The organism is Paraburkholderia solisilvae, from assembly GCF_902859875.1.
GTDB lineage: Bacteria > Pseudomonadota > Gammaproteobacteria > Burkholderiales > Burkholderiaceae > Paraburkholderia > Paraburkholderia solisilvae.
In genome coordinates this window covers 57,044-255,271 of the sequence record NZ_CADIKF010000003.1, presented here as the reverse complement: position 1 = coordinate 255,271, position 198,228 = coordinate 57,044, and the positions used below count along the sequence as shown (strand labels likewise).

The following is a 198,228-nucleotide window of genomic DNA, read 5'->3' as shown; positions in this document are numbered from 1 at the left end:
GCCGCGCCCGCTTGCACCGGTCCCGGACCGCGCGCGGCGACGAGGCGCACATTCGGCTGCGGGCCGCCCGCGTCACCGATCCGGCGCCCGCCGAAGTGCGCGGGCACGGACGTATGCACGACCGGATTGCCTGCACCCGGCACGCGCCCGCCGCCCTGCGCGAAGTGTTGCGCAAGCTGGTCGCGATACGCGGGCGGCACTTCCGGCCGGCGCGTCGCGACCACTGGACGCGCCGCCGCAGCCGCCGGCGGCCGGTAGGTGGCATTGCGCATGCCCGGCCGGAAGCTCTGCTGCACCGGCGCGATGCCCGGCGCGCCAGCATTGAAGCGCGCATTGCGCCACTGCCGCGGATCCACCTTCTGCGCAAAGCGGTTGACCGGCTGGCCGTGCACGAACGCGGTCGCCGGCACGGCGGTCACCGCATGCGGCGCACGATAGTTGATATACGTGTTGTGGATATTCGTGATGTGGTTGTGCACGTAGATCGGCCGGTTCACGCGATCGTAGTAGCGCGGACTCCAGCCGTGTCCCCAATGCGGATGCCACGGTTCGCCCGGGCCGAGCGCGAACCACGCGAGCCCGGCGGTCGCGACGCCGCCGATCGCCAGGCTCACGCCCCAGTCGACGCCACCGCCGCCGCCGTCGCCGACGAATGCGACGAGCGCAGGCGCATAGACCGGCGGCTCGCTGACGATCTCGCCCGGCACCCACGCCCACGCATTGCCGACATACGCCCAGCGGCCGTAGTGATACGGCGCAAAGCCCCACGGCGCGTCGTCGACCCAGGTCCAGCCCCACGGCGCCTGCCAGACCCAGTGGCCGTCCTGATAGGGCGCCCAGCCGGCGGGCGCCTGGTTCGGCGTCCATACCGCGCCGTATTGCGGGTCCTGACGCCACGTGCCGTTCGCATCGAGGTCCTGGTAGCCGGGCACGTCGCGCGACACGTAGCGCGCGGACACCGAGTTGTCTTCGGCGGCGTCGCGGCTCGCGGCCCACTGGTCGAGCGCATCGGGCGCGGGCGCGCCGCTCGCGGCGAGCTGCTGAAGGTTGGTGCCGCCGAAGCGGATCTGCTGACCCGCGGCAATCGGCAGCTGGCCGCCGTCGCCATAGACCGTCGCACTGCCGCTGCGCACGGTGACGGTCGTCTCGCTGCCGTCCGGCGCGACGTCGACGCGATAGTCGCCCGGGCCGCCGATGCCGAGCGCGACGTTCGGCGTGTCGATCTCATACGACGTGTTGGCCGGCAGCTCGCGCACATGCGTCGACAGCGTGCCTTGCGCGACTTTCAGCTGCGTGCTGTCGTCGTCGAGATTGAGGATGTCGACGTTGGTCGACTCGCCGATGCGCACCGCGGTCGAGTCGATATGCAGCTCCGAGCGCGCGCCTTTGTCGTTCCACAACTGGTCGCCGGTCGTGAGCGGCCGGTTGACCTGCGCATACGACCAGTCGGTCGCGCCGGCGGGCTCGGTCGTCACGGTGCCCGCCATATAGTTCAGGCGCGCGATGCGGCCCGGCGGATCGGCGTCCTGCGCGCTGGCGGGCTGCGCGTCAGGCGGGGCTGGCTCGGCCGCGCCCGGCGGCGGTGCGTCCTGCGCAAACGCGGAGGGCGAACCGGACGTCACGAAAAGCGCCGCGACGACGGCCGCGAGCACGGAAGCAACCGCGGGCGAAGCGGCGCGGCGGGGGCGCGGCGAACATGTGGCCGATGCAATCGTCGTCGTGGGCGCGCTGGCGGGAACGCCTGGGTGATCAGCGGCGGTATCCGCGGAGGCGTCCGCTGGCTTATCCGTTGGGATGCTCGAGGCTTTCACCTCGTTCTTGGGGCCGGATCTGACGACAACAGCGGCGGTACGGTACGGCGAGGAAGAATGGCGGGCAGTGTGCGTTTTCATTGGTGACTCCGTCGGGTGCCCGCGCGAGACGGCGGCACCGTGTGAAATCACTGTACCCGCGGCGCGTATTTCAAGACGCGCACATTTGTAAGCCATCTCGCCCGCGCTGTAACAAGACGTGACCCGCCACGCGTAGGAACTTCGCGGTCAGGCGGGAACTTCGTGATGGCGCGCAGATTTCGCGGTGAGGCGGCAACTTCACAGTGGGGCAGCAACGCCGCGGTGACGTTGGTGACTTCACAGTGGGGCAGCAACGCCGCGGCGACGTTGGCAACTTCACAGCGGGGCAGCAACGCCGCGTTGACGCCGGCGACTTCACAGCGGGCAGCAACTTCGCGATGACGCGGGCAACTTCGCAGCGGCGCCGCAACTTCGCGATGAGATCGGCAACTTCGCAGCGGGTCAGTAACGCCATGGCGCGGCAACTCCGCGACGCGGCAGCAACATCGCAGCGGGCAGCAAACATCGCGATGACGCGGTAACTTCACAGCGGGTCCGTCATGCCGCCATGGCGCGGTATTCGCGCGGCGACGCAGCAACTTCGCCATCACTCAGATGCTTCGCTACGCGGCCGCTTTGCAATGCGGCCGCGCGCCAAGGCCTCGCATTATGCGCCGCGCAAGAAGTCGTCGAAATGACGGTGGCCGGCGGGCGTCACGCGCAGCACCCGCGGCTTCTCGGTGCGTTCCACCCAGCCGTGCGACGACCACGCGTCCAGCAGCGCCGCGCCGAGCGCGCCGCCCAGGTGCGGACGACGCTCGCTCCAGTCCGGACAGGTGCACGCGAAGCGGCGCCGCACGGCACGCTGGCGCGCGACGTCGATGCCCCAGCCGGCCAGCTGCTCGGCGCCGGCCGGCGTTGCATCGAGCGTGTCGCCGTGCGGCGTGAGCAGCCCGTCGCCGACCATCCGTTCGTAGACACGCACCGCCAGCTCGCCGGCCATATGGTCGTAGCAGGTGCGCGCGTAGCGCATGTCGACCGGTACGGTGCGCGCCGGCCGCGGTGTGGGCCGTTGCGGCGCGGCGGCCTGTGCGACATTCGCGAGCGCTTCGATCGACGCCGCGATATCGGCCGACGCGATCCGGTAATAGCGATGCCGCCCGCGCACTTCGAGCGCAAGCAGACCGCCTTCGGTGAGCCGCGCGAGGTGGGCGCTCGCGGCCGACGGCGACAGGCCGGCAATCAGCGTCAGTTCGCCGGCGGGCCGCGCGCTGCCGTCCATCAGCGCCCACAGCATCGCGGCACGGCCGGGATCGGCGAGCAGCGCGCCGATCCGGCTCAAGCCGGGGAAATGGCCGGCGGCGTCGATCAGTGGGTTGGACATTGGAGCCTCCAGGGTTGTGCGGCAGTGGTGCGATCGGCACGCGCCCGTGCGCTCGTGCGTCGCGGTGGCGCCGCTGGCGCGTGCGCGCGGCGCGGGGATAGCGCTACTGTAGTCCCGCGCCGGATTCGACGTTTCAGGCTCGCGTGAAATATCGCGGCAATGCCGGCACGCGCACGGCTTCCTGCGTGGCGAAAGGCCGCCAGGCTAAAATTGGACACGGTTTCATCTGAGAAGCACAGTCCATGAAGGCCATTCTTGCCGCTTGTGCGGTTTTCGCCGTGCTGTCGTGCGCCGCTTGCGCGCAAGGCGGCGCGAGCACGCCCGCCGGGTCGTCCGGCAGTATCACGATGTACGGCACGCTCGACGAAGGCGTGACCGTGCGCAAGTAGGAGATCGTTTCCGCACCGCGGTTCGTGGCGTGGTGCGGGCCGGAGTTAGCGCGGTCATCACAGTCGTGATCAGGCACAGCGGCAGCCGCAATCGCAGTCGCAATTACAGCCGGCACAGCGGCAGTCGCAGCCGCAGTGGCGACCACAACGACAGCGACAACCACAACGACAGCGGCAACCGCTGCCTCCAAAGCCGCCGTCCCCACCGCGAAGCCACAACGCCAACGCCCCTTGCTGCCGTCCGTCGTCGCCACGGGGACGGGGTTCGTGAGAGCCCATATTCCGCAGCCCTCGTATAATCGGCTCCTTTCAATTTGCAGATTGACCGGAGCCACGATGAGCACCCCTTCCGCCACGCCGATGGAACGTTCGGAGACGACCTTCCGCTTCCTTGCCGAGCCCACCTCGGTCAACTTCGGCGGCAAGGTGCACGGCGGCGCGCTGATGAAGTGGATCGACGAAACGGCGTATGCGTGCGCCGCGGTCTGGTCGGGGCGTTACTGCGTAACGGTGAGCGTCGGCAATATCCGGTTCCGCCGGCCGATCCTGGTCGGCAATCTGGTCGAACTGCGCGCACGGGTGGTCGCGACCGGGCGCACCAGCATGCACATCCACGTCTCGGTGTTCGCCGGCGACCCGAAGGGCGGCGAACTGCTGCAGACCACCGATTGTCTGGTCGTGATGGTCGCCGTCAATGAGAACGGCAGCCCGGTGCCGGTGCCGGCGTTCCTGCCGATGACCGACGAGCAGCAACGCCTCGCGAAGTACGCAATGGACGTGAAGGCGGCGCTCGACGCGATCGTCGAACTGAAGCCCGAAGAAGTGGCTCAGGGGAAAGTTTGATGGATTTGCGCCGCGTGCCGCCGGTATGGCCGCGGCACGCGGCTGGTTGATCGCCAGCTGCCAGCCGAACCCGCGAACCGCGAACCGCGAACCGCGAACCGCAAACCGCAAACCGCAAACCGCAAACCGCAAACCGCAAACCGCAAACCGCAAACCGCCATTGCGACGGCCCGACTCAACGTTACTCAACGCGGCGCCGGCGCCTCGTGCCGCCTCCGGAGAACCGTCGCCCCGGCGCACACATGGCCGGCACCAGCTTCAGCGCCCGTCAGCCCTTCGCATGGCCGACCATCTCATGCGGCCGCACCCATTCGTCGAACTGCTGCGCGCTCAAATGCCCGAGCGCGAGCGCGGCGGCCTTCAGCGTCGTGCCTTCCTTGTGCGCCTTCTTCGCGATCTGCGCGGCCTTGTCGTAGCCGATGTGCGGATTGAGCGCGGTCACGAGCATCAGCGATTCGTTGAGCAGCGTGTCGATGCGCTCGCGATTCGGCTCGATGCCGACCGCGCAATTGTCGTTGAAGCTGTGCGCGCCGTCCGCGAGCAGGCGGATGGACTGCAGCACGTTGTGCGCGATCATCGGCCGGAACACGTTGAGCTCGAAGTTGCCGCTCGCGCCGCCGACATTCACCGCGACGTCGTTGCCGAACACCTGGCAGCACAGCATCGTCATCGCTTCGGACTGCGTCGGGTTGACCTTGCCCGGCATGATCGAGCTGCCCGGCTCGTTCTCCGGAATCGACAGTTCGCCGAGACCGCAGCGCGGGCCGCTCGCGAGCCAGCGAATATCGTTGGCGATCTTCATCAGGCTCGCCGCGACGGTTTTCAGCGCGCCGTGCGCAAACACCAGCGCGTCGGCCGCGGCCATCACTTCGAACTTGTTCGGCGCCGACACGAACGGCAGCCCGGTCAGCTTGCCGATTGCGGCCGCGACCTGATCGGCGAACTGCGGGTGCGCATTGAGGCCCGTGCCGACCGCGGTGCCGCCCTGCGCGAGCTGGTACAGATGCGGCAGCGTCGCTTCGAGATGACGCATGCCGTGATCGAGCTGCGCGACATAACCGGAGAACTCCTGGCCGAGCGTGAGCGGCGTCGCATCCTGCAGGTGCGTGCGGCCGATTTTCACGACGTCCGCGAACGCCTGCGCCTTGCTGTCGAGCGTGTCGCGCAGCGTCTTCAGCGCGGGCAGCAGATGCTTGACGATACCGAGCGCGGCGGCGATATGCATCGCGGTCGGAAACACGTCGTTGGACGACTGGCCGCGGTTCACATCGTCGTTCGGGTGCACGAGGCGCGCTTCGCCGCGCTCGCCGCCGAGCAGTTCGCTCGCGCGGTTCGCGATCACCTCGTTGAGGTTCATGTTGGTCTGCGTGCCCGAGCCGGTTTGCCACACCGCGAGCGGGAATTCGCCGGCATGCTTGCCTTCGATGATCTCGTCGGCCGCGTGAACGATCGCTTTCGCCTTGTTCGTGTCGAGCACGCCGAGACCGAGATTCACTTCAGCCGCCGCGCGCTTGATGACCGCGAGCGCGTGGATCAGTTCCGGCGACTGCTTCTCGCTCGAAATCCGGAAATTCTGCAGCGAGCGCTGCGTTTGCGCGCCCCATAGGCGCTCGTTCGGCACAGCGATTTCGCCGAACGTGTCGCGTTCCATCCGTACTGCGTCGGTCATGATTTCACTCCGCTTGACTGAATGACGACGGCGCGCGCTGCGCTCCGTCAAAGCTGGTCGTTGACTGGCAGAAGCAAGAATAACCCGGTCAGCACATTCCGGTAGAAACCGGCATTCGGATCCACGTTGTACGTGACGGTGCGGCCGTCTTCCTCGTCGGTCCACACGAGGTCCGAGTTGCTCGCCGGGCCGTGGAAAAAGAAGCGCGACGGCTCGTCGAGCATCACGTGATAGCTCGACTGAGGGCCGGTCACGCGGTCGTACAGGCCGGCAACCTGTTCGGCGAGCGGCGGGCTGTGGATCACGAGCCCGAGCTCGGTGTTCAGGTGCGCGGAGCGCGGATCGAGATTCATCGAGCCGATCACGAGTATCTTGCGATCGAATACCAGCGTCTTCGCGTGCAGGCTGGCGCGCGAGCGCGAACCGAACATGCCGGTGCGCGGCGCGCTTTCGTCTTGCACCGGCTTGAACTCATACAGCTCGACGCCGGCTCTGAGCAGTGCATCGCGGTACGGACTGTAGCCGGCCTGCACCGCGACCGCGTCGGTCGCCGCCAGCGAGTTCGTCAGCACCTTTACCTTGACGCCGCGCGCAGTGAGGCCCGCCAGCACCTGGATGCCCGCATCGTGCGGCACGAAGTACGGCGACGTGATCAGCACTTCCTGCTGCGCGCCGTTGACCAGCTGGACGATGCGTGCGATCACCGGGCTCTGGTAGTCGTCGGTCGGCAAGCGGATCTTCGCCGGCGAATCGGCGTTGAATTCCGCATGCGCCCAGGTGAGGCCGAGCTCGTCCTTCTGGATCTGCGAGGCGAGCGGTGTCGCGTTCAACGGCTTCGCGTCGTACGGGTCCGCGTTCTTGTGCCAATGCTCGCGCAATGCGTCGCGCGTCTGATCGAGCTGCTGCGGATCGAACTTCTGCTTGTTCAGCGCGCGCAGCGGGTACGCGTTGCTGTCGTTCCAGTATTCGTCGAAGCTCGCGGATACGTCCGCGGTGATCGGCCCCGCCGCGAGCACGTCGATGTCGCGAAACTGCAGCGTAGGGCTCGCGCTGAAATATTCGTCGCCGAGATTGCGGCCGCCGACGATCGCCAGCTTGTTATCGGCGATCATCGCCTTGTTGTGCATGCGGCGCGTGAAGCTGCCGATCTGCGTAAAGAAGTTCTCGGTGCGCTGATACAGGCTGCCTTGCGCGCTGCCGAACGGGTTGAACACGCGGATCTCGATGTTCGGATGCGAGTTCAGCGCGGCCATCACATCGTCGAGGTCCTTGAAGTTCAGATCGTCGACGAGCATCCGCACGCGCACGCCGTGGTCCGCCGCATAGAGCGCCGCGGCGAGCAGCAGTTTGCCGGTGGTGTCCTCGTTTGCGATGTAGTACTGCATGTCGAGGGTTTTGGTCGCCGCGCGCGCGAGCGCGATGCGCATCTGCAGCGCTTCGGTGCCGCTTGGCAGCACGCGGAAACCCGATTCGCCGGGGTGGGCCGCAACCGGCGCGGCCAACGCGGCGCCTAGCGGTGTGGCGGTGGTTTGCGGCAGTGCGTGCGAGACCGGCTGATCGAACGAGGCTGCGGGAGGACGGGTCGCGCAACCGCTTGCGACGGCCGCCGCCGCGACGATGAACGCGATGTGGGCGAGCCGGCCGGATGCGACCCGTGGGGCACGTGGCGCGCCCGCGTCGCGGCAGGCGAACAGCGCGCGGGTCATGAGAGTCAGCATAGCCAGTGCGGACTCCGCGCAAGGCGAAGCAACGCGATAGTGACGGTGGTACGACGGCACGCAGTTCCTCCCGATTGGTATCGCGCCAACACGCTGACGTCGAACGTGACCTCAGGTGTCGCGTTGGGCAAGCCATTCTAAGGGGAATCGGCGAAGCAGGCCGCGAACCGCGCAACGTTCATCGGCCGGTGAACATTCCTGCTTTTCGATGTGCGTGGAGGGTGGCTGGCGGTGCGCCGCAGGCCGGCGTCGGGGCCGTCTGGTCGCGACGATGACCCGCGGCCGTTGCCGGCCGCCCAGGCGGCGCGATCGCTATCCGCGCTTGCCGTCGACCGCCGTGTCGCGATTGCGCGGCGTCGTGGGTGCGGATTGCGCGCCACGGGCGGGCCGTCCCGCCCAGAAGCCGGCGAGCAGCGACCCCGACAGGTTGTGCCACACCGAAAAGAGCGCGCCGGGCAGCGCCGCGATCGGCGCGAAGTACAGCTTGCCGAGCGTCGCGGCGAGGCCGGAGTTCTGCATGCCGACTTCGATTGCGAGTGTGCGGCAGACCGTTTCGTCAAAGCCGAGCAGACGTCCGCCCCAGTAGCCGCCGAGCAGGCCCAGCCCGTTGTGCAGCACGACGCCGAGCGCGACCACGAGCCCGACCGATGCGATGCTCTGCTGCGTGCCGCCGACCACCGCCGCGATGATCAGCAGGATCGACACCATCGATACCAGCGGCAGTGCCGGCTCGATGCGTCGCACGGCCTTGCCGAACAGATGATGGATCGCGAGGCCGAGCGCGATCGGCAGCGCGACGATCTGCAGGATGCTGATCAGCATGCCGTGCACGTCGACGGCGATCGACGCGTCGACATAAAGACGCGTGAGCAGCGGTGTCGCGAACACGCCGACCAGCGTCGACAGCGCGCTGATCGTGACCGACAGCGCGACGTCGCCGCGGGCGAGATAGATCATCACGTTCGACGCGGTGCCGCTCGCGACGCTGCCGACCAGCACCATGCCGGCGGTCAGATCCGGCGGCATGCGCAACGCTTTCGCGATCGCCCACGCGGCAAGCGGCATCACCAGATAGTGCAGCACGATGCCGGCCGCCACCGGCGCGGGCCGCGTGAAGACGCGGCGAAAATCGGCGAGGGACAGCGTGACGCCCATCGACAGCATGATCAGCGTCAGCAGCGCGGTGACGTGCGGCGCGATGCCGGCCACCGAAGCGGGTGCGAAGTACGCAATGAGCGAAACCAGCACGGCCCACAGTGGAAAGAGACGGGTGACGCGGGCAAGCATGGAGGCGGTCCTGTTGTTGTCGGAGTGAGTACGGTGTCAATGCGTTAGCCGCAGGGCGGCGCGCGGCGTGATTTGAACGCATCGGCGCGTCGCGCGTGCCGATGCGCACGTGTGAGGCAAGCGCAGGCGGTGGGCGAACGCAAACGCACAGCAAGGGCAAACGCAGGCGATTTTAACCGCGGTGGCGCGCGGCGGCCGGCCGCCTGGTTGACGGTGCAACCAGGCGGCGCGAAGTGCTGTGGGACTCGCAGCGTTCAGGCCCGGCGCCGTGCCGGTGCCGATGTGCGCCGCCGATCGCTCGCGCGCTTTGCCACGCGCCCAGCCACGCGTTCAGCCGCGGGTTGGGTCGCGCGGTTGAACTGAATTCGCCGCAGCCGCCTGTGCGCCCACTTGAGCCTGGATTCGCCGCGCGCTCATCCAGTGAAAGCGCAGCGTCATGAGCAGTGCGACGCTTGCGAGTCCCGCGGCGAGGCCCCACCACAATCCGCGCGCGCCGAGACCGAAGTGAAACGCGAGCACGTAGCCGGTCGGAAAGCCGATTCCCCAATAACCGAAGGTCGCGGCAACCATCGGCACGCGCGTGTCCTTGAGCGCGCGCAGGCAGCCGGAGCCGACCGTCTGCATGCCGTCGACAATCTGGAAGATCGCCGCGACGCCGAGCAGCGAGCTCGCGAGCGCGACTGTACGCGCGTTGGCGGGATCGTCCAGACGCAGATAGAGCCCGACGATCCAGTGCGGCGCGACGATCATCACAAGCCCCGACAGCGACATGAAGGCGACACCCAGCGCGAGCGCGACGAAGCCCGCATGACGCGCGGCGAGCGGCATGCCCGCGCCGGACCAGAAACCGACCCGTACATTGGCCGCCTGGCCGATCGCGAGCGGCACCATGAACCACACCGATGCGACATTCAGCGCGATCTGATGCGCGGCGAGCTGCACTTCGCCGAACAGGCCGACCATCAGCCCGGTCGCGAGAAACAGCAGCGACTCGACGCCAAATGTGATCGCGACCGGCCAGCCGATGCCGAACAGCTCGCCCATCAGCGGCACGTTCGGACGCGCGACGGTCACGAAATGCCGGTAACGCGGCCGCAGATGCAGCAGCGCCATCAGCAGCAGCGCGGACAGCCAGACCGTGACCGTCGTCGCGATGGCCGAGCCGAGAAAGCCGAGGCGCGGCAGTCCGTACGCACCGTGAATCAGCCCGTAGTTCAACAACCCGTTGAACAGCACGCTGCCGATCGAGATCCACAGCAGGCGCTTTGCCGCGCCGATCGCCGGCAGGAACGAGCGCATCAGCCCGACGCCGATCAGGCTCGCGGGCGCGCCCCAGCGCAGCACCATGCAGTACTCGCCGATGTGCTGCGCGAGCAGCGCGGGTTCGCCGAACGTGGTGAGGATCGGCGTCGCGAACGACAGCAGCACGAAGGCCGGCACCGAGAGCAGCACGGAGAGCACGAAGCCGGTCCAGTAGATAGGCGGCACGCGATGGTCGGCCTGCGCGCCGCGTGCATGCGACACGCTGACGCTGACCGACGTCAGCACGCCCTGCAACAACGTGACGACGACGAAGAACAGGTTGGCGCCCAGGCCGCCTGCCGCGAGCGCATCGGGGCCGAGCGAGCCGAGCAGCACGGTGTCGGTCACGCTCATCGCCATCTGCGACAACTGGGCGATCGCGAGCGGCGCCGCAAGACGCGCGGTGTCGGCGGCGTGGCGCGACAACGAGGGCGGCCCGGCAAGCGGGCGGGAAAGACCGGATTGGGACATGACGGCAACGTGGGACGCGGCGCTGCGTGGCATTGCGCGCGCCGCATGGAATGGTTGGGTCGAAACGAAGAGCTTATTGCGTCGCGCGCCGGATGTCGACCCGCACATCCGTTTTGCGCAGGGATGCTGACTGAATGACATGGCCCGCGTACACGCAAATGAACGTAGCGCGAACGCGGATGGACGCGCTCGAAACCGCTTAAGAGCGCTTATGAACGGTTCACGAGGGCTTAACGGCCATGAGCGCGTTCGAGCGTACCGGTGCGCGACGGCGGCAGCGCTTGAACGCGTTTACGTGTCTTCGTGAACGGCGATGCGCGTATCGCCGACCAGCACCACTTGTCCCGCGCGAATCTTGCAGGTTTTGCGCAGCTCGACGCGTCCGTCGACCGTCACCGCGCCGGATGCAACCAGCATTTTCGCCGCCCCGCCGCTGTCCGCGAGCGCCGTCAGCTTCAGCAGGTTGTGCAGTTCGACATAGTCGCCGGTCAGCGTGAAATCGAGATTGGGCATGGCGGTTGCGAACGGAAAGGTCGTGGCACGGAAAGGGACTCGCATCATAAGCCAAAGCTTGGGGCAGGTTGCCCTGCTGCGAAAAAGGCGTGCGGCCTCGCTTCGATGTCAGGGCCGCCGGCGGCACGTTATTCAATTGTCAGAAAATGAAACGATGCGTAACAACCGCCGTTTACGACGAACTTCACTCGAAAAGACGCTGTCACTGGAATAGCCTCCTGCGTTTTGCGGGGGCTGAACTGAACAAAGGCCGGATGCCGTCGCGTCATGCCGGCTGACAACTATCAGGGAGGATCGCCATGACCCAGCTTCGTTCGTCGCTTGCGCTGCTGATAAGCAGCGCCGTTGCGGCGCTGGCTACGACAGCCGCCGTCGCGCAGACCGCCGCTCAGCCTGCCGCTGCGCAGGCTGGTCAGGTTGTGCCGCAAAGCGCACCCGCCAACGCGCCTGCCGCGCACGGCGTGCAAATGCCGGCGCCCGCGCCGCAGGCGCAGTCGCAGCAGACACTCACCGCGCCGACGTCGCCCGACCCGCTGGTGCAGAAGCGCAATGCGGATGCCCAGGCCAATGCGGAGTATCGGGACGCTAAAAAGGCGTCGAAGGCCCAGTACAAGGAGCAGGTGGATAACGCGAAGACCAACCGCAAGGCCGACCGGCAGGCCGCGGCGAATCAGTTGAAGACTGACGCGCAAGCGGGCTATGGCCCGCAGGTGCCCGATGACGAGACGAAACATTGAGCGGCGCATTGAAGCGTGGCCGGCGCGTGCGGAATCGGTGCACGTCCGCCGCGCGATCTTCGACCGACTGACACATTATTTTGACGCATGAAAAAGGAGAACCTGATGAGCCAATCGACGAACCGCTTGCTGGCCGGCTTGATCGCGGGCAGCGTGTCGACTTTCGCGTTCGCGCAGACGACGCACGATCCCGCCACCGAACCGACCACGCACGCCGACAGCAAGGCGGCCAAGGAGCAGGCGAAGGCCAACAAGAAGTCCGCGGTTGCGCAGGCGAAAGCGGACAAGGAGAAGGCCGACGCGCAATCGGATGCGGATAAGGCTGCGGCCGATGCACGTGTGAAGGACGCGAAGAAGCAGGAATGATTGGCGGGCGGCAGATGGCAAGCAGCAGGCGGCAAGCTGTCAGCGGCCGACCGGCGAGAGGCCAGCGGCCGGTTGGCGGCGAGCCGCTTCGTACTCAACGTCCGAAAAAAGGGCGCTTGTCGCCGCGCATTGTATGGATATACAGTATGCGTCGCCCTGACTCCGATGCCATTCGCCCGCCGTGCCTTCCGCCGCCGCCCCTCCGTCCAGCGCGTCATCCGCCTGCGCATCCGCGCCTGGTCCTGCGCATGCCGCTTCGTCGATCACGGACGCATGGCTGGATAAACTCAACGATGCGCAGCGTGAAGCAGTCGAATACGGCGCCGACGACGTCACACGCCCGCCCGGCGCATTGCTGGTCATCGCCGGCGCGGGCTCCGGCAAGACCAGTACGCTCGCGCATCGCGTCGCGAATCTCGTGATGAAGGGCGCGGACCCGCGCCGCCTGCTGCTGCTGACTTTCTCCCGCCGCGCGGCGCTCGAAATGACGCAGCGCGTGACGCGCATCGCCGGCGCCGCGCCCGGCGTGCGCGCGGCGCTCGCGCAAGGCCTCACGTGGTCGGGCACGTTCCACAGCGTGGGCGCGCGGCTGCTGCGCGAATACGCGGACCTGATCGGCCTCGCACCCACTTTCACGATCAACGATCGCGAAGACTCCGCCGACCTGATGAATCTCGTGCGCCACGAACTTGGCCTGTCGGCCAAAGAGCGGCGCTTTCCGTCGAAGTCGACGTGCTTTGCGATTTATTCGCGCGTCGTGAACACCGGCGCGTCGCTGGGCGATGTGCTGGCGAGCGCGTTTCCGTGGTGCCGCGAATGGGAAGCGGATCTGCGCAGGTTGTTCGCCGCGTATGTCGACGCGAAGCAGAAGCAAAGCGTGCTCGACTACGACGACTTGCTGCTGTACTGGGCCCATATGGCCGCCGAGCCGTCGATTGCCGCCGATCTTTCCGGCCGTTTCGACCACGTGCTCGTCGACGAATATCAGGACACCAACCGGCTGCAAGCGTCCATCCTGCTTGCGCTGAAACCGGACGGCCGCGGGCTCACGGTGGTCGGCGACGATGCGCAGTCTATCTACTCGTTTCGCGGCGCGACGGTGCGCAATATTCTCGACTTCCCCGCGCATTTCGATCCGCCCGCGAAGCGCGTGACGCTCGAGCGCAATTACCGGTCGACGCAGCCGATTCTGAGCGCGTCGAATGCGGTGATCGGGCTCGCGTCCGAGCGCTTCACGAAGAACCTGTGGACCGACAGGGCGTCCGCGCAGCGCCCGCGGCTCGTCACCGTCGCGGACGATGCCGCGCAGGCGCGCTATGTGGTCGAGCAGGTGCTCGCGGCGCGCGAAGCCGGGGTCAAGCTGAAGTCGCAGGCCGTGCTGTTTCGCGCCGCGCATCATAGCGCCGCGCTCGAGATCGAATTGACCCGGCGCAATATCCCGTTCGTGAAATTCGGCGGGCTCAAGTTTCTCGATTCGGTGCACGTGAAGGACGTGCTCGCGGTGCTGCGCTGGGCGGAAAACCCGCGCGACCGCGTCGCGGGTTTTCGTGTCGTGCAGTTGCTGCCGGGCGTCGGACCGGCCACGGCGGCGCGCGTGCTGGACGAGGCGAACAACGGCATAGGCGCGCACCCAGGTGTCTCGCCCGACATCAACGCAAGCACCGGCAGCACGGCCACCGCTGCGCCCACCGCGGGCTTGCGCAACACGCCCGCGGCCGGCGCCGCGGCGCAGGCGCTTGCCGCCTTCACGCCGCCGGCGCGCACGCTCGAAGACTGGCCGTCGTTCGTCGCGCTGATCGCGACGCTAGGCGAACGCAACTCGCCATGGCCGGCCGAATTCGAGCTGATCCGCCGCTGGTACGAACCGCATCTCGAGCGCAATCACGAAGACGCCGCGATGCGCCACGCCGATCTGCTGCAGATGGAGAGCATCGCCGGCACCTACGCGTCGCGCGAACGCTTCCTGACCGAGCTGACGCTCGATCCGCCGGATGCGACAAGCGGCGAGTCCGGCGTGCCGCTGCTCGATGAAGACTATCTGATCCTGTCGACCATCCACTCGGCGAAAGGGCAGGAATGGCGCAACGTATTCGTGCTGAACGGCGTCGACGGCTGCATTCCGTCGGATCTCGGCACCGGCAGCGACGAGGAAATCGACGAAGAGCGGCGTCTGCTGTATGTCGCGATGACGCGCGCAAAGGAAGACCTGCATCTTCTCGTGCCGCAGCGCTTCTATGTGCACAATCAGACGCATCTTGGCGACCGGCACGTGTGGGCGTCGCGCACACGCTTCATTCCGGCGGAGCTGCTGCCGCTCTTCGAGGTCGGCGCGTGGCCGCCGGTGCCGGCGCCTGCCGCGCCGACCGCGGCCGGACTCGCGGCCGCCGCGCAGGCGAAAGTCGAGATCGCGGCGAAGCTCAGGAAGATGTGGGAATGAGCGCGTCGCGTCGGTTCAAGCGAGGCGGCCGCGCGAATGTCGCCGCGCGAGGGGTGTCGTGCTCGCCGGCTGCGCGCATTGGCAGCCTGGCGTTCGCCGTCGTTATCGTTGCTGCTGCTGTTGCTGCGGCGATTGAGGACGCGGCGCGGGCATAAAGAAGTTGCGCAGCCACGCGGCGAGGCGCGTGAACACATCGTACGGTTCTTCGACGAAAATCTCCGGCTTCAGCAGGCGCAGGTATTCCATGATCTGCTGCGCTTCCTGCTTCTGGAACGAGCCGTGCGTAATGCCGAGCCGCAACAGGCCGCGCAATTCGCCGAGCTTTTCGCGCGCGGTGCTGCCGAAGCTCGTTTCGCACGCGACTTTCGCTTCATAGACACGCTGACGCAATGATTCCGCGAGTCGCCATGCGGGCGTCTGCATCGTTTCTTCGACCGCCTGGATATCCTGCGCGGCGGATTTGATCTGCGCGGACAGCGGATCGACCAGGCCCGGGTCGCACTGCGCCTCGTTGACGATGGCCGCCGCCCAGTCGCGGCATTGTTTCGCGAGTTCCTCGGGCGTCCATTCGGAGCGGGCCGCGAACGCAAAACCGAATTCCGACGCCTGTCGCATCAGGATCGCGACAACATCGGGAAACTCCTTGTCCAGCGTACGTTTGGCCCATGCGTACTGGCCGCCCTGCAGCATCCGCTGCACGGCGTGCTCGGTCAGCGGCACCATGCTGTCCAGCAGCTTGGCGCGCAGAAAATCCTCGAACGACGGTGTCGCGAACTGCGAGTCGAGCTTCAGCGAGACGCGCACGAACGCGTCGAAATCCTTGCGCAGCGAGGCGACCGTGTCGTCCTTCAGTGAGAGGGTGATTTGCCCCATGTCGTATCCCGTTTGGTCATCCGGCGCGGCATCGCGTACGCGTGAGCGGCTCTCTGCTCCGCGAGTAGGGCAATTGAACGATGTTCGGCACGGTCGAGGCAGCGCAGCCCGGCACACCGGGGAGTGTGTCAGGCTGAGGGGGCCTCGTCTGTTTATCGGCGGCGGAAATTGAAACTTGAGGAAATCGGCTTACCAGGATTTGAGCACGATGCCTTGCCAGACAAAAAACACCGCGAGGCCGACCGCGATGGTCAGCAGCGGGCGGCGCGTCAACGCGCTGACCGCGACCGCCGCGAGCGCGCCGACCAGCTGCGGATTGCGCCAGCTGAGTTCGGCGCCCGCGCCGTGCGGCGATACCGCCATCGGTACGATGATCGCGGTCAGCACGGTGACCGGTACGAAGCCAAGCGCGGTGCGCACGAGGGGCGCGAACACCAGCCGCTCGCCGAGCACGAACACGGTGGCACGAATCAGCCAGGTGATCAGCGCCATGCCGCCGATCAGCAACACGTAGTTCATCGCGATGCCTCCGCGGTGGTCTGGCGCCGCGCGCGCGGCCGCGACAGGATCACGCCGACCGCGACCCCGGCGAACACCGCGGCGAGCAGCCCGAGCTTGTACGGCCACGCCTGCCAGAAGAACGCGAGCGCGCCGGCGGTGACGGCCGCCGCGAGATAGCGCAGCGCGACGAGTTGCGGCACGACGATCGCGATAAAGGTCGCGACCATCGCGAAGTCGAGCCCGAGCGACTGCAGGCCCGGAAACGCGGCGCCGAACAGCAGCCCGGCGAGCGTCCACAGTTGCCAGTTCAGATACATCGACAGGCCGGAGCCGAGGAAGTAGTACGGGCCGACCGCGCCCGGCGGCTGCAGCCGGTAGTGCGCCCACGCGACCGCGAATACCTCGTCGGTCAGCAGGCCGCCGAGCGCCCAGCGCCAGCGCGCCGGCAGATGCGCGACATAGGGCGCAAGCGTCGCGCTGTACAGCACGTGGCGCAGATTGACGACGAAGGTCGTCGCCCAGATCACCGCATAGCTCGCGTGCCCGGCGATCAGGCCGAGCGCGATAAATTGCGCGGAGCCGGCGAAGACGATCAGCGACATCAGTTGGCCGTGCCACAGATGCAGCGGACCGGACGCGACGAGCGTGCCGAAGATGACGCCAAAGGGTGCGGCGCCGATCAGCATCGGGATCGTGTCGCGCGCGCCGGCGGTGAGCGCATGAAGACGGTTGGTTGGGGTCAAGCGAGGTTCCTCCGAACGGGGAGCTTAGTGCAGAGGGGGCGCGGGGCGCTTGTACGTTCTTGCGGTTTGGGGGGGAGCGTCTTGCGGTTGTGGTGTTGGTGTTGGTGTTGGTGTCGGCGGTTAGCGGTTTTCGCGCGTGCCGCTCGCACTGGATTTCAGCCTTGGCCTTGCGTCCGCTTCATGTCCACCTCATGCTGGCCCGCGCGCCTTGCCTCAACCTTGGCCGGCGCGTGTGCCTTCCTCCGTCCGGTCAGCAATGCGCAGTCAGTAGCCTGCGTTCGCGGTGCCGCATCACGTCGCGCCACGCACGCCGCGTCGTCCCGCAGTCTCAGTTTCCCTGCCAGCGCCCCGGCGGCACACCGAACATGCGCTTGAAATGCCGCGTGAAATGGCTCTGATCGGTGAAGCCGCTCGCGGCAGCGACGTCGGTGACCGGCACGCCCGCGCGCAATGGCGCGAGCGTGCGCTGCAGGCGAATCTGGTTGCGCCACGCGTGCGGCGCGAGGCCGGTCGTCCGGGTGAAGAGGCGCGCGGCGTGGAACGGCGAGAGCCCGACGGTGTCGGCCAGTTCCGCGAGCGTCAGCGGGGCCGCCAGCTCGTCGCTGAGCCGCGTCTTCATCGCGTTCACGCGTGGGTCGTCGGCGGCGTTTTGCAGCGCGTCGGGGCGCGTGCGGCCGTAACGAACCAGCAGCGTCGACAGCGCATCGAGCATCGCCGCATGCGCGGCGAGCGGATCGCCGTTCACCTCGAGCAATTGATGCGCGTGCGACAGACGCCGCGCGAGATCGTCGTCGCGAATCACGTCGGCATCGAACCACGGCAGCGGCGCTTCGGCGCCCGCGATGTCGTTTGCGAGTTGCTGCAGAAAGTCGACCGGCGCGTACAGCACACGATAGCGCCAGCCTTCGTCGATGGCCCGCGAACCGGTGTGCACCTCGCCCGGGTTGATGACGGGCACGCTGCCCGCTTCCGCGACATGGCGCGACCCGCGGTACTGATACGTTTCCGCGCCTGCTTCGATCACGGGAATCGTGTACGCGTCGTGCCAATGCGGCGTGAACGCGTGATCGTGGTACTCGGCCGTCAGCAGATCGGCGCCGGGCAGGAGCGGCGTGCGCCAATAGCGGGCGGAATCGCGGAAACGGGTGGAGGTCATCGTGCGGGTCCGGCTGGATTCGCCAGTTTATCGCGGCCTGTCACTTCACCGGAATCGTTGTGCCGGCCGGCATCGGCACTGCGCTCACGCTATTTTTCGCGCTGCCGGTCGCGACGCGATCGCTGTAGGTCAGGTAGACGAGCGTGTTGCGCTTCGCGTCGACGACGCGCACCACATGCAACGTCTTGAAGATCAGCGACATCCGTTCGGTGAATACGTCGGCCTGCTGCTTGAGCGGACCGCCCGCGAAGCGGATCGGCCCGACCTGGCGGCACGCGATCGACGCTTCGGTCGGATCTTCGGCAATGCCGAGCGTCCCCTTGATGCCGCCGGTCCGCGCGCGCGACACATAGCAGGTGACGCCCTCGACGGCCGGATCGTCGTATGCCTCGACGACGACCCGATCCGAACCGGTGATGTGAAAGTTCGTGTTGACGCTGGCGACTTCCTCGGCATGCGCGCCGTTCGGCGCGGCAAACGACGCGCCGAGCGCGGCGACCGTGGCCGCCAGGATCGCGAGCGGCGCGCGAAGCAGGGTAGGTTTCATCGGGAGACCGGAGAAAAAAGCCCCATCGTATACCAGCGTGACGGCACTTCGCGGCGAGGTGCGTGTGCGCGGCGCACGATAGCTGACGAACGGGTTATCTGGAACCGGTGGGTGGCGCGTGACGCGGTAAATCTATCGCATCGTGAAGCAGTCGAAGGACGTCGATTACGTGTTTGTTGCGATCGTCGATGCGAAACATGATGAAGTGCCGCCCGCGACGTTTTTTGCGGGCCACGTGGAGGGTGTACAGGCCGCGGGCGATATCGTCCCGCGCAACGACGCCACTGATTTCGGGGCCCGCCGTCAGATCCTGCAAGGTTTTCGACAGCGTTTCAGCGTAGACCCGCGCCTGGGCCTTGCCGAATTCTTCCGCGCTCCAACTGATGATCTCGCTGAAGTCCCGTTCCGCCGTGTGCGCCAGGCGGACTGTCCAGGTAGGTTTTGGGACACTCAACGGTCGTTCTTCGAGCCGGTAGTCGGCGCGAGCGTGCTTTCGGCGAGATTGGCGAGGTGGCGGCCCAGCGCCTGCGGCGTATCGAAGCTGCGAAGCCGCCCCGCTACGACGTCGGCCAGTCCGATGCGCGCAGCAGTGCGTAGCGCGGCGAGATGGGCCTTCGTTTCGATTTCCTCGCGCTCCACGAGGCGCAAGCCTTCGCGCAACACTTCGCTCGCGTTCTGGTATCGCCCGGATTTGACGAGGCGATCCAGCAGAGCCGTCTGGTGGTCGGTCAGCACTACATTGCGGGTCGGCATGGCGCAAGGCTCTTTTGAGGAACGGCGATTGGCATAGTATGCCATACCTGCATCCGTCCGCGTGCCCGCACAAGGAACCGAAAAAGCAGAAGGCCCGCACGAATGCGGGCCTTCTTGAAGTTTGGCTCCCCGACCTGGGCTCGAACCAGGGACCTACGGATTAACAGTCCGGCGCTCTACCGACTGAGCTATCGGGGAACAACAAACAGCAGAGAAGCGAAATTGTATGAGGTGCTATGGGGCCTGTCAATAGTTACGGCTTATCCCGATTTGGCTTTGATCAGGCCGCGCCGTGCTGCCGCAGGCTGTCGGCTGCTCCGTTGCGGTGCGCGGATGTCGTGCGCGGAGCCGGCCTGGCGGCGACGGTCCGGATGGGGAATCTGGCCAAGCAGCGGGCCAACCAGTGGACCAGGCAGCGGACGATCAAGCCGCGATCAACGCTCGAGCAGCGCGAGCTTTTCCTTCACATCCTTGAATTCGTCGGCTTCCGGCAGCGGCGCCTTCGTCTTCGTAATGCTCGGCCACGCCTTGGCCAGTTCCGCGTTCAGCGGCGTGAAGTGCTGCTGGTCGCCCGGCACGTCCTCTTCCGCGTAAATCGCGTTAACCGGGCACTCGGCGACGCATACGGCGCAGTCAATACATTCATCCGGGTCGATCGCGAGAAAGTTGGGACCTTCGCGAAAGCAGTCCACCGGACACACATCGACACAGTCGGTATAGCGGCACTTGATGCAGCTTTCGGTCACAACGTGAGTCATTCAGGCAACTCCTGAAGCGGGTAGCGGTATAGGGTAGTGGGGATGGCAAAACGCCAAGAGCGATATTGTAACGTAACGCCACCGGACGCATAGGCGGCAGTTCCGCCCCTCTTATATCGTTTCGTGATTAGTTTATGGCGGGCGCGAAGCGCGTCACGGCGCGCCGGACCGGCAGCCCGCACCGACCTCGCGCGTCCGGCCGGCTGCGGCGAGGCCGGCGGCGCGCCGCCCGCCGCCGGGTTCGCGCTCACGCGGCATTCGGGTAACATCCGCTTGCTCGCGCCGTGGGATGCGGGTTCACATTCGAATACACTGACTCTCGCCGTCGTCGTTTGTCCGCGGTCCTGCCTGGCACACCATGATCATCACTTCGCTGCTCGATACCGATCTGTACAAATTCACGATGATGCAGGTCGTGCTGCATCACTTTCCGGCGGCGAGCGTCGCGTACCGGTTCCGCTGCCGCACGCCGAACGTCGACCTCGTGCCGTATATCGACGAAATTCGCGACGAAGTGCGCAAGCTCTGCGAATTGCGCTTCACCGACGACGAACTCGACTACCTGCGCCGGATGCGCTTTATCAAGGGCGACTTCATCGACTTCCTCGCGCTCTTTCATCTGAACGAGAAATATATTTCGATCACGCCGTCGGCAAAGGGCAACGGCGAGATCGATATCGAGATCGACGGGCCCTGGCTGCATACGATTCTGTTCGAGGTGCCGGTACTCGCGATCGTCAATGAAGTCTATTTCCGCAACACGCAGCAGCAGCCGGACTACCTCGAAGGCCGCGAACGGCTCAAGGAGAAGATCGCGTTGCTTGGCGCGCGGCCCGCGTTCGCCGATTGCAAGATCGCCGACTACGGCACGCGCCGCCGCTTTTCGAAACAGTGGCACGAAGAGATTCTGCTGACGCTGAAAGACGGGCTGGGCGAGCAGTTCGCCGGCACCAGCAACGTGTGTTATGCGATGAAGCACGGCCTCACGCCGCTCGGCACGATGGCGCACGAATACCTGCAGGCGTGCCAGGCGCTCGGGCCGCGTCTGCGCGATTCGCAGATCTACGGCTTCGAGATGTGGGCGAAGGAGTATCGCGGCGACCTCGGCATCGCGCTCTCCGACGTGTACGGCATGCAGGCGTTCCTGCGCGACTTCGACATGTACTTCTGCAAGCTCTTCGACGGCGCGCGCCACGATTCCGGCGACCCGTTCGACTGGGGCGAGCGGCTCATCAGGCACTACGAGGCGAACCGCTGCGACCCGCGCACGAAGGTGCTGGTGTTCTCCGATGCGCTCGACATTCCGAAGGTGATGCAACTGTACGAGCGCTTTCGCGGGCGCTGCAGGCTCGCCTTCGGCGTCGGCACGAACCTGACCAACGATCTCGGCTACCAGCCGCTGCAAATCGTGATCAAGATGGTCAGCTGCAACGGCCAGCCGGTTGCGAAGGTATCCGATTCGCCGGGCAAGAACATGTGCGACGACAAGGCATACCTCGCGTACCTGCGCCAGGTGTTCGGCATCCCGCAACCAGCCGACGAAGAGGCCGGCAGCGGGAAGTGAGCGGGAAGTGAGCGGGCGGCAATGCGGCGCGCCGCAGGTGTTCGAGGCGCGCGCCGCTGTGCGCGACAGGCGCCGCGTGCATGATGTGCCCGACCCCGCGAGTTTGCTCGATGCGCTCGCGCAGTCACACCGCCCGATGAGCATACCCGGGCGGCCTGCGCGTGAACATTGGCCGAATGGCCGAATGTTTTGCGCCCGGGCCGGCCGGTATAATCCGCCAGATATCAGATGTCGCTTCATCGCATCAGCCACGATACGGGGACTTCGCTCATGGATACATCCACCGCCCGCCGCAATATCCTCGCGCGCATTCGCGCGGCGCAGGGTCGCGAGCCCGAACCGGCCGCCGGTGAGCGTGAGGCGGTGCAGGCCTATATGGCCAGTCATCCGCGCGGCCCGCGCCCGCCGCTGCCGGACGATCTGGTCGCGTGCTTTGTCGAGCGCGCGCAGGCCATGGCCAGCACCGTCGATACGGTCGACGCGCTGGCCGATGTTCCGGCCGCCGCGCATCGCTATCTGGCCGGGCAGAGCCTGCCCGTGCAGGCCATTGCATGGCAGACGCTGCAGGATCTGCCATGGGCCGATGCCGGTGTCGCGGTCGAATTCCGCAAGCCGCACGACACGGACAAGGTCGGCTTCACCGGCTGCTTCTGCGCGATTGCGGAGACCGGCACGCTGGTGCTGCTGTCGGGTCCGGAAACCTATTCGTCCGCGGGGCTGCTGCCCGAAACGCATATCGCGATCGTGCCGGCCTCGCGCATCGTCGGCTGCCAGGAAGACGCCTTCGATCTGATTCGCCGCGAACGCGGTGAACTGCCGCGCGCGGCGAACTTCGTGTCGGGGCCGTCGCGTACCGCCGATATCGAACAAACGCTGGTGCTCGGCGCGCATGGACCGTATCGCGTGCATGCGATCGTCGTGCGGGGCGCGTGAGCGGCGCGTCGCGGGTCGACCGCGTTTCGCGTCTTTTACCTGACTCGTACGCCACACACGCCGCGTCCGCTTCATCGGTTCCGCCCGATCCGCCGATCACATTCATTAAGCCCGTTCCGTAGTGCCTACCGCCTTGTCTGCTCCGTCGATGGCCTCTCCGTTCGCCACGCGCATTGCCGTAACGGCCGCGTTCTGCGTGCCTGCTGCGATGCTCTGCGCATGGCCGCAGCTCGCGTACGCGGCGAGCGTCGATGGCGCGGCGTTGTCCGCGTGGTGGGGGGTGCCGTTTGCGGGCATGCTGCTGTCGATCGCGATTTTCCCGCTGCTCGCACCGGCGCTCTGGCATCACCATCTGGGCAAGATCGCCGCGGGCTGGGCGCTCGCGCTGCTCGCGCCGTTTGCGGTGACGTTCGGTCCGGCGGCCGCGTTCGGCACGCTGACGCATGCGCTGCTGGAAGAGTATCTGCCGTTTATCGTGTTGATCACGACGCTCTATACGGTCGCGGGCGGCGTGTGCATCAATGGCAACCTGCGCGGTTCGCCGGGTCTGAATACCGCGCTGCTTGCGCTTGGCACGCTGCTCGCGAGCGTGATGGGCACGACCGGCGCCGCGATGCTGCTGATCCGCCCGTTGCTGCGCGCAAACGACAACCGCCAGCATGCCGCGCATGTGGTGGTGTTCTTTATCTTCCTGGTCGCGAATGCGGGCGGCGCGCTGACGCCGCTCGGCGACCCGCCGCTTTTCCTCGGCTTTCTGAACGGCGTGAGCTTTTTCTGGACCACCGTGCATCTCGCGCTGCCGATGCTCTTTGTCTGCGTCGTGCTGCTTGCGGTGTTCTATACGCTCGATACGTACTATTTCCGCCGCAGTGGCGAAGCGCGCGCGCCGTTTCTCGACCCGACGCCGGATTCTCGCTTATGCTTGATCGACGGCCGGATCAATTTCGTGCTGCTCGCCGGGGTGATCGCGCTGGTGCTGATGAGCGGCCTCTGGAAACCCGGTATCGCATGGAACCTGTCGGGTGCGCACATCGAACTGCAGAACGTGGCGCGCGACGCCGGGCTCGTGCTGCTTGCGCTTCTATCGCTCGCGCTCACACCGCGCTCGGCGCGCCGCGGCAATGCGTTCAACTGGGCGCCGATCGAAGAAGTCGCGAAGCTGTTCGCCGGCATCTTCGTGACGATCGCGCCGGTCATCATCATGCTGCGCGCGGGGCAAGCGGGCGCGTTCGCGGGCGTCGTGCATTGGGTCAACGACGCGTCCGGCCAGCCGCGCGATGCGATGTACTTCTGGGCGACCGGCCTGCTGTCGTCGTTTCTCGACAATGCGCCGACCTACCTCGTGTTTTTCAACCTGGCGGGCGGCGATGCGCAGCACCTGATGACCGCGGGCGCGTCGACGCTTGCGGCGATTTCGGCGGGCGCGGTATTCATGGGCGCGAACAGTTATATCGGCAATGCGCCGAATTTCATGGTGAAGATCATTGCCGAATCGCGCGGTGTGCGTATGCCCGGCTTCTTCGCGTATCTCGTGTGGTCCGGCGCGGTGCTGATGCCGGTGTTTATCGCGACGTCGTGGTTGTTTTTCTGAAGTGGTTTGCAGCGCCCGCCCGCTGACGGTGCGGCGCGTTCCCCGGAGAATGGCAATGCAAAAAATCCTGGTCGCACGTCCGATCTTTCCGGACGTGATCGAGCGGCTCAAGCAATACTTCGAAGTCGACTGGAACAACGGCGACGTGCTCGGCAACGACGAACTGCTCGCGCGTCTCGCGGACAAGGACGGCGCGCTGACGGCCGGCGAGCCGATCGGCGCCGCGACCTTCGCGGCCGCGCCGCGTCTGCGCGTCGTGGCGAATATGGCGGTCGGCTACAACAACTTCGACATGGCCGCGTTCAATGCGGCGTACGTGCTCGGCACCAACACGCCGGATGTGCTCAATGAATCCACCGCGGATTTCGGCTGGGCGCTGATGATGGCCACCGCGCGCCGCATCGCGGAGTCCGAGCACTGGCTGCGTGCCGGCCACTGGAAGAAGTGGAACTATGACAGCTTCCTCGGCGCCGACGTCTACGGCTCCACGCTCGGCGTGATCGGCATGGGCCGCATCGGCCAGGCGCTCGCGCGCCGCGCGCGCGGCTTCGACATGCGGGTGATTTACCACAACCGCTCGCGCGTCGCGCCGCAGATCGAGGCGGAATTGAATGCGCAGTACGTGTCGAAAGAAGACCTGCTCAAGCGTGCCGACCACGTCGTGCTGGTGCTGCCGTATAGCGCGGCGAGTCATCACACGATCGGCGCCGCCGAGCTCGCGCTGATGAAGCCGACCGCAACGCTGACCAATATCGCGCGCGGCGGGATCGTCGACGATGCGGCGCTCGCCGTCGCGCTGCGCGATGGGCGCATCGCGGCCGCGGGCCTCGATGTATATGAAGGCGAGCCGAGCGTGAATCCGGCGCTGCTCACGGTGCCCAATGTCGTGCTGACGCCGCATATCGCGAGCGCCACTGAAACGACGCGCCGCGCGATGGCCAATCTCGCCGCGGACAACCTGATCGCCGGGCTCGGCGAGGGCCCGCGCGCCGGGCGTCCGCCGAATCCGGTCAATCCGGACGTGCTCGGGAAGGCGCGTTCATGATCACCGCATTGCTGGCGGCGGTCGTCGTTCTGGCGGTGGCGCTCGTCATTGCGCTCGTCGTATTGCTGCGCGGCGGCGGGGCGCGCGGCGATGACCGTTTCGAAGAACTGGGCGCGCGCCTCGCGTCGAGCACGGATGCGCAGACGCGCGAGTTCGAGCGGCTCGAGCGTGAAGTGCGCAACGACATCACCGAAACCGCGCGGGTGTCGCGTACCGAGCTCGCGGGCGGCTTCTCGCAGTTTCAGCAGACACTCGCCGCGCAATTCACGAGCATGACGAGCGTGCAGGGCGGCAAGATCGACGGCTTTGCGCAGCAGCTCGTGAAGCTCACGGAGACCAACGCGCAGCAGCTCGACGCGGTGCGCCACAGCCTGCAATTGCAGGCGCAACAGGCGCGCGACGAGCAGGGCACGACGTTGAAGCGCTTCGGCGACACGCTCACGCAGCAGCTCGTGCAAATGACCGAGGCCAACGACCGGCGCTTCGCCGAAGTGCGTGCGACGATCGAGCAGCGTCTGAAAGATATCGAAGCGAACAACGCGACGAAGCTCGAAGAGATGCGCCGCACCGTCGACGAAAAACTGCATGCGACGCTCGAGCAGCGGTTGGGCGAATCGTTCAAGCTCGTGTCCGAGCGTCTCGAACAGGTGCATCGCGGCCTCGGCGAAATGCAGACGCTTGCGGCCGGCGTCGGCGACCTGAAGAAGGTGCTGACCAATGTGAAAACGCGCGGCACGTGGGGCGAAGTGCAACTCGAAGCGTTGCTCGAGCAGATGCTGACCGCCGATCAGTATGCAAAGAATGTCGCGACGAAGCCGGGCAGCGGCGAGCGCGTCGAGTTTGCGATCCGGCTGCCTGGCAAGCCGTCGGTCGACGGTCCCGCGGAACCGGTGTGGCTGCCGATCGACGCGAAATTCCCGCGCGAGGACTACGAGCGGTTGATCGAGGCGCAGGAGCGCGTGGACCCGGTGGCGGTCGAAGAAGCGTCGCGCGCGCTCGAAGCGCGCATTCGCGGCGAGGCGCGCACGATTGCGGAGAAGTACGTCGCGCCGCCGCACACGACCGATTTCGCGCTGCTGTTCCTGCCGACCGAAGGCCTTTACGCAGAGGTGCTGCGCCGGCCGGGTCTGACCGACCTGCTGCAGCGCGACTATCGCGTGACGATCGCTGGCCCGACGACGCTGACCGCATTGCTGAACAGCCTGCAGATGGGGTTCCGCACGCTGGCGATCGAAAAGCGTTCGAGCGAAGTGTGGCAGGTGCTCGGCGCGGTAAAGACCGAATTCGGCCAGTTCGGCGACGTGCTCGCGAGGACGAAGGCGCAACTGGAAACGGTCACGCGTTCTATCGAGAAAGCGGAGGTGCGCACGCGCGCGATGAACCGCAAGTTGCGCGACGTCGAGGCGTTGCCTGGCGAAGAAGCGCGCGAGCTGCTAGGCGATGGGTTGTCCGGGTCGGATGCGGACGAGCCTTGAGCTTTTGACTTTCTGGCTCCCCCGGCTTCCCCGGCTCATTGCGCCGGCTTCGAGCTTTCTTCGGGCCGGCGCTTTGCCGCGCGCGATCAACCTCTGCTGCCGCCGTGCACACTCGCATCGGCTGCCGGGCGCCGCGGTGACGCAGGCGCAGCGCAACGCGCTTATTTCGCGCTACTGCTTGCTATCGCCGTTGCCGTTGCCGCCGCTCACCGCGAGCCGCTCGAGCGCCGCGCCGGTGATGCGCACGATGCGCCAGTCCGGCAGCACGCTCGCGCCCATTTTTTCGTAGAAGTCGATCGCGGTCTGATTCCAGTCGAGCACCGACCATTCGAAGCGCCCGCATTGACGCTCGAGCGCGAGCGCCGCGAGCTGCCGCAGCATCGCCGAGCCGAGTCCGCTGCCGCGTTGCGACGGCTGCACGTACAGGTCTTCGAGATAGAGCCCGCGCCGGCCGAGGAAGGTCGAGTAATTGTGGAAGAAGAGCGCGTACCCGACGATGTGCCCATCCTTCTCCGCGACCAGCGCTTCCGCTGACGGCCGCGCGCCGAACAGCGCATCGCGCAGGTCTGCGTCCGTTGCGATGAACAGATGCGTGAGCTTTTCGTATTCGGCCAGCTCACGCATCAGCGCGATCAGCGCGCCGACGTCGGCAGGGGTGGCAGCACGGACGGCGGCACGGATGGTGGACGCCGTCACGCTTCCTCCGGCACGTCGCTCAACTGGATTTCGATGCCGCCGAAACGCGACGCGACCCAGTTGTACGCGTGACACGCGATCCACAGCAGGATGAAGCCGAGAATCGCGTTGAGCAGCAGCGCGCTGAACACCGTGCTGAGCTCGACCGAGCCGTAGCGGATAAAGGCGACCAGCACGCCGAGCAGCACGATCGGCACGCTGAAGGTCAGGTACACGAGGATCAGCGCTTTGGCGGTTTGTCCCGGTGCGATGGACGAGATCTGTTTTTTCATTGAGGTCGTACCCGTGAGTCGCGTAGTGAGCAATGTAGTGAGCCTTGTTATGCGCGCAATAGTTTCCGCCGGATTCTTACGCGAATCCGCGCGCGTCAGATTAAACCGTCGAACAGCATGATCTCGACAGTGTCGCCCGCGTCGACGTCCGGCTGGTCATGCGCCAGCACGATAAAGCAATTCGCTTCGCTCATCGAGCTGAGCACGCCCGAGCCTTGCGAGCCCGTGGGCGCGACCTGCCAGCGCCCGTCCGCATTGCGGCGCGCGGTGCCGCGCTGAAACTCGGTGCGGCCGGGGCGCTTGCGGATCGATACGGCCGAGCTCGCGTGCAGCACCGGCGCGGGCTGCAGTGTAGCGCCGGCCATGATCAGCAGCGCGTCGCGCACGATCTGATAGAACGTCACCATCACCGCAACCGGGTTGCCCGGCAAGCCGAAGAAGAGCGCCGGGTCGCCGGCGCCGGCGCGCCCGCCCGACCACACGCGGCCGAACGCCATCGGCCGGCCGGGGCGCATCGCGAGACTCCAGAACGCGACGTCGCCCAGCGCGCGCGACAGCTGTTTGGTCAGGTCCGCTTCGCCGACCGATACGCCGCCCGAAGTCAGGATCACGTCGGCGCTCGCGGCTGCGGCGAGCAGCGCTTTTTCCAGCGCGGCGGGTTCATCGCGCACCACGCCCAGATCGATCGCATCGACGTTCAGGCGGCGCAGCATCGCGAGCAGCGTATAGCGGTTGCTGTCGTACACGCAGCCCGGTTCGAGCGGCTGGCCGATCGAGCGCAACTCGTCGCCGGTCGAAAAGAACGCAACGCGCAGCCGCCGGCGCACCGCGACTTCACCGATGCCGAGCGAGGCAAGCAGACCGAGGTCGGACGCGCGCACGATGCGTCCCGCGCGCAGCGCCGGTGCGCCGCGCGCGAGGTCCTCGCCCGCGCGGCGCCGGTTCGCGCCGCTTTTCAGCGCGGCCGCGGCGAAGCGGACCGATTGACCGTCGCTTGCCGCTTCCACCTGCTCCTGCGGCACCACCGTGTCGCAGCCGGCGGGCATCAGCGCGCCGGTCATCACGCGCACGCATTGCGCCGCCGTGACGTGGTCCGCGAACGGATGGCCGGCCAGCGCCTTGCCGGCCACGGCGAGCGTGACCGAGCCGTCGTTTGCGGCGGCCAGCGCCGCACCGTCGAATGCATAGCCGTCCATCGCCGAGTTGTCGTAGGCCGGCACGTCGATCGGCGACACGATGTCCTCGGCCAGCACGCGGTCGAGCGCGTCCGCGAGCGACACTCGCTCGACGGTCGAAACCGGCGTCGCCCATTGACGCACGATGGCCTGGGCGGCCGTCACCGGCAAAGCTTGAGGGTCGAACTGCGCTACGCAGCGTGAAAGTTCGTTGGACGTGGTCATGAATGGGGAGACGTCGCGACCGGATGCCGGTTCGGCGGTCGCCGGACGAGCACGGCAAAGACAGCAGAAAGCGGGAGCACGCCGCCGTTACTTTCGTTCGAAGTCGGCCAGTTCCTGCAAAGAGTTGACATTGTAGAACGCGCGTTCATCGGCAAAAGTGACTTCGACTGTCGTGTGGCGCGCGTACCACGCGCGGACCTTGCGCTCGCCCGCGCCAAGAAAGGCGGCGAGGTCGTCGGCCAGCGACGTGCGCATCAGCGCGAAGACCGGGTGCATCGAGACCTCGTGCTGCGCGTTCACTGTGGCGACCGTCGCGATATCGGCGCGGGCCGCGTCGAGTGCGTCGGCAAGGCGTGCGGCAAGATCCTCGGGCAACCCGGGCGTATCGCACGGCGCGCTCAACACGAGGCCGGTGCGTGCGGCGCGCAGGCCGGCGAGCAGTCCCGCGAGCGGGCCCGGAAAGTCGGGCAGCGTATCGGCGATCACCTTCGCGTTGAAGGGCGCGCCGAGCGCCGCGTAGCGTTGCGCGTTGCGGTTCGCGCTGATCAGCAGCGCGCCGGTCTGCGGCGCGAGGCGCCTCAGTACATGCAGCGCGAGCGGTTCGCCGCGCAACGTCTGCAGCCCCTTGTCGACTCCGCCCATGCGCATGCCGCGGCCGCCGGCGAGCAGCAGGCCGGTAATCGAGTCGGTGGGGATCGGCATGGCGTGATGGGTGAGGTGGGAACAGGCGGGATAAACGCGTGGTGTGTTATAGCGGGGCCGGTCGGGGACGCGTCCCTCTAGCCGCCGATATACGACATTTCGACACGCCGCTCCGCCGCTTCCGCCTGCGTGCGCGCGCTGCCGCGCAGTTGCGAATAGCGATCCGCGCGTGCTTCCCAGATATGCGCGATCGCGGTGGCGATCTCATCGTCGCTCGAGCCGTTGCGCAACAGCGTGCGCAGGTCGTGGCCGTTCGACGCGAACAGGCAAAGATACACCTTGCCTTCGGTCGACAGCCGCGCGCGCGTGCAGGTGCCGCAAAACGCGCGCGTCACGCTCGAGATCACACCGAGCTCGCCGCTGCCGTCCGCGTAGCCCCAGCGTTGCGCGGTTTCGGCGGCGCTGTGCGGTTCGAGCGGCACGAGCGGGAACTGCGCGCCGATGCGCGCGACGACTTGGGCGGACGGCAGCACTTCGGCCATATTCCAGCCGTTCGATGTGCCGACGTCCATATATTCGATAAAGCGCAGCACCGCGCCGCTGCCTTTGAAATGCCGCGCCATCGGCAGAATCTCGCTGTCGTTCGTGCCGCGCTTGACGACCATATTGACCTTCACCGGCGCGAGGCCGATCGATTGTGCGACGTCGATGCCGTGGAGCACGTCGTCGACCGCGAAGTCCGCGTCGTTCATCGTGCGAAAGAGCGTGTCGTCGAGTGCGTCGAGACTCACCGTGACGCGCTTCAAGCCCGCGTCTTTCAGGCTTTGCGCCTTGCGCGCGAGCAGCGAGCCGTTGGTGGTCAACGTCAGGTCGAGCGGGCGGCCGTCCGGCGTGGTGAGGCTGGCGAGGCGCTCGATCAGGAACTCGATGTTCTTGCGCAGCAGCGGTTCGCCGCCGGTCAAGCGGATCTTTTCGACGCCTTGTGCGACGAACAGCCGCGCCACGCGTTCGATTTCCTCGAATGTCAGAAGCGCGCTGTGCGGCAGGAACGGATAGTCCTTGTCGAATACCGAACGCGGCATGCAGTAGACGCAGCGGAAATTGCAGCGGTCCGTGACCGAAATGCGCAGGTCGCGCAGCGGCCGCGACAGCGTGTCGCGCAGCTCGCCACGGGGCGCATGCGCGGGGCCGGAAAACACCGGCACCGCGCTGACGTCGGTCAAGGGAATGATGCGTCGGGACATGGTTCGAATATTGAGATCCAGAGCTTCATTCTAGCGGAATGCCTGATTCGGCTCGATCCGGGAAATGCCTGTCAGTTGTGAAAAAGCCCGCCTTGGGGGGGGCGGGCCTGCGGACGGCTTGTAACGGCTGGTGGTTCCGGCAACCCGAATTGGCGATGATTCGCTTGCGCGGCGGGGCTGCACGCCGCCGCTTTGTCTGCCGCGGACGGCGATATGCCGGCGCGGCAGGCCCCGAGTGAATGGGGCGCGAACAGATGCGCGGCGTGCTCAGGTCGGGACGCGGGCATAGACCGCACCCGGTTGGGCGGCAGGCATCGGCTGCGCCGGTCAGGCGGCGCGCTCGCTACCCCTGGCCGCGTCGCGCCGGCCGCGTATGCGGCCGGACGCGTTTCGCCGTTACTGCGAGTGCTTCACCGTCTCCACCTGCTGCATCGGCGTCGGGTCGACCGGCGGCAGCGACTTGCGCTCACGCGGTGTACGCGCCGGCGGCACGATTTGCGCGGCGGCATCCTGCGCGGCGCGCAGCTTGTCGGTGTCGGTATTGACCCAGACGAGGCCGGCGCTTTCGAGCATCGGTTGCAGCGCTTGTGGCGACAGCGGGGCTGCGCCCTGCGTGCCGTTCGTGCGGGCCGGCTGCGGCGCCGCGACGGACGGTTGCGCGAGCGGGGCCGGCGCTGCGGCAGGCGCGGCTACGGGCTCGGGTGCGGCTGCTGCGGCGGAGTAAGGCGTCGGCTCGGCCGGTTTTGCCGATTCGGCGGCTTCGGGGGCCGCTGTGCGCGGTGCTTCGACTTGCGGCGCAGGCTCGGCAGCCGGTGCGGCAGGCTCGGCGGCGGCCGGCGCTGCTGCGGCGGGTTGCCATGCGGGCTGTGAGCCGGATTGCGGAGCGGCTTGCCATGCGGGCTGCTCGGCTACACCCGACTGTTCGACCGCGGCCTGAACGGCCGGTACTGCCGCGTCGGCGCTTTGCGGCGCGGCCGCCGGCGTAGCGAATGCGTCCGCGTCAACGTTAGGCGTTTGCGCAGCGGGGGCCGCTGCAACAGGCGCCTCTTCGACGGACGGTTGCGAATACGCCTGCTCGACCGGCACCACCGCTTCAGTCGTCGCGGCCTTTTCGGCAGCGAGCGTCGGCGTTTCAGACGCCGCGTGCAGTTCCGTGACGACGTGCGACTCGGTCGCAACCGCTGCCACGACCACTTCGACCGGTGCAACCGACGCCTCGAAGGTCTGTTGCGCTTCGTGACGGCCGGCATGTTCCGGCGCACGCACCGGCGCTTCCGCCGGCACGCTCGCCACATCGCCTTCCGCTTCGGCGACATCAGCTGCCGTGTTCACGTTCACGCCTTCCTCTTCGCGCTCACGACGGCCACCGCGGCGGCCGCGGCGGCGCCGGCGGCGTTCCTCGCCGTCACGTGCCGCTTCCTGCTCGACCGGCGTGGCGCCGCCCGTCAGGTTCGCTTGTGCCTGTGCGGCGACGTCGGCGGCTTGCGCGTCGGTCACGTCCGCGTTTTCCTGCTGTTGACGGCGGCGTTCGCCGCGTTCGACGCGATCCGGGCGCTGTTCACGACGCTCCTGACGCTCGCCGCGCTCCGGCCGCTCGGCGCGTGCGCCGGCTTCCGCGCTATCGGCACGCTCCACCGCGCGGTCCTGACCGCGTTCCGCGCGCTCGATCCGGTTCTCGCGGCCATCGCGATTGTCACGGGTTTCACGGTTGTCGCGGCTTTCACGGCCGTCGCGATTCTCGCGCTCGCGGCCTTCGCGGGGCTCACGTCCCTCGCGACCTTCGCGATTGTCCCGATTGTCGCGGTTTTCCCGTCCTTCCCGGCTGCCACGTGCATCACGCGTATCACGGGTTTCGCGTCCTTCACGCTCTTCGCGTCGCGGCTGCTGCTGCCCCTGACGGCTGCCAGCTGCCGCGCCTTCGCCGCGCGAGACGGTGTCGCGTGCCGCGCCGCCACGGCGGTTGCGGTTGCGATCGTTGCCGCGCTCGCCGTTGCGTTCGCCACTGCGCTCAGCGCGCTCGCGCGTCGGGCGGGCGGGCTTTTCGACCGGTGCGGGCGCGGCGGCCGGCGCGGCCGGCTGCATGCCGAACAGACCTTTCAGCCAGCCGATAAAGCCGCCCGCAGCCGGCGTGACGGCGACCGGCGCGGGGGTGGCCGCGGCCGGACGGACCGGCGCGCTCGGCGCCGGCTTCTCGGGCGTGATGCCCTTGACCGCCGCTTCCTGCTTCGGCTTCACTTCTTCGGTGCGCTTGCTGTAGCCGGTTTCCGATTCCAGCTCGCGGGCCGCTTCCTCGGCCATCTTCCACGACGCGCGCGGCTCGTCGAGGCGCACATCGTCGTGACGCAGACGCTCGAGCTTGTAGTGCGGCGTATCGAGGTGCTTGTTCGGCACCAGCACGACGTTGACCTTGAAGCGCGACTCGATCTTGTTGATTTCCGAGCGCTTTTCGTTGAGCAGGAAGGCGGTGACTTCGACCGGCACCTGGCAGTGGATCGCCGCGGTGTTTTCCTTCATCGCTTCTTCCTGAATGATCCGCAGCACCTGCAGCGCGGACGATTCGGTATCGCGAATGTGACCCGTGCCGTTGCAGCGCGGGCAGGTTACGTGGCTGCCTTCGGAGAGCGCCGGGCGCAGCCGCTGGCGCGACAGTTCCATCAGGCCGAAGCGCGAGATCTTGCCCATCTGCACGCGCGCGCGGTCGTGTTTCAGCGCGTCTTTCAGGCGCTGCTCGACCTCGCGCTGGCTCTTGGCCGACTCCATGTCGATGAAGTCGATCACGATCAGGCCGCCGAGGTCGCGCAGACGCAACTGGCGCGCGACTTCGTCGGCGGCTTCGAGGTTCGTGCGCGCGGCGGTTTCCTCGATGTCGGCGCCCTTGGTGGCGCGCGCCGAGTTCACGTCGATCGCGACGAGCGCCTCGGTGTGGTCGATCACGATCGCGCCGCCCGACGGCAGCGGCACCGTGCGCGAGTACGCGGTTTCGATCTGATGCTCGATCTGGAAGCGCGAGAAGAGCGGCACGTCGTCGTGGTAACGCTTCACCTTGCTGACGTTGTCCGGCATCACGATATCCATGAAGGCGCGCGCCTGGTCATGGATTTCGGTCGTGTCGATCAGGATTTCGCCGATATCGGGCTGGAAGTAATCGCGGATCGCGCGGATCACGAGGCTCGATTCGAGATAGATCAGCATCGGCTGGCCGGACTGGCCGCTTTGCGACGCGGCCTCGATCGCGCGCCACAGCTGCATCAGGTAGTTCAGGTCCCACTGCAGTTCTTCGGCGCTGCGGCCGATGCCGGCCGTGCGCGCGATGATGCTCATGCCCTCGGGCAATTGCAGTTGCGCCATCGTTTCGCGCAGTTCCTGGCGGTCGTCGCCCTCGATGCGGCGCGACACACCGCCGCCGCGCGGGTTGTTCGGCATCAGCACGAGGTACCGGCCGGCGAGCGAGATGAAGGTGGTGAGCGCCGCGCCTTTGTTGCCGCGCTCTTCCTTTTCGACCTGGACGATCAGTTCCTGGCCTTCCTTCAGCGCGTCCTGGATGCGCGCGGAGCGCATGTCGACGCCGTCGCGGAAGTACTGGCGGGCGACTTCCTTGAACGGCAGGAAGCCGTGGCGGTCTTCGCCGTAGTTGACGAAACAGGCTTCGAGCGACGGCTCGATGCGTGTGACGATGCCCTTGTAGATATTGCCTTTGCGCTGTTCGCGGCCGGCGGTTTCGATATCGATATCGATGAGTTTTTGCCCATCGACGATGGCGACGCGCAGTTCTTCCTGCTGCGTCGCATTGAACAACATGCGTTTCATTGAACGGCTCCAGAGCGGCCATGCGTGGCCCGCGCCCGGCGAACGGCGAGGTGCAGCGGGTGCAACCTCAGCGCCGGACGGTGGGCGGCGGCATGCCGCGCCTTATTGTGTTTTCACAAGCACGCTGGAGCGGGAAAGCTGGCGGGAGAATTGCCTTAAGAGGGCGCCGTCCGCAAGAAAAGGACGACTGCCGCAGGGCACATGCGAACACGGCTTCAAATAAACGGCGCGACGTGTTACGAGGCCGCCCGACCGTCTGCTAAGCCTTCATCCATTCCCACCGGCGCGCCAACGGGGCGCGTGACCGGACGGGCGAAGGCTGCGGTCTGACGCAGCACGGGTTTCGCTGGCAACGCGATGTCCCGCTCGAAAACTCTGTCTCGCCTGATTTTTTGACGTCGCCAAGTCCCGCATTTCTTCGCAGGACCCATCGGCGCTCGCCGTAATTTTCGCTACCGGCGCGCTTCGCATCGAGCCGCTGTTGCGATCGGAACCGGGGCCAGAACCGCGGGTTCGAACCGGCGGTTCGAGCGGAGCGTTCAGGGCACAGATTACCGATCCAGTCAGCGACTGCCCGATGCCGGGGCGCGCCGGTCAAATTCTTTTTGACCAAAATTCCGTTACCGTCGGAGCCGCGCCGACCGAACGCGCCTCTGGGCGCTGTCCTTGCCGGATACGGCTTCCGTGCGTGCAACTTGTTGCATCTCATTTTCAGGGTGAGCAACCGGCCCCGGGCGCAAGTAAAATGTCGGTTTAGCACCTGCGCCTCTCGCAATCCATTCGCGGTTCGGCTCATACGCCGGGTTATCGCGCCGGCCGAAACCGCCGCCCGCCTCAGACTGCTGGGCAAATTATATTCAGAATGAAAGAGTTAGGCAAAATTTCGCAGAAACCGGTCGCAAGTGATCAGGTGTCGATGATCGAAATCGACGACAGCGCGGCGGGTCAGCGGATCGATAATTTTTTGTTGCGCGTCTGTAAAGGCGTGCCAAAAAGCCATATTTATCGAATTCTGCGCAGCGGCGAGGTGCGGGTGAACAAGGGTCGCGTCGATGCGCAGTACAGGCTTGCGCATGGCGACCTGGTTCGGGTGCCGCCCATTCGCATCGCGACCGGCGCCGCGTCCGGCACGCCGCCGCCGGTGCCGTCCGCCCATTTCACCATTCTCTACGAAGACGAGCATCTGCTCGTGATCGACAAGCCGGCGGGCGTCGCCGTGCATGGCGGCAGCGGCGTCGCGTTCGGCGTGATCGAGCAGATGCGCGCCGCGCGTCCGCACGCGAAATTCCTCGAACTGGTGCATCGGCTCGACCGCGAGACCTCCGGCGTGCTGATGCTCGCGAAAAAGCGTGCGGCGCTCGTCGATCTGCACGAGCAGATCCGCGAGAACCGCATCGACAAGCGTTACTACGCGTGCGCGCACGGCGAGTGGGCGAGCGACTGGGGCCGCCGCCGCGCCGTGAAGGAGCCGCTGCACAAATACCTGCTGCCGGACGGCGAGCGGCGCGTGCGGGTCCAGGCGGACGGCCTCGCGTCGCACACCATTTTCAATCTGGTGGACCGCTGGCCGGGCTATGCGCTCGTCGAGGCGGAACTGAAAACGGGTCGGACCCATCAGATACGGGTTCACCTCGCGCATCTCGGTTTGCCGATCGTCGGCGATGCGAAGTACGGCGACTTCGCGCTGAACAAGGCGCTGGCGCGCGCGAACGCGGTGCCGGGTTTAAAGCGTATGTTCCTGCATGCGTACCGGCTTAAACTCACGCACCCGGCGACCCGCGAGACGCTGCAGTTCGACGCGCCGCTGCCGGCGGAATGCCGGCGCTTCGTCGCGCAGCTGGCCGAGCTGAACGGGCAGACCGCCTCCCAGACTTCCTCCTATAACGACACGCAAACGCATGGCTCGACAGCAATTTGACCTGATCGTCTTCGACTGGGACGGCACGCTGATGGATTCGACCGCGCATATTGCGCGCAGCATTCAGGCGGCATGCCGCGATCTCGGGCTGCCGGTGCCGGCGACGGAGGCCGCCAGTTACGTGATCGGCCTCGGCCTGCGCGACGCGTTGCAGATCGCCGCGCCGGCGCTCGATCCGGCCGACTATCCGCGCCTCGCCGAGCGCTACCGCTTCCATTTCCTCGTGAAGGATCCGACCACCGAGCTGTTCGCGGGCGCCCGCGAGATGCTCGCCGAGCTGCGCGACACCGGTTATCTGCTTGGCATCGCGACCGGCAAGAGCCGCGTCGGCCTGAACCGCGCGCTCGACCAGGCGCACCTGACGAGCCTGTTCGACGGCACCCGCTGCGCGGACGAAACCTTTTCGAAGCCGCACCCGGCGATGCTGCACGAGCTCACGCGCGAACTCGGCCAGGATCCGGCGCGCACGGTGATGATCGGCGACACGACGCACGATTTGCAGATGGCGGCCAACGCGGGGGTCGCCAGCGTCGGCGTGGCTTACGGCGCGCATCCGGCCGGTTCGCTGACGGCTTTCGGGCCGAAATTCATCGCTGAAAGCGTCGGCTCGCTGTCCGACTGGTTGCGCGAGCACGCATGATGAGCGCGCGCGGCGGATCGGCCGAACCGGTGCGCGTCTGCGCGTCCGACGAACTCGTCGACGGCGGCGCCGGCGTGCGGCGCGACGCCACCGATGGCGGCGGTAACGTCGTTGTATTCTTCGTGCGCTACGATGGCACCGCATACGGTTACCTGAACCGCTGTGCACATGTGCCGATGGAGCTCGACTGGGCCGAAGGTCAGTTCTTCGAATCGTCAGGCTTATACTTGATGTGCGCGACGCACGGCGCGATTTACGCGCCGGACACGGGGAAATGCGTCGGCGGTCCTTGCCGCGGCGGCAGATTGCGTCCGGTGCGGGTCGAAGAGCGCGAAACGCCCGATGGGCGCGCGGTATTCTGGCTGCCGGATGACGAGCTTCGGCCGGTTCGCACCGAACCCGAAGTGCCTTGAACTTCCCGGAACACGCTCCGGAACAATCCAATCAATGCTGGCGGCAACGCATGTCTGACAATCTCACTCCCGATTCCAACGATGCAGCCGAACGCAACGCGCGCAAGCCCGCGCCCGGCCACGAGCCCGGCTGGGAACGCGCCGCGCTCGAGCGCATCGCGCTCGCCGCGATCGCGGAGCAGCGCACCGCGCGGCGCTGGCGCATCTTCTTTCGCTTCGTGTTTCTCGCGGTCCTCATTGGGATCGGCTGGGGCATCTTCGATCTGTCGGGTGACCATGTCGCGGCGACCGGCCGTCATACCGCGCTCGTCGCGCTCGATGGCGAGATTTCGTCGGACACCAACGCGAACGCGGAAGACATCGACACCGCGCTGAACGATGCGTTCGAGGACGCGGGCACCGCGGGCGTGGTCTTGCGTTGCAACAGCCCGGGCGGAAGCCCGGTGCAGGCGGGCATCATCTACAACGAGATTCGCCGGCTGCGCGGCAAGCACCCGTCCATTCCGCTTTATGTGGTGGTCGGCGACATGTGCGCGTCGGGCGGCTATTATGCGGCTGCGGCGGCGGACAAGATCTACGTCGACAAGGCGAGCATCGTCGGCTCGATCGGCGTGCTGATGGACGGCTTCGGGTTTACCGGCCTGATGGACAAACTCGGTGTGCAGCGGCGTCTGCATACGTCCGGCGAAAACAAGGGCTTCTTCGATCCGTTCTCGCCGGAGACGCCGAAGATGGACGCGCACGCGCAGCAGATGCTCGACGAGATTCACGCGCAGTTTATCGACGCGGTGCGGCGCGGCCGCGGCAAACGGCTGCATGAGACGCCGGACATCTTCTCGGGCCTGTTCTGGACCGGCGAGAAGAGCGTCGAACTGGGGCTCGCGGACGGCTTCGGCGATACCGACTATGTCGCGCGCGAAGTGATCAAGGCGCCGGATATCGTCGACTACACGGTGAAGGAAAGCATCACGGACCGCGTCGCGCGCAAGTTCGGCGCGGCGGTCGGCAGCGCGGCGATCCACGCGATGATTCTCGGCGGCAAGCTCAATTTGCGGTGATGCGCGGCGCGCAACGCGCCGCGTGCGGCGGTGGGCGCGCGGTGTGCGCCGCCGCCTGCCGCTAAACGCCGAGCAACAGAAAAATCGCCGGCCGCTTGTGCAAATCGGGCGCCGGCTTCTTCTTCCAGTCGCTGACCGCGCGGCTCACGATCGTTTCGCTGGCGAGCGTCAGATCGACGGCGACACACACGATCGTCGACGGCGCGCAGGACGCGAGCAGCGTGTCAAGCAGCGCGCGATTGCGATACGGCGTTTCGATAAATATCTGCGTCTGCTTTATCTTGCGCGACTGCTGCTCGAGTTCGCGCAAACGCTTCGCGCGCTCGCCGGCATCGACCGGCAAATAGCCGTGGAACGCAAAGCTCTGGCCGTTCAATCCCGATGCCATCAGCGCCAGCAGGATCGAGCTCGGACCGACGAACGGCACGACCTTGACGCCGCGTTCGTGTGCGCGGCGCACGAGCAGCGCGCCCGGATCGGCGACGGCCGGGCAGCCGGCTTCCGACACCAGCCCGGCATCGGTGCCGGCAAGAATCGGCGCAAGCAGCCGGTCGATTTCTCCGGCCGGCGTATTCACATTCAGTTCGCGCACGTCGATTTCCTGGATTGGCCGCTCGGTGCCGACTTTCTTCAGGAACGCACGTGTGGTTTTCGCGTTTTCGCCGATGTAGTAGCCGAGCGCGGCGGCGCGCGCACGCACCGGCGCGGGCAGCACCGCGGCGAGCGCGTCGGCGTCGCCTTCGCCGAGCGTGTTCGGGATCAGATACAGCACGCCGCTCATTGCGCCTCCCAAAGCGGGTAGCCGGCTGCGAGCAGCATGCCCGACAGCGCGATCAACGGCAGACCGATCAGTGCGCTCGGGTCGTCCGACTCGATCGCTTCGAGCAGCGTGATGCCGAGCCCTTCGGATTTCGCGCTGCCCGCGACGTCGTAGGGTGTTTCGGCACGCAGGTACGCGTCGAGCGCCGCATCGGGCAGATTCCGGAAGCGCACGCGGGTGATGACGTCGATGCAATTCGCATCGTTCGAGCGGCTGTCGAACAGACATAGCGCGCTGTGGAACAGCACTTCGCGGCCGCGCATCGCCTGCAACTGCGCAAGCGCTTTTTCGTGCGTGCCGGGCTTGCCGATCTGCAGGTTGTCGAATGTCGCGACCTGGTCGGAGCCGATCACGAGCGCCGTGTCGCGGGCGACGAGCCCGGCCGCGACCGCGCGCGCTTTCGCTTCCGAAAGGCGCAGCGCGGTGGCTTGCGGGCTTTCGCCGGCAAGCGGGGTTTCGTCGATGGCGGGCACCACGACGTCGAAGGGAATGCGCAGGCGTTCGAGCAGCGCGCGGCGGTAGCGCGAGCTCGACGCGAGAATCAGGCGGGGCGGGGGTTTGACGGGTTCGGGCATGCTGAAATCGGGTTCTGGAAACGGGTCCGTCGACGGCTTTGCCTGTGCGGACTTAAGTGTTTGACTCGAAAAGACAAAACGGATATAGTTTTGGGCTTTTCTAGCGGCTCCTCCTGCGGAAGCGGTGCGCGATTGGCGCGGTGGGTCAGCAGGAGTTGTTGTGCAGCGGTGTTGTGTAGCGGATTGTGCAGCGGGTTACTGTGCAGCGGCGGGTAGGCTAACCCAAGGCCGACGAAGCCGTGCGCAGGCCAGTGAAGCACGGAAAGCACGGGCGTTGCTGAATGGCTAACAGCGGACAAACGGCGAACAAACGGCAAACGAACGGTCGGCGCAAATAGCGCAAATAGCGCAAAGCGGCACGAGCAGCAGCACAAGCGGCGCAATCTGCACAACCGGCGATAACCGGTGGCAACCGGTGACAAATGCGCAAAGCAGCGCAAAGCAGGGGACGCACATGACGCATTCGACTCAGCATTCGGGCAAGTCCGCCGCCGTCGACCCGCGGCAACTCGATCTCTTCGAGTTTGCGCGCAGTGGACGGCAGGCTGCCGGCGTCGTGCGCGTGTCGCAACTGCCGCGCATGTTAAACGAAGTCCCGGCGGAAGCGCCAGCAGACGAACGCGATACTGCGTTCACCTGGCAAGCCGAAGGGTCGACGCAGCCGGAATTGCAGGACAACGGCACCGAGGGCCCGCAACCGTATCTGCGGCTCGCGGTCCACGGCGCCGCGTGGCTGGAGTGTCAGCGGTGCCTTGCGCCTTACGAGCAGGCATTCAACGTCGACGCGATTTACCGCGTCGTCGAGACTGAAGCGCAGGCTGATGAGTTTCCGCTTGAAGAAGACGAAGTCGAAGTGATCGTGGGCTCGCGCCAGTTCGATCTCATCGGACTCATCGAAGAAGAATTGCTGTTGTCGTTGCCGCTCGTGCCGAAGCACGACGTCTGCCCGCAAGTGCACGAGTCTCTGGTATCGGGTGCAAGCGGTTCGGAAGGGGCGGACGGCGGCGCGGAGCACGAAGAAGCGGATGAACAGGGCGGCGCCGCGTCTGAACGGCCGAATCCGTTCGCGGTGCTGCAAGGCCTGAAATCGGGCGGCGCCGATGACGAGTCGGGCGGTTCCGGCGGCAAGCATTGAACAGGTTGCAGGGGTAGCGCGAGGCAGGTCCCGAAGCAGGTCCAACAGCGGGCCAGCCGGTGGCAGTCGCGGCGTCGCGCTGTGTTAGAATTCGGAAAATTTTCAGGAGTTATCATGGCAGTTCAACAAAACAAGAAGTCGCCGTCGAAGCGTGGCATGCACCGTTCGCACGATTTCCTCACCACCGCACCGCTCGCAGTCGAGCCGAGCACGGGTGAAGTGCATCTGCGTCACCACATCAGCCCGAACGGTTACTACCGCGGCAAGAAAGTCGTCAAGACGAAAAACGACTAATCGCTTGAAGCGTGTTGCGCCCACTTACAGGCGTTGCGCGCGGCGATCGGTTCGTCGCTGTTGGTTCCCCGGCTGCCCCGGTTGTGTTGGCGGCCGCAGGTTCAGCGGTGGTGGGGCGGTTCAGCACCATCGGCTTGACAGACACACGCCTGGCATTTTCCCGGCACATCGAAAAGGCGGCATTCACTTGCCGCTTTTTTGTGCCTGAAATTCGTCGCATTCGATGACCGTAAAACTCACGATCGATTGCATGGGAGGCGACCACGGCCCGTCCGTGACCGTTCCCGCTGCCGTCAACTTCGTTCGCTCGCATCCCGACGCGCAGTTGCTGCTGGTCGGTATCGAGGGCGCGATTCGCGCGCAGTTGAAGAAGCTGAAGGCATTGAACGAGCCGGCGCTCATCGTGGTGCCGGCCACCGAGATCGTCGCCATGGACGATCCGGTCGAGGTCGCGCTGCGCAAGAAGAAAGATTCGTCGATGCGCGTCGCGCTCAATCGCGTCAAGGAAGACGACGCGCAGGCCTGCATTTCCGCCGGCAACACCGGCGCGCTGATGGCGGTGTCCCGCTACGTGCTGAAAACGCTGCCGGGCATCGAGCGCCCGGCAATCGCGTTCGCGCTGCCCAATCCGAACGGCTACACGATGATGCTGGACCTCGGCGCGAACGTCGACTGCGAGCCGCAGCATCTGCTGCAGTTCGCCGAAATGGGCCATGCGCTCGTGTCCGCGCTCGAGGGCAAGGAGCGTCCGACCATTGGCCTGTTGAACATCGGCGAAGAAGTCATCAAGGGCAACGAGACCATCAAGCGCGCGGGCGAACTGCTGCGCACGAGCACGCTGAATTTCCGCGGCAACGTCGAAGGCGACGATATCTATAAGGGAACGACCGACGTGATCGTCTGCGACGGTTTCGTCGGCAACGTCGCGTTGAAGACGTCGGAAGGCCTCGCGCAGATGCTGTCGGACATCATCAAGGAAGAGTTCGGCCGTTCGTGGCTCACGAAGGTGATGGCCGTGCTCGCACTGCCGGTGCTGCTGCGCTTCAAGAAGCGTGTCGATCACCGTGAATACAATGGCGCGGCGCTGCTCGGCTTGCGCAGTCTCGTGATCAAGAGCCACGGTTCGGCGGACGCCTACGCGTTTGAGTGGGCTATCAAACGCGGGTATGATGCCGTCAAAAATGGCGTGCTCGAACGTCTTGCGCGCGCGATGGAGGAGAACGCAGGCTCGCTCGAACCCGTGACGTCAGGCGCGCGCGACGCAGGCGGCGCCACGGCGGCGGCGGGCTCGGCCAACCCCGAACATGTGCCCGGCACGCCCCCCAACGCGACAGCGAATCCGGCCGCAAACGCGGCGGCGAATCCGGCTGCAAATGTGGCGGCGAGTCCGGCGACAAACGTGGCGGCAAACCCGACCCCGGCCGATCCTGCAGACCCCGCGAACCCTGCCGGTGCGGTCAGTTCCGGCGGTCCGGCGGGTCGCCTCCCAGGTCGTGCCGAGCCCTACGCCGCATCATCTTCGAAGGCATAATGGCGCAATCCACTCTCTACTCCCGCGTGCTCGGCACGGGCAGTTACCTGCCGCCGCAACGCGTCTCCAACCAGCAGCTGGCTGATCGTCTCGCGCAGCAGGGCATCGAGACGAGCGACGAATGGATCGTCGCCCGCACGGGCATTCACGCGCGCTATTTCGCCGAGCCCGACGTCCCGACCAGCGACCTCGCGCTGAGCGCGTCGCAACGCGCGATCGAAGCCGCCGATGTCGATCCGCAATCGATCGATCTGATCATCGTCGCGACGTCCACGCCGGATTTCGTGTTTCCGAGCACCGCGTGTCTGCTGCAGAACAAGCTCGGCATCAAGAATGGCGGCGCGGCATTCGACGTGCAGGCGGTGTGCTCCGGTTTCGCGTACGCGGTTGCGACGGCCGACAGCTTTATCCGCAGCGGCCAGCATCGCACCGCACTCGTGGTCGGCGCGGAGACGTTCTCGCGCATCCTCGATTTCAACGATCGCACGACCTGCGTGCTGTTCGGCGACGGCGCCGGCGCGGTCGTGCTGCAGGCATCCGATGAGCCGGGCGTGCTCGCGAGCGCGTTGCACGCGGACGGCAGCTACGCGAGCATTCTGTGCACGCCGGGCAACGTGAACCGCGGCGCGGTGGCGGGCAATGCGTTCCTGCATATGGACGGCCAGGCGGTGTTCAAGCTGGCGGTCGGCGTGCTCGAAAAGGTCGCGATCGAAGCGCTCGAAAAAGCCGGCCTGAAACCGGAACAGGTCGACTGGCTGATTCCGCATCAGGCCAATATCCGCATCATGCAAAGCACCTGCCGCAAGCTCGGCCTGCCGCAGGAGCGGATGATCGTCACCGTGCACGAACACGGCAATACGTCGGCCGCCTCCATTCCGCTCGCGCTCGACGTCGCGGTACGCGACGGCCGCATCAAGCGCGGCCACAACGTGCTGCTCGAAGGCGTCGGCGGCGGTTTTACGTGGGGCGCTTCGGTGATCCGTTTCTGACGGCTGCCGGCGCTGGCGGCGTCGCATCTGTCTGCATGCGTGGCGCGCGCCACGCATGCATCGTGAAGCGCGTGGGCGCACACATCTGAGTACATCGATTTGAGGGTGAAATGAAATTTGCGTTCGTTTTTCCGGGCCAGGGCTCGCAATCGGTCGGCATGCTGAATGCGTTTGGCGATCATGCTGTTGTGCGCGAGACGGTTCAGGAAGCGTCGGACGCACTTAATCAGGACATCGGCAAGCTGATTGCCGAAGGCCCGGCTGACGACCTGAACCTCACCACCAACACGCAGCCTGTGATGCTGACCGCGGCGTACGCGATTTACCGCGCGTGGCTCGCGGCGGGCGGCCCGGCGCCGGCGCTCGTCGCGGGCCATAGCCTCGGCGAGTATACGGCGCTCGTCGCCGCCGGCGCGCTGAAATTTCGCGACGCGGTGCCGCTCGTGCGTTTCCGCGCGCAGGCGATGCAGACGGCGGTGCCGGTCGGCGTGGGCGGCATGGCGGCGATTCTCGGTCTCGACGACGACACGGTGCGCGCGGTGTGCAACGAAGCGTCCGCGGCCGGCACGGTCGAAGCGGTGAACTTCAACGCGCCGGCCCAGGTCGTGATCGCGGGTCACAAGGCGGCGGTCGAAAAGGCGTGCGAAATCGCGAAGGCGAAGGGGGCGAAGCGCGCGCTGTCGCTGCCGGTATCGGCGCCGTTCCATTCGTCGCTGCTCAAGCCCGCTTCCGACCAGTTGCGCGCGTACCTCGCGAACGTCGACGTGAGCGTGCCGTCGATCCCGGTGATCAGCAACGTCGACGTGGCGACGGTCAACGAGCCGGCCGCGATCAAGGACGCGCTGGTGCGCCAGGCGGCCGGCGCGGTGCGCTGGGTCGAATGCGTGCAGGCGATGGCAAAGCAGGGTGCGACGAACGTGTTCGAATGCGGCCCGGGCAAGGTGCTTGCTGGCCTCACGAAGCGCATCGACGGCAGTCTCGTGGGCGCGGCGATCGTCGATCCGGCCTCGCTCGACGAAGCGCTCAAGCAGGTGAGCGCGCAATAAGCGATAGCGTAGCGACGGCAGCAAAGCGGCAGCAGATGGTCACGCATCCGGCAACCGGTTGTGCCCGTCAGCGGCCGCCAACGCAGGTGGATTAACCGCCCACAAACAGCGGGCACAGTGGAATTCAACGATGGAAAAATCTCTCGACAAGCAGGTCGCACTGGTTACCGGCGCATCGCGCGGCATTGGTCGCGCGATCGCGCTCGAACTTGCCCGTCAGGGTGCGACCGTGATCGGCACGGCGACCAGCGAGAGCGGCGCGCAGGCGATCACGCGGGCGCTCGACGAAGCGCAACTGAGCGGCCGCGGCGCGGTGCTCGACGTCAACGACGCGGCCGCGGTCGAAGCGCTGATCGACGGCACGGTGAAGGAATTCGGTTCGCTGAACGTACTGGTCAACAATGCGGGCATCACGCAGGATCAGCTGGCGATGCGAATGAAGGACGAGGACTGGGACGCGGTGCTCGACACGAACCTGAAGGCGGTGTTCCGTCTGTCGCGCGCGGTGCTGCGCCCGATGATGAAGGCCCGCGGCGGCCGCATCGTCAACGTCACGTCGGTGGTCGGCGCGGCGGGCAATCCGGGCCAGGTGAACTACGCAGCGGCGAAAGCGGGCGTGGCCGGTATGTCGCGCGCGCTCGCGCGCGAGATCGGCAGCCGCGGCATCACGGTGAACTGCGTTGCGCCGGGTTTCATCGATACCGACATGACGCGCGTGCTGCCCGAAGAGCAGCAGGCGGCGCTGAAGGCGCAGGTGCCGCTCGGCCGCCTCGGCGCGCCGGAAGAGATCGCGCACGCGGTCGCGTTTCTCGCATCGCCGCAAGCGGCGTACATCACCGGCGTCGAATTGCACGTGAACGGCGGCATGTATATGTCGTAACCAAATTCGGTTACTATCCGCGCCGCGATGCAGTTTCACGCGTGCGCGGACGGTGCCTTCGCAGCAACATGCGCGCGGTTTTCCCGCGGGGCAAACCTGATAAAATGCGCGCACCTGTATTTATGAACTTTTTTCCCTTGGAGGGGTAATGGACAACATCGAACAACGCGTTAAAAAGATCGTTGCGGAACAACTGGGCGTCGCGGAAGCGGAAATCAAGAACGAAGCCTCGTTCGTCAACGATCTGGGCGCTGATTCGCTCGACACCGTTGAGCTCGTGATGGCCCTCGAAGATGAATTCGGCATGGAAATTCCGGATGAAGAAGCCGAGAAGATCACCACGGTGCAGCAGGCAATCGACTACGCTCGCGCAAACGTCAAGGCCTAAGGTCCTCGCGCGCGTCGCCGCTGGATTTGCAGCCGCCCGGTTTGCAGATCGTGAGGCCGCAGCGATGCTGGCTGCCGGACCTGCTGCCGTCGTCGATGGCCGTGATGGTCATGCTCGTGCCGGCGTGTGTGCGCCGCCGTGTGCGTCACCATCCGGTCCGCATGGAAACGGCGGCCAGACCGCCGCTATCGGCATTCATGCCGGGCTCATAGCCACAGGGTACACAGGCTCGATTCCTGTTGCCGCTGTGGCTTTTGCTTTGGTCTGAACTGCGCTTTTGCTTTCGTCATTCTATGAAAAAGGGGTTACCGTGAGCCGCCGTCGTGTTGTTGTTACAGGCCTGGGGCTGATTTCGCCTGTTGGCAATAATGTTGCCGATGGATGGGCCAATCTGGTCGCCGGCAAATCAGGCATCGCCGACATCACGAAGTTCGACGCGTCGAACTTCTCCACTCGCTTCGCCGGCGAGGTCAAGGGCTTCAATGTCGAGGAATACATTCCCGGCAAGGAAGCGCGCCATATGGATACGTTCATCCATTACGGCATTGCGGCCGGCATGCAGGCAATCAGGGACAGCGGCCTCGAGATCGACGACGCGGTTGCCGAACGGGTCGGCGTCGTGGTGGGTTCGGGCATCGGCGGTCTGCCGATGATCGAAATCACGCAGACCGAACTGTTGAATCGCGGCCCGCGCCGTATTTCGCCGTTCTTCGTGCCCGCCTCGATCATCAACATGATCTCCGGCCACCTGTCGATCAAATTCGGCCTGAAGGGCCCGAATCTGTCGATGGTCACCGCCTGCACGACGGGCCTGCACTGCATCGGCGAAGCATCGCGGCTGATCGAATACGGCGACGCCGACGTGATGATCGCGGGCGGCGCGGAATCGACCGTATCGCCGCTCGGCATCGGCGGCTTCGCGGCTGCGCGCGCATTGTCGCAGCGCAATGACGATCCGGCGACGGCGAGCCGTCCGTGGGACAAGGAACGCGACGGTTTCGTGCTCGGCGAAGGCGCGGGCGTGATGGTGCTCGAAGAATATGAGCACGCGAAAGCGCGCGGCGCGAAGATCTACGCGGAAGTGGCCGGCTACGGGATGAGCGGCGACGCATACCACATGACCGCGCCGCTCGAAGATGGCGACGGCGCGCGCCGCTGCATGCTCGCCGCGCTGAAGAACGCGGGCGTCAATGCGGACGAAGTCGCCTATCTGAATGCGCACGGCACGTCGACGCAACTCGGCGACCTCGCGGAAACGATCGGCATCAAGCGCGCGTTCGGCGACCATGCGAGCAAGATCGTCGTGAACTCGACCAAGTCGATGACCGGGCACCTGCTCGGCGGCGCCGGCGGCCTCGAATCGGTGTTCACGGTGCTCGCCGTGCACCATCAGCTGTCGCCGCCGACGATCAACATCTTCAACCAGGATCCGGAATGCGATCTCGACTACTGCGCCAACACTGCGCGGGAGATGAAGATCGATGTCGCGCTGAAGAACTCGTTCGGGTTCGGCGGCACGAACGGCACGCTGGTGTTCAAACGCTCGTAAGCGGCGCTACCGTTTGACGCAGCCGTTTCAGTCGACCCGGTTACCGGCTGCGCCGCGCGATGCGGCGCAGCGGGCCGATCATATGCAAGTGGACGTACCGCAAGGCGGACCGTCGCGGCGCATCGTGCTGCGGCGGTCCGCCTTGTTGCATGGCGCGGTGGCAGGCTTCATCGCAATCTGCGTCGCCGCGGTCGGCACCACGCTCGCGGCGCGCGTCGGCCTGCCTCACGCGCTGCTTGCCGCGCTTGCGACTTGCGCCGCGCTGGGTCTCGCATGGCGGCGCGCGGCGCGCCGCCGGCCCGCGTCGCTCAAAATCGGGCCCGATGGTTTGACGGCCTGGAACCGCGCCGGCGAGCCGGTCGCGCAGGGCCGCCTCGCCGGCTGCGCGCAGTGGAGCGGTTGGCTGCTGGCCATCGCGCTTGTAGGCGACAATGGCCGTTCCCGCACGCTGCTCTTCACCGCCGACATGTTTTGCTCCGACCTTTTCCGTGAGCTGTCGGTACAGGCCCGGCGCGCCGCGCACGGGGCGTTGTAACGACTGTAACCGCCGTTACTGCTGTAACGTGACGGGATGAAGGGGACGCTACAATGGTGCCCCGCGGGCCCTAGCTAACGGATTTATCAGGTGAGCGAAAAAGAAATTGATCAGGTGCTGGTCGAACGCGTGCAGAACGGCGACAAGGCCGCGTTCGAGCTTCTGGTCACGAAGTACCATCGCAAGATCATCCGGCTGATCTCGCGCCTCGTGCGGGATCCCGCCGAGGTCGAGGACGTGGCCCAGGATGCGTTCATCAAGGCATACCGGGCGCTGCCCCAATTCCGCGGCGAATCGGCGTTCTATACGTGGTTGTACCGGATTGCCGTGAATACGGCGAAGAACTACCTTGCGACGCAGGGCCGGCGGGCGCCCACGTCGACCGAAGCGGATGCCGAAGAGGCTGAAACTTTCTCGGATGCCGACCAACTAAGGGATATCAACACGCCCGAGTCGATGTTGATGAGCAAACAGATCGCAGAGACGGTCAATGCTGCGATGGCGGTTTTACCGGAAGAACTGCGCACCGCCATTACTCTTCGTGAAATTGAGGGTTTGAGTTACGAGGAAATCGCCGACATGATGGGCTGCCCGATCGGCACCGTCAGATCGAGAATTTTCCGCGCTCGCGAAGCCATTGCGGCAAAATTGCGTCCGCTGCTGGACACCCCCGAGGGCAAACGCTGGTAAATCCGCTGGTAAATTGTGTGGTCGGCCATATGGGCCGGCGCATTCAGGCGGCTTTCCACGTCTCACGGGGCGGCGGTGCAATATCTGAGTCAGGTGGTGTCACTACGGGGTGTCTGTCAAGATGGGGAGCATCATGGGGTCGGTTTCGATGCGTTCGCAAGCCAGTCTGCAAACGAGCTCGCAAGGCGAGCGTCTATCCGCGCTGATCGACGGCGAATGGCACGGTGAGGGGCATGACGGGCCGGGCGCGTTCATTGCCGCGCTCGATCACCAGGATCGCGCGGCATGGTCGGACTATCATCTGATCGGCGACGCGCTGCGTTCCGACGATCTCGCATTGAATGCGGCTGCGAGCCGCACGTTCATGAGCGGCTTTGCGGCGCGCTTCGAGAGCGAAGCACATTTCGTTGCGCCGTCATCGGCTGCGCGCGGCCGGCTCGGCGCGCTGCGCAATCCGCTCGGCCGCCGTCTTGTGCCGGCCTTCGCGGTCGCAGCCGCCGCGGCCACGCTGACGTGGATCGTGGTGCCGCAACTGCAGGGCGCAAACACCGGCATGCAAAGCGCACAGGTCGCATCGGTATCGTCGGGCGACCCGCTGCGGCGTGTGGCGATGGCGTCGATGCCGATGGCCACCGCACAGCCGGCGGTGCAGGACGCGAACATCATCCGTGACGCCAGTCTCGATCAGTATCTGGAAGCCCATCAGCAGTTCGCGCAGCAGCCGGTGATGGCCGGTACGATGCCGCTGATCCGCGCGGCCGTCACCACGCAGGGCCAATAGCTCGATGCAGACTTTGCGGTTCAATAAAACGACAACCTGGGGACGGCTGCCGGCACTGCTCTTCTGTGCAGCCGCGTTGCTTTCAGCGTTATCCGCCGCGCCGCGCGCATTCGCGCAAGACGACTCGTCGGCCCGCCATACGGCGGCCGACCTGCTCAACCGGATCCATCAGGCCGCGCAACAGCAGAACTACGAAGGCGCATTCGTCTATCAGCGCGGCACGTTCGTGCAGACGTCGCGCATTTCGCACTATGCAACGCGCAACGACGGCGAATACGAGCAGCTCGAAAGCCTCGACGGCAAACCGCGCAAGATGCTGCGTCATAACGACGAGCTCTATACGTTCGTGCCGGAGCGGCACTTGTGCGTCGTCGAACAACGGCAGAACAAGGATTCGTTCCCCGCACTGCTGTCCGCGAGCAGCGACGACGTGCTGTCCGTGTACGAGCCGAAGATTCTCGGCCGCGACCGCGTTGCGGGCCTCGAAGCGGATGTGATCGAACTCGATCCGAAAGACGCGTACCGTTTCGCGTACAAGCTGTGGGCCGACACGAAAACCGGTCTGCTGCTGCGCGCGCAGACGCTCGACCCGAGCGGCGACGTGCTCGAACAACTGTCGTTCTCGCAGATCCGCATCGGCGTGCCGGTCGACAAGGCGCCGATCGCGGCAGGCATTCGCAATACCGCCGGCTGGACGGTTGTGCGTCCGCCGGTCGAGCCGGTCGATATGGAAACGCAGGGCTGGCAGATCACGCCGAATGTGCCGGGTTTCAGAAAAATCCGTGAACTGCGGCGCCCGATGGCCGCGCACGACCCCGGCAATCCGCCGATTCCGGTCGATCAGATGGTGTTTTCGGATGGCCTCGCGGCCATCTCGATCTTCGTCGAGCCCGTCGAAAAAAATACGCGCAAGGAAGGCGCGGGCAGCAGCGGGGCGACCCACGTGCTCGTCAAGCGTCGCGGCGACTTCTGGATAACCCTGCTCGGCGAAGTGCCCCAGGCCACGTTGCAGCAATTCGCGTCTGCCATAGAATACAAACCTCCCAAGTAATCCACCGGCTTACGACGACATGACGACTCTCTCGGTGCGCAAATTCCTCGCGGCCGCATGGCTAGTGGCTTGCCTGCCGTTTCTGCCGCACGCGGCAGTGGCAGCGCCCGCAGCCAGCCTCCCCGATTTCACCGACCTCGTCGACAAGGTCGGTCCCGCGGTCGTCAATATCCGCACCACCGCGCATGTGCCGACCAGCAATCGCGGCCTGCCGCCGGGGATGGACGACGGCGACATGTCCGAGTTTTTCCGCCGCTTCTTCGGCATTCCGATGCCGCAGTCGCCGCAATCGCCGCATGGCGGCGGCAACGACAGTCCGGGAGGCCAGGGCGGCAGCCAGGGCGGTCAGGGAGGCGACTCGCAGCAGGACAACAGCGACTCCGAAACGAACAGCGGCGTCGGCTCGGGCTTCATCCTGTCGTCCGACGGTTACGTGATGACCAATGCGCACGTGATCGACGATGCGGACACGATCTACGTGACGCTGACCGACAAGCGCGAATTCAAGGCGAAGCTGATCGGCGTCGACGACCGCACCGATGTCGCGGTCGTGAAGATCAACGCGACGAACCTGCCGACCGTGACGATCGGCGATTCGAACAAGGTGCGCGTCGGCGAATGGGTGGTCGCGATCGGCTCGCCGTTCGGCCTCGAGAATACGGTGACGGCGGGCATCGTCAGCGCGAAGGGCCGCGACACCGGCGACTATCTGCCGTTTATCCAGACCGACGTCGCAGTGAACCCGGGCAACTCGGGCGGCCCGCTCATCAATATGCAAGGCGAGGTGATCGGCATCAACTCGCAGATCTACAGCCGCACCGGCGGGTTTATGGGCATCTCGTTCGCGATTCCGATCGACGAGGCGATGCGCGTTGCCGATCAGCTGAAGACGTCGGGCAAAGTCGTGCGCGGGCGCATCGCGGTGGCGATCGGCGAGGTCACGAAGGATGTCGCCGATTCGCTCGGCCTGCCGAAGGCGCAGGGCGCGCTGGTGAGCAGCGTCGAGCCGGGCGGCCCGGCGGACAAGGCCGGTGTGCAGCCGGGCGACATCATCCTGAAGTTCAATGGCCATCCGGTCGATACCGCAACCGACTTGCCGCGCATGGTCGGCGATACGAAGCCCGGTACGAAGACGACGATCACCATCTGGCGCAAGGGCCAGACGCGCGATCTGTCGGTGACGGTCGCCGAGATGCAGCCGGACAAGGCCGCGCGCACCGACCAGCGCAAGCCGCCTGCGCCGAAGCAACCGCCGTCGAACGCACTGGGCATCGCGGTCAGCGACATCCCGTCGGACCAGATGAAGTCGCTGAAGCTGCGCAACGGCGTGCAGGTCGACGCGGTGGACGGGCCGGCGGCGCGGGTCGGACTGGAGAAGGGCGACATCATCTTGCGGGTCGGCGATACCGACGTGACGAGCGCAAAGCAGTTCGACGAACTCACCGCGCATCTGGATCCGCAGAAGATGGTCGCGCTGCTCGTGCGCCGGGGCGACAACACGCAGTTCGTGCCGATCCGGCCGCGCGCGTCGTCGCAGAAGTGACGCACGGCACGCCGACCTCGCAAGCAGCAACGTGCCCGGCGGTGCTCACGCTATACGGGCGCGCATGGTGTCATCTGTGTGACGACATGCGCGCGGCGCTTGAACCGCTGCTTGCCGAGTTCGGCGCGCGCGTGGACGTGATCGATATCGACGCCGACCCGGCGCTCGAAGCGCGCTACAACGAAGCGGTGCCGGTGCTGAGCTGCGACGGTGTCGAACTGTGCCGCTACCACTTCGATGAAGTGCGCGTGCGCGCGGTGCTGAGCGCGCGAAACAACGCACCGGCAAGTCCGGCACTCCCGTAAATCCGCCTGCCGGACCCCTTTTCGGCTAAAATAGACAAGTTTTTCAGTCAGTTTACGAGGCGTGCTTCGCGACCCACCGAGCGCGCCTTTTTTGCTTTGCTTCCCCGGCCTTGAATGGATCATATTCGTAACTTCTCGATCATCGCGCACATCGACCACGGCAAGTCGACGCTTGCCGATCGCATCATCCAGATTTGCGGCGGCCTGTCCGACCGCGAGATGGAATCGCAGGTGCTCGACTCGATGGATCTCGAGCGCGAACGGGGCATCACCATCAAGGCGCAGACCGCCGCGCTCAGCTACAAGGCGCGCGACGGCAAGCTCTACAACCTGAACATGATCGATACGCCGGGGCACGTCGACTTCTCGTACGAAGTCAGCCGCTCGCTGTCGGCGTGCGAGGGCGCGCTGCTCGTCGTCGATGCGAGCCAGGGCGTCGAGGCGCAGACGGTTGCCAACTGCTACACGGCGATCGAACTCGGCGTCGAAGTCGTGCCGGTGCTCAACAAGATCGACCTTCCGGCGGCAAACCCCGAAAACGCGATTGCCGAAATCGAAGACGTGATCGGTATCGATGCCACCGACGCGACGCATTGCAGCGCGAAGACCGGACAGGGCGTCGAAGACGTGCTCGAAGCGCTGATCGCGAAAGTGCCGGCGCCGAAGGGTAATGAGGACGAGCCGCTGCAGGCGCTCATCATCGACTCGTGGTTCGATAACTATGTGGGCGTCGTGATGCTGGTGCGCATCGTCAACGGCACGCTGCGCCCGAAGGACCGCATTCGCATGATGGCGACCGGCGCCGAGTATCCGGTCGAGCACGTCGGCGTGTTCACGCCGAAGTCGAAGAATCTCGAAGCGCTGTCCGCGGGGCAGGTCGGCTTCATCATCGCGGGTATCAAGGAACTGACGGCCGCGCGCGTCGGCGATACGGTCACCACGATCAAGCGTCCCGCACCCGAGCCGCTGCCCGGCTTCAAGGAAGTGAAGCCGCAGGTGTTTGCCGGCCTGTATCCGGTCGAAGCGAACCAGTACGACGCGCTGCGCGAATCGCTCGAAAAGCTGAAGCTGAACGACGCGTCGCTGCAGTACGAGCCGGAAGTGTCGCAAGCGCTCGGTTTCGGTTTCCGCTGCGGCTTCCTCGGTCTGCTGCATATGGAAATCGTGCAGGAGCGGCTCGAACGCGAGTTCGACATGGACCTGATCACCACCGCGCCGACGGTGGTCTACGAGGTGCTGCAACGCGACGGCACGCTCGTCACGGTCGAGAACCCCGCGAAGATGCCCGATCCGTCGCGGATGGAAGAAGTGCGCGAGCCGATCGTCACCGTGAACCTGTATATGCCGCAGGATTACGTCGGCTCGGTTATCACGCTATGCACGCAGAAGCGCGGTAACCAGATAAACATGCAGTACCACGGCCGCCAGGTGCAACTCACGTATGAAATGCCGATGGCCGAAATCGTGCTCGACTTCTTCGACCGGCTGAAGTCGGTGTCGCGCGGCTACGCGTCGATGGATTACGAGTTCAAGGAGTACCGCGCGTCGGACGTCGTCAAGGTCGACATGCTGATCAACGGCGACAAGGTCGATGCGCTGTCGGTCATCGTGCACCGCACGCAGAGCCAGTACCGCGGCCGCGAAGTGGCGGCGAAGATGCGCGAGATCATCCCGCGCCAGATGTACGACGTCGCGATCCAGGCGGCGATCGGCGCGCACATCATCGCGCGCGAGAACATCAAGGCGTTGCGCAAGAACGTGCTGGCGAAGTGCTACGGCGGCGACATCACACGCAAGAAAAAGCTGCTGGAAAAACAGAAAGAAGGCAAGAAACGGATGAAGCAGGTCGGCTCGGTCGAGATTCCGCAGGAGGCATTCCTCGCGATCCTGCGTGTCGAAGACAAATAAGACGAACAACGGAAAATCCCTCAATGAATTTTGCATTGATTCTTTTTGTGCTCGTCGTCTTGACGGGCATTGCGTGGGTTGCGGACAAGCTCTTTTTCGTGCCGCGTCGGCGGCTCGCGGCGGATGCGGCCGTCGCCGAGTTCGACCGCCAGCAGGAGCGCGTCGGCGAGCGCTTCGCCGATGAAAACCCGGCGCAGACGCGGGCGAAACTGCGCGACGAAAAGCTGCGCCAGCCGTGGTGGCTCGAATACACGGCGAGCTTCTTTCCGGTCATTCTGGTCGTGTTCGTCGTGCGTTCGTTCGTGGTCGAGCCGTTCAAGATTCCGTCCGGCTCGATGGTGCCGACACTGCTCGTCGGCGACTTTATCCTGGTGAACAAGTTCGACTACGGACTGCGCCTGCCGATCACGAACACGAAGGTCACCTCGGGCCGTCCGCTGCAGCGCGGCGACGTCGTGGTGTTCCGCTATCCGAAGGATGAATCGGTCGATTACATCAAGCGCGTGATCGGTCTGCCGGGCGACGTGGTCTCGTATCAGGACAAGAAGCTGACGATCAACGGCAAGGCGGTTCCCGAGACGCCGCTGCCCGATTTCTTCGATGAAGAGCGCATCGGCTATGCGAAGCAGTTCGAAGAAGATATCAACGGCCGCAAGAACCGCATTCTGAACAATCCGGCGGTACCGCCGTTTATCGTCGGCGCGGAAGACTACCCGTACCGGAACAATTGCAACTACAACGATCGCGGCGTGATCTGCACGGTGCCGCCGGGCAACTACTTCATGATGGGCGACAACCGCGATAACAGCGCGGACAGCCGTTACTGGGGTTTCGTACCGGACGCGAATATCGTCGGCCGCGCGTTCTTCATCTGGATGAACTTCAGCAATCTCAAGCGGATCGGCTCGTTCGAGTGAGCTGCGCCGTGGCGGATCGGTCGCGCGGTGAATGCGTGCCGTGCGCGATTCGCTTTCCCGCATGACGGCCTGCGCGTCACGCCATCACGAGCGTCGACGCTCGCGGTCACCTCGATCGAATCGCCATCTCGAAACACACTGCGAAACATGCCGCCCATCACGCCGCGAAACTCGCGCGGCGTGTTACCACGCTACTTTAAGAATGTGCGGTAACGCCGCAACACCACGCCTGTTCGCGTGCCGGTCCGCGTTTTCGCCCGGGCAAGCGCCCGCGTTATACTCTGCCCATGCCTTCATCTCCGCTGGAAAGCCGGCTGCGCTATGAATTTCGCAATGCGGAATTGCTGCGCCAGGCTCTCACTCACCGCAGTCACAGTGCCACGCATAACGAACGGCTCGAGTTTCTCGGCGACTCCGTTCTCAACTGCGCGGTGGCGGCACTTTTGTTCCAACGTTTCAGCAAGCTCGACGAAGGCGACCTGTCCCGGGTACGCGCGAACCTCGTCAAACAGCAGTCGCTCTACGAAATTGCTCAGGCCCTGAATATTTCAGAGGGGCTGCGTCTGGGGGAAGGCGAACTGCGCAGCGGCGGCTTTCGCCGGCCGTCGATCCTCGCGGACACGCTCGAAGCCATTCTGGGCGCGATCTTTCTCGACGGCGGGTTCGAGGCCGCGCAGACCGTGATCAAGCGGCTGTACGTGCCGATTCTCGACCATATCGACCCGCGCACGCTCGGCAAGGATGCGAAGACGCTGCTGCAGGAGTACCTGCAGGGGCACAAGATTGCGTTGCCCACCTATACGGTGATCGCAACGCATGGTGCGGCGCACAATCAGCAGTTCGAGGTCGAGTGCGCGGTGCCGAAACTCGACGTCAAGGTGACCGGCTCCGGCGCAAGCCGGCGCGCCGCCGAGCAGGCGGCTGCGAAGAAGGCGCTCGACGACGTGATGGCGGCGGCGCCTGCCGTGGTCGCGAAGCCGAAGCGCTCGAAGAGCGCGCGTGCCGCGAAGAACGTGGAAGCTGAAATCGTTCCCGGCGTGACCGGCGTGCAAACCGCGCTCGATCTGCGCGCGCCGGACCAGCGCAAGGCCGAGCGTGCGGCGCGTGGCGAAGCCCGCGCAGCCGCGGCGGAAGGGGCCGCGGAACGCGCTGTCCCGTCGGCGGCGAACGCGGCGAACGGCGTGGCGCCGATCGCGGTGATACGTGCCGCACACGTCGAATACAGCCAAAGCCAGACCGGCGCGGATAAGGAAAAGGCGGAGAAACCGGAAAAGGCCGCGGAAAGGGCCGCGGACAAAGCTGCCGATAAACTCGCCGAGCGCGTTGAAGACAAGAGCGCCCGCAGCGAAAAGGCGGAGCGCGTCGAGCGGCCGGCCGACCGGACCGACGCGGCGACGCGCCCGCCGGACCCTGCCGCTGACAAAACCGATATCGCGAACCGCCAGGGCGAGAGGGCGGCGGACAAGCCGGAAGCCGGCGTGCGCCCGGCCGACAGGTCAGCGGAAAAGGCCATCGAGAAGGCGGTCGAACGTGCCGCGGAGAAAACCGCAAACCCGCCGCTCGCCGACAAACCAGGCGACAAGCCGGCCGACAAACCCACCGACAAATCCGCCGAAAAGACTGCTGAAAAATCAGCCGCCGACAAGGCAGGCGAAAGGGCCATTGAAAGGCCCGCGGACAAACCCGAAGCCGCCGCCCGTCCGGCCGTCAGCGCGCCGGAACGGGACAAACCGGCCGACAATTTTGAAGCCGCCGCACGCAGCACCGAAAAATTGACGTCCCGCAGCCGTGAAGCCGCTGGCGCGGCGACTGCGGAAGCCGACCTGGAAGCCGGCGTCGCGAGCGCGTTGCACACCCGCGCCGCCGATGCAGGCCACTGATTCACCCCGATCCACGCGGATTGACCCCGACAGTTTCCGATTGATTCACCCGATTACCGCCGCCGTGCCGCAGCTTCTGCTGTTCCCGCGTGTCTGTCGCGCGATGCACGCCGGTCTTCGTTTGCCGTAGCCCGAAATATGAACACGCTCACTCCCCCTGGATTCCGCTGCGGCATGGTTGCCATCGTTGGCCGTCCGAACGTCGGCAAGTCGACGCTGATGAACGCGCTGGTCGGCCAGAAGGTCAGCATCACGTCGCGCAAGGCGCAGACGACGCGTCATCGCATCACCGGCATCCGCACGCTCGACGACGCGCAGTACATCTTCGTCGATACGCCCGGTTTCCAGACGCGCCACAGCGGCGCGCTGAACCGTTCGCTGAACCGCGCGGTGACGTCGACGCTGACGTCGGTCGACGCGATCCTGTTCGTGATCGAAGCGGGCCGCTTCGGGCCGGACGATCAGCTGGTGCTCGATCTGATTCCGCCGTCCGCCCCGGTGCTGCTGATCGCAAACAAGCTCGATCGCGTGAGCGACAAGGACTCGCTGTTCCCGTTCATGCAGCAGATGGCCGGCTTGCGCGATTTCAAGGAAATCGTGCCGCTGTCGGCCAAGAACCCGGACGACATCCAGCGGTTATTCACGACCGTGAAGCCGTATCTGCCGGAAGGCGAGCCGATCTACGGCGAGGACGATCTGACCGATCGCAGCGAGCGTTTTCTCGCCGCCGAGATTCTGCGCGAGAAGGTCTTCCGCTGGACCGGCGACGAGTTGCCGTACACGAGCACGGTGGTGATCGACAAGTTCGAGACGGAAGGGCGCCTGCGCCGTGTTTTCGCGACCATTCTTGTCGAGCGCGATTCGCACAAGGCGATGATCATCGGCCAGAAGGGCGCGAAGCTGAAACAGATCAGCACCGAGGCGCGTCTCGATATGGAAAAGCTGTTCGACGGTCCGGTGTACCTCGAGACCTTTATCAAGGTGAGGAGCGGGTGGGCCGACAACGAAGCCGGACTGCGTGCGTATGGGTACGAATGACGCATGGATGACGCAGCCATCCGAACCCGGCGCTGACGATCCGCCCGAGCCGGCCGCGCCGGCCCGCGCGCGCGCAAAGCGCCCTTCATCGAAACCGTCGAAGCCGTCCGCGGCGGCGCGTACGCCCGGTGACGATATCGCCGACCAGGCGCTGCTCGAAGCGCGCGGGCAGTCTGAAGATCAGACTGCCGGTCAAACCCATCCCAAAGCAGGCGAGCGGCGCGCGACGAAGTCCGCGCGACGCCCGTCGCGCCCGCCCGTCTCCGAATACCGCATTTCCGAGCAGCCGGCGTTCGTTTTGCACAGCTACCCATACCGCGAAACCAGCCTGATTCTCGACGTACTGTCGCGCGATCACGGCCGCCTCGCGCTTGTCGCGAAAGGCGCGAAGCGTCCGCATTCGGCGCTGCGCGGCGTGCTGCAGACCTTCCAGCCGCTCTCGCTCGCCTGGACCGGCAAGTCCGAGATGCGTACGCTGACCGGCGCCGAATGGGTCGGCGGGATGCGGCCGCTGGCCGGCGACGCGTTGCTGTGCGGTTTCTATGTGAACGAACTGCTGGTCAAGTTCTGTGCGCGCGAAGATCCGCATCCGCAGCTCTTTCATCACTATATGGTGACGCTCACGCGTCTCGCGCACGACGAGCCGCCGGTCCAGGTGCTGCGTTCGTTCGAGCGCGTGCTGCTGCGCGAGACCGGCTACGCGATGGCGCTCGACCGCACGGTCGCGCGGCAGCCGGTCGTACCGGGCGGCCGTTATGTGTTCGACCCGGCGCGCGGCGTGTGCGATGCCTCCGACGATGTACCCGCGCCATGGCCGGTCGTATCCGGCCAGACCTTGCTCGATATGGAGCAGGACGATTACCATCGTGCCCAGACGGTGGCGCAAAGCAAGACGCTGATGCGCTTTCTGCTCAATACGTACCTCGGCGGCACGCCGCTCGCGACGCGCCAGATCCTGATCGACCTGCAGAACTTATGAGCTTCTTTCTCACGTCGCCGAATGTGATCGACCTCGGCGTCAATATCGACCACGTCGCCACGCTGCGCAATGTGCGCGGCGCGGCGTACCCCGATCCGGTCCGCGCGGCGCTGGCCGCCGAAGACGCGGGCGCCGATGCGATCACGCTGCATTTGCGCGAGGACCGCCGGCATATTATCGATGCCGACGTGCGTGCACTGCGCCCGCAGCTGAAAACGCGGATGAACCTCGAATGCGCGGTCACGCCGGAGATGCTCGATATTGCCTGCGACGTGCGGCCGCACGACGTGTGCCTCGTGCCGGAAAAGCGCGCGGAGCTGACGACCGAGGGCGGTCTCGACGTCGCCGGCCGTTTCGATGCGGTGCGCGCCGCGTGCAGCCAGCTCGCGCAGGCGGGTTCGCGCGTGTCGCTATTCATCGATGCGCAAGACGAGCAGATTCGCGCCGCGCACGAAGCCGGCGCACCGGTGATCGAACTGCATACCGGCTGTTACGCGGAAGCGCACGATGCAGCCGGAGCGCAGCGCGAATATGAACGCATCGTACGCAGCGTCGAGCTTGGCCGTTCGCTGGGGCTCAAGGTGAACGCGGGGCACGGCCTGCACTACACGAATGTGCAGCAGATCGCGGCGATCGACGGGATCGTCGAATTGAACATCGGCCACGCGATCGTTGCGCACGCAATCTTCGCCGGCTGGGACAACGCGGTGCGCGAGATGAAGGCGATCATGGTCGCCGCGCGTCTTGCCGCGCGCGCCTGACGCACGGGCGCCGCATGGCGATCTACGGCATCGGCACCGACGTCGTCCAGGTGAGCCGCGTGGCCGCGGTCATGGAACGCACTGGTGGCCGTTTTGCCGAGAAGGTGCTCGGAGCGGACGAACTGCGTGTCTACCATGCGCGTAATGCGCGCTCCGCGGTGCGCGGTCTCGCGTTTCTCGCGACGCGTTTCTCCGTCAAGGAAGCGTTCTCGAAAGCGATCGGCCTCGGCATGCACTGGCCGATGACGTGGCGTGCGCTGCAGACACTCAATGAAGCCGGCGGCAAGCCCTATGTGGTCGCGTCCGGCGAACTGGCCGACTGGCTTGCCGCGCGCGGCATCACCGCGCGCGTGACACTTTCCGATGAGCGCGACTATGCGGTGTCGTTCGTGATCGCTGAAACCGGCGCGGAGACCAGCAATTAGCCGCCCGTCTCATCATTCACCCTGTCTGAATTTCCCGGTCGCGGCGCGCTGCACGGGCCGCGCCGCCCACCTCTCTCTTTCTTCTTCCTCCGTTCGATGAAAACCTCTCCTGGACCGGTCATGCTCGACGTCGTCGGCAAGACGCTCAACGCGGCCGACAAGCGCCGCCTCGCTCATCCGATGACGGGCGGCGTGATTCTGTTTGCGCGGCACTTCGAAAGCCGCGCGCAACTGATCGCGCTTACCGACGCGATCCGCGACGTGCGCGACGACCTGCTGATCGCGGTCGATCACGAAGGCGGCCGCGTGCAGCGTTTTCGCACCGACGGCTTCACGGTGCTGCCGTCGATGGGCAAGCTCGGCGCGCTCTGGAACGACGACGTGCTGCACGCGACTCAGGTCGCGACGGCGGTCGGCTATATCCTCGCGGCCGAACTGCGCGCATGCGGTATCGACATGAGCTTCACGCCGGTGCTGGACCTGAACTACGGTCACTCGCAGGTGATCGGCGACCGCGCGTTCCACCGCGACCCGCGCGTCGTGACGATGCTCGCGAAGAGCCTGAATCACGGGCTCGCGCTTGCCGGCATGGCGAACTGCGGCAAGCATTTTCCGGGGCACGGCTTTGCCCGGGCCGATTCTCATATCGCAGTGCCGGTCGACGAGCGCGCGCTCGACGAGATCCTCGCTGAAGACGCCGCGCCGTACGATTGGCTCGGCATGTCGCTCGCGTCGGTGATTCCCGCGCACGTGATCTATCCGCTCGTCGATCCGAAACCGGCCGGTTTTTCGCGCATCTGGCTGCAGGACATTCTGCGCGGCGCGCTCGGTTTCAACGGCGCGATCTTCAGCGACGATCTGTCGATGGAGGCCGCGCGCCAGGGCGGCACGCTGACCGAGGCCGCGACCGCCGCGCTCGAAGCGGGCTGCGATATGGTGCTGATCTGCAATCAGCCGGAAGAGGCGGGCAAGGTGCTCGACGCGCTGCGTTTCAAGCCGTCGAAGGCATCGCGCCGGCGCATCAGGCGCATGCGGCCGCGCGGCAAGGCGCCGACGTGGAGCAAGCTGATCGAGGAGCCCGAGTATCGGCAGGCGCAAGCGTTGTTGCGCGACGCGTTTGAGTGACGCTGAGCGCAGCACCTGAGCGACGCGCGTTCGATTTTGCCTATGCCGCGCCGCCCGGGGCGGCGATGCCGGAATGCGCGCGGTCGCGAGCCTTCAATCGAAGCGCGGCAAATCCAGCGAAAATGCGCATACCCAAAAAGGAACGCGCACGCCAGGTCGGCGTGCGCGTTTTTCATTCAACTGCGGGCAATCGCGTTTTTGCCGCGACCGTCCGTCATCCGTCAGTTCAACCGCATCCGCTGCAGCTTGTTGTACAGCGTCTTCGGACTGATGCCGAGCAGCGACGCGGCGCGGTGCCGCGTGCCGCCGACCGCGTCCAGCGTCGCGCGAATCAGCATTTCCTCGACATCCGCGAGCGGCGTGCCGACGGTGACCTGCACACGGCCGCCGTTCAGATCGCGGCCGCCGATGCCGTGCGCTTCGTCGGCGCGCAGCGTCTCGAGCACATCGCCCGACGCCTGATATGCGCGGCGCACGCGCTCCTGCAATTCGCGCACATTGCCCGGCCACTCGTACGCGAGACACTCGCGCAGGAAATTCGGCGCGATCAGCTTTGTCGCGTCGGCGACACCGCGCGCGTTCGCTTCGCGATTCAATTCGTCGATCAGCGACTCGGCGAACAGCGCCGGGTCGTCGCCGCGCTCGCGCAGCGGCGGCAGCGACAGCGCGGCGGCTTCGAGACGCAGGCCGAGGTCTTCATGCAGCGAACCGTCCGCGACCGCGGCGCGCGGCACTTTGCGGGTCGATGCGATCAGCCGGAAATCGGTGACCACCTGGTGGGTGCCGCCGACGCGCATGAACGTTTGTGAATCGAGCGCGCGCAACAGCGCTTCCTGCTGCGGACGCGGCAGCAGCGCGATTTCGTCGATAAAGAGCGTGCCGCTGCTCGCCTGTTCGAAGAGGCCCGGCTCACGCTGCTCGGCGCCGCTGAACGCGCCGCGTTCATGGCCGAACAGCAGGCTGTCGAGCGGCCGTCCGCCGCCGACGGCCGCCGCCGCGCGGCAATCGAATACGATAAACGGCCCCTTGCGGCGCCGGCTCATCTCATGCAGCGTGCGCGCCGCGACTTCCTTGCCGGTGCCGGCTTCGCCGGAAATCAGCACGGCCGCCTCGGTCGGCGCGACATGTTCGATGGTGTCGTAGATATGCTGGATCGCGCCGCTGCGGCCGATCATCGGCCCGAAGCGGCCCATCTGGCGCAGCTTCGCGCGCAGCGTCTGCACTTCTTCCGTCAGTTCGTACGGACGCGGAATGCGCGCGAGCAGGCTGCGCAGGCGCGGAATATTGACCGGTTTGAGCAGATAGTCCCAGATGCCATGCCGCAATCCTTCAATCGCGCTCTCGACCGTCGCGTTGCCGGTCATCACGATCACCGGCAGCGCACCGCCGGGCGGCTGCAGCGGCAGATGCTGCAGCAGATCGAGGCCGCTGCCGTCCGGCAGATTCAGATCGACCAGCACGACGTCCGGGATGAAGCGCGTCAACGCGGCGCGCGCTTCAGCGAGCGTGATCGCGGTGTCCACCGAAAAACCGTCGGCGGCGAGGATCGCCGACAGGCCGGACAGGCTGTTGGGATCGTCTTCGACAATCAGGGCATGTGGCATAACGAGCGCAATTTTTTCAAATGGACGAAAACCCGCGGCGCCGGCTGTCCGGCCGCCTGCGGGCACGATATCGGATGGGTGCTGCCGGACGAATTTCCGGCACGACGGTTCGACGCATATCTTTTGATCCTGTTGTCTCCACAAACGCTCTTGAACCCTGCGTGTTACGTCCTTGCTCTTGCTGTTACGTGCCTGCTGCTACATCCCTGTTGCTACGTCCCTGCTGTTGCGCGTCGCCATCTGACACACCCGCGCGAGGCGGGGCAAACTCGGCCGCGCGGCGGCGACGGTGTCCGGACAGAAAACCCTGTGGTCCGGTCGGACACGCGTGCATCCGCGTCGCTTGTCTGGCGGCCCTGTGCGCGAACCCACGCGCACGGTGCTGCATAAAACCTGACTACAGGTTCCGGTTCGCGTCGAAAAAGCGTTGCACTTCGCGTACCGCTTCCTCACGGGTCTTGCCGTAACGTTCCTGAATCAGCCCGGCCAGCTTGTCCGCCCGGCCTTCCGCCTTGGTCAGTTCGTCGTCGGTCAGTTCGCCCCACGCGGTCTTCGCCTTACCCAGCATCTGCTTCCACTTGCCTTCGGCAATGTCGTTGTTCACTGGCACACCTCCCTGTTCAATGGACAACCGCTTCGGTTCCGGCCTCAGACTGAAACCTGAGCGGGTTCCATGCGGGCAAGCAGAGTACGTGCCAGATCAACAATGTGCTGTTGAATCAATGCGCTGACGTTTGGGCGGGCAGGCTTTGCCCGTCTTGTCGTGCGCAAATTTGCATAGAATTCCGGTAAAGATTTCCACCACCATACACGGTCGGGGAAAAAAGAAAAAGCGCCCAAAAAGGGCGCTTTCGCGGGAGCCGGCCGAGGCGCGGCGCGGCTTTTGAGTGAAGCCTGCGCTTTCCTTACGCGCGGCTGCGATACTCGTGCGTGCGGGTATCGATTTCAATCTTGTCGCCGATGTTGCAGAAAAGCGGCACCTGCAGTTCGAAGCCGGTGTTCAGCTTCGCATTCTTCAGCACCTTGCCCGACGACGTGTCGCCCTTGACCGCCGGCTCCGTGTAGATGATTTCGCGGACCAGCGTGGTCGGCAGTTCGACCGAGATCGCCTTGTCGTTGTAGAACACCACTTCGCAGGTCATGCCGTCTTCGAGGTAGTTCAGCGCATCGCCCATCATTTCCGCTTCGACTTCGAACTGGTTGTAGTCCGCGTCCATGAACACATACATCGGGTCCGCGAAGTACGAGTACGTGACTTCCTTGCGATCGAGCACGACCACGTCGAACTTGTCGTCGGCCTTGTAGACCGTTTCCATGCCTGCGCCCGTCAGCAGATTCTTGAACTTCATCTTGACGACGGCCGAGTTACGGCCCGATTTGTTGTATTCCGCCTTCTGCACGACCATGGCGTCATTGCCGATCATCACGACATTGCCGGTGCGGAGTTCCTGAGCGATCTTCATAAAACTGTCCTGTACAAAATAGATGCCGCGTCTGCAACGGCGGCCGTTGGCTAACCGCTTATTTTAACTGAGATTTTGCGAATCTGGCCAGATTTCCGGCGAGGTCGCCGGCGCGCGCGAGTTCGTGCGCCCATCCATTCGCGCGTGCCCTGAAGGCCGGCAGATGAACCGCAAAATCGGTCCAGAGCGCGTGCCAATCGGGCGCGCCGGCGCCATTCCATGCGTGCCAGAAACGCGTGAGCGCGTCGCGCGCGGCGAACGGTAGCGAGGCCGCGTAATGCGTGAGCGCGGCGTCGAGTTTCGGTAGATGCGCGTCGTCCGCTTGCGGGTAGATATGCCAGACGAACGGGCGCGCGGCCCACTGCGCGCGTACGAACGAATCTTCGCCGCGCACGAAGTTGAGGTCGCTGGCCCACAGCAGACGGTCGTAGCCGGGCTGATCGGTGAACGCGAGCGCATGCGCGGTGAGGCTGCCGCGTTCGGCATGCGTGCCGGCCGCGAACGATGGCAAACCGAAGCAGCGCGCGAGCGCGCCGGAGATGCGTCCTTCGGGGACCAGCAGCACGACCGGTCCGGCCGAGTCGCGCCACGCTTCGAGCAGCGCATCGACGGCGGGGTTTTCGTACGCGAAGAGCGAAATCACGGTCGTGCCGGCGGCCGGCGGCGGGACGCCGACCGTGTCGCGCCACCACGCGGCGCGCGCGTCCTGCGACTGTTCGAACGCGGCCCGTTGCGCGTCCAGATCGTGCTCCTTCAGCACGCCGCCGGTGCCGGGCGCGAGCCCGGGAAAGAAAAACGTCTTCACGAGCGGGTAACGCGGATGCGGCGACGGCCGCAGATGAAAATCCGTCACCCAGTCTTCCGCGCTCAGGTATTCGAGGTTGAACCACACCGGTGTGCTCGCGCGGCGCGCCATCGCGGCGACGTAGACCGGCGGCAGTTCGCACGCGAACGCCTCGATCACGACGTCCGCCACCTCGAGCGTCTCGCCGGCATGCGTCGGCTCGTGCCAGTGCTCGACGACGATTCCTTGCACGGTCTGGCGCGCGCGCGCGGTATCGACGGCCGGGCAGAGCGCATGAAACGCGCGCAGATCGTCGACCAGCACGCGCACCTGCCAGCCGTGTTCGGCCGCAAGCTGGCGCGCGAGGCGCCAGCACACGCCGATATCGCCGAAGTTGTCGACCACCGCGCAAAAGATATCGCAGGCGATCGCGCTGTCCGGCGCGGCCGAGGGCTCGCGTTGCGCGCCGGGCTGCGGTGGCTGTGCCTGCTGCGCGTGCTGCGATCGCCGATGCGGTTGCAACACGCGCGGCGGGTGGGCCCGGCGAGGCGAGTGCGCGGATGGGCGGACGGCGGAGCAGGCAGCAGCGGACATGACAATGGCGGCCGTGATAACGGAAAAAGCGGTAACAGGCGGGCGTCGGGCGGAACGCATTTCGCGAATGTATTGCGCGAACCTGCTGCGAGCGTCAAGCGGATGCGGGCGCGACGGGGGCGGAATGCTCTAAACTGGCGATTTTAAAGCAGCCGGCGCCAGAGCCACCGAGTTTGAAGCCGTCCGGTTTGACGCATCTTTCGAACCCAGACCGACTCCAGACCGGCCCGATCTGCTGCGATCGCCTGTTTTTATCGCTGCCCGCGCGGCAATCCGTCCGATTCTGCATGACCCATACCGACGCTTCCGACACGCCGCCTGTCTTCGAGCCGAAAAAAGTGCTCGCGCAATTGCCGCATCTACCGGGCGTTTACCGCTACTACGATGCGAGCGGCGCGGTGCTGTACGTCGGCAAGGCGCGCGACCTGAAAAAGCGCGTGTCGAGCTACTTCACGAAGACGCTGCTGTCGCCGCGTATCGCGATGATGGTCACGCGCATCGCGCGTATCGAAACCACCGCGACGCGCTCCGAAGCCGAAGCGCTGCTGCTCGAGAACAACCTGATCAAGGCGCTGGCGCCGCGCTACAACATCCTGTTTCGCGATGACAAGTCGTACCCGTATCTGAAGCTCGCCGGCCATCGGTTTCCGCGCATGGCGTATTACCGCGGCGCGGTCGACAAGAAAAACCAGTACTTCGGGCCGTTTCCGAGCGCATGGGCGGTGCGCGAAAGCATTCAGATCCTGCAGCGCGTGTTCCAGTTGCGCACCTGCGAAGACTCGGTGTTCAACAATCGCACGCGCCCATGCCTGCTGCATCAGATCGGGCGCTGTACCGCGCCGTGCGTCGGCGCGATCAGCGAGGAGGACTACGCACGCGATGTGTCGAACGCGTCGCGCTTTCTGCTCGGCCGCCAGTCGGAGGTGATGAAGGAGCTCGAGCAGAAGATGCATGCGTTCGCGGCCGAGCTGAAATTCGAGCAGGCGGCGGCGGTGCGCAACCAGATGAGCTCGCTGTCGACGGTGCTGCATCAGCAGGCAATCGAAGTGGGCGGCGACAACGACGTCGACATTCTCGCGGTGGTCGCGCTCGGCGGACGCGTCTGCGTGAACCTCGCGATGGTGCGCGGCGGGCGGCATCTGGGCGACAAGGCGTATTTCCCGGCGCATGTCGAGAGCGCGTTGACGATCGACGAAGGCGGACTCGGCGATGAAGCCGCGGGAGACGGAGATGGCCTGCCGGGCGCGCGCGGCGAGCTCGCCGCCGGTGTGGGAAGCGCAGGAGATGCGCAAGAGACGCGGGCGCGATCGATCGACGGGAACGGGCAACGCGATTCGGGCGGCACGGAGGAAGGAGCGGATTCGACCACGCTCTCCGATGCGCGTGCGGACCTGATCGGCAACGTGCCGCTCGACGCAGCGGCGTCGAATGACGCAAGCGCAGCGGATGATCGCGAAGAAGATGCCGGCGCGGCGGATGAAGCCGCCGAAGCCGCAGGCGCCGATGCCGATGAAGCCGCAGGCGCAGACAGCGCAGACGCAGACGTCGCGTTCGCCCACGCCGATCCCGACATCCCCGCCACCACCGTCGCGGCCGCCGCCGGCGCCACCGCCACTACACGCTCGCGCGCACCGGGCATCGAATCCGAAGTGCTCGAGGCGTTTATCGCGCAGCATTATCTCGGCAATCGCGTTCCGCCGGTGCTGGTGGTCAGTCACGCGCCCACGAACCGCGAACTCGTCGAGCTGCTGACCGAACAGGCCGGCCACAAGGTCACGGTGCTGCGCCAGCCGCAAGGCCAGAAGCGCGCATGGCTCGCGATGGCCGAGCAGAACGCGCGGCTCGCGCTCGCGCGTCTCTTGTCCGAACAGGGTTCGCAGCAGGCGCGTACGCGCGCGCTGGCCGACACGCTCAGTCTCGAATTCGAAGACCTCGCGAAGCTGCGCATCGAGTGCTTCGACATCAGCCATACGATGGGCGAGGCGACGCAGGCGTCGTGCGTCGTGTATCACCATCACAAGATGCAGTCGTCGGAGTACCGGCGCTACAACATCACCGGCATTACGCCCGGCGACGATTACGCGGCCATGCGTCAGGTGCTCACGCGCCGCTACGAGAAGATGGTCGCGCAGGCCGCGGCGAATGCCGCCGACGAGGCCGAGACGCTGCAACCCGATGCGGCGGCGGACCCGCTCGTGACGCCCGACGCGGCGGAGCCCATTGCCGCGGGCGGCACCTTGCCGAACATCGTGTTGATCGACGGCGGCAAGGGACAGGTCGAAATCGCGCGCCAGGTGTTCAACGAACTGGGGCTCGATCTCTCGATGCTGGTTGGCGTCGCAAAAGGCGAAGGGCGCAAGGTCGGTCTCGAAACGCTGGTGTTCGCGGACGGCCGCACGGCGCTCGAACTCGGCAAGGAAAGCGCGGCGCTGATGCTGGTCGCGCAGATTCGCGATGAAGCCCATCGCTTCGCGATTACCGGGATGCGCGCGAAACGCGGCAAAACGCGCCAGACGTCGCGTCTCGAGGAACTCGAAGGGGTGGGCGCAAAGCGGCGTCAGCGGTTGCTGGCGCGCTTTGGCGGCTTGCGTGGCGTGGTGGCGGCGAGTGTCGACGATCTGGCGAGCGTCGAAGGTATTTCGCAGGCGCTCGCCGAACAGATTTACCGGCAGTTGCACTGACGATGCACCGGCGCGACGCCGCGTCGTGCGCACGCGGGCGCGCGGCGGATGGCCGGACGCGCGTCGGTTGTGGGCGGTTGGCCGGACTTCGCCGGACGTTTGTTGGCTTGTGGCTGTCTCATTGAGACGGCACAATTGCAACTCCATTTTTCAGAATCCTGTCGCCGCCCATGCCGTTCAATTTCCCCATCTTTCTGACGTGGCTGCGGATCGTGCTGATTCCACTCGTCGTGGGCGTGTTCTATCTGCCGAACACGATGTTGAGCCCCGAGCACCGCAGTCTGGCGGCGATGGTGATCTTCATTCTGGCCGCGCTGACCGACTGGTTCGACGGGTTTCTCGCGCGCAAATGGAACCAGACCTCGGCGTTCGGCGCGTTTCTCGATCCGGTCGCCGACAAGCTGATGGTGACCGCGGCGCTGCTGGTGCTCGTGCAACTGTCGCGTCTGGACGCGGCGATCGCGCTCGTGATCGTCGGCCGCGAGATCGCGATTTCGGCGCTGCGCGAGTGGATGGCGCAAATCGGCGCATCGAAGAGCGTCGCGGTGAATTCGCTCGGCAAGTTCAAGACCGCGTGCCAGATGGTCGCGATTCCGATGCTGCTGCTGTATGGGCCGGTGCCGTTTCCGGGCGGCTTCGTGCTCGATACGCGCGTATGGGGCCTGTGGCTGATCTATCTCGCGGCGGTGCTGACGATCTGGTCGATGCTCTATTACATGAAACTCGCGTGGCCGCAGATTCGTGAGCGCGGCGGCACGCTTTAAGCGGCGCGGCGGACGCGCTGGATGCCGCGACAGAAAAGGGGTTGACACGTTTCAGTGCTTTATCCATAATCTCGTCTCTCCGGTGCAGGCGGTTCTGAATGGATGTGCCGGAATCAGCGGTAGCAGCGCGGCGTACGTAATGCAGCAGTCGCGCAGTAGTCGCAATGCGGGAGTAGCTCAGTTGGTAGAGCGCAACCTTGCCAAGGTTGAGGTCGCGAGTTCGAGACTCGTCTCCCGCTCCAGGTTTCGAAGCGGCGCGCGGTCAACGTGACGGGTAGTGGTCGATGTTGGCGCAGCGTCGGTTCAGCAGGTCACAAGGTAATGCACTGCAAGTGGCGGGTCGGTCAGTCGAGCGCCGTTTGCAGAACCACGCGGGAGTAGCTCAGTTGGTAGAGCGCAACCTTGCCAAGGTTGAGGTCGCGAGTTCGAGACTCGTCTCCCGCTCCAGCAATAATGGGAAGCAAGCTGGGGAAGCAAAGCTTCCCTTTTTATTTGGCTGCTTGTTTGGCCGTTTATCTGGCCATGTTATTCGGCAGGCCCGTTTGGTCCAAGCACATTGGCCCAGGCACATTGGCCCAAGCACATTATCTGCGGACCGTTGCGCGTGCAACTTTAGCAACGTATCCCGGTTTCGCAGTCCGCAGGTTCCGTAGTCCGCTTACGGCGCGATAGCAAAGCGGTTATGCAGCGGCCTGCAAAGCCGTGTAGGCCGGTTCGACTCCGGCTCGCGCCTCCAGAAAAAGCCCCGATCAAGTTGATGAACTGGTCGGGGCTTTTTACTTTGGCGCTGTGTTTTGATTTTTCGCGCGGCCGTTTGTGTTAGCCGCAAGCACGCAAGCGAACGTCACGCCCGAGTGTCGAGCAACGCTGGTTCGGCGTGTCATCATCGCTGCTTCAGCGGCGCGCGCGACGCGCATTCATTTATTTTCAGACACGATCATGTCCGATCCGCAATCACCCGCGACAACGCCGATGCCTACTTTCGACTGGCGCTGGAAGGCCTTCGACGACCTGACCCATATCGAGGTCTACGACATGCTGGAGGCGCGCAGCACAGTCTTCGTGATCGAGCAGACGTGTCTGTACGGCGATATCGACGGGCTCGATCGCGACGCGTGGCATCTGCTTGCCTACGGTTCGGACGCGCCGCGCGCGAAGCTCGCCGGTTATCTGCGCGTGCTGTTGCCCGACGCCGGCGACCCGGATATCCGCATCGGCCGCGTGCTGACCACCGCCGGTTTTCGCGGCGTCGGCCTCGGCAAGGCGATACTCGAACGCACGTTGAGCCATATCGATGCGCAGTGGCCCGGCACGCCGATTCGCCTGCATGCGCAAGCGCATCTGCAGGCGTTCTATGGTGCGTTCGGCTTCGAGCCGGTGTCGGACGTGCATGAAGAAGACGGCATCCCGCACGTGTGGATGCGTTCAGCCTGATCGGCCTGATACCTGCGCGCGGATGGTGCGAACGACGTGACGCGTGTACGGCATGGGACCATGCGGCGACGCGCGAGCACTATCGATACGCGTCGAGCGGGCGGCACATGCGCAACCGCCGTCGAGCGCCGCGCCCGCACCTTCACGAAGTATCGTCAGTTCGTCTGCGCTGGCGACTTCACCGGAAACGCCGTATCGACGGTCTCGCCATCCGAGAAATGCAGCTTCAGATGCACGGTGTCGCCCGGCGCGATCTTGTGCTTCGCATCTTCGAGCATCACGTGATAGCCGCCCGGCGAGATTTGCGCTTCGCCATGCGCGGGCACCGTGAGCTTGTCGACCATCACCATCTTCTGCGTCGAGCCGCTCGATACCGTTTGATGCAGCATCGCGCTGCCGTAATCGGCGCTCGACACGTCGACCAGATCGATCGGTTTGTCGCTGCTGTTCGCGAGCGTCACATAGCCGGCGGCGGGCAGGTCGTTCGGCAGCCAGCGGACCCACGCGTTCTTCACGGTGATCGCCTCGCCGGCGCCGGCCGCGAGAGCGGGCGTGCCGGCGGCGCACATCACGGCGAAGGCAAGCGCGTAACCGTAGCATGGGATCGAAGTCAGAGGTCTCATGTTGTTGATCATCTATTGTGGGTAGCGGGGAACCGTCGGCGGAAAGCGTCAGGAACGGACTTCAATGATACGTCGCAGATCCTGCGCGATCTGGTCCGGCGTGTTCTGGTCGGTGGCGAGCAGCCGCGCGTGGCCTTGCGCATCGAAGATATACACCGCCGAACTGTGCGTCACGTCGTAGTTGCCGTTGGGGTCGCGCTTTTCCATCTGATACGCGACACGGTAGCGTTGCGCGAGGCCTTTGATCTGCGCATCGCTGCCGGTGAGGCCGCGCGCATGCTGGGCGTCGAACGCGCCGACATAGTCGTGCAGCGCTTGCGGCGTGTCGCGCGCGGGGTCGACCGTGACGAACAGGATACGCACGCGTTGCGCGTCCGGGCCGAGCTTGCCGAGCACCTGCATCAGCCGCGCCATCGTCTCCGGGCATACGTCGGGACAATGCGTGTAGCCGAAATAGACAAGCGTCGTATCGCCTCTGAATGCGTCGCCGGTGACGGGCTTGCCGTCGTCGCCGGTCAACGTGAAGTCGAGATCCGGCAGATGTCCGGAGACGTCAGTCAGTTGCCATGGCGCGTCGTGATGCGAGCAGGCGGCAAGCAGCGCCGCTGAGCAGAGTGCGGCGGCCAGCACCGCAGCGAACCGGGTGAGCGGCGCCCGCCGGTGGGCCGCGCGGGTCGAGCGGGCATTGCTTGTGCGACGGACGTCTGCAGCGCGTGTGGCGCGCCGCCGTGTAAGAGAGATTTTGGGGAACAAAGCCTTTATCACCGACTCGATTTATCGAGATACATCGGGAATCGCGAGCCGGCACGGCGCGTTCGTGCAGCCCATTTGGAGCAAAGACGGCAACAATGCGGTTCGCGGCAGTGGCAGCCACTCTAGCGCAATTTCCGGTGCTGCGTCGCGCCTCGGCCGCCCGATGCGGCGGGCGGGGCAATATGACGCAGCGCGTGAAAGGCGGATGAAGCCGGATTGTTCCATTTTCGAACGAAATCCGCGGTGGGCTTGCGGTTGGCTGTGGTGGGCCCCGTGTATCCCTGTGGCCGCCCGCTCCGATGTCTCGATTAATCGACCGATGCGCGGTAAGATGCGCACACTTTTCCGGCTGAAAGCGGCTGAAAGGCAAGACAAACCGATGCAAGCACCTCCCGCAGTTCTCGCTCCAACCGAATTCGCGTTCTTCTTCGACTTCGACGGCACGCTCGTCGAGCTCGCTCCGACTCCCGACGGCGTGCTCGTGCAGGCCGATACACTCGCGTTGCTGACCGAACTGCGCGCGCTGACGCACGGCGCCGTCGCGATCGTATCGGGGCGCGGCATCGACAGCATCGACGGCTTCCTGCGCATGCCGGATCTGCCGGTCGCCGGTCTGCACGGCGCCGAGCGGCGCGACGCCAATGGCGACACACAGCGCGTCGGCTTCAACGACGACCGTCTGCTGCGCATGGAGCAGGTGCTCGCGGAGGTCGTCAACCAGCATCCGGGCATGCTGCTCGAGATCAAGGGCGCGTCGCTTGCGCTGCACTACCGCAATGCGCCGGACCGTGAACCGCTCGCGCGTGCGGCGACCGCGCGCCTCGTGGCCGAGTACCCGGGCGCCTATGTGCTGCAGCCGGGCAAGATGGTCTACGAAATCAAACCGAAGGATGTCGACAAGGGCCGCGCACTGCGCGCGTTCCTCGACGAGCCGCCGTTCGCGGGCCGCAAGCCGGTGTTCGCCGGCGACGATCTGACCGACGAAAAGGGCTTTGCGGTCGCCAACGCGAACGGGGGCGTGTCGATCAAGGTCGGCGGCGGCGATACGGTTGCGCGCACGCGCGTCGATTCGGTGAGCGCGCTGCATGAATGGCTCGCGGCGGTGGTCGCGGCGGCGCGCCACGCATGAAGCGGCTGCCGGCTTCTTCCCTATTTTTCATTGCGCCGCCGCCTGCCGCGGGTCTGCTGCGTCTTCAATCGGGGAACCGCGCGTCATGAGCCGCCTCATCATCGTATCGAACCGGGTTGCGCCGATTTCCGAAGGCGGCCCCGCGGCGGGCGGCCTCGCAGTCGGTGTCTACGATGCGCTGAAAGAAACCGGCGGCATGTGGTTCGGCTGGAGCGGCGACGTGCTCGCGTCGGGGCAGCCGCAGATCAAGCTCGAGGAGCGCGGCCCCGTCACGTTTGCGACGATCGGCCTCGTGCGGCGCGACTACGATCAGTACTACCGCGGTTTTTCGAACGCCACGCTATGGCCCGCGTTTCATTACCGCGCCGATCTGCTGCAATACGACCGCCACGATTTCGAAGGCTATTGCCGCGTGAACGCGTGGCTCGCGCAGCAGCTCGTACCGCTGTTGCGCGCCGACGATGTGATCTGGGTGCACGACTATCATCTGATCCCGTTCGCGCAGGCGCTGCGCGCGGCAGGTGTGACAAACCGCATCGGCTTTTTCCTGCATATTCCGTTTCCCGCATCGCAAGTGCTGCTCGCGGTGCCGCCGCATCGCGCGCTGGTCGAAGCACTGTGCTCGTTCGATCTGCTCGGTTTTCAGACCACGCCCGATTTGCGCGCGTTCTGCGATTACGTCGTTCATGAAGCGGGCGGCAGCATCGATGCGCGGCCCGCGGCGGCGGCCGAGCCCGTGCTGATCCATGCATTCGGCCGCACGCTGCGCGCGGCCGCGTATCCAATCGGCGTCTACCCCGACGAGATCGCCGAACTCGCGAAGGCGGGCGAGCGCGGCAAGCCGGTGCGCACAATGAAAGCGACGCTGCACACGCGCAAGCTGATCATGAGCGTCGACCGGCTCGATTATTCGAAGGGGCTCGTCGAGCGCTTCCGCGCATTCGAGCGGCTGCTCGACCAGGCGCCGGCCCAGCGCAACAACGTGTCGTTCCTGCAGATCGCGCCGCCGACGCGCGCCGATATGCACGCGTACCAGGAAATCCGGCTGCAGCTCGAAGGCGAATCCGGCCGTATCAACGGCCGATTTGCGGAGCTCGACTGGACGCCGATTCTCTATATCCATCGGCAGTATGAGCGGCCGGTGCTGGCGGCGCTGTTTCGCACCGCGCACGTGGGCTATGTGACGCCGCTGCGCGACGGCATGAATCTGGTCGCGAAAGAGTATGTGTCCGCGCAGGATCCGGAGGACCCGGGCGTGCTGGTGCTGTCGCGCTTCGCGGGCGCCGCGCAGGAGCTGACCGGCGCGCTGATCGTGAACCCGGTCGATATCGACGATATGGCCGATGCGCTGGCCGCCGCGTTGTCGATGCCGCTCGCCGAGCGGCAGGCGCGCTATCGGGACATGATCGCGCAGTTGCGCGAGAACAATGTGTCAGTGTGGCGCGATAACTTCATGCGCGACCTGCAGCGCGTGGAGCCGTCGCCGTCTGTCGATGAAGCGTCGCAACGCGAAGAACGGACGGGTGTAGCGAACTGATTGGCGTCGTGGCAGGTGGGGTGCCGCTGCGCGTCGGGTCGGCACCGCGCGAGCCTCGCCATGCGTGCGGTTGCAAGATTTTCCATGCGCTTGCACATCGCGCCACGTCGCTGCCGGCTGGCTGCTCACGTTTGCGGCCGCTCAAATAAAAACCGCTTCGAACACACCATTCGAAGCGGTTTTTTTCATTCGACGCGCGGCAGGCCGCGAGGCGGCTGTTCCCGCCCGCCACCGGCGGTTCCATCATCAGGCCACGTGCTGTTCGTCGATCTTCTTGCTGCCGCCCACGTGCAGCGTGTTCGTCTTGCCGAACTGTTTGGTCAGCAGATCGCGATAGAGACCCGGACGGTTGCGCAGCTCTTCCGGGCTGCCGTCGTCGATCACCTTGCCAGTGCTCATCACGATGATGCGGTCGAAGTTGTGCAGCGTCGACAACCGGTGGGCGATCGCGATCACCGTGCGGCCGACCATCAGCCGGTCGAGCGCCTTCTGGATCGCTTCTTCCGACGCGCTGTCGAGCGCGGAGGTCGCTTCGTCGAGCAGCAGGATGGGCGAATCCTTGAGGATTGCGCGCGCGATCGCGATGCGCTGCCGTTGGCCGCCCGACAGCTTCACGCCGCGATCGCCGACGATCGTATCGAAACCTTCCGGCATCGCTTCGATAAAGTCCGTGCAGCGCGCGTCACGCGCGGCCGCGAGCACTTCTTCGCGCGACGCGTCGGGCCGGCCGTACGCGATGTTTTCGTAAATCGTGCGATGAAGCAGCGAAATGTCCTGCGGCACCAGTGCGATCGCGCCGCGCAGACTTTCCTGCGTGATGCCCGCGATGTCCTGGCCGTCGATCTTGATCTGCCCGCCTTGCGGTTCGTAAAAATGCTGCAGCAGCGCGAGTACGGTCGACTTGCCGGCGCCCGATTTGCCGATCAGGCCGACGCGCTGACCCGGCTCGATATTCAGGTCGAAGTGGTCGAGAATCGGCCGGCGGCGCGGATAGGCGAACGTGACCTTGTCGAACGTGACGCGCCCGCCTTGCGGGATCAACTGGGTCGCGTCGTTGCGATCCGGCATGCCGTGCGGCTCGAGCAGCGTTTTCACCGCTTCGGCCAGACGCGCGACGTGCTGCGTGACGTCGACCAGCGCGACCGCGAGGTCGCGCGTGCCGTGCAGGATCGTGAAGCCGAGCGAGCTGACGAGCACGATGTCGCCGGACGTCGCACGCCCGTGATCCCACAGCCACAGCGCCCAGCCGAGCAGCCCCGCGGACAGCAGCGCGGTGATCACCGCGTGCAGCAGGCGCAGCCGCTCCAGATACAGCAAGCTGTTCTGGCGCGCGTCCATTTCGGCCTTGACCGTCGCGCCGAAACGCTTCTGTTCGCGAAACGTCATGCCGAACGCGCGCACCAGCGCCATGTTGCCGATCACGTCGACCAGCTCGCCGTCAACGGCCGCCGCTTTGGAGGCGAACGTCTGGTGGCGCGCCGAACCGCGCCCGGCAAGCTTGTACAGCACGACTGCGAGGATCGCCGAGCAGGTCAGCAGCGCGGCGGCCATCAGCGGATTGACCGCGATGATCATCACGATGGCGCCGACCACCGCGATGCACGGCGGCAGCACATTCCAGGCGGTGGTGTTTTCCGCCGTGTATACCGCATTTGACGTGGCGGTGATCCGGCTCGCGAGCGTGCCTGGCTGCTTTTCCGCGTAGTAGGTCGGCGAATGGCCGCTCAGGTACTGAAAGAGGTCGCGGCGCAGGTCGCCGGTGACGGCGACGAAGGTGTGCGCGGCGAACCAGCCGCCGACGCGCCACAGCAGGTTGTCCGCGGCGATCAGGCCGACGAGGATCGCAAACGCGCCCCACAGCGGCCCGGGATGGTGCCGCCCCTGGCCCAGCACATCGATCAGATGTTTGATCGCGTATTGCGACGCGAGCGCGCAGCCGACCGCGGCGAACACGCTGCACAGCACCACCGAATGCGCGAACGGGTGGCGGCGGATAAAGCGAAATAGGAACGCAAGCGGCCGTTCCGCATAGCTCGCGAGCTTTGCGTTATGGGCATTACGCTGGGCAATGGTGAGATGTTCCAATTGTGCGTGCTGTCGTCTGAAGTCGGGTTAGGTCATCGGTCACGGGTAGCCTCGTAACACAGCGTAGGTTCCGCATTGTAAACATGCAAAACGGAATTCGGCCCGCGGAAAGTCGAATTACGGCAGCGCCGGACGCAAATCATTTCAAGATGACTGGCGTGTGACGCTTGGCTGCGAACTGCCTGTGGGCTAGGCCAGCCACGTGGCTCGCAGTTTTTCGAGATATAATTACAGTTTGCATTCAAATTGGGCGTCGTGGGGTGTTGCGGGTGCAGGAAGCGCTTCGATGCCCCTGTATGATGCGCTGCGTTATACGCGACAACGGTGTAAAACATCGCTCCGATGCGTTGCAAAGCAGGAACGGGGCCTGCGGCGCGGGCATCCAGGGGGCCATATGCCGATCCGCAAACGACGCCGGCCAGTCGGAAGAACGGGCCGATACGGGGTGGGATCGTGCGGTTGCATCGCATCAAAACACTGGCCTGAAACACACTTTCGCGACGCGCGCCAGTACAAGGCTCTTAATGTAGAACTGTCTTAGAAAACAAGGGTTTGCAAAGTGTTTCCCCTTTGTAACAACGTAAAGTCTTTGAAATGTGCGCGCCATCCTAACGGGTCGGCATTGATAATGCGTGCTCGGTCGGCCGGATGACTGACATTTGTCAACGCTTGCGCTTGCGGTGCGTTTACCGCGAGTACGGCGGGTGACGGTGGCCAATGCTGGCGTGCCTACCAGGCGATCCATCGCAGAATTTCTCGAAGAAGCCGCTATGCGCCGGCGTCGCAACCGGCCATGCAACCTTGGCGAGCACGCGAGTCGCTTTTACAAACTGCAGTTACTTAGCCTGATCTTTTACGAGGAGTTCTTCACATGCGAATCGCTCAAATTGCTCCGTTGCACGAGGCGGTTCCGCCGAAGCTGTACGGCGGTACGGAACGGGTCGTGTCTTATCTGACGGAAGCACTGGTTGAGCAAGGTCACGACGTGACGTTGTTCGCAAGCGGCGATTCGCAAACTTCGGCGAAGCTCGAAGCGTTCTGGCCGCAAGCATTGCGTCTGGACCCGACGATCCGCGACGTGATGGCGCCGCACATGCTGCTGCTCGAAGAAGTGCGCCGCCGCGCGGACGAATTCGACGTGCTGCATTTCCACATCGACTATTACCCGTTCTCGCTGTTCGCACGCCAGCCGGTGCCGTTCCTGACCACGATGCACGGCCGTCTCGATCTGCCCGAACTGCAGCCGGTCTTCAACACGTTCAGCGACGTGCCGGTCGTGTCGATTTCGGACAACCAGCGCCAGCCGCTGCTGCAGGCCAACTGGCTGCAGACGGTCTACCACGGTCTGCCGGAAAACGTGCTTACGCCGATCCCCAACGTCGAGCCGGGTTACCTCGCATTTCTCGGTCGCGTCTCGCCGGAGAAGGGCCTCGACCGGGCAATCCACATCGCCGGCCAGGCTGGCATGAAGCTCAAGGTTGCCGCCAAGATCGACAAGGCCGATCGCGCCTATTACGAAGAAGTGATCAAGCCACTGATGGCGCTCCCGCACGTCGAGTACATCGGCGAAATCGGCGAAGCCGAAAAGCGTGAGTTCCTCGGCAACGCGCACGCACTGGTGTTCCCGATCGACTGGCCGGAGCCGTTTGGCCTCGTGATGATCGAAGCGATGGCGTGCGGCACGCCGGTGATCGCGTTCAAGCGCGGTTCGGTGCCGGAAGTGATCGAGAACGGCGTGTCGGGTTTCGTCGTCGAAGACGAAATCAGCGCGGTCGCCGCCGTCAAGCGTCTGTCGCAACTGCCGCGCGCGACCGTGCGCAAGGCGTTCGAAGCGCGCTTCTCGTCGAAGGTGATGGCGCGCAACTACGTCGCGACCTACGAGGAACTGCTGCGCCAGAAGCGCCGCACGGTGCTGCGCGAAGTCAACGCAAGCTAGGCTGAAAGCGCGCGCCGCGCTTGCGGCGCTTGCGTCACGAGGTTCTGACGACGCCCCGCGTGCTGGAGTGCACGCGGGGCGTCGTTGCGTCTGGGGCGCCGGGAAGCACCTGGAAGCGCAACGTCGGGATGCGCAACGCATTGAGCGGCGCGTTCGGCGTGCGCAGGGATGAGCCGGTCTCGCAATATCCCTATAATGGCCGTGCCGCAAAATGCGCGGGCGGCATCATGGACACGAGGAGAGGGGCTTTGGCGAGAACGAAACAGACGCGTGCGAATGCGGTGCCGGGTGCCGGTACGATCTTCGCGCTGCGTGCGATCGGTCTCGTGATTCTCGCGCGCTGGCTGTTCTCGATGTCCGAAATGGACATTTTGACCGCGTTGTCCGCGATGGCATCATCGCCGTGGGCCTGCATCAACCTCGTCTTCCTGTTTCTGCTAATTTTCCTGCCGGGCGCGCGCGCCCGCGCCGAGCGTCCGTTCCATCCGCTGCCGCAATGGCTACGGCAGGCGCTGCGGCTGTTCGCGTTGCTTGGTTTTCTGTTTGCTGTCTGGTCGGTCGGCGCGTTCGTGTGGGCGGTCGGCTGGCGGCGCGCCGTTCATGCGGTCGCGGCGACCAACGGCTGGCTGATCGCGGCGCCCGCGCTCTACGCGGCCGTGCTATGGATCTGCCGGCCGCGCGCGCTGTGGCGCACGAATATCGGCGCACGCCGCTTTGCGATTGGCCGCTACGCGATTTCGATTGATCATGTGACGCGCACCGCGGTGGTCTGGATGGAAAGCCGTAAGGTTGGCCAGTACGATGCGCGCGAACTGTCCGTGCGCTGGCCGGACACGCCGGCCGGCGGCGCGCGCCGCGCAGGGGGCGCGAGTGGCGCGGAGCCGGATGCGCCGGGTTCGGGTTCGGCGGCAGCCGGTGTTGCCGGGCCGCGTGCCGACGCGGCGGGCGACGTTGCGACCGGTGCGGGCGTTTCGTTTGATGCCGCGTCAGGCGCTGCCGGGCCGCGTGCCGATGCGGCGGGCGACGACGCTGCGCCCAATGCGGGGCCTTCGTCGGATGCGGCGCGAAACGCCGTTAGCTCGCGCGCCAACGTATCCGGCGAGGCTGAGCCCGATGCGGCCGTCGCGCATGATGCCGCGCCACGCACGGTTGCCTTGCGCGCCGACGCATCCGGCGTGACCGCGCCGGGCACGCTCACGCAGCACACCGACGCGCACGAGCCGGACGCCGCCGCAGCAGCGGGCGAGACCGGCGCATCGTCCGCGGACAATGCGCCGATGACAGCCGGCGGCGATGACGCAAGTACGCAGGATCAGCAACCTGAGGCGGCTTCGACCGGCGCACCGGCGGCGGCTGGCGCAGGCCGTGTCCCGGTGTTGACGTCATCCGCGGCTGACGCGCGGCCGACGCAGCGCGCCAGTCTCGCGGGCTGGCTGCGCCGCCCGAAGATCGAATTGATGTGGGATTCGCCGGCGGCGGCGGGTCACAACCGGCAGACGGTATTTCGTGTGCCGCTCGTGTCGGAGGGCGATCGCGTCGCCGCGCGCGCGCTCGATGTAAGCCTCAGGCAAGCCTGATGCGCACGTAGGGTGCGCGGTGCCCGTCAACCACGTAGCGGCATCTCGGCGCGACTGCGTCGGCGGGTTCCAACGCGCATGGACTATCCGTGTCCGGATTGCCTTCGTAGTGGATGCCGCGCGCGAACTGCATGATCCCGGCCCGCGCCGGTTTTCCGTCGGCCCGACGGGGCGCGCGACGGTGAGGTTCGTTGCGCGCGCATCGATCGTCGACACCCGCCGCGCGGCGCACGAGGCCAGGCTGATGGCACGGATAACGAAACAAAACGCGAATACGAAGAGACCCACCCTATGGAGATGTCCTTGTTGATCCGCTGGCTGCTTGCCAGCCTTCATTTGCTCGGCTTTGGCCTGGCGCTGACCGCGATCATCGCGCGCACGCACGCGCTGCGGCGCTGCGCGTCGGCGCAAGGTCTCGCCGGCGTATTTCTCGCCGACAATGTCTGGGGCCTGTCCGCGCTGCTGCTGATCGTCACCGGCTCGGTCCGCGCGTTCGGCGGTGTCGAAAAGGGCGCGTCGTTCTACATGCAGGAGCCGCTCTTTCACGTGAAGATGGGCGCGCTGGTGTTGATTCTGCTGCTCGAAATCGTGCCGATGATCGCGTTGATCCGCTGGCGCATCGCGCTCAGAAAAGGCATCTCGCCACCGCTGGTCCGCGTGCATCAGTTCGCGGCGATCGGCGCGGTGCAGGTTGCGCTGCTCGTCGTGATGGTGTTTGCCGCGGCGGGCATGGCGCGCGGCGTCGGCATGCAGGGCACCGACTGGTAGCCGGTACCGGCGGCGCAGCGAGCGGCGGGCCGGGGTGTTCGCCGCCGCGTGCACCGTCGTCGTTTTTATCAACGTTCGATCTGGAACAACCCGTTATGACCGACCAACAGACGCCGCCGTCCACGGCGCGCAAACCCTTTCATCGTCTTCTGCTGACCGGCGCCGCCGGCAACCTCGGCGCGCAGCTGCGCGACGCGCTCGGCGCGTGGGCCGATGTCGTGCGGCTCTCGGATATCGCGCCGCTTGGCGAGCTCGCGAGCCATGAAGAAGGCGCGAGCGTCGATCTCGCCGATCGTGCGGCGGTCGATACGATGCTCGAAGGCGTCGACGCCGTCGTGCACCTCGGCGGCATCTCGATCGATGCGCCGTTCGACGATCTGCTCGACGCGAATATTCGCGGGCTGTACAACCTGTACGCGTCGGCCGTGAAGCATCGCGTAAAGCGTATCGTGTACGCGAGCTCGAACCACGTGGTCGGCTTTCATCCGGTCACCTCGGTGGTCGACGTCGATGCGCCGCTGCGGCCCGACAGCCTGTATGGCGTGACGAAGTGCTTCGGCGAAGCGCTGTCGCGCTACTACTTCGATCGCTTCGGCATCGAGACCGTGTGCCTGCGCATCGGCTCGTCGTTCGAAGCACCGAAAAACCGGCGCATGCTCGTCACGTTCCTGAGCTTTCGCGATTTCATCGAACTCGTGCGCTGCTCGCTGTTCACGAATCGCGTGGGTCACGCGATCGTGTATGGGGTGTCGGATAACCCGACGAAGTGGGTCGACAACACGAAGGCTTCGTATCTCGGCTTTCGTCCGCAGGACAGTTCCGCGCAGTTCGCGCATCTGTTCGAACCGGCCGCGCCGACCGCGGACTTCGACGATATCGCGCAACGCTTCCAGGGCGGCCCGTTCGCGGCGGCCGCGCCGCTCGAACGCGACGCCTGATACCTGAGCGGGCGGTCAAACCACAGAGCGGTCAAAAACAGGCGTGCGGGCGGTTGTGCTCGCACCGCCGCGGTGCGGGCGCAAGCGGAGATCGCGTGCTGACGGATGCGCGACGATTGGCTGACGGGGCGCGCACCGCGTACCACGCACCACGCACCACGCACCACGCACCACGCACCACGCGACACCCGTACACCCTCGTCACACACGACCCGCTTCGCGTCGCGTTCGCATCACTGCCGTCCTCGCGTATCGTCTTCACACGCTCATGCTATGGTCGCACGGCGTCCGGCTGCTCCGGCCGCCGCTGCACAAGCGTTGACCCACGACCGCATGTTCCGCAATGACCCGTTCGAGCCTTTTCCCGCAAAGGCGGCGCCGCGTGTGGCCGCGAATCCTGTTGATTGTGATCATCGTTGTGCTGGCGGCCGCTGTGCTCGGCAGCTGGCTGACGTTGCGCGCGAGCCTGCCGCAACTGGACGGCACGTACGACGCGCCGCCGACCGCATCGCTGTCCGCGCCGGTGACGATCGCGCGTGACGCGCTCGGCGTACCGACCATCGAAGGCGGTACGCGTGACGATGTCGCGTACGCGACCGGCTTCGTTCACGCGCAGGACCGTTTCTTTCAGATGGACCTGTTGCGCCGGGTTGCCGCCGGCGAGATGGCGGCGCTGATCGGACCCGTTGCGCTGCCGCTGGACCGTCGCGACCGTCCGTTGCGTTTTCGCGAACATGCGCAGGCGGCGCTCGCCGCGCTGCCCGCTGAACAGCGGCAATTGATCGACCGCTATACGGCAGGCGTCAACGACGGCTTGCACGCGCTGCGCGCGCGGCCGTTCGAATACTGGGTGCTGCGCGCGCCACCGGCGCCGTGGCGCGCGGAGGACACGCTGCTCGCCGTCTACGCGATGTACTTCGATCTTCAATACGATCAGGTCGCGCGCATCCTGTCGCGCGCGGCGCTGCGCGAGCATGCGCCGGCCGATCTGCTGACGTTCCTGCTGCCGGCGACGAGCCGTTGGGATGCACCGCTCGATGGTCCGGGCGCTTCCGCGCCGCTGCCCGCTGCGCCGCCCGCGACGCGGCCGCCGTGGCTGCGCGCGACGCAGTCCACGCAAGACACCGAACCTGATGTGACCGGATGGCTCGGCGGCGTGCCCGGTTTTGTCGGCGGCGGCGCGGCAGTGGCCAACTCGATGGTCGGCAGCAACGGCTTCGCGGTCGACGGCGCGCACGCTGCACAGGGGGGCGCGCTAGTCGCAAGCGACATGCACCTCGGTCTGTCGCTGCCGAACATCTGGTACCGGGTATCGCTCGTCTATCCGGCGACGGCAGGCGGCGGCACGCGCCGGATCACCGGCGTCAGTCTGCCGGGCGCGCCGCTCGTCGTGGCCGGCAGCAATGGTCATATCGCGTGGGCGTTTACGAATAGCTACGGGCGCTTTATCGATCTGATCGACCTGCAGCGCGACCCGGCCGATCCGCTGCGCTATCGCGTGCCTGGTGGCGCATGGGAGAAGGCGCAGGTGATCCACGAGCGCCTCGACGTGAACGGCGGCGCGAGCGTCGATCTGCCAGTCGTGCAGACCCGCTGGGGACCGCAGCTCGTGGTCGGCTCGCACGCGTATGCATTGCACTGGACCGCGCAGGACCCCGAGGCGGTCAACGTGAATCTCGTGCGGCTCGAAGACATCACGAACGTCGCCGACGCGCTGCATGCCGCGCCGACGTTCGGCATCCCGACGCAGAACTTCACGGTGGCCGATGCGCAAGGCCATATTGGCTGGACGCTCGGCGGACCGTTGCCGCGCTTTGCAGCCGATGCGAACGCCGGTGCCGCTGCCGACGCCGGTACGGCGCAGGCGGAGCCCGCCAGCTTGCCGTTTACATCCGATACCTACGCTGGTTGGCAAGGCTATCTGCCGCCGGACGCGTATCCGGCGCGTCTCGATCCGTCCGCTGGCCGCATCTGGACCGCGAACAACCGGATCCTGCCGGCCGCGGACATGGCGCGCATCGGCGACGCGGGCACCGATCTCGGCGCGCGCGCCACGCAGATCCGCAACGATCTGCTTGCGCTGCCGCATGCGACCGAACGTGACATGTTGTCGGTGCAAACCGACGACCGCGCTTTCTGGACCGAATCCTGGCGCCGCACGGCGCTCGACGCACTCGATGCGCGCGCGATCGCCGGGCATCCGCAGCGTGCCGCGTTCCGGCGCCTCGTCGAAACGTGGGATGGCCGCGCGGACGCGGACGCGGTCGGTTACCGGCTGGTGCGCGCGTTCTACTATTCGCTGTACGACGCGTGGTTCGGGCCGCTCGACAAGCAGATGGCGGCGCTTGGGCCCGAGCTCGGTTATCGCGCGGCGAATTCTCGCTATGAGGCGACGATGGAGACGCTCGCCGATCAGCATGCGTGGATACCCGATGGTGTTGCGGACTGGCGCGCGTTCATGCTGGACCGGATCGATCATTCGATCACGCAATTGCCCGAAGGCACGAAGCTCGAAGACGCGCGCTGGGGCGATCGCAATCGCTCGGCGATCACGCATCCGTTCGCGCGGATTCTGCCGGCGTGGCTGCCATGGGCGCGCGGCTGGCTCAGCACGCCGCGCGATCCGCTGCCGGGCGACATCAATATGCCGCGCGTGCAGGGGCCGGCGTTCGGCGCATCCGAGCGCTTTGTGGTGTCGCCTGGGCGCGAGCAGGACGGCATCTTCGAGATGCCGGGCGGGCAGTCGGGCAATCCGATGTCGCCGTACTTTATCGCCGGACATGAAACGTGGGTGCATGGCGAGACCGCGCCATTCCTGCCCGGGGCGGCTGTTCATACGTTGACGCTTGGCGGCGCGGCGGACGCGCACTGACGCCGGCCTTAACCGTCGACGCCCGCGCTATGTTCGAGCCGTCGCGCGCCCCCGGGCGTGCGCGGCGCGATGGGCATCGGGCGGGCGACCCCGCGAAAGCCGCGCGGGCGATTCTCGCGTGGCCCGATTCACCGAATCCGCTGCGTCATCTGTTGTTGGGGAGCGATGCGCCCGGCTTCGTGCGCGACCAGCTCGCGGACGTCGAGTCGCGGATCAACGCATGGCAGAAGCTCGCGGTGTCGACCGATTTCGAGCGTTGATCATCTTTCTGCGCGGTCGTGTTCGCGCACGCTTTCGCGTGCTTCGCGTTTCGCTGCGTGCTTCGCGTTTCGGTACTTCTTTTGCGACCGTTTTGCGTGAGAACGGCTATGTCGTGTCATGCGCCGGCGTGCGTGCCAGGACGGGTTGAACCCTTTCACGACGGACAGGAATATCAGCGGATCGCGAGGTGTTTTGTGGTTAACAACACCGTCGCAGTCTCGTCAGTCTCATTCCAGCGAGCAACGCAACACGGCACGTGCCGCATGCATTCGACGGTGGACCATGACGAACGTTGCAACGACCTGACCGCGCAACGACGTTCATCGAATCTCATCGCGGAGGCTTTGATATGAGATGGCTCGACCTTGCTGATACCGTCGCGCGGCATGCGCCTTTGCTGAGTGCTGCACTGCGTTCGCGCGACGCGAGCGCGACACCGGTGCACGCACTCGTCGCGTCGATCATCGGAACGGCACCCGACGATCCCGCTGCGGCGGCCGCTGCGATCGCAGCCGACCCGACGCTGCTCGAGCGGTTGCGCGCTGCCGAAGCGCAGAGCCGCGCGGATCTCGTTGCTTACGTACTGCGTATGAACGGCGGCCCGGCGATGGGGCCGGTGAACGACACGGCGCGTGCTCAGCCGGGCTTCTGGAAGAACCTTGGCTTGATGCGCTACGCCGCGCAGATGCGCAATCGCGACAGACAGCGCTCGAAGTATTTTTTCATGCGTCCATTGCTGTCGGCGGCGGTGCTGGTGTCGACCATCGTCGTGGTGTTTATCGTGTTGCTCGGCTTCGCGGATCACGCGTTGCACGACCCGACGATCGCCGCGACCGCGGGCTGCGTGCTGATGTATTTCATGAGCGAAGCCCGTCTCGTTACCGCATACTGGTTCGGCGCCACACACGAATCGAGAGACACGAATGCGCTCGCGCGAACGATCGAACTGCGCGGGCGCCGTGAGGGTATCGAAGGCATTGAAGGCGTCGAGGGTCGCGAGGTGGTCGCGCGAGAAGTCGAGGGATTCGTCGGTGAGCGGGAAGTGGAAGAGAAACTGCTCGAGCGCTCGCGCGAACTGCCGCCGGAGCGGGCGGCGGCGGAGCTTTTTGAATTGCGTACGCCGCGGCTTTGAGGGATGACGATGACCTTCGCGTCTACGGCATTACGTCAATAGAAAAAGCAGCACGAGAAGAACGAAAAGAGATAGGGAAAGAAAAAGGCCCTCGGCTTGCGCCTGAGGGCCTTTGTTCTTCGGGGCTCACATACCCATGAATCCTGGTGGGTAGTACTGGGATCGAACCAGTGACCCCTGCCGTGTGAAGGCAGTGCTCTACCGCTGAGCTAACCACCCGAAGAGCTGCATATTATGTCAGAGCTTCACGACCCCGTAAAGGGTTTTTTAAGCGCGCTGCGTGCCCGGTTTGCTTGTCCGCGCTATACGGCGGGCACGCAAGCAATGCGCGCCGTCCACTAAGCATTCGTTGCGCTCGCATCGGCTGCCGCAACCGCATCGACCGGCGCAGGCTCAATACGCCACACGCTCACCCCCTTGATCGCCTTGTCGAGCTCGTTGAGCACCGCCTCGTGCGCGGCGAGTTCATCGTCGGTCGCGACCAGCACCGGCAACTCGAGCGCTTCGAGCACGACACCCGGCGTATGCACGGCGCCGGACGCCGACGTGTCGCCGATCATGTCGATCACGAGGCTTTCCTGGCCGCGCGTCATCGCGAGATACACCTCGGCGAGCAGCTCCGAGTCGAGCAGCGCGCCGTGCAGCGTGCGATGCGCATTGCTGATGCCGAAGCGGTCGCATAGCGCATCGAGCGAATTGCGCTTGCCGGGGAACATCGCCTTCGCTTGCACGAGCGTATCGATCACTTCGGTGCCGCAGTGCGCGTGGAATCCCGGCAGTCCAAGCAACTGAAATTCGGCATCGAGAAACGCAATATCGAACGGCGCGTTGTGAATGATCAATTCGGCGTCTCTGACGAAGTCGACCAGTGCATCGGCGATTTCCGCGAACTTCGGCTTGTCGCTGAGAAACTCGGTCGTGAGACCGTGCACTGCGAGTGCGCCCGGATCGCTGTCGCGCCCGGGATTGACGTAGAAGTGCAGATTGTTGCCGGTGAGCCGGCGATTGAGCAGCTCGACACAGCCGATTTCAATAATGCGGTCGCCGCTGCGCGCATTCAGGCCGGTCGTTTCGGTATCGAGGATGATCTGACGCATGTCGGAAGTGTCGAAATAGGCCGCTTTATGGAAGAGGGAAGGGCGCAGCAACGCAGTACGCAGCACGCGCTCGGCGCACCCTGTTCATCAGAGACTGGCGAGCGCCGCGACGCCGCGATTGGCCAGCGCATCGGCGCGCTCGTTTTCCGGATGCCCAGCGTGACCCTTCACCCAGCGCCATTCGATGTCGTGCTGCGCGACGGTCGCGTCGAGCCGCTGCCACAAGTCCGCGTTCTTCACCGGCGTTTTCGCGGCGGTCATCCAGTTCTTCTTTTTCCAGCCGTGGATCCACTCGCTGATGCCCTTCTGCACGTATTGCGAGTCGGTGTGCACGATCGCCTTGCACGGACGCTTGAGCGTCTCGAGCGCGGCGATCACCGCCATCAGTTCCATCCGGTTGTTGGTCGTATTCGCTTCGCCGCCGAACAGTTCTTTTTCGTGCTCGCCGAAGCGCAGGATCGCACCCCAGCCGCCGGGGCCCGGGTTGCCCTTGCAGGCGCCGTCGGTGAAGATTTCGATCAGATCAGACGTCATGTGTATGGTTGCGTGTATTGGGCGTGGCGGCGGGCGCGAGGCCGGCCGCGAGCACGGGCTTCTTCACCTTCACGGCGCCGACGAGGCGCATGCCGGGCATGCGCTTGATCGCCTTCACCATGTATGCGGCGCCGAAGATCGGCCACCAGCGGTCGCCGGCGGATTCCATGAACGCATAGCGGTTGAGCCATACGTCGCTGGCAAGGGGCGGACGATAGCAGCCGAAGCGCCCGCGATCAAGCTCGAAGCCAAGCAGCTTGATCCAGTCCTTCAGCCGCGTGAACGCGATCAGGTCGTGCGCGGCCGGCACGAACGGTCGGCCCGTCATCTTGCCGACCGATTGCCGCGCGCCCCACAGCGACAGCGAATTGAAGCCGAGGATGATCAACTGTCCTTCAGGCATCAACACGCGTTCGGCTTCGCGCAACAGCCGGTGCGGATCGCGCGTGAATTCGAGCGTGTGCGGCATCACGATCAGATCGACGCTTTGCGCTTCGAACGGCAGGTCGAGCAGATCGCACCACACCGTGCTGCGCGCAGGCGGCGCGTGACGGCCGGGCAAGCCGCCAGCGTGGCCGTCCGGCAGATCGTACGGCGCGCTGGCGCCGCTTGCAGCGTCGAGCACGAGGCCGCGGCCCGGCATGCGGTTTTCGCGCAACGCATCGAGCTGCGGCAGACCGAGCTGCAGCGCGTGAAAGCCGAACACGTCCGACACGACACGGTCGAGCTGCGCCTGCTCCCATTGCAGCACGTAGCGCCCGGGCGGGGAATCCGTCCAGGCGGGCCAGTCTATAATCGGTCGGTCAGACATGTTGAGATGCGTCGCCTATGAATGCGCTTGAATACGTACCGGTCCCGGCCTTCGAAGACAATTACATCTGGCTCGTATCGGACGGCCGCCACGCCGTAGCGGTCGATCCGGGTGAGGCTGCCCCCGTGCAGGCTTATCTCACGAAACGGGGCTGGCGGTTGAGCGCTATTTTACTCACGCACCATCATCGCGACCACGTCGGCGGGGTGGCCGATCTGCTGAAAGGCCAGGCGGTGCCAGTGTACGGCCCCGCCGGCGAAGCGATCGAGCATCTCACGCACAGACTATCCGATGGCGATCGCGTCAGCATCGCCGAACCTTCCCTGGCCTTCACGGTGCTCGACGTGCCCGGCCATACGAGCGGCCACATCGCGTACTTCCAGGCGGCCGATCCGCGCGGCACGCCGCATGTGTTCTGCGGCGACACGCTGTTCGCGTGCGGCTGCGGGCGGCTCTTCGAAGGCACGCCCGCGCAGATGCTCGATTCGCTCGATGCGCTCGCGGCGCTGCCCGGCACGACCGAAGTGCACTGCGCGCACGAGTACACGCTGTCGAATATCCGCTTCGCGCTCGCCTGCGAGCCCGGCAACGCCGCGCTGCAGGCATGGCGCGACGAAGCGTCGGCGCGGCGCGCGCGCAACGTGCCGACGCTGCCGACCACGATCGCCCATGAGCGCGCGGTGAATCCTTTTCTGCGTGCAGGCGAGCCGGCCATACAGGCTACGCTCGCGGACCAGTTGCACGAAACGGTGACGGACCGGCTGACCGCGTTTGCGCTGATGCGCGAATGGAAGAACCGGTTCCGCTAGGCTGCGCGGCGTTCCTCCGACCCGGGCGCGCCTCGGGCAATCTTCATCCGAATCGTCGGAAAATCCGCCAAGCCTCAGATTTGGCGGGCTTTTCCACACATTTCCGATTGACGGAAACCGCGCTCTTTCGTACTATCGGCTGCAAATTCCAGCCGCATTTCACGCTGCGGTTTAATCCGCGGTCCTGGTCCACGCTCAGTGGGTCGTTCCAGCCGGCGGTGTATTCCAGCACTCCCAGCAGTCGTTCCAGGTTGCAGTTCCAGTCTTTCCGGGAAGCCGAGACGTTCATGAGATTTATCTTCAGCGCGTTGTTGGTCCTAACGCTCGCCGCGTGTGCGAGCCAGGGGCCCACTAACGCCATCAGTTCCAGCACCGCCTCCGATCCCGCCACCCAGCAAGCCGTAGCCGACGCCCTCCGCAAGACCGCTTCCGCCAAAGAAACCATCAACGTCGATCAGAGCTCGGTCAATCAATTGACGAGCGCCGATACCGATCTGTGGGGCCGCATCCGCCGCGGTTTCCAGATGCCGGACCTGCAAAGCGATCTGGTCGACATGCAGGTCAACTGGTACGTGCAGCGTCCCGACTACGTGCAGCGCATGACCGAGCGTTCGCAGAAGTACCTGTATCACATCGTCGAAGAGCTCGAAGCGCGTCATATGCCGACCGAGCTCGCGCTGCTGCCGTTCATCGAGTCCGCGTACAACCCGCAGGCGTTGTCGGTCGCGAAGGCGGCCGGCATGTGGCAGTTCGTGCCCGGCACCGGCCGCACCTACAACCTGAAGCAGAACATGTGGCAGGACGAGCGCCGCGACGTGCTCGCGTCGACCAGCGCCGCGCTCGACTATCTGTCGAGGCTGCATGACATGTTCGGCGACTGGTATCTCGCGCTTGCCGCGTACAACTGGGGCGAGGGCAACGTGCAGCGCGCGATCGCGCGCAACGAGGCGGCGGGTTTGCCGACCGACTATCAAAACCTGCGCATGCCGATGGAAACGCGCAACTACGTGCCGAAGCTGCAGGCGGTGAAGAACATCGTGATGAACCCGCAGGTGTTCGGGCTCACGCTGCCGGAAATCCCGAACCACCCGTACTTCGTCACGGTGACGACCTCGCACGACATGGATGTCGATATCGCCGCGAAGCTCGCCAATATGACGCCGGAAGAATTCCGTTCGCTCAATCCGTCGTTCAAGAAGCCGGTCATTCTCGGCGCGACCCAGCCGCAGATTTTGTTGCCGTTCGACAACGCGAGCGCGTTCGAGCGCAATCTGAAGTCGTATAGCGGCTCGCTGTCGTCATGGACCACTTACACGGTGACCGAGCGCGCGGGTCCGGCGGCGATCGCGCAGAAGATCGGCGTCGACGCGGACACGCTGATGGAAGTGAACAAGATTCCGGCGGGCATGCGTCTGAAACCCGGCTCGACGATCGTCGTGCCGCGCGGCGATGACGACGACGAGGACATCAGCGCCGATGTCGCCGAAAGCGCGGTGCTCGCGATGGAGCCCGACGTCCCCGATACGCGCAAGATGCTGATCCGCGTGCGTCGCGCGCAGTCGATGTCGGCGCTCGCGAGCCGCTATGGCGTGTCGATCGGTCAGTTGAAGGCGTGGAACAGGACGCATCGCAACGACGTGCGCGCCGGTCAGGTGATCGTGCTGCACGTGCCGGTCGGCCGCCGTGTGCCGAGCGAGCCGGGTCCGCAGCGTCTCGCGACGGACGTGGGCGGCGGCGGCGTGCAGAAGATCAGCGCGCATGTCGGCGGCGACAGCGCCGACGACGATAAAACCGACAAGAGCACGAAGAACCAGAAGGGCCGCGGCAAGCCGGGCGTGGTCAAGGCGTCCGCGCATGCGGGCAAGACGGGTGGCGTAAAGAAGGTTTCGGCGTCGACGGGCTCGTCCGCCGCGAAGTCGCCGAAAGAGTCGCCGAAAGCCGCGGCGCCTAGCCGCCAGAAGACCGCGGCCAACGCGAAGAAGGGCAAGTAACCACAACAAGCGGTATCTCGAGGATGTCGATCGTGCGCTGCGGGGGCAGCGCATGGAGTGCGCTCCGATACGCCTCGTTTGGCCTCGTTCGCTACGCGCCGTCACGGAAGTGACGGCGTTTTCATTTAAGCGCGTCTTCCATAATTCATTTATTGTTCCGGCTCGGGCTGATGGTCTGACTATTCGGCCCGGTATTCGGGCGTCTTACCGTTTTCCTGTTTCCATTCCCGTTCCGTTCAGGCCGATGTTGTCTACACCGCTTCGCGTTTTCCTGCTGTTTTCCGCCGGTTACTTCGTCTCGTACGTGTTTCGCGGCGTGAACCTCGGATTTGCGCCGCTGATTACGCGCGAGATGGGGCTATCCGCCACCGATCTCGGCCTGCTGACGAGTCTCTATTTTCTCGGCTTCGCCGGCGCGCAGATTCCGGCCGGCGTATTGCTCGATCACTATGGTTCGCGCCGCACCACGGCCGGCATGCTGCTGTTCGCCGCGGCGGGCATCGGCGTGTTCGGCGCCGCGCATGGCATCGGCCTGATGATGATCGGGCGCCTGCTGATCGGCATCGGCGTGTCGGTCTGCCTCGGCGCCGCGTTCAAGGCGCTCGCGCAGCATTTTCCGGCGCCGCGCCTGCCGTTCGTGAACGGGCTCACGATGGCGGTCGGCGGCCTGGGCGGGGTGGTCGTCGGCTCGCCGCTCACCTGGGTGCTGACCTTGACGAGCTGGCGGACGGTGTGCGTCGGCCTCGGCGTGATGACCATCGCGGTCGCCGCGATTTTGTGGCTCTGGGCGCCGGACAAGCAGGATGCGCCGCGCCATATCACGCTGATGAGCCAGTTCAAGGGCACTGTCGACATCTTGCGCAGTGCGGCATTCTGGAAGATCGCGTCGTTTCCGGTGCTCACGCAAGGCGTGTTTTACGCGATGCAGTCGCTGTGGGTCGGCGCATGGCTGCGCGATGTCAGCGGCTTGCAGCCCGGGCCGGCCGCGGCGCTCGTGTCGGTGCTCGGCCTCGCGATGATGGCCGGCTGCGTCGGCTTCGGCGCGGCTGCGCGCAGCCTCGAGCGGCGCGGCGTCTCGCTGTATGCGTTTTGTGGGATCGGCGGTTTGCTGTTCGTCGCCACGCAGTTGCTGATCATGGCGAAGGCGCCGTTGCCGGCTAACCTGCTCTGGGCGTCGTACGGGTTTTTCGGCGGCACCGGCATTCTCAGTTACGCGCTGCTGCCACGCTATTTCGCCCCGCATATGATCGGGCGGGCGAATACGACGATGAACCTCGTGATCTTTCTGCTGATTTTCGCGTTCCAGATAGGCGTCGGCGCGGTGCTGTCGCATTGGCCGGCGGTGGCGGGGCACTATCCGGCGGACGCGCATCTGGCCACGTGGGCGATTCTGCTCGGCCTGCAGGTGGCCGGCGCGATCTGGTACGTATTGCCGAGCCGGGTGCTGGCGAACGCCGCGCAAGCGCTGGTGAAGCACTCTTCGTAGCGCGCCGCACCGGGCGTGGCGCGGCCTGATTGTCTGGCGCGGCGCGTCGGCGCACTCTATCTCGGATTTGAAGGGTGGGGCGCTTTCGGGCTATAATTTCAAGGTTTGAGCTTATCAACCCGCACCCTAGCGCCTACCTCTCCTAAACCGTTCATCCGCCGCCGCGCCCGCTTTGGGCTCTTGCTCGTTGCCGCCGCCTCACCCGTTCAGGGCCAAGCCGCGCACGATGCGAACCTCAGCCGCGCCACGCGAGCGGGCTTGCGCCTGCACCGGCCGCCGCGCGTTCGTCGCGCAGCACCCACGCACCGGCACGAGCGGATGAACAGGTCGGCAACAGGGTGTTCCGCCAAGGAGTCCCCCCGTGTTGCCGTCATTTTCTCCCGCTCTGCTCGCGCTCGCCGACGGCACGGTTTTTCGTGGTTACTCGATCGGCGCCGCCGGTCATACGATCGGTGAAGTCGTGTTCAACACGGCCATCACCGGGTATCAGGAAATCCTGACCGACCCGAGCTACGCGCAGCAGATCGTCACGCTGACGTATCCGCACATCGGCAACGTCGGCGTCAACGCCGAAGACGTCGAAGCCACGAAAGTCCATGCCGCCGGCCTGATCATTCGCGACCTGCCGGTTCTCGCGTCGAACTTCCGCATGGAGCGCACGCTGTCCGACTATCTGCGCGACGAAGGCGTCGTCGCGATCGCCGGTATCGACACCCGCAAGCTCACGCGGGTTCTGCGCGACAAGGGCGCGCAGAATGGCGCCATTCTCGCCGGCTCCGATGACGAAACGAAGGCAATCGAACTCGCGCGTTCGTTTCCGGGCCTCGCGGGCATGGACCTCGCAAAGGTCGTGTCGACGAAGAACCAGTATGAGTGGAAGCAGACCGAGTGGCGTCTGGGTAGCGGCTTCGGCTTGCAGAACGCGCCGAAGTACCGCGTCGTCGCGTTCGACTACGGCGTCAAGCACAACATCCTGCGCATGCTGGCGGAACGCGGCTGCCAGGTGACCGTGCTGCCCGCGCAAGCCACCGCCGCCGACGCGTTCGCGCTCAATCCGGACGGCGTGTTCCTGTCGAATGGTCCGGGCGATCCGGAGCCGTGCGACTACGCGATCGAAGCGACGCGCGCGTTTATCGCGCGCGGCATTCCGACCTTCGGCATTTGCCTCGGCCATCAGATCATGGGCCTCGCGGTCGGCGCGAAGACGATGAAGATGAAAACCGGCCACCACGGCGCGAACCATCCGGTGAAAGATCTCGAAAACGGCCGCGTCGTGATCACGTCGCAGAACCATGGTTTCGCCGTCGATGCGGCGACGCTGCCGTCGAATGCGAAGGTCACGCACGTGTCGCTGTTCGACGGCACGCTGCAGGGCTTCGCGTTGACCGACAAGCCCGCGTTCTGCTTCCAGGGCCACCCGGAAGCGTCGCCTGGCCCGCACGACATCGGCTACCTGTTCGATCGCTTCACCGCGCTGATGGATAGCCGCAAGGACATCCAGGCCGACAGCAACAGCGCGGCGGCATAAAGCATCTCGCGTACGCGAACAGAGCCGCGCGCGCCGCGGTGAGCGAAGCGAAGCCGCCAGCGAATGATTCGCGCGGCGGCGGCGCAGGCAACCCGGCAGCGCGCCAACGAAAGAACGGCAACCACGTTGCATGGGACCGGAGTAACCGTAAGGCCGGAGTACGCGCGAAAGCGCCCGCTCCAGCCGGGACGCAAACACCGGTCGACATTGGAATAGATTAGCGAGAGCGTTATGCCCAAGCGGACAGACATTAAAAGCATTCTTATCATCGGCGCGGGTCCGATCATCATCGGCCAGGCGTGCGAGTTCGATTACTCGGGCGCGCAGGCCTGCAAGGCGCTGCGTGAAGAGGGCTACAAGGTCATTCTCGTCAACAGCAATCCGGCGACGATCATGACCGACCCGAACACCGCCGACGTCACGTATATCGAGCCGATCACGTGGGAAGTGGTCGAGCGCATCATCGCGAAGGAGCGCCCGGACGCGGTGCTGCCGACGATGGGCGGCCAGACCGCGCTCAACTGTGCGCTCGATCTGCATCACCACGGCGTGCTCGAGAAGTACAACGTCGAGCTGATCGGTGCGTCGCCGGAGGCGATCGACAAGGCCGAAGACCGTCAGAAGTTCAAGGACGCGATGACGAAGATCGGCCTCGGCTCCGCGAAATCGGGCACCGCGCATTCGATGGAAGAAGCGCTGAAGGTGCACGCCGAGATCGCGGCGGCGACCGGCGGCATCGGCTATCCGGTGGTGATCCGGCCGTCGTTTACGCTCGGTGGTTCGGGCGGCGGCATCGCGTACAACCGCGAGGAGTTCGAAGAGATCTGCAAGCGCGGCCTCGACCTGTCGCCGACGCGCGAGCTGCTGATCGAAGAGTCGCTGCTCGGCTGGAAAGAGTACGAGATGGAAGTGGTTCGCGACCGGCAGGACAACTGCATCATCGTCTGCTCGATCGAAAATCTCGACCCGATGGGCATTCATACCGGCGATTCGATCACCGTCGCGCCGGCGCAAACGCTCACCGACAAGGAATATCAGATCCTGCGCAATGCGTCGCTCGCGGTGCTGCGCGAGATCGGCGTCGACACGGGCGGCTCGAACGTGCAGTTCGCGATCGACCCGAAAGACGGCCGCATGATTGTGATCGAGATGAACCCGCGGGTGTCGCGTTCGTCGGCGCTCGCGTCGAAGGCGACGGGCTTTCCGATCGCGAAGGTCGCCGCGAAGCTGGCGGTCGGCTATACGCTCGATGAACTGAAGAACGAAATCACCGGCGGGCAGACGCCGGCATCGTTCGAACCGACTATTGACTACGTCGTCACGAAAATTCCGCGCTTCGCGTTCGAGAAATTCCGCGAAGCCGATCCGCGCCTGACCACGCAGATGAAGTCGGTCGGCGAAGTGATGGCAATCGGCCGCACGTTCCAGGAGTCGTTCCAGAAGGCGCTGCGCGGTCTCGAAGTCGGCGTCGATGGACTCGACGAAAAGACCCAGAGCCGCGACGAAGCGATCCGCGAGATCGGCGAAGCCGGGCCGGACCGCATCTGGTATGTCGGCGATGCGTTCCGTCTTGGCCTCACGCGCGAAGAGATCTTCGAAGAGACCGCGATCGACCCGTGGTTCCTCGCGCAGATCGAGCAGATCGTGCTGAAGGAAAAGGTGCTCGAGGGCCGCACGCTCGCGAGCGTCTCCGCGCAGGAGTTGCGCTATCTGAAGCAAAGCGGTTTCTCCGACCGGCGCCTCGCGAAGCTGTTGAATGCGTCGCCGGCTGACGTTCGTCAACGTCGTATCGAACTGAACGTGCGTCCGGTGTACAAGCGTGTCGACACGTGCGCGGCCGAATTCGCGACGAAAACCGCATACATGTACTCGACGTACGAAGAAGAGTGCGAAGCGAACCCGACCAGCAACAGGAAGATCATGGTGCTGGGCGGCGGCCCGAACCGGATCGGCCAGGGCATCGAGTTCGACTACTGCTGCGTGCACGCGGCGCTCGCAATGCGTGAAGACGGTTACGAAACGATCATGGTCAACTGCAATCCGGAGACCGTGTCGACCGACTACGATACGTCGGACCGCCTGTACTTCGAGCCGCTGACGCTCGAAGACGTGCTCGAGATCGTCGACAAGGAAAAGCCGCTCGGCGTAATCGTGCAATACGGCGGCCAGACGCCGCTGAAGCTCGCGCTCGATCTCGAGGCAAACGGTGTGCCGATCATCGGCACGTCGCCGGACATGATCGATGCGGCCGAAGATCGCGAACGTTTCCAGAAGCTGCTGCAGAAGTTGCAATTGCGCCAGCCGCCGAACCGCACCGCGCGCGCTGAAGACGAAGCGCTGAAGCTTGCCGACGAAATCGGTTATCCGCTGGTCGTGCGTCCGTCGTATGTGCTGGGCGGCCGCGCGATGGAGATCGTGCATGAGCCGCGCGATCTCGAGCGCTATATGCGCGAAGCGGTGAAGGTAAGCAACGATTCGCCGGTGCTGCTCGACCGCTTCCTGAACGATGCGATCGAATGCGATGTCGATTGCATCTCGGATGGCGACACCGTGTTTATCGGCGGCGTGATGGAGCACATCGAGCAGGCGGGCGTGCACTCGGGCGATTCGGCGTGTTCGTTGCCGCCGTATTCGCTCGCGCAGGAGACCGTTGCCGAACTCAAGCGTCAAACCGCCGCGATGGCGAAAGCGCTGAACGTGATCGGCCTGATGAACGTGCAGTTCGCGATCCAGCAGGTGCCGCAGGAAGACGGCTCGAAGCGCGATGTGATCTACGTGCTCGAAGTGAATCCGCGTGCGTCGCGCACGGTGCCGTATGTGTCGAAGGCAACCAGCCTGCCGCTGGCGAAGATCGCCGCGCGTGCGATGGTCGGTCAGACGCTTGCGCAGCAACGTGTGACGAAGGAAATCGACCCGCCGTACTTCAGCGTCAAGGAAGCGGTGTTTCCGTTCGTGAAGTTTCCAACCGTCGACCCGGTGCTGGGGCCTGAAATGCGCTCGACCGGCGAAGTGATGGGCGTGGGCCGCACGTTCGGCGAAGCGCTCTTCAAGTCGCAACTCGCGGCCGGTTCGCGTCTGCCCGAGTCGGGCACGGTGCTGCTGACGGTGATGGACGCCGACAAACCAAAGGCCGTCGAAGTCGCGCGCATGCTGCATGAGCTGGGCTACCCGCTGGTTGCGACCAAAGGGACGGCCGCGGCGATCGAGGCCGCCGGGGTGCCGGTGCGCGTGGTCAACAAGGTGAAAGACGGCCGGCCGCACATCGTCGATATGATCAAGAACGGCGAGATCGCGCTGGTGTTCACCACCGTCGACGAAACGCGTGCCGCGATCGCCGATTCGCGCTCGATACGCATGAGCGCGCAGGCGAACAAGGTCACGTACTACACGACCATGTCGGGCGCGCGTGCGGCGGTCGAGGGTCTGCGCTACCTGAAGGATCTCGAGGTGTATGATTTACAAGGGCTTCACGCTCGCCTAAACTAAGGCTTCGAATCTCTGTCGAAGCAGTATGTGCCGCGGTTAAGCGGCGTCCCTGAAGGTACCGGATCGGGCTCTCCCGCCAGCGCCGGCGTCGCGTACCTCTTTGGGGATGCACTTAACCGCGGTGATTTTTTTTGAAGGCTATTTTTTGCCAAAGAGTTGTTTATGAGCACTATTCCATTGACGAAACGCGGCGCTGACCAGTTGCGCGAGGAATTGCAGCGCCTGAAAACGGTTGAACGTCCGTCGGTCATTAATTCGATCGCGGAAGCGCGTGCCCAGGGCGATCTGTCGGAAAACGCCGAATACGACGCGGCAAAAGAGAAGCAGGGCTTCATCGAAGGGCGTATCGCCGATATCGAATCGAAGCTGGCCGCCGCGCAGATCATCGACCCGGCCGCACTCGATGCGGATGGACGCATCGTGTTTGCCGCCACCGTCGAACTCGAAGATCTCGACACGGGCGCCGCCGTAACCTATCAGATCGTCGGCGACGACGAAGCGGATCTCGAGCACGGCCTGATCTCGGTCAGCTCGCCGATCGCGCGCGCGCTGATCGGCAAGTCCGAAGGCGACGTGGCGTCGGTGCAGGCGCCAAGCGGCGTGCGCAAGTACGAGATCATCTCGGTTCGCTACGTCTGAGTTCGTGATCCCCGGGGTACCTTTGATGCCGCATCGATTGTTCCGTCTGCTGACAGCAGTGTGGGTCGGCAGTCTGTTGACGCTTGGCTTTGCAGTCGCGCCGGTGTTGTTCGCGTCGCTCGATCGGATCACAGCGGGCTCGGTCGCCGCGCAGCTGTTTCGCATCGAGGGCATCGCTGGCGTCGTGTGCGGCGTGTTGCTGCTCGCATTGTGCAATGTACTGATCCGTCGCGGCGGCGACGCCTATCGACGGCTGCGCTGGCTGGTGGCCGGCATGCTTGTCTGTGTGCTGCTCGGATATTTCGCGTTGCAGCCATTTATGAATGCGCTGCGCATCGCGGCGCAAGAGGCCGGCACCGACGTTGGCCATTCGGTATATGCAAGCCGTTTCGGCATGCTGCATGGCGTGTCGAGTGTGTTCTATCTGCTCGAGAGTTTGCTGGGGCTGGTGCTCGTGTGGAAGTTGCCGATGAGCGCGGTGGCGTCGGCGGAAACACCTGCGGATGTGACGGTTGGTCGCGCGAAGACTGCCGGTTGATCATCGAGCTGGCGCATCGGGCGTGTCAATCCGGCAGGCCAGATGCGGATGGCTTGTCCGTGCTCTGCTGAACTCGAAGTTGCTTCGCGCCGTCGACTGGCGCAGTTGATTCGCACCGTTGATTCATCGCGGCGCGGTGCGGCACCATGCCGCATGTAACCGGAAACGGGCGCAGACAGCGTGGTGAACCACTTCCGGTTTGTTTCGCAAGCGCCCCGTCGTGCACCGGGCGGGGCGGCGGCGCGGCGAACCAACGATTACTTCGCCGATTGATGCGATCGCTTTGCGCTGGTCTGGCGTTTCTTCGCGCGCTTGACGTTGCCGCCCGCGGTCACCCGTTCATTGCCACGCACGACAACCTTTTGCGGCCTCGGACGACGCAATGGGTTATCCGGCGAGATGGGGACCACCTTGACCACGCGAGGCGCACGGCCACGCGTGGCGGAGTTTTCGGCGGCCGCTTCTGCGGCGCTCGGCGGCGCGTTGCGCCGCGTCCGTGTGGACGGCTTCGGGGCTTCGGGCTTCCAGACGACGAGGAGCTTGCCGATATGCTGGATCGGCGCGGCATTCAGCCGGTCGCAGATGTCATCGTAGATCGCGATCCGTTCGTCGCGCTCGTCGCCGAAGACGCGAATCTTGATCAGTTGGTGCGCCGTCAGATTGACTTCGATTTCAGCCAGCACGGCATCGGTCAAGCCCTCAGCGCCCACCAGTACGACGGGTTTGAGCGCATGCGCCTGGGCGCGCAGCGCGGCGCGTTGATCGGAGGAGACTTTGAGGGCTGGCATGGAAGAATGGGGACTCGACTAAAATAGCGCCGCTGCGGTCCGCTCGCGGGAGCGAGCGCGTTCGGTTCGATTAAACGCGTATTATCCGCTAAAAGCGCCGAATCACGCATCAAAAGTTCATCGATTAATGGCAAAAAACCGCTTCAGTCAGTCGTGGCTGCACGACCACATCAACGATCCGTACGTGAAAATGGCCCAACGGGAGGGCTATCGCGCCCGTGCGGCCTACAAGCTCAAGGAAATCGACGAGCAGGACAAGCTGATTCGCCCCGGGCAGGTGATCGTCGACCTCGGCGCCGCGCCCGGCAGCTGGAGCCAGTACGCACGCAACAAGCTCGCACGCAGTCCGCGGCGCGACGCGACGCGCGAGGGCGGCATCGACGGCACGATCATCGCGCTGGATCTGCTGCCGATGGAGCCGATTGCGGACGTGCACTTCATCCAGGGGGATTTCCGCGAAGATAGCGTGCTCGGTCAACTGGAAGAAGTGGTCGGCGATCGTCCGGTCGACCTTGTAATTTCGGACATGGCGCCCAACCTCTCGGGCGTGGCGGTGGCGGACGCCGCGCGGATCGAGCATGTATGCGATCTCGCGCTGGAGTTCGCACAGAACCACTTGAAGCCGGATGGTGCCCTTTTAGTCAAGTGCTTTCACGGCAGCGGTTACAGCCAGATTGTCGAAAAGTTCAAGCATCAGTTCAAAACGGTGGCAGCCCGCAAACCCAAGGCGTCGCGGGACAAATCGTCTGAGACATTTATTTTGGGCAAGCATTTGAAGCGTCCCGGTTGATTGGTTCGGATTCAAATGTGAATTTATTACTTTCAATGTGCCGGAAAACGGCGCCGGCGTTGCGCGGTTCGCTATATTTACGGTAGCGAATGCTTATGGCAGGGGTCTGCGGTCTGGATTAGAATGCCTGAGTGGTGCCGCAAGGCAAATGTAGGCGCTTGTCAATGAGTGAAGGAGTGGTGCTTTGAACAACAACATGTTTTCGAAGGCAGCAGTGTGGCTGGTTATCGCACTGGTGCTGTTTACGGTGTTCAAGCAGTTCGACAAGCCCCGTGTCCAGGAAGGCGTTTCCTATTCGCAGTTCATGGACGATGCGAAAAGCGGCAAGGTTAAAAGCGTCATTGTTCAGGGCCGCAATCTGACGGTCACCCCGGCGGATGGTCAGAAATACCAGATCGTGTCGCCGGGCGACATCTGGATGGTCGGCGACCTGATGAAGTACGGCGTTCAGGTCAGCGGCAAGGCCGATGACGAACCGAATGCGCTTGTTTCCGCGTTGTACTATCTCGGCCCGACGATCCTGATCATCGGCTTCTGGTTCTACATGATGAGGCAGATGCAGGGGGGCGGCAAAGGCGGGGCCTTTTCGTTCGGGAAATCCCGGGCGCGCCTGATCGACGAGAACAACAACGCCATCAATTTCTCCGATGTCGCCGGCTGCGACGAAGCGAAAGAGGAAGTCTCCGAACTGGTCGACTTCCTGCGCGATCCGCAAAAATTCCAGAAACTCGGCGGGCGAATTCCGCGCGGCGTGCTGCTGGTCGGCCCACCGGGAACCGGTAAGACGCTGCTCGCGCGTGCCATTGCGGGCGAGGCGAAAGTGCCGTTCTTCAGCATTTCGGGTTCGGACTTCGTCGAAATGTTCGTGGGCGTCGGTGCCGCGCGTGTGCGCGACATGTTCGAACAGGCGAAGAAGCACGCGCCTTGCATCGTGTTTATCGACGAAATCGATGCGGTCGGCCGCCATCGCGGTGCCGGCATGGGCGGCGGCAACGACGAACGCGAGCAGACGCTGAACCAGATGCTCGTCGAAATGGACGGCTTCGAGGCGAACTCGGGTGTGATCGTAATCGCCGCGACGAACCGCTCCGACGTGCTCGACAAGGCGTTGCTGCGCCCGGGCCGTTTCGACCGTCAGGTGTACGTCGGTCTGCCGGACATCCGTGGCCGCGAGCACATCATGAAGGTGCACCTGCGGAAGGTGCCGATTGCGAACGACGTCGATGCAGCGGTGATCGCACGCGGTACGCCGGGCTTTTCGGGCGCCGATCTCGCGAACCTCGTGAACGAAGCGGCGCTTTTTGCCGCACGCCGCGGCAAACGCATCGTCGAGATGCAGGACTTTGAAGACGCGAAGGACAAAATCTTCATGGGTCCGGAGCGCAAGTCGGCGGTGATCCGCGAGGACGCGAAACGCGCGACCGCATATCACGAGTCGGGCCATGCGGTGATTGCGAAGCTGCTGCCGAAGGCTGATCCGGTGCACAAGGTCACGATTATTCCGCGCGGCCGTGCGCTGGGTGTCACGTGGCAATTGCCGGAACACGACAACGAAACGTACTCGAAGGACTATCTGCTCGACCGTCTTGCCATTCTGTTCGGCGGTCGCGTGGCCGAAGAGCTGTTTCTGAACCTGATCAGCACCGGCGCATCGGACGATTTCAACAAGGCGACGGCGACGGCCCGTGCGATGGTCGCGCGCTTCGGCATGACCGACGCGCTCGGGCCGATGGTCTACGTCGACGACGAAAACGATGCGTCGCCGTTTGGCCGCGGGTTCACGCGTACGATTTCGGAAGCGACGCAGCAGAAGGTCGACGCTGAGATTCGCCATGTGCTGGACGAGCAGTACAACCTCGCGAAGCGCCTTCTCAGCGAAAACCGCGATAAAGTCGAAGCGATGACCGCCGCACTGATGGAGTGGGAGACGATCGACGCCGATCAGATCAACGACATCATGGCAGGCCGTCCGCCGCGCTCACCGAAGAGCACGCCGTCGCCAAGCGACGCGCCGACGGGCGGCGGCAGCAGCGCGGGTCCCGAAGTCAAGCCGGGTAGCGCGACGGCACCGGCCTGATCGAGGCCGTCTCAACACGCGGGCCGGTGTGATTCACACCGGCCCGTTTTTTGTTTTCGACGTGCTCATTCGGGTCTGGCAGACTGCTATTGTCCAGCCATGTCTGTCCAGCCGGTCTATCCAACTTCAAGCATCTGTCGCTTCGTGTCCACTCACGCATCTTCCCAAGGTCGCCCCGAGCCGTTGCAATGCGGTCGCTTTACGCTGTCATTCGAGCGTCCGCTGGTGATGGGCATACTCAACGTGACACCCGACTCGTTCTCGGACGGCGGCAACTTTGTCGCGCGCGGCGATGCGCTGCGTCAGGCGGAAAGGATGCTGCTCGACGGCGCAGACCTGATCGATATCGGCGGCGAGTCCACCCGGCCGGGCGCGCTGCCGGTCGCGACCGATGAAGAACTGGCGCGTGTGATTCCGCTCGTCGAGCAACTGCGCGACGCGAACGTGCCGCTGTCGGTCGATACGTACAAGCCGGAGGTGATGCGCGCCGCGCTTGCCGCCGGCGCCGATATGATCAACGACATCTGGGGTTTCCGGATGCCCGGTGCGATCGATGCGGTGCGCGGCAGCGACTGCGGCTTGTGTGTGATGCATATGCTCGGCGAGCCGCGCACGATGCAGGCTAGTGAGCCGGTCTATCAGGACGTTGTCGAGGACGTGCGCGCGTTCCTTGCCGAACGCACGGAAGCGTTGTTACAAGCGGGTATTGCGCGTTCGCGCGTAAGCGTGGATCCCGGCTTTGGCTTCGGCAAGACGGTCAAGCACAATTACACGCTGCTCGCGCATCTGGCCGACACGGCGCCGCGCGGCGAGCCGCCGCTGCCGATCCTTGCCGGCCTGTCGCGCAAGTCGATACTCAGTGCGGTGACAGGCCGCGGCGCGCCGGGCGAGCGGCTTGCGGCCAGCATCGCGGCAGCGGTTTGCGCGGCTGCGCACGGCGCGTCGATCATTCGGGTGCACGACGTCGCGCAAACGGTGGACGCATTAAAGATATGGTCGGCGACGTGCGCCGCGGCGCACCGCAGCTGACCCCACAAGGAGGAAAATTCAGCCATGACACGGCGCTATTTCGGCACAGATGGTATTCGCGGCAAGGTCGGCGACGCACCGATCACGCCTGATTTCGTTTTGCGGCTCGGCTACGCGGCCGGCAAGGTGCTGGCCGGCGCGGACCGCTGGGCGAAAAGCGGTACGCGCCCGACGGTTCTGATCGGCAAGGACACGCGCGTATCGGGCTATATGCTCGAGGCCGCGCTGGAGTCGGGTTTCTCGGCGGCGGGCGTCGACGTGATGCTCGCGGGTCCGATGCCGACGCCCGGCGTCGCGTATCTGACGCGCGCGCTGCGGCTTGCGGCGGGCGTGGTGATCAGCGCATCGCATAACCCGTACTACGACAACGGCATCAAGTTCTTTTCCGCGGACGGCAACAAGCTGCCCGACGAAGTCGAGGCGCAGATCGAACAGCACCTCGAGCTGCCGCTCGCATGCGCACCGTCGGAGCAACTCGGCAAGGCAAAGCGCCTTGACGACGCCGCTGGCCGCTACATCGAGTTCTGCAAGAGCACGTTCCCGGCGAGTTACGATCTGCACGGCATGAAGCTGGTGGTCGACTGCGCGCATGGCGCCGCGTACGACGTCGCACCGCACGTGTTCCACGAGCTCGGCGCCGACGTCGTGCCGATCGGCGTGGCGCCGAACGGCTTCAACATCAACGACGGCGTCGGCGCGACCGCGCCGGACGCGCTGATGCGCGCGGTGCGGGCCAACAACGCCGATCTCGGCATCGCGCTCGACGGCGACGCGGACCGTCTGCAAGTCGTCGATTCGACCGGCCGGCTTTTCAACGGCGACGAACTGCTGTATGTGCTCGTCCAGGACCGCATGGCGACCGCAGGCAAGGTCGAAGGAGCGGTCGGCACCCTGATGACCAATATGGCCGTCGAAGTCGCGCTGCAGCGTGCTGGCGTCAAGTTCGTGCGCGCGGCGGTCGGCGACCGTTACGTGCTCGAGCAACTGCGCGAGCACGGCTGGCAGCTGGGCGCCGAGGGCTCGGGGCACATCCTGTCGCTCGACCGTCATTCGACCGGTGACGGCATCGTGTCGGCGCTGCTGGTGCTGGCCGCGATGCAGCGCAGCGGCAAGTCGCTCGCGCAGTTGCTGGATGGCGTGACGCTGTTCCCGCAAAAGCTGATCAATGTGCGGATGCGGCCGGGCGCCGACTGGAAGGCGAGCGATGCGATCCGGCGCGCGGTCAGCGCCGCGGAGGGCGCACTCGACGGCAGCGGCCGCGTGTTGATCCGGGCGTCGGGCACCGAGCCCGTGCTGCGGGTGATGGTCGAGGCCGCGCGCGAACAGGACGCGCTGGAGCACGCGGAAGCGATCGCCGACGTCGTCCGGCAGGCCACGGCCTAAGCCGGTCCGGCGTAAAGCCGTCAGCGCGCCAGGTCCGGGCCGGGCGCGCTGACATAACTCGCTCCTCGGGTTGCTCCCTGAATTGTTCCCTGGTTTGTTTCTCGAGTCCCCAGTTTCGTCAGATAAATTTTGCACGGTGGCTGCGCTTGCCGGCCGCCACCGTCGCCTGATTTTTCGACCCCATTTCGCCCCCCGGCTGGCGCCGAAGCGTCCTGAAAGCCGCATGAAATCGAACTTTCACGCATCAGGCGTCGATTGCTCAGTTCAATTGCATACTCGATGCGTACGGACTGACCCGCAAGTCCCTTGCTCAATCCTTTCGCAAACGTAAAGGAATTGACACGTGACCTTCACGAAGAGTCACATTACTGTCACACGGAGACCCTATTCTTCGCGGTGTCGTGTCATCCGCTCACACCACTGGAGGTCTCATGAAATTGATGCAAACCGCGTTCGCTGGCCTGGCTGGCGCGCTCTTCGCGATCGCAGCGCAAGCCGCCACAGATATTACCGGCGCGGGCAGCACCTTTGCGGCACCGATTTACACGAAATGGGCAGATGCCTATCAGAAGAACGGCGGCGGCAAGGTGAACTACCAGGGCATCGGTTCGTCGGGCGGGATCAAGCAGATCATCGCCAAGACGGTGGATTTTGCCGGTTCGGACGCTCCGCTGAAGGATGAGGATCTCGCCAAGGACGGTCTGTTCCAGTTCCCGACTGTGGTCGGTGGCGTGGTGCCCGTCGTCAATATCCCGGGCGTGAAGGCAGGTGAGATCGTGCTGTCGGGCGAAGTGCTCGGCGACATCTATCTGGGCAAGATCAAGAAGTGGAACGACCCGGCGATCGCCGCGCTGAACCCGAAGGTGAAGCTGCCGGATACGGACGTCGCCGTGGTGCGCCGTGCGGATGGTTCGGGCACGAGCTTCATCTGGACGAACTACCTGTCGAAGGTCAATGGCGAGTGGAAGTCGAAGATCGGCGAAGGCACGACGGTCAACTGGCCGACGGGTACGGGCGGCAAGGGTAACGACGGCGTCGCGGCATTCGTGCAGCGTCTGCCGGGTGCGATCGGCTACGTCGAGTGGGCGTACGCGAAGCAGAACCATATGATCTACACGGCGATGAAGAACGAGTCGGGTGCGGTGGTCGAGCCGAAGACGGAAAGCTTCAAGGCAGCCGCGGCGGGCGCTGACTGGTCGAAGACGTTCTACCAGATCCTCACGAACGAGCCGGGCAAGGATGCATGGCCGGTCGTCGGCGCGACGTTCGTGCTGCTGCACACGACGCAGGACAAGCCGGCTGAAGGCGCGGAAACGCTGAAGTTCTTCGACTGGGCGTTCAAGAATGGCGGCCAGGCCGCGTCGGATCTGGATTACATCTCGCTGCCGCCGTCGGTGGTCGAGACGATCAAGTCGCAGTGGAAGACGAAGGTGAAGGACGCTTCGGGCAAGTCGCTCGCAGCCGAGTAAGTCACGCTGAAGTGAAGTAAGCTGGATCGGTCGGCGATCGGTCCAGCTGACCCCGACGCCGCGAGATCAAACTCGCGGCGTGCTGCGTCATCATGGGGCGCGGCAACGGGCAGCCCGCCGTACCCGCGCGCAGTATCGCCGTACGGGCAGGCCCAAGGGGCCGGTAATGAGGCTCGAATTCAAGGGCTCGAAGTTAAAGGCTTGAAATCAGGGGCTCGAAGCACGGGCTCGCAGTCAGTCACCCGCAGTACACGCTGTCCGGCATCCTGCCGCGCGGCATCCGGAAACAGTTTCAACAGGCTCCCATGTCCGACATTCCAATCGTGTCGAACCCGCCAGGCAGCGCAGCGCAGCAGAAAGCGCCCAGTCGTGCCGGTGACGTTATCTTCGGCGGCCTCGCGCGGCTCGCCGCCATCATTACCTTATTGTTGCTCGGTGGCATTATTGTGTCGCTGATCATCGCGTCGCTGCCCACCATCGAGAAGTTCGGCCTGAGCTTCCTGTGGACGGCCGACTGGGATCCACCTTCAGAGCAGTTCGGCGCGCTGGTGCCCATCTACGGCACGATCGCGACGTCGATCATCGCGCTGATCATCGCCGTGCCGGTCAGCTTCGGCATCGCACTGTTCCTCACTGAATTGTCCCCCGCGTGGCTGCGCCGGCCGCTCGGCATCGCGATCGAACTGCTCGCCGCGATTCCGTCGATCGTCTACGGCATGTGGGGTCTGCTCGTGTTTGCGCCGATCTTCGCCGCGTGGTTCGAAAAGCCGCTCGGCACGCTGCTCTCCGGCGTGCCGATCGTCGGTGCGCTGTTCCAGGGCGCGCCGATCGGCATCGGCATCCTGTGCGCGGGCGTGATTCTCGCGATCATGATCATTCCGTACATCGCCTCGGTGATGCGCGACGTGTTCGAAGTGACGCCGGTACTGCTGAAGGAATCCGCGTACGGCATCGGCTGCACGACGTGGGAAGTGATGTGGAAGATCGTGCTGCCGTTCACGAAGAACGGCGTGATCGGCGGCGTGATGCTCGGTCTTGGCCGCGCGCTCGGCGAGACGATGGCCGTCACGTTCGTGATCGGCAATACGAACCTGCTCGACAACGTGTCGCTGTTCTCGCCGGGCAACAGCATCACGTCGGCGCTCGCCAACGAGTTCGCGGAAGCGAGCCCCGGCTTGCATACCGCGGCGCTGATGGAACTCGGTCTGATCCTGTTCGTGATCACGTTCATCGTGCTGGCCATTTCAAAACTGATGCTGCTGCGTCTCGAGAAAGGGGAGGGCACGAAGCGATGAGCCAGCCTCTGAACATGCCGGGCATGGCCGATGCGGTCACGCTCGAAAAAACCCGCAACCGGCTGCAAAAGCGCCGCCGGATGACCAACGCGATCGCGCTGACGTTGTCGCTCGCGGCGATGGCGTTCGGCCTGCTGTGGCTGATCTGGATCCTGTACACGACGCTGCGCCTCGGCGTCGGCGGACTGTCGATCGAGTTGTTCACGCAGTCGACGCCGCCGCCGAACAGCGACGGCGGCGGTCTCGCGAACGCGATCGTCGGCAGCCTGATGCTGGTCGGGCTCGCGACCGTGATCGGCACGCCGATCGGCATCATGGCGGGCGTCTATCTCGCTGAATACGGCCAGAAAGGTCCGCTTGCGAGCGTCACGCGCTTTATCAACGACATCCTGCTGTCGGCGCCGTCGATCGTAGTCGGCCTCTTCGTGTATGCGCTCTTCGTCGCGAAGATGGGGCACTTCAGCGGCTGGTCCGGCGTCGTCGCGCTCGGGCTGCTGGAAATTCCGATCGTGATCCGCACGACCGAAAACATGCTGAAGCTCGTGCCGAACGCACTGCGCGAAGCCGCGTTCGCACTCGGCACGCCGAAGTGGAAGATGGTGCTGTCGATCACGCTGAAGGCGTCGCTCGCGGGTATCGTGACCGGCGTGCTGCTCGCGGTCGCGCGGATCGCCGGCGAAACCGCGCCGCTGCTTTTCACCGCGTTGTCGAACCAGTTCTTCACGTGGGATATGAACCAGCCGATGGCGAACCTGCCCGTCACGATCTTCAAGTTCGCGATGAGTCCGTTTGCGCAATGGCAGTCGCTCGCATGGGCAGGCGTATTCCTGATTACGCTCGGTGTGCTGGGATTGAACATCCTCGCGCGTACGATCTTCTCGAACAAGTAAGGGCGGAGCGATCCGATGAACATGGCAGAAAGTCACCTGAACCCCGTCGAACGCCCGGCCGCGCCGGCCGGTTTCGATCCCGCCCAGAACGGCCGCGCGCAAGCGCCTTCGCGGCCGAAGATCGAAGTCAACAATCTGAACTTCTTCTACGGCAAGTATCACGCGCTGAAGAACATCAACCTGCATATTCCCGAAGGCAAGGTGACCGCGTTCATCGGTCCGTCGGGCTGCGGCAAGTCCACGCTGCTGCGCACGTTCAACAAGATGTACGCGCTCTATCCGGAGCAGCGCGCCGAAGGCGAAATCCTGATGGACGGCGAAAACCTGCTGACGACCAAGCGCGACATCTCGCTCTTGCGCGCGCGCATCGGCATGGTGTTCCAGAAGCCGACGCCGTTCCCGATGTCGATTTACGACAACATCGCGTTCGGCGTGAAGATGTTCGAGACGCTCACGCGCTCGGAAATGGACGACCGTGTCGAATGGGCGTTGACCAAGGCGGCGCTGTGGAACGAAGTGAAGGACAAGCTGGGCCAAAGCGGCTATGGCCTGTCGGGCGGCCAGCAGCAGCGCCTGTGCATTGCGCGCGGCATTGCGATCCGTCCGGAAGTGCTGCTGCTCGACGAGCCGTGTTCGGCGCTCGACCCGATTTCGACGGGCCGCATCGAAGAGCTGATCGCTGAGTTGAAGAGCGACTACACGGTAGTGATCGTGACGCACAACATGCAGCAGGCCGCACGCTGTTCAGACTACACTGCCTATATGTACCTGGGCGAACTGATCGAGTTCGGCGATACCGAAAAGATCTTTATCAAGCCGGTGCGTAAGGAAACCGAAGACTACATCACCGGTCGTTTCGGTTGAGTGATGGCAACGAGGCAGCTAGCGTAAGGGAGTACGACATGTCCGATAAACACCTGTCCAGCCAGTTCGACGCCGATCTGAACCTGCTTTCATCGAAGGTGCTCGAAATGGGCGGCCTCGTCGAAGCGCAGATCGTCGACGCGATGAACGCGCTCAACAACTTCGATCTCGAGATCGCCGAAAAGGTGATCACGGCCGAAGACCGTCTGAACGCGATGGAAGTCGAAATCGACGAAGAGTGCAGCAACATCATCGCGCGCCGCCAGCCGGCCGCGCGCGATCTGCGTCTGCTGCTCGCGATCTCGAAGACCATCACCAATCTCGAGCGCGCCGGCGACGAAGCGGAAAAAATCGCGAAACGCACGAAGCGCCTGATGGAAGACGGCGCATCGCGCACCATCAATATCGCCGAGATCAAGCTGTCCGGCGAAATGGCGGTGTCGATCCTGCGCCGCGCACTCGATGCGTTTGCGCGTCTCGATACGGTCGCGGCCGCACAGATCGTGCGCGACGACAAGGCGATCGACGAGGAATTTCGCGCATTCGTGCGCAAGCTGATCTCGTACATGACGGAAGATCCGCGTTCGATCTCGGTGGGTCTCGACTTCCTGTTCATCGCGAAAGCGATCGAACGGATCGGCGACCACGCGAAGAACATCGCGGAGTTCATCATTTACATCGTGAAGGGCACGGACGTACGGCACAAGTCGCGCGACGCGCTCGAGCGAGAGGCGCTCAGCTGACACGCTTAGCCAAACGTGCGTGATCGACGTGCTTAGCGAGTGTGTCAATTGAGACCCCTGATCGATTTCTGTTAAGAGCTCACGAGGCACCGATGCCCAGCAGTATTCTTATCATCGAAGACGAACCCGCGATTTCCGAACTGATTTCGGTCAATCTTCAACATGCAGGACACTGCCCGATCCGCGCCTACAATGCGGAACAGGCGCAAAACCTGATTAGCGACGTGCTGCCCGACCTCGTCCTGCTCGACTGGATGCTGCCGGGCAAGTCGGGTATTGCGTTCGCACGCGACCTGCGCAATAACGAGCGCACGAGGCATATTCCGATCATCATGCTGACCGCGCGCGGCGACGAGCAGGACAAGGTGCTCGGCCTGGAAATCGGTGCGGACGACTATGTGACCAAGCCGTTCTCGCCGAAGGAACTGATGGCGCGCATCAAGGCGGTGTTGCGCCGCCGCGCGCCGCAGCTGACCGAAGATGTGGTCGCGATCAACGGCCTGAAGCTCGATCCGTCGACGCACCGGGTCGCCGCGCACGCGCAAGGCAGCGAGATCAAGCTCGATCTCGGTCCGACCGAATTCCGTCTGCTGCACTTCTTCATGACGCATCCGGAACGGGTGCACAGCCGCACGCAGCTGCTCGACCAGGTGTGGGGCGATCACGTGTTCGTCGAGGAACGAACCGTCGACGTGCATATCAAGCGTCTGCGCGCGGCACTCAAACCGGCCGGCTGCGATGCTATGATCGAGACAGTCCGCGGCAGCGGTTACCGGCTTGCGAAGAGCGCTTGACCGCGCTTCAGGGCACGCAACAGAGAGCCTCTAAAAAGGCCCACCCCCACGAGCGCGACACGCTGTCCGCGCGCATCTCGCAAGCACCAACAGGCGCAGACAGGCGGGGGCGTCCCGCTCGTGGTTACTTCTTCGATCGCTGGAACATGAACACCATCTGGGCGCGCTCCCTCGTTTCGCTCGTGTTGCTCGCTGTTCTGGGCGTGGTGGTCGGGGTGCTCGCCGGCGTCAAGGCGGCGCTGCTTCTCGTGATCGCCGTGCTGCTCGTGCACGGCATCTTCAGCACATTTCACAAACAGCAGCTGTGGCGTCTGCTCGACGCGCCGGTGTATGGCGAGGTGCCGAGCGCGCCTGGCATCTGGGGCGAAATCTATTACCGGCTGCACAAGCTCGCGAAGCGCTGGCATGCGCAGGTGCGCCAGGTCGAGCAGCAGCATTCGCGCTTCATTCAGGCTATTCAGGCATCGCCGAACGGCGTCGCGATGCTCGACGATCACGACCAGATCGAATGGTGCAATGCGATTTCCGAGCAGCACTTCGGGCTCGATGCGAAACGCGATTTGCGTCAGCACATCACGCACCTCGTCCGTCAGCCCGATTTCGTCCGCTATCTGAACTCGCACCATTACGAAGAAATGCTGATCATGCGCGGCATGGGCGAGCGGCGGCAGAACGTGCTGTCGGTGCAGGTGTTCCCATATGGCGACAATCGGAAGCTCGTGCTGTCGCAGGACATCACCGAGCTCGAACGGACGGACTCGATGCGGCGCGATTTCGTCGCGAACGTATCGCACGAGCTGAAGACGCCGCTCACCGTGCTATCCGGCTTTCTCGAGACGATGCGCGAGTTGCCGCTGAACGACGCCGAGCGTGCACGTTATCTGGAGTTGATGGAGCAGCAGGCCTCGCGCATGCAGCATATCGTGCGCGACCTGCTTGTGCTCGCGACGCTTGAAGGCAGCAGCAAGCCGCCCAGCGAGCAGATGGTCGACATGCGCGCGGTGCTGCGGCATCTGAGGGACGACGCGGAGACGCTTTCGAGCGGCCGTCACCGTATCACGTTCGATCTCGATGAAGGCCTGACGGTGACCGGCGTCGAGACCGAGATTCTCAGTGCACTTGGTAATCTCGTGACGAACGCGATCCGCTATACGCCGGATGGCGGATCGATTCACGTGAGCTGGCACACGCAAGGCGCCCAGGCGACGTTCACGGTAATGGATAGCGGTCTGGGCATTCCGGCCGCCGATATTCCGCGCTTGACCGAACGCTTCTATCGCGTCGATCGCAGCCGTTCGCGCGACACCGGCGGCACGGGCCTCGGGCTCGCGATCGTCAAGCACGTGCTGCAACGGCACGACGCGCAACTCGAAGTGAAGAGCGAAGAAGGGCGCGGCAGCACGTTTGTGGCGCGGTTTCCCGCGTTTCGGACCGCGCGGCGTCAACCGGCGCCGGTTTGAGCCCGGGTCCCGCCCGCGATTCTTCGATGAAAAAAGCCCGCTGTGGTTCGACACACGCGGGCTTTGTTCTTGCACCGACAAGCACAGGCGCAAGTTCAAGCTCAAGCGCGGTTGAATAAACAACCGCGCCGGCAACCCATCACATCACGAACAGAACTTTGTCAGCAGACTCATCTGCGCGTTGCGCGACGACTTGCCCGGCCGGCGCCGGCGATAGTGGCCGTCGCTTTGCATCAGCCACGCGGACTGGTTATCGCCGAGGAAAGCGGACAATCCCTCTGCAATCACGCGCCGCTTCAGACGCCGGTCCCTGATCGGGAACGCGACTTCGACGCGGCGGAAGAAATTGCGGTCCATCCAGTCGGCACTCGACAGATACACCTGCTCGTTGCCGTCATCGTGGAAGTAGAAGATGCGGTGGTGCTCAAGGAAGCGTCCGACGATCGAGCGCACCGTAATGTTTTCGGAGAGCCCGGGCACACCGGGTTGCAGTGCGCAGACGCCACGCACGATCAGATCGATCTTTACCCCCGCTTGCGACGCTTCATAGAGCTCGGTGATCACGGTCGGTTCGAGCAGCGCGTTCATCTTCGCGACAATGCGCGCGCGCTTGCCGGCACGCGCATGTTCGGCTTCGGCGCGAATCGCGTCGACCAGACGCGGGTGCAGCGTGAACGGAGACTGCCACAGCTCGTGCAACGAGAGTTCGCCACCGATGCCGGTCAGCTGCTGGAACACGTGATGCACGTCTTCGCAGATCTGCTGGTCGGCGGTCATCAGGCCGAAGTCGCTGTAAAGACGCGCGGTGCGCGGATGGTAGTTGCCGGTGCCCAGATGCACGTAGCGTTTCAACATCGACTTGCCGGCTTCGGACACGCGCCGCACGATCAGCATCATCTTCGCGTGGCACTTGTGGCCGACCACGCCGTACACGACGTGCGCGCCGACCGCTTCGAGCTGCGCGGCCCAGTTGATGTTGGTTTCCTCGTCGAAGCGCGCGAGCAGTTCGACGACCACGGTCACTTCCTTGCCGTTGCGCGCGGCCTGCATCAGCGCGTCCATCAGCGGCGAATCCGTGCCGGTGCGATAGATGGTCTGCTTGATCGCGACGACGTTCGGGTCCTTCGCCGCCTGCAGCAGCAGTTCGAGCACCGGCTGGAAGCTTTCGTACGGGTGATGCAGCAGCACGTCGCCCTGATCGATCACGTCGAACAGATTCGGGCTCGTCGCGACTTGCGCGGGCGTAGCCGGAATATGCGGGACGAATTTGAGGTCCGGCCGGTCGACCATCTCGGGCAGTTGCATCAGCCGCACCAGATTCACCGGGCCATCGACGCGATAGCAGTCTTTCGCCGACAGGCTGCTTTCGTCGAGCAGGCGCTGCACCAGATGCGCGGGCGTATCGGCCGACACCTCGAGCCGTACCGCGTTGCCGAGATGGCGCGCGGGCAATTCGCCCTGCAGCGCGACCCGCAGATTGGTGATTTCGTCTTCGTCGACGAACAGCTCGCTATTGCGCGTGATGCGAAACTGATTACAGCTGCGCACCATGAGGTTCGGGAACAGCTCGTTGACGAAGTGCTGCATCAGCGAGCTCAGCAGCACGAACCCGTGCGGATAGCCGGACAGTTCCTGCGGCATGCGCACGAGCCGTGGCAGCGCGCGCGGCGCCTGCACGATGCCCATCACCGCCTGGCGGCCGAACGCATCCTTCCCTTCGAGCTCGACGACGAAGTTCAGGCTCTTGTTCAGCACACGCGGAAAAGGGTGCGCGGGATCGAGGCCGATCGGCGTGAGCACCGGCAGCAGTTCGTCGAAGAAGTAGTTGCGTGCCCACGCGGTCTGCTCTTCGCTCCATGCTTCGGTGCCGTGAAAATAAATGCCTTCGTCTTCGAGCGCGGGCAGCACCGTTTCATGCAACATCGCATACTGACGGTGCACGAGCCTTTGCGCGCGTTCGGCAACGAGGTCATACACGTGCTGCAGCGACATGCCGTCGGGCGACAGCGCGCCCGGGTTGTCGCGCATCTGTTCCTGCAATCCGGCCATGCGGATTTCAAAGAACTCGTCGAGATTGCTGCTGGTGATGCAGATGAAGCGCAGACGTTCGAGCAGCGGTACGGCGGGATCGGAGGCTTGCGCGAGCACGCGCTCGTTGAAACCCAGAATGCCCAGCTCGCGATTCAGAAGAGGGTAGCGGATGGACATCGGCAGCGGCGATGATGCGCAATAGGATTCGAAAGGACGCTCGGAAATTCTCACAGATTGATGGTATTTTTGTGACATTCACATTTGCCACGAATTTTATCGCGTAATTGGCCAATTCGTGACCCACGTGTCGCAAATATGACGCAAGGTATACGTGAACATATACCGGGTGCGTCCATGCAGGTTACACGACCGAGGTGACATCGTGGGTTCCAGTATGCTTAAAATGGCGCCTTTGAACAGGGCGAGCGCTGGCCAGAGCGTCTTGTCCGCGCGCACGGAGTCCTCACAATCGATGGCCAATAATCCGCCATTGCTCGCCTCGGTCGATCTCGGCTCGAACAGTTTTCGTCTTATCGTGGGGCGCGTCGAGGAAACCGACGCGGGCAGCCAGATCTACCAGGTCGATGCGTTGCGCGAACCGGTGCGGCTTGCCGCCGGGCTGTCGCGCGACAAGATGCTCGACCGCGCGTCGCAGGTGCGCGGTTGGGACGCGCTGCGGCGCTTTGGCGAACGGTTGCGCGATTTTCATCCGGACCATGTGCGGGCCGTCGCAACCAATACGCTACGGGTAGCGAAAAATGCGCCCGAATTTCTCGCCGAGGCGGAAGCGGCGCTCGGGTTTCCGATTGAAGTGATCGCGGGCCGCGAGGAAGCGCGGCTGATTTATGCGGGTGCCGCGCACTCGGTGCCGGCGAGCGCGGGCAAGCGGCTGGTAGTCGATATCGGCGGCGGCTCGACGGAATTCATCATCGGCTCGCACTACACGCCGATCAAGATGGAAAGCCTCTACATCGGCTGCGTGAGCCACAGCCGCACGTTTTTTCCGGCCGGCAATGTCGACGAGTACACGATGCGCCAGGCTGAGCTCGCCGCGTCGCGTGAAATCCAGATACTCTCCGCAGACTATAAAAAGACCGGTTGGGAACAGGCGATCGGGTCATCGGGCACTGCGCGCGCGCTGGCGGAACTGGTCGAAGCGAACGGCTTCAACGATGCGGGCATCACGCACGGCATTTCGCGCGGCGGCCTCGAGCGGTTGAAACGCGCGCTGATCAAGGCGGAAAACGTGAACCGGCTGAAGCTGATCGCGCTGAAGCCCGATCGCATTCCCGTGCTGGCCGGCGGCCTGTCGATCATGCTGGCGGTGTTCGAAGAACTCGATGTCCAGTATGTGGACACCACCGACGGCGCGCTGCGCCTCGGTGTGCTGTACGACCTGCTCGGCCGTTCGCAGCATCAGGACATGCGCACGATCACGGTCGAAGGATTCATGCGGCGCTACGGCATCGATCGCGCGCAGGCCGGGCGCATCGGCGAACTCGCGGTGCGCTTCTACGATCAGCTCGACGAGCCGGACGCGGAACGCCGTGAGGAGAACCGGATGTTCCTCGGCTGGGCGGCTGCGCTCCATGAAATCGGGCTGTCGATCTCGCATAGCGCGTATCACAAGCATTCCGCGTATATCGCGAGCAATGCGGACATGCCGGGTTTTTCGCGCACCGACCAGGCGCGCGTCGCGGCGCTCGTGCTGGGCCACGCGGGCAAGCTCGGCAAGCTGGCGCAGACGCGCGACGTCGAATGGCCGCTGCTGTTCTGCCTGCGCCTTGCCGCGCTGCTGTGCCGGCGGCGCGCCGACGTCGGGCTGCCGGAGATCAACGTCGGTCAGGCGAACGGCGGGTACGAGGTGCGTTTGCCGAACGCGTGGGTCGCGAACAATCCGCTGACCGATTACAGCCTGAGCCAGGAAGCGGCGGAGTGGGAGAAGATCCGCACACCGTATCGGGTGGTCTATACGGATGACTAACTGATTGCGCGTGATCGTGCGTGATTGTGCGGGCGTCGCCGCGGTACGTATCGCAGGCCACGTAGTGCGACTCCGCTCGATGAGCGGCACGACAAACAGAACAGCCCGGCAAAAGTGATTCTGCCGGGCTGTTCTGTTTGTGACCGATGCCCGATCGACCGAAGCGAGGCACGCAACCTACTACGCAACCTGAGCGGCGTCAGCGCCACGTGTCGCGAATATGCGACACGTGGCGCGCATCGGCATCGATCAGCGCGGCAGCGCGTCGCCGAGGAAGTGGCGCGCGTAGCGTTCGTTGATTTCCGACAGGCGGAACAGCGTCAGGAAATCGGCGGCGTTGAAGTCCGGATCCCATGCGGGCGCACCGCAGATCTTCGCACCGAGACGCAGATAACCCTTGATCAGCGGCGGCGGCGCGACCTTCGCGCCGGTCTGCAGATCGTCGAACGGCAGCGGCGTATGCGGGAAGGCGCGGTATTCGGGCGCCGTGAGTTCGCTGTCGCGCAGCGACTGGTACAGGTTCGCCGCGTAGTGGCCACCGTCGGCCATCGACACGCTCGCGCAACCGAGCATCGTTTCGTAACCGTTGTGCTGCATATACGAGCCGAGGCCGGCCCACAGCGACATGATCACCGAGCCGCTGCGGTAGTCGGCGTGCACGCACGAGCGGCCCACTTCCACCAGCTTCGAGCGCAGGTGCGTGAGGCGCGACAGGTCGAACTCGCCTTCCGCATAGAGACGGCCGATACGCGCCGCCTGGTGCGGCGGCAGCACGCGATACGTGCCGACCACCTGCAGCGTGTCGAGATCGCGCACGATCAGATGATCGCAATACGCGTCGAACGCGTCGACGTCGAGGCCGGCGGGGCCCGTCAGGTGAGCGCCCATTTCGTCGGCGAACACGCGGTAACGCAGATGCTGCGCTTCGCGGAGTTCCTCGTCGGAGCGCACCCACGTCACTTGCAGGCGGTGTTGCGGGGTGACCGTTTCCTCGGCGCGTGGGAGACGGCGGCGCGGCTGAAGCGGGATCGAAGCGAAGGGCAGAGTAGGCGTCGGCAGTTCTCGCATTGTGGCGTTCCTGGTGGCAAAGGTGAGGATTCCGCTTTGTCGCCAATGTAGTAACGGTCAGTGACGTTTACGTGGCGTTGCCATGACGATTCGATGACTTCGCGTAAGGTGGACGCGCTCCTGTTCGTAGGGTTCTGCTCAGATCAGATCGGGGCTGATGGCGGCTTTCAGCACCGCTTCGCGCAGTGCCGGGTCGCTGTCCGCGCTGCGCGCGCGGCTCTCGATCCACCAGATGCCGCCTTTCCTGATCGACCAGCTATCGCCGCTTTTCGCAATCAGCCGGGCGGCGACGTGGCCGAGCGTCGGCTGATGTCCGACCACGACCACGGTCGGCGCGATACCGTCCGGCCAGCCGGCCGCGCCAAGCACGTCGGACGCGCTCGCGTCCGGCGCGATCTCGCGCACGACGCGGTACTGGTCGGTCAGCGCTTCGACGGTTTGCACGGTGCGCGCCGCCGGGCTGACGAGGATCGTCACATGGTCGTCGAGGCGGGCGCGCAGCCACTTCGCGCCGGCCTGCGCCTGCTTGCGGCCGCGTGAGGTGAGCTGGCGGGCAAGATCGCTCGATGCGGTATCTTCGGCTTCGGCGTGACGCCAGAGAATCAGGTTCATCGCATGTCTCCGTGAGCTTCGACCAACTGGTCGACAGCCAATGTCGCATGCGAGATGCCCGGCGGCAAGCGTGCCGGAGGCGGGAGGGCGCCTCGACCGGACACAAGCCGGAAGGCCGGAGTGCGGCAGGAGACGGAAGATACGGAACGTGAATGCGCGACGACGAGTATCTGCGTGCAACTGCGTGAAAAACCGCGGCGCCAGAAAAGAAAATGGGTTTAGCTCGCGCTAAACCCATTGATTCCGTCCTACTGATTCTATTGATTCCGTTGGTCGGAGCGAAAGGATTCGAACCTTCGACCCTCTGATCCCAAATCAGATGCGCTACCAGGCTGCGCTACGCTCCGACGAGCCAAACATTGTACCTGGCTTTCGCTCCGACAGTCAATCTCGCGTGGGGTTTGCATCGTACGCACGCAACCGCGCACGCGGCGAGGCTACGTGCGCAACACGCGCTATATGGTCCCCATCAGCAACAGCACGATCACGACGATCAATACGACACCGACGATACCGGTCGGTTGGTAACCCCAGCCGCGGCTGTACGGCCAGGCGGGGACGGCGCCAATCAGCAACAGGATCAGCACGATCAGCAGAATGGTTCCGAGGGTCATGTTGTCTCTCCGTTATGTGGCCTACGGCCGGCCCACGAGATGCTGCGACGGATCGCCGGATGGCGCGGGCGCAGGCAGATCCTGCGTCCGCGTATGGGCGGTCAGACATCGTTGGGACAACGTGGTGGTGGGCGATCTGCCGCGCTGTCCCATGACAATGCCCTTTCAGCAAGGCATGTGCCTGATGAGGCGTGAGGGCAGGTGGGACGCGAAGGGCGCGATGCGCGTGCATGACGCGCCGCATCAAGAATCGCAGGGCATACGCGGGGCAGTCACGCACCCGGCACACGCGTATCGGACGAATGCACAGCGGACGAATGCACGACGAACGCTCAGCGGACAAACGCACAGCGTGTGGAGTCCACTACCGACGCCAGGGCAACGCCAGGCTCGGCGCGTGCAAACACGTTTAGCCGCGTTCCGCGCGCAATCGCGAGCGGAACGCGGCAAACGCGTGAGAAGCTTGCAGCAGAAATAGCAGATGCTCAAAAGCGGCTCGACAACCGCTCGAGACACAGCCGCTCAAACCACAACCGCTCAAGCCACAACCGCAGCAACGCTCAATGCTTGCGTCGCATCCACTGACGCATAGGGTGCGCGGCTAACCAGTGATGCACCATGCCTTCCCCGTCGTGCTCGCGCCGGTAGCTTCTCGATTCGAAAATCGACAGCGCAACCAGCACCAGCAAGCCCACTCCAAGACCCATCAAGCCGGCGATTGTTTCGGCATCCATGGCAGCCTCCCAGGACATCGTGGCCATCTCTACATAGTAGGTCACCGCCCGGCACACGACCAGCCAGGCGCCGGGCGCGCCGGGTTTCGGTGTGCGCAGCAGGTCATCGCGCGTGGCGCTTTGCGGGTAGACTCTAAAGCCCCACACGTTTCCAAACGGATTTCCGCCTATTTATGACGCGCACTTTCCTGCTTGCCTTGACGCTCTCAGCCCTCGCGGGCTGTGCCGATGACACGACCTTGCATCATCGGACGCCGCCGCAAGATCCGCCGGACTATCACGGCGTGCCCACCGATACCCGGCCGCCGCAAATCATCGACGCACCGGATGCGGCGGCGCAATAGGCGGCAAGACCTCGCGCATCGCTTGCGACGCACCGAACCGCGCGCAGCGTTCAGGCCGGCTCCGGCCGGATGCTGTGCGCAATGCGCGGGACAAAGCGCGCGAGCGTGACACCGCGCGCGCCCATGAAGATCAGCAGCGCCGCCCACAAGCCGTGGTTGCCGCCGGCCCCGGCGAGCGCCCATGACGCGGCGACGAACACCGCGAGCGACATCACCATCGACACCATCAGTTCGCGCGTACGCGTCGCCCCGATAAAGACGCCGTCGAGCAGAAAGCCCCACACTGAAATCACCGGCGATAACGCGGCCCAGCCGAGGTAAGTTCGCGCCGCTTCGCGCACCGCCGGCTGGTCGGTCAACTGCGCGATGATCCACCCGCCCGCGGTCCAATAGAGAAGCGAGAACGCGAGCGCGCCGAGCGCGGACCATAGCAGCGTGACCTGCACCGCGCGGCGCAACGCATGACGGTCGCGCGCACCGAGCGCCGCGCCGACCAGTGCTTCGGCCGCATGCGCGAAGCCGTCGAGCCCGTACGCCATGAAGGTCTGAAAGTTCAGCAGCAGCGCATTCGCGGCGAGCGTCGCATCGCCCTGTCGCGCGCCCAGATGGGTGAACCATGCGAACGACGCCAGCAGGCACAGCGTCCGCACGAAGATGTCGCGATTGAGCACGACGAGCCGCTTGAGCGCCGCGCCATCGAACAACACGCGGCGCGTCAGCGCAGGCAAACCGCGCGAGTGCAAACCCCATAGCAGGAATGCGCCGAACACGAAGCCAAGCGCATCGGCGCTCGCAGTGGCCGCGCCGATGCCGGCAACGCCCCAATCGAAGCGGTACACATAGAGCAGCACGGCCACGATATTCACCGCATTGATGAACACCTGCGCGACGAGCGCAACGCGCACGCGTTGCGTACCGAGCAGCCAGCCGAGCACGACATAGTTCGCCAGCGCGAACGGCGCGGCCCAGATGCGCGCATGGCAATACGCGCGCGCATGCTGCTGGACTTCCGCGCTGCCGCCGAGCAAGCGGATCGCGTATTCGATCAGCGGGGTCTGCACCGCCAGCACCGCGGCGCCGATCGCAAACGCGAGCAGCAACGCACGCGCGATGTTGTTGCGCACGCCCGCGTGGTCGCCCGCGCCGAACGCCTGCGCGACAAGACCGGTCGTGCCCATGCGCAGAAAGCCGAAGCCCCAGAACACGAAGTTGAAGACAAGGCCGCCGAGCGCGACGCCGCCGAGATACGACGCACTCGCCAGATGTCCGGCGACGGCGGTGTCGACTGCGCCGAGAATGGGCTGCGTCAGATTGGCGAGGACGATTGGAAACGCAAGGGCGAGCACGCGTCGATGCCAGCGCACCGGCAATGCCGGCGCAGTGGCGGACGGTGCGTCGTGTGACGTGTCGTTCACCTGAACACTGCGGGGAGCCACGGTCAGCCGCGTTCCTGCACGCAAACCCACGGCGATACGACGACCGCCCACAGGTCCGGGTCGCGCGCGGCGAAATCGGCGGCGGTGTCGGACTGCACGCGTTCGACCAGCCCGGACGACAGCCATTGGCTGACCTGTCCGGTGTCGTCGTTCGCGATCGCCTCGGCGACGCTCACGAGATCGAGATCGCGCGCGACGCGCAACAGCATGCCGCGCGCAAAAAAGCGCTCGAGCTCGGCCCAGCCGATTTTGGCGGTTTCGCCAAGCAGCTTGGCATAAAGCGGACTGTGCGAAGCACCTTGCGGGGTATCGGGGGAAGTCATCGGATGGCGTGCGCGGGACGCGCGGGATGGAAACAGGCGGGCGTTACTATAAACCATCGCGGCCACACGAATCGTCGCATCATTTCCCGCGGCGATCCGATGCGCATCGAGTGCCCGGCGCAAACAAAAGCAACGAAAGGGTGCGCTTGCGCACCAACCAGCCGGATGTCGTTTTGATGACGGTCGTGGCGGGTAAGGCCGGCCCGCGCCGCTCGCCTCGAACAGCCAACGCGCGCAGCGTCCAGATGAAGACGCCCATTCCATGCGGGTCTTGAAGCAATCGGCATTCCGACGATCAAACCGGTGGCGATGCGAAGTGCGTTAATTCGGGTTCCAAAACGAGCGCAGGCCGCTTTTACTTGAGATCGATCCGTGCGCCGACTCACACTATTTGATCAATTAATCGATTGCACGGTCATAGGGGCGTTGCTAGATTTCGTTTCGGCGCATGGTAAACCGGTCCTTTGCCGATATGCGCCGAACCCCCGTTAGCCCGGCCTCGTGCCGGGCCTTTTTTTGGTTGCGCGCGCATGTATATTTTCAGAAAGCGGGCGTTTTTCGGGGGTTTTGGCGTGCTTGCTTGACAGCAAGCGCGCACGCAAACGCAAACGTAAACGCAAACAGCGCGCCGCTTACTGCTTGCAGCGAATCACCATCGAACGATTTTTGACGTTCGCGCCCAAGATGCCGCCGAGCGAGCCGCCCGACGTCGCGCCGTTGTCGACGTCCTTCGAGATCACGTCGTAACCATATGCGCCGCATGCCTCGCCCGCGCGCTGATAGCACTCGCCCCAGTTCGAGCTCGCGTCGCTGCCGCTGCAGTTGATCGCGAAACCGGTTTCGCCGTTCGGCAGATACGTCATCGTCGTCGAGCTTGCGCAGCCGGCGAGCGCCGCCGCGGCCGAGATCGAAAGGCATGCCGCCATCGTGCGTGCCGCCGCCCATACGGTTTTCATTCCACGTTCCTCAATATCATTCAATGTTCGTGCGGCGCGCTGCGGGCACGCCGGGTGTGCGTTCCTGTCTGTTCAATGGAGCCGTCCGTGCCGCTCAGGTTCCCGGCGCGCGCAAACCGCACAAAAACGGGCGCGAAAACCGGCACGAAACAGCGCCGGTGCGCGAACGTTTGCGCGGCTTGCCGAGCAATGCCCGTCAACCGTTCAGCGCGGCGGTAGCGAGCGCGACGGATCGATCGAGCGGCCGTCGTAACGCAGTTCGAAATGCAGCATCACGCGGTCGTTGTCGGAGTCGCCCATCTCGGCGATCTTCTGCCCTTGCTGCACCGTCTGGCCTTCCTTCACGAGCAGCGCGCGGTTGTGCGCGTAAGCGGTCAGATAGTCGGCGTTGTGCTTGATGATCAGCAGATTGCCGTACCCGCGCAGACCGTTGCCCGCATACACGACGGTGCCCGCCGCGGCCGCCACGACCGGCGTACCCGCGGAATCGGCAATGTCGATACCCTTCGAGTTCTTGCCGTCGAAGCGGTGAATCACGGTGCCGGCCGCAGGCCATACCAGCGAGATCGGCGGCGCATTCGCCGGGGCGGCCGGCGCCGTCTCGGCCGGCGTCGCACGCGGTTCGACGGCGGCCCCGCTGCGCGCGCGCGTACTGCCGGTGGACGCGGTCGCCGTGCCGGCCGGCGGCGCGACGCGCAGCACCTGGCCCACTTCGATCGAATCCGGATTCGACAGATTGTTCCAGCGCACGATGTTCTGCACCGGCTGCCGGTTATCGCGCGCGATTTTCGACAGCGTGTCGCCCCGTTCGACGCGGTAAAACCCCGGCCCCACCGGTGCCGAGCCACATGCGGCCAGCACTGCGACCAGCGATACGCAGGCGAGCCGTCTCATTCTTGTTGTCAACATGGGTCCTCGCAAAACCGCCGCCGCGCCGGGCTGCCGGGTCATCGGGCAGAAACACGCGACAGAAAACAAAACGCCAGATTCTAACGGTTTTGCGATGCAGCACAGAAAAATGGCGCAGCGCGCCTGCGGCTCGCGCGCCGCATCGGCGCTTCAGGCCTCGCCACCGGAACGGACGCGGCCTGTGCGCCGCGTGCGACGCAGGCTGCGTGTGCGTGGAGCGGATCAGGGCAACGCGCCGACCGCGATGCGCAGCGCGGCCGTTTGCGCTTCGCCCGGCTCGAGCCAGCGCAAGCCTTCCTCGTTGTGGATCGCATCGGGTAGGCCCAGCCATGGTTCGATGCAATAGAAGTCCGATTCCGGCTTCTCGGTCCACGAGGTGACCGCGAACCACGGCACCGAGCCCGGCCGCTGCAGGTCGATCGTGATGCTGCGGTTCAGGCCCAGTTGGACGAGCCGCACCGGATGCGCAGATGCGCCCTTCAGGCAATGGAAGCAGTCTTGAATGCGCGTCTCGTCGAGCCGGTAGCTCGGTTCGCCGGGCTCGGCCGCGGCCAGCGTGCCGTCCGGCAACTGATAGCGGCGCTCGGTGCACGGCAGCTCGAGCACCGTTTCGGCGCGCTGCGTGTGCGGCAGCGCGAAATAGAAATGATGGCCGGCGTAATACGGCAGCGGGTCGCGGCCGGTGTTCGAGGTGGTCAGCTCGACGTCGAGCGTGTGCGTGTCGACGAGCCGGTAGGTCGCTTCGAAGCGAAAACCGAACGGGTAGCCGGTGCGCGTGGCTTCGCTGTCGACGAGCGTCATGCGCACGCTTGCGCGCGCCTCGTCGAGCGCCGCCTCGAACGGCAGGTCGCGCGCGAAGCCGTGCATCGGCAGCGCGCGCACCGTGCCTTGCCGGTCGCGCCACGCACCGATCTTGCCGTCGACGAAATGGCGGCCGAGAAACGGAAACAGCAGCGGGTTGCCGCCGCGGATTTTCGCGGGCTGGCTCCAGTCGGCGTGTTCGGGCCAGAAAATGACGGGCGATCCGTCGATGTCCCACGACAGCAGACGGCCACCGGCTTGCGGAGCGAAACGCAGCAGCGATGTGCCGTGTGCGATCTCGAGAATGTCCTGTTGCTGGAATTGAGGCATGGTCGGTGCGATGCAAAGCGGTTGATTGAGCGTCAAGCGTAGCGCAGTGCGCGGCAGCGCGTGCGAGTCACGCGCCACGGGCCTGCTGCGGCCCGCCGCCGCCGCTGATTGTGCGCCGCTTTGCGCTACGGGGAAACCCTTTGTCGGGAAATTGCGAGTGTCGCCGCACAGTCGTGCGCATCGATAATCTGTACGAACGCCCGATCGCGACAGTCTGGATATCGGGCGGGTCGTTTTTCCGGAGGCGCTATGGATCTCGCAATGGCAATGGGCGTGGCTCTGCTCGGCATGTTCGCGGGCAGTACGATTTATTTTTTTCACAAGATTGCACGCTAGAACGGGGCGTCGAGATCCGCGCTGCCGGACGCGCGTCACGCGTCCGGTAAAGCGTCCTCTCTGTGCAGGCCCGCCTTGAACGGCGGGCCTTTTTGCTTTCAGCGCCGTAATAAACAATGAACGGGTGCGTGAGCACATGGCGCGCATGCATGCGGCAGTGCGGAAAAAAATAAGTTAAAAAATCGCGCGACGCTTGGCGACCCCGCCTCGGCCAGGCATAATCGACGCGCCTTCAGATCGCCGGAAAAGCACGTCCGGCGCGCTGTTTTCCACTGTTTGCCCGCTGTTTACCATTTTCCATCTTCCGTGAGGATTGCCGCGTGAGCCTGTCGTTTCTGATTTTCCTGAGCGTGTTGCAGGGCGTCACCGAACTCTTTCCGGTCAGCAGCCTCGGCCATACGCTGCTGGTCCCCGCGTTGTTCGGGATGCACATCGACGCGCACGCGCCGCAACTGCTGCCGTTCCTCGTCGCGCTGCATCTGGGCACCGCGCTCGCGCTGCTGTGGTATTTCCGCGCGCGCTGGATTGCGCTGGTCGGCGGCTTCTTCGCATCGCTCGGCGGGCGCCGCAACGACGACGGTCACATGATGTGGGCGCTGATCATCGGCACGATTCCGGCGGGACTTGTCGGCCTCGTGCTCGAGAAACGCCTCGAGCGTTTATTTCACGACCTGCGCATCGTCGCGATCGCGCTGATCGTAAACGGCATCCTGCTGTGGCTCGGCGACCGCTTGCAACGTGCTCGCGCGCACCGTCCGCCGGAAAAGCTCACGTTCAAGCAGGCGTTTTTCGTCGGGCTCGCACAGGTCGGCGCGCTGATTCCGGGCTTTTCGCGCAGCGGCCTGACGATGATCGCGGGCAACGCGGCGGGTCTTACCGCGGAGAAGTCCGCCGAATTCGCATTTCTGCTCGGCACGCCGATCATCTTCGCGGCCGGCCTGCTCGAAGTGCCGAAACTCTTTCACGCGCCGCAGCAGCTTGCGGATGCGGCGCTGGGCGGCGTGCTGACGGCGATCGCCGCTTACCTGAGCGTGCGTTTTCTGATGCGCTATTTCGAAGGGCGCGGACGGCTCGCGTCGTTCGGTGTGTATTGCGTGATCGCGGGTCTCGTTTGTCTCGGCTGGTTCATCACGCATCCGCAGCCGGTGCTGTGAGCCGCCGCGCCCGGTGCTCCGCGGTACGCCGCGACCGCAGCCGCGGCCCGGCGCTCGGGTAGAATGCCGGCTCGCCCCGTGGCTCAATCTGCGGGCGAGCGACGGAGCGGCGAATTCCTCGCGCCGCTTCCGGTCACAGATGAAATGAGCGGTACATTGGTGTAGCATCACCGCTCTTTCATTGCGGCAGTAGCTCAGCTGGATAGAGCATCGGCCTTCTAAGCCGAGGGGCGGGGGTTCGAGTCCCTCCTGCCGCGCCAATACTTTCCGCATATCGCCTGCTGCATCAGCACGTCAAGGTTACCGCGTCGAATCAGGTTTCGGGCCGCGATATCACGCCACGTATATCGACTGATGAAGGCCGGCGCCACCTTGCGGATTTGAACGTCCAGTTCAGGTGGCGACGCACTAGCAGCTTATGCGACGAGCGATCAGCTCATATACCGGGCGCGGTTCAATAGCCAACGCACGCGAGTTCGTCTGGACTATCCGCCGCATATGGCATTCACGCGGTGTGACGGGCCGAACGTATCAGGATCGCTAAATGGACGGCGCTGAACTGGATGACGTACTGGCTTTTCTCGCGGCATTCGACGCGGGAAGCTTCGCCGCGGCAAGCGCCATGCTCGGCCGCGATGCATCCATCGTATCGCGCCGGGTCAGCGCGCTGGAGGCCCGCCTCGGTGTGCGTCTGATCGAGCGTACGACGCGCCGCCTCGCGCCGACCGAGGCGGGAACGGCGTTCTACCGGCGCATGCGTGCCGCGCTGTCGATGATGGACGAGGCGTCAGCCGAGATTGCGCAAAGCAGCCACGTTGCGTCGGGCCTGTTGCGCATCGCGTTGCCTGCCACCTTCGGCCAGCGCTGGATCGGACCGATGCTGCCGGCGTTTCTCGCCGCGTGGCCACAGGTGACGATCGAAGCTGAATTCTCGGATCGTTATGTCGACCTCGTGCACGAGCGCTTTGATCTCGCGGTCCGCCTCGGCGATCTCGCGGACAGTCGTCTGGTCGCGCGCCGGCTGGCGTCGAATGACCGGATCGCGGTCGCTTCTCCAGCCTATCTCGCACGTCACGGCACGCCCGTTTCTCCGGACGATCTGACCGCGCACGCCTGTCTGCCCAACCCGCGCCTCGAGGGCTTTCCTGACTGGCATTTTCGCCGCGGCGACGCGATGGTCGCGGTACGCGTCAATGGCCCGCTGACTGCCGACGATTCGACGAGTCTGGTTGCGGCCGCGGCCGAAGGCATCGGCATCACGGTGTGCGCGCGCTGGCTGATTGCGGAAGAGCTCGCGAGCGGGCGGCTGGTCCGCGTGCTCGCAGACTGGGAGTTCGAGCACAGCGGCGGCATTCATCTGGTGCGGCCTTCTTCGCGCTATACGCCGCTCAAGACGCGTGTGTTCAGCGACTGGCTGGTCGACCGGTTCGCCATACCTCCTTGGGCTAGCTGACATCCGCGATGCCGTCGAATGGCGGTAGGCGCAATCATGCGCTGGATGCACGAGTGACCTGCATGCAAAGGCGATGCCCAATTCAATCGCCGTGGGTAGCATGACGACAGTCCTTGCGCAGGGACTGTGCGCGATCCTTTTGCGTATGTGACGCTCCCGCGCTCGGCTCTCCGTCTTTGCGAAGGAAGCCCATGACCACCATCCGTCGCTCCGTGATTCTGCACAGCCGCCCGCAAGGCGCGGCGACGCTCGACGATTTCGCCGTCGTCGAACACGGCATTCCTGCGCTCGCCGAAGGCGAAGTGCTGACCCGCACGCTATGGCTTTCCATCGACCCGTATATGCGCGGCCGGATGGACGATGTTCCGTCGTATGCGCCGTCGGTCAAGCTGGGTGAGCCGATGATCGGCGAAACCGTTGGCGAAGTGATCGCGTCGCGGCATGCACCATTCGTCGCCGGCCAGATCGTTCTCGGTGCGCGCGGATGGCAGAGCCATATCGTGTCGCCGGGCGCGGCGCTCACGGCGTTGCCGGACGGCGTGCCGTATTCGACTTATCTGGGCGTGCTCGGCATGCCGGGCGCGACCGCGTATGCCGGGTTGCGCGACATCGGCAAGCCGCAGCCGGGCGAAACGCTCGTGGTGGCGGCCGCGTCCGGTGCGGTCGGGTCGGTGGTCGTGCAGCTCGCGAAGCGGGCCGGGGCACGTGTGGTCGGCATTGCGGGCGGCGTCGAGAAGGGTCGTTACGTGCGCGAGGTGCTGGGCGCCGATGCGTGCATCGACCATCGAGCAGTCGCCGATTTACCCGCTGCGCTACGCGAGGCCTGCCCGCAGGGCATCGACGTTTACTTCGAGAGCGTCGGCGGCGCCGTGCAGCGTGCGGTGTATCCGATGCTCAATGATTTCGGCCGCATGGTGATGTGCGGCATGGTGGCCGAATACGACGACGCAGAGCCGGCACCCGGACCCAACCTGCGCGCAACGTTCAGGAAGCGGCTGCGTATCCAGGGTTTCATCGTGCACGATCGCTCCGAGGCGATTCGTGAGTGGCGCGCGTTCGCCGCGCCGCTGCTCGCTTCGGACGAGTTGCGCTATCGCGAGCAGGTCGTCGAAGGGCTGGAAAACGCACCGGCCGCGTTGCTTGCGCTGATAGGCGGCAGCAACGAGGCCAAGGTGGTCGTGCGTGTTGCCGACCCCTCTCCATCCAGAACGTAAGTCTGTTTTTCTCTTCAGATCAAGGAGTCCATGATGCGACTGACCGGTCATATGCTGATCGGCGCGGCAGAGGTGTTCGGCGGCGGCGCCGAACTACGCGCGTTCAATCCGGCCACCGGAGAAACAATCGACCCGCCGTTCGGCAGCGGCGGCGCCGACGAAGTGGACCGGGCCGCGCGTCTTGCTGCCGATGCATTCGATATCTACAGCAGGACCGCTCCCGAAGCCCGCGCGCAATTTCTCGAGCGGATTGCCGCGAACCTCGAGGCCGGTGCTCCCGACATCGTCGAACGCTGCATGCTGGAGACGGGGCTGACACGTGCGCGACTCGAGGGTGAACTGTCACGCACGGCCGCTCAGATCCGGATGTTCGCGGATGGCGTGAGGCGCGGCCTGTGGCGGACCGCGACGCTGGTGAGCGCCGCCGCGGACCGGGCGGGCGGTGCGCGCCCCGACATGCGCATGCACAAGGTCGCGCTGGGGCCGGTCGGCGTGTTCGGTGCGAGCAATTTTCCGCTCCTTTATTCGGTGGCCGGCGGCGACACCGCGTCGGCGCTCGCGGCCGGCGCGCCGGTGGTGTGCCGTGCGCATCCGTCGCATCCAGGCACCTCGGAACTGGTCGGCCGCGCGATTCGCGATGCGGTTGCCGCATCGGGCTTACCCGAAGGCGTGTTCTCGCTGGTGACCGGTGCCAGTCACGAACTGGGCGAAGCGCTCGTCGATCACCCCGACATCAAGGCGATCGCATTTACCGGTTCGGAAGCGGGCGGGATGGCGATCTACCGTCGCGGACAGCAGCGTGCCGAGCCGATCCCCGTGTTTGCCGAGATGTCGAGCGTCAATCCGCATTTCCTGTTGCCGGCGGCGCAGGCCGTGCGCGCCGATGTGTTTGCGACAGGCTTCGTCGCGCAGATGGTGGCGGGCGTCGGCCAGATGTGCCTGAAGCCCGGCATCGTGCTTGCGATCGAAGGCGCGGGCTTCGATGTGCTGCGTGCGACGCTGGTCGAGAAACTGGCGGCGGCCGCGGCGCAGACCATGCTCAGCCCGGGCATTCACGGCAACTATGCGCGCGGGGTCGGGCGCACCCGCGAGGTGTCCGGTGTGGCTGAAATCGCCCGGGGCCTGCGAGCGCAGGGGCCGCTCGACGGCGAGGCGCTGCTCTTCGAGACGGACGCCCGCGCGGTGATCGCCGACCCGCGCGTCGCCGAAGAAGTGTTCGGCCCGATGGCGCTGCTGGTCCGTTGCGCGTCCTTCGACGAGATGGTCGAAGTGGCGAAGCATCTGCGCGGCCAGCTCAGCATCGTCATGCATCTCGAGGATGCCGACGTCGATCTCGCCCGCACGCTGATGCCGGTATTCGAGCGTAAGACCGGACGCATCGTCGCCAACAGCTTCTCGAACGTGGTGGAGATCTGCGATGCGCAGATCCACGGCGGCCCGTTTCCCGCGACGACCGACCCGCGCTTCACATCGGTCGGAAGTTCGGCGATCGACCGGTTCCTGCGGCCCGTTGCGTACCAGGGCATTCCGGCAAGCCTGCTGCCGCCGGCGTTGCGCGACGACAATCCGCTAGGTCTCTGGCGGGTGCGCGATCAGAAACTGATGCAGGCGTGAGCGATCGCGGCGCTCAGGCGTTCAGGAACGTCAGAATCCAGGAGGCGACTGCTTGCGGCGCCTCGCGCTGCGGAAAGTGGCCGACGCCGTCGAGCTCCACGCGCTCGTATCGGCCGCTGAAGAATCGCTCGCGGCCGCTCGACGTCGACGGATGGTTGCACGTGTCGGCGCCGCCGTGCAGCACCAGCGTCGGCACGGCCAGCACGGGCGCCGGGTGCAGTTGCGCTTCGTCTGCCGCATAGGCGGGGTCGCCCTCGACGAAACGCCAGCGGTGACGGTACGAATGCACGACCACTTGCGCCCAGTCCGGGCCGTCGAATGCGCGGCAGGCTTCGTCGAACGCGGGTTCGTCATACCAGCCGGCGGGCGACCACGTGTCCCACATGAAGCGGGCAATGGCGCGCCGCTCGTGTTCGACCGCGGCCTCGCCGCGCGGCGTCGCCATGAACCAGTGGTACCAGTAGTTGCGCGCCTGCTGGAACGATAGCGTTTGCGACGGATCGTTCGTGCCGTAGCCGACCGACAGCATCACGAGATGCGATGCGGCGGCCGCATCGAGCCCGCACGCATTCGCCACCGCGCGTGCGCCCCAGTCGTGGCCGATCAGCGCCGGCTGCGTGAGCCGTAATGCGTCGCGGAATTCGAGCAGATCGCGCCCGAGCGCGGCCAGTTGCCCGCTGCGCGGCGTCGACGCGTCGCGAAAGCGGGTCGGCGCAAAGCCGCGCAGCGCAGGCGCCAGCACGCGATAACCGGCGTCCGCGAGCACGGGCGCGACCTCGGACCAGCTCTCCGCGCTATCGGGCCAGCCGTGCATGAGCACCGCGGTGCGTTCACCGTGCGGGTTCCATTCGAGATATCCGATGTCCAGCAGCGGAGTGCTGACGAATTGGTAATCGGCCATGGCAAGTTCCTTTTCTGCGAGTCGGCGGGTCATCGTTCCGGCTATCGTAGACGGATGTGTGCGCATGCGCATACGAGCCGGCACGCGTCGCAATGCACCGCTTCACACCTTCGCGCGCGGGCCGAACCAACAAAAAAGGGCAGCCGAAGCTGCCCGGAAAAAGCGCTTGCCGGAGGTGCCCCCCACCTGCAATGCGCTACTGCATGATCTGACTTCGGCGGGAGCCGGCGCGGCTTACTTCTGCGTGAAGTCGAGCGCGTTGGTCAGGTCGCCCATCGGCTGGCCGCCGGCGGCGACGAGCGCCTGATCGCGGCTCGTCAGACCCGCGAGGCTCGGCAGCGAGAAGCGATGCGTGATGAAGCGCAGGATCGACGTCGTGTCGTACTGCGTATGATCGACGAAACCCTTCTTCGCGTACGGCGACACGATCAGTGCCGGGATGCGCGAGCCCGGGCCCCAGCGGTCGCCCTTGGGCGGCGCGACGTGATCCCAGAAGCCGCCGTTCTCGTCGTAGGTGACGACCACGACCATGTTGTTCCACTGCGGACTCTTCTGCAGATGCGAGATCACGTCGGCGATATGCTGGTCGCCCTGCGCGACGTCGGTATAGCCCGCGTGCTCGTTCAGGTTGCCCTGCGGCTTGTAGAACGCCACTTGCGGCAGCGTGCCCGCGTCGATTGCCTTGATGAACTCGCTGCCGTTCAGACCGCCGTCGAGCAGGTGTTGCGTGCGGTTCTGCGTGCCCGGTGCGAGGTCCGCGAAGTAGTTGAGCGGCTGGTGGTGTGTCTGGAAGTTCGGCGAGCTCAGGTTCGGGCCGCTGATCACCCCGGTCGTACCGTTTTGCGCCGCCGACAGCGCCGCACCCCACGCGCCGCCATACCACGCCCACGAAACATTCGCTGCGTTCAGCAGGTCGCCGATATGCTGCTGCGTCTGCGGCGGCAGCGTCGAGTTGATGCCCGGATCGGCCAGATTCGGATCGCCGCCGCTAGCCGGCTTGTTGGTGCTCGGCTGATACGGCGGCTGCATCGTGTTGACCGCATAGAAGTCGGGCGTCAGCGCGAGATCCTTCGCGAACTTCGGCACACCGGTGATGGCCGAGGTCGGCGAATCGCCGGCGAGCGTCAGCGTGACGCCGTCTGCATTGACCTGCGAGATATTGTTGGCCGCTGCGCTCGTGTTCGCATTCGGATAGAACGGCGTGCATGCGCAGACCAGCCACTGGTGGTTCAGGAACGACCCGCCGAACGCGCCCATAAAGAAGTTGTCGGCAAGCGTGTACTGCTGCGCGATCTTCCACAGCGGCAGCGTGTTCGCGTTCTGCGCGTAGTGACCCATCACGAGGGCGCCCGAATCGCCCCATGCGGCGAACCTGTCGTTCTTGCCGCCGTCGATCTGCATCTGGTTCTGATAGAAGCGGTGCACGAGGTCGCGCGTCGCGGCGGACAACGGCAGGTTGAAGCCGTTCGCGTCGTCGATTGCGAACGGCGCGTTCGCCAGGCTGGCGGTCATCGCCTGCGTGATGACCGGTGTCACGCCCGTTTGCGTGAGGTTGTTCCAGACGGGCGGCAGCGTCGCCATCACGCTCCCGTCGCGGTCGAGCTGTTGGGCGTTTGCAGCCGTCACGTTCTGCAACCCGTTAGCACCTGGAAAGTTTCCGTAAAGGTTATCGAAACTACGATTCTCAGCGTAGATGACCACAACGTTCTTCACCGCGCTGAGATTCGACGGTGTCGACGGCGTCGAGTTGTCGTCGCCTCCGCAGCCGGAGAGGGTCAGTGCCGCGGCGATCGCGACCGGCGTCGCCCAGATCCATTTCTTGTTCATCGTTTCTCTCTCTTGGTTTGAGGGCCGACAGGGTGGTGTGAAAAAGGGGACCGCCGGCGAGCGAAAGTGTCGCAATGCAATTTGACAGAACGATGTAGAAAATTACGAAATGCTTTTGATATGTCTTTTTGCGTAGGCAATATGTCATTAAGAATTCATGTAGTAGAAATACGATTGAATGGTGTTAGTTGAATAAAAGATTACAAACTCATGCGGCACGGATCGGGAAGAACAATGAAGAAAGCGGCCGCTTGCGGCATCGCGCGCGCGGCGCATCTGACGATGCTCGTCGTGCCGCTGCTGCTTGCCGCGTGCGATAAGCCTCGCGATGCCGTGCCTGCTTCAGCGCAAGCGGGGTTGGCCATGCCATCTGCGCAGTCCGTGCCGACCGCGCTGGCCGCTCGACAGCCCGCGCCGCAACTCATGCACGTGGCCGCGCAACACACGTCCGCAGCCACGCCGGCGGCGGCGATGCAACCAGTCGCGCACGGCGGCAAATCACGCGCCGAGGTCTACGCGTCGGTGCGCAAGATGACCGCGGTCGGCAAACAGTTGTTCTTCGACAAGTCGCTGTCGGGTTCGGGCAAGCTCGCCTGTGCGACATGCCACAGCCCGGATCACGCGTTCGGGCCGCCGAACGCGCTGGCCGTGCAACTGGGCGGCAACCGGATGCATCGCGAGGGGATGCGCGCGGTGCCGTCGCTCAAATATCTGCAGGCGGTGCCGGCCTTCAGCGAGCACTATCACGACTCGGACGACGACGGCGACGAGAGCGTCGATGCGGGGCCGACCGGCGGGCTGACGTGGGACGGCCGCGTCGACCATGGTTCGGACCAGGCGCGCGTTCCGCTGCTCTCGTCGTTCGAAATGGCCAGCACGCCGCACAAGGTTGCGAGCGCGGTGCGCGCGGCGCCGTATGCGGATGCGTTTCGCGACGCGTTCGGCAACGAGGTTTTCGAGAGCGACGCCGCGACGTTCAAAGCGGTGCTGCAAGCGCTCGAAACGTTCGAGCAGACGCCTGAACTCTTCTATCCGTATTCGAGCAGGTACGACGCGTATCTGGCGGGCAAGGCGCAACTGACCGCCGCCGAACTGCGCGGCCTGCAACTGTTCAACGATGAGCGCAAGGGCAATTGCGCGAGTTGTCATCTGAGCGAGCGGACGCGCTCCGGCGCGCCGCCGCAGTTCAGCGACTTCGGCCTGATCGCGATCGGCGTGCCGCGCAATCGCGCGCTTGCGGTGAACCGCGACCCGCATTTCCACGATCTGGGCGCCTGCGGACCCGAGCGTACCGATCTCAAGGGACGCGACGAGTACTGCGGTATTTTCCGCACGCCGACGCTGCGCAACGTCGCGTTACGCAAGACCTTCTTTCACAACGGGATCTACCATTCGCTCGACGAGGTCGTGCGCTTCTATGCGCAGCGCGATACGCATCCGGAAAAGTTCTATCCGGTGACACGCGGCAAGGTGCGCAAGTTCGACGATCTGCCGCAACGGTACTGGACCAACCTGAATACCGATCCGCCGTTCGACCGCAAGCCCGGCGACAAGCCGGCGCTCGACGACGCGGAAATCAAGGATGTCGTGGCGTTCCTGAATACGCTGACCGACGGCTACAGGCCGGATGCCGGGCATTGATGCGGTGCGCGGCCGCTGATCGAGCGTTGCCGGGTGAGCGTCGCTGCGCGTTACCGCGCGAATAATGTGCAGCCGGCGGCGGCGAGCAATGCAAAAGAAACCAGCAACAGCGCGACGCCGGCGCCGGTCAGCATCGCGGGCCACCGTTCGCGCGGCCGACCGGTGAGGCTCGCCATGAGCGGATGCTGCTGCGCGTCGCGGCGTATCACCAGCGGCATGGCCACGTGAAGCAGCGCGATGCAGATCAGCGTCAGCATCAGCGTGAAGAATCGCAGCGCGAAAGAGAAGTCCATGATGGCCGGATGCGTGAAGCAGCAAGCGCGGCATGCGCGCTGCAGGAGTCCGTCATCTTATGAACGGCGCGGCGGCGCGCCCATGAGACCCGTCCTAAAATCGAACGGCGCGCGTCGCGAGCGCCGCTCGCCGACGATGCGCGCGCGCCGGCCGGCGCAATGCGGCGCATCGCGCATCGGTGCGTTGAGCTTTGTGAGATCGGCGGTGCGGTGTGCGTGCTATTCTTTTCAGGTCCAGATCGTGAGTTGCCCTGATAGGGTCAACCTCAATGGGTTCCACGCCGACGCGCTGACCCGAACGGGCGCTGCCCCAGATTGGCCGACCCGGATGGGCTTACCCGAAGGCTCAGCCCCGGTCGCCACTGACCATCCACGGAGATCGAACAAAATGCCGATGCGAAACCGGACCGTGCTTCACCTCACCCGCCTGACGATCGGCGCGCTGCTGGCCGCAGGCTCGCTCGCCGCGCAGGCCGCGAACCTCGGCTTTCTGAACGAGACGCCGATCAGCTATATGAAGCAGCGCGACATCGATTCGCTGAAAGCCGCCGCGTTCGATGCACTCGACAAGAAGCAGGACGGCGACACCACCACGTGGACCAACACGGGCACCGGCAACGGCGTCAAGCTCGATGCGCAAATGACGATCGAAGACACCGCGAAAGACGGTGCGAACACCTGCCGCACCGTGCGCGTCGTGCTCAACGGGAAAGGGCAGTCGATGAGCCTGGCGCCGCGCTTCTGCCGCCAGGGCGGCGGCCGCTGGATTCTGCAGAAGCGGCATTGAACGAGCGCATTGTCTCGTGCGGCGTCGTGCTGCTCACCCCTGACGGCCGGGTGCTGCTCGCGCATGCGACCGGCACCGATCATTGGGACATTCCGAAAGGGCAGGGCGAACCGGGCGAGGCGCCGGCGGACACCGCATTGCGCGAAATGGTCGAGGAAACCGGGCTCGCGATCGGCGCCGAGCGGCTGACCGACCTCGGCCGCTTTCTGTATCGGCGCGACAAGGATCTGCATCTGTTTGCGGCGCGAGCCCATGCGAGCGAACTCGACCTGTCGTCGTGCACCTGCACATCGCTGTTTCCGCGCCGCTCGGACGGCGTGATGATTCCCGAGATGGATGCGTACCGCTGGTGCCGGCCCGATGAAGTCGAACGCTATGCGAGCCGCAGTCTCACGCGGCTCTTTCAGACCACTTTGTCGCTCGCGGAACTGCACCGGTCGTTGTGAGCGGTGCCGTGCAAGCGCGCGGGCTCCGGCCGCTCTACGCGTGCGCGTGCGGGCCGCGATGCGCTGCTATGCGCCGTCGCTCGCCGCTTGCCGTCGCCGTCCGCCGTCGTTCGTCGACTTATGTCTTATGCCGCCGCGTCCATTCGCTCGCGCTCGACCGAGCGCGGGGCAAGCCGTGCAATCAGTCGAGCGCCTTGTCGTTCGGATGCGCAAATAGCGCGCGCATTTCCGGCGACAGCGGGTAATTCAGATTGATGCCGTGCGGCGGAATCGGTTGCGTGAACCACACGTTGTAGAGCCGCTCCGCTTCGCCCGACGTCTGCATTCGCGAGATCACGCCGTTGACGAGATCGCGAAACGGCGCGTCGCCCTTGCGGAACATGCACGCATAGCTTTCGAGGCCGAGCGGCGTGCCGGTCACGATGAAGTCGTCGGGATGCGCATCGGTGGCGCGAAAGCCGTACAGGATCGGCTCGTCCATCACGAACGCGACCGCGCGGTCCGATTTGACCGCGGCGAACGCGTCCGCATGGTCCTTGACGCTCGCAATGCGCATGTTCAGCTGCTTGTCGCTGTTCAACTGCCGCAACAGCCGTTCGTCGGACGTGCCCGCGGTCGTCACGACCGCTTTGCCGGCGAGATCGGGGAAATCGGTGATGCCCGCGTTCTTGCGCGTGATCATCCGCACCGCATACTGAAAAAACGTATTGGAGAACGCGGCGACATTCTCGCGCTCGTGCGTATGCGTGGTCGACCCGCACTCGAAGTCGATCTGATTGTTGACGAGCATCGGGAAACGGTTGGCCGAGGTGATGGTCACTTCGCGCACGCGCAGGTGCGGCAGGCCGAGCGCCTTGCGGATTTCGTCGACAATCGCGAGCGCGATGGTCTGCGAATAGCCGACCGTGCGTCCGCCGTCCCAGTATGAAAACGGAATCGATGCCTCGCGTACGCCGAGCACGACGACGCCGTCGTCGCGAATTTTCTTCAGCGTGCCGGTCAGTTCGTCCGCGCGGGCCGGCGATGCGGCGGCCATATACGTGACGGCACACATGACGACGGGCGCCAGCATGGCTGCCAGTGCGGTTCCGCAGACTCGACGTGCAGCGATCATCGTTCTCCCCCGGGGCGGTACGTGCACCGGCCCCACCGTCATCCTCAAAGGACCGTGGCAATCAAACAGCGTGCTTGTCGCTCGCGCGGGCATGCGAGCTTTGCAGTGCGCGTTGCCCGCGCGACATGCGATACCCGGCCATGCCGCGCGGCGCTTGCTGCTACCCGGTGACGCTGCAAGAGGCCGTCAGGCCGGCTTGCCCCAACTGTCGCGCAGACTGACGATGCGATTGAATACGGGTTTGCCTGGTTTCGTGTCGTAACGGTCGGCCACGAAGTAGCCGTGCCGCTCGAACTGATAGCGTTGCTCCGGCGCCGCGTCGCGTGCTCCCGATTCGACATACGCATGCGCGATTCGTTTCGAATCCGGGTTGAGCGCCTCGAGGAAGTCGCGGCCGCCCGCGTCGGGCTGGGCTTCCCTGAAGAGCCGGTCGTACAGGCGCACTTCGGCCGGACACGCGGCGGCGGCGCTCAGCCAGTGAATCGTGCCCTTCACCTTGTAGCTGTTCGCGCCTTCGGTGCCCGAGCGGCTATCCGGAAAGTAGTTGCAATGGACCGCGACGATATGGCCGTGCTCGTCCTTGTCGGCACCCGTGCATTCGACGACATAGCCGTACTTCAGCCGCACCCGGTTGCCCGGGAACAGCCGGAAGTAGCCCTTCGGCGGCGTCTCGGCGAAATCCTCGCGCTCGATCCACAGTTCGCGCGAGAACGGGAACGTGCGCGTGCCGCGCTCCGGATGATGCGGATGCACCGGCGCGCTGCATGCTTCGGACGTGCCTTCCGGGTAGTTGTCGATGATCAGCTTGAGCGGGTCGAGCACGGCGGTCGCGCGCGGCGCTTTCTCATCGAGATCGTCGCGCAGCGCGCCTTCGAACACGCTCATGTCGATCCACGAATCGACCTTCGTCACGCCGATGCGATCGCACAGCAACTGGATCGACTCCGGCGTGAAGCCGCGCCGCCGCAAGCCGACGATGGTCGGCATGCGCGGATCGTCCCAGCCGTCGACGTGGCCCTCGGTGACGAGCTGCAGCAGCTTGCGCTTGCTGGTGATCGCATACGTGAGATTGAGCCGCGAAAACTCGATTTGCTGCGGCAGCGGCCGCGTGAAGACGCCGGCGGCGGCGAGCTCGTCGAGAATCCAGTCGTACAACGGCCGGTGATCTTCGAATTCGAGCGTGCACAGCGAATGCGTGATGTTTTCGAGCGCGTCCGAGATGCAATGCGTGTAGTCGTACATCGGATACACACACCACGTGTCGCCGGTGCGGTAGTGATGCGCGAAGCGGATGCGATAGAGCACCGGGTCGCGCATGTTGAAGTTCGGCGACGCCATGTCGATCTTCGCGCGCAGCACGTGCTCGCCTTCCTTGAACTCGCCGGCTTTCATGCGACGGAACAGGTCGAGGTTTTCGTCGACGGAACGCTCGCGATACGGCGACGGCTTGCCGGGCTCGGTGGCGGAGCCGCGATTCACGCGCATCTCTTCGGCCGATTGACTATCGACATACGCTTTGCCGCGCTGGATCAGCAGTTCGGCGAATGCATACAGCTTGTCGTAATAGTCGCTCGCGTAGTAGAGGTGCTCGGTGCTGTCTTTTTTCCATTCGAAGCCGAGCCATTGCACCGCGTCGATGATCGATTCGACGTACTCGAAACTTTCCTTTTCCGGGTTCGTGTCGTCAAAGCGCAGATGGCACACGCCGCCGTAGCTGCGCGCGATGCCGAAGTTCAGACAGATGCTCTTCGCGTGACCGATATGCAGATAGCCGTTCGGCTCGGGCGGGAAGCGCGTTTCCACGCGTTGGCCCCACTTTCCGGAGCGGTTGTCTTCGTCGATGATGTTGCGGATGAAGTTGGCTGCGGGGGCAGCGGCGGACGCGTCGTGGTTGCGTTCTGTACTCATGCGAATGGAAGAAAGTGACGGGAGCACGCGCTGCGCCCCCTAATCCGACAATTCTACCTGACAGGGTTGTGAGGTACAGCGGCTTTGGCTGTTGGAGCGCAGGGGGTGGGCGTGGCGGCGGTTTTTGCGGCGTGTGTGGCGTGCGTTCGGCCTGCATGTGACCCGCGTATGGCCCGCATGTGGTCATTCGAAAGGCGCTGTAACAGGACGTAAAACGCTTTGAGCCGCGCACGCCGGTGCCGGTAGCATGCGCCGGCGGCGAAGTATCTTCGATGCGTTGTTCGCCGCGCCGGGGTGTGTCAGCGCTTCGCGCGTGCCGCCGGTGCTTCGCGAGGCCAATGGGGTCGTTTTGTGCGATGCGCCCGTGTCGCGGGTTGCGAAGCGGTAAGGCGGGCGGCGAAAGGGCAGGCGTCGAAAGGCGCGGGCGCCAGTACGCGGATCCCGCGCACGGAATGCGGTAGCGCGAACTTGCTGAGCGGTAAGATCGGCACCGAAACGTGCGGCGAAACAGGCACCGAACGTGTGGACGAATGCGCACGCTCGAGGGCGCATCGGGGCGCACGGACTGTATCGCGCGACTCGCTGTGTCAGCGGCGCTGCGCGGGCGGCAGGCGACCTGACAGATCGCGCATGGCACGGCGCAAACACGGTGCGGCCATGCACGACGTTGTGCGTGGTAGCGGCGCGGGCGGTGGCGCAACCAATGTGGCCCGCAGTACCACAGTGCAAGCGGCGGGGCGAGCGGTGGTGCAAGCGGTGGTGCAAGCGCGATGGCGCAAGCCGGCGACCCGAAGCGAGGCACAAGCGGAGGCCCAGGCGAGGGCCCAGACGCGGTTGCCGCAAGCGTCGCACATAGCGCTGCCAGCGTCGTCCGGCGCATCTCGCATTCTGGCGGGACCGGTCATTGCAACGGTCTCCTGACGCGGCGTGCAACATGTGCCGCATTCGCTTTGCCGGCAGCCAGCCGGCGCTCATTTATTCCGGAGTTCCCTGAATGCCTCTTTCGACGCTCGATGCGCGCGTTGCGCATCACGCCCTTTCAGGCAATAGGGCCGACATCAAAATGGCCGGCGAACGGTCCGCTCGCAAGACGATTCATGCGGCCGCGCTTATCGCGCTCGCGGTCGTGCTGGCAGGCACCGCACCCGCACCGGCCCACGCGAAGACGGCGACAGACAAGCCGGTGCTCGATGCAGCGGCGGTCGCGGTGCCCGACCAGTACGGCGCGGACACGGCGCAGCAGATTTTCGCGCAGGGCGGCAACGCGGTCGACGCGGCGGTGGCGATCGCGTTCACGCTCGCCGTGACCCGCCCGGATGCCGGCAATCTGGGCGGCGGCGGCTTCATGACGCTGCAGATCGACGGCAAGCCGTACTTTCTCGATTACAGCGCGCAGGCGCCGCAGCGCTCGACACGCGACATGTATCTGGACGACAAGGGCAATGTCATCAAGGACATGAGCGCGATCGGCTTTCGCGCGGCCGGCGTGCCGGGCACGGTCGCCGGAATGTGGGAGGTGCAGCGCCGCTTCGGCAAGCTCAAGTGGAAGCAGGTGCTCGCGCCGGCGACTCACTATGCGACCGACGGCTTCACGGTCGACGCGTCGCTGCAGAAGCGTCGCGACGACGCGGCCGCGAAGTTCGCCGGCAAGACCAATTTCGGTGCGTACTTCGCGGGTCTGAAGGCCGGCGCGACGTTCCGGCAGCCGGAGCTTGCGCAGACGCTCGGGCGCATTGCCGACGACGGCGGCCGCGAGTTCTACGACGGGCAGACGGCCGACCTGATCGCAAAGCAGATGTACGGCCACGGGATGATCTCGAAGGGCGACCTTGGCCAGTACAAGGCGCGCTGGCGCGATCCGCTCGTGGCGGACTGGAATGGCTACCGGGTCGTTACCGCGCCGCCGCCGGGTTCGGGCGGCATCGCGTTGATCCAGTTGCTGAAAATGAAAGCGGACCTGAAGCCGGTGTTTGCGGGACTCGATCTGAACTCGGCGCCGTATATCCGGCTGATCGCGCAGATCGAAGACCGCGTGTTCGCGGACCGTCAGCAATCGGCGGCGGACCCGGATGCGACGAATGTGCCGGTCGGCAAGCTGACCGACGATGCGTACCTCGCGCAACGGGCGGGCGAGGTGAAGCAGTTGCAGGAGCAGGAGGTGGCGCAGGAGAAGGCTGCGGCTGAGAAGGCGGCTGCTGAGAAGGCGGCTGCTGAGAAGGCCGCCGCGGAAAAGGCCGCCGCGGAAAAGGCGGAACAGGAAAGGGCGGCGCAGGCGGCGTCGGATCAGGCAGCCGCAGCGCCGGTGAATGCCGCGCCTGCGGGTGCGAGTTCGGCGAGTGCCGCGCAGGCCGGTGCAGACCAGGGGCGTGCGGGTCAGGCAGGCGGCGCCGGTGCGGCGATCCCGGGTTCGACGGCTGCGGGCCAGGTGAACGCGGGTCCGGCGAACGCAGGGCAGGCGAACGCGGGCCAGGCAAACGCAGCACAGGCAAACGCGAGGCAGGGGAATGCCGGCCCCGCTGGAGTGGGGCCGGCGAGTGCGGCCTCAGCGAACACGGCTCAAGCAGGCACGGTGCAGGGCAATGTCGGCGAGGCAAGTTCAGGCCAGACAAGCGTGGGCCAGTTAAGGGCCGTTCCGGCGAATGCCGGCGAGGCAAACGCCGGTCCTGCGCGCCCGGTGCAAACCAACGCAAATCCTGTCGGCGCCACGCAGGCGAATACCGGGCAGGCGAGCCCAGCGCAGGCCGCTGCGAGTCAACCCGGCGCGAGTCAGCCTGGCGCGGATCAGCCGACGCAGCCAGCTCAACCATCCGGCACAGCATCGAACACCCCAGCCTCCGGCGACGCGCCGCCGCCAGAGAAACCGCAGACGACGCATTTCTCGGTGGTCGACAAGTGGGGCAACGCGGTATCGAACACCTACACGCTGAACGGCTCGTTCGGTTCCGGCGTGGTGGTGGACGGCGGCGGTTTCCTGCTTAACGACGCGATGGACGACTTCGTCGCGAAGCCCGGCGCGGATGCCGGCGATCGCAATACGATCGCGCCGGGACGTCGACCGGTGTCGTCGATGACGCCGACCATCGTGCTGAAGGACGGCAAGGTCGCACTGGTGATCGGCACGCCGGGCGGCTCGCGAATCTTCACGACGATCTTCCAGGTGATGACCGACCTGTACGACTTCCACATGTCGCCGGCCGATGCGCTTGCCGCCATGCGGTTTCATCATCAGCTGTTGCCGCCGAAGGTGATCGACTGGGAGCCGTACCGCCCGATTACCGGCGATCTCGCACAGCAATTGAAATCGATGGGGTATACGCTCCAGGGTCAGACTTTCGATGGCGATGTGCAAATGATCCGCATCGACGGCACGACACCGCAACCGGCCGCCGACCCGCGCGGCGTCGGTGTGGCGCGCGTGTATCGATAGCGGCGGGCAGTTGCACGACGCGCACCGGTTGTGAAGCATGGTCAAGCGTGGCGATGAAGCCCGCTTGTTGAAGCGGTGACAGCGCGGATGGCAAGGCGGGCGTTTGCGACACGTTGATCGAGGACGAGAAAAAGGTGATGGCGTTCCAGAAAGAACCGAACGTACTGGTGCTGCCCGGGTATCTGGATTCCGGCCCGGGGCATTGGCAAACGCGCTGGGAAGCCACGCATGCGTCGTTTTCGCGGGTGCGTATGCCCGACTGGGCGCACCCGGTGCGCGAGGACTGGTGCCGCACGCTCGATGCGGCGGTGGCCGCGGTGCCTGCGGACGGTGCGCCGGTCGTGTTCGCCGCGCACAGCCTGGGCTGTCTGACGCTCGCGTGGTGGGCAAGCAGCTACGCAACACCCTCGCAGCGCGACAAGGTGGCCGGCGCGCTGCTCGTTGCGGTGCCGGATCCGGCCGGCCGTGCCTTTCCAGCCACGGCAAGCGGTTTTGCGCCGGTTCCGCACAAACGCTTGCCGTTCCCGACAATCGTCGTTTCCAGCACCGACGATCCGTACGGCAGCGTGTCGTTTTCGCAGGCGTGCGCGGCCGCATGGGGCGGCCGCTGGATCAGCATCGGCGCGCGCGGACATATCAACGCGGATAGCGGCCTCGCCGACTGGCAGGACGGACTTGGCTGGCTCACATCGCTCGCTTGAGACGAACTGAGGCGAACAGAGGCGCGCTGAGACGAACTGAGGCGCGCTTGAGGCAGATCGCTTGCCGCGTCAGATCACCTTTTGCCCACGCAGCGCCGCGATCTGCGCGTCGCTATAGCCAAGCACGCTTTGCAGCACCGCGTCGGTATGCTCGCCCAGCGTCGGCGGATGGGCGGCGGCCTGCGGCGGCGTTTCCGTCATGCGGATGGGGTTGCGCACCAGCTTCACGGCGCCGCCGCACGGATGCGGCAGGTCGACCTGCATGCCGCGCGCGACGACCTGCTCGTTCTCGAACACTTCGCGCAGGTCGTTGATCGGCCCGCACGGCACCTGCGCCGCTTCGAGCGCATCGATCCATTCGCGCTTGCTGCGCGCGCGGACCATGTCGGCCAGCAGCGGCACCAGCACTTCGCGGTTGCGCACGCGCTCGGGATTGGTCGCAAAGCGCGCATCGTCCGCGAGCGCCGCACGGCCGCCCGCTTCGACGAACTTGCGGAACTGTCCGTCGTTGCCGACTGCGACGATGATCCAGCCGTCGCTCGTCTGAAACGTCTGGTACGGGACGATGTTCTGATGCGCATTGCCCCATCGCGCGGGTGGCGTGCCGCTCGCAAGAAAATTCGAATTCATGTTGGCGAGCATCGCGACCTGCACGTCGAGCAGCGCCATGTCGATGTACTGGCCGACGCCGGTACGGTCGCGATGCGCAAGCGCGGTCAGCACGGCGACGCTCGCATACATGCCCGTCATCAGGTCGGCGATCGCGACGCCGGCCTTCTGCGGGCCGCCGCCCGGCACGCCGTCGCGCTCTCCGGTGATGCTCATGAAACCGCCGAGGCCTTGCACGATGAAGTCGTAGCCCGCGCGCTGCGCGTACGGGCCGGTCTGACCGAAGCCCGTGACCGAGCAGTAGATCAGGTCCGGTTTGATCGCGCGCAGCGACTCGTAGTCGAGCCCGTAGCGTTTCAACTGCCCGACCTTGTAGTTCTCGAGCACGACGTCGCTCTTCGCGGCGAGCTCGCGCACGATGCGCTGGCCTTCGGCTGTCGCGATGTCGACCGTGACCGAACGCTTGTTGCGGTTCGCCGCGAGGTAATACGCCGCTTCGCGCGTATCGGCGCCGTCTGGCGTCTTCAGGTACGGCGGGCCCCAGTGGCGCGTGTCGTCGCCGGCGCCCGGCCGTTCGATCTTGATCACGTCGGCGCCGAAATCGGCGAGCGTTTGCGCACACCACGGACCGGCGAGCACGCGGCTGAGATCCAGCACGCGGATATGACTGAGTGCGCCCATGTTCGGTTGATGTCTCCTCGATATGCAAGCGGCGCTCAAGCGAGCGCGACAGCGATCGCAACGGATTGAAGTGACCTTGCGCATCTTAAGCGATCGGGACTGGCCAGCCTATTCGGCCAAACGGCATAGGCATGACGACCGGCATCGCGTCGCGCGCCGCCTGCATCCGCGCTTCGGCCCCCTCCCGCTTCGGCCCCCGCTTCCGCCCGACAAGCGGCGCCGGGGCGCGTTGCCGCAGGCCTTTTCCGGCGGGTTCGCGGTCGCGAGCCCTGGCCGATCGGCCAGCACTGTGTGCAGGCGGCGCCGCGCCGCCGCGCGCAGGCGCCGATCCCGTATAATCGGCGGTTCAGGAAACCCCCGATTCACGACACCGGCATGCGGTTGCACAACGCGCGCACAACGTGTCGGAATCATGCCCGGAACCGTCCCCAGCACGTTATGAAAGCCGCCGAAATCCGCGAGAAATTCCTCAAGTTCTTCGAATCGAAGGGCCATACAATCGTCCGTTCGTCGAGCCTCGTGCCGGGCAACGACCCGACGCTGCTCTTCACGAACTCGGGCATGGTGCAGTTCAAGGACGTGTTCCTCGGCGCCGAGAAGCGGCCGTACTCGCGGGCCACCACCGCGCAGCGCAGCGTGCGCGCGGGCGGCAAGCACAACGACCTCGAAAACGTCGGCTACACCGCGCGCCACCATACGTTCTTCGAGATGCTCGGCAACTTCTCGTTCGGCGACTATTTCAAGCGCGACGCGATCCACTACGCGTGGGAGCTGCTCACCACCGTCTACCAGTTGCCGAAGGACAAGCTGTGGGTCACCGTCTACCAGGAAGACGACGAGGCGTACGGCATCTGGGCGAACGAAGTCGGCGTGCCGACCGGGCGCATCATTCGCATCGGCGACAACAAGGGCGCGCGCTACGCATCGGACAACTTCTGGCAGATGGCCGACACCGGCCCGTGCGGCCCGTGCTCGGAAATCTTCTACGACCACGGCCAGGACGTGTGGGGTGGCCCGCCGGGGTCGCCAGAAGAAGACGGCGACCGCTATATCGAAATCTGGAACCTCGTGTTCATGCAGTTCAACCGCGATGCGCAGGGCACGCTCACGCCGCTGCCCAAGCCGTGCGTGGACACCGGCATGGGCCTCGAGCGGATCGCCGCGGTGCTGCAGCACGTGCACAGCAACTACGAAATCGACCTGTTCCAGGCGCTGATCGCGGGCGCGTCGCGTGAGACAGGCGTGGCCGACCTCGCGAACAACTCGCTGAAGGTGATCGCCGACCATATCCGCGCGTGCTCGTTTCTGATTGTCGACGGCGTCATTCCCGGCAATGAAGGCCGCGGCTATGTGTTGCGCCGGATCGTGCGCCGCGCGATCCGCCATGGCTACAAGCTCGGCCGCAAGCACGCGTTCTTCCACAAGCTGGTGGCGGACCTCGTCGCGCAGATGGGCGGCGCCTATCCGGAACTGAAGGAAGCCGAAGCGCGCGTTACCGACGTGCTGCGCCAGGAAGAAGAGCGCTTCTTCGAGACCATCGAACACGGCATGTCCATTCTTGAAGGCGCGCTGGCCGATCTCGATTCGAAGGGCGGCAAGACGCTCGACGGCGAACTCGCGTTCAAGCTGCACGACACCTATGGCTTCCCGCTCGATCTGACCGCGGACGTGTGCCGCGAGCGTGGCGTCACGGTCGACGAACCGGCGTTCGACGAAGCGATGGCGCGCCAGCGCGAGCAGGCGCGTGCGGCCGGCAAGTTCAGGGCGGCACAGGGCCTCGAGTATTCGGGCGCGAAGACCACCTTCCACGGTTACGAGGAAATCGTCTTCGACGATGCGAAGGTCACCGCGCTGTATGTGGACGGCGCGTCGGTCAATCAGGTCGTGAAGGGCCAGCAGGCGGTGGTCGTGCTCGATCACACGCCGTTCTACGCGGAGTCGGGCGGCCAGATCGGCGACCAGGGCGTGCTCGCGAACGCAAGCGTGCGCTTCGCGGTCGCCGACACGCAGAAGGTTCAGGCGGACGTGATCGGCCATCACGGCGAGCTCGAGCAGGGCACGCTGAAGATCGGCGACGTCGTGAAGGCGCAGATCGATGCGTTCCGCCGCGCGCGCACGGCGCGCAATCACTCGGCCACGCACCTGATGCACAAGGCGCTGCGCGAAGTGCTCGGCACCCACGTGCAACAGAAGGGCTCGCTTGTCGACGCGGACAAGACGCGCTTCGACTTCGCGCACAACGCACCGATGACGGACGACGAGATTCGGCGCGTCGAAGCGATCGTCAATGCGGAAGTGCTCGCCAACGCGCCGGGCATCGTGCGCGTGATGCCGTTCGACGAAGCGGTGAAGGGTGGCGCGATGGCACTGTTCGGCGAGAAATACGGCGACGAAGTGCGCGTGCTCGATCTCGGTTTTTCGCGCGAGCTGTGCGGCGGCACGCACGTGCAGCGCACTGGCGATATCGGCTTCTTCAAGATCGTGATGGAAGGCGGCGTCGCCGCGGGCATTCGCCGGGTCGAGGCGATTACCGGCGACAACGCGGTGCGCTATGTGCAGGAACTCGACGCGCGCATCAATGCGGCTGCGGCGGCATTGAAGGCGCAGCCGTCGGAGCTCACGCAGCGTATCGCGCAGGTGCAGGACCAGGTGAAGTCGCTCGAGAAGGAACTGGGCGCGCTGAAGTCGAAGCTCGCGTCGAGCCAGGGCGATGAACTGGTTGGCCAGGCGATCGAAGTGTCCGGCGTGCATGTGCTCGCGGCCACGCTCGACGGCGCGGACGTGAAGACGCTGCGCGAAACAGTCGACAAGCTGAAGGACAAGCTGAAGAGCGCGGCAATCGTGCTTGCGTCGGTCGACGGCGGCAAGGTCAGTCTGATCGCGGGCGTGACGTCGGAGGCGAGCAAGAAAGTGAAGGCGGGCGAACTCGTCAACTTCGTCGCGCAACAGGTCGGCGGCACGGGCGGCGGCCGCCCGGACATGGCTCAGGCAGGCGGCACCGAACCGGCCAACTTGCCGGCGGCGCTCGCGGGCGTGAAGGGTTGGGTCGAAGCGCAGTTGTGAAGCGGGCGAGCGGGCGGGGATGTGATAAACAGGCACCGCCCGGCCCGCAATTGAAACTACGCCGGCTCCAACGCTCCGTCTTCGCTGCGCGCCGCCAAATCTGCTTGCGCCGCGGCACCCACTGGCGCCAGGTTGCTCTGCTCGAGCAGCATTTCCCGCAGCGCATTGAGCGCCGACGAAAAGTGTCCGCGCCGCCACACCAGCAAGGTTTCGATCGAACCGAGTTCGCCGAGCGAATGCACCGTGATGTTGTCCGCTTCCGGCCGCAATTCCAGCACCGAACGCGGCGCGACCGCGACGCCCGCCCCCGCCGCGACGCACGCGACGATGGCGTGATACGAGCCCAATTCGAGCACACGCGACGGCTGCATCCCGTGCTCGTGGTACCACTTTTCGACATACGTGCGATATGCGCAGCCGCGTTCGAACGCGATCAGCGTCGATAGCGCGATGTCGCGCGCCTGCCGGATCGGCGGATGATTGCGCGGGGTCAGCATCACGAGTTCCTCGCGAAACACCGGCACGGTGTCGAACTGCTCGCCGAGGGAGGCCGCGATGTCGAGCGGCGTCGCGACCAGCGCCGCATCCACCTCGAATTCGCGCACCCGTTCGATCAGTTTTCCGGTGGTGCCGGTTTCCAGCTCGAGCGACACATCGGGCCACGTCTGGTGATATCGCGCGAGCAGGGCCGGCATTCGCGTGGCGGCGACGCTTTCCATCGTGCCGAGGCGCAACCGCCCGCTAGGACGGTTTTCGCGGACCGCGTGGCGTGCTTCGTCGGCGAGCGCGAGCAGGCGCTCCGCATACGGCAGCAGCGTTTCGCCGGCGGGCGTCAGCACGAGCCGGCGCCCGTCGCGGATAAAAAGGTCGGTGCCAAGCTGCTCTTCCAGCTGCTTGATGCGCGTGGTCACGTTCGACTGCACGCGGTGCAGCTTCGCGGCGGCGCGCGTCACGCCGTTTTCGCGCACCACGGCGCGAAAGATCGTCAATGCGGCGAGATCCATGATTTCTCCAGATTCATCCCGGCGTTCTCTCCGGGTGATGATTCCGTTCAATATAATTCATTTTTTGAAATAAGAAAGCCGGCTTAGTATTGACTACCCGTTTCCCTTGATGCGGCCGCCCCGGCCCCGCCCCGTCCCATGAACGATCTGAGTTGCGCCGCGACGATCGACTCGCGCGTCGAACCCACCGCCGCGGCTCGTCGCGTGGCGCTGGCGTGCATGATTGCGCTCGCGGTTGCGCTTGGCGTCGGGCGCTTCGCATTCACGCCGCTGTTGCCGCTGATGCTGAAAAGCGGCGCGCTCGATATCCGGCAGGGCGGTTGGCTTGCGTCTGCGAATTACGCGGGGTATTTCGTCGGTGCGTTGAGTTGCGCCGCCGTGCGTGTCGATGCGGCGCGCGTCGTGCGCTGCGGACTGGCCGCCACCGTGCTGCTGGTGCTCGCAATGGGGGTGCTCGATGGCGTGTGGCTGTGGGCCGTCGTGCGCTTCGTGGCGGGCATCGCGAGCGCATGGACCTTCGTGTTCGCGTCGCAATGGGGGCTGCGCCGCCTGGCTGAACTCGGCGAAAGCGCGTGGGGCGGCCTGATTTATACGGGTCCGGGGCTCGGCATCGTCGCAACCGGGTTGTTCGTGAGCGCCGCGGGCGGATACGGTGCGACGGCGGGCTGGGTCGGCTTCGGTGTCGTGTCGGCGGGGTTGACTGCGATCGTGTGGCGCGTCTTTGTTTCCCATCAGTCCGCCCGCGCTTCCGACGTGTCGCGCCGACAGGCGGCGGCCGCGGCCGCGGCCGTGACGCGCGGCGGCCCAGCTCTGAAGCGCGCCGCCTCGTCCGCTACCGAGCCATTTCGCCGTGACGCTATGCCGCCGCGTCTGCGGGCCGACGCGGCGCATGGTGCCGGGACGCGCGCGAGCGCGCAGCAGGCGAGCGTCGCCGCGACGATCGAGCGCCGCGCGCACCGGGCCGACGCCGCATGGCTCATCGTGCTTTACGGCGTACCGGGCTTTGGCTACATCATCACCGCGACCTTCCTGCCGGTGATCGCGCGGGCCGCGCTGCCGGGCTCGGTGTGGCCCGATCTGTTCTGGCCGATGTTCGGTGTCGCGCTGATGGCGGGCGCGCTTGCCGGCGCGCGGCTGCCCGCGGACTGGGACAACCGGTCGCTGCTCGCTGGCTGCTACGTGTTGCAGGCGCTGGGTATCGCCTCCGGGATCATCTGGCCGAGCGCGGGCGGATTCGCGCTGGGGAGCGTGCTGATCGGCCTGCCGTTTACCGCGATCACGCTGTTCGCGATGCGTGAGGCGCGCCGTCTGCACGGCGACCATGCAGCGGGCCTGATGGGGTACGCGACGGCCGCATACGGGCTCGGGCAGATTGTCGGACCGCTGGTCGCCGCGCCGATTGCCGCGCGCACGGGCTCGTTCACGCTGGCGTTGTGGCTCGCAGCGGGCGCGTTGCTGGCGGGCGCGCTGGGTCTCATCGCGGTCGCGCTGCTCAGGCGCAAGTAGCGGGCGCTGTCGCGCTGTGTCTCGGCCCGCCACCCATCATCCCCCGTCGCGCCGCATCACTTCCCGCCTCAAACAGATCCCCATCCGCGCACTAAAATGTCGGCTTCCCCACTCGCCGCCGCGCGGATCGTGCCGCGCGCCCCGCAGCCATGCACCAACATTTCGCGTCGGACAACTACGCGGGCATCTGCCCGGAGGCGCTCGAAGCGCTGATCACCGCCAACGGTAGCGGCCACGAGCCCGCCTACGGCGACGATTCCTGGACGCAACGCGTGTGCGACCGTCTGCGCGAGCTGTTCCAGACCGACTGTGAAGTGTTCTTCGTGTTCAACGGCACGGCCGCGAACTCGCTTGCGCTCGCGTCGCTGTGTCAGTCGTATCACTCGGTGATCTGCCACGAGCTCGCGCATATCGAAACCGACGAATGCGGCGGCCCCGAGTTCTTCTCGAACGGCTCGAAGCTGCTGACCGCGCCGGGCGCGAACGGCAAGCTCACACCCGATGCCATCGAAGCGGTCGTCACGCGCCGCGCGGATATCCACTATCCGAAGCCGAAGGTCGTCACGCTCACGCAGTCGACGGAAGTCGGCACCGTGTACAGCGTCGAGGAAGTGCGGGCGATCGCGGCCATCGCGAAGCGCCGCCATCTGAAAGTGCATATGGACGGCGCGCGCTTTGCGAACGCGGTCGCCGCGCTCGACGTGCACCCGTCCGACATCACGTGGCGCGCGGGCGTCGACGTGCTGTGCTTCGGCGGCACCAAGAACGGTTTGCCGGTCGGCGAGGCGGTGGTGTTCTTCGACCGCGCGCTCGCGGAAGATTTTGCGTATCGGTTGAAGCAGGCCGGCCAGCTCGCATCGAAAATGCGCTTTATCTCAGCGCCGTGGCTCGGCCTGCTCGATCACGACGTGTGGCTTCGCAACGCGCGTCACGCGAATGCGATGGCGCGTCTGATGGAAACGCGGCTTGCCGCGATTCCGGGCGTGAGCATCCTGTTCCCGTCGCAATCGAACGCGGTGTTCGCGCAGTTGCCCGCGCAGGTGGCAAAGGCGATGCGCACGCGCGGCTGGAAGTTCTACGAGTTCATCGGCGCGGGCGGCTGCCGGCTGATGTGCGCATGGGACACGCAGCCGGAAACGGTCGAGCGCTTCGCCGCCGACGTGCGGCAGTTGTGCGCCGCGTGACACGCATGGCGCGCTCGATATGCGTTCGCGCACGCGGCGCGCCGCGCGAGGCCAACCGCGCAGCATCGCGCGACCTCGCGCGAGAGGTTGGCGCGATGCGGCACAACGCCGTGCGACGCAGTACGACACCCGCGCCGCAGCACGCCGCAGCACGCCGCAGCAAGACGCAGCGCAACGCAGTACGCCGCAGCGCAACCATCACATCCTGGCGCGACGCGGTAGACAGCACGAGACAGCCCGACGCAGCACAGCACGAGACAGCACGAGACAGCACGCCCCAGCACAACGCCATACTCACGCAGCCCACACCAAACCCGACCCCGATCTTGCCTCACCATGACCGACTACCGTTTCTGCCCACGCTGTGCAACGCCGCTCACCGAGCGCATCGATCCCGCTCACGAAGGCGGCCGCATCCGTCAGAGCTGTCCGGCCGACGGCTGCGGTTACGTGCACTGGAACAATCCATTGCCGGTGGTCGCCGCGATCGTCGAATATGAAGGGCGGATACTGCTCGCGCGCAACGCCGCATGGCAGGAAGGTATGTTCGCGCTGATCACCGGCTTCCTCGAAAACGGCGAGACGCCGGAACAGGGCATTGCGCGTGAGGTGAAAGAAGAAACATCGTTGATCGCCGATTCGGTCGATCTGGTCGGCGTCTACGAATTTATCCGCAAAAACGAGCTGATCATCGCGTACCACGTGCGCGCGCATGGCACGATCGAACTGTCGCCGGAGTTGCTCGAGTACCGGCTCGTCGAGCCGGCGAAGCTGCGGCCGTGGCGCGCGGGCACCGGCCAGGCGCTCGGCGAATGGATGCGCCGGCGCGGACTGCCGTTCGAGTTCGTCGAGCGCCCGGGGCAGTAGACTGTTGTCGGGCGCTGCGCGCTGAGCCAGCCCGAGCGCGTGCAACGCGTGCGCGGGCGGCGCATCTGTCCGGATGTCTGCAGGATGTTTTCAGTGCCCCGCCAGGTCCGGCGGGGCACTGCCTACTATCAGAAGCAACATCGAGGAGCGCAACCGGCATGGCCTACATCTACTATCTGACCCACATTCATCTCGGCTACGACGCGCTCGCGCAGGTGCCGGCCGAATGCACGCGCGCCGGCATCACGCGGCCGCTTATCGTGACCGACAAGGGCGTCGTCGCGGCGGGACTCGTCGAGCGCGTGCTCGAGGCGGCGCAGCGACCGGGTGCGGCGGCGCTACCTGATCCGGCGACGCTACGCGGTGCCCCGATGTTCGACGACACCCCGTCGAACCCAACCGAAGCGATGGTGCTCGCCGCGGCCGCACGTTATCGCGATGCCGGCTGCGATGGTCTGATCGCAGTGGGCGGCGGCTCGTCGATCGACCTCGCGAAGGGCGTCGCGATCGCGGTCGCGCATCCGGGGCCGCTCACGCAGTACGCGACGATCGAAGGCGGCAGCGACAAAATCACCGCCGCGTGCGCGCCGCTGATCGCGATCCCGACCACCGCCGGCACCGGCAGCGAGGTCGCGCGCGGCGCGATCGTGATTCTCGCCGATGGCCGCAAGCTCGGCTTCCATTCCTGGCATCTGCTGCCGAAGGCGGCGCTCTGCGACCCCAGCCTCACGCTCGGCCTGCCGCCAACGCTGACCGCGGCGACCGGCATGGACGCGATCGCGCATTGCATCGAGACGTTCCTCTCGCCGGCCTTCAATCCGCCGGCGGACGGCATCGCGCTCGACGGGCTGGAGCGCGCGTGGGCGCATATCGAACGCGCGAGCGCGGACGGCAACGACCGCGACGCGCGCCTGCAGATGATGAGCGCGTCGATGCAAGGCGCGCTGGCGTTCCAGAAAGGCCTCGGCTGCGTGCATTCGCTGTCGCATCCGCTGGGCGGCGTGCCGGTCGGCGGGCGCACGTCGCTGCATCACGGCACGCTGAACGCGGTCGTGCTGCCGGCGGTGTTGCGCTTTAACGAAAGCGCGGCCAGCGTGGTCGCAAACCATCGCTTTGCGCGCATGCGCCGCGCGATGCATCTGCCGGACGATGCGGATCTCGCGCAGGCCGTCTACGATATGACCGCGCGTCTGCGTCTGCCGACCGGCCTCGCGCAAATGGGCGTCGACGCGAGCGTGTTCGACAAGGTAATTGCCGGCGCGCTCGCCGATCATTGCCACAAGACCAATCCGCGCGAAGCATGCGCCGACGACTATCGGCGCATGCTCGCCGAATCGCTGTAAGCGCGTCGCGCCAGGCGAACCGCGCGGCCTCGCGCAGCCTCGCGCGAGAAGATAGCGCGAAGCGGCAGCGCCGCGATCCGTGCGCCGAGGCAGGCCTTGGCGTATGCACGGATAAGTGACGTTGCGATACCAGTATCGACGCCGGCGCCCACGCGACTCACGCGCAAGCGCCGGCTCATCACCCCGCGCGGCTGCTAGCCGCGCTCGTTCGATGTGAGGAAAGCATGACCGACGTGGATGTGCAGTTGACCCATCGCTACCTGGCGGCGTGTGCGATCGCGCGCGAGGCCGGCCGTCTGATCCGTCTGCGGTTCGAGCAGCGCGGCGACGCGCTGACGCTGAAATTCAAAGGGCCGCAGGACTATCTGACCGAGACCGACGCGGAGGTCGAACGGCTGATCGCGGCGCGCCTCGCCGAGTCGTTTCCCGACGACGACTTTTTCGGCGAGGAGGGCGGCGGCTCATTCGGCCGCGACGTGTGGATCGTCGATCCGATCGACGGCACCGCGGATTTCGCGCGCGGCGTGCCGTACTTTTGCGTGTCGATCGCGTTCGTGCGCGATGGACGCACTGAAGTCGGCGTGCTGTACGACCCGATGCACGACGAACTGTTCGCTGCGCAACGCGGCGGCGGCGCGACGCTCAACGGCGCGTCGCTCAAGGTCAGCCCGATTACCGATATCCGCGAGGCGGTGGTCGAGCTGGGCTGGTCGTCGCGCGTGCCGTTCGAAGGCTACGCGGCCGTGCATGCGCGCCTGCATGCGCTCGGCGCGGGCGTGAAGCGGCGCGGTTCGGGTGCGCTCGGTATCGCGAACGTCGCGATGGGCCGGCAGGACGCATATTGCGAACTGCACATCAATGCGTGGGACGCCGCCGCGGCCGTGCTGCTCGTCGAAGAAGCGGGCGGCTGGGCCAGCGATTTCCTCACGCCGGAATGCCTGCAGCACGGCAATCGTGTGATCGTGTGCACACCGGCTTTGCGCGAACAACTCGAACGCGCGATGGACCTTTGAGAACGCCGCACCGCGCGGCCCCGCGCAGCGACACGTTCTCTTTCCGCCAGCACTGGTGATTCGAAGTCACGAATCAAATGACACCGCGTCGGTTTCGCCGGCGTGGCGTGCCTCGTAAGATAAGCGCCACATTCAACGGTTATCTGATGGAGGCTGTCATGTATGCAATCACCGGTATTACCGGCAAGGTCGGCGGCGTGCTTGCCCGCGCGCTGCTGGCCGGCGGCCAATCCGTGCGCGCGATCGTGCGCGATGTCGAAAAGGGCCGCGCATGGGCGACCCTCGGCTGCGAGATCGCGCATGCCGATATGAGCGACGCGTCCGCGCTTGCCGCCGCGTTTAGCGGCGCGCAAGGCGTGTTCATTCTGCCGCCGTCCGAGTTCGATCCGGCGCCGGGCTTTCCCGAGGCACGCGTGGTGATCGACGCGGTAAAGCGCGCGCTCGAACAGGCGCGGCCCGCCAGGGTCGTGCTGCTGTCGACGGTCGGCGCGCAGGCGCAACGTTCGAATCTGCTGTCGCAGCGCACGCTGATGGAAGCGGCGCTCGACGATCTGCCGATGCCGCTCACCATCCTGCGGCCCGCGTGGTTTATGGAAAACGCCGCATGGGATGTCGCGTCGGCCCGCGACGACGGCATCGTCGCGAGTTTTCTGCAACCGCTCGAGCGGCCCGTGCCGATGGTCGCGACCGCGGACATCGGGCGCGTCGCCGCGACGTTGTTGCAGCAGCAATGGCACGGCAAACGCGTGGTCGAGCTCGAAGGCCCGCGGCGCATCTCGCCGCTCGATATGGCCGCCGCGTTCGGCGCGGTGCTCGGCCGCGACGTGCAAGCGCAGATCGTGCCGCGCGCGACGTGGAACGATCTGTTCACGGCTCAGGGGATGAAGCACCCGCTGCCGCGGATGCAGATGCTCGACGGCTTCAACGAAGGATGGATCGATTTCGAGCAGGATCCGGCGCAGGTGCTCAAAGGGGAAACCGAACTCGAAACCGTGTTGCGCGGACTCGTCAACGCGGTTGCGCAGGCGGCCTGACGCGCATTCAGCCATGCCCTGTCATGGCGGACGCGGATACGCGCCACGTCCGCCATCTGCACTGCACGTTATCAAGGCAAGCCGTGAGTCCGGACACCCGGTGTGCGACGACCCGATGCGCCGCCGATATTCGAGCCGATGTGCGAGCCGATGTGCGAGCCGATGTGCGAGCCGATGTGCGAGCCGATCCGGTCATCCGGCAGACTGGCGCTTGCTGAGGTAGCGTTGCCGGATCGGCGACGAAGGCGGTTCATGCGCGATGTCGATGCGCTTGTTCGCGGCATTGATACTGTCGCGCGCGCTCGTGTAGAGCGCGCGCAGTTGCTCGCCATAGTCCGGCCCCGGCGCCGGCCCATACCAACGGACATCGGACAGGTATCGCGGCGGGTCCAGCCTGACTTCCGGCAAGCGCCGGGCGGCGTCGCGGTCCTGCCCGGCGAGATCGTTTTCCCATTGCGTCAGTTGTTGAAGCCGTTCGGGTTTGAGCGCGCTCAGCTGTTCGAACCGCTCGTTATCGGTTTCCTTGAGTTGTTGCAGCCGCTCGGGCGTGACGCCGCGAAGTTCGGTGAACGCGCGCGCATGGCCGCCGTCCGCGCCGATCCGGTCTGCGAGATACGCGAGCCGGGCGCCGGGCGTGGCGCCGGGGCCGGTCATGGTGGCGGCTTCCTCGAACGCCTGCATCACGTCCTTTTCATTGGCCGCCTCGGTCCGCTTCTGTTCAGCGATCTTGCCGAGCGTGATGTCGGTGATTCTTTCCTGAAGCGACTGCCTGATCTGGCTCGCGCGCGAGAAGACCTTCTCGCGGTCCGTCGTTGTGCGCGCGTTGCCGAATGCTTTGCGCAGCTCGCGCAGGTTCGCGAGGGTCTGCTGTTCGTCCGGGGCGGTGAGCATGTCGCCGCCGTGCGGTGCATTGAATACCGCCTGCAGTCGCTTGAGCGGGTCCGCCCCGGCTTCGCGATACTCGTTTTCGAGCTGATCGCGCAGCAGCTTTGCGTCGTGCTCATAGAGTCCGCGCAACCATGTATTCGGCGTCGATCCGACGTTGTCGGCATTGACGCCGATATCGTTGCGGTATGCGGCCGCGGTATCGGCCGGCAGTTGCGCGAGCATACCCAGATCGCGTTGCCTGTCCTGTTCGAAGCGGCGTGCGTCATCGGGGTAGCCCGCCATCGATACATCCGCGAGCCGCGCACTCAGTTCGGCATTGACCGCGTCGTTGCCCGAGCTGATCGCGAGTCCATCCTTGTCCGTGTCGTAGCGCGAGAGCAGCGATGTCAATTCGGCGGCGGTTGCGGATCGGTCGCCGGGTCGACGCTGTAGCGGGTTCACTGCGATTGGCGAAATCGCCGGATGGGCCGGCACAGACGGACCGCGATTCGCGATCTGCATGCCGGCCGGCGTTGACCGCGACCGTGGCGAAGGTAACGATGACGGCGACGGCGACGGCGACGGGCGCGTTCCCCGATGTGGGCGAGGCTTGCACCTTGGGCTGGAAACGGGCGCCGCATTGCCGCGTTCGCCTGCCTGTGCCGCAGTGAATGCGCGATACGGATCGGCGTCGACGTCCACAGTGGCGGGGACAGCGACGGAAGGACTCAATGCGGATGAGGTCATAGGTACGCCTTGCATGGAAAAGGGCGGTTCGCGTTCGCGAAACCGCCCCTCTATCAAAGCAGACCTGTTTGCTGCAAGGTGATGACCGGATACCGGCCGTCACGCGTGCTGGCCAATGTGCGCACCGGCGCCGGCACGGAGGTGCGCAACAATACGCGCACCAACACGCACACCAACACGCACACCCGATCGAATCTTCAGCCGCGCGCGTCGCGTTCAACGATCCACTCATGCTTCGGATCGTTCTTGAAATGCCATACCCGCTGCGTGCCGGCCATCACGTTCAGATAGTACGAGTCGTAGCCATACGGCACGATCACCGGATGATAGCCGCGCGGCACCATCACGACGTCGTGGTCCTCGATGGCCATCGACTCGTCGATATCGCGCTCGTCGGTATAAACGCGCTGAAACGCAAACCCTTGCGGCGGATTGAGCCGATGGTAGTACGTTTCCTCGAGCGAGCTTTCATGCGGCACGTTATCGGTGTCGTGCTTGTGCGGCGGGTAGCTCGACGAATGGCCGCCCGGCGTGCGCACTTCGACGACGAGCAGCGACTCGGCCGGCTCGGTTTGCGGAAGGATGTCGCACACGTAGCGCGTGTTCGCCCCATTGCCGCGCGTCGAGCGTTTCATGGTCGCGGGTTCGATCAGCCGCGCTTCATACTGGCCGGTCGCGGGCGCACTGGCGACGCCCACTTCCGCGCGACGATTCGCGCGAATCGTGACGCGCACACCAGGCGGCAGATACACCGCAACCGGCGCACTGTCTTCGAACACGCTGTCGCGCGAGCCGAGACTCGTCCAGCGCGTGGCATCGGTTTCGATATCGACGGCGCCGGCCAGCACGACAATGCACACTTCACGCGATGCTTCGAGCACGTGCACGACTTCATTCGCGTCGAGCCGGTACGCGGCGAAGCCGACGTAGCGCCAGCCCGCCGTGTCGGGTGTGACGCGCGCGATGGTCTGGCCTTCGCGCTGGGCCTTTACCAGCAAACTCATGCTGCCTCCTCTGCGGACAGAAGCGGCGCATCGACGAGCGAGCGCAGCGTCCGGTAACCTTTTGCCGCGTACGCATACGACGGCGCGACGGCCGGGTCCTGCTCGGCTTCGACCACCAGCCAGCCGCGATAACCATGTCGTTTCAAACGCGTGATGATGCCCGCGAAATCGACCGCGCCATCGCCCGGCACCGTGAATGCGCCGTTGAGCACCGCATCGAGAAAGCTCCAGTTGCGGTTGCGCGCGAGTTTCATCACAGCGGGCCGTACGTCCTTGCAATGCACGTGGCACACGCGCGCGATATGCTTATCGAGCACCTCGAGCGGATCGCCGCCCGCGAACGTGATATGACCGGCGTCGAACAGCAGGCCGACCGCATCGCCGGTTTGCGCCATCAGCCGGTCGACGTCGGCGGGCGTCTCGACGTACGCACCCATATGATGGTGATACGCAAGCCGCACGCCGTGGCTCAACGTGTACTGCGCGAATGCGTCGACGCGCTGTGCGTAGGTGTCCCACTGCGCGTCGCTGAAAAAGCGCGGGCGCTGATACAGCGGCACAGGCGAGCCCTGAATCGAATCCGCCACTTCGCCGTACACCATCACGTTCGCGCCGTTCTTCGCGAGCAGTTCCAGATGCGGGCCGACCGCTTCGATCTCCGCGGCGACGCTGCGGGTCGCGAGGCGTCCCGAGTACCAGCCGGAGACGAGCGCGAGATCGTACTGCGCAAGCAGCGTTTTCAGTGCCTGCGGTTCGCGCGGAAACTTGTTGCCGAGCTCGAATCCCTGGTAGCCGATTTCACGGCCTTCGGTCAGCGCGACGTCGAGCGGCGTTTCGCCGCCGAGCGACGGCAGATCGTCGTTCATCCACGAAAGCGGATTGATGCCGATGCGTACTTCGAAGGTTGACATGCGAAAGTCCCTGTTCGTTGGGGGATGGGCCGCGCGCTCAGTCGTGGGCCTTATCGCCCGGTTTGTCGGGTTTGCCAGGTGTGCCGCGCGCATTGCCGTCCGTTGCACTGCGCGCGGCGAGCTGTGTTTCGTATTGCGCGCGCGCATCGCGCACGCCTGCGCGCGACGACACTTCCGGCACCGCGACTTCCCACCACCAGCCGCCATCGTCGGTCGTGCGGGCGGGGTCGGTGTCGATGCTGATCACGTACGTGCGATCCGCGGCGCGCGCACGCTGCAGCGCCGCTTCGAGCTCGCCGATGTTCGCCGCGTGTTCCGCATGCGCGCCGAGCGCGCGCGCATGCGCGGCGAAATCGACCGCCGGTGCGCCGATCGGGCCTTGCACGCAGTCGACCAGCAGATTGTTGAACGGCGCGCCGCCGCACGCCTGCTGCAGACGGTTGATGCAGCCATAGCCGCGATTGTCGAGCACGACGACGATCAGCTTCGCGCCGAGCATCACCGAAGTCGCGATCTCGCTGTTCATCATCAGGTAGCTGCCGTCGCCGACCATCACGATGATGTCGCGCTCCGGACGCGCGAGCTTGACACCGAGTCCGCCGGCGATTTCATAGCCCATGCACGAATAGCCGTACTCGACGTGATACGCACCGGGGCGGCCCGCGCGCCACAGCTTGTGCAGCTCGGCGGGCAGCGTGCCGGCCGCGCAGACGACGATGTCGTTGGCCGCCGACTGCGCACTCGAACGCTGGATCGCGCCGATCACATCCGCTTCGTACGGCAACCTGTTTTCGCGCTGCGGCGCATGCGTGAGCTGCTCGACGCTTGCGCGCCACCGGTCGGCGAGCGTGTGCGCGCGCTGCGTCCATGCGGGATCGGCGCGCCAGTCCTTCAGTTGCGCGGACAACGCGGCGAGCGCGCGCCCCGCATCCGCCTGCACGACGAGCCCACGATGTTTCAGGCCATCGAACGCATTCGCATTGATGCCGATCACGTCCGCTTGCGTGAAGAGCGTATTGGAACCCGTCGTGAAATCCTGCAGGCGCGTGCCCACTGCGAGCACGCAATCGGCTTCGTGCGCGAGCGCGTTCGCGCCCGGCGAGCCGGTCACGCCGAGCGCGCCCATATTCAGCGGATCGTCCCACGCGAGCGACCCTTTACCGGCTTGCGTCTCCGCAACCGGAACGCCGTGCGTGGCGGCGAACGCGCGCAGCGCTTCGGTCGCGCGTCCGTACAGCACGCCGCCGCCGGCGGCGATCATCGGCCGCCTGGCTTCGCGCAGCCGCGCGAGCGCCGCGGCAAGCTCATGCTCGACCGGCGCCGGTGCGTGAAACGGCACGATGCGCGGCGCGAAGAAATCGGCCGGATAGTCGTACGCGGCGGCCTGCACGTCCTGCGGAAGCGCGAGCGTCACGGGGCCGCACAACGCGGCGTCGGTGAGCACGCGCAGCGCGCGCGGCAGCGCCGTCAGCAGCTGCGCCGGATGCACGATCCGGTCGAAGTAGCGCGACACCGGTTTCAACGCGTCGTTCGCGGAGAGGCCGCCGTCGTGGAAGTCTTCGACCTGCTGCAGCACCGGATCGGGCGCGCGCGATACGAAGATGTCGCCCGGCAGCAGCAGCACCGGCAGACGGTTCACGTGCGCGAGCGCGGCCGCGGTGACGAGATTGGTCGCGCCCGGTCCGATCGACGTCGTGACCGCCATCATCCGGCGGCGAAAATTCGCTTTCGCATACGCGATCGCGCCATGCGCCATTGCCTGCTCGTTATGCGCGCGCAGCGTCGGCAGTTCGTCGCGGTACTGGTAGAGCGCTTCGCCGATACCGGCCACATTGCCGTGCCCGAAGATCGCGAACACGCCGCCAAAGAGCGGCTCCGTGCTCTTGCCATCTTCGGTCGCCACCCGCTGCGCGGCCAGATAGCGGATCAGCGCCTGCGCCGCGGTCAGGCGGAGCGTGCCGTTCTGCGCGGCCGGCGCATTTGCGGTCGCGGCCTCCGTCCCGCTGTCGTGATGCATCACACGCTGGTTCATGCCGCCTGCTCCTGATGGATCGTGCGCGGGCCGCCGGCACGCGCGGCGTCGCCGCCGCGGGCCGCGCGCCACGACGCGATCAAGGTTTCGAAGGTGCGCCGCACGCGCGCAATCAGTTCGTCGTCGCCGATGTCGCCCGCCAGCCACGCCTCGCTCGGATCATGGAAGATCGTGCGGCCGACCGTGAAGCCGCGGCACGTGGTGGACGCCGCCGCCGCGCGAAAGCCGTCGATCAACTGCTCGACCGGCGCCGACAGCCCGAGCAGCACGACGCCGCGGCAATACGGATCGCGCTCGGCGATCAGCGCATCGACGGCTTGCCATTGCGCGGCATCGAGCGGCGCGAGCTTCCACCATTCCGGATAGAGACCGATGTTGTAAAGGCGCTTCAACGCGCGATAGACGACGTCCGGATCGCCCGGCAGATCCTTGCGTTTGGGCGGAATCACTTCGAGCAGCAATTCGTGGCCGCTCGCCTGCACCGCGTCGTAAAGCGCGCGCAGTTGCGCTTCCTGTTCGAGGCGTTGTTCGACCGGTTCGTCCGGGTGATAGTGGACGAGGCACTTCACTACGTGCTCGCGCGGCCAGCTCGTGAGCGTCGTGCCGACCGAGCGGCCGTGATCGAACACGAGCGGCGCCGAGCCGGGCAACTCGACCGGGCGGCCGATCCACCAGCCGCGGCCGGTCGCCGCGTTCAGCGCATCCTGGCCGTAGCGGTCGTCGATCAGCACGCCGACGCGGCCCTGCAGCCCGAGCGACGCTTCGGTTTGCGCGACCGCTTCGACAAACAGATTCTTGAGCTGCGCGATGCGCGCTTCGCTTGCGCCGGTCTGCTGGGCAAGCTCGAAGAACTGGTTGCGATGGTCGAACGCGAAACCGAGCACTTCGTCCCAGCGCCGGCGCGCAGGCGTCACGCGATGCAGCCGCGCGAGCTTCGCGTCGCGGTCAGGACGGCGCATCCGCTGCGGGTCGGCCTTCGCTTCGGCGAGAAAATAGTCGAGCTCGGCGGGCGTCGGCATTGCCGGCGCGCAACCATGGCGCGACACCACGAGCGCGCCGCTCGCATTCGCGGCACGCGCGCATGCGTCGAGCGGCTCGTCGCGCAGCCAGCCGGACAGAAAGCCCGACGCGAACGCATCGCCCGCGCCCAGCACATTCAGCACGTCGACCTGCACGCCGCCTTGAAGCGGCACATCGTCGAGCGTCGCCGGCAGCGCGCCTTCGATAATCTGGCAGCCGAGCGGCCCGCGTTTCACGACGAGCGTCGCCGGCGTCGCGCTGCGCACCGTGCGCAGCGCATCGAGCAGGTCGGTATGGCCGCCGGCGATGCAGAACTCCTCTTCGGTGCCGATCACGAGATCGAACAGCGGCAGGATGCCCTGCAGATGCGCGCTCACGCCTTCGTTCGCGATAAAGCGCGTCTCGCCGTCGGCCTTGCCCGCAAGGCCCCACAGCACCGGCCGGTAGTCGATATCGAGCACGGTGCGCACGTTGTTGCGGCGCGCGTAGTCGAGCGCGCGGCGGCTCGTGCGATTGACCTGTTCGGTCGACAGATGCGTGCCGGTGATCAGAAACGCTTTGGCCGACGCGATAAACGCCTCGTCGAAGTCGGCTTCGTCGACCGCCATATCCGCGCAGTTCTCGCGGAAGAAGATCAACGGGAACGTATCGCGGTCCTTGATGCCGAGCATCACCAGCGCGGTCAGCCGTTCGCGGTCGATCCGCACATGGCTCACGTCGCAGCCTTCCTGCGCGAGCGTTTCGGTCAGAAAGCGGCCCATATGGTCGTCGCCGACGCGCGCGAGCATCGACGAGGCGAGGCCGAGGCGCGCGCAGCCGAACGCGATATTCGCCGACGAACCGCCGAGATATTTCGCAAAGCTCGATACGTCTTCGAGACGCGCGCCGACCTGCTGCGCGTACAGGTCGACCGCGAGACGGCCGAGGCAGATGATGTCGCGGCTGCGGCCGGTGGCGAAGCGGCTGGTCGCGGGAGGGGAGGTAAGAGCCATAGAAAATATCCTGGTGGTCGGGGCGTCGGATCAGGGGGCTTCAGGTGCGGGGCGACGGGTGCCGCTCAGATCGTCGCACCGTCGAGTTCGGCGATCATCTTCTGCATTTCGGCGCCGCCCGCCATCATGTCGAGCACCTGTTCCTTGCTGATCGTGTCCTTCGTATAGGTGCCGAGCGATTTGCCGCGATTGAGCAGCGTGAACGAATCGCCGATCGGATACGCGTGATGCACGTTGTGCGTGATAAAGATCACCGAGATGCCTTTCGCGCGCGCCTTGTGAATCAGCTTGAGCACATTGAAGCTCTGCTTCACGCCGAGCGCGGCGGTCGGTTCGTCGAGAATCAGCACGCGCGCGCCGAAGTGGATCGCGCGCGCGATCGCGAGACACTGCCGCTCGCCGCCCGACATCGTGCCGATCGGCTGATGCGGGTCGCGCACGTGGATGCCCATTTCCGCGAGCTTGTCGCGCGCGGTTTGCGCGCTCGTTTCGAGATCCATCACGTTGACGAGGCCGAACAGCTTTTTCTGCGGCTCGCGGCCCATAAAGAAATTGCGCGCGACGGAAAGCAGCGGCACCAGCGCGAGGTCCTGATAGACCGTCGCGATGCCGCGGTCGAGCGCATCTTTCGGCGACTCGAAATGCACCGGCTGGCCGTCGACCAGATACTGGCCAGACGACGGCGCGTGCACGCCCGCGAGCGTCTTGATCAGCGTCGACTTGCCGGCGCCGTTGTCGCCGAGCAGGCAATGCACTTCGCCGCGTCTCAGGCGCAGCGTGACGCCGGACAGCGCAATCACCTTGCCGAAAAACCGGCTGACGTTCTCGAGCGCGAGAATGGTGTCGCCGCTGTCTGCAGCCGGGCTCGGCGTGGTGTTCGTGCCGGGGTTGATCACGTCGGACATGGTTGTCTCCTTGCTCGTGTCGGTTGCGATGTGCCGGGTTACGCCTGAGACACGCGGCGGCGCACATAGTGGTTGAACAGCACCGCGAGCAGCAGCATTACGCCGAGGAACACGCGGAACCAGTCGGAACTGACGTCGGTGTAGGTGATGCCGATCTGCACGACGCCGAAGATCAGCGCGCCGAAGCAGGCGCCGATCACCGAGCCGTAGCCGCCGGTCAGCAGCGTGCCGCCGATCACCGCGGCGATGATCGCTTCGAATTCCTTTTGCAGGCCGCGGTCGGCGGCGGCCGAGCCGATGTCGGACACCTGCAGCACCGCGAACAGGCACGAGCAGAATGCGGTCAGTACGAAGAGCGAAATCTTCACGCGCTTGACCGGCACGCCGACGTTTTTCGCCGCATTCGCATCGCCGCCCACCGCGAGAATCCAGTTGCCGTAACGCGTCCTGGCAAGCACGAACGCGCAGATCGCGGCGAGCGCGAACCACCACAGCAGCACTTTCGGAATGCCCGGCACGAGCGGCTTGCCGTCTTCGAGCAGCGTGCCGATGCCCATATGCGCGAGCCAGGTGAAAAGACCGTGCAGTGCGACGCCGTGAAACAGGAAGTTCGTGACCGGGTCGGCCTGCGCGAGGTCGCCGACGCCGGAGATGATGGTGCGGTCCGCGACCATGATCGACAGCGCGAGCGTGAGGCCGCGCAGGATAAACAGGAACGCGAGCGTGACGATAAACGACGGCAGCCGCGTGCGCATCACGAGGTAACCGTTCAATGCGCCGAGCAGCATCGAGCCGACGAACGCGAAGACGATCGCGGCCCAGATCGGCCAGTGAAAATAAACGGCGGGAATCGCGACCATCATGCCCGCGAAGCCGATCATCGAGCCGATCGACAGGTCGAATTCGCCGGCGATCATCAGCAGACACGCGCCGACTGCAAGAATGCCGAGATAGGCGGACACCTGCGACCAGTTCATCACGCCGTCGAGATTGAACATGCCCGAGTGTCCCGCGCTGATCGCGAACACGAGGAATACGAGCACGGCGCCGGAAATGGCGGCGAACTCCGGCCGGTTCAGCAGATGGCCGAACCACGATTCCTTGCGCACGCGTTCGTCCGAATGCGCGGCCGCGGTTTGCGCAACGGGCTGTGCGTCGCCGTTGTTCGACGCGTCTGCTGCATGCGAAGGAAAGTGTTTGCCGGCTGCGCCCATGAATGTCTCCTCAGTGAATGACGCGGCCCGGGGCGTGTGTGCGGCGGCGACGGGCGGAGCGAGGTCCGCCGGTGCCGCGCCTGTGCGTTGCGCGTCCGGTGCCGCGTACTGCTGGCTACTCGAGTTGAATCAGCGGTACTGGCCCGCGTACTTCACGACCTTGTCGAGATTCGCCTTCGTGATAAAGCCCGGACCCGAACGGATGTCCTTCGGACCATACGACGGTTCGAGGCCATAGGTCTCGAGACGCGCCTTGAACTTCGGATTCGCCTGCAGGATCTGGCGGATCTTCGCCGGATCGGTGGTGTGCTCTTTCTTCGCGATCGCGAGCACCGCGACCGGGATATAACCCTGCAGATACGGCTGCTGGTCGATCGCGAACTGGATCGTGCCGGCCTGAATCGCCTTCGCGATGTCGTCCGAGAAATCGAACGTGCAGAAATAGATCTTGCCCGCGAGGCCCATCTGCTGAACGGCCTTGAGCGTCGCCGCGGCGGGCACCGGACCGAGCGTCAGGATCGCGCCGGTGTTCGGATGGTTGCGCAGATAGGCGCTGACCTTCGACTGGATTTCAGTCGGATCCTGGCCCGAATCGATGGTGGACGTCTTGTAGTCGACGCCGATTGCTTCGGCAAAGCCGCGGCAGCGGTCGAACGACACCGCGTTGGTCGCGATGTGGTTCACGCACAGAAACGATTTCACGCCGGCAGCCTTCGCCTTTTCGCCGGCCGCCTTGCCCGCGACATACTCGGGCTGGCCGACGTGCATGATCGCGCCGAGTTTCTCGCTCTGCTCTTCGGTGCCGGAGTTGATCGTAACGAGCGGAATCTTCTTCGCGGTCACTTTGCCGATCGAGCTCTTCAGCACGTCGTAGTCGGCGATGGTGGTGATCACGCCGTCGTAGTTGCGCGCCGCAGCCTGCTCGATCAGCCGCGACATATCGGCGATGTCGCCGTTCGGCGGGTTGCGATAGTCAGTTTCGACGTTGAAATCTTCGTCGGCCTGCTTGATCGCGTTCTTGATCGTGTTCCACCACGAGTCGGAATCGGGCGCGTGACTGATCAATACGAAGTGCGCGTCGGCCGCCTGAGCGGGCGATGACGCCGCGAAGCCCAACGATATCGAAAGCGCTGCAAAAAGCGCCGTGAGTGAACCCTTGCCTCTGCAAAGTTTCATTGTCTCCACCTTTCTCGGTCTGTTCGTTTTTAAGGGGAGCGTATCGCGCACCAACTGATTTCGACGGCACGCCATCGCTCACGACCAAGATTAGGTCAAGTTCGGTAGTGATGCAATGGAAATTTCACGAAAAATAAAATTGGAAAATACGTTCCATTTGGTGGGTGGGCTGCCTATAATCGGCAACGTCGGACCGCTCACGGCGCGGCTTGCAAACGCAGGCGCAGCGCGGCTTTTGCGACGCAACAGAGCACTGAAGGAATGGCCATGGCCGAAGAAAGCACAGAAGAACTGCCGAGCGTCGATGAATTGATGCAGCGCATCGCGGAGAACTACGAATCGTTGCCGCGTCAGCTGAAAAGCGTCGCGACGTATATCGAGCAGCATCGCGGCAGCGTGATGGTCGATCGCACCAGCGATATCGCCACGAGCTGCGGCGTGCACCCGTCCGCGGTCGTGCGCTTTGCGCAGCGTTTTGGTTTTTCCGGGTTTTCGGATCTGCAGGCGGTGTTTCGTCAGGCGTATACGGGGCAGGGCGCGCAGTCGCCGAGCTATCAGCAACGTATTCGCAAGCTGATCGATGAAAAGCCGGGGCGCGTGTCCGGCGGCACCGTCGCGCGCGAATTCATTGCCGCATGCCGCGGCGGTCTCGACGAACTCGATGCGTCGCTCGACGACGCGCAGTTCGATACCGCGGTGAAGATGATGCAGCAGGCGGACAACATCTACGTGGTCGGGGTGCGGCGCTCGTTTCCGGTGGCGAGCTATATCGTCTATGCGTTGCAGCACACGCCGAAGCGCGTACATCTGGTGTCCGGCTTCGGCGGTATGTATCGCGAACAGATTCGCAGCGTGAAGAAGGGCGATGTCGTGATCGCGATCAGCTTCGCGCCGTACGGCAAGGAGACGCAGTACTGTCTGCGCGTCGCGCATCACCATCAGGCGCAGACGCTCCTGATCAGCGATAGCCAGCTGTCGCCGCTCGCGCGCTACGCGACCACGCAACTGTATGTGAAAGAGGGCAGCGCATTCGCGTTTCGCTCGCTCACCAGCACGATCTGCCTGTGCCAGGCGCTCTTTATCGCGCTTGCGTACAAGCTGGAATTGAACGTCGAAGAATCGAAAGACACTGGAGGATACGATGACTGAAGTGGGTGGAGGCAAAGCGATCGACGTGGCGGTGTTCGGCGCGGGCCGCATCGGCCGGATTCATGCGGCGAATCTCGCGCGGCAGCCGGGCGTGCGGCTCAAATACGTGGTCGATGTGAATCGCGATGCGGCTGCGGCGCTGGCCGCGCAGCACGGCGCGCAGGTCGCGGACGTGGATGGCGCGATCGGCGATGCGTCGATCGGCGCGACCGTGATCTGCTCGAGCACCGACACGCATGCGGAGCTGATTCTGAAATCGGCCGCGCAGAAAAAGCATGTGTTCTGCGAGAAGCCGGTGGACCTGACGCTCGAGCGCGCGCGGGCCTGCGCGGACGCGGTCGCGAAAGCGGGCGTGGTTTGCATGATCGGCTTTCAGCGCCGCTTCGATCCGACCTTCGCGGCGGTGAAGGCGCGTATCGACGCGGGCGAGATCGGCACGCCGGAAATGCTCGTCGTGACGAGCCGCGATCCGGGCGCGCCGCCGGTCGAGTACATCAAGCACTCGGGCGGTATTTTCAAGGACATGCTGATTCACGACTTCGATATTTTCCGCTGGATTCTCGACGACGAAGCGGACACGCTGCACGCGACCGGCAGCTGCCTGTCGGATCCGGCGATCGCCGATGCCGGCGATATCGATTCGACCGCGGTGACGATTCGCACGAAGCGCGGACGCCTGTGCCAGATCAATACCGCGCGCCGCGCCGCGTATGGCTACGACCAGCGCTTCGAAGTGCTCGGCAGCGACGGCATGCTGCAAGCGGGCAATGTGCGGCCGACTGAAGTGGTCGCGTATTCGAAGCGCGCGGTGTCGAGCGATGTGCCGGAGGCGTTTTTCCTCGAGCGGTATCGCGCCGCGTATGCGCTCGAAATCGCCCATTTCTTCGAAGCCGTCACGCAAGGCAAGCCGGTGCGCACGACGGTCGCCGACGGCCTGAAGGCGCTCGAACTCGCTGAGGCGGCCACGCGCTCGTGGCGCGAAGGGCGTGCGGTGAAGCTCGACGGGGCCGCATGATGGCGGCGCCCGATTCCCTGCAAGGCGCGCCGCTGCGCATCGGCGTCGTGGGCCTTGGCCGGCTCGGCAAGCGGCATGCGCAGAATCTCGCGTATCGCGTGCGCGGCGCTACGCTTGCCGCGGTGTGCAGCCCGCTCGACGAAGAACTCGCGTGGGCGCGCGGTGCGCTGCCGGCGCCGCGCGAGTATCGCGACTACGCGGCGCTGCTGGACGATCGCGACGTCGACGCGGTGTGGCTCGTCACGCCGTCCGCGCTGCACGCGCAGCAGATCGTCGATGCATTGCGCGCGGGCAAGCACGTGTTCTGCGAAAAGCCGCTGTCGCTCGATCTCGCCGAATGCGAGCGCGTGCTCGGTGAGGCGCAGCGCCAGCCGCATCTGCAGGCGACGATCGGCTTTATGCGCCGCTTCGATCCGAGCTATCGCGATGCGTACGACAAGATCCACGCGGGCCTGATCGGCCGGCCGTTTATGGTGCGCTCGCAGACCTGCGACCAGAACGATCCCGACGGCTTTTTCGTGCGCTTTGCGCCGTCCTCCGGCGGCATTTTCCTCGATTGCACGGTGCACGATATCGATGTCGCGCGCTGGCTGCTCGGCAAACCGAAGGCTAAGCGCGTGTACGCGGCCGGCACGGTCGCGCTGCACGACGGCTTGCGAGAGTTCGGCGACGTCGACAATGGCGTGGCGATCTGCGAGTTCGAAAACGGCGGGCTCGCGATGTTCTATGCGTCGCGCACGATGGCGCATGGCAACGACACCGGCAGCGAAGTGATCGGCACCGCGGGGGCAATGGCGATTGGTCGCAATCCGCGCGTCAATCGCGTTGAGATCGCGGATCGGCACGGCATTCGCAACGAGTGCACGCCGACCTTCTTCGACCGGTTTGAAGACGCGTTTCTGCATGAGGCGCAGGCCTTTGTCGCGGCGGTGAAGCAGGGGCCGGGCGGCGAGCAGGGCGGCGCGACGCTTGCCGATGCGCTCGAGGCGACGCGCATTGGCAGCGCGCTGCGGCGTTCGCTGGAAACGGGGCAGGCTGTCACGTTGTAAGGGCGGCGCGGGGTGAGGTACCGCGTGGGGCGCGGCGGGCAACAGGCGCGTGCGGTAGAATTTGACGCTTCTGCATGGCGTCGCCGCGACGCCTCACCCCGAAGGCCCTTGCCGATGGAAATTCAGATTCACAAGGAAGTCGACGCGCGCGGACTGAATTGTCCGCTGCCTATTCTGCGCGCGAAAAAAGCACTGGCCGATATGGAAAGCGGCCAGATCCTGAAGGTGCTCGCGACCGATCCCGGTTCGCAACGCGATTTCGCCGCATTCGCTAAACAGACCGGCAACGGTATCGTCGAAACCTCGACGCAGGACAAGACGTTTGTCTTTTTGATCAGGCGGCGGTAGAGAAGGCACAGCGCGAAAGTTTGCCCGGTAGCCAGACGTGCCTTCAGAGCCTGGCTGTCAACGCGACACCGACCGTCACACGCGCGGTGGGAAATCCTGACGGTTTGTAGATCGGCGCTCCTGCGAACAGATCGTAGGAGACGCCGGCATACTTCGCCGGCACGCCGCCGCGCATGCCCAATACCGCGCCCGCCAGTTGCGTGCCCACCAGTGCCGCCGTGTTCGGACCGAACACGCGCCCGTAATCGATCCCCGCATATAGCGTTTGTCCAGTTTGCAAGACTGGCCATTGCAGTTCGTTGCGCCAGTAGAAGCCGCGTTCGGCCGCGAGCATCGTTTCGCCATCGAAGCCGCGCACGGTGTAGCGGCTGCCGATGGTCAGGTCGTCGATGTAGAACAGCGTGTCTTTCGTGAACTGGCCGTGCACCGTTCCAACGTATCTGAAGCCCTGACCGCCAATCGCGAATGGAACCGAGAGGTTCGCGTCGAGGACGGCCATGTGGAAGCGGTAGGTCGGGCCGTCAGGATACGGGTCCGCCGTCGCGCCAAAGCCACCGATGCCCTGACGGTAGGCAAGCGTGCCGTCGAACTGCGCCGCGCCGAAGTAATGCCGATCTGTCGCGCCGAGTTCCAGGAAGGTGTTGTTGCGGGCCTGCGTTGGGAGGGTGGTGTCGTCGATGAAACTGTCGCCGAAGCGCTTCGATAGCTGAACGTAGCCGTTGAACACGTCGTTCTGGCCGCGTGAGAGCACGCGCGCGATGCGCAGCGCCGCGGTTTGTGAATTCCCGCTTGCAACGAAAGTCTGGTTCACGCCCGCGATGTTCTGGTAGTACGTGTTCGTGTAGCCCGATAGCGTCGCGCTCCAGTACCCCCAGGGAATGGAATACGAGCCGTTGAAGCCATGCGAGCCGAGCGACTTGTTGCCGAACGACAAGTCCTGGTTTGCGCCCACCGTGAAGATGTCGTTTAGCCCGAGCGGGTTGTCGATGCCGAGACTGACGTTGCCTTGCCATTTGCCCGTCGAGTTTGTGCCCGAGTTATCGACTGAAGCGACGAAAGTCCAGGGCTTCCCACGTTTGACCGTGAGCATAACGTCGCTCTCGCCCGGTACGTCGGTTGGCCGGATTTCCATTTTCACGTCCTGGCTGCTGACGCGCTTCATCTGCTCAAGCCCCTGTTCAAGATCGCGCAGGTTCAGAGAATCACCGCCGCGCGTCGGATAGGCGGTCTTCCAGGTGCCCCACATCGACGGGTCCGCGAAGGCGATATTGCGCACAATACCGGGCACAAGCGTGAGTGTCAGCGTTCCGCCCGTCAGGTCTTGCGGTTGCACGAGTACGCGCGTGGTGACGTAGCCGCGGCTCAGAATGGCCTGCTGTAGTCCCTTCGTGAGCGTATCGATGCCTTGCTTGCCGATACATCGCCCCTTGTAGTGGTCGAGCCATTCGCGAGCAAACGCGAACGGGTCGAGCGGCAAAGCCGATGCGCCTTTTTTCTGAGTCGCTGCTGGTAGCGACTCAAGTACGTTGAGGGAGAACGTGTCGATGCGGAAGCAGGGCGACTCGTGCGGAAGGGCGGGATATGCTTCGATCTCCGGCAGGTCAGAGCGGACGATGGGCGCCGATACTGCTGCTTCGCGTTGTTGCGCGTCGCGACGTTGTTGCTGGTTTTGTTCTGTTTCTATGCCGCCCAGGGTTTGGGCCTGTGCGATGGGCGCGAGAGTGACCAGGGCTGTGAGCGGCAGTGCCGCCAGCCTCTTTCGGAAGTTCATGCGAAGTAGTCTTTCTTGTTGATGAGTGGGGTGTGATCCGTAGAACCACGCCCCTAGGAGTCTTGTTATACAGATCGCGAAAGTAGTGAGCAGAGTTTTCCAACTAGCTCCTTCGCGTCCTGCTTATATCGCTCATTCCAAGGGTCGAGCCAAACATCCGGTTTCCCGTCTGACTCCCACTCATCAAGCGCGAGGGCGTTCACAATCTCAAGCTCAAACCAGCAAGCCTGATACTCCGATTGCATTCTTTCGTTAGTGAAATTTCTTGCATCGCTCTGTAAAGCTTCGGCACCGCTCACGAAGCGCGCGTACTTGAAATGATCGTCTGCTGCCGACTCAGCTTGAGCAAGGATTTCTACTACGTTCATATCATTTCCCATATTTGACAGTCACAACCTTGCCTGAACTATTTGTTACGACGGAGACGTTGTTTGTTGAGTCGTAGAACACGGTTGCTCCGCCACGGCTCGGGGTGGCGACTCCAGTTTCAATTGCATTTTGAATCACCGATGGCGTCAACCCGCGATCCTGCATACGATCAAGTGCGTGACCAGCATAATCGGTCCCATCAACGTTTGCCGCTGCATTTCGCGTAGGTTGATATGCCGGATTCTTCGGTTGGTTAAATTGGTTTGCCTTACTACCCATAGGGAGCGAAGCTTCAGAATTGTTACGCGTCGACGCCTTAGCATCATCGCTTCCGCTGTTAAGCGTTGCGTTGCTCGGAACATACCCTGGCGTTCCAGGTGTTACCGCGGGCACGACCGCGCACAGCGGAGGCGCGCATACAGCAACCGGAACCGCCGATCCACCTGTCGCGGGCGGCTTTGAGTTTCCGCCTGGTCCGTTCAGATCATCGGGATTCACGTACGAACCTTGCGGACCGTTCGCATTCACCAACGCGACGAACTGGTCGGCTAGATTTTGCGCACCACGTCCGGCGCTCGAGAGCTGGTCGCCAATCCAGTCTAGCGCTTGGCTCCCGGTTCCTCCAGTGCCTTTCTCGTTCCCGGTACTCCGGTTGTACAGGTCGGCATTCGACGCAGCAAACGCGCCAGTCGTGCCTACAGCGATAACCGCGCCGCCGAGGCCCGCCAGTACGTTCGACGCAATATTTTCAGCAGTCATCGAGCCGGTCGCGTCGCCAATCGAGTCAGCAACGCCGTTGAGCTTGCCCGCAAGAATCGCAGCCGTGCCCGCGCCAGCCGCGCCCTGAGCGGCGCTCCCAATGCCTCCGCCGCCCACGCCAGCGACGAGCGCGCCGCCCGCGACGTGAAGGCCGACGCGATTCGTCCCGCCTTCAGCCCACGAATCGGCCACCGCCTGATACTGCGCGGCGAGATCGGCATTGCCAGCCGCCGTGGCTGCGTCTGCCTGCTGTTGCGCGTCATTCTGCTGCTTGTCTGCATACGCGCCGATGCCTTGCGCGACCGTCTGCCCCGCAGCCTGCGCGGCCTGCATCGTGTCTGCCTGCTGGTTGAGGACGTTGTTCACGTCCGGCGTGTTCGCCACCTTGCCGTTCGTGTCCGTCGTGTCGCGGGAGAGGCTCGTCACGTCCTGCGTCTGGTTCGAAGCATTCGTGATGCTGATCGCGCCCGCACTTATTGCGCTGCGCGTCGTCGCACTCGAATCGCCGCTCTCGTTCTGCGAGATCATCGGCGTCACGCCGCCCGACTCGCTCACCGAACCGGGGCCGACTGCCTTGCCCGTATTGCCAATGCTTGCCCGCGCTTTTCAGAAATTGGCTATCTACGAGCGTAGGCGACGCACTAATCCATCTTTGCGCGCTGCCAGCGCCGGCTTGTCGATGTGCGCCACGCATGCCAGCCAAGGGGAAGGTCGGCAAGCTGCGCAATTGTGCTATCGATCCTAAAAATCGCTTCCAGGCTTACGATGGCTGCTTCTCCTTCCGCTGGAGGCTCGGCGTCCTTTGTGTGAAATTGCCACGCGCCATCGTCAGCGTCGTGTGTGACATAGGCGATCCAATCGTGTCCTTGCACAATTTTTCGATTTGCGATGACCGCCACGTTTGGCGGATCGGCGAAAGGCCAATTTCCTGAAGTCATATGCTATTTGTTCGATTTCTGTCGATTCTGATCGCGTGAAAGCACTTGAGCATTGCTGTAGCTGTTCGTTCCCTGAGCGCCATCCGCATCCGCTGCATTTCGAGGAACGATATGATCGATTTGCGCTTCATTGGATGGCGGAGTTACTCCCTTCTGACTCTTGGTTGGCATCACAAGCTCGGCTCCATCCATATCTGATCGTAGCACTCCACCGTTGCTTTCCATGTTTTGTTGATAGATTTTTTGCTTTTGGGCTGCTGTGAAATTCTTCCCCGGACCGACTCTTGGAGAGTCCGTGAGATTTGAGTAGGGACCATTCCCGCTGCCGTCAATACTCGCCTTATTCTCTTCACTGGCGCCACTGTTAAAAATCGCGCTGCCGGCTGCATAACCCGATACATTCGGTGCTGGACTCGCAGTCTGTGCTGCGCCCGAATCGACAAGTACCGCACTCGGACTTGCTGCAGGCGGTTTACCACCACCCGCACCGACGACTGCACTCAACCCGTTTGCCGCGCCTTGCGCCATCAGGTCAGACGGCGGCTCTGACATCTTCGCCTTTGCATCGGCCTTCATTCGACCGGCGAAATCATTTGCTGCCGATCCCATTGCATAACTGAAGGTATCAACTGGATGCGTCGCCGTCTGCACGATTGCATCCTTCAGTCGCGCCGCGAGATCGGCAGCCTTTTCGACAGCCGACTTCTCGCCGGTATCGTGCCCCTGGTTATACAGGTTCACATTCGACGCCATCGCTGCACCGGCGCTGCCACCGATAATTCCTCCCGCCAGCCCCGACAGGATATTCGCGCTGACATTGCCAATCAGCGACGACCCCGTCGCATCCGTCACGCCGTCAGCAATTCGCTGTGTCTGCGGGGCCAGCTTCGACGACAGCGCCGCACCCGCCGCGCCAGCCACGGCACCGAATCCGCCACCGCCAAGCCCGCCAATCAGTGCACCACCGCCCGCCTGAAGAATGGCGCGATCATCGCCGCCTTCCTTCCAGCCCTGATAGTCGGCATACGCCGCAGCCGCGCCGTTCAGATCGCCGCTGTCGAGCGCCTTCTGCATCGTATCGAGCGCCGCATCGCGCTTCATGTCGGCATACGCGCCGATGCCTTGCGCGACCGTCTGACCTGCAGCCTGCGCCGCCTGCATGGTGTCACCCTGCCGGTCGAGGATGTTGTTCACGTCCGGCGTGTTCGCCACCTTGCCGTTCGTGTCCGTCGTGTCGCGGGAGAGGCCGGCCACGTCCTGAGTTTGAGCGCCCCGGTCCGTGACGTCGATCGTGCCCGCGCTAATTGCGCTGCGCGTCGTCGCACTCGAATCGCCGTTCTCATTCTGCGAGATCATCGGCGTGACGCCGCCCGAACCGCTCACCGAACCGGGGCCGACTGCCTTGCCGGTCACGCCAACACCCACACCCGCACTGATACCGTTGCTGTTCGCCGAGTAGCGCGACTGGTTCTGGATATCGCTATAGGTGAGCGTCCCGGTCGTCAGGCTGTTTTTCGACGCATCCGCCGTGCTGGAAATCACCGCGCCGGTCAAACCCGTGTTGCCCTTGACATTGACGCTGAATCCGCCATCGCCCGCCATGATCCCGGCCTGCTCGTTGACGCCCGCATAGTCCGAATCCGCATGGCCATTCTGTGCGCTGAAACTCGCGCTGCCGCCGCCCTGGCTGATCGTGAACCCGCCGCCCGTGCTGCTCTGGTGCGCGGCGCTGTACGTCACGTCCTGCATGCTCGCGATGTTCAGATTGCCGCCAACGTCGGCGGTAACCTGCTTGCCGGCAATCTGCGAGCCGACAATGTTCGTATCGCCGCCCGAGATCACCGTGACGCTGTTTGCACCCGTGACGTGCGAAGCGTTCTGGATCAAAGCGTCACTGTTCGCGTCGCCATGCGCGTTCGCCATCGCCGCCGAAACACCAAAGCCGCCGCCCAGCGTGTACTGCACACCGAAGCTCGCGCTACTGGAACTGTTCGAACTACGCGTCGAATCGGTGTCCGTCGCATTGGTGACGTTGACCTTGTTCTTTGCGGCAAGCACGACATCATGCGCGCTTACGTTTGAACCAGCGATGGTCAGGTCGCCGTTGGTCGCGACGAACGCAGCGGTGCCGCCGGCCTGAACACTGGAGCCGCGTTGCGTCGTCTGATCTTCCGACCACTGGCTTTCGCTTTTGCTCGAACCGATGCTGACCTTGATGCCGATATCAGGCTTGCCGTCATCGGCAAGCGTCTTTACCCCCATGCCGGCAATCGCGGCATTGCCAACCGCCGCGATACTGTGCAGCGCCGCTGCGCGATCATTGCCTGTGCTGGTCGAACGACCAACCGCCTGCGACTCCGAATACGCGTTGTTGATCGCATCGCCCATCGCCCCTGCAAGACCAATCGCGAGACCGCTGCTGCTCGTCTTCTGGCTCCGGCTGTTGTGGCTGGTATCGGTTGCCGGGTCGATGATGACGTTCGCGCCCGAACCCGTGATGTTCTGCGCGGCAATCAGGTCGCTACCTGTGACATGCAGGGTGTTGCCCGCCTGAATCGAAACACTACCGTTCAGCGAGCCGACCGTACTCGCGTTGTTCGTGACACTCGACGCCTGATCAGTCGTCGCGAGTTTGTTCGTGCCGACCGTAACGGTCAGCCCGCTCGCGCCGAGACCCGTGCGCTTCTCCTGATAACTGCCCGACGACTGCATGGCATCCTGCGTCGTGGTGATGTTCACGTCATGCGTGGCACTGAGCGCGACATCGTTCGTGCCGACGATGGTGCTCCCCGCGACGTTGATGTCCTTGCCGCTTGCGATGCTGACTGCGTCCGCAGATACCAGGCTGCCCTGTGAAAGCGTCATCGTGGTATCGCGCGAACTCGATACTTCCTTGCCGCTCACGACATTGCTGTGCTTGTGCTGTTCCTGTGAGTTCTCTACGTGAGTTTCCGTTGCCGCGCCGATGTTGACGTTGCCCGCCGCCGCAAGCGTCGCCGTCCCCCTGTCGAGACTGATCGCGCTGCCGTTGACGTTGATGTCCTTGCCTGATGCCACAGTCAACGAATTGCCGGCGCTAAGCGTCGTCGCGGTCAATGAATCGTCGGAGCGGTGCAGCGATTCGGAATAGCTGCCGTGACTGTCGCTGCCCGAACTGTTGCTGTCGGTCGTCGAGGTGGCTTTCGCCGCTCGAAGCGTCACATTGCCATTCGCTGCGACCGTACCGCCTCCAGCGAGATCCAGGTTTGCGCCTGTCGCCGTCAGGTCGCCGCCCACGCCAATAACCGATACACCGCCGACGTGCACGTTACTGCCGGTCGTCTGGTTGATGTTCGTGTTCGACACGCCGTTCGCGCGCTCGACGACCTTGTGCTCACCGGTCTGCACGGAGCCGATGTCGTAGTTGCCGCCCACCGCCATGCCGAGATTGCCGCCGACATTCAGGTTGCCGGCATTCTGCTGGAAGTTGCCGCCTGTCACGATGGCGGCGTCGCCTCTCACGTTCAGGTTCGCCATCGGCCCGAGCGTGGTGGTGGTGCGCGTGGCGCCCGTCGCACTGACCTGGTCAACGGTCTTCGCCGCCGTATTCAACAGCAGGTCGCCGCCTGCGTTCAGCGCGAGGCTGCCGGCGTTCACGGACGCGGACGTGAGGTCGACGTTGCCCTTCGTCGTCAGCGACATCAGGCCGCCGCTTTGCAGCGTGCCGAACGCGTTGTCGATCTGGTTGCCGTGGATCGACAGCGTATTGCCTGCCTGCACCGTGCCGCTGTTAGTGAAGGTCTGCGCGTTCCGGATGTCGATGTCGGTCGCGGCGATCAGCGGCCCATTCATGTTTTGCTGGCTCGTCTTCGCGAGATAGACGACCGGCACGAGCACGGACTGCCCGTCAATCACCTGGGTTTGCATGATGATGACGTTGCTCGTGAGCTGTGCCACCTGTTCTGGCGACAGACTCATGCCGAGCGGCAGGTTCAGCGACTGCGAGAGCGATGCACCTGCTGCGAGCAGCGACTGGTACATCGCCTCAAGATCGGTGTACGGGCCGAGCACGGCCTTGCCGGTGAGCGCCGTTACCTGGTTGCGTACAAGCTGCTGCTCGTAGAAACCATCGCCGAGACGCTTTTCGGTCGTTTGCGGATTCAGGCCAAGCTGTTGCAGGTAGTAGTCGCTCGAGATGAACGTCTTCTGGTTTGTGAAGGCCGGATTCGTTTCAATCAGCCAGGTCGCACCCGGTGTGGTTGCCGGGTTGAACAGACCACCTTGGGGCACCGTCAGGTTTTGCAGAACGCCCTGGGCCGTCGCGGTTGCGTTACCGCTTATACCGCTGACGTTCACCCCCGACATTGCTTGCCCAGGCGCGAGAGCCATCGACGGAATGCCCGCGTTACCGGCCGTATTGTCGATGCTGATGCCCGACCCCGACAGCGTGCCGCCTGCGACAAAGCTCGATTCGTAGGCAGGAAGCGAGTAATGGCGGATGTCGGCCGGCGCCGCTTGTGCGTAGCCGCCAGGCCCGGAGCCTGCAAACGGCGCATCGCCGAACGGCAAGGTCCAGTCGTGCTCGGAGTTGTCGTAGTTGTTGTAGTGGTAGTAGCCCGAATACGTGACTTGGACTTCAGGCGCGCGCTGGCCTCGCCAGCTATTCTGGTCGAGCGAAACAGGCGCGGCGATGTTGCCGGCCGCCGTGACTGCGCTCCAGTAGTTCTGCAACAGGCCGACCGTCGACGCATCCAGGTTGCCGCCCGCGATGATCTGCGCCTGCGGGCTGATAGACGCAATCGCGTTCGCGAGCGCCACGCCTGCGTAGGTCGTGTACTGGTAGCCGCTGTTCCACTGCCCGCCGTGCGGCGGCTCGATATTGACGCCGCCGATCATATTCGGGTTCGCGTCGGACCAGCCCACGTTCTGGCCGGAGCAGGCCGCCATATCGACCGCAGTGCATCCGGACAAGCTGACGCCGAGTTGATCGAGCAGCGCGGAATCGACCGGTTGATTCAGGCCGGTCGTGGTCATCGTGGTGCGCGTGTTCGTGACCTGGCCGGCGTGCAGTTCCATGTCGCCGGCCGACTCGATCAGGCCCGACTGGTTGCGGATCAGTTTGGCGTTCGTGTAGTTGCCGTTGCCATCCTTGCCGCCTGCCAGAACAACCTTGCCAAGACCGTAAATTGCGGTCGTCGCCTGCGTGTCAGTTGTCGTCGTGTCGTCACGGTTCTCGATGTCCCGCGCGAGCAGTTCAAGCGTGCCGTTGCTGTCCGTCGCGCCAATGAGCGCGGTCGGCCCGACGTTGGATATCGTGCTGTTCGCGTTGAGCGAGACGCTGCCGCCGACCATCGCGCCCGCGTTCTTCAAGGTGTTCGAGTGTGTCGTGAGCGTGCCGCCTGCCATCATCACGCCGCTGTTCGCGGTATCGCCCGCGTTGATACCGAGGTTGTTCGCCGCTTGCAGCGTCGCGCCATTGCTGAATGTACCCGGCAGGGTAAAGGTCAGGTCATGGCCCGCGGCGAACTGCAAATCCGGCGTCGGCGCGAAATCGCCCTGTACGCTTACCGCGACGTCATTCGCCGCGCTGTATGCGCCACCACCTGTAAGTGCCGCAGCATTGATGGACAGGTTATGCGTTGCCCCGATCTGTCCATTTGTGTTCGTGACCGTGCCTGTCGTCCTGATGGCGACATCGCCATTCGAGCCGGTCAGGTTGCCGATCCGGCCGCTGCTGTTGTCGACTGTGTCCGCGAGCACCGTGACGTTCGCGCCGCTTATCTGTCCACTGCGCTGGCGGTTCCGCGTGTTCACGAGCATCGAAGTATCGACGATGACGTTGCCGTTACCCGTCATCGCGCCGCCCGTGTTTACGGTCCGGCTGTCCCCGTGTAAGGTCGTGTCGCCCGTGCCGAGGTTGCCGGCAAGACCGTTCGTGTTGTCGATTGACCCGGCCTGAATGTTGAGCGTGCTCGCGTCGCCTGCTGCACCCGTTCCGGACTGGATCTGTCCGTCGGTGTTGCTCAGCGTGCCACTGGTCGTCAAAGACGCTGACGAGAGCGAGCGGATAGCACCCTGCGTATTGTTCACGTCGCCCGCGACGTTCGCCGCAATATTGCCCTGTGCGGCCAACACGCCGTTTGTGTTGTTCAGGCTGCCGGCCTGCACGGCAAGCTGGCCCGCAGCGATAATCCGACCGCCGACGTTCGAGAAGAGGCCCGTGCCGTTGCGCGGCGCAATCGTCAGCTTGCCCGTTCCGGCGTCGAGGATCGTGCCGCCGTCGTTGATGAGCAAGCCTGGGGCAAGCGTCAGGTCTGTACTGTTGGTCTGAAAGGCGCCGCCGTTTGAATTGTCGAACATGCCGCTGATGTTCAAGACGATCGACGACAGGCCGTATTGCGTAATCGTGCCGCCGTGGTTCAGCAGGTTTGTTGCGTTCAGCGTGAGCTGGTTCGCTTCGATGTCGCCGCCGCTGTTGTCAAGCGTGCTGCCGATCGTTACCGTGAGGTCCGGCGCGACCATCCGGCTACCGCGGTTCGATAGCGCGCCCGCCGCGACGGTCAGTGCGCTGCCCGAGGACATTACGCCGTCGTCGTTGGTGAGCGTGCCGCTTGCGCGCGCGTCGAGCGTGCCGCCCGCAGTCGTGGCTGCGCTCGACAGGTTCAGGTCGCCTCTGTTCGCCGCGATCTCGACAGCGCCGTTTGCTGACGTGGTGCTGCCGGCGAGATCCACGGCCGTACCGCTGATGGTTGCGCTGCCGCCTGCCGCATTGCTGCCGGTCGCCGTGACCGCGCCGGACGCGCTCACATTCAGGTCGCCGGACTGCGCCAGTGAACCATCGCCGTTTACCCCCGACGCGAGAGTACCGGTCGAATTCACCGAGCCCGCGCTGACCGCCGTGTTCTGCTGCGCGGCGACCATGCCGCTGTTTGTCAGTGTGCCGCTCGTGCTCAGGCTGACGTTCTGTTGCGCGTAGGTCGTGCCGCTGTTGTCGATGCCATCGCGCGCGCTTACGCTGATATTGCCGCTTGCGTTCTGCGTGCCTGCAAGCACGAGCCGGCCATTGGACTGAAGCACGAGGTCGCCGGCATTCGCCGCTACCACGCCCTTGAGCGAAACACCAACACCTGCCTCGGTGCCCACGAGGAAGATGCGGTTCGCGTACATCCCGCCGAGATGGCTCACGTCAATGGAGACGCCCGACGCAGGGCCGTCGCCCGCAATCGGTGTCGCGTTCAGCGTGTCGTGGTCGACATGGTTCGCGCCCGTGATGACGTTCAGGTTCTTCGCGTAGATGGCCGCGTTCGCTTGTACAGCGCGGGCCAGAAAATCGACCTGGTCGACGTTCGACGCGTTCAGGCCCGCGCCGCTGACCGTGATGTTGCCGCCTGTGACGTTGAAGCCCGAGACCGAGCCATCGGCGGCATAGTCAGGCATACCCGTCGTCAGAATGGCTCGGCTCGTATTGATGAATCCGCCGCCATTGACCGAGATGCCTGACGGATTCGCGATGATCACTTCCGCGCGATTACCCGCTGTTTCGAGAAACCCGTTCAACTGCGAAGCGCTCGCACTGTTGACCTGGTTGACGATGATCTTCGCAGACTGGCCCGCCGCGAAGTTCGGATTGCCGTTGATCGTGCCGGCCTGTTGCGTCTGGACGATGGTCGGCGAGTTGTTCAGGATCGCGCCGTTCGACTGCACGTCGAAGCGGTTGTACGTGTTCACCGATACGCCCGCGCCGGACGGGCGATTGATGTTGACCTGATCGAGCCCGTTGGGTGTCTGGATGACGTTTGGCGCGTGCGCCCCGCCTGAGACTATCTGCGCGAATGCGAGCGCCGGTAGAAGTGACAGCAGCGCGGCCGGCGCGAGGCGGCGCAATGACTGGCAAATTCCCCGCACACCGGCGGCACGCCCTGTAGCGCGCGTCTCTCCAGCCTTGCTCGCCGCTGAAGCCGTTTCTTCAACGGCGACGAACATGTTGCGCGAGCAACTATAGACCAACCGGTAACGACGATTCATCGACACAACCCCGCTGCAAGCAAGCCGTCAATTTTGCGGGTTGGGTCAAAAAAATCCGTCAAGTCTTGTCAAGAAACGGGATTTTGGGATTTTTCCTATCAATGAACGCGTCTTTAACTCACGCGTGCCACCGTGGGCGAGTGGCGTATTCGTGGACGCGACTTTTCGCGGGCCCACAACGCAAAAGGCGCGATGTCTGTGGATCCAGGCATCGCGCCTTTTGATTTAAGCTGCTGCTCTTGCTACCGCAGCGTTACCGCACTGCTATCGCGCGGCCACTGCATTGCCGCGTCGTGCGATGACGGTGTTCCGCCACCGCACAACCACAGCGCACCTTCAGCCCTCCAGCACCGGCGAACGCGTACGCAAATACTGCTCGAAATCGGCCGCCACTTCCGGATGGCGCAGCGCGAATTCGACGGTTGCCTTCAGATAGCCGAGCTTGCTGCCGCAGTCGAAACGCGTGCCGTGATACTTGTACGCGAGCACCTGCTCGTCGTTGAGCAGCGACTGGATCGCGTCGGTCAGCTGCAGCTCGCCGCCGGCGCCCGGCTTCAGTGCGCGGATATGTTCGAAGATGCGCGGCTTCAGCACATAGCGGCCGACCACGCCGAGATTGGACGGCGCATTTTCCGGCGCCGGCTTCTCGACGATGCCAGACATCTTGATGATCGCGTCTTCCCATTCCTTGCCGTCGACGATGCCGTACGACTTCGTCTCGTCGTGCGGAATCTCTTCGACGCCGATCACCGAGCTGTGATAGTGGTCGAACACCTCGATCATCTGCGTCATGACCGGCGGCGTGCCGTACAGCAGGTCGTCCGCGAGAATTACCGCGAACGGGTTGTCGCCGACCAGCTTCTCCGCGCACAGCACCGCATGGCCGAGGCCGAGCGCTTCCGGCTGGCGCACATAGAAGCAGTCGACATGGCTCGGCTTGATGCTGCGCACGAGTTCGAGCAGCTTCGACTTGCCGCGCGCTTCGAGCTCCGCCTCGATCTCATACGATTTATCGAAGTGGTCTTCGATCGCGCGCTTGCTGCGGCCGGTCACGAAGATCATTTCGGTGATGCCGGCGGCCATCGCTTCTTCGACTGCGTACTGGATCAGCGGCTTGTCGACGATCGGCAGCATTTCCTTCGGACTGGCTTTGGTGGCCGGGAGGAACCGTGTGCCAAGACCTGCTACCGGAAAAACTGCTTTTGTAACTTTTAGCATGCGTGTTACCCCTGGTAATTGGTTGGCCTTGCAGTGGGCCGTTCGGTGGTCGGCCATGCCGCGTTGCGGATCGACCTCATCCGTCGACGCGGCGCGGGTGGCGCGGCGTCGATCAGGCCGGCAGGCGCGTCAGTTGCGCCGTCAGCTTGCCGATAGCAGTCTGGTATTCTGCCAGCCTTTTCTGCTCCTGCTCAACCACGGCGGCCGGTGCCCTCGCAACGAAGCTCTCGTTCTGCAGCTTGGCGTTGCACTTCGACACTTCGCCGTTCAATCTCGCAATCTCTTTCGACAGGCGCTCCCGTTCGGCGGCGATATCGATCTCCACCTTCAGGACCAGCTTGTCATTGCCTACGATAGCAATCGGCGCGCCATGCGCGTCCTGGTCCAGTTGCGCCTCGTCGGCGATGATGCGCACTTCCGACAGCCGCGCAAGCGCCTGCGCATAGGGCGCGAACGTATTCAGCCGCCCGGCGTTGCCGGTCGCGAGCAGCGGCACTCTGGTCGCCGGCGACAGGTTCATCTCGCCGCGCAGGTTGCGGCACGCGTCGATCACGGCCTTCAGGTCGGCGGCCCACTGTTCGGCGGACTCGTCGATCTTTTTCGGTTCCGCAACCGGATACGGCTGCACCATGATCGACGCTTCGCCTTGCGCGGCACCTTCCGGGTACGCGTCGGTGAGCGGCGCCACCTTTTGCCACAGCGCTTCGGTAATGAACGGAATCACCGGATGCAGCAGGCGCAGCACCGCTTCGAGCACGCGCAACAGCGTGCGGCGCGTCGCGCGCTGCTGTTCCGGCGTGCCGGTCTGCAACTGCACCTTGGCCAGCTCCAGGTACCAGTCACAGTATTCGTCCCACACGAACTTATATAGGGCATTCGCCACATTGTCGAAACGATAGTCGGCGAACCCCTTCGCGACATCGGCCTCGACCCGCTGCAGCAGCGATACGATCCAGCGGTCGGCCTGCGAGAAATCGGTGTAGCCGCCCGGGCCGCAGTCGCCCGGCGCACAGGCGCCGGGCTTGGAAAAGCCGCAGTCGTGGCCTTCGCAGTTCATCAGCACGAAGCGCGTTGCGTTCCACAGCTTGTTGCAGAAGTTGCGATAGCCTTCGCAGCGCGCGAGGTCGAAGTTGACGTTGCGGCCGAGCGTCGCCATCGACGCCATCGTGAAGCGCAACGCGTCGGTGCCGAACGCGGGAATGCCGTCCGGAAACTCCTTGCGGGTTTTCTTTTCGATGGTCGCGGCGCTCTTCGGATTCATCAGGCCGGTCGTGCGTTTCGCGACCAGCGCGTCGAGCGCGATGCCATCGACGATGTCGAGCGGATCGAGCGTGTTGCCCTTGCTCTTCGACATCTTCTGGCCTTCGTGATCGCGCACGAGGCCGTGCACGTAGACCGTGTGGAACGGCACCTGACCGGTGAAGTGGGTGGTCATCATGACCATCCGCGCGACCCAGAAGAAAATGATGTCGAAGCCGGTGACAAGCACCGACGACGGCAGAAACGCCTTCAGCTCGGGCGTTTGCGCCGGCCAGCCGAGCGACGAGAACGGCACGAGCGCCGACGAGAACCAGGTGTCGAGCACGTCCTGGTCGCGCGTGAGCGGCCCGTTATAGCCTTGCTGCGCGGCCTTCTCGCGCGCGCCTTCGGCGGTCTTCGCGACGAACACTTCGCCGTTTTCGCCGTACCACGCGGGAATCTGATGGCCCCACCACAACTGCCGCGAGATGCACCAGTCCTGGATGTTCTCGAGCCACTGGTAGTAGGTGGTGGTCCAGTTTTCCGGCACGAATCGGATCTCGCCGTTGCGCACCACATCGAGCGCGGCTTCGGCGATCGACTTGCCCGGATTGAACGTGCCTTCGGGCGCGGGCTTGCTCATCGCGACGAACCACTGGTCGGTCAGCATCGGTTCGATCACGACATTGGTGCGATCGCCGCGCGGCACCATCAGCTTGTGTGGCTTCACCGATTCGAGCAGGCCGAGCTTGTCGAGGTCTTCGACCACGCGCTTTCTCGCCTCGAAGCGGTCGAGCCCGCGGTACGCGTGCGGTGCGTTGTCGTTGATCTTCGCGTCGAGCGTCAGGATTTCGATTTGCGGCAACTGGTGGCGCTGGCCGACCTGATAGTCGTTGAAGTCGTGCGCGGGCGTTACCTTGACGACGCCGGTGCCGAATTCGCGGTCTACATAGTCGTCGGCAATGACCGGAATGTCGCGGTCCGCGAGCGGCAGCTTCACGGTCTTGCCGATCAAATGTGCGTAGCGCTCGTCTTCCGGATGCACCATCACCGCGACGTCGCCGAGCATCGTTTCCGGGCGCGTGGTAGCGACCGTCAGATGGCCGGAGCCGTCCGCGAGCGGGTACTGGATATGCCACAGATGGCCGTTTTCCTCTTCGCTGACCACTTCGAGGTCGGACACCGCGGTGAGCAGCACCGGGTCCCAGTTGACGAGGCGCTTGCCGCGATAGATGAGCCCTTGCTCATAGAGACGCACGAATACGTCGGCCACCGCGGCCGACATCTTGTCGTCCATCGTGAAGTATTCGCGCGACCAGTCGATCGATGCACCGAGGCGCCGCACCTGGTTCGTGATGGTCGAGCCGGATTCCTGCTTCCATGCCCACACGCGCTCGACGAACTTCTCGCGGCCGAGGTCGTGGCGCGACACCTTCTGCGCATCGAGCTGCCGCTCGACGACGATCTGCGTCGCGATGCCCGCGTGGTCGGTGCCCGGCACCCACAGCGTGTTCTCGCCGAGCATGCGGTGGTAGCGCGTGAGGCCGTCCATGATCGTCTGGTTGAACGCGTGGCCCATATGCAGCGTGCCGGTGACGTTCGGCGGCGGCAACTGGATCGAGAAATTGGGGCGGCCGGGCTGCATCGCGGGCGCGGCGTAGCCGCGTTGTTCCCATTTGGGGCCCCATTCGGCCTCGATGGTGTGGGGCTCGAAGCTTTTGGCCAGCGTGCTGTCGCTCATTGTGGAAGTCTGCCGAAAAATGCGTGAAGAGAGGCTCGAAACCTCGAATTATAAAGGGTGCGCGCTCCGGCGGCCCTTCGGCCGGAGGTTCGAGCGGCGATTCGGCCGACGGCGCGCGTGCGGCAGGCGCGACTTATAATGGCGGACCGCTTGCCGCCGCCGCCTTGTTTGCCGCTCGCGCGCGGCATGCCGCGCGGCGTATGCGTTGGCCCACGCGTTGGCCTATGTGTCGGTCCATGCGTCAGCCCATGCGTCAGCGGCTCGCGTCGCGCCGCTGTCTGTCGTGTCTCCCGCGTCCTGCTTTCTCATGGCGCTTTTGCGTGATTTCCGCCGTCTTGCCCATCCCGACATGCCCGATCTGCTCGCGAACCTGAATCCCGAACAACTTGCCGCCGTCACGTTGCCGAACGAACCGGCGCTCATTCTGGCGGGCGCCGGCAGCGGCAAGACCCGCGTGCTGATCACGCGTATCGCGTGGTTGATCCAGCACGGCTACGCGTCGCCGCCGACGGTGCTGGCGGTGACGTTTACGAACAAGGCCGCGCGCGAGATGATGGCGCGCCTGTCGGCGCTCATGCCGATCGATACGCGCGGCATGTGGATCGGCACGTTCCACGGCCTGTGCAACCGCATGCTGCGCGCGCATTTTCGCGACGCGGGCCTGCCGCAGACCTTCCAGATTCTCGACACCGCGGACCAGCTGTCGGCGATCAAGCGGCTGATGAAAGGCCTCAATATCGACGACGAAAAATATCCGCCGAAGAACCTGCAGTACTTCATCAACAACGCGAAGGAGCAGGGGCTGCGGCCGAAGGACGTCGACGCGACCGACACCTTCAACCGCAAGTTCGTCGAGCTGTATGAAGCATACGAGCAGCAATGCCAGCGCGAAGGCGTGGTCGATTTTCCGGAACTGCTGCTGCGCTGTTATGAGCTGCTGGCGCACAATGCGCCGCTGCGCGCGCACTACCAGGCGCGTTTCCGGCAGATTCTCGTCGACGAGTTCCAGGACACCAACAAGCTGCAGTACGCGTGGCTCAAGCTGCTCGCGGGCGAGCACAACGCGATTTTCGCGGTCGGCGACGACGACCAGTCCATTTACGCGTTCCGCGGCGCGAACGTCGGCAACATGCGCGACTTCGAGGATGAGTTCAAGGTCCGCAATCTGATCAAGCTCGAGCAGAACTACCGCTCGCACGGCCATATTCTCGACGCGGCCAACCAGCTGATCGCGCACAACGCGCGGCGGCTCGGCAAGAATCTGCGCACCGACGCGGGGCACGGCGAGCCGGTGCGTGTGTACGAGGCGGCGACCGATACGCAGGAAGCGGCGTGGATTGTCGAGGAGATTCGCGCGCTGATCCACACCGGCCTGTCGCGCGGCGAAATCGCGGTGCTGTACCGGAGCAATGCGCAGTCGCGCGCGATCGAGCACACGCTTGTGAACGTCGGCATTCCGTACCGCGTGTACGGCGGCCTGCGCTTTTTCGAGCGCCAGGAAGTGAAGCACGCGCTCGCGTATCTGCGCCTGATCGATAACCCGAACGACGATACCGCGTTCGCGCGCGTGGTGAATTTCCCGGTGCGCGGCATCGGCGCGCGCTCGATCGAGCAGCTTGCCGACGCGGCGCGTCTCTACAACTGTTCGCTGGCCGCGGCGATTCCGTACGTGACCGGCAAGGCCGGTTCGAGCCTCGGCGCGTTCGCCACACTCGTCGCGAAGCTGCGCGCCGAAACGCAGCAGATGAGCCTGCCGGAAACGGTCGAGCATGTCGTGCGCGGCAGCGGCCTCGCGGATTTTTACGAGAACGAGCGCGAAGGGCAGGACCGTCTCGAGAATTTGCAGGAACTCGTCAACGCGGCGGCCGCGTTCGTCAGCGAGGAAGGCTACGGGCTCGGCACGCCCGCGCGCTCGATCCCGCTGCGCCCGGGCGCGACGGCGGCGCCGGAACTCGCGGACGGTCTGGACGATCCGGCCAATGTCGTGTTCGACCCGGCGGGCCCCGCGGACCCCGCGCAGAATCCCGACACGATGACGCCGCTTGCGGGTTTCCTGTCGCACGCGTCGCTCGAGGCGGGCGACAACCAGGCGCAAGCCGGCCAGGACGCGGTGCAGTTGATGACCGTGCATTCGGCGAAGGGGCTTGAATTTACCGCGGTGTTTATCACCGGTCTCGAAGAGGGGCTGTTCCCGCACGAGAACAGTGCGATGGAAAGCGACGGCCTCGAGGAAGAGCGGCGCCTGATGTATGTCGCGATCACGCGGGCGAAGGAGCGGCTCTATCTGTCGTTCGCGCAGAGCCGGATGCTGCATGGCCAGACGCGCTACAACGTGCGCAGCCGGTTTTTCGACGAACTTCCGCAAGAAACGCTAAAGTGGCTCACGCCGAAGGTCGAAGCCGGCGCACGCTGGGGCGGCCGTTCGGACAACGCGGGCTGGGGACGCGACTGGTTCGGTCGCTCGGGCCGCGAAAAGAGCTACGACGACGGCGCATCGGCCGCCGCGCTGCCGGCCTTCGCGAACGAGCAGCGCGCGGCCGAAAGCGGCTTTCGCGTGGGGCAGCAGGTGTTCCACACGAAGTTCGGCGAAGGCACGATCACCGCGCTCGAAGGCGGCGGCGTCGACGGCAAGGCCCAGGTGAAATTCAAGCGGCACGGCGAGAAGTGGCTGGCGCTCGCGGTCGCGAAACTACAGGCGGTGGAATGAGCGAAGCGAAGGATGCGGTAACGAAGCAACCGCTCGCGCGTGATGCACGCGCAAGCGGGGTCACGGCAGGCGTCCGTCCGCTCGGCGTGATGGCGGCGCTGCCCGAAGAACTCGGCGATCTCGTCGCCGCGATGGGCGCCGAAGGCGAGGTGCGCACCGTCGCGCACGGGCAGCGCGACTATCACATCGGCACCGTGCACGGCACCCCGTGCGTCGTCACGCTCGCGCGGATCGGCAAGGTCGCCGCCGCCGCAACCGTCAGCGCGCTGATTCACGCATTCGATGTCGAGGCAGTCGTGTTTACCGGCGTGGCCGGCGGCGTCGGGCGCGACGTGCGGATCGGCGATATCGTCGTCGCGCATTCGCTGGTGCAGCACGATCTCGACGCATCGCCGCTTTTTCCGCGCTTCGAAGTGCCGCTGCTCGGCATCGCGCGTTTCGACGCCGATGCCGCGCTCGCTGCGCAGCTGGCCGCCGCTTGCGATGACTTCATCGCGCAGGAGGGCGGCGCGCTGGCCGAGCGTTTCCGGACCGCGCAGCCGCGCGTTCATCGCGGTCTCGTGATTAGCGGCGATCAGTTCATCGCGAGTGCGGCGGCGGTCAATGCGCTGCGCGCGGCGCTGCCCGATGCGCTGGCGGTGGAAATGGAAGGCGCCGCGATCGCGCAGGTGTGCTACGAGTACGGCGTGCCGTGCGCGATCGTGCGCACCGTTTCGGATACCGCGGATGTGCACGCGCCAGCGTCGTTCTCGACGTTTCTGGTCGAGATCGCCGGCACGTATTCGAGCGGGATTTTGCGGCGCTTCCTGCAAGCGCGCGGTTGAGTTTGCGGTAGACGCTCGCGGGCCGGTCCTGCCGGCGAGCGCCGCGCTGTTCGTGCGCCGTGAGGCGCAGCGAGTCGTCACAGCGAGTCACAGTGACTCATAGCGCCAACGAGGCTAGCGCATCTGCGCGACCCGTAGCGCGTCGCGAATCTGCTGCAGCGCCGCCGGATCTTCGATGGTCGGCAGATCGCCCGGATCGCGGCCCTCGGCGAGCGCCGCGATCGCGCGGCGCAGCAGCTTGCCGGAGCGCGTCTTCGGCAGCATCGCGACGACGTGCACGCGCGCCGGCCGCGCAATCGCTCCCAACTGCCGGTCCACCGTCGCCGCAAGGTCCGCTTCGAGCGCCGCGCGTGCATCGCCGGACGCATAGCGGTCCGCATCGCGCAGCACGGTGAACGCCAGCGCGACCTGTCCTTTGAGCGCGTCCGTCACGCCCACCACCGCGACCTCCGCCACTGCGTGGTGGCCCGATAGCGCTTCTTCGATTTCGCGTGTGCCGAGCCGATGGCCGGCGATGTTGATCACGTCGTCGGTGCGGCCGAGAATCGTCACGTAGCCGTTGTCGTCCTGCACGCCCCAGTCGAAGGTCGAGTAGACCAGTTCGCCTGACTCGCCGTTCGATGCGCTGTTCGTCCCGCCGTTAGTTCCGCTTTTCGCCCAATAAGTGCTGACAAAGCGCGCATCGTCGCCCCATACAGTCGACATGCAGCCCGGCGGCAGCGGATACGCGAGCGTGAGCACACCTTTCTCGCCCGGCGCGCACGGCTCGCCGGTTATTTCATCGCGCAGCGTCACGTCGTAGCCGTAGACCGGCACGCCCGGCGAACCGGGTTTCGGCGGCAACGCTTCGACGCCACGCTGGATCGCGAGAATCGGCCAGCCCGTTTCGGTTTGCCAGTAGTTGTCGACGACCGGCTTGCCGAGCGACTGTGCCGCCCACGTCGCGGTCGGCTCGTCGAGCGGCTCGCCGGCGAGAAAGAGCGTCCGCAGGCTCGACAGATCGGCCTGCTTCATCAGCGCGGGGTCCTGTTTCTTCAGCACGCGCAATGCGGTCGGCGCGGTGAACATCAGGTTGATCCGGTGTTGCTCGACGAGCCGCCACCAGATGCCGCCGTCCGGGCGAATCGGCATGCCTTCGTACATCACGGTGGTGAGGCCCGCGATCAGCGGCGCATAGATGATGTAGCTGTGCCCGACCACCCAGCCGATATCGGAGGCGGTGAACATCGTGTCGCCCGGGCGGCCTTCGAAGATGTACTCCATCGATGTGGCGAGCGCGACCGCGTAGCCGCCGACGTCGCGCTGCACGCCCTTCGGACGGCCGGTGGTGCCGGACGTGTACAGCACGTACGACGGTTCGTTCGATTCGAGCCACTCGCACGGCACGTGCGCATCGAAGAACTGCTCGCGCAACGGCTCGTAGTCGATCAGATACGGCGCGTTGAGTTTCTCCGGCGTCAGTTGCCGGTCGATCAGCAGCACGTGCGGCGTCTTGTGCGCGGCGCGCGACAGGGCTTCGTCGATTAGCGGCGCATAGTCGATCACCTTGCCGCCGCGCGCGCCCGCATCGGCGGTGACGATCAGCGCCGGCTTCGCGTCGTCGATGCGCGCGGCGAGGTTCGGCGCTGCGAAGCCGCCGAACACGACGGAATGAATCGCACCGAGACGCGCGCATGCGAGCATCGCGAACGCCGCTTCCGGAATCATCGGCAGATAGATCAGCACGCGCTCGCCGCGCGCGACGCCGAGCGAGCGCATCACCGCGGCCATGCGGTTCACTTCCGCATGCATCTCCGCATACGTATAGCGGCGCTCGATGCCGATCTCCGTCGATACGTAGATCAACGCGTCCTGCTGCGCGCGTTGCGCGAGATGGCGGTCGATCGCGTTGTGGCACAGATTGGTCCGCCCGCCGACGAACCAGCGCGCGAACGGCGGGTTCGAGCGGTCGAGCACCGTATCGAACGGCGTATGCCAATGGATGCGCGCGGCCTCGTCGCGCCAGAATTCATCGGGCGCTTCGATCGAACGGCGGTGGAATTCGCGGTAGCGGTTCATCGGCGGCGGTCCTTTGGGCTTGCGTCTGAAGGTCAGCGGAGCTCGGTCGAACGATGATGCGGCGCACGCAATCGGCGTGCCGATGTGGCGTTGAGCACAGCATAGAGCAGGCGCGAACGCGCGGACAACGCGGGTTCACCATGACGCCGCGTAGTGAAAAGAGCTTCCCGGACGGGCGCCGCCGCTTATGACGATGGCGTTTTTTCGGCGGTCTTGCCGGCTGGCCGGATGAAAACCTTGGGCGGTTCCATGGAGACGCGCCCCGCATCCCATTCGGCGCGCATCGTCCCCACGAAGTCTTGCGGCATTGCCGCCCCTTCATCGGCGAGCGTGGCGGACATGGCATCGGCGATACGTTCGATGACGGCGCCTGGATTGCCCACATGGCAAACGTTGCGGCCAAATTCCAGCAACGCTTCGCGCATCGGATACGAGACGGACTTGTTCATTTTCAGCGCCATTGTCCGATCGGTGTGTTCCACGCCCGTCTTCTGGTTCTCGTAGCGGTACACGGTCGTGGTGACCACGTCGAACAGCGGCGCAAGACGCGGCGGTTGCGCGGCGTGCGGGTGTTCGTAAAGCATCCCGAAGTTCTTCAGGTGAGCATCGCCGTTGCGCACCATCACCGACAGCGCGAGGTACTCGAAAAAGCGTGTGCGGCTTTCGTCGGTGTTCTCGCCGCAATAGGCGACGATTGCTTTCGCGATATGTTCGTAACTGCCGCTGTATTTGAAGTTCGGATCGGAGTGGTTTTTGCCCATCAGGACCGCCATGTCCTCGAAGCCCAATTGCCGGTCTTCGTCGACGTCGAAGCGTTCCATGACGAAAAGGCTTTGATCGTCCGAAAGCCAGAACCTGGGGACCTGAATTCCCGCGCGCTTCGCCGCGCTCATGCACAGATACTCGTTGACCGGCAGCTGCGGATAGTCGTCTCCGGCCGCCTTGAGAATCAGACTCGGCGTGGTTGCCGTGGTCTTCTCTCCGACCGGGCCGGGTTCGGGCTTATCCGCGTCCGGAATCATCACTTTCGGCTGGAAACCCGAAATGCCGGATTCGAGATACGTGGTCACCAGATGTTCGAACAGTCCGGTCTGGCTGCCTGTTCTGAGCAAGGCCGCAAGGCCGACCTCCGCCTTCTTGCCGTGCCTTGCCGCACCGGGTACGGCGTACCTCAACCTCCCGATCTGATTGCTGCCGGTGATCGCGAGCAGCGCCATGTGATCGAGCGATACGTGCCTGAACGCACGCCGGATCCGTTCGAGCAGAAATCCTTCCGGCAGGTTCATCGAGAATGCCGGCAACATCGGCGTAGCCGCGTACGTCTCCGCGCGCAGCGGCATGGTGAGCGACACCTCGCGGGCAACGTCCCGGGTGGCGTAGCCGAAGACGTGGCGCGACTCCTTGGTCAGGGTGCCGGCCATGCCCTGCGGCGTGTTCACCGACAGTTCGCGCACCCTATTCGTCGTCATTGAACATCTCCGCAAGCTGGTCGAAGTCCGGCCGGGCCGAAACAATCGACAGACCTTTCTCGAGTACCGCAAGCGCCGCGAGCACATGATGCAGCCCGACGTTCTGCCCCGACTCCAGCTGCGTGATCGTGAAACGGGTCACACCGGCCTTTTGCGCGACCCGCAACTGCGTCAGGCCGCGGGCCTTCCGCTCGCGGCGGAACGTCTTGCCGAAGTCGGCAGCCAGCAGGAGGGCGGCGAAGCGGGGATTGACGTTTGCCATGACTGATATTTCTGTCATTTTCCGTGATTTGTCGCTTGAATGTAGGAAATAACAGTCATTGCGTCAAGGTTTGTTCGTCGGCAAACGTGGGCAGATGGTGACTGAAATATCCAACATTTTGCTCAAATTAAAAATAAATGTAAGTTATATCAGTCATTATGATGGCGCGATCAAGGCTGAGGCGCAATAAAAAAGGCGCCGCAACCGCGGCGCCTCTGGCGAAGGCGAGCGACCGTGTGATCAGCCCTTCGCGTGCCTGCCTTCAATATTCGGCAGGAACACCGTCAGGATGCCGAGCAGCGGCAGGAACGAGCAGACCTTGTACACATACGCGATGCTGGTCGCGTCCGCGAGCTGGCCGAGCACCGCCGCGCCGACGCCGCCCAGACCGAACGCGAAGCCGAAAAAGAGCCCCGCGACCATGCCGACCTTGCCCGGAATCAGTTCCTGCGCGTAGACGAGAATCGCCGAGAACGCGGACGCGAGCACGACGCCGATCAGCACCGTCAGCACGCCGGTCCAGAACAGGTTCGCATACGGCAGCAGCAGCGTGAACGGCGCGACGCCGAGAATCGACACCCAGATCACATACTTGCGGCCGATCCGGTCGCCGATCGGACCGCCGATCACGGTGCCCGCCGCGACGGCCGCAAGGAACACGAACAGATGGATCTGCGCGGCCTGCACCGGCAGGTGGAACTTGTCGATCAGATAGAACGTGAAGTAACTATTGATGCTCGCCAGATAGAAATACTTCGAGAACACCAGCATCACGAGCACGCTCATCGCGAACGCGACCTTGCCGCGCGATAGCGTCGGGTGCGCGACGCTCGCGCGCGTCTTCTTCGTCGCCGGATGCTGCTTGTACCAGCGGCTCACCTGCGCCAGCACGAGCATGCCGACCAGCGCCGCGAGCGAGAACCACGCGATGCTGCGCTGGCCGTGCGGGATCACGACCAGCGCGGCAAGCAGCGGACCGAGCGACGTGCCCGCGTTGCCGCCCACCTGGAACAGCGACTGCGCGAGGCCGTGGCGGCCGCCCGAGGCCATCCGCGCGACGCGCGACGATTCGGGGTGAAAGACCGACGAGCCGCAGCCGACCAGCGCCGCTGCGATCAGCAGGATGCCGAAGTTCGGCGCGACCGACATCAGCAGCAGCCCGGCGAGCGTGAAGCCCATGCCGACCGGCAGCGAATACGGCTTCGGATGCTTGTCCGTATAGATGCCGATGAGCGGTTGCAGCAGCGACGCGGTGATCTGATAGGTCAGCGTGATCAGGCCGATCTGCGCAAACGACAGCGAGAAATTCGCCTTCAGCATCGGGTAGATCGCGAGGATCAACGACTGGATCATGTCGTTCATCAGATGCGAGAAGCTGATCGCGCCGAGGATCGAATAGACGGTCTGCGGCACCCTGGCGGCGCTTGCGGCGGCGGATGCACCAGCGGTTGCGCCGGCGAGGGCGCGCTTGTCGAGGCTTGTTTCCATGGGGGGACTGGGTGAGGTGGGCTAAACGGCTTGCGCCGGACTCCCCGGCGAAAGATCGTATGCGATGAATTGTAATGTGGCGTGAGTCAGTTGTCCCGCCAAGTTTTGTCGCGAATCGGACAAGACCGACCCTGATTTCGGCGCGGTTGGACGCGTCGCGTTGCAGCGGTGCGACGCGGCGTGGCGGGCCGCCGGCAGCGGCAGGTGCGGGCATCCGAGGGCTGACCCGATGATTTTGGCCGGGTATAACACCGCTCGCGCGGCCCATGACGCCGCGTGCGAGGACGATGGCCGCAGCGGAAACTTAAAGAACGCCGACGATGCTGCCGTTGACCTGTAATGAGTTGAAAGGCTGCCGGAGCTGACCGTTCCAGTAGTTCGATTCGGGGGAAGACCTATGAAAACAGTTGCGCTGAGGGGGCGGCCGCGCGCGCGGCTGTCCGTGAAGGGGACCTTGCGGCTTGCATTCGCGGTGCTGCTGATCGGCACGCTCGCGATCGGCGTGTTCGCGCTGACACAGATCAGCCGTCTGAACGACTCGACGCAATCGATCTACGAGCAGGGCTACATCGCCAATCGCGCGGCCGAGGAAGCGCGCGGCGAAATGCTGCGCGCAAGCCGCGCGCAGAAAATGCTGCTCACCGCCACCACCGCGAAGGAGCGCGAAGAGCTCGGCGCGGATATCGACAAATCGATCGCGTCGCTCAACGCGCAGCTCGCGACGCTGCAGCAATATGCGCGCGCGCCTGAAGCGGCCGGCCAGCAGCAGAAATTCAGCGCGGCCGTGAGCGCGTGGAGCGGGCATCTGCGCGACTTCGTGAAGCTCGTGCAGGCACAGCCGCTCGACCTGTCGCAGATGAACTGGCAGGTCGGCATGCAGGACGTGTCGCTGCTCGTCGAAACCGGCAAGCTCGAGAAGCTCGTCGACGGCCTCGTCGCGCAGCAAGGCGCCGCCGCGAAAGCGACGATCGGCGCGTCCACGTTTATCTTCCAGTCGTCATTCGTGATGATCGCGGCCGCGACGCTCGCGCTGATCGTGCTGGCGTTTGTGATCAGCGAGTGGGTGGTGCGGCGTCTCGCGCGGCAACTGGGCGGCGAGCCGGTGTACGCGAAGGAGATCGCGAGCCGTATCGCCGCGGGCGACCTGTCCAATGGCATTGCGCTGCGCAAGCGCGATACGTCGAGCATGCTGTTCGCGTTGCACGACATGCAGCAGGGGCTGTCGACGACGGTCGCCGATATCGCCGCGAGCGCCGAGGCGATCGCGTCCGCGTCCGGCGAAATCTCGATGGGCAACCTCGACCTGTCGCAGCGCACCGAGCAGCAGGCGCTGGCGCTCGAGCGCACCGCGAGCAGCATGGAGGAACTGACGTCGACCGTGCGGCAGAACGCGGACAACGCAAAGCAGGCGCGCACGCTCGCGGACAATGCGTCGTCGATTGCGCAGCAGGGCGGCGACGTGGTCGGCCGCCTCGTCGCGACGATGAACGATATCAACGACAGCGCGAAGAGTATCGGCGACATCATCGGCGTGATCGAAGGGATCGCGTTTCAGACCAATATCCTCGCGCTGAATGCCGCGGTCGAAGCCGCCCGCGCGGGCGAGGACGGCCGCGGCTTCTCGGTGGTCGCGGGCGAGGTGCGCAATCTCGCGCAGCGCAGCGCGTCGGCCGCGAAAGAGATCAAGACGCTGATCAGCGCATCGGTCGAGCGCGCGGGCAGCGGCTCGCAGCTCGCGCAGAACGCCGGGCTGACGATGGATGACGTCGTGAAGGCGGTCAAGCGCGTGACCGACATCATGGGTGAAATCTCCGCCGCGTCGGCCGAGCAGAGCTCGGGTATCGAGGAGATCAATCTCGCGGTATCGCAAATGGATGCGGGCACGCAGCAGAACGCGGCGCTCGTCGAACAGGCGACCGCGGCCGCGAAGTCGCTCGACGATCAGGCGCGCGCACTGAAGCAGATGGTGGGCCGGTTCAGGCTGGCCTGACGTTCGACGCCGCCGCCTGATAGACGATGCATCGACGCGCTTTGGCACAGGACGTCGGCCATAGCGCTTCGTCCTGCGCCGTCGCCGCGCTTGCCCCGCGCGCCCGCGCTCGCACGGTGACACCCGCGCAGCGCGCGACTCC

At 65.0% G+C, this 198,228-nt stretch carries 160 protein-coding genes, 7 tRNA genes and 2 pseudogenes; 96 read left to right on the top strand and 73 right to left on the bottom strand.

Annotated elements, in window-relative coordinates; all coding sequences use genetic code 11:
* Both HV675_RS03815 and HV675_RS03810 read right to left on the bottom strand, forming a co-directional pair.
* The coding region (locus tag HV675_RS03815) for a DUF6600 domain-containing protein (protein WP_175109417.1) at positions 1-1,652 on the bottom strand (1,652 nt) is incomplete at its 3' end.
* Between the two features lie 847 nt (positions 1,653-2,499).
* Positions 2,500-3,216 (bottom strand): ArsR/SmtB family transcription factor, encoded by a 717-nt coding sequence (locus HV675_RS03810; RefSeq protein ID WP_175109416.1) that lies wholly within the window; start codon positions 3,214-3,216, stop codon positions 2,500-2,502.
* Between the two features lie 242 nt (positions 3,217-3,458).
* Between HV675_RS03810 and HV675_RS03805 the strand changes: the two genes are divergently transcribed.
* Complete coding sequence (locus HV675_RS03805) at positions 3,459-3,605, top strand: hypothetical protein (protein WP_175109415.1); 147 nt, start codon at positions 3,459-3,461, stop codon at positions 3,603-3,605.
* Between the two features lie 336 nt (positions 3,606-3,941).
* Positions 3,942-4,448, top strand: coding sequence for an acyl-CoA thioesterase (locus tag HV675_RS03800; RefSeq protein WP_175109414.1), 507 nt, complete (start codon positions 3,942-3,944; stop codon positions 4,446-4,448).
* 268 nt (positions 4,449-4,716) lie between these two features.
* Here HV675_RS03800 and fumC read toward each other — a convergent pair whose 3' ends face one another.
* From fumC to HV675_RS03780, 4 genes are all read right to left on the bottom strand, one after another.
* Positions 4,717-6,117, bottom strand: coding sequence for a class II fumarate hydratase (gene fumC, locus HV675_RS03795; protein ID WP_175109413.1), 1,401 nt, complete (start codon positions 6,115-6,117; stop codon positions 4,717-4,719).
* A 47-nt stretch (positions 6,118-6,164) separates the two neighbouring features.
* Positions 6,165-7,823, bottom strand: a complete 1,659-nt coding sequence (locus HV675_RS03790; RefSeq protein WP_377700532.1) for a phospholipase D family protein — start codon at positions 7,821-7,823, stop codon at positions 6,165-6,167.
* A gap of 324 nt (positions 7,824-8,147) precedes the next feature.
* A complete protein-coding gene (panS, locus tag HV675_RS03785; protein WP_175109411.1) occupies positions 8,148-9,122 on the bottom strand; it encodes a ketopantoate/pantoate/pantothenate transporter PanS in 975 nt (324 codons plus the stop codon).
* Between the two features lie 330 nt (positions 9,123-9,452).
* Entirely contained in the window at positions 9,453-10,895 is a 1,443-nt protein-coding gene (locus tag HV675_RS03780) for an MATE family efflux transporter (protein WP_175109410.1), read from the bottom strand.
* On the opposite strand from HV675_RS03780, the gene HV675_RS32730 reads away from it, so the two are divergent.
* Positions 10,894-11,025, top strand: a complete 132-nt coding sequence (locus tag HV675_RS32730) for a hypothetical protein (protein WP_281364007.1) — start codon at positions 10,894-10,896, stop codon at positions 11,023-11,025. The genes HV675_RS03780 and HV675_RS32730 overlap by 2 nt on opposite strands.
* A 161-nt stretch (positions 11,026-11,186) precedes the next feature.
* On the opposite strand, the gene HV675_RS03775 is transcribed toward HV675_RS32730, so the two are convergent.
* The gene (locus HV675_RS03775; protein ID WP_175109409.1) at positions 11,187-11,408 is read right to left on the bottom strand and encodes an RNA-binding S4 domain-containing protein; all 222 of its coding nucleotides are present in this window, start codon (positions 11,406-11,408) and stop codon (positions 11,187-11,189) included.
* Positions 11,409-11,707: 299 nt separating this feature from the next.
* On the opposite strand from HV675_RS03775, the gene HV675_RS03770 reads away from it, so the two are divergent.
* The 3 genes from HV675_RS03770 to HV675_RS03760 all read left to right on the top strand — a co-directional run bounded on the left by HV675_RS03770 (position 11,708) and on the right by HV675_RS03760 (position 14,948).
* Positions 11,708-12,145, top strand: coding sequence for a hypothetical protein (locus HV675_RS03770; protein ID WP_175109408.1), 438 nt, complete (start codon positions 11,708-11,710; stop codon positions 12,143-12,145).
* A 105-nt stretch (positions 12,146-12,250) separates the two neighbouring features.
* Positions 12,251-12,511, top strand: coding sequence for a hypothetical protein (locus HV675_RS03765; protein ID WP_377700520.1), 261 nt, complete (start codon positions 12,251-12,253; stop codon positions 12,509-12,511).
* Positions 12,512-12,773: 262 nt separating this feature from the next.
* Entirely contained in the window at positions 12,774-14,948 is a 2,175-nt protein-coding gene (locus tag HV675_RS03760; RefSeq protein ID WP_246270090.1) for an ATP-dependent helicase, read from the top strand.
* 102 nt (positions 14,949-15,050) lie between these two features.
* Here the strand turns inward: HV675_RS03760 and HV675_RS03755 are convergent, their stop codons facing one another.
* The 9 genes from HV675_RS03755 to fdxA form a co-directional block, all read right to left on the bottom strand.
* A complete protein-coding gene (locus tag HV675_RS03755) occupies positions 15,051-15,821 on the bottom strand; it encodes a DUF4088 family protein (protein ID WP_175109405.1) in 771 nt (256 codons plus the stop codon).
* A 189-nt stretch (positions 15,822-16,010) separates the two neighbouring features.
* Entirely contained in the window at positions 16,011-16,340 is a 330-nt protein-coding gene (locus tag HV675_RS03750; RefSeq protein WP_175109404.1) for an AzlD domain-containing protein, read from the bottom strand.
* Positions 16,337-17,008, bottom strand: coding sequence for an AzlC family ABC transporter permease (locus HV675_RS03745; RefSeq protein ID WP_246270089.1), 672 nt, complete (start codon positions 17,006-17,008; stop codon positions 16,337-16,339). Before HV675_RS03745 ends, HV675_RS03750 begins: the two co-directional genes overlap by 4 nt.
* A gap of 385 nt (positions 17,009-17,393) precedes the next feature.
* Positions 17,394-18,221 (bottom strand): helix-turn-helix transcriptional regulator, encoded by an 828-nt coding sequence (locus HV675_RS03740; RefSeq protein ID WP_175109402.1) that lies wholly within the window; start codon positions 18,219-18,221, stop codon positions 17,394-17,396.
* A 40-nt stretch (positions 18,222-18,261) separates the two neighbouring features.
* Positions 18,262-18,768, bottom strand: coding sequence for a CreA family protein (locus tag HV675_RS03735; RefSeq protein ID WP_175109401.1), 507 nt, complete (start codon positions 18,766-18,768; stop codon positions 18,262-18,264).
* A 94-nt stretch (positions 18,769-18,862) separates the two neighbouring features.
* On the bottom strand, positions 18,863-19,222 hold the full coding sequence (locus HV675_RS03730; RefSeq protein ID WP_175109400.1) for a type II toxin-antitoxin system RelE/ParE family toxin: 360 nt from the start codon (positions 19,220-19,222) through the stop codon (positions 18,863-18,865).
* Positions 19,219-19,521: a type II toxin-antitoxin system ParD family antitoxin gene (locus tag HV675_RS03725; RefSeq protein ID WP_175109399.1), complete on the bottom strand. Its 303-nt coding sequence runs from the start codon at positions 19,519-19,521 to the stop codon at positions 19,219-19,221. Before HV675_RS03725 ends, HV675_RS03730 begins: the two co-directional genes overlap by 4 nt.
* Positions 19,522-19,643: 122 nt before the next feature.
* Positions 19,644-19,719, bottom strand: a tRNA-Asn gene (locus tag HV675_RS03720).
* A 236-nt stretch (positions 19,720-19,955) separates the two neighbouring features.
* On the bottom strand, positions 19,956-20,279 hold the full coding sequence (gene fdxA / locus HV675_RS03715; protein ID WP_175109398.1) for a ferredoxin FdxA: 324 nt from the start codon (positions 20,277-20,279) through the stop codon (positions 19,956-19,958).
* Positions 20,280-20,637: 358 nt separating this feature from the next.
* Between fdxA and pncB the strand changes: the two genes are divergently transcribed.
* From pncB to HV675_RS03690, 5 genes are all read left to right on the top strand, one after another.
* On the top strand, positions 20,638-21,843 hold the full coding sequence (gene pncB / locus HV675_RS03710) for a nicotinate phosphoribosyltransferase (protein ID WP_175109397.1): 1,206 nt from the start codon (positions 20,638-20,640) through the stop codon (positions 21,841-21,843).
* Between the two features lie 270 nt (positions 21,844-22,113).
* Positions 22,114-22,776, top strand: coding sequence for a LutC/YkgG family protein (locus HV675_RS03705; RefSeq protein ID WP_175109396.1), 663 nt, complete (start codon positions 22,114-22,116; stop codon positions 22,774-22,776).
* Between the two features lie 208 nt (positions 22,777-22,984).
* Positions 22,985-24,367 carry a sodium:proton antiporter gene (locus HV675_RS03700; protein WP_246270088.1) on the top strand — a complete coding sequence of 461 codons (1,383 nt, stop codon included), beginning with the start codon at positions 22,985-22,987 and terminating at the stop codon, positions 24,365-24,367.
* A gap of 55 nt (positions 24,368-24,422) precedes the next feature.
* Positions 24,423-25,412, top strand: a complete 990-nt coding sequence (locus tag HV675_RS03695; RefSeq protein ID WP_175109394.1) for a 2-hydroxyacid dehydrogenase — start codon at positions 24,423-24,425, stop codon at positions 25,410-25,412.
* Positions 25,409-26,887 carry a DNA recombination protein RmuC gene (locus HV675_RS03690; RefSeq protein ID WP_175109393.1) on the top strand — a complete coding sequence of 493 codons (1,479 nt, stop codon included), beginning with the start codon at positions 25,409-25,411 and terminating at the stop codon, positions 26,885-26,887. The genes HV675_RS03695 and HV675_RS03690 overlap by 4 nt, the downstream gene beginning before the upstream one ends.
* Before the next feature lie 171 nt (positions 26,888-27,058).
* On the opposite strand, the gene HV675_RS03685 is transcribed toward HV675_RS03690, so the two are convergent.
* The 6 genes from HV675_RS03685 to HV675_RS03660 all read right to left on the bottom strand — a co-directional run bounded on the left by HV675_RS03685 (position 27,059) and on the right by HV675_RS03660 (position 34,948).
* Positions 27,059-27,511, bottom strand: a complete 453-nt coding sequence (locus HV675_RS03685; RefSeq protein ID WP_175109432.1) for a GNAT family N-acetyltransferase — start codon at positions 27,509-27,511, stop codon at positions 27,059-27,061.
* A gap of 68 nt (positions 27,512-27,579) precedes the next feature.
* Positions 27,580-27,855: a hypothetical protein gene (locus HV675_RS03680; protein ID WP_175109392.1), complete on the bottom strand. Its 276-nt coding sequence runs from the start codon at positions 27,853-27,855 to the stop codon at positions 27,580-27,582.
* A 95-nt stretch (positions 27,856-27,950) separates the two neighbouring features.
* Positions 27,951-29,255, bottom strand: a complete 1,305-nt coding sequence (moeA, locus tag HV675_RS03675; RefSeq protein ID WP_175109391.1) for a molybdopterin molybdotransferase MoeA — start codon at positions 29,253-29,255, stop codon at positions 27,951-27,953.
* A gap of 87 nt (positions 29,256-29,342) precedes the next feature.
* Positions 29,343-29,957: a molybdenum cofactor guanylyltransferase MobA gene (gene mobA, locus HV675_RS03670; protein WP_175109390.1), complete on the bottom strand. Its 615-nt coding sequence runs from the start codon at positions 29,955-29,957 to the stop codon at positions 29,343-29,345.
* 77 nt (positions 29,958-30,034) lie between these two features.
* Positions 30,035-31,141 carry a GTP 3',8-cyclase MoaA gene (gene moaA, locus HV675_RS03665; RefSeq protein WP_175109389.1) on the bottom strand — a complete coding sequence of 369 codons (1,107 nt, stop codon included), beginning with the start codon at positions 31,139-31,141 and terminating at the stop codon, positions 30,035-30,037.
* A gap of 396 nt (positions 31,142-31,537) precedes the next feature.
* Entirely contained in the window at positions 31,538-34,948 is a 3,411-nt protein-coding gene (locus tag HV675_RS03660; protein ID WP_175109388.1) for an Rne/Rng family ribonuclease, read from the bottom strand.
* A gap of 862 nt (positions 34,949-35,810) precedes the next feature.
* Here HV675_RS03660 and HV675_RS03655 point away from each other — a divergent pair.
* Genes HV675_RS03655 through HV675_RS03640 form a run of 4 tightly spaced genes read left to right on the top strand, consistent with a single transcriptional unit; the run spans position 35,811 to position 38,977 of the window.
* The gene (locus tag HV675_RS03655; protein ID WP_175109387.1) at positions 35,811-36,866 is read left to right on the top strand and encodes an RluA family pseudouridine synthase; all 1,056 of its coding nucleotides are present in this window, start codon (positions 35,811-35,813) and stop codon (positions 36,864-36,866) included.
* The gene (locus HV675_RS03650) at positions 36,847-37,506 is read left to right on the top strand and encodes an HAD-IA family hydrolase (protein WP_175109386.1); all 660 of its coding nucleotides are present in this window, start codon (positions 36,847-36,849) and stop codon (positions 37,504-37,506) included. The genes HV675_RS03655 and HV675_RS03650 overlap by 20 nt, the downstream gene beginning before the upstream one ends.
* Positions 37,503-37,919: a Rieske (2Fe-2S) protein gene (locus HV675_RS03645; protein ID WP_377700519.1), complete on the top strand. Its 417-nt coding sequence runs from the start codon at positions 37,503-37,505 to the stop codon at positions 37,917-37,919. Before HV675_RS03650 ends, HV675_RS03645 begins: the two co-directional genes overlap by 4 nt.
* Positions 37,920-37,969: 50 nt before the next feature.
* The gene (locus tag HV675_RS03640) at positions 37,970-38,977 is read left to right on the top strand and encodes a S49 family peptidase (protein ID WP_175109385.1); all 1,008 of its coding nucleotides are present in this window, start codon (positions 37,970-37,972) and stop codon (positions 38,975-38,977) included.
* A gap of 61 nt (positions 38,978-39,038) precedes the next feature.
* On the opposite strand, the gene HV675_RS03635 is transcribed toward HV675_RS03640, so the two are convergent.
* Positions 39,039-39,758 carry an SAM-dependent methyltransferase gene (locus tag HV675_RS03635; protein ID WP_175109384.1) on the bottom strand — a complete coding sequence of 240 codons (720 nt, stop codon included), beginning with the start codon at positions 39,756-39,758 and terminating at the stop codon, positions 39,039-39,041.
* Positions 39,755-40,372, bottom strand: a complete 618-nt coding sequence (locus tag HV675_RS03630; RefSeq protein WP_175109383.1) for a Maf-like protein — start codon at positions 40,370-40,372, stop codon at positions 39,755-39,757. Before HV675_RS03630 ends, HV675_RS03635 begins: the two co-directional genes overlap by 4 nt.
* Positions 40,373-40,826: 454 nt before the next feature.
* Between HV675_RS03630 and HV675_RS03625 the strand changes: the two genes are divergently transcribed.
* The 22 genes and pseudogenes from HV675_RS03625 (at position 40,827) to nagZ (ending at position 62,122) form a co-directional block, all read left to right on the top strand.
* Positions 40,827-41,507: a DUF177 domain-containing protein gene (locus tag HV675_RS03625; protein ID WP_175109382.1), complete on the top strand. Its 681-nt coding sequence runs from the start codon at positions 40,827-40,829 to the stop codon at positions 41,505-41,507.
* 114 nt (positions 41,508-41,621) lie between these two features.
* The gene (gene rpmF, locus HV675_RS03620) at positions 41,622-41,801 is read left to right on the top strand and encodes a 50S ribosomal protein L32 (RefSeq protein ID WP_018421288.1); all 180 of its coding nucleotides are present in this window, start codon (positions 41,622-41,624) and stop codon (positions 41,799-41,801) included.
* Between the two features lie 223 nt (positions 41,802-42,024).
* Positions 42,025-43,332, top strand: coding sequence for a phosphate acyltransferase PlsX (gene plsX, locus HV675_RS03615; protein WP_246270081.1), 1,308 nt, complete (start codon positions 42,025-42,027; stop codon positions 43,330-43,332).
* Positions 43,332-44,321: a beta-ketoacyl-ACP synthase III gene (locus tag HV675_RS03610; protein ID WP_175109381.1), complete on the top strand. Its 990-nt coding sequence runs from the start codon at positions 43,332-43,334 to the stop codon at positions 44,319-44,321. The genes plsX and HV675_RS03610 overlap by 1 nt, the downstream gene beginning before the upstream one ends.
* Before the next feature lie 110 nt (positions 44,322-44,431).
* A complete protein-coding gene (gene fabD, locus HV675_RS03605) occupies positions 44,432-45,367 on the top strand; it encodes an ACP S-malonyltransferase (RefSeq protein WP_175109380.1) in 936 nt (311 codons plus the stop codon).
* Between the two features lie 130 nt (positions 45,368-45,497).
* Positions 45,498-46,247 carry a 3-oxoacyl-ACP reductase FabG gene (gene fabG / locus HV675_RS03600; RefSeq protein WP_175109379.1) on the top strand — a complete coding sequence of 250 codons (750 nt, stop codon included), beginning with the start codon at positions 45,498-45,500 and terminating at the stop codon, positions 46,245-46,247.
* A gap of 148 nt (positions 46,248-46,395) precedes the next feature.
* Positions 46,396-46,635: an acyl carrier protein gene (gene acpP, locus HV675_RS03595; protein WP_004197638.1), complete on the top strand. Its 240-nt coding sequence runs from the start codon at positions 46,396-46,398 to the stop codon at positions 46,633-46,635.
* A gap of 310 nt (positions 46,636-46,945) precedes the next feature.
* Positions 46,946-48,184, top strand: coding sequence for a beta-ketoacyl-ACP synthase II (gene fabF / locus HV675_RS03590; RefSeq protein ID WP_175109378.1), 1,239 nt, complete (start codon positions 46,946-46,948; stop codon positions 48,182-48,184).
* An 82-nt stretch (positions 48,185-48,266) separates the two neighbouring features.
* Positions 48,267-48,719 carry a hypothetical protein gene (locus tag HV675_RS03585; protein WP_246270080.1) on the top strand — a complete coding sequence of 151 codons (453 nt, stop codon included), beginning with the start codon at positions 48,267-48,269 and terminating at the stop codon, positions 48,717-48,719.
* Positions 48,720-48,809: 90 nt separating this feature from the next.
* Entirely contained in the window at positions 48,810-49,409 is a 600-nt protein-coding gene (rpoE, locus tag HV675_RS03580; RefSeq protein WP_175109377.1) for an RNA polymerase sigma factor RpoE, read from the top strand.
* 133 nt (positions 49,410-49,542) lie between these two features.
* Positions 49,543-50,190 (top strand): sigma-E factor negative regulatory protein, encoded by a 648-nt coding sequence (locus tag HV675_RS03575; RefSeq protein WP_175109376.1) that lies wholly within the window; start codon positions 49,543-49,545, stop codon positions 50,188-50,190.
* 4 nt (positions 50,191-50,194) lie between these two features.
* A complete protein-coding gene (locus HV675_RS03570) occupies positions 50,195-51,241 on the top strand; it encodes a MucB/RseB C-terminal domain-containing protein (protein WP_175109375.1) in 1,047 nt (348 codons plus the stop codon).
* 19 nt (positions 51,242-51,260) lie between these two features.
* Positions 51,261-52,784: a DegQ family serine endoprotease gene (locus HV675_RS03565; RefSeq protein WP_175109374.1), complete on the top strand. Its 1,524-nt coding sequence runs from the start codon at positions 51,261-51,263 to the stop codon at positions 52,782-52,784.
* Between the two features lie 41 nt (positions 52,785-52,825).
* Complete coding sequence (locus HV675_RS03560; RefSeq protein ID WP_281364006.1) at positions 52,826-53,089, top strand: glutaredoxin family protein; 264 nt, start codon at positions 52,826-52,828, stop codon at positions 53,087-53,089.
* Between the two features lie 114 nt (positions 53,090-53,203).
* A complete protein-coding gene (gene lepA / locus HV675_RS03555; RefSeq protein ID WP_175109373.1) occupies positions 53,204-54,997 on the top strand; it encodes a translation elongation factor 4 in 1,794 nt (597 codons plus the stop codon).
* Between the two features lie 23 nt (positions 54,998-55,020).
* Complete coding sequence (gene lepB / locus HV675_RS03550) at positions 55,021-55,914, top strand: signal peptidase I (protein ID WP_175109372.1); 894 nt, start codon at positions 55,021-55,023, stop codon at positions 55,912-55,914.
* 287 nt (positions 55,915-56,201) lie between these two features.
* A pseudogene (rnc, locus tag HV675_RS03545) lies at positions 56,202-57,617 on the top strand (ribonuclease III); the annotation flags it as partial.
* A gap of 315 nt (positions 57,618-57,932) precedes the next feature.
* A complete protein-coding gene (era, locus tag HV675_RS03540; protein ID WP_377700518.1) occupies positions 57,933-58,832 on the top strand; it encodes a GTPase Era in 900 nt (299 codons plus the stop codon).
* Positions 58,819-59,811: a DNA repair protein RecO gene (recO, locus tag HV675_RS03535; RefSeq protein WP_175109369.1), complete on the top strand. Its 993-nt coding sequence runs from the start codon at positions 58,819-58,821 to the stop codon at positions 59,809-59,811. The genes era and recO overlap by 14 nt, the downstream gene beginning before the upstream one ends.
* Complete coding sequence (pdxJ, locus tag HV675_RS03530; protein WP_175109368.1) at positions 59,808-60,572, top strand: pyridoxine 5'-phosphate synthase; 765 nt, start codon at positions 59,808-59,810, stop codon at positions 60,570-60,572. Before recO ends, pdxJ begins: the two co-directional genes overlap by 4 nt.
* A 14-nt stretch (positions 60,573-60,586) precedes the next feature.
* Positions 60,587-60,997, top strand: coding sequence for a holo-ACP synthase (gene acpS, locus HV675_RS03525; RefSeq protein ID WP_175109367.1), 411 nt, complete (start codon positions 60,587-60,589; stop codon positions 60,995-60,997).
* 96 nt (positions 60,998-61,093) lie between these two features.
* Positions 61,094-62,122, top strand: coding sequence for a beta-N-acetylhexosaminidase (gene nagZ / locus HV675_RS03520; RefSeq protein ID WP_175109366.1), 1,029 nt, complete (start codon positions 61,094-61,096; stop codon positions 62,120-62,122).
* A 221-nt stretch (positions 62,123-62,343) separates the two neighbouring features.
* Here the strand turns inward: nagZ and HV675_RS03515 are convergent, their stop codons facing one another.
* From HV675_RS03515 to earP, 4 genes are all read right to left on the bottom strand, one after another.
* Positions 62,344-63,726, bottom strand: a complete 1,383-nt coding sequence (locus HV675_RS03515; protein WP_175109365.1) for a sigma-54-dependent transcriptional regulator — start codon at positions 63,724-63,726, stop codon at positions 62,344-62,346.
* A gap of 397 nt (positions 63,727-64,123) precedes the next feature.
* Positions 64,124-64,330 (bottom strand): CsbD family protein, encoded by a 207-nt coding sequence (locus HV675_RS03510; protein ID WP_175109364.1) that lies wholly within the window; start codon positions 64,328-64,330, stop codon positions 64,124-64,126.
* 301 nt (positions 64,331-64,631) lie between these two features.
* Entirely contained in the window at positions 64,632-65,189 is a 558-nt protein-coding gene (gene efp / locus HV675_RS03505; protein WP_175109363.1) for an elongation factor P, read from the bottom strand.
* Positions 65,190-65,247: 58 nt separating this feature from the next.
* Positions 65,248-66,402, bottom strand: coding sequence for an elongation factor P maturation arginine rhamnosyltransferase EarP (earP, locus tag HV675_RS03500; RefSeq protein WP_246270087.1), 1,155 nt, complete (start codon positions 66,400-66,402; stop codon positions 65,248-65,250).
* Positions 66,403-66,854: 452 nt separating this feature from the next.
* Between earP and uvrC the strand changes: the two genes are divergently transcribed.
* The 6 genes from uvrC to HV675_RS03470 all read left to right on the top strand — a co-directional run bounded on the left by uvrC (position 66,855) and on the right by HV675_RS03470 (position 71,446).
* Positions 66,855-69,248, top strand: coding sequence for an excinuclease ABC subunit UvrC (gene uvrC, locus HV675_RS03495; RefSeq protein WP_175109361.1), 2,394 nt, complete (start codon positions 66,855-66,857; stop codon positions 69,246-69,248).
* A gap of 170 nt (positions 69,249-69,418) precedes the next feature.
* Positions 69,419-70,012: a CDP-diacylglycerol--glycerol-3-phosphate 3-phosphatidyltransferase gene (pgsA, locus tag HV675_RS03490; RefSeq protein ID WP_175109360.1), complete on the top strand. Its 594-nt coding sequence runs from the start codon at positions 69,419-69,421 to the stop codon at positions 70,010-70,012.
* A 166-nt stretch (positions 70,013-70,178) separates the two neighbouring features.
* Positions 70,179-70,254, top strand: a tRNA-Gly gene (locus tag HV675_RS03485).
* Between the two features lie 129 nt (positions 70,255-70,383).
* Positions 70,384-70,459: transfer RNA gene (locus HV675_RS03480), tRNA-Gly, on the top strand.
* A gap of 215 nt (positions 70,460-70,674) precedes the next feature.
* Positions 70,675-70,748 (top strand) — tRNA-Cys (locus HV675_RS03475).
* A gap of 203 nt (positions 70,749-70,951) precedes the next feature.
* On the top strand, positions 70,952-71,446 hold the full coding sequence (locus HV675_RS03470; RefSeq protein WP_175109359.1) for a GNAT family N-acetyltransferase: 495 nt from the start codon (positions 70,952-70,954) through the stop codon (positions 71,444-71,446).
* Positions 71,447-71,601: 155 nt separating this feature from the next.
* On the opposite strand, the gene HV675_RS03465 is transcribed toward HV675_RS03470, so the two are convergent.
* On the bottom strand, positions 71,602-72,015 hold the full coding sequence (locus tag HV675_RS03465) for a copper chaperone PCu(A)C (RefSeq protein WP_246270086.1): 414 nt from the start codon (positions 72,013-72,015) through the stop codon (positions 71,602-71,604).
* A gap of 102 nt (positions 72,016-72,117) precedes the next feature.
* Positions 72,118-72,699, bottom strand: coding sequence for an SCO family protein (locus HV675_RS03460; RefSeq protein ID WP_175109357.1), 582 nt, complete (start codon positions 72,697-72,699; stop codon positions 72,118-72,120).
* Positions 72,700-73,201: 502 nt separating this feature from the next.
* On the opposite strand from HV675_RS03460, the gene otsB reads away from it, so the two are divergent.
* Both otsB and otsA read left to right on the top strand, forming a co-directional pair.
* Entirely contained in the window at positions 73,202-73,951 is a 750-nt protein-coding gene (gene otsB / locus HV675_RS03455; protein ID WP_175109356.1) for a trehalose-phosphatase, read from the top strand.
* A gap of 85 nt (positions 73,952-74,036) precedes the next feature.
* Positions 74,037-75,488, top strand: a complete 1,452-nt coding sequence (gene otsA / locus HV675_RS03450) for an alpha,alpha-trehalose-phosphate synthase (UDP-forming) (RefSeq protein WP_175109355.1) — start codon at positions 74,037-74,039, stop codon at positions 75,486-75,488.
* A 246-nt stretch (positions 75,489-75,734) separates the two neighbouring features.
* On the opposite strand, the gene HV675_RS03445 is transcribed toward otsA, so the two are convergent.
* The gene (locus HV675_RS03445; RefSeq protein ID WP_175109354.1) at positions 75,735-77,573 is read right to left on the bottom strand and encodes an ABC transporter ATP-binding protein; all 1,839 of its coding nucleotides are present in this window, start codon (positions 77,571-77,573) and stop codon (positions 75,735-75,737) included.
* 871 nt (positions 77,574-78,444) lie between these two features.
* On the opposite strand from HV675_RS03445, the gene HV675_RS03440 reads away from it, so the two are divergent.
* The 7 genes and pseudogenes from HV675_RS03440 (at position 78,445) to HV675_RS03410 (ending at position 87,057) form a co-directional block, all read left to right on the top strand.
* Entirely contained in the window at positions 78,445-79,509 is a 1,065-nt protein-coding gene (locus tag HV675_RS03440; protein ID WP_175109353.1) for a glycosyltransferase family 4 protein, read from the top strand.
* Positions 79,510-79,757: 248 nt separating this feature from the next.
* Positions 79,758-80,591 (top strand): annotated as a pseudogene (locus HV675_RS32365) (hypothetical protein); the annotation flags it as partial.
* Between the two features lie 798 nt (positions 80,592-81,389).
* Complete coding sequence (locus HV675_RS03430; protein WP_175109428.1) at positions 81,390-81,854, top strand: DUF2214 family protein; 465 nt, start codon at positions 81,390-81,392, stop codon at positions 81,852-81,854.
* A 95-nt stretch (positions 81,855-81,949) separates the two neighbouring features.
* On the top strand, positions 81,950-82,792 hold the full coding sequence (locus HV675_RS03425) for an NAD-dependent epimerase/dehydratase family protein (RefSeq protein ID WP_175109351.1): 843 nt from the start codon (positions 81,950-81,952) through the stop codon (positions 82,790-82,792).
* 343 nt (positions 82,793-83,135) lie between these two features.
* Positions 83,136-85,664 carry a penicillin acylase family protein gene (locus HV675_RS03420; protein ID WP_175109350.1) on the top strand — a complete coding sequence of 843 codons (2,529 nt, stop codon included), beginning with the start codon at positions 83,136-83,138 and terminating at the stop codon, positions 85,662-85,664.
* Between the two features lie 29 nt (positions 85,665-85,693).
* On the top strand, positions 85,694-85,924 hold the full coding sequence (locus tag HV675_RS03415; protein ID WP_175109349.1) for a Rossmann-fold NAD(P)-binding domain-containing protein: 231 nt from the start codon (positions 85,694-85,696) through the stop codon (positions 85,922-85,924).
* Positions 85,925-86,274: 350 nt separating this feature from the next.
* Positions 86,275-87,057, top strand: a complete 783-nt coding sequence (locus HV675_RS03410; protein ID WP_175109348.1) for a hypothetical protein — start codon at positions 86,275-86,277, stop codon at positions 87,055-87,057.
* A gap of 144 nt (positions 87,058-87,201) precedes the next feature.
* On the opposite strand, the gene HV675_RS03405 is transcribed toward HV675_RS03410, so the two are convergent.
* The 4 genes from HV675_RS03405 to HV675_RS03390 form a co-directional block, all read right to left on the bottom strand.
* Positions 87,202-87,276: transfer RNA gene (locus HV675_RS03405), tRNA-Val, on the bottom strand.
* Positions 87,277-87,395: 119 nt separating this feature from the next.
* Positions 87,396-88,154 (bottom strand): DNA polymerase III subunit epsilon, encoded by a 759-nt coding sequence (gene dnaQ / locus HV675_RS03400; protein WP_175109347.1) that lies wholly within the window; start codon positions 88,152-88,154, stop codon positions 87,396-87,398.
* An 87-nt stretch (positions 88,155-88,241) separates the two neighbouring features.
* Complete coding sequence (rnhA, locus tag HV675_RS03395) at positions 88,242-88,688, bottom strand: ribonuclease HI (RefSeq protein WP_175109346.1); 447 nt, start codon at positions 88,686-88,688, stop codon at positions 88,242-88,244.
* The gene (locus tag HV675_RS03390) at positions 88,678-89,499 is read right to left on the bottom strand and encodes a class I SAM-dependent methyltransferase (protein ID WP_175109345.1); all 822 of its coding nucleotides are present in this window, start codon (positions 89,497-89,499) and stop codon (positions 88,678-88,680) included. Before HV675_RS03390 ends, rnhA begins: the two co-directional genes overlap by 11 nt.
* Before the next feature lie 17 nt (positions 89,500-89,516).
* Here HV675_RS03390 and gloB point away from each other — a divergent pair, with 17 nt between their 5' ends.
* From gloB to HV675_RS03355, 7 genes are all read left to right on the top strand, one after another.
* Positions 89,517-90,308 (top strand): hydroxyacylglutathione hydrolase, encoded by a 792-nt coding sequence (gene gloB, locus HV675_RS03385; RefSeq protein ID WP_175109344.1) that lies wholly within the window; start codon positions 89,517-89,519, stop codon positions 90,306-90,308.
* A gap of 287 nt (positions 90,309-90,595) precedes the next feature.
* Positions 90,596-92,299, top strand: a complete 1,704-nt coding sequence (locus HV675_RS03380) for a transglycosylase SLT domain-containing protein (protein ID WP_175109343.1) — start codon at positions 90,596-90,598, stop codon at positions 92,297-92,299.
* Positions 92,300-92,543: 244 nt separating this feature from the next.
* Positions 92,544-93,785 (top strand): MFS transporter, encoded by a 1,242-nt coding sequence (locus tag HV675_RS03375; RefSeq protein ID WP_175109342.1) that lies wholly within the window; start codon positions 92,544-92,546, stop codon positions 93,783-93,785.
* Between the two features lie 361 nt (positions 93,786-94,146).
* Positions 94,147-95,313 (top strand): glutamine-hydrolyzing carbamoyl-phosphate synthase small subunit, encoded by a 1,167-nt coding sequence (carA, locus tag HV675_RS03370; protein WP_175109341.1) that lies wholly within the window; start codon positions 94,147-94,149, stop codon positions 95,311-95,313.
* Positions 95,314-95,544: 231 nt separating this feature from the next.
* Positions 95,545-98,799 (top strand): carbamoyl-phosphate synthase large subunit, encoded by a 3,255-nt coding sequence (gene carB, locus HV675_RS03365; RefSeq protein WP_175109340.1) that lies wholly within the window; start codon positions 95,545-95,547, stop codon positions 98,797-98,799.
* Between the two features lie 162 nt (positions 98,800-98,961).
* On the top strand, positions 98,962-99,438 hold the full coding sequence (gene greA, locus HV675_RS03360; RefSeq protein WP_175109339.1) for a transcription elongation factor GreA: 477 nt from the start codon (positions 98,962-98,964) through the stop codon (positions 99,436-99,438).
* Between the two features lie 25 nt (positions 99,439-99,463).
* On the top strand, positions 99,464-99,976 hold the full coding sequence (locus HV675_RS03355; protein ID WP_175109338.1) for a DUF4149 domain-containing protein: 513 nt from the start codon (positions 99,464-99,466) through the stop codon (positions 99,974-99,976).
* Positions 99,977-100,233: 257 nt separating this feature from the next.
* Here HV675_RS03355 and HV675_RS03350 read toward each other — a convergent pair whose 3' ends face one another.
* Entirely contained in the window at positions 100,234-100,764 is a 531-nt protein-coding gene (locus HV675_RS03350) for a YhbY family RNA-binding protein (protein WP_175109337.1), read from the bottom strand.
* A 127-nt stretch (positions 100,765-100,891) separates the two neighbouring features.
* Between HV675_RS03350 and HV675_RS03345 the strand changes: the two genes are divergently transcribed.
* From HV675_RS03345 to phoR, 11 genes are all read left to right on the top strand, one after another.
* Complete coding sequence (locus HV675_RS03345; protein ID WP_175109336.1) at positions 100,892-101,554, top strand: RlmE family RNA methyltransferase; 663 nt, start codon at positions 100,892-100,894, stop codon at positions 101,552-101,554.
* Positions 101,555-101,738: 184 nt separating this feature from the next.
* Positions 101,739-103,631 (top strand): ATP-dependent zinc metalloprotease FtsH, encoded by a 1,893-nt coding sequence (ftsH, locus tag HV675_RS03340; protein WP_175109335.1) that lies wholly within the window; start codon positions 101,739-101,741, stop codon positions 103,629-103,631.
* 144 nt (positions 103,632-103,775) lie between these two features.
* Positions 103,776-104,660: a dihydropteroate synthase gene (gene folP / locus HV675_RS03335; protein ID WP_246270079.1), complete on the top strand. Its 885-nt coding sequence runs from the start codon at positions 103,776-103,778 to the stop codon at positions 104,658-104,660.
* Between the two features lie 24 nt (positions 104,661-104,684).
* On the top strand, positions 104,685-106,043 hold the full coding sequence (gene glmM / locus HV675_RS03330) for a phosphoglucosamine mutase (protein WP_175109333.1): 1,359 nt from the start codon (positions 104,685-104,687) through the stop codon (positions 106,041-106,043).
* Between the two features lie 431 nt (positions 106,044-106,474).
* Entirely contained in the window at positions 106,475-107,512 is a 1,038-nt protein-coding gene (gene pstS / locus HV675_RS03325) for a phosphate ABC transporter substrate-binding protein PstS (protein WP_175109332.1), read from the top strand.
* Positions 107,513-107,817: 305 nt separating this feature from the next.
* Positions 107,818-108,807 carry a phosphate ABC transporter permease PstC gene (pstC, locus tag HV675_RS03320; protein ID WP_175109331.1) on the top strand — a complete coding sequence of 330 codons (990 nt, stop codon included), beginning with the start codon at positions 107,818-107,820 and terminating at the stop codon, positions 108,805-108,807.
* Positions 108,804-109,697, top strand: a complete 894-nt coding sequence (gene pstA, locus HV675_RS03315; RefSeq protein WP_175109330.1) for a phosphate ABC transporter permease PstA — start codon at positions 108,804-108,806, stop codon at positions 109,695-109,697. The genes pstC and pstA overlap by 4 nt, the downstream gene beginning before the upstream one ends.
* A 15-nt stretch (positions 109,698-109,712) precedes the next feature.
* On the top strand, positions 109,713-110,561 hold the full coding sequence (gene pstB / locus HV675_RS03310; RefSeq protein ID WP_175109329.1) for a phosphate ABC transporter ATP-binding protein PstB: 849 nt from the start codon (positions 109,713-109,715) through the stop codon (positions 110,559-110,561).
* Between the two features lie 38 nt (positions 110,562-110,599).
* A complete protein-coding gene (phoU, locus tag HV675_RS03305; protein ID WP_175109328.1) occupies positions 110,600-111,304 on the top strand; it encodes a phosphate signaling complex protein PhoU in 705 nt (234 codons plus the stop codon).
* 92 nt (positions 111,305-111,396) lie between these two features.
* Positions 111,397-112,098 (top strand): phosphate regulon transcriptional regulator PhoB, encoded by a 702-nt coding sequence (phoB, locus tag HV675_RS03300; RefSeq protein ID WP_175109327.1) that lies wholly within the window; start codon positions 111,397-111,399, stop codon positions 112,096-112,098.
* 146 nt (positions 112,099-112,244) lie between these two features.
* Positions 112,245-113,558, top strand: a complete 1,314-nt coding sequence (gene phoR / locus HV675_RS03295; protein WP_175109326.1) for a phosphate regulon sensor histidine kinase PhoR — start codon at positions 112,245-112,247, stop codon at positions 113,556-113,558.
* Positions 113,559-113,702: 144 nt separating this feature from the next.
* Here phoR and ppk1 read toward each other — a convergent pair whose 3' ends face one another.
* Positions 113,703-115,766, bottom strand: a complete 2,064-nt coding sequence (gene ppk1, locus HV675_RS03290) for a polyphosphate kinase 1 (RefSeq protein WP_175109325.1) — start codon at positions 115,764-115,766, stop codon at positions 113,703-113,705.
* Between the two features lie 226 nt (positions 115,767-115,992).
* Here ppk1 and ppx point away from each other — a divergent pair, with 226 nt between their 5' ends.
* Positions 115,993-117,573, top strand: a complete 1,581-nt coding sequence (ppx, locus tag HV675_RS03285) for an exopolyphosphatase (protein WP_377700517.1) — start codon at positions 115,993-115,995, stop codon at positions 117,571-117,573.
* A 249-nt stretch (positions 117,574-117,822) separates the two neighbouring features.
* Here the strand turns inward: ppx and HV675_RS03280 are convergent, their stop codons facing one another.
* From HV675_RS03280 to HV675_RS03260, 5 genes are all read right to left on the bottom strand, one after another.
* Positions 117,823-118,641 (bottom strand): GNAT family N-acetyltransferase, encoded by an 819-nt coding sequence (locus HV675_RS03280; RefSeq protein WP_175109323.1) that lies wholly within the window; start codon positions 118,639-118,641, stop codon positions 117,823-117,825.
* Positions 118,642-118,779: 138 nt separating this feature from the next.
* Complete coding sequence (locus HV675_RS03275) at positions 118,780-119,253, bottom strand: SixA phosphatase family protein (protein WP_175109322.1); 474 nt, start codon at positions 119,251-119,253, stop codon at positions 118,780-118,782.
* A gap of 270 nt (positions 119,254-119,523) precedes the next feature.
* Positions 119,524-119,600: transfer RNA gene (locus tag HV675_RS03270), tRNA-Pro, on the bottom strand.
* A gap of 108 nt (positions 119,601-119,708) precedes the next feature.
* On the bottom strand, positions 119,709-119,867 hold the full coding sequence (locus HV675_RS03265) for a DUF3309 family protein (RefSeq protein ID WP_175109321.1): 159 nt from the start codon (positions 119,865-119,867) through the stop codon (positions 119,709-119,711).
* Between the two features lie 560 nt (positions 119,868-120,427).
* Positions 120,428-120,601, bottom strand: coding sequence for a hypothetical protein (locus tag HV675_RS03260; RefSeq protein WP_175109320.1), 174 nt, complete (start codon positions 120,599-120,601; stop codon positions 120,428-120,430).
* A 173-nt stretch (positions 120,602-120,774) separates the two neighbouring features.
* Here HV675_RS03260 and HV675_RS03255 point away from each other — a divergent pair, with 173 nt between their 5' ends.
* Entirely contained in the window at positions 120,775-120,945 is a 171-nt protein-coding gene (locus HV675_RS03255) for a hypothetical protein (protein ID WP_175109319.1), read from the top strand.
* A gap of 50 nt (positions 120,946-120,995) precedes the next feature.
* On the opposite strand, the gene HV675_RS03250 is transcribed toward HV675_RS03255, so the two are convergent.
* The 5 genes from HV675_RS03250 to HV675_RS03230 form a co-directional block, all read right to left on the bottom strand.
* Positions 120,996-122,360 carry an MATE family efflux transporter gene (locus HV675_RS03250; protein ID WP_175109227.1) on the bottom strand — a complete coding sequence of 455 codons (1,365 nt, stop codon included), beginning with the start codon at positions 122,358-122,360 and terminating at the stop codon, positions 120,996-120,998.
* Positions 122,361-122,383: 23 nt separating this feature from the next.
* Entirely contained in the window at positions 122,384-122,704 is a 321-nt protein-coding gene (locus tag HV675_RS03245; RefSeq protein ID WP_175109318.1) for a DUF2288 domain-containing protein, read from the bottom strand.
* Between the two features lie 632 nt (positions 122,705-123,336).
* A complete protein-coding gene (locus HV675_RS03240; RefSeq protein ID WP_175109317.1) occupies positions 123,337-123,660 on the bottom strand; it encodes a hypothetical protein in 324 nt (107 codons plus the stop codon).
* A gap of 204 nt (positions 123,661-123,864) precedes the next feature.
* Positions 123,865-124,569 (bottom strand): peptidoglycan DD-metalloendopeptidase family protein, encoded by a 705-nt coding sequence (locus HV675_RS03235; RefSeq protein WP_175109316.1) that lies wholly within the window; start codon positions 124,567-124,569, stop codon positions 123,865-123,867.
* A gap of 222 nt (positions 124,570-124,791) precedes the next feature.
* A complete protein-coding gene (locus tag HV675_RS03230; protein ID WP_175109315.1) occupies positions 124,792-125,700 on the bottom strand; it encodes an aldose epimerase family protein in 909 nt (302 codons plus the stop codon).
* Positions 125,701-126,356: 656 nt separating this feature from the next.
* Here HV675_RS03230 and HV675_RS03225 point away from each other — a divergent pair.
* The 5 genes from HV675_RS03225 (at position 126,357) to HV675_RS03205 (ending at position 131,471) form a co-directional block, all read left to right on the top strand.
* A complete protein-coding gene (locus tag HV675_RS03225; RefSeq protein WP_175109314.1) occupies positions 126,357-127,190 on the top strand; it encodes an undecaprenyl-diphosphate phosphatase in 834 nt (277 codons plus the stop codon).
* 183 nt (positions 127,191-127,373) lie between these two features.
* Positions 127,374-127,450, top strand: a tRNA-Arg gene (locus tag HV675_RS03220).
* A 284-nt stretch (positions 127,451-127,734) separates the two neighbouring features.
* Entirely contained in the window at positions 127,735-128,643 is a 909-nt protein-coding gene (locus tag HV675_RS03215; RefSeq protein ID WP_175109313.1) for a LysR family transcriptional regulator, read from the top strand.
* A gap of 191 nt (positions 128,644-128,834) precedes the next feature.
* Positions 128,835-129,857 (top strand): NADP-dependent oxidoreductase, encoded by a 1,023-nt coding sequence (locus HV675_RS03210; protein WP_175109312.1) that lies wholly within the window; start codon positions 128,835-128,837, stop codon positions 129,855-129,857.
* A 33-nt stretch (positions 129,858-129,890) separates the two neighbouring features.
* Positions 129,891-131,471 carry an aldehyde dehydrogenase (NADP(+)) gene (locus HV675_RS03205; RefSeq protein WP_175109427.1) on the top strand — a complete coding sequence of 527 codons (1,581 nt, stop codon included), beginning with the start codon at positions 129,891-129,893 and terminating at the stop codon, positions 131,469-131,471.
* A gap of 13 nt (positions 131,472-131,484) precedes the next feature.
* Here the strand turns inward: HV675_RS03205 and HV675_RS03200 are convergent, their stop codons facing one another.
* Together HV675_RS03200 and HV675_RS03195 are read right to left on the bottom strand one after the other, a co-directional pair.
* A complete protein-coding gene (locus HV675_RS03200; RefSeq protein ID WP_175109311.1) occupies positions 131,485-132,372 on the bottom strand; it encodes an alpha/beta fold hydrolase in 888 nt (295 codons plus the stop codon).
* Positions 132,373-132,606: 234 nt separating this feature from the next.
* Positions 132,607-134,199, bottom strand: coding sequence for an acid phosphatase (locus HV675_RS03195; RefSeq protein ID WP_175109310.1), 1,593 nt, complete (start codon positions 134,197-134,199; stop codon positions 132,607-132,609).
* 234 nt (positions 134,200-134,433) lie between these two features.
* On the opposite strand from HV675_RS03195, the gene HV675_RS03190 reads away from it, so the two are divergent.
* The gene (locus HV675_RS03190; RefSeq protein ID WP_246270078.1) at positions 134,434-135,840 is read left to right on the top strand and encodes a cytochrome-c peroxidase; all 1,407 of its coding nucleotides are present in this window, start codon (positions 134,434-134,436) and stop codon (positions 135,838-135,840) included.
* A gap of 50 nt (positions 135,841-135,890) precedes the next feature.
* On the opposite strand, the gene HV675_RS03185 is transcribed toward HV675_RS03190, so the two are convergent.
* Positions 135,891-136,133: a hypothetical protein gene (locus HV675_RS03185; protein ID WP_175109309.1), complete on the bottom strand. Its 243-nt coding sequence runs from the start codon at positions 136,131-136,133 to the stop codon at positions 135,891-135,893.
* 388 nt (positions 136,134-136,521) lie between these two features.
* Here HV675_RS03185 and HV675_RS03180 point away from each other — a divergent pair, with 388 nt between their 5' ends.
* Both HV675_RS03180 and HV675_RS03175 read left to right on the top strand, forming a co-directional pair.
* Positions 136,522-136,920, top strand: coding sequence for a hypothetical protein (locus HV675_RS03180; protein ID WP_175109308.1), 399 nt, complete (start codon positions 136,522-136,524; stop codon positions 136,918-136,920).
* Entirely contained in the window at positions 136,917-137,366 is a 450-nt protein-coding gene (locus tag HV675_RS03175; RefSeq protein ID WP_175109307.1) for an NUDIX hydrolase, read from the top strand. Before HV675_RS03180 ends, HV675_RS03175 begins: the two co-directional genes overlap by 4 nt.
* 181 nt (positions 137,367-137,547) lie before the next feature.
* Here the strand turns inward: HV675_RS03175 and HV675_RS03170 are convergent, their stop codons facing one another.
* Both HV675_RS03170 and HV675_RS03165 read right to left on the bottom strand, forming a co-directional pair.
* Entirely contained in the window at positions 137,548-138,420 is an 873-nt protein-coding gene (locus tag HV675_RS03170; protein ID WP_246270077.1) for a transporter substrate-binding domain-containing protein, read from the bottom strand.
* A gap of 246 nt (positions 138,421-138,666) precedes the next feature.
* On the bottom strand, positions 138,667-140,388 hold the full coding sequence (locus HV675_RS03165) for a glutamine--tRNA ligase/YqeY domain fusion protein (RefSeq protein WP_175109305.1): 1,722 nt from the start codon (positions 140,386-140,388) through the stop codon (positions 138,667-138,669).
* A gap of 1,063 nt (positions 140,389-141,451) precedes the next feature.
* Between HV675_RS03165 and HV675_RS32355 the strand changes: the two genes are divergently transcribed.
* Together HV675_RS32355 and HV675_RS03150 are read left to right on the top strand one after the other, a co-directional pair.
* Entirely contained in the window at positions 141,452-143,815 is a 2,364-nt protein-coding gene (locus HV675_RS32355) for a gamma-glutamyltransferase (protein WP_246270085.1), read from the top strand.
* 137 nt (positions 143,816-143,952) lie between these two features.
* Positions 143,953-144,516 (top strand): RBBP9/YdeN family alpha/beta hydrolase, encoded by a 564-nt coding sequence (locus HV675_RS03150; RefSeq protein ID WP_175109304.1) that lies wholly within the window; start codon positions 143,953-143,955, stop codon positions 144,514-144,516.
* Between the two features lie 69 nt (positions 144,517-144,585).
* Here the strand turns inward: HV675_RS03150 and HV675_RS03145 are convergent, their stop codons facing one another.
* Positions 144,586-145,806, bottom strand: coding sequence for a CaiB/BaiF CoA transferase family protein (locus HV675_RS03145; RefSeq protein ID WP_175109303.1), 1,221 nt, complete (start codon positions 145,804-145,806; stop codon positions 144,586-144,588).
* A 438-nt stretch (positions 145,807-146,244) separates the two neighbouring features.
* Here HV675_RS03145 and alaS point away from each other — a divergent pair, with 438 nt between their 5' ends.
* The gene (gene alaS, locus HV675_RS03140) at positions 146,245-148,869 is read left to right on the top strand and encodes an alanine--tRNA ligase (RefSeq protein WP_175109302.1); all 2,625 of its coding nucleotides are present in this window, start codon (positions 146,245-146,247) and stop codon (positions 148,867-148,869) included.
* A gap of 56 nt (positions 148,870-148,925) precedes the next feature.
* Here the strand turns inward: alaS and HV675_RS03135 are convergent, their stop codons facing one another.
* Positions 148,926-149,873, bottom strand: a complete 948-nt coding sequence (locus tag HV675_RS03135; protein WP_175109301.1) for a LysR family transcriptional regulator — start codon at positions 149,871-149,873, stop codon at positions 148,926-148,928.
* 138 nt (positions 149,874-150,011) lie between these two features.
* Here HV675_RS03135 and HV675_RS03130 point away from each other — a divergent pair, with 138 nt between their 5' ends.
* The 6 genes from HV675_RS03130 (at position 150,012) to HV675_RS03105 (ending at position 156,820) form a co-directional block, all read left to right on the top strand.
* Complete coding sequence (locus HV675_RS03130) at positions 150,012-151,379, top strand: YbfB/YjiJ family MFS transporter (protein ID WP_175109300.1); 1,368 nt, start codon at positions 150,012-150,014, stop codon at positions 151,377-151,379.
* 149 nt (positions 151,380-151,528) lie between these two features.
* A complete protein-coding gene (locus HV675_RS03125) occupies positions 151,529-152,563 on the top strand; it encodes a threonine aldolase family protein (protein WP_175109299.1) in 1,035 nt (344 codons plus the stop codon).
* Positions 152,564-152,899: 336 nt separating this feature from the next.
* Positions 152,900-153,430: an NUDIX domain-containing protein gene (locus HV675_RS03120; RefSeq protein WP_175109298.1), complete on the top strand. Its 531-nt coding sequence runs from the start codon at positions 152,900-152,902 to the stop codon at positions 153,428-153,430.
* Positions 153,431-153,588: 158 nt separating this feature from the next.
* Positions 153,589-154,773: an iron-containing alcohol dehydrogenase gene (locus tag HV675_RS03115; protein WP_175109297.1), complete on the top strand. Its 1,185-nt coding sequence runs from the start codon at positions 153,589-153,591 to the stop codon at positions 154,771-154,773.
* A gap of 224 nt (positions 154,774-154,997) precedes the next feature.
* Positions 154,998-155,786, top strand: coding sequence for an inositol monophosphatase family protein (locus tag HV675_RS03110; RefSeq protein ID WP_175109296.1), 789 nt, complete (start codon positions 154,998-155,000; stop codon positions 155,784-155,786).
* 158 nt (positions 155,787-155,944) lie between these two features.
* Positions 155,945-156,820: an NmrA family NAD(P)-binding protein gene (locus HV675_RS03105; RefSeq protein WP_175109295.1), complete on the top strand. Its 876-nt coding sequence runs from the start codon at positions 155,945-155,947 to the stop codon at positions 156,818-156,820.
* A gap of 192 nt (positions 156,821-157,012) precedes the next feature.
* Here HV675_RS03105 and HV675_RS03100 read toward each other — a convergent pair whose 3' ends face one another.
* From HV675_RS03100 to HV675_RS03065, 8 genes are all read right to left on the bottom strand, one after another.
* Entirely contained in the window at positions 157,013-158,098 is a 1,086-nt protein-coding gene (locus HV675_RS03100) for a hypothetical protein (RefSeq protein ID WP_175109294.1), read from the bottom strand.
* 533 nt (positions 158,099-158,631) lie between these two features.
* Positions 158,632-159,438, bottom strand: coding sequence for a 5-deoxy-glucuronate isomerase (iolB, locus tag HV675_RS03095; RefSeq protein WP_175109293.1), 807 nt, complete (start codon positions 159,436-159,438; stop codon positions 158,632-158,634).
* Positions 159,435-160,349 carry a myo-inosose-2 dehydratase gene (iolE, locus tag HV675_RS03090; RefSeq protein ID WP_175109292.1) on the bottom strand — a complete coding sequence of 305 codons (915 nt, stop codon included), beginning with the start codon at positions 160,347-160,349 and terminating at the stop codon, positions 159,435-159,437. The genes iolB and iolE overlap by 4 nt, the downstream gene beginning before the upstream one ends.
* Positions 160,350-160,386: 37 nt before the next feature.
* Positions 160,387-162,381 (bottom strand): 3D-(3,5/4)-trihydroxycyclohexane-1,2-dione acylhydrolase (decyclizing), encoded by a 1,995-nt coding sequence (gene iolD / locus HV675_RS03085; RefSeq protein WP_175109291.1) that lies wholly within the window; start codon positions 162,379-162,381, stop codon positions 160,387-160,389.
* Positions 162,378-164,393, bottom strand: coding sequence for a bifunctional 5-dehydro-2-deoxygluconokinase/5-dehydro-2-deoxyphosphogluconate aldolase (locus HV675_RS03080; protein WP_175109290.1), 2,016 nt, complete (start codon positions 164,391-164,393; stop codon positions 162,378-162,380). Before HV675_RS03080 ends, iolD begins: the two co-directional genes overlap by 4 nt.
* A gap of 65 nt (positions 164,394-164,458) precedes the next feature.
* Complete coding sequence (locus HV675_RS03075) at positions 164,459-165,298, bottom strand: ATP-binding cassette domain-containing protein (RefSeq protein ID WP_377700516.1); 840 nt, start codon at positions 165,296-165,298, stop codon at positions 164,459-164,461.
* A gap of 38 nt (positions 165,299-165,336) precedes the next feature.
* Complete coding sequence (locus tag HV675_RS03070) at positions 165,337-166,512, bottom strand: ABC transporter permease (RefSeq protein WP_175109289.1); 1,176 nt, start codon at positions 166,510-166,512, stop codon at positions 165,337-165,339.
* A gap of 129 nt (positions 166,513-166,641) precedes the next feature.
* Complete coding sequence (locus tag HV675_RS03065) at positions 166,642-167,688, bottom strand: sugar ABC transporter substrate-binding protein (RefSeq protein WP_175109288.1); 1,047 nt, start codon at positions 167,686-167,688, stop codon at positions 166,642-166,644.
* 267 nt (positions 167,689-167,955) lie between these two features.
* Here HV675_RS03065 and HV675_RS03060 point away from each other — a divergent pair, with 267 nt between their 5' ends.
* The 4 genes from HV675_RS03060 to HV675_RS03045 all read left to right on the top strand — a co-directional run bounded on the left by HV675_RS03060 (position 167,956) and on the right by HV675_RS03045 (position 171,249).
* Entirely contained in the window at positions 167,956-168,837 is an 882-nt protein-coding gene (locus HV675_RS03060) for a MurR/RpiR family transcriptional regulator (protein WP_175109287.1), read from the top strand.
* A complete protein-coding gene (gene iolG, locus HV675_RS03055) occupies positions 168,830-169,852 on the top strand; it encodes an inositol 2-dehydrogenase (RefSeq protein ID WP_175109286.1) in 1,023 nt (340 codons plus the stop codon). Before HV675_RS03060 ends, iolG begins: the two co-directional genes overlap by 8 nt.
* A complete protein-coding gene (locus HV675_RS03050; RefSeq protein WP_175109285.1) occupies positions 169,849-170,901 on the top strand; it encodes a Gfo/Idh/MocA family oxidoreductase in 1,053 nt (350 codons plus the stop codon). Before iolG ends, HV675_RS03050 begins: the two co-directional genes overlap by 4 nt.
* 120 nt (positions 170,902-171,021) lie before the next feature.
* Entirely contained in the window at positions 171,022-171,249 is a 228-nt protein-coding gene (locus tag HV675_RS03045; protein WP_175109424.1) for a sulfurtransferase TusA family protein, read from the top strand.
* Positions 171,250-171,292: 43 nt separating this feature from the next.
* Here the strand turns inward: HV675_RS03045 and HV675_RS03040 are convergent, their stop codons facing one another.
* The 7 genes from HV675_RS03040 to HV675_RS03010 all read right to left on the bottom strand — a co-directional run bounded on the left by HV675_RS03040 (position 171,293) and on the right by HV675_RS03010 (position 187,288).
* Positions 171,293-173,020, bottom strand: coding sequence for a ShlB/FhaC/HecB family hemolysin secretion/activation protein (locus HV675_RS03040; RefSeq protein ID WP_175109284.1), 1,728 nt, complete (start codon positions 173,018-173,020; stop codon positions 171,293-171,295).
* 65 nt (positions 173,021-173,085) lie between these two features.
* A complete protein-coding gene (locus HV675_RS03035) occupies positions 173,086-173,388 on the bottom strand; it encodes a hypothetical protein (protein ID WP_175109283.1) in 303 nt (100 codons plus the stop codon).
* Between the two features lies 1 nt (position 173,389).
* Entirely contained in the window at positions 173,390-174,685 is a 1,296-nt protein-coding gene (locus HV675_RS33035; protein ID WP_175109282.1) for a hypothetical protein, read from the bottom strand.
* Positions 174,686-174,789: 104 nt separating this feature from the next.
* A complete protein-coding gene (locus tag HV675_RS03025; RefSeq protein WP_175109281.1) occupies positions 174,790-175,086 on the bottom strand; it encodes a hypothetical protein in 297 nt (98 codons plus the stop codon).
* Between the two features lie 3 nt (positions 175,087-175,089).
* Positions 175,090-183,090: a hemagglutinin repeat-containing protein gene (locus HV675_RS03020; protein ID WP_175109280.1), complete on the bottom strand. Its 8,001-nt coding sequence runs from the start codon at positions 183,088-183,090 to the stop codon at positions 175,090-175,092.
* Between the two features lie 336 nt (positions 183,091-183,426).
* Positions 183,427-184,308, bottom strand: a complete 882-nt coding sequence (gene galU, locus HV675_RS03015; protein WP_175109279.1) for a UTP--glucose-1-phosphate uridylyltransferase GalU — start codon at positions 184,306-184,308, stop codon at positions 183,427-183,429.
* 112 nt (positions 184,309-184,420) lie between these two features.
* Positions 184,421-187,288, bottom strand: coding sequence for a valine--tRNA ligase (locus HV675_RS03010; RefSeq protein ID WP_175109278.1), 2,868 nt, complete (start codon positions 187,286-187,288; stop codon positions 184,421-184,423).
* 349 nt (positions 187,289-187,637) lie between these two features.
* On the opposite strand from HV675_RS03010, the gene HV675_RS03005 reads away from it, so the two are divergent.
* Positions 187,638-189,995: a UvrD-helicase domain-containing protein gene (locus HV675_RS03005; protein WP_175109423.1), complete on the top strand. Its 2,358-nt coding sequence runs from the start codon at positions 187,638-187,640 to the stop codon at positions 189,993-189,995.
* An 89-nt stretch (positions 189,996-190,084) separates the two neighbouring features.
* A complete protein-coding gene (locus HV675_RS03000; protein WP_246270084.1) occupies positions 190,085-190,819 on the top strand; it encodes a 5'-methylthioadenosine/adenosylhomocysteine nucleosidase in 735 nt (244 codons plus the stop codon).
* A gap of 114 nt (positions 190,820-190,933) precedes the next feature.
* Here the strand turns inward: HV675_RS03000 and HV675_RS02995 are convergent, their stop codons facing one another.
* The 4 genes from HV675_RS02995 to HV675_RS02980 form a co-directional block, all read right to left on the bottom strand.
* Complete coding sequence (locus HV675_RS02995; protein ID WP_175109276.1) at positions 190,934-192,877, bottom strand: propionate--CoA ligase; 1,944 nt, start codon at positions 192,875-192,877, stop codon at positions 190,934-190,936.
* A 185-nt stretch (positions 192,878-193,062) separates the two neighbouring features.
* The gene (locus tag HV675_RS02990) at positions 193,063-194,346 is read right to left on the bottom strand and encodes a type II toxin-antitoxin system HipA family toxin (protein ID WP_175109275.1); all 1,284 of its coding nucleotides are present in this window, start codon (positions 194,344-194,346) and stop codon (positions 193,063-193,065) included.
* Positions 194,333-194,608, bottom strand: a complete 276-nt coding sequence (locus tag HV675_RS02985) for a helix-turn-helix domain-containing protein (RefSeq protein ID WP_175109274.1) — start codon at positions 194,606-194,608, stop codon at positions 194,333-194,335. The genes HV675_RS02990 and HV675_RS02985 overlap by 14 nt, the downstream gene beginning before the upstream one ends.
* A 240-nt stretch (positions 194,609-194,848) precedes the next feature.
* Positions 194,849-196,096 carry an MFS transporter gene (locus tag HV675_RS02980; protein ID WP_246270076.1) on the bottom strand — a complete coding sequence of 416 codons (1,248 nt, stop codon included), beginning with the start codon at positions 196,094-196,096 and terminating at the stop codon, positions 194,849-194,851.
* 397 nt (positions 196,097-196,493) lie between these two features.
* Here HV675_RS02980 and HV675_RS02975 point away from each other — a divergent pair, with 397 nt between their 5' ends.
* Positions 196,494-198,086 carry a methyl-accepting chemotaxis protein gene (locus tag HV675_RS02975; protein ID WP_175109273.1) on the top strand — a complete coding sequence of 531 codons (1,593 nt, stop codon included), beginning with the start codon at positions 196,494-196,496 and terminating at the stop codon, positions 198,084-198,086.
* Positions 198,087-198,228: the final 142 nt, after the last annotated feature.

Excerpts from the sequence above, each read along its gene's own strand:
- HV675_RS03810 (WP_175109416.1), bottom strand. The coding sequence starts at position 3,216 with ATGTCCAACCCACTGATCGACGCCGCCGGCCATTTCCCCGGCTTGAGC.
- HV675_RS03805 (WP_175109415.1), top strand. The coding sequence starts at position 3,459 with ATGAAGGCCATTCTTGCCGCTTGTGCGGTTTTCGCCGTGCTGTCGTGC.
- HV675_RS03800 (WP_175109414.1), top strand. The coding sequence starts at position 3,942 with ATGAGCACCCCTTCCGCCACGCCGATGGAACGTTCGGAGACGACCTTC.
- fumC (WP_175109413.1), bottom strand. The coding sequence starts at position 6,117 with ATGACCGACGCAGTACGGATGGAACGCGACACGTTCGGCGAAATCGCT.
- HV675_RS03790 (WP_377700532.1), bottom strand. The coding sequence starts at position 7,823 with ATGACCCGCGCGCTGTTCGCCTGCCGCGACGCGGGCGCGCCACGTGCC.
- panS (WP_175109411.1), bottom strand. The coding sequence starts at position 9,122 with ATGCTTGCCCGCGTCACCCGTCTCTTTCCACTGTGGGCCGTGCTGGTT.
- HV675_RS32730 (WP_281364007.1), top strand. The coding sequence starts at position 10,894 with ATGACGGCAACGTGGGACGCGGCGCTGCGTGGCATTGCGCGCGCCGCA.
- HV675_RS03780 (WP_175109410.1), bottom strand. The coding sequence starts at position 10,895 with ATGTCCCAATCCGGTCTTTCCCGCCCGCTTGCCGGGCCGCCCTCGTTG.
- HV675_RS03775 (WP_175109409.1), bottom strand. The coding sequence starts at position 11,408 with ATGCCCAATCTCGATTTCACGCTGACCGGCGACTATGTCGAACTGCAC.
- HV675_RS03770 (WP_175109408.1), top strand. The coding sequence starts at position 11,708 with ATGACCCAGCTTCGTTCGTCGCTTGCGCTGCTGATAAGCAGCGCCGTT.
- HV675_RS03765 (WP_377700520.1), top strand. The coding sequence starts at position 12,251 with ATGAGCCAATCGACGAACCGCTTGCTGGCCGGCTTGATCGCGGGCAGC.
- HV675_RS03755 (WP_175109405.1), bottom strand. The coding sequence starts at position 15,821 with ATGGGGCAAATCACCCTCTCACTGAAGGACGACACGGTCGCCTCGCTG.
- HV675_RS03750 (WP_175109404.1), bottom strand. The coding sequence starts at position 16,340 with ATGAACTACGTGTTGCTGATCGGCGGCATGGCGCTGATCACCTGGCTG.
- HV675_RS03745 (WP_246270089.1), bottom strand. The coding sequence starts at position 17,008 with ATGCTGATCGGCGCCGCACCCTTTGGCGTCATCTTCGGCACGCTCGTC.
- HV675_RS03740 (WP_175109402.1), bottom strand. The coding sequence starts at position 18,221 with ATGACCTCCACCCGTTTCCGCGATTCCGCCCGCTATTGGCGCACGCCG.
- HV675_RS03735 (WP_175109401.1), bottom strand. The coding sequence starts at position 18,768 with ATGAAACCTACCCTGCTTCGCGCGCCGCTCGCGATCCTGGCGGCCACG.
- HV675_RS03725 (WP_175109399.1), bottom strand. The coding sequence starts at position 19,521 with ATGCCGACCCGCAATGTAGTGCTGACCGACCACCAGACGGCTCTGCTG.
- fdxA (WP_175109398.1), bottom strand. The coding sequence starts at position 20,279 with ATGACTCACGTTGTGACCGAAAGCTGCATCAAGTGCCGCTATACCGAC.
- pncB (WP_175109397.1), top strand. The coding sequence starts at position 20,638 with ATGATCATCACTTCGCTGCTCGATACCGATCTGTACAAATTCACGATG.
- HV675_RS03705 (WP_175109396.1), top strand. The coding sequence starts at position 22,114 with ATGGATACATCCACCGCCCGCCGCAATATCCTCGCGCGCATTCGCGCG.
- HV675_RS03700 (WP_246270088.1), top strand. The coding sequence starts at position 22,985 with ATGCTCTGCGCATGGCCGCAGCTCGCGTACGCGGCGAGCGTCGATGGC.
- HV675_RS03695 (WP_175109394.1), top strand. The coding sequence starts at position 24,423 with ATGCAAAAAATCCTGGTCGCACGTCCGATCTTTCCGGACGTGATCGAG.
- HV675_RS03690 (WP_175109393.1), top strand. The coding sequence starts at position 25,409 with ATGATCACCGCATTGCTGGCGGCGGTCGTCGTTCTGGCGGTGGCGCTC.
- HV675_RS03685 (WP_175109432.1), bottom strand. The coding sequence starts at position 27,511 with ATGCGTGAGCTGGCCGAATACGAAAAGCTCACGCATCTGTTCATCGCA.
- HV675_RS03680 (WP_175109392.1), bottom strand. The coding sequence starts at position 27,855 with ATGAAAAAACAGATCTCGTCCATCGCACCGGGACAAACCGCCAAAGCG.
- moeA (WP_175109391.1), bottom strand. The coding sequence starts at position 29,255 with ATGACCACGTCCAACGAACTTTCACGCTGCGTAGCGCAGTTCGACCCT.
- mobA (WP_175109390.1), bottom strand. The coding sequence starts at position 29,957 with ATGCCGATCCCCACCGACTCGATTACCGGCCTGCTGCTCGCCGGCGGC.
- moaA (WP_175109389.1), bottom strand. The coding sequence starts at position 31,141 with ATGTCCCGACGCATCATTCCCTTGACCGACGTCAGCGCGGTGCCGGTG.
- HV675_RS03660 (WP_175109388.1), bottom strand. The coding sequence starts at position 34,948 with ATGAAACGCATGTTGTTCAATGCGACGCAGCAGGAAGAACTGCGCGTC.
- HV675_RS03655 (WP_175109387.1), top strand. The coding sequence starts at position 35,811 with ATGAAAGAGTTAGGCAAAATTTCGCAGAAACCGGTCGCAAGTGATCAG.
- HV675_RS03650 (WP_175109386.1), top strand. The coding sequence starts at position 36,847 with ATGGCTCGACAGCAATTTGACCTGATCGTCTTCGACTGGGACGGCACG.
- HV675_RS03645 (WP_377700519.1), top strand. The coding sequence starts at position 37,503 with ATGATGAGCGCGCGCGGCGGATCGGCCGAACCGGTGCGCGTCTGCGCG.
- HV675_RS03640 (WP_175109385.1), top strand. The coding sequence starts at position 37,970 with ATGTCTGACAATCTCACTCCCGATTCCAACGATGCAGCCGAACGCAAC.
- HV675_RS03635 (WP_175109384.1), bottom strand. The coding sequence starts at position 39,758 with ATGAGCGGCGTGCTGTATCTGATCCCGAACACGCTCGGCGAAGGCGAC.
- HV675_RS03630 (WP_175109383.1), bottom strand. The coding sequence starts at position 40,372 with ATGCCCGAACCCGTCAAACCCCCGCCCCGCCTGATTCTCGCGTCGAGC.
- HV675_RS03625 (WP_175109382.1), top strand. The coding sequence starts at position 40,827 with ATGACGCATTCGACTCAGCATTCGGGCAAGTCCGCCGCCGTCGACCCG.
- rpmF (WP_018421288.1), top strand. The coding sequence starts at position 41,622 with ATGGCAGTTCAACAAAACAAGAAGTCGCCGTCGAAGCGTGGCATGCAC.
- plsX (WP_246270081.1), top strand. The coding sequence starts at position 42,025 with ATGACCGTAAAACTCACGATCGATTGCATGGGAGGCGACCACGGCCCG.
- HV675_RS03610 (WP_175109381.1), top strand. The coding sequence starts at position 43,332 with ATGGCGCAATCCACTCTCTACTCCCGCGTGCTCGGCACGGGCAGTTAC.
- fabD (WP_175109380.1), top strand. The coding sequence starts at position 44,432 with ATGAAATTTGCGTTCGTTTTTCCGGGCCAGGGCTCGCAATCGGTCGGC.
- fabG (WP_175109379.1), top strand. The coding sequence starts at position 45,498 with ATGGAAAAATCTCTCGACAAGCAGGTCGCACTGGTTACCGGCGCATCG.
- acpP (WP_004197638.1), top strand. The coding sequence starts at position 46,396 with ATGGACAACATCGAACAACGCGTTAAAAAGATCGTTGCGGAACAACTG.
- HV675_RS03585 (WP_246270080.1), top strand. The coding sequence starts at position 48,267 with ATGCAAGTGGACGTACCGCAAGGCGGACCGTCGCGGCGCATCGTGCTG.
- HV675_RS03575 (WP_175109376.1), top strand. The coding sequence starts at position 49,543 with ATGGGGTCGGTTTCGATGCGTTCGCAAGCCAGTCTGCAAACGAGCTCG.
- HV675_RS03570 (WP_175109375.1), top strand. The coding sequence starts at position 50,195 with ATGCAGACTTTGCGGTTCAATAAAACGACAACCTGGGGACGGCTGCCG.
- HV675_RS03565 (WP_175109374.1), top strand. The coding sequence starts at position 51,261 with ATGACGACTCTCTCGGTGCGCAAATTCCTCGCGGCCGCATGGCTAGTG.
- lepA (WP_175109373.1), top strand. The coding sequence starts at position 53,204 with ATGGATCATATTCGTAACTTCTCGATCATCGCGCACATCGACCACGGC.
- lepB (WP_175109372.1), top strand. The coding sequence starts at position 55,021 with ATGAATTTTGCATTGATTCTTTTTGTGCTCGTCGTCTTGACGGGCATT.
- era (WP_377700518.1), top strand. The coding sequence starts at position 57,933 with ATGAACACGCTCACTCCCCCTGGATTCCGCTGCGGCATGGTTGCCATC.
- recO (WP_175109369.1), top strand. The coding sequence starts at position 58,819 with ATGGGTACGAATGACGCATGGATGACGCAGCCATCCGAACCCGGCGCT.
- pdxJ (WP_175109368.1), top strand. The coding sequence starts at position 59,808 with ATGAGCTTCTTTCTCACGTCGCCGAATGTGATCGACCTCGGCGTCAAT.
- acpS (WP_175109367.1), top strand. The coding sequence starts at position 60,587 with ATGGCGATCTACGGCATCGGCACCGACGTCGTCCAGGTGAGCCGCGTG.
- nagZ (WP_175109366.1), top strand. The coding sequence starts at position 61,094 with ATGAAAACCTCTCCTGGACCGGTCATGCTCGACGTCGTCGGCAAGACG.
- HV675_RS03515 (WP_175109365.1), bottom strand. The coding sequence starts at position 63,726 with ATGCCACATGCCCTGATTGTCGAAGACGATCCCAACAGCCTGTCCGGC.
- efp (WP_175109363.1), bottom strand. The coding sequence starts at position 65,189 with ATGAAGATCGCTCAGGAACTCCGCACCGGCAATGTCGTGATGATCGGC.
- uvrC (WP_175109361.1), top strand. The coding sequence starts at position 66,855 with ATGACCCATACCGACGCTTCCGACACGCCGCCTGTCTTCGAGCCGAAA.
- pgsA (WP_175109360.1), top strand. The coding sequence starts at position 69,419 with ATGCCGTTCAATTTCCCCATCTTTCTGACGTGGCTGCGGATCGTGCTG.
- HV675_RS03470 (WP_175109359.1), top strand. The coding sequence starts at position 70,952 with ATGTCCGATCCGCAATCACCCGCGACAACGCCGATGCCTACTTTCGAC.
- HV675_RS03465 (WP_246270086.1), bottom strand. The coding sequence starts at position 72,015 with ATGTGCGCCGCCGGCACGCCCGCTCTCGCGGCCGGCGCCGGCGAGGCG.
- otsB (WP_175109356.1), top strand. The coding sequence starts at position 73,202 with ATGCAAGCACCTCCCGCAGTTCTCGCTCCAACCGAATTCGCGTTCTTC.
- otsA (WP_175109355.1), top strand. The coding sequence starts at position 74,037 with ATGAGCCGCCTCATCATCGTATCGAACCGGGTTGCGCCGATTTCCGAA.
- HV675_RS03440 (WP_175109353.1), top strand. The coding sequence starts at position 78,445 with ATGCGAATCGCTCAAATTGCTCCGTTGCACGAGGCGGTTCCGCCGAAG.
- HV675_RS03425 (WP_175109351.1), top strand. The coding sequence starts at position 81,950 with ATGACCGACCAACAGACGCCGCCGTCCACGGCGCGCAAACCCTTTCAT.
- HV675_RS03420 (WP_175109350.1), top strand. The coding sequence starts at position 83,136 with ATGACCCGTTCGAGCCTTTTCCCGCAAAGGCGGCGCCGCGTGTGGCCG.
- HV675_RS03415 (WP_175109349.1), top strand. The coding sequence starts at position 85,694 with ATGTTCGAGCCGTCGCGCGCCCCCGGGCGTGCGCGGCGCGATGGGCAT.
- HV675_RS03410 (WP_175109348.1), top strand. The coding sequence starts at position 86,275 with ATGAGATGGCTCGACCTTGCTGATACCGTCGCGCGGCATGCGCCTTTG.
- dnaQ (WP_175109347.1), bottom strand. The coding sequence starts at position 88,154 with ATGCGTCAGATCATCCTCGATACCGAAACGACCGGCCTGAATGCGCGC.
- rnhA (WP_175109346.1), bottom strand. The coding sequence starts at position 88,688 with ATGACGTCTGATCTGATCGAAATCTTCACCGACGGCGCCTGCAAGGGC.
- HV675_RS03390 (WP_175109345.1), bottom strand. The coding sequence starts at position 89,499 with ATGTCTGACCGACCGATTATAGACTGGCCCGCCTGGACGGATTCCCCG.
- gloB (WP_175109344.1), top strand. The coding sequence starts at position 89,517 with ATGAATGCGCTTGAATACGTACCGGTCCCGGCCTTCGAAGACAATTAC.
- HV675_RS03380 (WP_175109343.1), top strand. The coding sequence starts at position 90,596 with ATGAGATTTATCTTCAGCGCGTTGTTGGTCCTAACGCTCGCCGCGTGT.
- HV675_RS03375 (WP_175109342.1), top strand. The coding sequence starts at position 92,544 with ATGTTGTCTACACCGCTTCGCGTTTTCCTGCTGTTTTCCGCCGGTTAC.
- carB (WP_175109340.1), top strand. The coding sequence starts at position 95,545 with ATGCCCAAGCGGACAGACATTAAAAGCATTCTTATCATCGGCGCGGGT.
- greA (WP_175109339.1), top strand. The coding sequence starts at position 98,962 with ATGAGCACTATTCCATTGACGAAACGCGGCGCTGACCAGTTGCGCGAG.
- HV675_RS03355 (WP_175109338.1), top strand. The coding sequence starts at position 99,464 with ATGCCGCATCGATTGTTCCGTCTGCTGACAGCAGTGTGGGTCGGCAGT.
- HV675_RS03350 (WP_175109337.1), bottom strand. The coding sequence starts at position 100,764 with ATGCCAGCCCTCAAAGTCTCCTCCGATCAACGCGCCGCGCTGCGCGCC.
- HV675_RS03345 (WP_175109336.1), top strand. The coding sequence starts at position 100,892 with ATGGCAAAAAACCGCTTCAGTCAGTCGTGGCTGCACGACCACATCAAC.
- glmM (WP_175109333.1), top strand. The coding sequence starts at position 104,685 with ATGACACGGCGCTATTTCGGCACAGATGGTATTCGCGGCAAGGTCGGC.
- pstS (WP_175109332.1), top strand. The coding sequence starts at position 106,475 with ATGAAATTGATGCAAACCGCGTTCGCTGGCCTGGCTGGCGCGCTCTTC.
- pstC (WP_175109331.1), top strand. The coding sequence starts at position 107,818 with ATGTCCGACATTCCAATCGTGTCGAACCCGCCAGGCAGCGCAGCGCAG.
- pstA (WP_175109330.1), top strand. The coding sequence starts at position 108,804 with ATGAGCCAGCCTCTGAACATGCCGGGCATGGCCGATGCGGTCACGCTC.
- pstB (WP_175109329.1), top strand. The coding sequence starts at position 109,713 with ATGAACATGGCAGAAAGTCACCTGAACCCCGTCGAACGCCCGGCCGCG.
- phoU (WP_175109328.1), top strand. The coding sequence starts at position 110,600 with ATGTCCGATAAACACCTGTCCAGCCAGTTCGACGCCGATCTGAACCTG.
- phoB (WP_175109327.1), top strand. The coding sequence starts at position 111,397 with ATGCCCAGCAGTATTCTTATCATCGAAGACGAACCCGCGATTTCCGAA.
- phoR (WP_175109326.1), top strand. The coding sequence starts at position 112,245 with ATGAACACCATCTGGGCGCGCTCCCTCGTTTCGCTCGTGTTGCTCGCT.
- ppk1 (WP_175109325.1), bottom strand. The coding sequence starts at position 115,766 with ATGTCCATCCGCTACCCTCTTCTGAATCGCGAGCTGGGCATTCTGGGT.
- ppx (WP_377700517.1), top strand. The coding sequence starts at position 115,993 with ATGGCGCCTTTGAACAGGGCGAGCGCTGGCCAGAGCGTCTTGTCCGCG.
- HV675_RS03280 (WP_175109323.1), bottom strand. The coding sequence starts at position 118,641 with ATGCGAGAACTGCCGACGCCTACTCTGCCCTTCGCTTCGATCCCGCTT.
- HV675_RS03275 (WP_175109322.1), bottom strand. The coding sequence starts at position 119,253 with ATGAACCTGATTCTCTGGCGTCACGCCGAAGCCGAAGATACCGCATCG.
- HV675_RS03265 (WP_175109321.1), bottom strand. The coding sequence starts at position 119,867 with ATGACCCTCGGAACCATTCTGCTGATCGTGCTGATCCTGTTGCTGATT.
- HV675_RS03260 (WP_175109320.1), bottom strand. The coding sequence starts at position 120,601 with ATGGATGCCGAAACAATCGCCGGCTTGATGGGTCTTGGAGTGGGCTTG.
- HV675_RS03255 (WP_175109319.1), top strand. The coding sequence starts at position 120,775 with ATGACGCGCACTTTCCTGCTTGCCTTGACGCTCTCAGCCCTCGCGGGC.
- HV675_RS03245 (WP_175109318.1), bottom strand. The coding sequence starts at position 122,704 with ATGACTTCCCCCGATACCCCGCAAGGTGCTTCGCACAGTCCGCTTTAT.
- HV675_RS03240 (WP_175109317.1), bottom strand. The coding sequence starts at position 123,660 with ATGAAAACCGTATGGGCGGCGGCACGCACGATGGCGGCATGCCTTTCG.
- HV675_RS03235 (WP_175109316.1), bottom strand. The coding sequence starts at position 124,569 with ATGTTGACAACAAGAATGAGACGGCTCGCCTGCGTATCGCTGGTCGCA.
- HV675_RS03230 (WP_175109315.1), bottom strand. The coding sequence starts at position 125,700 with ATGCCTCAATTCCAGCAACAGGACATTCTCGAGATCGCACACGGCACA.
- HV675_RS03215 (WP_175109313.1), top strand. The coding sequence starts at position 127,735 with ATGGACGGCGCTGAACTGGATGACGTACTGGCTTTTCTCGCGGCATTC.
- HV675_RS03210 (WP_175109312.1), top strand. The coding sequence starts at position 128,835 with ATGACCACCATCCGTCGCTCCGTGATTCTGCACAGCCGCCCGCAAGGC.
- HV675_RS03205 (WP_175109427.1), top strand. The coding sequence starts at position 129,891 with ATGCGACTGACCGGTCATATGCTGATCGGCGCGGCAGAGGTGTTCGGC.
- HV675_RS03200 (WP_175109311.1), bottom strand. The coding sequence starts at position 132,372 with ATGGCCGATTACCAATTCGTCAGCACTCCGCTGCTGGACATCGGATAT.
- HV675_RS03195 (WP_175109310.1), bottom strand. The coding sequence starts at position 134,199 with ATGAACAAGAAATGGATCTGGGCGACGCCGGTCGCGATCGCCGCGGCA.
- HV675_RS03190 (WP_246270078.1), top strand. The coding sequence starts at position 134,434 with ATGAAGAAAGCGGCCGCTTGCGGCATCGCGCGCGCGGCGCATCTGACG.
- HV675_RS03185 (WP_175109309.1), bottom strand. The coding sequence starts at position 136,133 with ATGGACTTCTCTTTCGCGCTGCGATTCTTCACGCTGATGCTGACGCTG.
- HV675_RS03180 (WP_175109308.1), top strand. The coding sequence starts at position 136,522 with ATGCCGATGCGAAACCGGACCGTGCTTCACCTCACCCGCCTGACGATC.
- HV675_RS03170 (WP_246270077.1), bottom strand. The coding sequence starts at position 138,420 with ATGTGTGCCGTCACGTATATGGCCGCCGCATCGCCGGCCCGCGCGGAC.
- HV675_RS03165 (WP_175109305.1), bottom strand. The coding sequence starts at position 140,388 with ATGAGTACAGAACGCAACCACGACGCGTCCGCCGCTGCCCCCGCAGCC.
- HV675_RS32355 (WP_246270085.1), top strand. The coding sequence starts at position 141,452 with ATGGCCGGCGAACGGTCCGCTCGCAAGACGATTCATGCGGCCGCGCTT.
- HV675_RS03150 (WP_175109304.1), top strand. The coding sequence starts at position 143,953 with ATGGCGTTCCAGAAAGAACCGAACGTACTGGTGCTGCCCGGGTATCTG.
- HV675_RS03145 (WP_175109303.1), bottom strand. The coding sequence starts at position 145,806 with ATGGGCGCACTCAGTCATATCCGCGTGCTGGATCTCAGCCGCGTGCTC.
- alaS (WP_175109302.1), top strand. The coding sequence starts at position 146,245 with ATGAAAGCCGCCGAAATCCGCGAGAAATTCCTCAAGTTCTTCGAATCG.
- HV675_RS03135 (WP_175109301.1), bottom strand. The coding sequence starts at position 149,873 with ATGGATCTCGCCGCATTGACGATCTTTCGCGCCGTGGTGCGCGAAAAC.
- HV675_RS03130 (WP_175109300.1), top strand. The coding sequence starts at position 150,012 with ATGAACGATCTGAGTTGCGCCGCGACGATCGACTCGCGCGTCGAACCC.
- HV675_RS03125 (WP_175109299.1), top strand. The coding sequence starts at position 151,529 with ATGCACCAACATTTCGCGTCGGACAACTACGCGGGCATCTGCCCGGAG.
- HV675_RS03120 (WP_175109298.1), top strand. The coding sequence starts at position 152,900 with ATGACCGACTACCGTTTCTGCCCACGCTGTGCAACGCCGCTCACCGAG.
- HV675_RS03115 (WP_175109297.1), top strand. The coding sequence starts at position 153,589 with ATGGCCTACATCTACTATCTGACCCACATTCATCTCGGCTACGACGCG.
- HV675_RS03110 (WP_175109296.1), top strand. The coding sequence starts at position 154,998 with ATGACCGACGTGGATGTGCAGTTGACCCATCGCTACCTGGCGGCGTGT.
- HV675_RS03105 (WP_175109295.1), top strand. The coding sequence starts at position 155,945 with ATGTATGCAATCACCGGTATTACCGGCAAGGTCGGCGGCGTGCTTGCC.
- iolB (WP_175109293.1), bottom strand. The coding sequence starts at position 159,438 with ATGAGTTTGCTGGTAAAGGCCCAGCGCGAAGGCCAGACCATCGCGCGC.
- iolE (WP_175109292.1), bottom strand. The coding sequence starts at position 160,349 with ATGTCAACCTTCGAAGTACGCATCGGCATCAATCCGCTTTCGTGGATG.
- iolD (WP_175109291.1), bottom strand. The coding sequence starts at position 162,381 with ATGAACCAGCGTGTGATGCATCACGACAGCGGGACGGAGGCCGCGACC.
- HV675_RS03080 (WP_175109290.1), bottom strand. The coding sequence starts at position 164,393 with ATGGCTCTTACCTCCCCTCCCGCGACCAGCCGCTTCGCCACCGGCCGC.
- HV675_RS03075 (WP_377700516.1), bottom strand. The coding sequence starts at position 165,298 with ATGTCCGACGTGATCAACCCCGGCACGAACACCACGCCGAGCCCGGCT.
- HV675_RS03070 (WP_175109289.1), bottom strand. The coding sequence starts at position 166,512 with ATGGGCGCAGCCGGCAAACACTTTCCTTCGCATGCAGCAGACGCGTCG.
- HV675_RS03065 (WP_175109288.1), bottom strand. The coding sequence starts at position 167,688 with ATGAAACTTTGCAGAGGCAAGGGTTCACTCACGGCGCTTTTTGCAGCG.
- HV675_RS03060 (WP_175109287.1), top strand. The coding sequence starts at position 167,956 with ATGGCCGAAGAAAGCACAGAAGAACTGCCGAGCGTCGATGAATTGATG.
- iolG (WP_175109286.1), top strand. The coding sequence starts at position 168,830 with ATGACTGAAGTGGGTGGAGGCAAAGCGATCGACGTGGCGGTGTTCGGC.
- HV675_RS03050 (WP_175109285.1), top strand. The coding sequence starts at position 169,849 with ATGATGGCGGCGCCCGATTCCCTGCAAGGCGCGCCGCTGCGCATCGGC.
- HV675_RS03040 (WP_175109284.1), bottom strand. The coding sequence starts at position 173,020 with ATGAACTTCCGAAAGAGGCTGGCGGCACTGCCGCTCACAGCCCTGGTC.
- HV675_RS03035 (WP_175109283.1), bottom strand. The coding sequence starts at position 173,388 with ATGAACGTAGTAGAAATCCTTGCTCAAGCTGAGTCGGCAGCAGACGAT.
- HV675_RS03025 (WP_175109281.1), bottom strand. The coding sequence starts at position 175,086 with ATGACTTCAGGAAATTGGCCTTTCGCCGATCCGCCAAACGTGGCGGTC.
- HV675_RS03020 (WP_175109280.1), bottom strand. The coding sequence starts at position 183,090 with ATGAATCGTCGTTACCGGTTGGTCTATAGTTGCTCGCGCAACATGTTC.
- galU (WP_175109279.1), bottom strand. The coding sequence starts at position 184,308 with ATGCTAAAAGTTACAAAAGCAGTTTTTCCGGTAGCAGGTCTTGGCACA.
- HV675_RS03010 (WP_175109278.1), bottom strand. The coding sequence starts at position 187,288 with ATGAGCGACAGCACGCTGGCCAAAAGCTTCGAGCCCCACACCATCGAG.
- HV675_RS03005 (WP_175109423.1), top strand. The coding sequence starts at position 187,638 with ATGCCCGATCTGCTCGCGAACCTGAATCCCGAACAACTTGCCGCCGTC.
- HV675_RS03000 (WP_246270084.1), top strand. The coding sequence starts at position 190,085 with ATGGCGGCGCTGCCCGAAGAACTCGGCGATCTCGTCGCCGCGATGGGC.
- HV675_RS02995 (WP_175109276.1), bottom strand. The coding sequence starts at position 192,877 with ATGAACCGCTACCGCGAATTCCACCGCCGTTCGATCGAAGCGCCCGAT.
- HV675_RS02990 (WP_175109275.1), bottom strand. The coding sequence starts at position 194,346 with ATGACGACGAATAGGGTGCGCGAACTGTCGGTGAACACGCCGCAGGGC.
- HV675_RS02985 (WP_175109274.1), bottom strand. The coding sequence starts at position 194,608 with ATGGCAAACGTCAATCCCCGCTTCGCCGCCCTCCTGCTGGCTGCCGAC.
- HV675_RS02980 (WP_246270076.1), bottom strand. The coding sequence starts at position 196,096 with ATGGAAACAAGCCTCGACAAGCGCGCCCTCGCCGGCGCAACCGCTGGT.
- HV675_RS02975 (WP_175109273.1), top strand. The coding sequence starts at position 196,494 with ATGAAAACAGTTGCGCTGAGGGGGCGGCCGCGCGCGCGGCTGTCCGTG.